Genomic DNA, 227,597 nt, shown 5'->3' on the forward strand with positions numbered 1-227,597 from the left:
TCTCCGTGGTGTCGATTTTCAATGCTTCCGGCGGGCAGGTATTCCATTCTGATCACCGGGACGCCCATCTCCAGCTCTGCGGAGTAGACATCAACAACGTGGTCATGCTTGGCTTGCAGCATACTTCGAGCCTCGGAGAACGGGTCAGTAATGCCGGAAGATCCGGGCCCGTTCAGATACTTTGCCGCACACAAGCGCTGCAGGCCAAGATCCTCCTCTAGCCATACCTCCCCGAAGTACCCTCTTCCAAGAACTCTCAGCTGCCTATACATAAATCCTACTTCTCCAAAATAGCCAATGCCGCCGTTACGGGCTCAAGGTGAGCTTTGATTGTTTCCGCCACCAGGGGAACTTGCAGCAAAGCGTCCTGAAGCTCCGTTGCGTTTTTTGCGGAAAATGCAGCTCTAAGGGATACCGCCAGAATCCTTCGGCACTCAAGTCCGCTCGACGCAATCGCTTCCTGGACAACTCCTTCAACCTCGGCGCGCGGAAGTGAGTTGCCTTGACCACCTGCTTCGGCGGCTCGAATCGCCACCATGCTTAAATCCTGCTTCCCCGTGATCTCGAGAATCTCTTTACGAACCCAGACCAATTCTTCACCGCGGGTACCCGCCGGAGCTTTTGCATAACCCGAGTCGACTTTCGTTGCAGAAGCCCGATCAACCCCCTCCAGAATCACCCAATCGAGGGTGTTCTTGGTGCACTTCACGCCCAAAATGCGCAGCATTGGCAATCTCACTTCACGGTCTAGTGGGCCGGTTGGATCGCGGCAACGGGTGCAGGGTACACGATGATCGGGAGCACCCTCATGTAAAGTCATGGTTTTTCGATCGAATGGAGATTGGTCGCTGACGCCAACTGACACGCCATGATTGATGGTTGAGCTGACGCCACTCGCAAATCGTCAGCTATGGCGAGTGCCAAGTGATGAAACAGGCGTGTCGCGCAGTGCCGACAGCGGGCTTCCTCCGGGTGCCAAAGCCCCAGATCACGAGCTGCTGGCCTTCGATGACGGCGGATGTTGCAGATGCGGCTGGGTGTCGAACGGACCGAGGTCGGGCACCAGCTCGTGAGCTGCTGCGAGATCGCGGATCTTCGCCAGGTAGGACGCCCGCTTCGCAGGCTCTCGATGGCACTGAGGGCCAACACCGGGCTCCACCCCAGTACGAGTAGCTGCTCGGGGTCAGCCTCGGGCTCGGCGGCGAGGCGCAGGGCCGGTGGCTGATCTGCGCCCCGCCAGTCGATGTACTTGGCCAGCGTCGCCAGGCTGACATGAACCGACCCGGTGAGGTGACGGTAAAAGCCGTAGATGCTCTTGGACCCGCCGTCGAAGCGGTCTGCGACCGCTTCGATCTTGAGCTGTGGCTCTCCGACAGGATGGTTGAGATCCGCTTGCAGGCTCTCCGGGATGACGACGCCCCCATCGCGCATGCCTTGGACGACGTTGCGGTGCAGCCGGCTCATGGACCCGATCAGGGCCTCCTCGCCCTCGTGGGTATGGATCACCCACTGGGCGGCGAGGGCGTGCTCGAAGGCCACCCGGATGTTCGCGCGAGCGGCGTAGGCCAAGCCCTGCGCATGCAGACTGAGTGCCGCCACGACCTGCGCCATCGTGTGGGCGACAACCGGGTAGGTGGCATTGAACCTCCTCGTCGACTCCGCGTCGACCACGAACGCGGGCGCTGTTCGCCAGTGTTCCAGGCAGGCGTGGGCTGCCGCCAGATGGAGTGCGCCGAGACGCTCCAGCTCCTGTTCATCGCTCCGAGAGGTCATTCGCCGATGATGCGGGCCAGGCGTTCGGTCAGTCTACGGAGTTAGCACCTCCGACATGGTGACCGGAGGAGCACCGCAGACCAATCATTCATGCCGCTCGGCGACAACGACGCCCTGAAATATGGCTGTCGACCAGGCCCTGCCCCTGGGAGTCGCCGTGTCCATCTGTTGAGTCAGCGCAGCAGCGGGGGCAACATCTGCTGGACGGCGGCGGTCTGCTTCTCCCAAGCCGCGACGAGTTCATGAGGGCATAGTCGTCGTGGTTGCGCCCGATGATCTGCAGGTGATGCGGCAGCTCGGCGGTACTCAACTCAGCGGGGACAGCCAGGGTCGGCGCGTTGATCAGTGTGCCGATGGTGCTGCCCTCCGTCCAGCGGGAGTAGCTGGAAATGGTGGTGTCGCCGATCTTCTCCGGCAAATGCAGGGGGCTGTCGAACGACAAGATCTGGGCTATCGACGATTACTCGGCGTAACTAGACGGAGTTCGACATCCCAGCCGCCGAAGCGCCCGGGGCAGCAAAAGGTCGGCTACGAATTTCCGTCATCACCCCCTGAAGAAATCGAAGGTATCCGAGTCTTCATGAGGCAACTCGACGGCGATCGTTCATTGCCTTAGTCAAATAAATCGATCGGCCGAGCCAGCATCTCGCCATAACACCAACCGAAAGCATCCCTCTTAGACTTCCCTCCGTAACGGAATAAGTACGCAAGGCGGCGGCACGCGCGTCGCAAATCATGGGTCCTGAGCTGGGAAAACGTCTCACACCGCTTGTCGAGACGCCTCACAGCACCCCGCCCATCCATCGATAGATATCCCGCATTCGTGAATCACGGACATCTACGAGTTTCCGGGGCCAAAAACAGGGCCGACTGTCTACAGTCGGCCCTGTCTTAGAACCATTCTGACCTGCGGAAACTTGCCTCTCTCAGCCTTTCAGAAGCTGCCGCGCCATCACGATCCGCTGCACCTGGTTGGTGCCCTCGTAGATCTGGGTGATCTTGGCGTCGCGCATCATGCGCTCGACCGGGTAGTCCCGGGTGTACCCGTACCCGCCCAGGATCTGCACCGCATCCGTGGTGATCTCCATGGCCACGTCCGACGCGAAGCACTTGGCGGCGGCGCCGAAGTAGGTCAGGTCGGCGTCGCCGCGCTCGCTCTTGCCGGCCGCGGTGTAGGTCAGCTGCCGGGCCGCCTCCAGCTTCATGCCCATGTCGGCCAGCATGAACTGCAGGCCCTGGAACTCGGCGATGGACTTGCCGAACTGCTTGCGCTCCTTGGCGTAGCCCAGAGCGAAGTCCAGCGCCCCCTGCGCGATGCCGATGGCCTGCGCCGCGATCGTGACCCGGGTATGGTCCAGGGTCTTCATCGCGGTCGCGAACCCGGTGCCCTCGTCGCCGATCATCCGGTCGGCCGGGATCCGTACGTTGTCGAAGTAGACCTCGCGGGTCGGCGATCCCTTGATGCCGAGCTTCTTCTCCGGCGCGCCGAAGGTGACGCCCGGGTCGGACTTCTCGACGACGAACGCCGAGATGCCGCGCGAGCGCGCGCTCGGGTCGGTGACGGCGAAGACCGTGTAGTACTCCGAGACGCCGGCGTTGGTGATCCAGCGCTTGACGCCGTTGAGCACCCAGGAGTCTCCGTCGCGGACGGCCCGGGTGGTCATCGACGCGGCGTCCGAGCCGGCCTCGGGCTCGGACAAGCAGTAGGAGAACATCCCCTCGCCCGCGGCCACCTTCGACAGGTACTTGCGCTTGAGCTCCTCGGACGCCGACAGGATCAGCGGCAGCGAGCCGAGCTTGTTCACCGCCGGGATCAGCGACGACGCGGCGCAGGCCCGGGCCACTTCCTCGATCACGATCGCGGTGGCGAGCGCGTCGGCGCCGGCGCCGCCGTACTCCACCGGGATGTGCGGGGCGTGGAAGTCGGAGGATCGCAGCGCGTCGTACGACGCCTTCGGGAACTCCCCGGTCTCATCGGCCTCGGCCGCGTTCGGAGCCACCCGGGCGTCACAGACCTCGCGCACGGCGGCGCGGATGGTCTCGTGATCCTCCGGCAGCCGGTAGACGTCGAAATCAGACATGTCCCCTTGCCCTTCCCTCTTCAACGGACCCGCCCGCAATGTTACTGGCGCGTAGCGTACGCCGGGCAATGGAACCTGACTGTGCCGAATATCGCCACCGATGACGAGCAAGCGAGGTCACTGCCGGGTTCGGGGCCGTTTCAACAGATCTCCACCCGGTTGAGGCTGTTCTAATGGTGTGGCGTACCGGCATGCTCTAACTACGGAGCGGCACGCTGGCGAGGAGGACCGGTGGCGAAGGCTGAGGAGCCTGACTACGGCGAGCAGCTGTCTCGGATCGACGCCTCGATTGCGGCGCTCAAACAGCAGGACATGGAGGCCGCCTCCACCCGCACCAAGATCGCCAGCAAGATTCAGGCGGCCCAGTTCCAGAAGGACATCCTGGCCCACGCGCAGAAGCAGAAGGCCGGAAAGTCACGCCGCGTGGCCGCCGGTGCGCGCCGCCCGGCCGAGGAGTTCCCGCCCCCGCCGCCTCCGGGCGCCCGCCCGGACGGGCCGGACGAGGAGCCGCCGCCCCAGCCGCCGCGCAGCGCGCCCCGCCGCCCCACCGACGACGGCCCCGAACCCGGCGCCGGCCGCCGCCCCTCCCGCCGGCCGATGGCCCCGCTGGAGCACGGGCCGGAAGCTTCCACCCAGTCGGTGCAGAACATCCTGCTCGGCCTCGGCGCGCTGCTGATCGGCATCGCGGCCGTGGTCTTCGCCGGGGTGGCCTTCTCCAACCCGGTGGCCCGCGCGGTCATCCTGGCCCTGTTCACCGCGATCGCGCTGAGCGTCGCGCCCGGCGTGGCCCGGCGCACGCTGACCTCGACCGCCGAGACGATCGCAGCGGTCGGCCTGATCCTGCTGCCGATGACGCTGTACACGCTGCACGGCAGCCCGCTGGGCGGCGGCCCGGACGTCGCGACCCCGCTCTACCTGGGCATCACGTTCGGGATCACCGCGGTCGCCAGTTTCGTGTATGCCGGCGCGACCAAGCTGGCCATCCCGCGCTATGCCACGGTGATCGCCACCCAGCCGGTCGCGCCCCTGCTGGCGTACCCCTGGATCCAGAGCCCGGCCGGCTGGGGTCTGGCCCTGACCGCGGTCGCCGTGCTCGACCTGCTGCTGCTCACCCGGGTGATCAAGCGGGGGCGGCTGGTGCCGCGCTGGCCGCTGGGCCGGCCCACCGAGGCCGACCGGGTCAACGAGGCCGAGCGGGAGATGGAGGCCGAGCCCGATCCCCGGCCGGAGTCCCAGCCGGAAGAGCCGGATCTGATCATTCCCGGTCTCCGGCCCAAGCGCCGCCGCTGGATCCCGACCCGGATCTTCCCCGGCCCGCGGCCCGAGGGCGCGCCGCCGGCCGGTTCCGGCCCGCTCGCCGACCCGGCCGAGCCGCAATCGGCCGACTGGTTGCGCGAGCTGACGTTCGCGCTGCTCTGCGTCGCGTGCGCGGGCGCGCTGCTCTACTCCTCGGTCGCGCTGCTGCAGGCCCAGGTCTTCTCGAACGCGTTCCGCTCCGGCCTGATCCTGGTCGCCGCCGCGCTCACCGGGGTCGCCGCGGCCAAGCTGCTGGATCAGCCGCTGGCCCGGCACATCGCCGGTGGCGTGCTCACGCTCGCGGTGATCGGCACCGCCGCCCGGCTGGCCGCCGTGGTCGACCCGCGCTGGACCCTGGTGATCGCCGCCGCCACGGTGGCACTGGCCGGGGCCGTGGTCGGCCTGCTGCCCGCGCCGGTCCGCACCGGCCCGCAGTGGGCGGCGACCGGCGCTCTGGGACTGATCGGCCTGTTCGTGGCCATCGACGCGATCCGCGCCGCGATCGCCCCGGTGGCCGCGGCCCGCCCGATCTGGCACGCCGACACCGCCGACTACGCCCGTACGCTGTCCGACGCGGTCGGCCCGTCGGGCTGGCTGCTCGTCTTCGCCGCGCTGCTGGTGACCATCGCGGCCGCGCTCGCCCTGCCGGCCGAGATCCGGCACGAGGGCGCGGTGATCGGCGTCGCCATGACCGCCCTGGCCGTGCCCGCCTCGCTCGGGCTGAACTGGTCCGAGGCGCCCTGGCCGCTGGTGCTGGCGGCGATCGCGATCGGTGCCGGCGGCCTCTGGTCGTCGACCCGTCGGGTCGCGTTCACGCACGTCGCCGCGGCCGGGCTGGTCGGCCTGTTCGGGGCCGGGGCCGCGCTCTCCGCGACCTGGCTGACCGCCGCGGTGCTGACCGCGCTGGCCGGCGCCGGGGTGATGGTGACGATCGCGGCCCGGCAGATCCCGGTCCGGCTGTTCGCCTGGGTGATCGGCGACTGGGCGTCGGGGGCGGCCGCACTGGCCATCCCGGGGGCCGCGGTGACCGCCGCCCTGGCCATCTCCGACACCGGGCAGGGCCCGCCGCCGACCGCCGCGGCGACCGTCCCGGCGCTCGCCGCCGGTTTCCTCGCGGTGGCCGGCACGCTCAGCTACGCGGCGGTGTTCCAGGTGGCCCGCCGGGAAATCAGCTTCCCGCTGACCGCCGGCACCGGCCTGGGTGCGGTCGCGCTGGCCGCCGCCGCCATCCTCGCGCCCGGCCGGGCGCCGGCCGACGTCGCGGTCGGCGCGCTGCTGCTGGCCGCCGCGCTGCTGCTGTTCTTCGCCAAGTCGATCGACAACCGGGGCCGCACCGACCGGATGATGGACGGGCCGGACTGGGCCGCCGCGGCCGCCACGGTGGCGATCTGCGGGGCACTGGCCCGGGTCGCCGCGCTGGCTTTCCCGACCGCTCCGCTGGCCGTCGCCGGTGTCGTGATCCTGCTTGTCGGCATGGGTGTCACCGTGCTGATGGAGGACTGGAAGCGCGGACCGTCCCGGGGCCTGGGCATCGCCGCGCTGGTGGTCGCCGGGCTGGCCGGCGTCCAGGCGGTCAACGGCAGCCTGCGGATCCTGTCGGCGCCCGGCCCGCTCTGGGCGGCCGACGTCGAGCACTTCACCACCAACCCGCCGGCCGGCGCCTGGCAGGCCCCGTTCGCCCTGGTGCTGGTGGCCATCACGGCCGCCATCGCGCTGCCCAAGCCGTGGTCGCACTACGCCTCCGGGGTGTGTGCGGCGCTGGCCACGATGGGCGCGCCGTGGGCGCTCGGGCTGCCCTGGTGGTCGCCCCTGCTGATCGGGGCCGCCGTCGCCACCGCGTACGCGCTGGGCAGTCTCGCCACGAACGAGCCGCAGGCGGCCCGGGCTCGCGCCGCCGTCGCCGCCCTGGTCCTTCTGCACGCCGCGGTGGTCGGCCTGGCCCAGCCGTGGTCGACCGGCATGGCGCTGCTCGCCGTCGTGCTGCTGGGCACGCTGGTGGCGGTGACCGGCCGTGGCCGGGCGATGGTGCTGCCGTCGCATCGTGCGCAGATCGGCGGCGCCGCGACCGGTGCCGTCCTGCTCGCCCTGCCCGGTGCGTTCGCCTCGTTCGCGGCCGACCAGGGCAACAGTGCCCAGGTCGTGCTGACCGCCGCGCTGGCCGGTTCCAGCCTCGGGCTGGCGCTGCTGGCCCTGCTGGGCCGGCACGTCCCGCAGTACCTGCCGTGGGCGACGATCGGCCTGGTGCTCGGCGCGACCGTGACCGCGCTGGTGTCGGTGCCGACGGACTACCCGACGGCGCTCTACGCCGCGGCCGCCGCCCTGCTCGGGGTGCTCGCCGAGATGCTGCGCGGCGCGGTCCCGGCCCCGCTCGACCCGGATGTGGTCGACGAGTTCCCGGCCGGTGACATCCGCTACCAGCGGTCCCGCCGCCTGCGCCGGGGCAGCCTGTTCCAGCGTTGGCGCAGCGATCCGGCCACCGGCGCCGTGATGCTCGCCCTGCTGCCCACCCTGCTGGCGCTGTTCTCGCTGGCCCCGGCCCTGCGCGCGGCGCTGTTCGACCCGCTCAAGCAGCTCGGCTCGGTCTGGGACGGCCCGGTGCCGGCCCTGCTCACCCCGGACGCCGGGACCGTCGACGCGACCAGTGCGCTGGCCGCGGTCCTGCTCACCGGGGCGGCCGCGCTGGCCGCGCTCGGGTTCGGCGGGCGGGCGGCCGAGACCGTGCCGGTGATCCTGCCCGGGGTGGCCCTCACCCTGCTGATCACCCCGATCGCGCTGCACGCCGGGTTCCCGGCGGCGACCGGGGCGGCGCTGGCCGTGTTCACCATCTCGATGCTGGGGCTGGCGCTCACCCTGCCCCCGGTCACCAGCCGGTCGCCGATGCTGCGCGGCACCCGGACCGTCGTCTTCGTCATCGGTCTGCTGGCCGGTGGCGCCGGCCTGTCCGGCAGCCTGGCCCGCTCCGACCTGACGCTGTTCACGCTGGGCGCCGCGGTCGGCGTCGGCCTGGTCGCCGCGATCGCCGGGCGCTCGTCGACCGCCCGCCTGCTCGGCTGGCTGTTCGCGGCGCTCATGGGCCAGATGTTCGTGCTGGCCGGGGCGATCGCGCTCGGGCTGGACCGGCACTGGGCGGCGTTCGGCGTGCTCGCCGTCGGCGCCGGGCTGCTCGCCCTGGAGTCGCTGCTCCCCCGGCTCGGCCTGGCCCAGTTCCGCGCCGAGGCGGTCACCGTCGAGTGGAGTGGTTACGCGTCGGCCGCGATCGCCGGGGCGCTGGCCTTCGACTCGCCCGCGCACCTGGCCGCGCTGCTCGCCGCCTGGGGTGCCGTGCTCGGCCTGACCGCGTCCCGCCCGGACCGCACGCCCAGCCAGCGGCGCATGCTGTTCTGGCTGGCGGTCGGTTTCGAGATCGTCGGCTGGTGGCTGTTCATCGCACTCGCCGAGGTGGCGCTCCCGGAAGCGTACACGCTGCCGTTCGCCGCCCTGGCGCTCGCCGTCGGCATCGTCGAGGCGCACCACCGCCCCGACCTGAGCAGCTGGGCCGCCTACGGTCCCGCTCTGCTGGCCGCCTTCATCCCGACGATCGCACTGGTCATCGGCGGTGGCAGCCACGAGGACATCCGCGAGGTGCTCCTGCTGCTCGGCGGCGTCACCACGCTGATCATCGGCTCCCGGACCCGCCAGCAGGCGCCCGTGCTGGTCGGCACGGTCGCCACGATCGTCGCGGCGTTGAAGTTCATCTTCAGCCTGGGCGGCCCCTGGCTGATGCTGGTCCCGGTCGGCGTCGTCCTGATCTTCCTGGGCGCCACCAGCGAGAGCCGCCGCCGCACTCAGGACCTGCGCAACCGGGTCTCCCAAATGCGATAGATCAACCCCATTTGCGCGTACGGCCATAACCCCGGTCCCGTGGCGTCCCCCTCGCGAGGCCGCCCCGGCACCGGGCCACCCCGCACCCCGCCCCACCTCGGCTGGCACTCACGGCTGCTCAGACGGCTCAGGACAACCACCAGCACCAGCCGCGAGCCGTCAGCTGGCACTCACGGCTGCTCAGACAGCCCGGGACGACCACCAGCACCAGCCGCGAACCGGCAGCTGGTGCTCACGGCTCCCCAGATAGCCCGGGACGACCACCAGCACCAGCCGCGAGCCGGCAGCTGGTGCTCACGGCTGCTCAGACGGCTCGGGACGACCGTGAGGGCCAGCTGGGCTGGCCGGCGGCGCCGGGGTGAGCTGGGGGTCGCGAGGGCGGGCCAGGGGACCGGGCTCACGACGTACACAATCGGGAATTGACGCCGGAGGGAAGCGGAGCCGGCGGCGAAGGGATCAGCCCAGAAGTTTTTCGCGGAGCGCGGCGTCCTTCTCGGCGACGAGCTTCTCCAGGCCCGCCTGAAAATCCGACATCTTCTGGCGAATCGCCGGGTCGGACGCGCCGAGGATGCGGACCGCGAGCAGGCCCGCGTTGCGCGCGCCGCCGATCGACACGGTGGCGACCGGGACGCCGGCCGGCATCTGCACGATGGAGAGCAGCGAATCCATGCCGTCCAGGTGCTTGAGCGGCACCGGGACGCCGACCACGGGCAGCGGGGTGAGCGCCGCGACCATGCCCGGCAGGTGAGCCGCACCGCCGGCCCCCGCGATGATCACCTTGACGCCGCGGTCGGCCGCGGACTCCGCGTAGTCGACCATCTTGCGAACGGTCCGGTGCGCGGAAACCACGCCGACCTCGAACGGCACCTCGAACTCGGCCAGGGCGACGGCGGCCGCCTCCATGGTCGGCCAGTCCGAATCACTGCCCATGATGATGCCGACGACGGGTGCCATCAGTTGCCTTCCTGAAGCCATTTCGCGGCGCGGGCCGCCCGGGCCCGCACCTCGTCCAACGAGTCGCCCAGCACGGTCACGTGCCCGATCTTGCGGCCGGGCCGGACCTGCTTGCCGTAGAGGTGCACGCGCGCGTCCGGCACCTCGGCGAACAGGTGGTGCAGCCGCTCGTCGATGGAGATCCCGCCCGGCTCGCCACCGAGCACGTTGGCCATCACGACGACCGGCGCGGCCAGCGCGGTGGAACCCATCGGATAGTCCAGAACCGCGCGCAGATGCTGCTCGAACTGCGACGTCCGCGCGCCCTCGATCGTCCAGTGGCCGGAGTTGTGCGGGCGCATGGCCAGCTCGTTCACCACGATGCCGTCGGCGGTCTCGAACAGCTCGACCGCCAGCAGGCCGACCACACCCAGCTCGGTGGCCAGGTCGATGGCGAGCTGCTGCGCGTGCAGCGCGACCTCGTCGGGCAGATCCTGAGCCGGGGCGATCACCTCGACGCAGATGCCGTCCCGCTGCACGGTCTCGACCACCGGGTAGGCCGCGACCTGGCCGAACGGCGACCGCGCGACAAGCGCCGCGAGCTCGCGCCGCAGCGGCACCTTCTCCTCGACGATCAGCGGGATCCCGGTCGAGACCAGATCCTCGGCCGCCTCGCGGGAACCGACCATCCAGACACCGCGGCCGTCATAACCCCCGCGGGTCGCCTTGGCCACCACCGGCCAGGAGCCGCCCGCGAACGCCTCGATCTCGTCGGCCGAACCGACCCGGGCCCACCGCGGCACCGGCGCGCCGAGCTCGGCCAGCCGCTCCCGCATCATGCCCTTGTCCTGCGCGAAGACCAGCGCCTTGGACCCCGGGAAAATCTTCACACCCTCGGCTTCGAGCGCCTCGATGTGCTCGGTCGGCACCTGCTCGTGATCGAAGGTGACGGCGTCGCACCCCTTCGCGAACTCCCGCAACGCGGAAAGATCGGTGTGCGACCCGATCGGCACATCGGCGGCGACCAGCGCCGCGGAGTCGTCAGGCTTCTCACTGAGCACGCGCAGTGACTGGCCGAGGGAGATCGCGGCTTGGTGGGTCATCCGGGCCAGCTGGCCGCCGCCCACCATGCCGACTACGGGCAGACCGGTTCGGGTATCCATCGCCCGCCCAGCCTAGCCACGCCTTTTCCCCTTCCGGAAATCAACCCCACTTCTCCGGTACGGCAATAGGCCGTCACCAATCGCACAAGTTGACCGACCTGGTCCAGCGCGATGGCCACTACCGTGGGCCCATGAGCGCAGAGGCATTCGCCAAGTCCCTGCCACCTGTCGTCACGCTCGATCACATCACCGACATGATCGAAACTGACGGATACGGTCACCGGTTCGAACTGAGCCCCGAGGGAGCAGTCACCATCACGCCGCTGCCTGACACTGAGCACGCCGGCATCGCGAGCGATCTCTTCGCCTGGCTTCTTGCCAGTGGACGGCCGCCCCGGCAGATTTTGCAGGCCGTGGGCATCCGCATTTCGCTGCCGGACGGAGATGGCGGCCGCATTCCCGATCTGACGCTCTGGTCCAAGCGTCCGCAGGGCGTCTGGCCGGCCATCGCCGACCTGCTGCTGGCGGTCGAGATCGTCTCGCCCAGCTCCAGGAGCATGGATCGCGATCTCAAGGTCAAGGAATACGCGCGGGCCGGTATCCCCCGGTACTGGGTGGTGGATCGCGACGCGGCGAACACGGTGACGCTCTACCGCCTCACCGAGACCGACGGCTACGAATCGGTGACCAAGCTGCCTCTCGCCTGGCTGTTGCAGTCCTCGCCCGACGACCACCTGCCGTCGGCGAGCTGATCCCCTCAAGACTGCCGGAGGCGGGCGATCAGGTCCTTCGAGGTGGTGACCGGGCGGTCGCAGACGAAACCGCGGCAGACGTACGCGGTGGGCTGACCGTCGGTCAGCGGACGGCCGGCCAGCAACGGGACACCGGCCAGGTCCGGGGCGCCGGCAACGATCACCGTACCGCCCGGGGCCTCGCGGTAGGCCTCCGTGACCAGCGGATCGTCGAGGTCGTCGGTGGCGATGGCGATCTCGTACGGCCCGGTCAGGACCGCCTCGGCCACCGTCGCCGAGTAACCGGCGAAGCGCGGGTGCCCCTCGATCAGCGGCCCGACCGTGGCCAGGGCCGCGTCGGCCGCCTCGCGGTAGGACGTCCCGCCGGTCAGGGCCGCGTACGACACCAGCGCCGCGCACACCGAGGCCAGGCCGGACGGGGTGGCGTTGTCGGTCGGGTCGGCCGGGCGGGTGAGCAGCTTCTCGGCGTCGTCGGCGGTGTCGTAGAAGCCGCCCGAGCCCGTACCGAAACGGGCCAGAGCGACGTCGAGCAACTCGCCGGCCGACCGCAGCCACCGCGGGTCGGCGGTGATCTGGTGCACGGCCAGGAACGCCTCGGCGACGCAGCCGTAGTCCTCCAGGACGCCGGCCGGCTCACCGACCGTGCCGTCCCGGGAGACCCGGCGCAGCCGGCCGTCCACCAGGTGGCGCTCGGCGAGCACCCCGGCCAGCTCGACCGCGGCCGTACGGGACTGATCGGAACCGGTCAGCACGCCGTGCTCGGCCAGCGCCGTGACGGCCAGGCCGTTCCATGACGCGACCACCTTGTCGTCCCGGGCCGGCTGCGGACGTTCCGCGCGGGCCGCGAGCAGCCGGGCCCGCACGTCCCGCCACCGCTCGACAAGCTCGGGGGCGGCCTCGTCGATGTCACGGCCGAGCACCAGCACGCTCCGGCCGTGCTCGAACGTGCCGTCCGCGGTGACCCGGAACAGGTCGGCCGCCCATTCACCGTCGGTGTCGCCGAGCGTCGCGGCAAGGTCGGCCGGGGTCCACGCGTAGGTCAGGCCCTCCACCCCGTCGGTGTCCGCGTCCAGCGCCGACGCCAGCCCGCCGGCCGGAGTGCCCAGGTCACGCAGCAGGAACGCGGCCGTCTCGTCGGCGATCCGCCGGGCCACCACGTCACCGGTGAGCCGCCACAGCTGCGTGTAGACGCGCAGCAGCAACGCGTTGTCGTAGAGCATCTTCTCGAAGTGCGGCACGGTCCAGGTCGCGTCCACCGCGTAGCGCGCGAAACCGCCGGCCAGCTGGTCGTAGATGCCGCCCCGGGCCATCCGCTCGGCGGTGTGCCGGACCAGCTCCAGGGCCTCGGCAGAACCGGTTCGCTCGTGGTGACGGAGCAGGAACAGCAGATCCATGTGCGGCGGGAACTTGGGGGCGCCGCCGAATCCGCCGTACGTCTCATCGTGCTCTTTGATCAAAGCCTGCGCCGCGGCCGCCAGCATCTCGGCCGACACGGCCGCGGTCGGACCACCCACGAGCTGGGCGCCACCCACGGCCTCGACCACGGCGGCGCCCTGCTTGAGCACGTCGTCGCGCTGATCCCGCCAGGCCGCGGTGACCGAGGTCAGCAGGCGGGTGAACTGCTGCTTCGGGAAGTAGGTCCCGCAGTAGAACGGGTCGCCGCCGGGGGTGGCAAAAACGGTCATCGGCCAGCCGCCCTGGCCGGTCATGGCCTGCGTCGCGGTCATGTAGACGGCGTCGACGTCGGGGCGTTCCTCACGGTCCACCTTGATCGCCACGAAGTCGGCGTTGAGCTGCGCGGCAACCGCCTCGTCCTCGAACGACTCGTGCGCCATCACATGACACCAATGGCAGGCCGCGTAGCCGACCGAGATCAGCACCGGCACATCGCGCCGGCGCGCCTCCGCGAACGCCTCGGCCGACCACTCCCACCAGTCCACCGGATTGTCCCGATGCTGCTGAAGGTAGGGCGACGTCGCGCCGGCGAGGCGATTGGCCATTCCGCCACTCCTGAACTCGGAAATCGGGCGTCACGATGATCCCGTAACACCCGAGTTTGACACACCCGTTCGGCCGATCCCGGATGCGACCAACGGGTCGCTTCGTCGTTTTTCACAAGATAAATGCCCGATTGGGTACGGCGGGTCCGGCGCGATCGTCAGGAAGCGCCGTCGGCGCGCAGTTGGGTGATCGTCGCCGAGGAGGACTGGCGCAGCTGCAGGAGGGCCTGCACGATCTTGTCGGCCGGCATCGGCTTGCAGAAGTGGTAGCCCTGGGCCGACGGGCAGCCGAGCGCGATCAACGCCGCCCGCTGTTCGACGGTCTCGATCCCTTCGGCCACCACCCGCACGCCGAGCCGTGCGCCGAGTTCGACCGCGCCGCGCACGACCGCGCCCGCGGCCGGCTTGTCGATCATCTCGTCGACGAACGAGCGGTCGATCTTGATCTCGTGGACCGGGATCCGGGTGACCGAGGAGAGTGACGAGAAGCCGGTGCCGAAGTCGTCCAGCGACAGCTGCACCCCGGTCGCTTCCAGCCGGGCCAGCACCTCGTCGACGATGTCCCGCTCGCTGACCGCCACCGACTCGGTGATCTCCAGGACCAGGCGGGAGGCCGGGGTGCGGTGCCGCCGCAGCGCCTCGGTGACCTGCGCCGGGAAGGTGGGGTCGGTCAGGCTGCGGGCGGAGACGTTCACCGACACCGGCACGTCGATTCCGGCCGCCGTCCAGTCCGCGGCGGCGGCCAGGGCCAGGTCGAGGACCCGGCGTGTGAACGGGATGAGCAGTTCGCTGCGTTCGACCGCGGGCAGGAACTCGCCCGGCGAGAGTTGCCCGCGCCGCGGGTGCCGCCAGCGGACCAGCGCCTCGCAGCCGGTCGGTTCGGAGGTGATCAGGTCGACGGCCGGCTGCAGGTGCAGCACGATCTGGTCGTCGGCGGCGAACGCGTCCTGCAGTTCGGCCAGCAGCGCGAGCTGGTCGGTGCTGCTGGCGTCCTGGCCGCTGTCGTACGTCCCGACGGTGAGCCCCTGCTCCTTGGCTTTGCCGGCGGCGAGGGAGGCCCGCCGGAGCAGTTCGTTGACCTCGACGTGCCCGGCCGGGGCGACGACCGCGCCGACGGTCACCTCGACGGCCAGCCGCACCCCGGCCACCCGCATCGGGAGACGCAGCTGCTCCACCAGTTCGCGGGCCCGGCGCAGGGCCTGGGACAGGCTGTGCGGGGCGCCGTGGGCCCAGCCGGCCGGGTCGGCGAGCGCGGTCAGGGCGGGCATCAGCAGCGCGAACTCGTCGTCGCCGATCCGCGCGACCAGTTCGCCCGGGCGGGCCTGGCCGGTGAGCCGTTCGGCGATGAGGCGCAGCACGTCGTCGCCACCACCGTGCCCGAGGGTGCTGTTGACGCCCCGGAAGTCGACCACGTCGAGGAGCAGCAGGGCGGCGGGCCGGCCGCGCTCGCCCGAGCGCAGGATGGTGTCCCCGTCGGCGACCAGGGCGGATCGGTTGATCAGCCCGGTCAGCGGGTCGTGCACCCGGTCGTGTGCGACTCGGGCGTCCAGTTCGGCGATCCGCTGGTGGACGGCCGCCTCGTGCAGGGCGCCGGCCAGTGCTTCCCCGTACGCCGTGATGGCCGCCTCGTCGTGCGGCACCGGCAGGGTGGGTTCGCCGAACCAGACGGTGAGTTCGCCGAGCGGTCGCCCGGCCACGGCCATGCTGCGGGTGACCGCCGGGCCGGAGCTCGCGCCGGCCGGGTCCGGTCCGGGGCCTTCCTGGGTGTATCGCCGGCTGCCGTGTTCGGGGCTCAGCTCCAGTTCGGCCCGGCGGGCGCCGAAGACGTCGAGCGCGCCGCGCAGGCCGGCCCGGGCCACGTCGGCCTCGGTGGCGCCGGGGAGCCGTGCGGTGGCGGCCGCGAACGCCTCCCACATGCGGCGCTGCTCGGCCGCGCGCAGGTGGAACCGGTACGTCCGGTGCAGCAGCCACAGCACCGGGCCGAACGCGATGAGCCAGAGCGGCTCCCGGACCAGGGCGAACACCGCGCACAGGCCGACGATCACGTTGCCCGCGGACATCGGCGCCTTGGCGTAGAGGACCTTGGCCGCGACCTGCCCGGGTGGCGCGTCGCGCTGCAGGATCAGGGTGATGACGACCAGGCCGAACGTGACCAGCAGATAGGTCGCCGCGCCGGCCGCCAGGGCCAGCGCCAGCCGCCCGCTGTGCACCCCGGCGTCGCCGGCCAGCAGCGACGTGACCAGGGTGGCCGCGGCGACGCCGAGGGTCATCGAGGCGACCAGGTGGACGACCTCGGCGACGCTGTGCAGCCCGGTCAGCCAGGCCAGCAGCAGCCAGGCCGCGCCGATCCCGGCCAGGGTGGCGGCGGGCAGCCAGCCGGCCGGGCAGATCACCAGGCCGACCACCACGGCCGCTTCGGCCCAGCTCACCGAGACCGCGTCCGGGCCGAGCCGGAAGCGTAGGCCGGCCAGTTGGGCGATGGCGGCGAGCACGGCCGCGACGAGACCGCCGTCGACCGGCGACAGCGGGCTGCCGGGCGGCAGATGTACGGGTTGGAGCGCCCCCAGGAGCACGGCCGCGAGAGCGGCGACGACCACGGCGACGGTGAGGACACGTGTCGGTCGCTGAGCCCAGCCGGGGACGGTCATGGCCGGATCCACTGTCGGGGGACGCTCGGCACGGGACGATGCACGTGCAGATGGGACTGTGAGACTCGGCGCCGGAATGCAGTCATCTCGGCGCCCCCTTCCGCGCAGGGTCCAGGAACCGTGTGGTCCCCGGCGGAAGGCTAAATCAATCCTGATGAACGCAACAGGGCTTGACGCTCGGCGACTGACCACACTCGCCACCCGCCGCGGCCCGGAACCCGGGCGCGGCGAGCGACGGCATGATCACTGTGCGGTTCGGCCGGAGTCCGATGCGGACTCATGTTTCGGCTCCGGCACGGCCGCCACCTCGCCTTCCGTGGCGTCGACGGTCTTGGGCGATCGACCCGCGTCGACACCGTCCGCTACATCGTCGCCGGAACGCTCGAGATCGGCATTGAGCCGCGCGATTTCCGCCACACGTGCGCGCTCGGCCTCGTCATCAAAACTGTCGGGAAGCCGACGAATGCGCTTGTTCATGTTGCGGATCAACACGACGGTCGCAATACACATCAGCACGATCAGGAACAGGCCCATCGGGCCGGCCAGACCGCCGTCCCGGGTGTCCCCGAAGTTGTTGACCGCGATGGTAATGTCCACGCCCCCAGACTACTGCTCAGGCGGCGTCGACCTTCTCCCGGATGCCCGCGAACAGGTCCGACTCCGGGATCGGGCTGTCGACCAGCGAGCGGGCGAGCTCGAAGTCCTCGGTGGGCCACACCTTCTGCTGCATCTCCAGCGGGATGTGGAACCAGAACCCGTCCGGGTCGACCTGGGTGGCGTGGGCGCGCAGCGCGTCGTCACGCACCGAGAAGTACTCCCCGCACTCGACCCGGGTAGTGATCTTGTCACCGCGGTCGTCACGGTCGGCCCACTTCTCCAGCCACTCCGCGTACGGCGACTCGAGGCCCTGCGCCAGCATGCCCTCGTGCAGGGCGAGCATCCGCGCGCGGGTCCAGCCGGAGTTGTAGTAGAGCTTCGACGGCTGCCACGGCTCGCCCAGCTCCGGGTAGAGCTCCGGGTCGCCGGCCTGCTCGAACGCGACCACCGAGACCTTGTGGCACATGATGTGGTCGGGGTGCGGGTAACCACCGTTCTCGTCATAGGTGGTCATGACGTGCGGGCGGAACTCGCGGATCAGCTTGATCAGCGGCTTCGCCGCCTCCTGCGGGTCCTGCAGGCCGAAGCAGCCCTCCGGCAGCGGGGGCAGCGGGTCGCCCTCGGGCAGCCCGGAGTCGACGAAGCCGAGCCAGGCCTGGCCGACCCCGAGGATCTCGCGGGCCCGGTCCATCTCCTTGCGGCGGATCTCGGTGATGTTGGCCAGGACCTCGGGATCGTCCTTCAGTTTGGGGTTGAGCACGCTGCCGCGCTCGCCCCCGGTACACGTCGCGACGAGCACCTGGACGCCCTCGGCGACATATTTCGCCATCGTGGCGGCACCCTTGCTGGACTCGTCGTCCGGGTGCGCGTGCACGGTCATGAGACGCAGTTGCTCTGCCACGTTGATTACCCTCTCGACCAGGCCTGCCGTCGGCGGGCCGGGACCGGCTGCGAAGATGGACTCTGCCATTCTGGCCGATCCCACCGACAACAAACGCACGAGAGGCCCCCAGGTGAGCGAGACGCGCGCCACAACCCCGGTGTTCCCGCCCGGTAGGTACGGCCGCCGCCGCGACGGTCGCCGGCGCAGTCCGCTGCCGATGTATGTCGCCGGTGCCGTCTTCCTGGTCGTTGCGCTCGCGTTGACCTGGGGCTACTACCAGAAGTTCGGGCAGACCGACTACAGCCCGGAGATCGTCGGCTGGAACGAGCCGACCGACGCCCAGATGGTGATCAAGTTCCGGGTCCGGGTGCCGAAGGGCGAGACCGCCTCGTGCGTGCTGCGCGCCCGTGACTACCAGGGCTACGAGGTGGGCACCAGGACCATCGAGGTGCCCGCGAAACCGGGCGGCGGCGAACTCGTTGTGACCGAGTCCGTGCCGACAACCGCGCGGGGTTCGGTGGGCGACGTGATGACCTGCCGGCCGGCCGGCTGAGCGCACTCGGGGGACATCGACCGATCCGGCCGGATGCGTACCGCTGGTAAGGTTAGTGATTCGCTGCGTTCACGACGCACTCATTTCCCGCACCGCCCGTTCAGCTTTCGCGTTCCCGTTCCAGCAAGGAGATCGACCGTGTCCAGTTCCGAGGCGCCGAAGACCTGGCTCTCCCAGGACGCACACGACCGGCTGCAGGCCGAGCTCGACGAGTTGATCGCGGGCCGCCCGGCCATAGCCGCGGAGATCAACGCGCGGCGCGAGGAGGGCGACCTCCGGGAGAACGGTGGCTACCACGCGGCTCGCGAGGAGCAAAGCCGCCAGGAGGGCCGGATCCTGTACTTGAAGGAGTTCCTCCGCAACGCCGAGGTCGGCGAGGTCAAGGCCGCCGACTCGGTGGTGCCCGGCTCGGTCGTGACGATCTACTTCGACGACGACCAGAGCGACACCGAGACGTTCCTGCTCGGCTCGCGGGAGATCTCGTCCACCACCGACCTGACGGTCTACTCGCCCGAGTCCGCGCTCGGCAAGGCCATCCTCGGCTCCCGCCCGGGCCAGACCGTGACCTACACCGCGCCCAGCGGCGCCGACATCAAGGTCACCGTCGTCAAGTTCGGCGCCTTCGAGGGCTGATCCGCGAGGAAAGCCCGCCGCCGGTCGTGCCGAGGCGGGCTTTCGCGCACAGCTTCACCAGGTCGCGGCCGCGAGCTCGCGGCGCACTCGCTCGTAGTGCGCGGCGAGCTCTTCGTCCATCTGGGCCTGTTCCAGGTCGGTGAGGACCACCGCGGCGGGCTGTTCCGGCCGGGCCGCGATCAGGCCGGCCCGCAATCCGGTCGGTGGGTGAGAGGCAAAAAGCGATGCTTCCGTACGGCGGCTGAGCTGCCGAAATGCGGAAACGTCAGGTTCCAGCCGGGCCCGTGACTGCTCGGCCGCCGCCCGCCAGGCCACCGCGCCGTGGCCCGCCCGGGCCTCCCGCCGCACGACCGTGTCGATCGCGTCGTGCAGCAGGAACGCGTCGAACAGCCGGATCGCCGACGAACTGCCGCCCACCTTCGCCGCCAGTTCGTCGGCCAGGTACTCGGCCCGCTGCGAGTCCCGCCGGCTGATCCAGACCAGCAGCAGATGCAGCAGCCCGACCAGTCGCGCGAGAGTCCCGCCGACCAGATCCAGCAGCACCTCCGCGATCATGCCGACCAGGCCGTCGGCCCGGGTACGCCGCCGGTCCGGCCGCAGCAGGTACGCCACCGCTCCCAGGGTGCTCTCGGCGGCCTGGGTGATCAGGCCCCGCCGGACGTCACCGTTCACGAAGTGGCCGAGCTCGTGACCGAGCAGCGCGACCCGTTCCTGCGGGTCCAGCGCGGTCCACAGCGGGGCGCCGAGGGTCAGCACCCGTTGCCGCCGCAGCCCCACCATGCTGGTCGAGGCGTTGAACTCGGCCGAGAGCAGCACCCGATCGGGTACCGGGGTCCCGGCCGCCGCGGCCACCTGGTCGATCAGCGCGAACAGCGTCGGAGCGGTGGTCCGGTCGAGTTCCTCGGCGTCGCGGAGGAACGCCGAGAGCCGGCCCAGCCGGGGCCGCAGCACCACGGCGATCAGGATGAGCAGCGCGCCGATCAGGTTGACCGGCGAGAAGAACTCGTAGGTGAGCAGCCAGACCCCGGCCACCAGGATTGCCGCCACCATCGCCAGCAGCACCACCGAGAGGGCGATGGTGGCGATCCGGGCCGACCTCGCCGCCCGGGCCGGCGACGGCGCGTCGCGCAGCTCGGTGTACTGGCGCTCGGTCAGCCAGTACGCGGTCCGGAACAGCCGCCGGTCCACCCAGCGCCAGCCGAACTCCGGCCGCCGCTCCTTCTCGAAGTGGTCCAGATTCCACTCACAGGCCGGGCACCACGGCTCGGCCGAACGCTTGCTGATCGTCGCCGCCGCACACTTCGGGCAGCTCTCTCCCGTTGACACGAGCGGTGATCATGCCCGAGCGCATCGATCGGCGCCACCCCGTCACGGGGTGGCGTCGGCCAGCAACGAGACCCGATAGCCGGCCTCGCGCAGGGCGCTGATCAGGGCCGCCGAGTGGGCCGGGCCGCGCGTCTCGACCGAGAGCGCCACCTCGGCCTCGCCGAAGCTGAGCCGCGGGCTCTGCCGGGTGTGCTCGACGTCGACCACGTTGGCCCGCTGCTCGGCGATCTGGCTGAGCAGCCGGGCCAACTGGCCGGGCCGGTCCGGGCAGCGCACGGCCAGGCGCAGGAACCGGCCGGCCGAGGCGAGACCGTGTTCGATCACCCGCAGCAGCAGCATCGGGTCGATGTTGCCGCCGGACAGGATCGCCACCACCGGGCCGCCGTCCCGCGGCGGCACGTAGGCGCCGGTGAGCAGGGCGGCCACCCCGGCCGCACCGGCCGGCTCGACCACCATCTTGTGGCGTTCCAGCAGCACCAGCAGGGCCGCCGACAGATCCTCGTCGGTGACCGTGACGACCTCGTCGACCAGCTTCGCGACGTGGGCGAAGGTCAGGTCACCGGGCCGCATCACGGCGATGCCGTCGGCGATCGTGGCGACCGAGTCCAGCTTGCGCGGGGCGCCGGCGGCCAGCGAGGGCGGGAACGCGGCCGCCCCGGCCGCCTGCACGCCGACGATCCGCAGGTCGGGCCGGAGCGCCTTGGCCGCGACGGCCAGACCGGAGATCAGCCCGCCACCGCCGACCGCGGTGACGATCGTGCCCGCCTCCGGGCACTGCTCCAGGATCTCCAGCGCCAGCGTGCCCTGGCCGGCGATCACGTCCGGGTGGTCGAACGGGTGGATCAGCACCGCCCCGGTGCGCCGGGCGAACTCGTTGGCCGCCTCCAGCGCGTCGTCGACGCTCGTCCCCGCGTACTCCACCGCGGCGCCGTACCCCTTGGTCGCGGTGACCTTGGGCAGCGGCGCGCCCTCGGGCATGAAGACGGTGGCCTGGATGCCGAGCAGCCCGGCCGCGAGCGCCACGCCCTGCGCGTGGTTGCCGGCGCTGGCCGCGACCACGCCGCGGGCGCGGTCGGCCTCGGAGAGGCGGGAGATCCGGGTGTAGGCGCCGCGCACCTTGTACGACCCGGCGCGCTGCTGGTTCTCGCACTTGAGCCAGACCGGCACCCCGGTGATCTCGCTGAGCGGCCGGGAGGTGACCAGCGGCGTGGTCTTCACGACCGCACCGAGATTTTCCCGGGCCGCTTCGACGTCGGCCAGGGAGAGCAGGTCCGTCATGGCGCCCATCGTGCCACCCGCCCGGCGGCGGCTTCCCGGCTGGTTCTCCGGGGTGCCTCAGTCCTCCGGAAGGACCCCGGGGAACCAACCCGGAGCGTTACACCAGGGCGTGCCGCTGCCAGGGGTTCTGCAGCTCGAACTGGCCGGCCAGGGAGAGCAGCAGCAGCTCCGAGTCGGGCGGCCCGACCAGCTGCACGGCGAGCGGCAGACCGTCCGGCCGGAAACCGACCGGCACCACGATCGCCGGCAGGCCGGCGAAGTTCCACGGCGCCTGGTACGGCGCGTACCGGGCGTTGGCCTGCATGTTCTGCGCCCACGAGAGCGAGGAGAAGGAGAGCGCCTCGGGCGGCGCGGTGGCCAGCGCCGGGGTCAGCAGCACGTCCACGCCGCGGTCGGCGAAGAACCGGATCGACCGCTCCCGCCAGGCCGCCCGCTGCGACGCCCGCACCAGGCCGGCCCGGGTGACCGCCCGGCCGAGCTGAATGTGCCGCTGGGTGCGCGGCTGCAAAGAGCGAAGATCAAGACCTTCAGAATTCTTGTACGCCCCGGCGAACCACGTCGCGAGCACACCGAGCGCGACTCCGGTCGGGTACTTCGGGTCCGCCCCGACGGTGTCGTGCCCGGCGTCGACCAGCAGTTTGGAGGCCTTGGCGACGGCCGACACGTTCGCCTCGTCGGGCTTGACCCCGGCCACCGGCGAGCGCAACGACACACCGACCCGCAGCTTCGACGGCTCGACCAGCTTCACCGGCGCCTGACCGGCCAGCACGCTGAAGCCGAGCGCGGCGTCGGCCACCGTGGTGGTCAGCACCCCGTTCTCGACCAGGCCGAACCAGTCCTTGTCGCCGAAGTCGACCGGCACCACACCACGGCCCGGCTTGAGCCCGACCAGCCCGCAGCAGGCGGCCGGGATCCGGATCGAGCCCAGCCCGTCGTTGCCCTGCGCGATCGGGACCAGCCCGGCCGCCACCGCGGCGGCCGAACCACCGGAGGAGCCGCCGGGCGTACGGTCCAGATCCCACGGGTTGCGGGCCGGCCCGTCCTCGTCGTCGGTGGTCGCCCAGAGACCCATCTCCGGCATCTTGGTGACGCCGACGACCACCGCGCCCGCCCCGCGCAGCCGGCGGACCACCTCGTGGTCCACCTCGGCCACCTCGTCGGTGCGGGCCGCCGCCGAGCCGTGCCAGGTGGGCAGGCCGGCGACCGCGGTGTTCTCCTTGACCGCCACCGGCACGCCGGCCAGCGGCAGGTTGGCCAGGTCCTCCTGGTCGTCGACCTTTTCCGCCTCGGTGATCGCCTCACCGCCGCGGACCACCCGGAACGCGCCCAGCGCCGGGTCGGAGATGCCGATCTGCTCCAGGTGGTCGGCGACGACCTGGGTGGCGTTCGTATCCCCGCGCCGCACCGCACGGGCGATCTGCTTCGCGGTGGCGCCCACCCAGGTCGTCGGTTCCATCTCGCAAAGTCTCCCGCTTGTGAAATGCCTAGCCCAGCGCCTGCTCGAGGTCAGCGAGCAGATCGTCAACGGTTTCGATGCCGACAGACAGTCGCACGAGATCGGCGGGAACTTCAAGCGCTGAGCCCGCAGCCGACAGATGTGTCATCTGCCCCGGGTGCTCGATCAGCGATTCGACTCCGCCCAGCGACTCGGCCAGCACGAACAGCTTCGCCCGGTTGCAGATCTCGATCGCCTGCTCGGCTCCGCCGGCCGCCCGGAACGACACCATGCCACCGAACCGGCTCATCTGCTTGGCCGCGGTCTCGTGGCCGGGGTGCGTGTCCAGGCCCGGGTAGAGGACGCTCGCGACCTTCTTGTGCTCGCTCAGGTACCCGACGATGCGCTCGGCGTTGTCACAGTGCCGGTCCATCCGTACGCCCAAGGTCTTGATCCCCCGCAGGGTCAGCCACGCGTCGAAGGGGCCGTTGACCGCGCCCATCGCGTTCTGGTGGAACGCGAGCTCGTCCCCCAGGCCGGCGTCGGCCACCACGAGACCGCCACCCACGACGTCGGAGTGCCCGCCCAGGTACTTGGTCGTCGAATGGATCACCACGTCGGCACCGAGAGCCAAAGGCTGCTGAAGGTACGGCGAGGCGAACGTGTTGTCGACCGCGAGCAGCGCGTCGAACTCGTGCGCCAGCCCGGCCAGCGCCGTGATGTCGGCAATGTTGAGCAGCGGGTTCGTCGGCGTCTCGGCCCAGATCAGCCGGGTGTGGCCGGGGCGGAACGCGGCCCGGACGGCGTCCAGGTCGTCCAGCGGGGCCGCGGTCCAGTCCAGGCCCCAGCGCTCGGCGACCTTCGAGAACAGGCGGTACGTGCCGCCGTACGCATCGTTGGGGATGACCACGTGGTCGCCCGGCCGGCAGACCGCACGCAGCAACGTGTCCTCGGCGGCGAGACCACTCGCGAAGGCCAGGCCGCGACGGCCGCCCTCGATCGCCGCGAGGCACTCCTGCAGGGCATCCCGGGTCGGGTTGCCGGATCGGCTGTACTCGTAGCCGAGCCGCGGGGCGCCGACCGCGTCCTGCGCGTACGTACTCGTCTGGTAGATGGGCGGAACCACCGCGCCGGTGCGGGGGTCCGGGTCCTGACCCGCATGGATCGCGAGGGTGTCGAACCCGTAGTCATCGGTCGTCATGTAGCGCAAGGCTAGTCTCACCCTGTGGCCGACTGCGTGTTCTGTGGGATCGTGGCGGGAACCGTCCCGGCGTTCGTCGTCGCCGATTCGCCGGACGGCCTGGCCTTCCTCGACACCCGGCCGGTGTTCAAAGGCCACGTCCTGGTCGTCCCGCGCCCGCACATCGTCCAGCTCACCGAGCTGCCGACCGACCTTCTGCCTGGATATTTCGGACTTGTTCAGCAGGTCGCGGCGGCCGTCCCCGTCGCCTTGAACGCGACCGGCACCTTCGTGGCGATGAACAACCTCGTCTCCCAGTCCGTCCCGCACCTGCACACCCACGTCGTCCCCCGCACCAAGGGCGACGGCCTGCGCGGATTCTTCTGGCCCCGCCGCAAGTACGAGAGCGACGACGAGGCCGCCGAGACCGCCGCTGCCATCGCCGCCGCCCTCGGTAAGGAATAGCTCCCTCCCGGTGTTACAGACACTGGACGAAGGGAGTGACCGTGTTCCTGCGGCACAAGAAGCTTGACCTGCCCACCGCCGACACCGCCCTGCCGGGCCGGCTGATCTCGATGCCCGTCGCCGACCGCCACGAGGTGCTCGGCAACCCGCTGGAGGGTCCGTGGCCGGCCGGGTTCGAGGTCGCCGTCTTCGGGATGGGCTGTTTCTGGGGCGCCGAGCGCATCTTCTGGCGACTGCCGGGCGTCTGGTCCACCTCGGCGGGCTACGCGGGCGGTTTCACCGCCAACCCGACGTACGAGGAGGTGTGTTCCGGCACCACCGGCCACACCGAGGTCGTGCAGGTGGTCTACGACCCCGCCAAGATCAGCTATGAGCAGCTGCTGAAGGCGTTCTGGGAGAACCACAACCCGACCCAGGGCATGCGCCAGGGCAACGACGTCGGCACCCAGTACCGCTCCGCGATCTACACCACCACCGAGGCCCAGGCCTCGATCGCGCAGGCATCCCGGGCCGCCTTCCAGCCGGTGGTCACCAAGGCCCGGCTCGGCGACATCACCACCGAGATCCGGCCCCTCGGCCAGTACTACTTCGCCGAGGACTACCACCAGCAGTACCTGGCCCCCACCAAGAACCCCAACGGCTACTGCAACCACGGCCCCAACGGCCTCACCTGCCCGACCGGCGTCGCCAAGACCACCGACTGATCACTCGGTCAGCTTCGGATGTGATGGACCGGCTGCGACGATCCAGACGATCCGGCGGTCTGCATCTGGGCAGTACCAGATTCGGCCGCCGGCCGTCACCTCGTACTGCCATTGGTCGAGACGTTTGCCGCCGACCTCGCGATGCGCCAAGGGACCGTAGAGGCGATGCTGCCGCGCCGGATTTGTCGGCGCGGTAGGTCGTTCGGTGAGAACGATCCACGCCTCCCAGGTGTTCGACCGGGCCGTCTGACACAGGTGCTCCCAGCCCTTGGCGGCCTCGGACGTGGCGAATCGCGCCTCCCATCCGCCCGGTTTCCCAGGTGGGGCCACCCGATCGCACTGCGAGGCGTTGAGGCAGGTGGAAGCCGTGCCCGAAGGGCGGTGTTTTGCGGTAAACCGCAAGTGCAGATCGCGGCATTCACGCTGACGGGCGTAAAAAATCGACATGTCCCGAAATCCTGCCCACACTCGAAAGTGCGACAAAGCGGGAGGTGGATCATGTCACCGAGTTCTACCAATGAGGCGCGGTATTCCGGTTATCGCGACGGTTCCGAGCGCTTCCGCAACCCCGACGAGTACGAGGCCTGGGCGGCCGCCGAGGCCATGATGGAGCAGGCTCGGGCCATGATGCGGGAGGCCGAGAACGCGCTCGAGCTCTGGAAGACCGGCAAGGAGATGAACCGGTTGCGTTGCGAGCGCCGGGGCATCAGCCAGACCGACGCGGAGATCCGGTGGTCGGCGACGACGACCGCGAAGAACGCGATCACGAACAACAACTTCTACGTCTCGCTGGCGAGCATGTATTACGGCGCGGCAGCGGCGAACTATTCACGGGCGTTGTATTTACGCAGCCGCGCCTGAGCGCCGCAAACGACGTACCGGAAAATAAGCCGGCAAAGCGGAAGTCGCGGCCGGAGCCGGGAGAAACGGATCGGCCTAGCGGTCGGGGTTGGGCACGTCGTGCTCGGCGACCGTCGTGTTGTCCGGCCGCGGCGGCGCTGCCTGCGCGGCACTGCCCGGCGCGACGAGGGCCAGACCGAGGACCGCACCGGCCCCGATCAGCTTCAGCCCGGCGAGGGAGACCTGGCGACGTTCCGACTTCTCCATGAACAGCTCCTAAACCTGCGGCGGATCACCACGATGACAGCGCAACCTGAGGGATCGCTGTGTCAGAGCGCCTCGGACGGGCACCATTGATCGGGTGGAGACCGCGACCGAGACCGAACGCAAGTACGACGTACCCGAGACCTTCGAGCTTCCGGACCTGACCGTTGCCGCGGGCATCGCCCAGGTCGACGGCGCCGAGACCCACGACCTCGACGCCACGTACTTCGACACCGACGACCTGCGGTTGATGAAAAACCGTCGGACACTTCGGCGTCGATCCGGCGGCCACGACGCCGGCTGGCACCTGAAGACCCCGGCCGACGGCGACGGCCGCAAGGAGCACCGGATGCCGGACGCCGGCGACGAGGTGCCCGGCGAGCTGCGCGCCCTGGTCAGGACCATCGTGCGACGACGTCCGCTGGAGCCGGTGGCCCGGTTGCGGACCCACCGGGTGGAGACCCCGCTGCGCGACAAGAAGGGCCGCACGCTCGCACTGATCGCGCAGGACCAGGTCCGCGCCGAGTCCGGTGACGAGCGCAGCGCCTGGCAGGAGATCGAGGTCGAGCTGGTCGACGGCGACGAGAAGGTCCTCGACGCGGTCGAGAAAGTGCTGCTCGAGGCCGGCGCACGACCCGCCGCGGGCCCCTCCAAGGTTGCCCGGGCGCTCGCCGGCCGCCTTCAGGAAAAACCCGGCAAAATCAAGATCAACCCCGTTTCCCGGTACGCCCGTGAGCAGCGCGACGCCATCCTCGAACACGATCCGGCCGCCCGCCGCGGCGAGGAGGAGGCCGTGCACAAGATGCGCGTCGCGACCCGGCGGCTGCGCAGCACCCTGAAGAGCTTCCGCCGCTGGTTCCCGGAAGAGGAGACCGCCCCGCTCGGTGACGAGCTGCGCTGGCTGGCCGCGGTGCTCGGCGGCGTCCGCGACCCGCAGGTGCTGGAGGTGAAGCTGCTGGCCGGCGTCGAGGAGTCCGGCCCCGAGTTCATCCCCACGGCCCAGCGGATCCGGACCGCCCTGGAGCACCGCGTGGCCAAGGGCCGCCAGGAGCTGGAGGCCGCCCTCGCCTCGGACCGCTACCTCGACCTGCTGGACCGGATCGACGCGCTGGTCGACCGGCCGCTCCCGGACGCCGGCGACCCGGCCGAACGCGCCCGCAAGGTGCTCGGCAAGGCCGACGACCGGCTGGACACGGCGCTGGCCGACGGCGTCGACGAGGAGATCCACGACGCCCGCAAGAAGTACAAGCAGGCGCGGTACGCGGTCGAGGTGGTCGCTCCGGAGGCCGGGAAGACCGGCAAGCGACTGGTGAAGGCACTCACCGACCTGCAGGACGGGCTCGGCGCACACCAGGACTCGAGCATCGCCAGGGAAACACTGCGTGAAATCGGGCCGGACAGTTTCCACTTCGGCGTTCTCTACGGTCGACAGGAAGCGGTGGGTAAGGAGACGCTCATCGCTGTCCCCGCGCTGGTGCGGGCGTCGCGGCGCAAGAAGGTCCGTCGTTGGCTGGTGAAGGCGTGAGACATGAGCACTGAGATCGAGCGGTTCGAAGGGTTCGAAGAGGCGGCAACGCACCCCTATGCGGGGCCGATCGCCGAACTGACCGGGTATCGGGTGGTGGATGACGAGGACGACGATCCGCGGCTGCTGAAAGCCGACGGCAGCCCGGTGGACACGTGGCGGGAGGACTATCCGTACGGCGAACGGCTCTCCCGCCAGCAGTACGACCACCACAAACGGCTGCTCCAGATCGAGCTGCTGAAACTGCAGAACTGGTGCAAGGACACCGGCGAACGCCTGGTGATCCTCTTCGAGGGGCGGGACGCGGCCGGCAAGGGCGGCACGATCAAGCGCTTCATGGAGCACCTCAACCCCCGAGGCGCCTCCGTGGTCGCGCTGGAGAAGCCGAACCAGCGGGAGAGCACCCAGTGGTACTACCAGCGCTACATCAAGCACCTGCCGTCGGCCGGTGAGATCGTGCTGTTCGACCGGTCCTGGTACAACCGGGCCGGCGTCGAGCGCGTGATGGGCTTCTGCACCCGCCAGGAGTACCTGGAGTTCCTCCGGCAGACCCCGGAGCTGGAGCGCATGCTCACGCTCTCCGGCATCAACCTGGTCAAGTTCTGGTTCTCGGTCACCCAGCAGGAACAACACACCCGCTTCGCGATCCGCCAGGTCGACCCGGTCCGGCAGTGGAAGCTCTCCCCCATGGACCTCCAGTCCCTGGACAAGTGGGACGACTACACCGAGGCCAAGGAGGCGATGTTCTTCTACACCGACACCGCCGACGCACCCTGGACCGTGGTCAAGAGCAACGACAAGAAACGCGCCCGCCTGGAGGCGATGCGCCACGTCCTCAACCGCTTCGACTACACCGGCAAGGACGAGGAGGTGGTCGGCAGCCCCGATCCACTGATCGTCGGCCCGGCCTCTCTCGTGGTCGAGACCACCGAATCCGGGCCGCACGTATTCCCGCGGCTTTAGTGATTCAAAACCGTTGGCGCGTACGGCGGCGGGTGGTTAACGTGGCCGTACACGTGAAGGGAGGTGGTCCGAAGTTGTATAGCATCGGGACTCGTGAGGTGGCTGTCCGCTAGCCGCTGTCCTTGACAGCTTCGTTTCAGCGTCGAGACCGTGTGGCAGCGGCCGGCGAGTACCAGACAGCCACCCGACCCCCGGGGATCCGGCCTTGTCCGACCGGACCACGATCTTCTCGAAGACCGTGGAAGTCCCCGGGGGTCGCTTCATATGTACGGGGATGTCATGCGTGAGCTCGTCGTGCTGGGCACCGCCAGCCAGGTGCCGACCCGGCACCGCAACCACAACGGCTACCTGCTCCGCTTCGACGACGAGGTGATCCTCTTCGACCCGGGCGAAGGCACCCAGCGCCAACTACTGATGGCCGGCCTCCCGGTCACCCCGATCAAACGGATCTGCATCACGCACTTCCACGGCGACCACAGCCTCGGCCTGCCCGGCATCCTCCAGCGCATCTCCCTCGACCGCGTCCCGCACCCCGTGTCGGTCCACTACCCGGCCGGCGGCCAGGAGTTCTACGATCGGCTGCGGCACGCCACCAGCTACTGGGACAACGCCGACATCGTGCCGTCACCGGTCGGCGCTGGCTTCGCCGCCGAGACCTCGGCCGGGCGCCTCATGGCGCTGCCACTGAGGCATTCCATCGAGACGTACGGGTACCGCCTCACCGAACCCGACACCCGCCGCATGCTGCCCGAACTGCTGACCGCCCACGGCATCAGCGGACCCGCCGTCGGCGAACTACAACGAACCGGCCACCACGGCCCGGTCACCCTGGAACAGGTCAGCGCCGTCCGCCCCGGGCAGAGCATGGCCTTCATCATGGACACCGGCCTGTGCGACAACGTGTACACCCTGGCCCAGGACGTCGACCTGCTGGTGATCGAATCCACGTTCCTGGCCGAGGACGCCGGCATGGCCGCCCAGGTCGGCCACCTCACCGCCGGCCAGGCCGCAACAGTCGCCCGGGAATCACGGGCGCGGCATCTGGTGCTGACCCACTTCTCGCAGCGATACCCGGACGCGTCCCGCTTCCTCGACGAAGCCCGCAAAGAATTCGACGGGCCGATCACGGTGGCCGAAGACCTGCAGCGGGTGCCGTTCCCGGCACGCCGCTGAGCGGTTGAGGGGTCAGGCCCCTTCGTTACACCCCGAGCCGGCCGCGCTCAGGCCCGGGCCGGAGCTGGTTCCGCGCTCGTTCGGGGGACGCCGCTCGCGGTCGCGCTCGTTCGGGGGACGCCGCTCGCGGTCGCACCCGCTTGGGGGCCGCCGCCCGCGGTCGCACCCGCTTGGGGGCCGCCGCCCGCGGTCGCACCCGCTTGGGGGCCGCCGCCCGCGGCCGGAGAGGGCGGCCGTGTCGCCGCGCCGGCGGCAACGCTCTCCCGCGCTGGGAGCGGCCCCTTTCCGCGCCTGAGGGCCGGCCTCTCATCCGCGGTCGGGGCTCGCCGCGTGAGGGCAGACCCCGCCGCTCCCAAGGGGGCTGACCTCCCACGACCATTATCGCGGATTCGGCGCCGGGCTGCGGGGTGCCCTGTGGACAGAGCGCTGGTGTGGATAACTCGTTGGTCCCTCCGGAACGGGGCTAGCCTCGTGCGCATGGCTGTCCTGTTGCGCGCTGCCGCCGAGACCGATCCGATCGCTGTGGGGGCGTTGCACCAGCGGTCCCGCCTCGCGGCGTATTCAGGGTTTCTGCCCGCCGACGTCCTCGCCTCGCGGCCGGCGGAGGCGTTCGGTGAGTGGTGGGCCGAGCGCTGTCGATGGGAGCAGGACACCCACCGCATGACGATCGCTGAGGACGACGGCGAGGTGGTCGGTTTCAGCTACATCGGGCCCAGCGAGACCGAGGGGGCCGCCGAGCTCTACGCCATCCACGTCGAGCCGTCGCGGGTCGGCACCGGTGTCGGCCGCCGGTTGATGGTCCAGGCTCTGGCCGACCTTCCGTCGATCGGGGGCGACCGGGCCGTCCTCTGGGTTCTGCAGGAGAACCACACGGCCCGCACGTTCTATGAGAACGGCGGCTGGAAGCCCGACGGGGAAACCCGCACCGAGCCGATCAACGACATTCCGGTCCCCCAGCTTCGCTACACCCACCCGTTGTAGGCCCGGCTGGCGCTCACGGTCGACTCCGCGCCCCGACAACGACCCTCAACGCCAGCCGGCGTCGAGCGGACCGCGCTGGTGCTGGCGGCGCTGGAGCGGGCTGCGCTGGAGCGAGCGGCGGCGGAGCGAGCGGCGACGGCGGTGTTACTGGCAGCGCTGGAGCGAGCGGCGGCGCGGGAGCGGGCAGCGCTGGAGCGAGCGGCGACGGCGGCGGTGTTACTGGCGGCGCTGGTGCTGGCGGCGCTGGAGCGAGCGGCCGCGCTGGTCTTGGGAGGGCTGGGGCGGCTGAGGGCAACCCTCGACGCCCAGCCGGTGGGGACGACCGGGCTTGGAGCGACTCCCGGCTCGGAACGGCCTTCGGCAACTGGTGGACGGGTTTTGGGGTAAGCGCGACCAACCACGGACATCGCCCCGGAGGGGGTCGCGTTCTGGGCGCGCCAGCGCCCTGCGGCCCCCGGAGGGGTCCCCGCGGGAGCGACGGTCTGTACCCCGGCCAAGATAGGCAATGAAGAATTTGATCTTGATGGTTGGCGAGCGAGCCCGCCGCCAGGGGCGACGGGCTGCTGGTTGGGCGGGAACGCGTGACCGAGTGAATGCGGGGGAACCTGTGGTCACGCGCTCCCGCCAACCGCCCCGCATCAGAACCGGTGCGCCTGGCCGGAGGCGCGGATCAGCGGAGGCGTGCCGATCCGTGGTCCGGTTCAGAAGCGGGCTTGGGCGCGGGAATACCGGAGCGCTGGCGGGGCGCCCCGGCGTCACCGCCGGGAGACGTTCGCCGGGCCGGGAAGCCAAGGCTTGCCGGGGGACGGTCAAGCTCGTCGACGACGTCTGGGTCCGTGGGTCAGTCGGCGTACCTCCGATGATTGTGGTTCCGGCCGCGGTCGGTCATGGCGGCCGGCAGGCTGTTCAGGTCGTGGCGCAAGGTCCAGGCCTCGCGCCAGGGGCGGCGGGAGACCGCGTCGGCGCGTTCCGCGAGGCGGCGGGCCGAGCACGGCCAGTGCCATCCGCACCAGACGCAGTTTCCTCTGCGGTCGGCCGTGTTGTGCCGCCCGAGCATTGTCTGCGCGTCCCGCCACAGCAGGCGGTCCACGATGTCAGCGGGTGCCGCCTCTTCGACGTCGACCATCCCCTACCCCTTCGTCCGGTAGTGGCTCATAGCTCCGTCACGAGACATACAACCGCACCCGCCCACCCCCTGGTCGGACTGAGTGTGCGATTGCGGCGACTATCCGTAACCGCTGATGTCCACTGTGCTCCCGCGGCCGTGTTCGCCGTCGGCGGACGATTCACCGGCATCGACGGCCACCCGCTCGTTGTTGACCTGGTCATGAACACCGGAGAATCCGAGGCTCTCGATGCCTACAGCCGCATCGTCACCGGTGTGGCCAGTCGCCTCCTGCCCTCGGTGGCGGCTCTTTCGATGCGCGGCGGCGCCGGTTCCGCGGTCACTTTCACCGATGACGGTTTCCTGCTGACCAACGCGCACGTGGTGGCCGGCGCCACCACCGGTTCGGCGTCGTTCGCGGACGGCGTCGACACCCCGTTCGACGTGGTCGGCGCGGACGCGCTCTCCGACCTGGCCGTGGTCCGGGTGCATCATCCGGGCGCACCGGCGGCACCGCTGGGCGACGCCGACGAGCTGCGGATCGGCCAGCTGGTGGTGGCCGTCGGGAATCCGATGGGGCTGGCCGGTTCGGTGACCGCCGGCGTGGTGTCCGGGCTGGGCCGTTCGCTGCCGGCCCGGGACGGCCGCCGGGTCCGGATCATCGACAACGTCATCCAGACCGACGCGGCCCTCAATCCCGGCAATTCGGGCGGTGCGCTGGCCGATTCGACCGGTCACGTCGTCGGCATCAACACCGCGGTCGCCGGGTACGGCCTGGGCCTGGCCGTGCCGATCAACGGGACCACCCGGTCGATCGTCGGCGAGCTGGTGGCCACCGGACGGGTCCGGCGCGCGTGGCTCGGTGTGGCCGGGATTCCCGTGCCGCTCCCGCCGCACCTGGCCACCCGCCTCGGCCAGAGGCAGGGCCTGCGGGTCGTCGAGGTGGTGCCCGACAGTCCGGCCGGGCTGGCCGGTGTCTACCTGGGCGACGTGCTGGTGACCGCGGCCGGGCGGCCGGTCAGTTCGGTGCAGGAGTTGCAGCGCCTGATGCTCGGCCCGGCGATCGGCGTCGATCTGCCGATCACCCTGCTGCGGAGGAATGCGCTGGTCGACGTCGTGGCCCTCCCCACCGAGCTGCGGTGAGGAGTACCTTGCCCGGGTGATCTTCAAGCGAAGGCGGAAGACCGATCCGGGTACGGCGATAGAGGCGTTCTGGACGTGGTGGGCCACCGCCCGCCCGCGCGCCGAACGTCTGATCGCCGGCGACTCCGACGACGCGCTGGTGCACGACCTCAGCCAGGCCGTGTCGGCGATCCACCCGGAGCTGCAGTGGGAGTTCACGGCCGGTTCGTCGTCGGAGAACCTGCTGGTGGTCAGCGCGGCCGGCGATCCGGAGCTGCGGGCGCTGGCCGAGCGGTGGCGGCGGGCCGGGCCGGCGCCGGACGGCGTCTTCGGCTACGCGTCGGCCCGTCAGGGCAGCCCGGACGCGCTGGAGGGCCGGCTCTCCATCGCCGGTCACGAGCTCGAACTGGCCGAGCTGCGGTTCACCGCCGAGGAGGACGAGGACCTGGACTGCGTGCACGTGGGTGTCTGGCATCCGGCGTTCCCGTCGATGCCGGACGGCGCCCGGGACCAGGTCGCGTTCCTGTCGCTGGACTGGCTGCTCGGTGAGGACGTCGTCGAGGTGTGGGTGGGGCGGATCCAGGCGCTCCCGGTGGCCGGGGCGCCGCTGACCGGGGCCCGGCTGGCCGCGCTGGTCACCGAACTGATCCCGGACGAGCCGCGCTGGCGGACCATGTCCGGCGAGATCGACGGGAAGCCGGTCATCGCGCTGGCGCAGACGCATCTGTCGCCGGCCCGGTGGCCCGGGTACGACCTGCACATCCGGCTGGACGTGCCGTACCGGGCACGGGACGAGCACGGCTTCCCGGACCAGCCGACGCTCGACGCGCTCTACGCTCTGGAGGATCACGTCAGCGCGCACGCGGACGGGGCGGTCGTGGTCGCGCACGAGACGTCGGACGGGGTGCGCAGCACGCACCTGTACGCCGATCGTCCCGCCGCGACGCACGCCCTGGAGCCGTTGATCGCGGGCTGGCAGGACGGGCGTGTCCGCATGACGGTCACGCCCGACCCACGCTGGGAACAGGTCGCCCACCTGGAGCCCTAGCTCAGGTGGGTGAGCAGGTCCTGCCTGGTCAGGACGCCGGCGGGCTTGCCGTCGACCAGGACCATCGCGGCGTCCGACTTCTCCAGCAGCGCCACCGCCTCGCTCACCGGCTCGCCGCCGCCGATCATCGGCAGGGAGTCGCCCATGTGCCGCTCGATCGTGTCGTGCAGGTGGGCCTGGCCGGTGAAGAGCGCGTCCATCAGCGCCTTCTCCGAGATCGAGCCGGCCACCTCGCCGGTGACGACCGGGGGCTCGGCCTTGAGGACGGGGAGCTGGCTGACCCCGTACTCCCGCATGTAGTCGATCGCGTCGCGGACGGTCTCGGTCGGGTGGACGTGGACCAGCGGCGGGATCTCGGGGCCCTTGGCGGCGAGCGCGTCGGCGACGGTCGGGGCGTCTCCGGGCGTACGCAGGAAGCCGTACCGAGCCATCCACCGGTCGTTGAAGATCTTGGAAAGGTAGCCGCGTCCGCCGTCCGGCAGCAGCACCACGATCACGTCGTCCGGGCCGGCCTTGCGGGCCACCTCCAGCGCCGCCACCACGGCCATCCCGCACGAGCCGCCGACCAGCAGGCCCTCCTCGCGGGCCAGGCGGCGGGTCATCTCGAACGAGTCCGAGTCGCTGACCTCGATGACCTCGTCGGTCACCGAGGTGTCGTAGGCGGTCGGCCAGAAGTCCTCGCCGACACCCTCCACCAGGTACGGCCGCCCGGTGCCCCCGGAGTAGACCGAACCCTCCGGGTCGGCGCCGATGACGCGCACCGAGCCCTGCTCCTTGAGGTAGCGCCCGACGCCGCTGATCGTCCCGCCGGTGCCGACCCCGGCGACGAAATGGGTGATCTTCCCGTCGGTCTGCTCCCAGAGTTCCGGGCCGGTCTGCTCGTAGTGCGACCGCGGGTTCGCCGGGTTGCTGTACTGATCCGGCTTCCACGCGCCCGGGATGTCCCGGGTCAGCTGGTCGGAGACGTTGTAGTAGGAACGCGGGTCCTCCGGCGCGACCGCGGTCGGGCAGACCACGACCTCGGCACCGTAGGCCCGCAGCACGTTCTGCTTGTCCTCGCTGACCTTGTCCGGGCAGACGAAGACACACTTGTAGCCCCGCCGCTGCGCCACCAGGGCCAGACCGACCCCGGTGTTGCCGCTGGTCGGCTCGACGATCGTGCCGCCGGGCTTGAGCAGCCCCGCGGCCTCCGCGTCCTCGACCATCCGCAGGGCGATCCGGTCCTTGACCGAACCTCCGGGATTCATGTATTCGACCTTGGCCAGCACGGTGGCACTGATGCCCTCGGTCACGCTGTTGAGTCGTACCAGCGGGGTGTTGCCGATGATCTCGACCACGTTGTCGTAATAGCGCACGCTTCAGCCTACGACGGCGGGCTTCACCAGCTTCTCCCACTCCAGGAACCGCTCGGTCTCGGCCAGGACCGTCCCGGCCAGCCAGGTCACCGCGACGGCGTCATCGACAAGACCGAAAACCCAGAGAAAGGCTTCCGGTACGGCGTCGATCGGCGAGATGACGTACGCCGCCGCGAACGCCATGAGGGCGACGCGCATACCGCCGTCATACTCCCCCTTGACCGTCGCCTTCAGCATCCGTGGCAGCGCCGCGAGCCGCTTGCTCAGCGAGGGACCGCCCCGGGCGCCGGACATCAGCGCCTTGCCGAGCGCGGTGAACGCCGCCGCGCGTTTCAGAGTTTTGGCCATGTGTGTTCCCCTTTCCGCCACCCAAGCATGACCTGGGTCCGCCATGATTGCCTCCCACAGACCGTCGCGGCGGCGGATTGGCCTCTCGCGGTGGCGCGTTAGCCTCGAATCCCGATATCAGGTGCCGATCTAGGCCGTGCCGGACCGCTCCCCACCACCCCGGGGAAGCGTCAGCCGGGCCGGATGGTTCCCTTCGGAAGACAGCGAGGGAGACTGTGAACAGCACCGTCATCCACTTTCGTGGATTGAGCTCAGAGGATCGGCAACGAATCCGTACGGCCGGCCGCATCGCCGGCTCGGTCACCGGCGCGCTCGCCGGTGTGACCGCCATCTCGGCCGGTCTTCTGCTCCGGCAGGCCGCCGACGCCCGCCGGATCATCCCGATGGCCGAGGCGCCCCCGCCCCGCGGCGACGGCGTCTACGGCGCGAAATTCCACGGCAAGCCGCTCAACCTGGTCATCCTCGGCGACTCGTCGGCGGCCGGCTACGGCGTGCACCGGCCGAGGGAGACGCCCGGCGCGCTCTTCGCCACCGGCATCTCCCGCCGCCTGCACCGGCCGGTCAGCCTCCGCCGGTTCGCCGTCGTCGGCTGCGTCTCGTCCGGCCTGCCCTGGCAGGTCGACGCCGCACTGGAACTGGCACCGGAGCTCGCGATCATCCTGATCGGCGGCAACGACGTCACCCACGTCTCGGCCCGCGCCGAGGCGGTCCGGCACCTCGGCGACGCCGTGCGCCGGCTGCGCGAGGCCGGCTGCAAGGTGGTCGTCGGCACCTGCCCGGACATCGGCGCCATCCAGCCGATCAAGCCGCCGCTGCGCTGGCTGGCCCGGCGCTGGAGCCGTCAGCTGGCCGCCGCGCAGACCGTCGCCGTGGTCGGCGCCGGCGGGCGCACGGTGTCGCTGGGCAACCTGCTCGGGCCGATGTTCGAGGCCGACCCGGCGCGGATGTTCGGCTCCGACCGTTTCCACCCGTCGGCGGAGGGCTACGCGCGGGCGGCGGCCGTGATGATGCCGACCGTGATGGCCGCGCTCGGTGAGGACGATCGCCCGCCCGTGCCGGTCGCCGAGGGGATGCGCAGTCTGCCCGAGGCGGCCGACGAGGCGGTCCGCGCGCCGGGGACCGAGGTCAGCCCGGTCCGGGCCGGTGGGCGGTGGGCCCAGTTGCGGCGGCACCCGTGGTTCGGGGAGTCGCGGCACTGGTTCAGCCACCACGGGCACTCCGAGCATCCGGGCGCCTCGGACACGGTGCCGGTCACCGGGTGAGCTTTTCTCATGCGCGGCCCGGCCCGGGCCGCGCATCGGGGAGCCGGTCGGGTCCGGGCAGCGCGGCGCATGCGGTCCGGGCCGTAGGGTAGAAGACAGAAGGATCATCGGAGTCGGGCGGGACGCAGGGAGGCGAGAGATGGCTGGGCTGCCGGAACGACTGACCAAGGCCGCGGCCACGAGCCTGCTCGCCGGCGCACTGGGCGGTGCCGCCCTGATCGCCGGTGAGGTGCTGGCCGCCAAGGCCCGCCGCTACGCCAAGCCGACCATGGGCCTGGCTTTGCGCACGTCGATGGGCCCACTCAGCGCCCCGCCGCTGCGGCTGGTGCTGCTCGGCGACTCGGCCGCGGTCGGTGTCGGCGTGGAGTGGCTGTCCGACACGGTCGGCGGGCAGCTGGCCCGCCTGGTCGCGGACGGCACCCCGGAGACCGGGCAGCGGCACGTGCTGCTCTCCAGCGTCGGTGTGGCCGGCTCCCGCTCGTCCGACCTGTCCACCCAGGTGGCCCGGGCCCTGCTCGGCACGAAACCGGATGTGGCCGTCGTCCTGATCGGCTCGCAGGACGCGACCTCGGTCCGGGCGCCCGAGGAGGCGGCCGGTCATCTCGGTCAGGCGGTCCGGCGGTTGCGCGCGGCCGGTGTCCAGGTGGTCGTCGGCACCTGCCCCGATCTGGGGGCGATGCGCTCGATGGCCCCGCCGTTGCGGCAGATCGCCGGGCTGGTCGGCCGGCGCATCGGGCGGGCGCAGAACAGGGCGGTGACCGAGGCCGGCGGCGTGGTGGTCGACCTGGCCGCGGAGACCGGCGCGGTGTTCCGGGCCGACGCGGGGACGCTCTGCTACGACGGCTTCCACCCGTCCGCGGACGGGTATCGGGTATGGGCGCATGCGCTTTATCCGGCAGTAGCCAAGGCCGCCATGACCGGAGTATGAAATTCCGATTTAGGGTGGTGGGCGGGGCGGTTGGAGGGGTGTGACGAATCCACACTTCCGACAATGTTACCCGTGGGTAAACTGGCCGTATGCCGGAAGCTGTCATCGTTGCCACTGCCCGCTCCCCGATCGGCCGCGCCCACAAGGGCTCGCTGAAGGAACTGCGCCCCGACGACCTCACCGCCACCATCGTCGACGCCGCGCTGAACAAGGTGCCCGAGCTCGATCGCACCCTCATCGAGGACCTCTACCTCGGTTGTGGCCTGCCCGGCGGTGAGCAGGGCTTCAACATGGCCCGCGTGGTCGCCACCAAGCTCGGCCTGGACGGCCTGCCCGGCGCCACCATCACGCGCTACTGCTCGTCGTCGCTGCAGACCACCCGGATGGCGTTCCACGCGATCAAGGCCGGCGAGGGCGACATCTTCGTCTCGGCCGGTGTGGAGACGGTGTCCCGCTTCGCCCGCGGCAGCTCCGACGGCCTGCCCTCGGCCGCGCAGGCGCTGGTCGGCGGCGGCTGGCAGAACCCGGTCTTCGACGAGGCCCAGGCCCGCACCGTCTCCTCCGCGGCGAACGGTGGCGTCTGGCACGACCCGCGTGAGGACGGCCTGCTCCCCGACATCTACATCGGGATGGGCTACACGGCGGAGAACCTGGCGCAGATCAAGAACGTCACTCGCGAAGAGATGGACGAATTCGGCGTACGGTCGCAGAACCTCGCCGAGAAGGCCATCGCCAACGGGTTCTGGGAGCGGGAGATCACGCCCGTCACCCTGCCCGACGGCACCGTGGTGTCGAAGGACGACGGCCCCCGCCCCGGCGTCAGCCTGGACGCGGTCTCCCAGCTCAAGCCGGTCTTCCGCCCCGACGGCCGGGTCACCGCGGGCAACTGCTGCCCGCTCAACGACGGCGCCGCGGCGGTCGTCATCATGAGCGACACCAAGGCCCGCGAGCTGGGCCTCACCCCGCTCGCGCGGATCGTCTCCACCGGCGTCACCGCCCTCTCCCCGGAGATCATGGGCCTGGGCCCGGTCGAGGCGTCGAAGCAGGCCCTCAAGCGCGCCGGCATGACCATCGACGACGTCGACCTGGTCGAGATCAACGAGGCGTTCGCGGCGCAGGTCATCCCGTCGTACAAGGACCTGGGCATCCCGCTGGACAAGCTGAACGTGAACGGCGGCGCGATCGCCGTCGGCCACCCGTTCGGCATGACCGGCGCCCGCATCACCGGCACCCTGATCAACTCGCTGAACTGGCACGACAAGTCCATCGGCCTCGAGACGATGTGCGTCGGCGGCGGCCAGGGCATGGCCCTGGTCCTCGAACGCCTCAGCTGACCTGATCCTCACGACACGGACGGGCCCGCCCCGTCCGTGTCTTCACATCCGGAGCCCGGCCCCGGCTGCTGATCGACCAGGTCGGACGGCGTCGGGGCGTCGCGGTACGCTCGCCGGATGTCCGACTTCGCGGTGGCGATCGACCGCCTGCTCACTCAGGTCCGGCACTGGGAAGAGACCCGCTGGAAGGCGTCGGCCGGATCACGATCAAAGGCCGATCTCGCGTACGGGCTGGTCCAGCGTCTGGCCGACCTGGGTGCGGAAGCCGAGAACCACCCGCCGCGCGAAGTCCCCCGGGTCCACGACCTGGTCCTGCCCGACCAGTTGCGGGTGGTCGCCGACGACCTGCTGGCCGCCGCCCCGTCCGACGCCGTCCTGACCCGGGCCGCCACCGCCGTCGAAGAGGTCCGCTTCACCATCTGAGCCCCGGACTCGGTCAGCGGCGCTCGCGGCCGGTCACCCGGCCGGCATCTCGACCAGGGGCAGGCTGAGGCTCGTCAGCCCCTCGACGGGTCGGAATCCGGCCGCCTCGTAGAGTCCGAGCGCGGGCCCGTTCCCCGGCTCGGTCTGCAGCGACACCCGCACGGCACCGGCCTCGCGCGCCTCGGTGACGACCTGGTCGAGCAGCGCCCGCCCCACACCGCCGCGGCGCCCTCCGGGCCGGACGAACAGGTCCCGTACGACCCAGAACTCCCCCAGCCGCAGCGAGGCCGGCATCACCGCGCTGGTCAGAAACCCGGCCCCCACGCCGTCGAGCTCCGCCACCGATGCACGAAGCCGCCCGGCCCGCAGCTGACCCGCCAGCCACGCTTCGGTCCGTGCGGGTTCGCTCTCCTCCCCGTAGTGCACCCGGTACTCGTCGAAGAGCCCCACCAACCACCCGAACCCGGCGTCCCCCGCCCGCACCCGCGAAACCCTCAGCCCCACCCGCCCAGCCTCCACTCTCAGTTCCTCCCCACCACAATCCGGCCGCACTCAGGGTTGCGGTCCGGGCTGTCAAAGCCCGCTCAGATCGCTCTTGCCCTGTTCTCAGCTGGTGCTCACGGCTGTTCCCGGGCCGGATGACGACCGTGAGCACCAGCCGGCTTGCGGGAGGCGCGGCTGGGGCTTGAGCGGCGGCGGGGGTCGCGTGGGTCCTTTTGAGCGGGACCACCCGCGGACGTCGCCCTGGAGGGCTTCGCGTTCTGGCCGCGCCAGCGGCCTGCGGAGCCCGGAAGGGTCCCCGCGGGAGCGACGATCTGGACCACAGCGGAGATAGGACATGAAGATCTTGAATTTGATCTTGATTAAGCAGTCCGGAAGAGCTGCTTGATATCTGACAAATAACGTATTTCGCCATTCAATGCCGGGGCTGGCCCGGCCGGAGGAAATGATCATGCGGGCTGGCTGGCGAAGAAAGCACAAAGGCCACCCGACAGGAATGCGAAACCAGCGGGAAAGGCGAGGCCAGAGGGAAAGCGGGCCCGGGATGGGGGAAAGGGCGACGCCCGGACCGCGGGAGCGGGCCGGGCGTCGAGGTGAAGCGGGGGAGCAACGCCCGGTCCGCGGGGAGGCAGGCCGGGCGTTGCGGTGCGAACGCTCTGACGAACCGTCAGTCGTCGCCCTGGAGATAGCTGAGCAGGCGCAGGATCTCGATGTAGAGCCAGACCAGGCCGACCAGGATGCCGAACGCGGCGGTCCACGAATACTTCCGCGGGAGGCCGGCGCGGACGCCCTCCTCGATCTCGTTGAAGTTGAGGATGAAGCTGAGCGAGGCGACGACGATGCAGACCAGGCTGAAGATGTAGCCGAGCGGGCCGTTGTCGCGCAGGCCGGTGTTGACGTCGAAGAGGGCCAGCACGAAGTTGATCAGCATGACCATGAACAGGCCGCTGATGGCGCCGATCATGATGCGGGTGAACTTCGGGGTGGCGCGGATGACGCGGGCCCGGTAGAGCGCGGCCATCAGGAAGAAGACGCCGAAGGTGGCGACGACCGCCTGGAGGACGATGCCCTGATAACCCAGAATGTCCTGGTAGGCCTTGCTGACCATGCCGACGAACACGCCCTCGACCACCGCGTAGGCGATGACGAGCGCCGGGCTGGCGATGCGCATGAACGAGATGACCAGACCGAGCACGAGGCCGACGACCGCGGCGCCGATCCAGGCGCTGAGGGTCAGCTCGAACGGGATCAGGTTCCACGCGGCGATCGCGGAGATGCCGGTGATGCCGAGCAGAGTGACCGTTTTGACGACGACGTCGTCGACGGTCATCGGCTGCACGGCGGGCGGGGCGGCGGGGTAACCCTCAGCGGTCGGGTACGGCTGACCGTAACCCGGCTGACCGTAACCCGCGCCGGCCGGCCCGTATGGCCCGTACCCGGCCGTCCGCTCCCGCTCGGCCGCCTGGCCGAGGCGCGAGAGCACCGGGTTAGAAGTCTTCACTGTGTCCAGCCTCCCTTGGCACGTCAGAATGCCTGTCGCTCCAGAGTAAGCGCTCTTGGCCGGACTTGCCGCTCCCGGAAGCTGTGAGCAGGCTGAAAATGACACCTGTCATGGGTACCGGACCAGGGTCGGTGGTAACCGGTGAGCAACAAACGCCCCAAAAAACGAGCGGCCGCGACGGAGAGTCGCGACCGCTTCGTTATGTGTGCCCGGGGCGGGTCTCGAACCCGCACGCCTGTTAGGGCAGCCGCTTTTAAGGCGGCCGTGTCTGCCATTCCACCACCCGGGCGGGCCTGCGAACACCGTAGCTGGTGCCACCCGGGTGATGGGAACGGCCTGGCCGTCAGCGCGAGGCGGAGACGACCTTCTCCTCAGCCTTGGGCTTCGGCGCGACCGGCGGGGTCACCTCGAGGAACTCCTCGCGCGGGTGGTGCAGCTGGCCGAGGGCGACGGTCTCGCGCTTGAGCACGAAGGCCAGAACCCAGTCGGCCAGCACGCGCACCTTGCGGTTGAACGACGGGATCCGGCTGACGTGGTAGAAGCGGTGCATCAGCCACGCCGGGTAACCCTTGACCTTGATGCCGTAGACGTGCGCGACACCCTTGTTGATACCCAGGCCGGCGACGCCGCCGACGTGCTTGTGCCGGTACTCCTTCGGGGCGCCGCCGAGGACGACCTGCCGGATGTTGTCGGCCAGCACCTTGGCCTGCCGGACCGCGTGCTGGGCGCTCGGCGAGCACCAGCCACCCGGGTTGGTCAGGTCGGGGACCTGCGCGCAGTCACCGGCCGACCAGGCACCCTCGAGCACCTCGCCGTCGAGCGTGGCGACCTGCAGGGTGGGCAGGCAGTTGACGTGCCCGCGCGGGCCGAGCGGCAGGTCGGTCTGCTGCAGCATCGGCGACGGCTTGACGCCGGCCGTCCAGACCAGGGTCTCGGCGCGGAACGAGCCACCGTCGGAGAGCTCGATCTGGCCGTCGACACACGAGTTCAGGAACGTGTCGAGGCGCAGGTCGACGCCGCGGGCGGCGAGCTGGCGAGCGGCGTAGGCGCCCATTTCCGGACCGACCTCGGGGAGGATCCGGTTGGTCGCCTCGACCAGGATGAAGTGGACCTCCTTGGGGTCCAGCTCCGGGTAGTACTTCAACGCGTCGGCGACCACGTCCTGCATCTCGGCGAGCGCCTCGATGCCGGCGAAGCCACCACCGACGAAGACGAAGTTCAGCGAGGCCTTGCGCACCTCCGGGTCCGGCGTCACGGCGGCGACGTCGAGCCGGTCGAGGATGTGGTTGCGCAGGTAGATGGCCTCGCCGATGGTCTTGAGGCCGATACCGATCTCGCTGAGGCCGGGGATCGGAAGAGTCCGCGAGACGGAGCCGGGCGCCACGATGATGTGGTCGTAGGCCATCTCGTAGGAGGGGCCGTCGATCGGCTGGATGGTCACGGTCTTGCTGGCGTGCTCGACCTTGGTGACCTCACCGGAGACGATGCGGCACTTCTTCAACTCACGGCGCAGCGGCACAACGGCGTGGCGCGGCGAGATGCTACCGGCCGCTGCCTCAGGCAGGAACGGCTGATAGGTCATGTGCGGCACGGGGTCGATGACAACGACCTCGGCGTGGTTCCGGTTCAGCTTCTTGGACAGGCGAAGGGCCGTGTAAAGCCCGACGTGGCCTGCTCCTACGACGACTATGCGCGGCGGATTCACGCCCCTATTCTCGCGCGCCGGTGGCAGTTCATGCGTCGTTCTGTGACCATCGCAACCTTGAAAGTCAAGTGTCGAACGACACATAAACTGCCCGAAATTCAGGTTCGCCTGGTAAGGCGGACCAAAAGAACTGTCACACCCGTCGCAGCAACCAATCCCACCAATGTCGCCAATTGGAACGCATCCCCACCAAGATCCGCAGTAAGGCCCAGAGCCAGCACTGTCAACACCGCGGAAATCAGCGCGACCAGAAGAGCCCGGCCCAGCCACAGGCCCGGCACATCGAGGTTCACCACCGCGTCGTACGGCAGCACGGCGGCCAGCGCGGTGAGGGTGTGACCGAGATAGAGCAGCGTGGCCAGGGTGACCACCCGCCACAGCGCGATCCGGGAGTCGTAACCGGCCGTGTCCACGATCCAGCCGCCCACCACGACCAGCGCGGCGAACGTGGCCGCCCCGCCGCGCGGCGCCATCGCCGGCCAGACCGCGATCAGCAGCAGGATCACCAGGAACTGGCTCGCCAGCAGTGCGGTCGGCCAGGCCACGGCCATCGCCAGCACACCGGCCAGGGCGATACCGCAGCGCACCAGCACCGGTACGACGGTGGCCCGGCGGACCACGGTGGGAATCCGGCTCAGTCGCCGGAGCAGTCCGGTCAGCACGTCAGCGCCCCCTCGGCGCGGCGGCCATCCGGGCCACGTCGCGCAGGACCAGGTCGAGACTGCCGGCGCCGGCCCAGGTGACGACCGGCACACCGTGCTCGCGCAGGCGGCCGAGCACGTTCTCCCGCTCGATCCGCCACAGGCGGGTGGCCAGCGGCGTCCACTGGTTGCGGACCGGCGGGGCGGTCTCCTCGGGCAGCGTGTCGACCGCGACGACGAACCGGCCGGCCTGGGTGAGCTGGCCCAGCATGTCGGCGGCGCGTGGGTCGATCAGCGGGGTGAGCACCACGACCAGCGCCGAGGTCGAGATGTGGTGAGCGCCCAGGACCGGCTCGTAGTCCTCCTCGACCGGGTCGGCCCGGACGTCGAGCAGCCACTCCAGGACGGTCAGGTACTGCCGGCGGCCGGAGGCGGCGCGCAGCCGGCGGGCGGTCGCACCGTACTCCAGCAGGGACACCCGGTCGCCGCGGTGCAGATAGTGCTCGGCCACCGCGGCGGCGGCCCGGACCGTGGTGTCCAGCACCGACGCGCTGCCCCGGACACCACCGGACCGGCCCACCTCGCCGAGCAGGTCGAGCAGCAGCAGCACCTCGGCGTCACGGTCGGACAGCGTGGACGCCACGTGCAGGTCGCGGGTGCGCAGCGACACCCGCCAGTCGATGCGGCGCAGCCGGTCGCCCGGGGCGAACTGGCGCACGCCGGCCAGCTCACCGCCCTCGCCCAGACGCCGCGAGCGGTGCGCGCCGACGAGACCGGCCGCGGCCGGCATCGCCTCGGTGGCCTTGAACGGCTCGGTCACCGGGTAGACCCGGACGCCCCGGGCCGGGGTGACGACCGGGCGGCAGGCCAGCAGCCCACCGCAGGCGGCGGCCCGGGCCGCGGCCGGGCCGACGTCCAGCCGGCCCCAGCGCAGCGCCTCGCCGGGCAGGTCGATCGCGGCCCAGCCGTCGGACGGCACGGTGATCGCGAACGGACGGTCGGCGTGCTCCAGGCGCAACCACGGCGAGGTCTTGGTACGGACGACGACCAGGTCGTACCCGAGCGCATCGGCGTTGCTCACGGTCAGCGCGGCCTGCACCGTCCCGCCCTCGACCAGGTGCGTCTCGTCGGCCGTGATGGTCACCTCGGGCACCGACACGGGCCGCCGGCGAAGGTTCAGCGCCGCCCCGATCGCGAACGGGGCGGCCAGCAGCACCAGGTCGACCCGGCCGAGCGCCACCCCGAGGAGCAGCAGCAGGCCGGTGAGCAGCACCGAACGGCCGAGCGCACGGGTCGGCGCCCAGCTCGGAGCGGCCGGTTCAGTCATGCCGCGCGTACGTCGGAAGCGCCCCGCTGGCCGGGGCCGGCACCGCGCTGAGCACCTCCTGCACCACGAACGCGGGGTTCACCTGGCGCAGCCACATCTCCGGGCGCAGCGTGATCCGGTGGGCCAGGGCCGGGACGGCGACGTCCTTGACGTCCTCGGGCACCACGTAGTCCCGCCCGGCCATCGCGGCCCGGGCCCGGGCCAGCAGGAGCAGCGCCAGCGAGCCACGCGGCGACGAGCCGACCAGCACCGCGTTGTGCTCGCGGGTGGCCGCGGCCAGCGACACGATGTAGCGGCCGATCGAGTCCTCGACCGTCACCGACTCCAGCGCGGCCTGCATGACCTGCAGGGTGCGGGCGTCGACGACCGCGGCGAGCTGCGACTCCTCCTGGCGGCGGGACATCCGGCGGCGCATGACCTCCCACTCCTCCTCGGCGGTCGGATAACCGAACGACACGCGGAGCATGAAGCGGTCGAGCTGGGCCTCGGGCAGCGGGTACGTGCCCTCGTACTCGATCGGGTTGGCCGTCGCCAGCACGTGGAACGGCGGATCCAGCCGGTAGGTCACGCCCTCGACCGAGACCTGCTTCTCCTGCATGGCTTCGAGCAGGGCGGACTGGGTCTTCGGCGGGGTCCGGTTGATCTCGTCGGCCAGCAGCATGTTCGTGAAGACCGGGCCGGCCCGGAACGCGAAGTCACCCTTGCGCTGGTCGTAGAGGAACGAGCCGGTCACGTCGGCCGGCAGCAGGTCGGGGGTGAACTGCAGCCGGCGGAAGTCCAGCCCGAGGGCTTGCGCGAAGGAGCGGGCGGTAAGCGTCTTGCCCAGCCCGGGCAGGTCCTCCAGCAGGACGTGCCCGCCGGCCAGGATCCCGGCCAGCACCATCTCCAGGGCCTCCCGCTTGCCGACCACGACGCTGTTCACGGCGTCGAGGACGGCTCCGGCCAGGCGCCCGACCTCGTACGGGGGAAGGGCCTGTACGCCTGTCTGCGTCACCGGCGCACCTTTCTCACAGTCGTTCCATCGCTTGTACGTACGTCTCCAGGTCCCGCGTCTTCAACCCGTGCCGGCCGGGGTTGGACAGTACCGCCCAGGCCTGTTCGCCGAGCAGTTCCCGGGCCCGGGCCGGGTCGCCGGCCCGGGTTATGCCGTGCCGCAACCGCAGGCGCTCGTCGGCGAGTTCCCCGAGCACCGGCAAGACGTTACGCGCATAGGTGTCCGAGTCGGAGTGCGCCTTGTCGAGAGTTCGCTCCCAGCGGCGCACTGTGGCACGCAACGAGTCGACCGCGCGAGCCGACTCGCTGCCGCCCCCGGCCCCGGCGCGGATCGTGCGGGGTGGCCGGACCGCCGCGGCCGCGATCGTGACCAGGCGCAGCCCGGTCAGCAGGGCGATCACCAGCAGCAGCGGGGCGTGGACCGAACCGGCCCGCAGCGCGGCGACGACCACGACGGTGGCGGCGGCGATCAGGATCACGTTGCCGATCACCCGGACCGCGGGCGAGCGGCGTTTGCGCACCCGCGGTGCCGGCTCCGCGGACGGCGCCGCGGTCAGCTCGAAAAGCTCGCCCAGGCCCCCGTAGCTCATGCCGGAACACCCGCCCCGAGGTCGGCGCGCAGGCGTTCCAGAGCGTTCCGGGCCTGCTGGCGCATGCGGTCGTCGACGGCGTGGGTGGCGTACCGGGCCTCCCGGTACACCTCCATCAGCGCGGCCAGCACGGCCGCGTCCACCCGCTGCTCGGCCAGCAGGCGCCCGACCAGGTCGGTCGGGCTGTCGCCGGGCTCGCGCGGGGTGCCGGCCTCGGCGGCCGCCTGCTCCAGGCGCACCCAGCAGGCGATCACCGCGCGGCGCGGGTCCCGGTCGGCGTCGGAGAGCTCCTCCAGACCGGCGTCGAGCGCGGCGACCAGGTCCTCCGCGGTGTTGCCGGCGCGACGCGGGTCACGGCGGCCGGTGCGGCCCCGGCGGCGCTTGCTCACGTCGCGCAGCAGCGCCCACGTGAGGATCGCCACCATCGCGATCACCAGGACGGTGAGGAGCACGACGGTGACCGTGCCGAGCCAGTCGGGCAGGCCCCGGGCGGCCTCGACCGGGGTCTCGGTGGCCGGCGCGGCCGACGGGTCCGGCGTGGGCGGCAGCAGCGGGGCCTGCGTGGTCGGTGTGGTCGACTGCGGGGTGATCCGGTCCAGCTGGGGGGCCGATCGGGTCGCGGCCAGCGAGGTCACGAAGAGCAGCCCGATGACGGCGGCCAGGGGCCACCAGCGGCGCAGTTGTGCTAAGTCCATGCGGCTGCGATCAGATCCGTGACTCGAAACGGGATTCGGACAGGCGCATCATGCCAGGCCCGCCCGAGCCTTGGCACGTGTGAACACCGCGTCGAGCATGTCGGGGGTGAGCCGGCCGGTGAACGTGTTCTGCTGACTGACGTGGAAACACCCCAGAACCGGGGGTACGCCGGGCAGGCTGACCTCGGCGCCGTGCCCGAATTTCGGACGGGGGACGGGCGGGTTCACGCCGTACGCCATCTTCATCGCCGGCCACCAGGCGGCCCAGGCGAAGGCACCCAGGGTGACCACCACCCGGAGGGTGGGTCTGAGCAGTTCCAGCTCGCGGCGGAACCAGGGCGCGCAGGTGTCGCGCTCCTCCGGTGTCGGCTTGTTGTCCGGCGGCGCGCAGCGCACCGCCGCGAAGATCCGGGTGTGTCGCAGCTCCAGGCCGTCGTCGGCCGAGACGCTCGTCGGCTGGTTGGCCAGCCCGGCCCGGTGCAGCGCGGCGAAGAGGACGTCGCCCGAGCGGTCGCCGGTGAAGATCCGGCCGGTGCGGTTGCCGCCGTGCGCGGCCGGGGCCAGGCCCAGGATCGCGATCGGCGCGTCGGCCGGGCCGTAGCCGGGGACCGGCCGGCCCCAGTAGTCCTGGTCCCGGAAGGACGCCCGTTTGACCGCGGCGACCTCGGTGCGCCACTCGACCAGCCGGGGGCACGCGAAGCAGTCCGCGATGCCGGCGTCGAGCACGCTCAGCGAGGCGGCCTCGGCCGCCTGTGCGACAACCCCATCGGGGGTACGCGGTGAGGACTCCGACGGTTGCACCGGAGAAGCACAACATCCGTGCGGCCCGGTGATGCAACCGGGGGCGGTGTTCCAGGCCCGGAACACCGCCCCCGATCAGGTCCCGCCGCCGATCAGGCCTTGGCCTTCACGCAGAGCAGGTACTTGTCGTCCGCGCCGCTCGGGCTGGACAGAATCGCCGGGTCCTTGTCGGCCTCGGTGAAGAAGGTGTCGCAGGCGGTGCTGTTCACGTCGTCGACACCGGCCACCCGGCCGACGACCTGGAACTTCGCCTTCGAGTCGGAGCAGTCGACGACGTCGGCCTCGGTCTCGGTCTCCTTGTCGGAGAGCTTCTCGCTGACCGAGATGCAGTCGCCGACCTTGGCGTCCGCGGTCGGGTCGCTGGAGAGCGCCGAGCGCAGGGCGTACTTGGCCCCGAAGATCACCAGGGCGACCACGATCACGCCGAGGATGCTGAGCGCCTTCTTGCCGGCGCCGCCCTTCTTCGGGACGGTGGGCTCGACCGGGGAGGGCGGCGGGAAACCGGCCGCACCGGGCGGCGGGTACGCGCCGGGGGCGGGCGGCGGGTAGGCACCGGGAGCCGGCGGCGGGTAGGCACCGGGCGCTCCCGGGGTCCCCGCGTTCGGCGGCGGGTAGGCGCCGCCGGCGTTCGGCGGCGGGAAGGCCTGACCGCCGTGATTCGGGTCAACCGGGTTCGACATCGATGCTTCCTTTCGCGGACGACCACCGTCCGGTCGCTTGGCAGGCGAGGATAGCCATCGGCGGGAGCGTCGCGCGACCCCGTTCTAGCTGCGATTATCCAAGAACGCGCAGGGAGCGCTGTGACTTTCCTGGGAAAATCACACGGCGTGCCCCACTCGCGACCCAGGGGCAGCGAAATGTGTCCGAACGGATGGCCGGCGCTGCCCGTTCAGCCGCGGTGCCGTCACCTGGGCAACGCGGCCAGGCCGAACGCGATGCCGTCGAGGATGTCGTGCTCGGAAGCGATCACCGTGTCGTGCCCGGACCGCTCCAGGATGATCCGCATGATCAGGGCGCCGGCGCCGATCACGTCGGCCCGGCCCGGATGCATCACCGGCAGCGCCAGCCGCTGCTCGACGGTCATGGCCAGCAGCTCCTCGGTGACCCGGGTGACCTCGGCGCGACCGATCTCGCTGTGGTGGATGCGGGCCGAGTCGTACTCCGGCAGGTCCTGCGCCAGCGCCGCGACCGTGGTCACCGTGCCGGCCAGCCCGACCAGCGTGCGGGCCGCCCGGCCGTCCACCGCGGCCAGAGCGGTGTCGACCGCCGCGGTCACGTCCTTCTCGGCCGCGGCCAGCTCCTCGGCCGTCGGCGGGTCGCCGTGCAGGTGGCGCTCGGTCATCCGGACGCAGCCGATGTCCACGGAGAGGGCCCGCTCGACCGTGTCGGTGCCGGTGACGAACTCGGTCGAGCCGCCGCCGAGGTCGAACACCAGGAACGGCCCCGGGGCGGACAGGCCCTTCACGGCGCCGAGGAAGGAGAGCGTGGCCTCCTCCTCGCCGGTGATCACCTCCGGGTCGATGCCGAGCACGCCGCGGACCATGTCACGAAAGTCCTGCGCGTTCGAGGCGTCCCGGGAGGCGGAGGTGGCACACATCCGTACGGCGACCGCTTTTGATCTTTCAATTTCGGCGGCGTAGCCGACCAGGGCGAGCCGGGTGCGCTCGATCGCGGCCGGGGCCAGCATCCCGGTCCGGTCGACGCCCTCGCCCAGCCGGACGATCTCCATAGTGCGCACGACGTCGGTCAGCCGGTCGCCGTCGACGTCGGCGATCAGCAGGCGGACCGCGTTGGTCCCGCAGTCGATGGCGGCGACCCTCACAGGTGAAGCAGCATTCTCGTGTTTCCCAACGTGTTCGGCTTGACCCGCTCCAGGTCCAGGAATTCGGCCACACCCTCGTCGTACGACCGCAGCAGCTGCTCGTAGACGGCGTGCGGCACCGGCGCGCCGTCGATCTCGGTGAACCCGAAGGCGCCGAAGAACCGGGTCTCGAAGGTCAGGCAGAACACCCGGCGCACGCCGAGCTCACGGGCCTGATCGAGGAGCGCGGAGACGATCTTGTGACCGATTTTGTGCCCACGGTGGCCCGGATGGACGGCGACCGTCCGGATCTCCGCCAGGTCCTCCCACATCACGTGCAGGGCCCCGCAGCCGACCACCGTGTCGTCGTCGCCGACCGCGACCCAGAACTCCTGGACCGACTCGAACAGGGTGACCGTCGCCTTGCTGAGCAGGCGACGATCCGTCGTGTACGTGTCGACCAGCGCGCGGATCGCCCGCACATCCCCGGTCCGGGCGCGACGGATCAGCATTCGTCTTGCGGGAGCTTGACGCACGGCCCCTCGACCCACCAGGGCTCGACCGCGTCGCGGACCTCGTCGCCGAACGGATTCACCCCACGGCCGGCGGCCAGCGCGTGCCCGAGGTGGACGTGCAGGCACTTCACCCGGTCAGGCATGCCGCCGGCCGACACGTTCCGGATCTCCGGCACGTCGGCGATCGCCTGACGACGGTCCAGATAGTCCTGGTGAGCCTTCGCGTAGTGGGCCGCCAGCTCGGGATCGGTGCTCAACCGGTCCTGCATGTCCCGCATCACGCCGGCCGACTCCAGGCGGCTGCACGCGGCGGTGGCATGTGGACAGGTCAGGTAGTACATCGTCGGGAACGGCGTGCCGTCGTCGAGCCGGGGCGCGGTCTCCACCACGTCCGGATTTCCGCACGGGCAGCGGTGCGCGATCGCCCGGGTGCCACGGGGGCGACGGCCGAGCTGAGCGGCCACGATGTCGAGATCGGCGGGGTCTGGTGCATCCATCAGTTCGAGGGCTCCGCGTCTGCGGCTCGGACGCTGTTCCACAGCGTGTCGTACCAGCGGTCCGGGACGGCCGCCGGGGTCTTCTGCTCGGAGTCGCGGGCCGCGCCGGCCGGGTCCTCATACACCAGCAGGGGGGCCTCGCCGCGACGTACGTAATAGAGGTCCTTGCGGGCCTGGATCCGGATGTACTCCTGGTCCTGCCATTTGGCCAGCTCGCCGGCGGTCGCCTTGATCTTCTCCTGCTGGGCGGCCTGCGAGCGCTGCAGCTGGGCGATCTCGGACTGCTGCTGCAGATAGACCTTGATCGGGTACGTATAAGCCAGCGCCAGCACGACGAAGACGGCCAGCAGGACGGTGGCCCGGCCGGTCAACGCGCGGGGACGAGGAGCATCGGTGCGGCGGGCGGCCGGACCGCCCGACTGCGACGTACGCCGGGAGCCGGTCGGGCGGGCCGTGCGGGAAGTCGGCACCCGGACGGTCGGGCGGGCCTCCACCCGGATCGAACCGGTGGCGCGGGCGCGGGACGACGTGCCGGGGCGACCGGCGGTGCCACCCGAACGACGGGACGGACCCTGACCGCTCGGCATGCGACGCTGTGTCATCTCCACCCCTCCCCCACAACCGTCACGGATTGTGGCACCCGAGTGGGCCCGGGTGCCACTTCCACCATGATGGCCGGTCGGGTGTTACGCGACCCGGTAACGCGGGAACGCGCCCGCACCGGCGTAACGCGCGGCGCTCTCCAGCTGCTCCTCGATGCGCAGCAGCTGGTTGTACTTGGCAACCCGGTCCGAACGGGCCGGGGCGCCGGTCTTGATCTGACCGGAACCGACGGCGACCGCCAGGTCGGCGATCGTGGTGTCCTCGGTCTCACCGGAGCGGTGCGACATCATCGTCTTGAAACCGGCCCGGTGGGCCAGGTCCACGGCGTCCAGCGTCTCGGTCAGCGAACCGATCTGGTTCACCTTGACCAGCACCGCGTTGCCGGCCGCCTCGGCGATGCCGCGGGCGATGCGCTGCGGGTTGGTGACGAACAGGTCGTCGCCGACGATCTGGATCTTGTTGCCCAGCTCCGCGGTCATCGCGCTCCAGCCGGCCCAGTCGTCCTCGGCCAGCGGGTCCTCGATGGAGACGATCGGGTAGTCGGCGGCGAGCTTCGCGTAGTAGGCGATCATCTCGTCGGTCGACTTCGGGGAGCCCTCGAAAACGTACGCCCCGTCCTTGTAGAACTCGGTCGCGGCGACGTCCATGGCCAGCACGATGTCGCTGCCCAGGGAGAAACCGGCGGCCTGGACGGCCTCGGCGATCAGGTCCAGCGCGGCGGCGTTGGCCGGCAGGTTCGGCGCGAAGCCGCCCTCGTCGCCCAGACCGGTGGACAGGCCCTTCTTCTTCAGGACCGACTTCAGCGCGTGGTAGACCTCGGCACCGGTGCGCAGCGCCTCGCGGAAGGTCGGAGCGCCGATCGGGGCGATCATGAACTCCTGCACGTCGACGTTGGAGTCGGCGTGCGCGCCACCGTTCACGATGTTCATCATCGGGACCGGCAGGACGGCGGCGTTCGGGCCACCGACGTAACGGAACAGCGGGAGCTCGGCGGAGAGCGCGGCGGCCTTGGCGACGGCCAGGGAGACGCCCAGGATCGCGTTGGCGCCCAGCTCCGACTTGGTGTCGGTGCCGTCCAGGTCGAGCATCTTCTGGTCGATCAGGCGCTGCTCGCTCGCCTCGTAACCGATCAGCTCGTCGGCGATCTTGTCCTCGATGTTGGCGACGGCCTTCTCGACACCCTTGCCGAGGTAACGGCCCTTGTCGCCGTCACGCAGCTCGTGCGCCTCGAACGCGCCGGTGGACGCCCCGGACGGAACCGCGGCGCGGCCGACCGTGCCGTCGTCCAGGCCGACCTCGACCTCGACGGTCGGGTTGCCACGGGAATCCAGGATCTCGCGGGCGACGATCGCTTCAATGGTGGCCATTTGTGGTGTCGCTCCCTAAGCGTTGTACGAATACCGTTTCGGTCCGCGACCCTGCGGGCCGACCACGCCAGTGAGCGTATCGAGCCGACCGGCCGCGCGTTCGGCCGCCCGCCCAAGTTCACCGCGCGGTATGCCTCAAAACCGGGGCCCGCCTGCCGAAACAGGGGGCACTATGAGCAGCAGCCTGTTTCCCGAGGACGGCTCACGCGTCGAGATGGAAGCCGGGGGCGATATCCGCCCCGGCGTCCGGATCGTGGCCGCCACCGACGCGGCCGTGACCGTCTCGCTCCCCCGCGCCCACCTGCCCCGGCAAGGGTCCACGGTGATCCTGCGCTGGTCGGCCGCGCCCCGCGGCCGGTACGTGGTGTCGGCCACCGTCGCCACCGCCGACGAGAACCGGGCCGAGCTGCGCCTGGCCGGTGAGCCGGAGATCGTCCAGAACCGGCTCTACGTGCGCGGCGGCGGTGGCGAACCGATCGTGATGACCCGATCCGGGCACCCCGACGCCATCGGCTGGATCCACGACATCAGCGAGCGGTCGGTGCGCGCCCACTTCACCGACGTCGAGGTCCGGCCCGGGCACGAGGTGGCCCTGCGGGCGCAACTCGGCGGCGACGTGGTGGAGTTCACGGCCACCGTCACCAAGGCCAGCGCGATGCGCCAGCAGGTACCGGTCCGCGGGCCGCTGTCGGTGGAGATGGTCGCGCTCTACGACCCGCCCGAGTCGGAAGCGAAGATCATTCGCCGATATGTCATGCGCTATCAACTCATGATGCGCACCAAAGCCGCCGAGTCCGCGTGACGAACAATTCCGGTCTCTATTGACCGGCCTATATCGTTTGCGCGCCCCGGACCGGTGGACCAGGGTGGAGAACGTGGCCTGCCGTCGTTTCGTGAATGCTTTCCTGGCCCTCGGCGCGATCCTCGCCACGACCGCGTGCACCGACCTCGACCGGGCCAGCGCGGCCGGGGTCGGTCCGGCCGACGCCGTCCTCGACATCGCCGGCCAGCTCGCCGACTCGGCCGGCCTGACCTACACCGCGACCTACCGCCTGGGCGACGGGGGCACTGCCCACATCATTCAAGCCCCTTCGCGTACGGCCTATCGCTGGCCCGGCGGTCGTCTGATCGTCACCCCGGAGGCCACCATCCGGTGCGCCGCCACCTGCGTGACCGGCGCCCCGGGCCCGGCCGAACCGCTCCCCGCGACCGGGATGATCACGCCGGGCGCGGTCGAGGCGAAACTGCGGGCGGCCGCGGCCGACCCGGCGCTGGCGATCACCGAGCGGGACACCACGATCGCCGGGCGGCACGCCGCCTGCGTGAAGCTGACCGGCGCCTTCGAGGTCTGCGTGACCGGGGACGGGACGATGGCCGCCCTCACCGGCGTGCTCGCCGGCACCACGCTCGACCTCACTCTCACCGACCTCACCCCGACCGCCGACGACGCCGCCTTCAAGCCCTGAACCCCCTGGCCCGAACCGCTCGGACCTCGCCTGTCGCCGGCCGGATCAAACGCCGAGCAGCGCCCGGAGGTGACGCGGCGGCGGGGAGCCGTGGGCCAGCATCGCGTCGTGCCAGGCCTTCGGCGTGGCGCCGAACGGGCGCAGCGCCGCGATCGCCGCCACCTCGGTGTAGCCCACGAAATACGTCGAGAGCTGGGTCGAGGTGAGCAGCGCCCGCCGCCACTTGCCGGCTGCCTCGCCCTCCTCCTGGAAGCCGCGCCCGGTCATCAGCTCCATCGCGTCGGCCTCGGCCAGCCCGTCACAGTGCACGAGCTGGTCGATGATCGCGTTCAGGCTCATCCGCAGCTGCATCTTGAGCTGCTGCAACCGCACGGCCGGGCCGCCGAAGCCGAGACCGGCCATCATCTCCTCGGCGTAGACCGCCCAGCCCTCGACGAACGGCCCGGACCAGCCCAGCGCGCGGACCCGGCTGCTGCCCCGGAACCGGCGGGCGTGGGCCAGCTGCAGGAAGTGACCCGGCATCGCCTCGTGGACGGTGAGGTTCCGGATCATCTCGTTGTTGTACTCCCGGTACAGACTTCGGACCCGCTCGGGCGACCAGTCGGACGGCGCCGGCGCGATGCAGTAGAACGTCGGCACGTCGGCCGTCTCCAGCGGGCCGGGCGGATCGCAGTAGGCCACCGCGACGCCCCGGGCGAACTCCGGCATCTCCTCGATCACACACGGGTCGTCGACCAGCGAGATCACGTCCTGAGCGCGGACGAACTCGGTCGCCTCGTCCATGGTGAGCTTGGCCAGGCCGACGATGGTGGTGTTGTCCGGGTGCTGGTCGGCGATCGTGTCCAGCGCGCGGCGGACCGTCTCGTCGTCGGCCGGACCGCCGACGATCTCGGCGGCCAGCGTGCGCAGCTCGTCGCCGACCCGGTCCAGATTCGCCCGGGCGCGGCTGAGCACCTCGGACGCGGAGAGCTCGGTGTCCAGCGTGTGCCAGAGCCGTGCCTCCCACAGGCGGCGGCCGAGCCGCGGGTCACGGCCGGGCTCGCCGCTCTCCAACCGGCCGCGCAGCCAGCCGTCGAACTCGCCCAGCGCCGCCAGGGCCGCCTGCGCGACCGGCTCGACCGAGTCGCGCAGCCCCGGCTCCTGCGCCAGCAGGACGGGCACCTCGTCGCGGATCAGCCCGGCCGTGCCGGCGAACTGGCCGGCCGCGGTCTCGGCGTGGATGCGGGGCACGTCGGTCAGCACGGACCGGGCCGTGGCCAGCGCGTCCGGCAGCGCGGCAAGCCGGCCTCGCAGGCTCTCCAGCCGCTCGGCGGCCGGGGCGAACGGGCGGGACAGCAGACCGTGCAGCAGCGGACCCGGGTTGTGCTCCAGGGGATTCCACTCGTGCTCGCGCACCTCGGTCAGCTCGAACAACCGCTGCTCGACCTGGGCGGCGAGGATGGCGTGATCGACCTGATCCTCCGCCTCCAGGCCGTCGGCGTCGATGCCGCTGAGGGCATCAGCGGCGTCACGAAGCATGGCCACCCGGCCCTCGACCGCGGTGGCGGAGAGGTCGGGCAGACGGTCGTCGAAGCGATGGTCCCCCGCGTAGAGGGCCGTCACGGGGTCGCTCTCCAGCAGAGCGTCGGCGATGCGCTCGGCGAGCGGTACGAACTCCGGCATGCCGAGAAAACTACTCGGAGGGTCCGACTTTTTCCGCCGCTCGCACCGCTTCGGCGTACGCCAAAGTGGCTTTTCGTAGTTGATCCTCGGGGTCGAGACCGGCCGCGCGAGCGTCCGCGACCAGGCGCAACAGCCCCGAACCGAGGTCGTCCTCAGTGGGGAGGGGCACATCGACACCGCCCCGCGCGGCGCGCTGCAGGATCTTCGCGGCCAGGGCGAGCGCCGGCTGGCTCAGCGCCACGCCGTCCAGAACGGACTCGCGCGACTTCTCCTCGCGCTTGATCCGCTCCCAGTTCGCGGTGATCTCCTCGATGTCCTCGACGCTCTCCCCGGCGAAGACGTGCGGATTGCGGCGGATCATCTTCTCCACCAGGATCCCGGCGACGTCGTCGACGTTCCAGGCCCGGCCGTCCGGCAGCTCCTCGGCCAGGCGGGCGTGCAGCACGATCTGCAGCAGCACGTCGCCCAGCTCCTCGCGCAGCTCGTCGAGGTCGTCGCGCTCGATCGCGTCGTACGCCTCGTAGCTTTCCTCGAGAAGATAAGGCGCGAGGGTACGGTGGCTCTGCGCCCGCTTCCACGGATCCCCGCCCGGCGAGACCAGGCGATCCATGACGGCGACCGCGTCCAGCAGGCGCGCGCCGGGCGGATCCCAGCTGCCGTACATCAGCTCCAGCTCGGCCAGACCGGGCTCGCGGGCCAGACGCAGCCCCAGCTGACGCGCGAACGGCTGATCGCCGTGCGCCCCGGCCAGCCAGACCGCGACCGGCGCGTCCCCGATCGCGTCGAGCAGACCCTGCGCGTCGGTGTCGAGCACGGTCACGTCCACCCCGGCCGCCCGCAACGCCACGGCCTGCTCGGACTCGGCCGACGCGAAGACCGGGCCGGAACGCACGGTGTCCCACGCCTCGGCGGTCAGCAACCCGGCCGGCAGACGCGGCGAGGTGACGAGCAGAACGATCCGGGCGCTCAAGAGACGTCGGTGACCGGCAGCGGCGTCTGGTCGCCGAGGGCGGCGGCGACCAGGTTCAGACTCCCGGTCTGGGAGACCGGGTACGCGTAGGTGACGATCTCCATCGGCTGGTACCGCGGGTTGACCGTGACGTGCAGTTTCTCGGTCACCGCGTCGATCTCGTTGCGGCGGCCGACACCGGACTTCAGGCCGGCGCTCAGCTCCTCGTCCATGCCGCTGCGGAAGGCGTCGAAGGTGGCGCCGGGCCGCAGCGCGTGCAGATCCTCGGCCCGCTTGTAGACGGCCCGCAGGTCGTCCTCGGAGAGCGTCGCCACGGCGGTGACCTTCTGGTTCACCAGGATCTGCAGGGCCACGGTCTTGGTCAGGAGCCGTACGTACTCGATCGTGGCCGGCAGCTTGACGCTCTCCGCGATCTGGTCGTACGGCAGGTCGGCCGGCAAGGCCACCTGATTGTTGGCCGCCACCTGCTCCATCACCGGGAGGGTGACCAGGGCCCGGACGATCTGGGCCCGGCTGACCGGCACGGTGCCGGCGTCACCCACGCTCTGCCGCGCCTCGTCCCAGATCTTCTGCACCTGCTTCTCGGTGATCCGGGTGTCACCGACGTAGGCGGCCGTGGCCGGCTCGGAACGACACGCGGTGAGGCCGGCCACCGCGAGGGACGCGACGACGGCCATGGATGCAAGACGGCGGCTACGCTGCATGGGCATCACCCTCTCACGATCAATGTGATCCGTCACACCCGGGCCGCAACCGGCGCGTCGCCGAGGACGTCCTTGAGGAGTTGGGCGCACCACTGCAGGAGGGCCTGGTCGCGCAGCGGCTCGCCGCCGACCCGGCGGGTGGCCGGGCGGGGGACGCTGACCTGGTCGTTCGCGGGCTTGTAGACCGAGTCCGGGTGGTAGCGCTTGAGCCGCATCTGCTTGGAGTCGAGCAGGTTCAGCGGGGACAGGCGGATGTGTTTGCCCTGCATCGACACGTCGGTCAGGCCGTAGGCGCGGGCCAGCTGGCGGAAGCGGGCGACCGCGATCAGGTTGACCACCGGGGCCGGGGGTTCGCCGTAGCGGTCGGTCATCTCGGCGATGACCTCTTCCAGCCGGGTGTCGTCGCGGGCCTCGGCCAGTTTGCGGTACATCTCCAGGCGCAGGCGTTCGACCGCGATGTACTCGGTCGGCAGGTGCGCGTCGATCGGGAGGTCGATCTTGACCTCGGGTTCTTCCTCGGGCCGCTCGCCCTTGAACGCGCTGACCGCCTCGCCGACCATCCGCACGTACAGGTCGAAGCCGACGCCTTCGATGTGGCCGGACTGTTCGCCGCCGAGCAGGTTGCCGGCGCCGCGGATCTCCAGGTCCTTCATCGCGACGTACATGCCGGCGCCGAGTTCGGTGTGCTGGGCGATGGTGGCCAGCCGCTCGTGGGCGTGTTCGGTGAGCGGCTTCTCGCGGGGGTAGAGGAAGTACGCGTACGCCCGCTCGCGGCCCCGGCCGACGCGGCCGCGGATCTGGTGCAGCTGGGCCAGGCCGAGCAGGTCGGCCCGTTCGACGATGAGGGTGTTGGCGTTCGGGATGTCGATGCCGGACTCGACGATCGTGGTGCAGACCAGGACGTCGAACTCCTTCTCCCAGAAGCCGACCATCACTTTTTCGAGCTGTTCCTCGCTCATCTGGCCGTGGGCCACCGCGACCCGGGCCTCGGGCACCAGTTCGCGCAGTTTGCGGGCTGCCCGGTCGATCGACTCGACCCGGTTGTGCAGGTAGAAGACCTGGCCGTCGCGGAGCAGCTCACGGTGGATGGAGGCGGCGACCTGCTTGTCGTCCTGGGCGCCGACGTAGGTGAGCACCGGGTGGCGTTCCTCGGGCGGGGTGGCGATGGTCGACATCTCGCGGATGCCGGTGATCGCCATCTCCAGGGTCCGCGGGATCGGGGTGGCCGACATGGTCAGCACGTCGACCGAGGCGCGCAGGGCTTTGAGCTGCTCTTTGTGCTCGACGCCGAAGCGCTGCTCCTCGTCGACGATGATCAGGCCGAGGTTCTTGAACCGGGTCGACTTGGCCAGCAGGCGGTGGGTGCCGATGACGATGTCGGCGGTGCCGTCGGCCGCGTTCTCCAGGGTGAGCGTGGCTTCCTTGGGTGTCTGGAACCGGGACAGCTGCTTGATCTGCACCGGGAACTGGCTCATCCGTTCGGTGAACGTGTTGAAGTGCTGCTGGGCCAGCAGGGTGGTCGGCACGAGCACGGCGACCTGTTTGCCGTCCTGCACCGCCTTGAACGCCGCCCGCACCGCGATCTCGGTCTTGCCGTAGCCGACGTCGCCGCAGATCAGCCTGTCCATCGGGGTCTGCAGTTCCATGTCGTGCTTGACCTCGACGATGGCCGCCATCTGGTCCGGCGTCTCGGTGTACGGGAACGCGTCCTCCAGCTCGCGCTGCCACGGCGTGTCCGGCCCGAAGGAGTGCCCCTTGGAGGCCTGGCGGGCCGCGTACAGCTGGATGAGCTGCGCGGCGATCTCCTTGACGGCCTTCTTGGCCCGGGCCTTGCTCTTCTGCCAGTCGGCGCCGCCCATCTTGTGCAGCGTGGGCTGCTCGCCGCCGACGTAGCGGGAGAGCTGGTCGAGCTGGTCGGTGGGCACGTAGAGCCGGTCGCCGGGCTGGCCGCGCTTCGACGCGGCGTATTCGATGACCAGGTATTCCCGGTCGGCGCCGTTGACCGTGCGCTGGACCAGCTCGATGTAGCGGCCGATGCCGTGCTGCTCGTGCACCACGAAGTCGCCCATCTTCAGTTCGAGCGGGTCGATCGTGTTGCGCCGGCGGGCCGGCATCTTGCGCATGTCCTTGGTGGACGCGCCCCGGCCGCCGGAGATGTCGTTGCCGGTGATCACCGCGAGGCGGGACTGCTCGTCGACGAAGCCGTGGTTGAGCCCGCCGCAGGTGACCAGCAGCTGCCCGTCGGCGATCGGGGTGGCGATGGAGTCGACCGGGGTGACGCCCAGGCCGGCGTCGCGCAGCAGCTCGGTGGCGCGCTGGGCGGTGCCCTTGCCCTCGAAGACCAGGGCGATCGCCCAGCCCGCGGCCGACCATTCCGACAGATCGCCGGCCAGTTTCGCGGTGTCACCGTGGTAGAGGGGGACCGGCTGGGCCGCGAGCGCGACGGCGTCGCCGGTATCCGGCGCGACGTCGACCTCGGGCGCGTCCTCCCACGGGAGCGGCTCGCCGGGTTCGGTGACGGCCAGGCCGAAGGGCGAGATCGTCCACCACGGCTGGCTCAGCGTGGCCGCGTGCGCCCGCACGTCGGCCAGGCTGCGGAAGGCGACCGCGCCGACGTCGATCGGCGCCTGCCCGCCCACGGCGGCCGCGGCCCAGGACGCTTCGAGGAATTCATCCGACGTACGGGTGAGGTCGTGCGCCCGGGTCCGGATCCGCTCCGGGTCGCAGAGCAGCACGTGGGTCCCGGCCGGCATGCAGTCGAGCAGCAGCTCCATGTTGTCGGTGCCGTCGAGCAGGGCCGGGGCCAGCGACTCCATGCCCTCGACGGGGATGCCCCCGGCCAGCTTGTCGAGGATCTCGGCCAGCTCGGGGTGCTCGGCGGCGAGCAGGGCCGCCTTCTCCCGGACGGCCGGGGTGAGCAGCAGCTCCCGGCACGGCGGGGCCCACAGCCGCTCGACCTGCTCGATGGTGCGTTGGTCGGCGACCGCGAACGTGCGGATCTCCTCGACCTCGTCGCCCCAGAACTCGACCCGGGACGGGTGCTCGTCGGTGGGCGGGAACACGTCCAGGATGCCGCCGCGGACGGCGAACTCGCCGCGCTTGGTGACCAGGTCGACCCGCGCGTACGCCATGTCGGAGAGCCGCCGGGCGGTCTGCTCCAGCTCGGCCTCGCGCCCGGTGATCAGCTCGACCGGTTCCAGGTCGCCCAGGCCTTTGAGCTGTGGCTGCAGCAGCGATCGGACCGGCGCCACGACGACCTGGAGGGGCTGGTCACCGGGGTGGGCCAGGCGGCGCAGCACGGCCAGGCGCTTGCCGACCGTGTCCGACCGGGGCGACAGCCGCTCGTGCGGCAGCGTCTCCCAGGACGGGTAGACGGCCACCCGCTCGGGGTCGACCAGGCAGCCCAGCGCGTCGGCCAGGTCGTCGGCCTCGCGGGAGGTGGCGGTGACCGCCAGCACCGGGCGCTGGGCGCCGCCGATGTCGGACGGGCCGGCCACGGTGGCGACCACGAACGGGCGCAGCGAGACGGGGGCGGTGAGATCCATCGAGTCCGAGTCGACGAATCCCTTCGCCGCCAGGTCACGGGCCCGGGCGAGGCCACGGTCGCGCAGGGCGGCAGGGATCAAACCGGCGAGTTGCATGGCGAGGGACCCCCATAGGGCACGACGAACGACCCCGGTCGAGAAAGACACGGGGGTACGCGACACAGCTTAGTCCGCCTCTTCGCCACTCCTGGTCCCGTGCGCCTTAACGCACAACATGTCCGGCATGCGGGCGTGGTCCTGTTGAAGAGTCCCCCGGGGACCAAGGGGAGGCACCGTGCGTATCTTGCTGCTCGTCAGCGCTTTCAACGGCTTGAGCCAGCGGGTCTGGTGCGCTCTGCGCGACGCCGGACACGAGGTCGGCGTGCTGCTGGCCGGCAGTGAACGAGAGATCGTGGACGGGGTGCACGCGGCCGCGCCCGAGTTGATCCTGTGCCCGTACCTCAAGGATCGGGTTCCGGCCGAGATCTGGCAGCGTTTCCGTACGGTGATCCTGCACCCGGGCCCGGTCGGCGACCGCGGGCCGTCCTCTCTGGACTGGGCGATCGCCGAGGGCGCGCGCAGCTGGGGCGTCACCGCGCTGCAGGCGGTCGAGGAGCTGGACGCCGGGCCGATCTGGGCCGCGCGCACGTTCCCGCTGCCGGCCGTGCCCCCGCGCAAGTCCGCGCTCTACACCGGGCCGGTCTCGGATGCCGCACTGGAGTGCGCGCTGGAGGTGGTGGCCAAGGCCGGCGACCCGTCCTTCACCCCGGTCCCGGCCGAGGAGACACCGACCCAGATCCCCGGGGCCGGGCCGCGGCCGATGATGCGCCAGGCCGATCGGGCGTTCGACTGGGCCGACCCGACCGAGACGATCATGCGGCGGATCCGGGCCGCCGACGGAACGCCGGGGGTGCTGTCCGAGGTCGGCGGGCTTTCCGCGTACGTCTACGACACGCACCCCGGTCCGGTCCGCAAGGCGCGCCCGGGCACGCTGCTCGGCCGTCGCCAGGGCGCGATCCTGGTCGCCACCGGGGACGGCAGCCTGTGGCTGGGCCATCTGCGCCCGGCCGAGGGCGGCATCAAACTGCCCGCGACCACCGCGCTCGGTGAGCGGCTGCGCGGCGTGGCCGACTCGCCCGTCCAGGCGTACGCCGAGCCGGAGATCCCGAACGCGTACCGCCAGGTCCGTTACCGGCGCACCGGGACGATCGGCTGGCTGCACTTCGACTTCTACAACGGCGCGATGGCCCCCGGGCACTGCCGGCGGCTGCTCACCGCGCTGCGGCACGCGATCGCCCAGGACACCCGGGTGCTCGTGCTGCGCGGCGGGACCGAGGCGTTCAGCAACGGCATCCACCTCAACGTGATCGAGGCCGCGCCCGACCCGGCCGGCGCGGCGTGGGCCAGCATCCGGGCGATCAACGAGGTCTGCCGGGAGATCATCACGTGCACCCGGCAGGTGGTGGTGGCCGCGTACGCGGGCAGTGCCGGGGCCGGTGGGGTGATGCTCGGGCTGGGCGCGGACGTGGTCGCGGCCCGGGACGGGATCGTGCTCAACCCGTACTACGACATGGGTCTGTTCGGTTCCGAGCTGCACACCTACACGCTGCCCCGGCGGGTCGGCACCGACCGGGCGCAGCACCTGATCGACGGGAAGCTGCCGGTCAGCACCGCCCAGGCGGTCCGGATCGGGCTGGTCGACGAGATCGGGCCGCGGCACCCGGAGGCGTACGCCCAGTGGCTGACCCTGCTGGCCGAACGCCACAGCGACGCGCGGGCCGCCCGCAAGCGCCGGGCGGCCAAGGCCCGGCGGCTCGCGGCCGAGCGCATCCCGCTCGACGTCTTCGAGACCCGCGAGCTGGCCGAGATGAGCCGGGACATCTACGCCGACCGGTCCGGTTTCTCGGCTGCCCGGGGCGCGTTCGTCCGCAAGACGCGGCCCGCCGCCACGCCTCGTCAGCTGCTGCTGGCCGGCAACACCGGGCCGGTCCTGGCCGGTCGCCCGCGCCCCGGCAACGCCGGTCCGGCCGACCGGCGGCTGCCGTCGGCGGTCCGGCCGGCCGTGCCGGTGGTCGCCTGACCCGCGCATGGCCAGACATTCCTACACCGGCGGACGGTGGCGCCGGTGGGCGCTGCTCGCCGCCGTGCTGACGGTCGCCTCGGCGGTCCCGCTGCTGCGCGGCCGGGATCCGGCGCCCTCGGTCGTGCGGGTTCCCGAGGCGGCGGCGCCCGAGCGGCCGGTGTTCTACGTCGACCCGGCCGGCGCGGCCGCCGCCGAGGTCCGCAACCTGGAGCGCCAGGGGCGTCAGGACGAGGCCGACGTGGTGCGGCGGATCGCCGGGCAGCCGGTCGCGACCTGGCTGACCGACACCCGGGCGGCGACCCTGGACCGGGCCGAGAAGCTGGTCGCCGACGCGGCCGAGGCCGAACGGGTGCCGCTGCTCGTGCTCTACGCGATCCCGCACCGGGACTGCGCGGGGCACTCGGCGGGCGGCGCGGCGGGCCCCACCACGTACCAAAATTGGATCTTGAAGTTGGCTCTTCTCCTGCGGGGGCATCGCGCGCTGGTGATCCTGGAGCCGGACGCGGTCGCCCAGGCGGTCACCGGCTGCCTCACGGCCCGGCGGACCGCGGAACGTTATCGGCTGCTGGCGAGCGCCGTGAGGACGTTGCGCGCGCTGCCGGGCGTCCGCGTCTACCTCGACGCGGGCAATCCGACCTGGGTTCCGGCGGCCGAGATGGCCCCGGCGCTGCGTCGCGCCGGGGCGTCGAGCGCACACGGTCTCTCGCTCAATGTCGCCAATTTCGAGACCACCAACGACAATGTGACGTACGGAACGGAGCTGTCCCGCCTCCTCGGCGGCGCCCACTTCGTGATCGACACGAGCCGCAACGGCAACGGTCCGGCCCAGCCCGGCGCCGGCGACGAGCACTGGTGCAATCCGCCCGGCCGCCGTCTCGGGGCGGCACCCACACTGCGGACCGCGAGCCCGCTGGCCGACGCGTACCTATGGATCAAGCGACCGGGTGAGTCCGACGGCGCCTGCGGTGGTGACGCCCCACCTGCGGGTCACTGGTATCCGGCGTACGCGCTGGCCTTGGCCGGGTGATGGTTTTCTTCCTGAACGACCGTGAGACTCTTGACTCAATTCACCCCCGCGACGGGGGACGCCGATACGATCGGCGATGTCGGGACAGCGCCGTCCTGGAGCCATCCGAACGAAGGAGCGCCCCGATGACTGAGCTGTCCGCCCACCTCGACGAGCCGGAGGGGCCCGACGCCGCGCTACGTGCCGACATCCGCCGGATCAGCACGTTGCTCGGGCAGACCCTGGCCCGCCAGGAGGGCCGGCCCCTGCTCGACCTGGTCGAGGAGATCCGCGCCCTGGTCCGCCAGGACGTGCCGGCCGCCGCCGACCGGCTCGCCGCCATGGACATCACCACCGGGACCAAGCTGGCCCGGGCCTTCTCCACCTACTTCCACCTGGCCAACATCACCGAGCAGGTGCACCGCGCGCGCGACCTGCGCCGCCGCCGGGCCAAGGACGGTGGCTGGCTCGACCAGGCCGCCAAGCGCATCGCCGAGGCCGGCGTGCCCGCCGACGAGATCGCCTCGGCCGCCCGCCGGCTCGCGGTCCGCCCGGTCTTCACCGCGCACCCGACCGAAGCCTCCCGCCGATCGATCCTGAGCAAGCTGCGCCAGGTCGCCGACTCGCTGGACGCCGAATCGGCCGCCGCCGTGCTCTACGGCGACAACGACACCACGGTCTCCACCAAGCGGTTCGCCGAGCTGATCGACCTGCTCTGGCAGACCGACGAGCTGCGGCTGGACCGGCCCGACCCGCTGGACGAGGCCCGCAACGCGGTCTACTACCTCAAGGACCTGTACGCCGAGGCCGCCCCGCAGGTCCTCGACGACCTCGCCGAGACGCTGCGCCGGCTGGGAGTCGAGACCGCGCCGACGTCCCGGCCGCTCACCTTCGGCACGTGGATCGGCGGCGACCGCGACGGCAACCCGTTCGTCACCCCCGCCGTCACCCGCGACGTGCTGCTCATCCAGCACGAGCACGGCATCCAGGCCACCGAGAAGGTGATGGACAAGCTGATCGAGGAGCTGTCCGTCTCCCGCCGGCTGCGCGGGGTCTCCCTCGACCTGTCGGCCAGCATCGCGCAGGACCTGGACAACCTGCCCGAGGTTCAGGACCGGTTCCGCCGGGTCAACGCCGAGGAGCCGTACCGTCTGAAGGTCCGCGCCATCAAGGCGAAACTGGCCAACACCCGGTCCCGCCTGCAGCACGGCACCCCGCATGTGAGCGGCCGCGACTACCTGGGCAGCGACGAGCTGATCGCCGACCTGGAACTGATGCGCGCGTCCCTGGCCCGCAACTCCGGCCAGCTCTCGGCCATCGGCGTGGTCGCCACCGCCATCCGCCAGGCCTCCGCGTTCGGCCTGCAGCTGGCCACGCTCGACGTGCGCGAGCACGCCGAGAAGCACCACGAGGTCCTGGAGCAGATGTACGCGCAGGTCGGCGAGGTCGACGACTACGCCACCCTGGACCGGGCCGACCGCACCAAGCTGCTCGCCACCGAGCTGACCGGCCGGCGGCCGCTGAGCAGCGCCGACACCCCGCTGACGGACTCCGCGCGCAAGACGTTCGACGTGTTCCACACGATCCGCGACGCGCAGGACAAGTTCGGCATGGATGTCGTCGAGTCGTACATCATCTCGATGACCCTCGGCGTCGACGACGTGCTCGCCGCGGCCGTGCTGGCCCGCGAGGCCGGCCTGGTCGACATCCAGACCGGGCGGGCCCGGGTCGGCATCGTGCCGCTCCTGGAGACCCCGGCCGAGCTGGACGCCGGCGGCGACCTGCTCGACGAGATGCTGTCCCTGCCGGCCTACCGGGCGATCGTGCGCGCCCGCGGCGACCTGCAGGAAGTCATGCTCGGCTACTCGGACTCCAACAAGGAGGCCGGCATCACCACCAGCCAGTGGCGGATCCACAAGGCGCAGCGCTCGCTGCGTGACGTGGCCGCCCGGCACGGCGTACGCCTGCGGCTGTTCCACGGCCGCGGCGGCACCGTCGGCCGCGGTGGCGGCCCCACCCACGAGGCGATCCTGGCCCAGCCGTACGGAACTCTCGACGGCGCGATCAAGGTCACCGAGCAGGGCGAGGTCATCTCCGACAAGTACACGGTGCCGGCCCTGGCCCGGGAGAACCTGGAACTGACCACGGCCGCCGTGCTGCAGGCGACCCTGCTGCACACCACGCTGTCGGTCGACCCGGTCCGGCTCGAAGTGTGGGACGCGACGATGGACACCGCGTCGGACGCGGCGTTCACGACATACCGGAAGCTGGTCGAGAACCCGGACCTGCCCGCCTACTTCTGGGCGGCCACCCCGACCGAACTGCTCGGCGCACTCAACATCGGCTCCCGCCCGGCCAAGCGCCAGAACGCGGACGCCGGCCTGGGCGGCCTGCGGGCCATCCCGTGGGTCTTCGGCTGGACCCAGACCCGGCAGATCGTCCCCGGCTGGTTCGGTGTCGGCTCCGGCCTGGCCGCCGCCCGCGCCGCCGGCCACGGCGACGTGCTCGACGAGATGCACAACGACTGGCAGTTCTTCCGCACGTTCCTGTCGAACGTGGCGATGATGCTGGCCAAGACCGACCTGTCGATCGCCCGGCGCTACGTGGAAACCCTCGTGCCGGCCGAACTGCACCCGATCTTCGCCACCATCGAGGCCGAGTACGAACTGACCGTCCGCGAGGTCCTCGCCATCACCGGCGAGCCGCAGATCCTGGCCGCGCAGCCGGAACTGTCCCGCACGCTCGGGGTCCGCGACACGTACCTGGAGCCGCTGCACCACCTGCAGGTCGCCCTGCTCCGCCAGTACCGCGACCTGGGCGACGCCGGCCGCCAGATGCCGACCGCCCCGGGCGCCCGCCGCGGCCCGTCGGACTCGACGGCGCTGGAGCGGGCCCTGCTGACCACGGTCAACGGCATCGCCGCCGGCATGCGCAACACCGGCTGATCCGTCCCTGTCCCACCGGAACCCCGGGCCGCCGACGCGGCCCGGGTTCTCCCGTTCCGGTGTCAGTTCTCCGGATCTCGCACCAGGTGAAACGCCGATGGGTTGGTCAGATAGTGACGGGTGCCCCGGCGCATCAGGTCGCCTCGGACCGAGACGCCCTCGTCCGCGACCCGTTCCCGCAGCTCCTGCGCCGCCGAGGCGAGCACCGGCAGATGATCCCGGCGGAAGCGGATCGGCGCGAAGCTCCGCGCCCGGAGCGGCCGCGACGGCGCCAGGCGCAACGTGAAGTCGAACGGATGCCCGGCCTCCCCGCCGAGACCGACCAGTGCCTCGCAGAGATTCGCGCTGACGCCGGACGGAACCGCCTCGGTGAACGCGTCCAGACCCTCCGCGGAGACCAACGCGTCATTGGCGGCGGAATAGGCCGCGCGCACCGCGTCGAACAGCTTCAGGGAGACCCGGCGCTCGAACGGCTCGGCCGGCTCCAACGCGTCCGCCACATCCCCGTCGAAGAACGACGCCTGGGGCACGGACAACCGCGGCGGCACCGGGGTATGCACGGAGAGCACGAAGCTGCCCTCGGCCGGGGCACCGATCCGCACCTCGCGGAGGAAGCTGAGCACGTCGGCCGGTTTGCGGGCGGGGTGGACCGCACGTGGCTGGTCGGTGGCGACGGCGCAGGCCGCGGCGAGAACCAGGTTCCGCAGGCTCTCGTAGGCCTGCACGCCGTCGTCGATCCCGATCATTCCCGGACTGTTGTCCGCCGGGAACGCCCGGACCGCGTGCACGTCCATGGAGACGCTGGTGATGTCACTGAGGATCTCGAGCTCCGACCGGTCTTCGACCGCTGCCAACACCGAGAGCAGGTCGCGAACCCCGCAGCGAGTAGTCACGGATCGTGGACTCCTGCGGTTGCAGTGCCTCGAATTCCTCGTCACCGATCGGCTTCACCCACTGCATGCTGCTGCCGGCACGGCCGCGGGTGACCCAGCCGTTGGCGCGGAGATACATCGCTAGCTCGGACGGCGACCGAGCGGCCATGGCGGCCCGGTCCGTGACCTGTGCCCGGATCATCGTGCCGCTCCTTCCAGATCGCCGTCCAGCAGACACCGCATCGCCGCCACGGTGAGCAGGTTCCGCAGCGGTACCCTCACCGTCACGCTGTCCGGATGGGCGGACACCGACTTGACCTGCACCTCGATCTTGGGCGACCGAACCGTTCCCCTCGGGCCGGCACTGGCGATCTGCAGATCGACCCCGTCGATGTCGAGATTCGCCCGAGCGGTGGTGAATCCGCCGGCGCACGCGAGTGCCTGGATGAATCCTTCGCCGTGCAGACCCTGATGAACGTTCTTGTGCACCGCTACCGCCCCGAAATGCCGGCATCTGGAGGAGAGTCGAAGCGTAAGACTAGTTGTCCAATGCCAACCTCGACAATCTGCTTCCACCGACGGTCGATGGCATCGCCGCTGGCATGCGCAACACCGGGGAATCCGGCTGGCTCATGCCGCGCGGGGGTTGTTGCAGCTGTGGGGGTCAGCCAGGTGGTGCGGGATGGGGTGGAGGGTGTCTCGGGGCCGCCGGGGAGGGTGGGGCGCGGCCGGGGCCGGGACCCGGGGTCGGCTGGCGGGCCGGGCACTTTCGCCGTGGTCGCCGGGTGGCCTGGAGTGGGGATCAGGTCGCGGCCGTGGACCAGGGGCTCGTGTTTGCGGTTGAGGGGTGGGCTAGGACGTACAAGAGCAAACGAAGCGGCCCGGACCAGGGGGAACCTGGACCGGGCCGGATCGGCCTGAGTGGTGGTCAGCTGGTTTCGCCGGCGAGGCTGAACGAGCCGAGCCGGTTGATCGCGATGACCGTGCTGACGACCACGAAGATGGCGCTCATCACCACGGCTGTCGTGACGCTCAGCTGGGCGGTGAGGATGGTCGTCGGGTCGAGCTTGTCGGCGATGGTGATCACGTACTGCTCGATGGAGAGGACGCGGGTGCCGCTCACCCAGCGTCCGAGCAGTCCCTCCCAGATCAGGATGTAGACCAGCCCGAGGAGTACGGGACGGCGGGTCAGCAGGCTGAGCAGGACGAACAGGGCGGTGTAGGCGAACGAGCCGACCACCGAGGCGACCGCCAGTGCCGCCGCCAGTTTGGCCGAGCCGGCGAGCAGGCCGACCACGTAGAGCGGGATGGCGGTGGTGACGGCGGTGACGACCGCGGCGACCGCGTACTTGGCCAGGATGATCTCGCGGCGGGGCAGCGGCTTGGTGAGGATGTGGACCAGCGTGCCGTCGTCGATCTCGGAGCCGAGGACACCGGTGCCGACGATCAGGGCGACGACCGGGAGGACCACGGCGAAGCCGAGGGCTTCGATGACCGACTGACCCCAGTCGGTGGGGGCCAGGTCGAAGCCGCGGCAGAGCGCGGCCAGGCCGATGACCAGGATGGGTAGGGGCAGGAGCATGAGCGCCCGGCGCCGGCCGAAGAGGCCGCGCACCGTGATCAGGGCGACGGTCGACATCTCAGGCCTCCAGCAGGTAGGAGAAGACGCTCTCCAGGGATTCGTCCGACGGCACCAACTGGTGCAGGCGGATTCCCTGGTCGAGGGCGATGCGGGGCAGCGCGCGGGTGAAGTCGCCGTAGTCCGACGCCCGTACCGTCATGCCGGTCTTGTCGTCGATCTCGACGCCGCTCACCGATCGCTCACCGATGAGCGCCACCGCGAGCCGGCGGTCGTCGGAGCTGCGGACGGCGAAGACGTGCGGCCGGTTCGTCATCAGCCGGCGGATCTTGCGGTAGTCGCCGGACGCGGCCAGCCGGCCGGCGACGATCACCTGGACCAGCCCGGCGACCTGCTCGACCTCTTCGAGGATGTGCGAGCTGAACAGGATGGTGTGCCCGCTGTCGCCGAGGCGGTGCAACAGCTCCATCATGTGCATGCGCTGCCGCGGGTCCATGCCGTTGAACGGTTCGTCGAGCAGCAGCACCTTGGGCTCGTGGACGAGCGCGGCGGCGACCCGGGTGCGCTGGCGCATGCCCTTGGAGAAGGTGCCGATCCGGCGGTCGGCCGCGTCGGTCATCTCGACCAGTTCCAGGGCTCGGCGGGCGGCCCCGGCCGGGTCTTTCAGCTTCTGCATCTTCGCGCAGGCCAGCACGAACTGTTCGGCGGTGAGGAAGGCGTGCACGGCCTCGCGCTCGGTGACCAGGCCCAGTTCGCGGTAGACGCCCGGGTTGCGCCAGGTCGGCTTGCCGTGGATGGTGACCGTGCCCTTGGACGGGGCCAGGAAGCCGGCCATCATGTGCAGGATCGTGGTCTTACCGGCGCCGTTGGGGCCGAGCAGGCCGGTCACGCCGGCGTCGAGCGACATGGTGATGTCGTTGACCGCGACGACGTTGCCGTACCAGCGGGACACGCCGGCCAGTTCGACGACGCCGGTCGGGTGGCCGGCCGGGGCCACGGTCGTGGTGGATTCGACTGAGGTAGTCACAGCGCGGCCACCTTCCGGTAGCGGGCGAGCAGGAGCAGGAGGCAGACGGCGATCAGGCAGAACGCCTCGATGGCGTAGATCGGGCCGTACCGCCCGACGTCGATGCCGGTCTGGGCGCCGAACACCCAGTTGCCGAAGCCCTGGATCAGGGTGTTCGGGCTGGCCAGACCGGCCATCTTGTTGGCCGCGCTGGACGGCAGCTGGGAGAGGACGGCGACCACCGGGATGGTCATCAGGAAGATCGCCACGATGCCACCGGCGGCGAACGCCTGCTTGCCGGTGAGCGAGCCGATCAGCAGGCCGACGCCGGTGAACAGCAGCGCCCAGATCAGGCTGTAGCCCCAGCCGGGCACCAGCTCCTTGATCTCGTGCCAGACCCCGGTCATGCCCGTCTTGGTGGTGAACGCCGAGCCCAGGAACATGATGAACTGCGGAACGCCGAGCAGCAGCCAGACCGCGGTGACCATGGCCAGGAACTTGGCGATCACGTAGTCGGCGGCGCGCAGCGGCCGGCTGAAGTACAGCGGCAGCGTGTTGGAGCGCAGGTCCCGGGAGACCAGGGTCGGCGCGAGGATCGCCACGAAGAAGACGATCATCCAGCTCAGCTGGTTGTCGATGTCGACGTAGCCGAAGTTGAATTCGGGCACCTGCGACTTGATCGCGGCCACGATGATCGCGACCAGCAGCGCGACGCCGGCGACCAGCCACGGGAAGATCTTGGCCTTGGCCGATCGGCCCAGCCCGAACGCGGCCCGCAGACCGTGCACGTAGAGGGCGTTGATCGCGGCTCCGCGGGTCAGCCGGGGACCGGTGTACCGCTGATAGCCGATGTCATGGATGACGCCTGTCTCAGACATCGGCGGTCTCCTTCGCGGTGAAGAGCTCGGCGACACGGTGCCGGCGCTGGTCCAGACGGTGCAGGTTGAGTTCGAGATCGGTCACCGCGCGCAGGATCCGGTCGTACGCGTCGTCGGACTCCAGCGGCACGAGCAGCAGCCGCCCGTCCCGGGTCACCGGCAGGCCCACCTCGGCCAGCTTGGCCGCGAGCTCGTCGGTGCCGTCGCTGACCTCGACCGCGAGCAGGTCGGAGGCGGCGGTCATGGAGGAGATCCGGTCGGCCCGCAGCAGGCGCCCGCCCTGGATGGCGATGAGCGAGTCGCAGATCCGCTCGACCTCGCCGAGCAGGTGCGAGCAGACCACGACGGAGATGCCGAACTCGGTGCCGATCCGGTGGATCAGGGCGAGCATGGCGTCGCGACCGGCCGGGTCGAGGCCGTTGGTCGGCTCGTCCAGCAGCAGCAGGTCGGGGTCGTGGACCAGGGCCTGGGCCAGCTTGACCCGCTGCTTCATGCCGGTCGAGTAGCCACCGATCTGCCGGTACCGCTCCTCGTAGAGGCCGACGTGCCGGAGCGCCTCGGAGGCGCGTTCGCGGGCCGCGGTGCGCGGCAGGCCGCTGATCCGGGCCATGTGGGTGACGAATTCCGACGCCGACACGTCCGGTGGGAGGCAGTCGTTCTCCGGCATGTAGCCGACCCGGGCCCGGACCTTGTCGGTCTGCGTGACCGGGTCGAGGTCGAAGACCCGGACCGAGCCAGCGCTGGGAGCGATCAGGCCGAGCATGATTTTGATGAACGTGCTCTTGCCGGCGCCGTTCGCGCCGACAAGGCCGATGACGCCGGCTTCGACCTGCACGGTCAGGTCGGCGAGGGCGGTCACCCCGCCCCCGTACGTCTTCGTGAGCGCCTGAGTAGCGATGATGTTCACGGCCTCAGCCTAGGAACCCGTCGCATCTCGCTGAATCCGGAAGGACCCTGAGGGGTTCTCAGGGTCCCTCAGCGTTCTCTCAGGTTTGTGGAGATGCCCAAAAACCAAGAAAAACACGATTTCGGCGTACGGCCATGAGCGCTCAGCCCAGCGAGACCTGGAACACCGGTAGCCGTCCGAGCCGACGGTACTCCCGCAGCGCGGCCGGTGTGCTGTCCACCGACGAGTCCTGGCCCTTCTGGTTGGCCGGGGTCTCGAAGTGCACCATCGCCTTGATCGCCGGGAAGTGCCCGATCTGCTGGCCCACCTCGCGGTAGAAGGCGGCCATGTGCCCGGGGTTGCGCTTGCTGAACCACACTCCCCACTCGGCCACCATCAGCGGTTTGCGCGGGTGGTGCGCCCGTACCCAGTTGTAGAAGCCGGGCCAGCGCGGTTTCATCGCCGACCGGCGGTTGAGCAGTTCGGCGAAGTCGCCGTGGCCGTACCCGGGGTCGCTGTAGGAGTAGGTGTCGAACCCGATCCAGTCGACCACGTCGTCACCCGGGTACATGTCGCTGAACCAGCTCTTGGTGGTGTGCGGGACGTACGCCATGTGCACGAGAACGGTCACCAGGTTGTCCGCGCCGTGCGCCCGCAGCCGGGTCACCACGTGCCGGAACATCGCCGCGTAGTCGCGGGCCGTGTACCCCGACCCGGCCCGCTCGCGCACCTGGTCCTCGGCCTCGTGGTGGATGGCGAAGAAGAACGGCTCCCGGAAGTTACGGTGGATGTGGGCGGCCAGCTGGTCCAGGAACGCGTCGGTGCGCCGGTCGCCGCGGGCGATGGTGGCCCAGGACGCGCTCTCCGGCTTCCAGTTGAGCAGCAGGACCCGCTTCTTGCCGGGCTGCCGGGCGATCGCCATCTCCTGCGGCGTCGGGAACAGTTGCCGGATCCCGTGGTGGTACGCGTGATAGATGGCCTGGTGACGGCCGGTCTTGCGCTCGAAGTCGGCGAGCGCGTCGAAGCCGTGCTCCTCGGTCCGGGCGCCGGGGGCCACGCCCCAGAGGATGCCGCAGGTGGGCACCAGCTTGTACGCGGTGTGGCACGGCCGGGGGGCCGGTGCGACCCGCTCGTCCCCGCTCACCAGCGTGCGCGTCGCGGTGCGGGCCGGCCCGGACGGGGTGATCGCGGAGGCCGTCACGGCCATCGCCAGGACGGCGCCGAGCGCGACAACACGGAAGATCTGTCTCACAATCGTCCGATATTAAGGGATGCTGCGGATTTGTCCAGTTAGAGAATGTTTTAACCGGGTATCAGGCAAACGGTGGAATTTCGGACTGCGGAGGCGGTCCTGTCGCGGGGGTCGCGTGGGAGCGAGGCGAGGTCCAGGTGGTGGCTGACGCCGGCCGGGGAAAGGTCGCATACCGGTGTTGCATGTGGCCTTTCCCCGGACGCCGTCAGGCGCCGCCTGGGCCACGCCGCAGCCCCGCGCGGCACCCGCGACAGGACCGGATCGCGAGCCCGCCTCGACCGGCTGGAAACGGGCTGCGAAACTGTCACCCAAGTCGGCCGCGGCAAGGGGATACAAAGGTGAGTGGCTCGGTTCTGCCGGAAGACGTCCTGCGGGACGCACCCTCGTACGCCCCTCGCCCGTTTGAGCTGGCAGATCTTGAGCTGTTGCTCTCCGGGGCCTACGCGCCGCTGACCGGGTTCCTGGTCCGCGCCGATCTCGCCGCGCTGGCCCGCACCGGCCGGCTGGCCGACGGCACGCCCTGGCCGGTCCCGGTCACCCTGGAGCTCCCCCAGGAGCTGGCCGAGCGGCTGAACCCGGCCGACCCGGCGCGGCGGACGGTGGTCCTCACCGACCTGGAGGGCGCCCCGATAGCGGCGATCGAGGTGCACGACGTCTGGCGGGCCGGGGAGAACCGGTTCGGCGTCGGCGGCCCGGTCCGCAAGATGGGCGACGGCGGGCACGGCCCGTTCCAGCGCCTGCGCCGCACGCCGGAGGAGGTCCGGTCGCTGCTCCCACCGGGCCGGGTGCTCGGCGTGATCGCCGACCGGCCGCTGCACCGGCCGCAGCTGGCGCAGATCGCGCACGCCGCCCGCACGCTGGCCGCGCATCTGCTGATCCTGATCCCGGTCAGCGGCCACGGTCCGGACGGGCTGCCGCCGGAGGCGCTGGTCCGAGCAGTTTTCGCGGCCCGCGACCGGATGCCCCCGGCCACCATCGTCGCGGTGCCGGTGTCCCCGCACGGCGACGAGATGCGCGACGCCCTGCTGCGGTCGCGCGTCGCCGCGTCGTACGGCGTCACCCATGTCCTCTCCACCGGCGACACCCTCTCCGGGGCCGGGCTGCGCGTGCTCGTGCCGCGCGAGCTGGCCTACGACAACCGGGACGGTCAGTGGCGCTGGCGCGACGACATCCCGCCGCGCAACCGCCGCCTGGCGCTGCTCCCGGAGGAGATCGAGGACCTGCTGGACCGGGGTTTCCCGCTGCCCGAGTGGCACACCCCGCCGGCCGTGGCCAAGGAGCTCTCCCGCGTACGGCCCCCGCGCCGGCACCGCGGTCTGGTGGTCTTCTTCACCGGCCTGTCCGGTTCGGGCAAGTCGACGATCGCGCGCAACCTGGCCGACTCGCTGCGGGAGACCGGCGAGCGGACGGTCACGCTGCTCGACGGTGACGTCGTGCGCCGCGAGCTGACCGCCGGGCTGGGCTTCAGCAAGGCCGACCGGGACCGGAACGTGCGCCGGATCGGCTGGGTCGCGGCCGAGGTCGGCCGGCACCGCGGCATGGCGGTGGCCTGCCCGATCGCGCCGTACGAGGCGGCCCGCGCCTCCGTGCGCCGGATGGCCGTCGAGGCGGGTGCCGGGTTCGTGCTGGTGCACGTGGCGACCCCGCTGGAGGTCTGCGAGCGGCGGGACCGCAAGGGCCTCTACGCCCGCGCACGCTCCGGTCAGCTGCGCGGGATGACCGGCATCGACGACCCGTACGAGGAGCCGCTGGACGCCGAGTTGACCATCGACACCACCACGATGTCGGTCTCCGAGGCGGTCGAAACGGTTCTCAGCTACCTCGTGGAAAACGGCTGGGTGGAGCCCAAACTGAGCTGACCCATCACTCGCGGCGGGAGTAGGGCGTTGGACCCCTTGGGGCGAAACGCCCAAAACTCCTCCTCGAAAGGCCGCGAAGACCGATGGAAGCGTCTCGCCCACCGTCCTCCGATGTCGCGCACTACCTGGGCGCGGTTCGCCGGCACTGGTGGATCGCCCTGGCCGCGACGGCCGCGGGTCTGGGCGTGGGCGCCACGGTCACGCACTCGCTGCCGCGGATCTACGAGTCCTCCTCGTCGGTCCTGGTGCAGGCGGTCGACCAGGACACCAACGCGCAGGGCGGCCGGACCAAGGGTTCGGTCAACCTGGACACCGAGGCCCAGCTGGTCGGCTCCGGTGCGGTCGCCGCCAAGGCCGCCGCGCTGCTGCGCACCGACGTCGCCCCGGCCGAACTGGCCCATTCGGTGTCGGTGCAGGTGCCGGCCAACACCACGGTCCTGGTGATCACGTTCCAGGCCGACAGTCCGCTGAAGGCGCAGGCCGGCTCGCACGCGTTCGCCGAGGCCTACCTGCGTAATCGCGAGGAGACCGCCCGCGCGGCGCTGGACAAGCAGATCGCCTCGCTGAACCTGAAGGTGAAGCAGCTCACCACCGCGCTCACCGGGATCAACGCGAAGCTGGCGCAGGCCCGCCGGGGCAGCTCGATCGAGAGCAACCTGTTGAGCCTGCGCAGCAACTCGCAGAACCAGCTGAACAGCCTGACCGGGCGGCTCAACGAGTTCACCACGACCACGGTCGGCGCCGGCGCGATCATCAGCGACGCCCGGCTGCCGGACACCCCGTCCAGCCCGAACACGCTGCTGGACATCGCCACCGGCGGCATGATCGGGCTGCTCATCGGGCTGGCCCTGGCCTACCTGCGGGAGCGGTTCGACCGGCGCCTGGTCACCGCCGTGGACGTCCGCGACCGCGGGCGGGTGCCGGTGCTGGCCACCCTGGACGAGCGGACCACGCCCCACTTCGACGACGTGCTGCAGCCGTACGGACCGGGCGGGCGCGTCTTCAACCGCCTGCGCAACGAGGTCCTGGCCAGCCTCGATCCGGCCGACCGGGTGATCGTGGTGACCGGGACGAGCCGGGGTTCGGCCAGCACGCTGGTCGCGGCGAACCTGGCGGCGGCGCTCGCCCGTACGGGAAGCGATGTGGTCTTGATCGGAGCCCACCTGCCGGACAGTGTGGTGGACGCGGCGCCGCTGGCCCGGATGCTCGGGGTGGCCGCCGTGCCCGGACTCTCCGAGCTGCTGGCCGGCCGGGCCGGACTGAACCGGGTGCTCCAGCGCACCCCGCGCATCCCGTCGCTGCGGGTGATCGCCACCGGTGGCTCGGCCACCGCGGCCGGCCTGATGCAGTCGCAGCGACTGCGGGACACCCTGGACGCGCTGCGGGCGCAGGGCGGCTACGTCGTGATCGAGGCGCCGTCCACGAGCAGCAGCGCCGACGCGCAGAGCCTGGCCAGTTTCGCCGACGCGGCGATCCTCGCGGTCGAGCTGCGCCGCACCGGCCGCCCGGCCCTGGTCGACGCGACCGAGCAGCTGCAGCGGGTGGGTACCCGGCTGCTCGGCGCGGTGGTGCTGCCCCGGCTGGCCGCCCGGCGGGCCCCGGCGCTGCCCGAACCGGCCGTGGCCCTGCCCCCGTCCGGCGTCGAGCCGCTCATCGACGAGGCCACCCAGCAGCTGTCGTCGCTGCCCGAGCGCGGTGAGCCGGTCTCGGCGGCGGTTCGTCAGCGCCCGGCCGAGAACGACTCCTCGGAGACGACCAAGGCGATCGACACGTCCGGACCGATCGTCGTCGACGGCGACGAGAAGTGATCACGGTCGCCCCGGCGGCCCCGCTCGCCGGAGCGGCCGACCGCGACACCAAGGACCTGACGCTGCCGGCCTGGCCGGTCTCCGGGATCCTGCTGCTCTACCCGCTCTGGTGGGCGCTCGGCCTGGGCGTGCTGATCTTCCCGCTGATGGCCGCGCCGATGCTGTTCCTGCTGGTCCGGCGCCGAGCCGCGGGCCGGCCGCTGCGGCTGCCGCCGGGTTTCGGCTGGTGGCTGGTCTTCCTGATCGCGGCCGTGGTGAGCATCGCCGCGCTCGGCGCCGACCCGGCCGGGACGGTGGTCGAGCGGGCCGCCGGGCGCCTGCCCGCGGTCATCTACAAACTTGCGATGTACGTCTCCCTGACCGTGCTCCTGCTCTACGCCGGAAACCTGACCGAGCGTGAGCTGTCCCGCCGCCGCCTGGTGCGGCTGCTGGCCGGCATGTTCGTGCTGACCGTGCTGGGTGGGCTGCTCGGCATGGTGGCCGGGCACTTCGAGTTCACCTCGCCGGTGGAGTGGCTGCTGCCGCACGGGGTCCGGAACAAGGGGTTCGTGCGGTCGCTGGTGCATCCGTACGCCGCGCAGATCATGGACATCGTCGGCGGGGACGCCCCTCGCCCGGCCGCACCCTGGGGTTACACCAACACCTGGGGCAACAACTTCTGTCTACTGGTCGGCTGGCTGCTGGTGGCCGCCGCCGCGAGCACGAGCGGGCGGAAGAAGGCGTTCGCCTGGCTCTGCCTGCTGGTCTCGGTCGCCCCGGCCGTGGTCTCGCTCAACCGGGGGCTGTGGATCGGGCTGGGCGTCGTCCTGACGTACGTCGCGGTCCGGTACGTCCTGGCCGGCAAGCTCTGGGTCCTCGGCGCGCTGGCGCTGACCGCGGGCGCGATCGCGGTGGCGCTGGCCGCCACCCCGCTCGGCTCGACCGTGCAGGCGCGACTGGACAACGGCAAGTCGAACGGGGTCCGCGCGTTCCTGACCGAGCGGGCGCTGGACGGTTTCGCGGACTCGCCGGTGATCGGCTACGGCGGCACCCGGAACACGCTCGGCGGGCGCAACTCGATCACCGTGGGCGAGAGCTCCGAGTGCGAACGCTGCGGAAACTTCACGATCGGCGGGAACGGGCAGCTCTGGCAGTTGCTCTTCTCGCACGGCGCGGTGGGCACCGTGGGATACCTGGGCTTCTTCGCGTACGGCCTGTGGCGCTTCCGCCGCGACCGCAGCGCCATCGGGGTGGCCGGCAGCGCCGCGCTGGTCAGCTCGTTCTCCGCGATGCTCTGGTACAACTCCCTGGTCACCCCTCTGGCCTTCATGGTTCTGGCCTACGCGCTGCTCTGGCGCAACTGGATCGAGGGGAAAAGCAATTGAGTCCGGTAAAGACCGCGCCCGCCGAGCTGACCGCGGGTGACGCCGCACTGCGTACGCAGTATCTGACCGAGGTCCTCGCGCTGCTCTATCCGCCGCCGTGCCGGACCGCCCGCGAGGACGACGGCGAGCGCAACCTGATCGCCGAGTACCTCGTGGTGCCGAACGCGCACCGGCCCCGGCTGCTGGTCCCGAACGCGTCACCGGCGATCGCCGCGTCCGCGGTCCGCCGGTACGCCGAGCCGCAGTCCCGGATGGCCCGGCTCAAGCGCAACGCCGTGGTCGCGGCCGTGCACGCCCGGGCCGACCGGCTGGTGTTCCGCGACCGCATCCGGGTCACCGGCCCGGTCTCGGCCAGCATCGACGGGTACCTCAGCGACGCGCTCCGGCGCGATTTGTCAGTAAGTGTCCATATCGGTCCGGCTCGGGCCAACCGCAAACCGGTGCTGCAGTTGCTCACCCCGGACGGCGAGACGTTCGCGTTCGGCAAGATCGGGACCGGGGCGCTCACCCAGCGCCTGGTCCGGGCCGAGACCGCGGCCCTGAACGCGCTCGGCACGAGCGGGCTGACCAAACTGACCGTGCCCAAGGTCATGCACGCCGGGCAGTGGCGCGGCCTGCAGGTGCTGGTCCAGTCGGCGCTGCCGGTCTGGCTTCCCCGGGCGACGCTGACCCCGCGCCGGCTGACCGCCGCGATGCTCGACATCGCCGGCTGCTGCGGGTACACGACCGGGCCGCTGACGCAGAGCGCGTACTGGCACGAGCTGCGGGCCCGGCTGGCCGCGGTCGGCGAACGGCCCGAGGGCGCCGCGCTCGGCTCGGCCGTGGACCTGCTGGCCGCCCACAGCGGGGAGACCACGCTGCGCTACGGCGCCTGGCACGGCGACTGGGCGCCCTGGAACATGGCCAACCTGGCCGACGCGCTGCTCGTCTGGGACTGGGAGCGATTCGCCACCGGGGTGCCCCTGGGCTTCGACGCCGTGCACCACGAGCTGCAGAAACGTATCCAGACCAGCGGGGACGCGCGAGGCGCGGTGGAAGCCACCGTGCGCCGGGCCGACGAACTGCTGGCCCCGTTCGGGGTCGCGCCGGTGGCCCGCGAGACGACCGCCCTGCTCTACCTGGTCGACCTGGCCGTGCGCTATCTGACCGACCGTCAGGCCGAGGCCGGCGCCCGGCTCGGCGTGCTCGGCACCTGGCTGCTGCCGGTGCTCATCCGGCGTGTTGAGGAGCTTTGATGAACGTCAGCAAACTGCCCGCCCCGATGAAACGGGTGGTGCACCTCGGCTCCCGCTCGTACGGCCGGCTCACCTCGGATCACCGCATGCTGCCGTCGTTCCTGATCTGCGGCGGCCAGCGGTGCGGGACCACGTCGCTCTACCGGGCCCTGGCCGCGCACCCGGTGGTGCTCAAGGCCGTGCTGCACAAAGGCGTGCACTACTTCGACACGTCGTACCACCGCGGGATCGACTGGTACAAGGCGCACTTCCCGGGCCGGCGGGCGGGCGAGAAGGTGGCCGAGAAGTACGGCGTACCGGCCCAGACGTTCGAGTCCAGCCCGTACTACATGTACCACCCGCAGGCGGTCGCGCGGATCGCGCGGGACCTGCCGTACGCGAAAATCGTGGTTCTGGTCCGAGACCCGGTGGAACGCGCCTACTCACAGCACCATCACGAGGTGGCCCGGGGTTTCGAGACCGAGCGTGACTTCGGCTTCGCGCTGGCGCTGGAGCCGCCCCGCCTGCACCGGCAGGAGGAACGGCTGGCCGCCGACCCGGAGTACTACAGCTTCGCCCACCAGCACCACGCCTACCGCGCCCGCGGCGAATACGCCCGCTACCTGAGCGTGATGGCCCAGCACGTCGGCCGCGAACGCATCCACGTGGTCGAGAGCGAACGGTTCTTCAGCGATCCGGAACCGGTCTACGACGAGGTCTGCGAGTTCCTCGGGCTGCCGGCCGACCTCGAACGGCCGGCGTTCGAGCAGCACAACGCCCGCCCCCGGCAGGCCGACATGGACCCGCGGGTGCGGCACGACCTGACCGCCTACTACCAGTCGCACGACGAGGCGCTGGCCGGATGGCTCGGTCACACCCCGATCTGGCGCCGCCGGTGACTCTGCTCGCACCGAGCGCCGCCCGGGGAACACGCGGTGCGGCCCGCGGCGGCCTGGCCAACATGGCCGGGGCCGCGCTCGCGGGCGGCGCCGGCGTGGCGGTGACCTGGATCGTCGCGCGCAGCCTGGGCCAAGCCGAGGCCGGCGCGTTCTTCTCCGCCACGGCCGCGTTCGTGCTGGCCGGCGGCCTGGCCAAACTCGGCACGAACACCGGGCTGGTCTACTGGCCGGCCCGGCTGCGGGCCACCGGCCAGGACCACCTGCTCGGCGCCTGCCTGCGTATCGGACTCGTCCCGGTCGTGGTGTTCTCGCTGCTCCTGGCCGCGGCGGTGTGGATCGCGGCGCCGGAGATCGCCCGCCTCACCGCGCATCAGGCCCCCGGGATCGTCGGCGGGCTGCGCGTACTGGCCGTCTTCATCCCGCTCCAGGCGCTCACCGACGTGCTGCTCACGGTCACCCGCGGATATCGCTCGATGCGCCCGACCGTGCTTCTCGACCGGGTGCTGCGCAGCGGCCTGCAGGTGCTCGCGGTCGGCGCCGCCGGCCTGTTCGCGGCCGCCTCACTGCCGAACTTCGCGCTGGCCTGGGCCATCCCCTACCTTCCGGTCACGATCCTTTCCGCGTACGCGGCCCGGCGCGTCTACCTCGCCGGACGGCCCCCCGGAGCGAGCGCCGAGCGGGCCGAGCGCCGCCGCCTGCGCCGCGACTTCTGGCTGTTCACCGGCCCGCGCGCGCTCGCCGCGGTCGCCCAGCTGGCCCTGCAGCGGGTCGACGTGCTGCTGGTGGCCGCGCTCGGCGGGCTCGGCCCGGCCGCCGTCTACGCGGTCGCCGGCCGGTTCGTGATCCTCATCCAGTTCGCCAACCAGGGCATCTCCCAGTCCGTGCAACCCCGGCTGGCCGAGGCGCTGAGCACCGGCGACCGGGCCACCGCGAACCGGCTCTACCAGGTCGCCACCGGCTGGCTCGTGCTGATCACCTGGCCGATCAACCTGCTGGTGATCCTGTTCGCGCCGTACTACCTGCGGTTCTTCGGCGACGAGTACACCGCCGGCGTGCCCGTGGTCCGCCTGCTGGCCGTGGCCATGCTGGTCGCCACCGGCTGCGGCATGGTCGACATGGTCCTGTCGATGGCCGGGCGCACCTCGCTCAACCTCGGCAACGTGGCCGTCGCCCTGGCCGTCACGATCGGCCTGGATGTGCTGTTGATTCCCCGGCAGGGCGCGATGGGCGCGGCCGTGGGCCTGGCCGGAGCGATGGTCGCCAACAACCTGCTGCCGCTGATCCAGGTGTTCCGCGGCGCCCGGCTGCACCCGTTCGGACCCGGTACCCGGGCCGCCGCACTGCTCTCGATCGGCTGCTTCGGCCTGCTGCCCCGGGCGGTGACCGTCCTCACCGGGGACGGGCCGGTCGGCCTGGCGCTGGCCACCACCGCCGCGGTCGCGGCCTTCGGCGCCGGCGCCTGGCTGCTCCGCGGCCGGCTCGAACTCGGCGCGTTCACCCGACGAAACCCCCAGGAGGCGAGTTGACCAGCGACTACACCGAGGTGTTCCAGGACGCCGAGGCGGTCGAGAAGTACGAGTCGGTGACCTACGCGCCGGACAGCTACGCGTCCCGGATCAACGAACGGCAGCGCGACTACCTGCGCACCCTGGTCCGCCGCGAGTTCGAGGGCCAGCACCCGCCGGTCCAGCACGACTTCGCCTGCGGCACCGGGCGGGCCATCCGGACCCTGCACGGGCTCGTCCGGGAAGCCCACGGCTACGACACGTCGGCCGAGATGATGGCCAAGGCGGCCGAGGTCGGATCCCGCGCCTACTGGCACCAGGTACCGATGGACGGGCCGGTGCCGGCCCCGGTCGCGGCCGGCTTCCCGGCCATCGTGACGATCTTCCGGCTGCTGCTCAACGTGAACGACACCATCCGCGACCGGGCGCTCGCCTTCGCCGCCAAAGCACTGCCGCACCGCGGCTCCGGACTGCTCGTCGTCGAGAACCACGGCAACGCCGGCTCCGTCCGCCACCTGCGGGCCCGGCGGCACCGGGGCGAACGCTGGTTCGCCGAACTGTCCCACGAAGAGGTCGAAGCCCTGCTCGACCGGCACGGCTTCGAAATCGTCGAACGCCGAGGCTTCTCCATGCTCACCCCGTCGATGCACGACAACCGGCTGGCCCGGGTCGCCGACGCCGCCGCACGACGCATCCCCGGCACCGACGGCTACGCGGTGAACGTGCTCTACACGGCTCGGCGCGTCCATGCGTAGGGCCGCCGCGGGGGTCCTGATCGCCGTACTTCTGCTGGTCGCGGCCTGCAGCAGCGACAAGAAGGAGCCGGCCCCGGAGCCCTCACCCGACCTCTCCGGCCGGCCGCCGGCCCTCGCGGTGCAAGGTGGTCCCTTCGCCGCCGGGCCGTTCACGCCTCCGGCGAAGGGGGCGTACGTCGGAGCGTGGATCAAACCCGACGAACTGACGCACGTCGGCCGGCTGGAAGCGGTCGGATCCCTGGAGAGCTCCCTCGGCCGCCGGTTGGACATCCTGAACACGTACCGCCGATTCGACCAGCTCGTCGGGACCGAATCCGATCAGGAGTTCCTGGCCCAGGGCCAGTCCCTGATGGTCAGCTGGGCCACCGGCGACAACCGGTCCATCCTCGACGGCGAACACGACCGCCTGATCCACCAGCAGGCCCGCGCCATCCGGAAGATCAAACAGCCGGTGCTGCTGCGGATGCGCTGGGAGATGGACCGGCCCAACCTGCGAGCCACCATGTGGTCCGGCGCCGACTACATCGCCGCCTGGAAATACGTCCGGGCCATCTTCAAACAGGAACGCGCCGACAACGTGTCCTGGGTGTGGTGCCCCACCGCCGAAGGCTTCCAGCGCGGCGAGGCGGCCGACTTCTACCCCGGCGACGACCAGGTCGACTGGACATGCGTCGACGTCTACGCCGGGGCCAGCTTCCAACCCATCGGCGAACTGATGGGACCGTTCCTCCAGTGGGCCGGCCAACGCCCGAAACCGATCATCATCGGCGAGTTCGGCGTGGCCAAGGCGTGGGGCTCGGCCAACCGGGCCGCCTGGTTGAAGGACGCGGAACGGACGTTCAAGGCGAACAAGCAGATCAAGGCGGTCGCCTACTTCGAGTCCGACCCGGAAGGGAACGGGCCCAACCAGCAGTTCCGGTTGAGCGGGGACAAGCAGGCGTTCGGGGCCTTCCATTCACTGGTCAAGGACCCCTACTTCAACCCGTAGCGGCTCAGTTGGCCGGGGCGCCGGAGGGGCGGTAGACACCACCCTCCGGCCCAGCCACATCGCAGTACTCACTCACCACCGTCTTCTTGTCATCGGTCCCCTCGGGGGCCGGAATGATGTCCGAAATCCGCCCCGCATACCCAGCGGTGCCGCATTGCCCCAGGTCGCCGCGCCCTGCGAACAAGCCGCCGACCACGTGGCCGGACGCGTTGACGAAGACCGCAGCCATGCCCCGAGAAAGCGTCGCGCGGCAGGCCGTCGTGGTAGCTGAGTACCGGACCGTGCTTTCGGACTTGGTTCGTTCCAGGCTCTGGAAAGTCGTGGTGACCGACGGGAACATCGCCGCGTTCTCCGCCGGCAGCCAGGTCGCGGATCCGAGTTCGACGTCGAACGTGGTCACCTTGTCGTACGCGTGAAATTGGTCCAGATCGTCACGCACGCCCGCTCTCGCCGCAACCGCTACCTGCTGGCCCGGGCTGATGACCGGGATCTCCAGAATGAGATCTCGTGCGTTCCACGGGTGAACCGCGTCCCGGCCCTGGGCATCCTTGATACGCAGAGTGACCTGGGTCCGATATGCGATCTGGTCGCTCGTATTGCGGACCAGGGCACCCAGGCTCACCCGCCCTCCGTTCTCCAGACCGGAGAACTGGGTGAAGCCGTGATCCACGATTTCGACACCGCCGCCGCCCGGAGCCCGCTCGGCCGGAGCAAATGCTCCGGACGGAGGAGCCGTGGGAATCGGGCACACCGACGGCCCTGGATCCGGCGAACCCGCAGTGCAGGCGCCCGCCGCCGTCACCAAGATCAGGCCGAGGAGGACGGCCCGCCGAGCCTGCCCGATCATGAGACCTCTTGTCCTAGCCATAGACCTGCTCCTTCAGGGCCCTGATACCTGCGAACTGGTCACGGATCAGTGCCTGCGCCGCTTCTCCGAAAGCCAGAGAGAACTGCCGCTCGTCGAGCGTCCGAAGTGCATCCCGACCGATCCGGACCTGCCACGACTGCATTCCCCGAACGGTGATGGTGATCTGGCCTCGGGCGGACCGGCCCTCCGCCACCAGCGACTGCCGCCGCTCTGTGTACTCCCGATCCTGCCGCCCGATCACGGCCGGCTCCTTCGTGATCGTTCGCTCGTACGCCACGCTGAGCGCCCGGAAGTACTGCCGCACGTACTCGGCGTGCATCTCCCGCGCCAGCGACACCAGATGGCCCTCCAGCACCGAGGCGGCGACCAGCCCATAGAAACCCGGCGCGAAAGACAGATCGACCCGATCGTCGTCGTACAACTCGCCGGTTATCGAGCCGCCGGCGACGGACACCCGCACCCGCATCCGATTCAACGCTTCACTCAGTCTCATCGGGCACGCCCCAGGTACTTGTCGTCGAAAACAGAGCCCGGGCCGGCATCGAGCAGCGTCGGCCGGGGCGCCACGAAAAGCTCCCTTTCCCGAATCATCAAGGCGTGCATGTTCCGGAGGGCCGCAGCGATCGCCTGCTCAGCCAGTTGGATCTCGCTGATGACCTCGTTCACTCCACGGCGCATCTGCTCGACGACGACCTCGGCCGTCTCGCCGTGATACTCGGTCTCCTTGGCCGGCGCGACCTGATGGGCGGCGGCCACCTGCCCGGCGGCGCCGACCGCGGTCACGGTGGTCACCGCAGCCAACGTCGCTCCGGCACCCAGCAACGATGTCCCGGCCGAGATGGGCACCGCCACCACGGCCGCCACCGAGGCCACGATGGTCCAGGTCATGGTCCATTTGTTCTGCCCGCAACGGCCCATGTTGTCGAGCGCGACGAGAGTGTCATGCGCAATTTTGTCGATGTGCTCCCGTGCGCTCACCCACAACGCTCGTTGGGCGTCCAGCGCGGCACGGAGGATCGCACCTCCGATGAACTGATTCACCAGCAGGGCCGGGAAGGTGTTGACGAAATCGGTGCGGAAGACGTCGGCCGCCGCGCCCGTCCACTCCTCCAGGTAACTCTCCGACGCCCCGACCCGAGAAAGAAGGGGGTTGGCGGAATACGGATATCCCGTAATGGGGTCGCCGGCCATGTAACCGGAGGACAGAGGCCCCATCGCCGACCTGAGTTCGTCGAGGAGACCGTCGAAGGATGCCGGGTCGGGCATCAGCATGAACGGCTCGAACAACGCCGGGATGTCGGCGAAGCTGGCGATGACACTCGCCCGGGTCGCCTCCTCACCCGGCTGCGGCGCGAGGGGCGGATCGCCGGGCTTCGGCGCTTCTCGCACGCCGTGCTGGTCCATCGACTTCGCGATCGCGGTGGCCTGGATGTCGTGGGCATGCCGCATCAGCTCGTCGAAGCTCATCGCTGCGCCCAATCCCGCAGCGTCGGCTGAGGCTCCGCACGCCCGCGACGGACCTCCTGAAACGCGGCAGCCGCTTCCTCGTCCGTCTCCTGGTACGTCTTGACCGCCATGGCGAGGACATCCGCGACTCCCAGAAGGTTGGTCCTGGTCTCGCTGAGGGCAGCGGTCAGACTGTCGCGAAGATCGCGCCACGGCTGATAAACCGGGCCATAGGTTCCGCCGCCGAAGACGTCCGGCCGTTGGAAGGCGTAGCTCAGGCCTCGCTCGGTCGCATCGACATGCTGCAGCGCCTGAGCGTACTGATAGGCGACGGTCGGATAGTAGTCCTTGGCCGCCGTCCAGAGCCCGAAAAGGTCGACTCCGAGATTCGGATTGATCGACATTGCCGCTCCCCGCGTGGACGTCGCGCGACACCTCCACCTGGCTCGATGCCGCTGTCAACGTACACGCCACAATCGACGGACGGGTTCAAGCAATGTCGTTGATCAATTAAATGGATATTTGATCTAGGAAATGATCGGCTCCAGGAATTCGAGACGATTGCCGTGGCCGTCGGCGGAGTAGAGGCGGCGGTGGCCCGGGAAGTGGGGGTCCCACTCGACCGGGTGGCCGGCGGCGGTCAGGATCGCGGCCAGTCCGTCGAGGTCGTCGATCAGGACGCCGGGATGGGACTTTGCGGCGGGCCGGAAGTCCGGGACCGGGCTGAGGTGGATCTCCCAGCCGCCGGCGCGGAACCAGCAGCCGCCGCGGGCGGCCAGGGGTGGGGGCTTGACGATCTCGGCCATGCCGAGGACTCCGCTGTAGAACGCTCGGGCCGCGGGTTCGCCGCCGGGCGGGATCAGTAGTTGCACGTGGTGGAGATCGACGATACGCATTCTCGCATCTTAACAGTACGTACGTACGGTTTAGATAGACGGAAAAGTGTCGTACACGTGTTCCATAGTGGGGCTCAGAGCCAACTCCAAGGGGGTCCCATGTCCGACTTCTTCCGCGAGCAGACCGAGATCATCCAGCAGTTCGGCTGGGCGGTGGTGCATGTGCTGCCCTCCGACGAGGATCCGGCCGACGCGGTCCCGTTCGCGTACACGGTCGGGCTGACTGCCGCCGGCCGGCCCGAGCTGATCATCGCGGGACTGCCGCCGGACCTCGCCCATCAACTGCTCAACGAGCTGGCCGGGCGGGTCCACGACGAGGGCGCCCGCTTCCACCACGGCCGCCGGGTCACCGACCTGATCGTCGACCAGGACGTCGTCATCCTCACCGGCACGTCGACCGCCGTCCTGTGGCCCGGGGCCGCGCTGGCGCGGTACGGGCGGGAGAAAGTCCGGCTCCAGCAGCTGGTCTGGCCCGACCCGGAGAACCGTTTTCCCTGGCAGGCCGACTATCCGTCCGAAGAGTTCCACCAGCCGCTGATCGCCGCGCCGTCGGTGGCGCTGGCCCGCTGCCGGGCGCCGCGCAGCCTGGCCGGGCCCCGCATCCGGCGGATGGGCACCCGCCACGGCCGCGAGACTTCCTGACCTCGCCATCCACCCGGGGCGCTTGCCGATCTGCGAGAAGGGAGGAACCGGACAGTGCCCGGCGCCGGCCCGGCGCCCTCGGGACAAGCCATCCGGTGCGCGGCGGGCGTGCTCGGCCGCGAGCCATCCGCCGGGCGCTGCCCGGCATGCCCGGCGGGCGTGAGCTCGGAACACCCGCCGGCCGGGGCGGCAGTACAGGGCGGTTCGGTGGTCGGCGAGACGGCGCGGCGCGGTGCCGGGCAGGGCTGGCCTGGGCTGGCCTGGGCTGGCCTGGGCTGGCCTGGGCAGGGCAGGGCAGGGCAGGGCAGGGCTGGGCAGGGCAGGGCTGGGCAGGGCTGGGCAGGGCAGGGCTGGGCAGGGCAGGGCTGGGCAGGGCTGGCCTGGGCAGGGCTGGCCTGGGCAGGGCTGGCCTGGGCAGGGCTGGCCTGGGCAGGGCTGCGCGGTGCCGGGTGGGTGCGGGCCAAGCCGAGGCCGGGTCAAACGGGCGGGCGGCGGCAGGCGGCGGGCGGCGGGCGGTTTGGAAGGGTCAGGCGGGGCGGGGGCGGCGGCGCGGGGCTCGGGCGAGGAGGCGGAGGGCGTAAGGGGCGTCGTGGCGCAGGTAGCGGCCGGCCAGACGGCGGGGTTCGGTGCTGAGGCGGTGGGCCCATTCCAGGCCGGTGCGCTGCATCCAGCGCGGGGCACGGTGGACGTCGCCGGCGACGAAGTTGACGGCGGCGCCGCAGCCGACGAACCAGGTGGCGGGGAGGTCGCGGCGGAGGCGTTCGATCACTGATTCCTGTTTGGGGAAGCCGAGGCCGACGAAGACCAGGTCGGGTTGGGCGTCGGTGACGCGTGCGCAGACATCGGCGTATGTGATCTCGTTCTCCTCGAAGCCGAAAGGTGGGCTGACCGCGCCCGCGATGCGCAGGCCGGGGCTCGCGGCGGCGAGGCGCACGGCGGCCCGGGCCGCGCCTGACGTGTGGGTATCGCGCACGGTGACCACACCGCCCGCCGCACCCCGCCGCCCGTCGGCAGCCGGCCCCTCGCCGACGCCCGGCCGCCCTTCAGCACCTGACCGCCCTTTGCCGACCGGCAACCGACCGGCAACGCGGCGGCCGACGGCAGTGGCAGCGGTGGCGGAGGCGGCGCCAGTGGTGGCGGCCGTGGCAGTGGCAGTGGTGGTGGAAGCGGCGGTGGCGGTGGCCGCGCCAGTGGTAGCGGCCGTGGCAGTGGTGGCGGCCGTGGCAGTGGTGGTGGCAGTGGTGGTGGCAGTGGTGGTGGCAGTGGTGGTGGTGGAAGCGGCAGTGGTGGTGGAAGCGGCAGCGGCCGGCGAGAGGCCGCCACCACGACCGACGGTGGTGGTCGGCGTCTCAATGTCGGCGCGGCGACCGATGGTGGCGACGGTGCCCGGCGCCCGATCCTTGGTGCGGCGACCGGCGGCGACGGGCTGGCCGCCGGCGCGGCGACCGGCCGGCGCGGGCTGGCCGAGGGGCGCTTCGAGCAGGTCGCGGAGGCCGGGGGCGAGGATGCGGGGGGACGGCGTGCCGCCCACGATGAACACCGAGCGACCGTCCCGGCCAAGGCCTTCGGACAGGGACCAGATCAGGCTGCTCCCGGCCACCCGTTCCGGGAGTGGCGCCCCGCCCAGCCGGCTGGCCCAGATCAGCGGCATGCCGTCGGCCACGATCAGGTCGGCGTTGTCCAGGTGGCGTCGGGCGTCGGGGTCGGTCGAGGCCCGCCGCAGGATGTCGACGTTGGGGGTGATGATGCGGCCGCCGCGGCCTCGGGACAGGGCGTCGCGTACGACGGCGACGACTTCGTCCTCGGTGATCCGGTCGATTCCGGTTCCGTCCAGGTGCACGCGATCGAAAGCCTCGATAACCACCTGACGCCTCCTTTTGCCTGCTTCACTCGTTACCAGAGCGAAACGAGCGAAGGCGGGCCAAAGTGGCAGAAGTGCTATTTCTGGGCGGATTGGGGCGAAGCGGCACCACGCTCGTCGAAAGACTGCTCGGCGAGCTGCCCGGGGTCTGCGCGCTCGGCGAGGTAGTTCACCTGTGGCAACGGGACCTTCGTGACGACGAGCGCTGCGGCTGCGGCGAGCGGTTCTCCACGTGCGAGTTCTGGCTGCGGGTCGGAAAGAGCGCCTTCGACGGCTGGGACAACGTCGACGTCGACCGGGTGCTCGCCCTGCGGGACGCGGTGGAGCGGACCCGCCACATCCCGTGGCTCGCGTCGACGGCCAGGCCCGCTGCCGACGTACGGGAATATGCGTCTTTTTATGCGAAGGTCTATGCCGCCGCCGCCGAGGTCTCCGGCGCGAAGCTGGTCGTCGATTCCTCCAAGCATTCCGCCCTGGCCCACGTGTTGCGCGCGGCCGGCGACATCGACCTGCGGGTGGTGCACGTGGTGCGGGACGCCCGCGGGGTCGCCTACTCGTGGACGAAGCGGGTGGCCCGCCCGGAGACCGACGGCGCCGACGAGATGACCCGCTACTCCCCCGGTCGTTCGGCGCTGCTGTGGAATGCCCACAACGCCGCGTTCGGCCTGCTCGCCCGCCGCGGTGTGCCGGTCCGCCGGATCCGTTACGAGGAGTTCCTGGCCGATCCGCGGGCCGGGCTGATCCGGCTGGCCGACTTCGCCGGCATCACGTTGCAGCCGGCCGATCTGGAGTTCCTGCGGCCCGGCCATGCCGATCTGCGGGTGGGTCACAGCGCGGCCGGCAATCCGATGCGTTTCACCGTGGGCCGCCTGCCGCTGCGTCACGACACGGCTTGGATGCGCGCGTTGCCTCCGGCCCAGCGCCGGCTGGTCGGTGCGGTCTGCGGGCCGATGCTGCGGGCCTACGGCTACCCGATGAACCCTCAGGAGAGCTGATGAACTGGCCGTCGGTCGGGGTCGTGATCCCCACCCGGAACCGCCCGGAGCTGGTCCGTCGTTCGATCGCCGCGGTCCGTGGGCAGAAGTATCCGGGCGAGCTGAAGATCGTCGTGGTCTACGACCAGACCGAGCCGGACTATCTGCTCGCCTGCCCGGACGACGTGCCGGTGCTGGTGTTGACGAACTGGCGGACGGGCGGCCTGGCCGGCGCCCGCAACACCGGCATCCTGGCTCTGGACACCGAGCTGGTGGCGTTCTGCGACGACGACGACCGCTGGCTGCCGGACAAGCTGCGCCGGCAGGTGGCGGCGCTGATGGCCGAGCCGGACGCCGAGTTCGCCACCTGCGCGATCGAGGTGGAGTTCGAGGGGCACACCACGCCGCGGCTGGCCGGGCAGAGCCGGGTGACGGTGGCCGACCTGGCCCGGTCCCGGATGTCCATGCTGCACTCGTCGTCGTTCCTGATCCGCCGGGAGGCGCTGGTCGAGGACGCGATGGGGATGGTCGCCGAGGACGCGCCGGGCAGCCAGAACGAGGATTGGGATCTTCTGCTCAGGGCGGCCCGCCGCGCGCCGATCGTGCATGTGGACGAGCCGCTGGTCCAGGTGCTCTGGGGGCGCAGTTCGCATTACGCCTACGAGTACGCCACCAAGATCTCCTCGTTGCGCTGGATGATGCAGCGTCACCCGGAGATCAGCGGCTGCCGGCCCGGTGCCGCGCGGGTGTACGGGCAGCTCGCCTGCTGGTCGGCCGCGACCGGAAATCGCAGCCAGGCCTGGCAGTTCAGCAAGGAGGCGGTCCGGGCCAACTGGAAGGAACCGCGTACGGCGATCGCGCTGGCCGCGATGACCGGCGCGGTGAAGGTGGAGAATGTGCTTTCAGCGCTGCACAAACGAGGACGTGGTATCTGAAGTCACTCTTTCGCGCACACCTGATCAGCTGTACTGTTCAAGTGTGTTCGAAATAGTGCGGAAAACCTGGCCGAAGTTGGTGGATTGCTGATGCTCGCCCAGCAACGACAGGCCGCGATCCTCGATCGGGTCCGCGCCACCGGAGGCGTCCGGGTCAGTGAGCTGGCCGCGGAGTACAGCGTCTCCGACATGACGATCCGCCGTGACCTCGAGGCGCTGGCCGACCGTGGACTGCTCGCGAAAGTACACGGTGGCGCGACCACGGTCAGCCCCGGATCCGCACACGAGCCCGGTTTCGCCGCCAAGTCGGTGCGCCAGCGCGACGAGAAGACCGCGATCGCGGCCCGCGCGGCCGCCCTGGTCTCGCCCGGCGACGCGATCGCGCTGTCGGCCGGCACCACCACCGCCGAGCTGGCCCAGCGGCTGGTCGACGTCCCGTCGCTGACCGTGGTGACCAACTCGATCCCGGTCGCCGACGTCTTCTACCGCGCCGGCCGGCCCGATCAGACGGTAGTGCTCACCGGCGGCACCCGCACTCCGTCGGACGCCCTGGTCGGCCCGGTGGCCGTGGCCGCGATCGGCACCCTGCACCTGGACATGCTGTTCCTGGGCGTGCACGGGATGAGCGAGCGCGCCGGTTACACCACGCCCAACCTGATGGAGGCCGATGTCAACCGCGCGCTCGTCGAGGCCGCGGAACGCCTGGTCGTGCTCGCCGACAGCACCAAGTGGGGCACCGTCGGCATCTCCTCGATCGTGCCCCTGGAGCGGGCCGACGTGCTGATCACCGACGACGGCCTGGACGCCACCGCGCGTTCTCTTCTCACCGAAACCGTCCCTGAACTCGTGGTGGTGAACCCCCAGTGACACCCATCCGCTCGACCGTCGCGCTTTCCGACGGGCGCGAGCTCATCTACTTCGACGAGTCGCCGGATTCCGGCCGCTCGGCGTTCGCCGACACCCGCGAGCTGCCACCGCCGCCGCCGGCGTCCCAGTTGCGGTACGACCCGCTGGTCGACGAGTGGATCGCGGTCGCCGCGCACCGGCAGACGCGGACGTTCCTGCCGCCGTCGGACGCGTGCCCGCTGTGCCCGACCAACTCGCACTTCGCCAGCGAGATCCCCGCGCCGAGCTACGACGTGGTGGTGTTCGAGAACCAGTTCCCGTCGTTCAGCTACCGCGAGGTGCCGGGCGGCGACATCACCGAGCTGACCGACATGGTGCCGGTCAAGCCGGGACTGGGCCGCTGCGAGGTGGTCTGCTTCACCAGTGACCACAACAGCTCGTTCGGTGCGCTGACGCCGTCGCGGGTGCGCACGGTGGTCGACGCGCTGGCCGACCGGACGGCCGAGATGTCGCAGCTCCCGGGTGTCGCCCAGGTCTTCCCGTTCGAGAACCGGGGCGTCGAGATCGGGGTGACGCTGCACCACCCGCACGGCCAGATCTATGCGTACCCGATGGTGCCGCCGCGCACCGCGGCCATGCTGCGGGCGGCCGAGAAGCACGCCGCCAAGACCGGCGGGCGCAACCTGTACGCGGACGTGCTCGCCGCCGAGCAGGAGGCCAAGGTCCGGATCATCGGCGCCAACGAGCACTGGACGGCGTATGTGCCGGCCGCCGCCCGCTGGCCGTTCGAGGTCCAGATCGCGCCGCACCGCCAGGTCCTCGACCTGCCCGGCCTGACCGACGAGGAGCGGGACGCGTTCGGCCCGCTCTACCTGGACGTGCTGCACCGTTTCGACGGGCTGTTCGGCAAGCCGATGCCGTACATCTCGGCCTGGCACCAGGCGGTCGTCGGCGAGGGCCGTGACCTGGGATATCTGCACCTGCAGGTGTTCAGCATCCGGCGGGCCGCCGACAAGTTGAAGTACCTGGCCGGTTCGGAGTCGGCGATGGGCGCGTTCGTCAGCGACGTCGTCCCGGAGAAGGCGGCTCAGCTGCTGCGCGACGCCATCTGAAATTTTCGCTCGACGGAACGGCCTCGCCCTCACGGCGGGGCCGTTCTGCGTGGGCCCGAGGGAGGGACAGCGGGGGCCCGGGACAAGGCCCCCGCTGAAGGGGACGGCGAGCGGCGAACCCGAGTCCGCCACCGGCACCACTGAGACAAACGAAGTCGGATACCCGCCGGTTACGTCACTAAACATGCGTTTTGTCGGATGTTCGAACATCAAAAACCCCAACCCCCGATTTGGTACGGACAGAGCACCGCTCACGCCGTACCCAATAAGGGGGTTGGGGTTTGTCGGAGAACGATCAGGCGAGCTTGCGCGCCAGGTTCTCGTCGAGCGCGTTCATGAACTCGTCAGTGGTCAGCCACGGAGCGTCCCGGCTGATCAGCAGCGCGAGGTCCTTGGTCATCTGACCGCCCTCGACGGTCTCGATGCAGACCTGCTCCAGCGTCTCGGCGAACTGGGTGACCTCCGGCGTCCCATCCAGCTTGCCGCGGTGCTTGAGCCCGCCCGTCCACGCGAAGATCGACGCGATCGGGTTGGTCGACGTCTTCTCGCCCTTCTGCCACTGCCGGTAGTGCCGGGTGACCGTGCCGTGCGCGGCCTCGGCCTCGACGGTCTGCCCGTCCGGCGTCATCAGCACCGACGTCATCAGGCCGAGCGAGCCGAAGCCCTGCGCGACCGTGTCCGACTGCACGTCACCGTCGTAGTTCTTGCAGGCCCAGACGTAGCCGCCCTCCCACTTCATCGCGGCGGCGACCATGTCGTCGATCAGCCGGTGCTCGTAGGTGATGCCGGCTTCCTTGAACTGGTCGGCGAACTCGGTCTCGAAGATCTCCGCGAACAGGTCCTTGAAACGGCCGTCGTAGGCCTTCAGGATCGTGTTCTTGGTGGAGAGGTAGACCGGGTAGTTGCGGGCCAGGCCGTAACGGAACGAGGCGCGCGCGAAGTCGCGGATCGACTCGTCGTAGTTGTACATCGCCATGCCGACGCCGCCGGCCGGGAACTCCGAGACGAGGAACTCCATCGGCGCCGAGCCGTCGTCCGGGGTGAAGGTGACGGTCATCTTGCCGGCGCTGGGCGCGACGAAGTCGGTCGCCTTGTACTGGTCACCGTGGGCGTGACGACCGATGATGATCGGCTTCGTCCAGCCCGGAACCAGCCTGGGTACGTTGTTCATGATGATCGGCTCGCGGAAGACGACGCCGCCGAGGATGTTGCGGATCGTGCCGTTCGGCGACCGCCACATCTTCTTCAGGCCGAACTCCTGCACCCGCGCCTCGTCCGGCGTGATGGTCGCGCACTTGACGCCCACCCCGTGCCGCTTGATCGCGTTGGCGGAATCGATCGTGACCTGGTCGTCGGTCTCGTCCCGGTACTGGATCGACAGGTCGTAGTACTCGAGGTTGACGTCGAGGTACGGCAGGATCAGCTGCTCACGGATCTGCTTCCAGATGATCCGGGTCATCTCGTCGCCGTCGATCTCCACGACCGGGTTCTTGACCTTGATTTTCGCCATCGGCCGGCGCTCCTCTCCCGAAACACACGCTTAGCAGTACGAGCGTACTGCCCGCCCGCTGAAGATCGCCGGGCGGCCCCGAACTGGTGATCCCCCTCTACCATCCCAGCGTTGACGCCCGAGCGGGCCGATAAGCGGCACGAGCTCCGCCGCCGCGAGCGCATCCAGCACAAACTCCGGGAGCGGGGCCGGGCTCGGCCGACCCTGGCGAGCCGACGCGGTGAGGCACCTCACGGTCAGCCGACAATCGCCCCGTAGGCCCGGGCGAAGTGGGCGGCCTGGGCCAGGTCGATCCTGGCTCCGGTGACGTCGACATCGCGCAACGGCGCTCCGTCCAGATCCGCACCCCGAAGATCAGATCCTTTGAGTACGGCGTCCTTGAGCCGGACATTCGACAGATCCGCGCCGCGCAGGTCGGTCTTCGACAGGTCGGCCCCGGTCAGATCGGCCTCGCGCAGCCGGATCGCGCCGAAGCGGATGCCGGCCAGCTTCTGCCCGCGCAGCGAGACGAACCCCCAGTCGCCGCCGTCGACGGTCAGCGGACGCAGCTCACAGTCCTCGAAACTGGTGCCGGTCAGCTTGCACTCGACGAACCGCGCGTCGAAGAACGAGCAGCGACGCAGCGTGGACTGCAGGATCGCGGTCCGCTCGAACGTGGCCGCGTTGAACTTGACGTTGCCGAACTCGCACCGCTCGAACGTGCACGCCGTGAAGGTCGACTCGCTCCAGTCCACGTCATGGAACACGCAGTCCACGTAGTGAACCCGCTCCTCCTCAGCAAGCGCCCAGTCCTCCCCCGAGAACCGCTCATTCGCCCGGCGGTTCATAGGTTCCTCACGAAACGCCGCCGATGAGGAGGCAGCTGATTTTTCGACGCCCGCGGGGTGTGCGGGTGGCGGAAAATCATCTGACTCCTCATCGGGTACCAGGCGTTTTGTGCGCGGAGCGAAGCGGAGCCAAGCTAGCTCAGTGGTAGAAGTGCCTGGTGCCGGTCAAGTAGACCGTCAGGCCGGCCTTCTCGGCGGCCTCGATCACCAGGTTGTCGCGGATCGAACCACCCGGCTGAACCACGGCCTTGATGCCGGCGGCGATCAGGACTTCGAGACCGTCCGGGAACGGGAAGAAGGCGTCGGACGCGGCGACGCTGCCGGCGGCGCGGGCGGCGCCGGCGCGGTCGACCGCGAGCTTGGCCGAGTCGACCCGGTTGACCTGGCCCATGCCGACGCCGACGGTCGCGCCGTCGTGGGCCAGCAGGATCGCGTTGCTCTTCACGCTGCGGATCGCCCGCCACGCGAAGACCAGGTCGCGCAGGACCTCCGGGGACGCGGCCGCGCCGGTGGCCAGGGTCCAGTTGGCCGGGTCGTCGCCGTCGGCGTCGATCCGGTCGGACATCTGGACGAGCACGCCGCCACCGACCTGCTTGATCTCCGCGGGCGGCGGGTTCCAGACCGGGGCGACCAGGACGCGCAGGTTCTTCTTCTCCCGCAGCACGTCGAGGGCCTCGGGCGCGAAGGACGGCGCCACGATGACCTCGGTGAAGATCTCCGCGACCTGCTTGGCCAGTTCGAGCGTGACCTCCTGGTTGACGGCGATCACGCCGCCGAACGCGGAGACCGGGTCGCACTCGTGGGCCTTGCGGTGGGCCTCGGCCACGTCGGCGCCGATCGCGACACCGCACGGGTTGGCGTGCTTGATGATCGCCACGGCCGGGTCGGTGAAGTCGTTCGCGGTGCGCCAGGCGGCGTCCGCGTCGACATAGTTGTTGTAGGACATCTCCTTGCCGTTGAGCTGCTCGGCCTGGGCGAGCCCGGCCGGGGCGGCCGGGTCCAGGTACAGCGCGGCCTGCTGGTGCGGGTTCTCGCCGTACCGAAGGATGTCCTGTTTTTTCAGTGCGATTCCCGCGAATTCCGGCCATTCCGACGGCGCCAGCACCGTGGCCGTCCAGTTCGCGACCGCGACGTCGTACTCCGCGATGTTGATGAAGGCCCGGGAGGCGAGCGCCTTGCGCTGGTCCAGCGTGAAACCGCCGGCGGCGAGGGCGGCGAGGATCAGCGGGTAACCCTCGGTGGAGACGACGACCGCGACCGAGGCGTGGTTCTTGGCCGCGGCGCGGACCATCGCCGGGCCACCGATGTCGATCTTGGCGATGCACTCCTCCTCGCTCGCCCCCGAGGCGACCGTCTCGGAGAACGGGTAGAGGCTGCTGACCAGCAGGTCGAACGGCTCGATCCCGTGCTCGGCCAGCTCCTCGGCGTGGCTGTCGAGCCGCAGGTCGGCCAGCAGACCGGCGTGCACCTTCGGGTGCAGGGTCTTCACCCGGTCACTGAGGATCTCCGGGAAACCGGTCAGATCCTCGACCCGGGTCACCGGCACACCGGACTTCTCCACGGTGCTGGCGGTGGAACCGGTCGAGACGATCTGGACGCCGGCGGCGTGCAGGGCCTGGGCGAGCTCGACGATGCCCGCCTTGTCCCACACGCTCAGCAGCGCCCGCTTGATCGGACGAAGGCCCTCAGTGCTCACGGGATCCGTACCTTCCTGTCTTTGATGGTCCAGCCGTCGCGGACCAGGCGGCCGACGAACTCGACCAGCTGGGCGCGCTCGGCCACCTTGATCCGCTCGGTGAGCGTCTCCTCCGTGTCGCCGTCGAGCACGGGGACGCTGACCTGGGCGATGATCGGTCCGGTGTCGACGCCGGCGTCGACGAAGAAGAGCGTCGCGCCGGCGAGCTTCACGCCGTAGGCGAGCGCGTCACGCGGCCCGTGAATGCCGGGGAACGACGGCAGCAGCGCGTTGTGCGTGTTGATGTAGCGGTCGCCGAACGCGTCCAGGAACTGCTTGCCGACCAGCTTCAGGAAGCCGGCCGAGATGACGAGGTCGGGGCGGTGCTCGGCGACGTGCGCGGTGAGCGCGGCATCCCAGTCGTCCCGGGTCTCGTAGGCCTTCACCGAGTCCACGAACGTGGGCACCCCGGCCGCGGCGGCGATGTCGAGACCGGCGATGCCGTCCCGGTCCGCGCCGACGGCGACGACCACGGCGCCATACGCCGGATCCGTGGCCGCTTCGAGAAGAGCTTGCAGGTTGCTGCCCGATCCGGAGATCAGGACGACCAGGCGGGCGGGCGCGGGGTCAGTCACCTCAGCACCCTATCCGGGGCGCCCAGGACAACCGAAATCGGGCGGTTATCTGCGGCTCTTGGCCGGCGCCGGGCGGCGCGGGGTGCTGAAGATCCGGGCCGCCGACGCCCCGACGATCACCGAGATGGCGGCAACGATCATGGCGACCAGCCCGACCGGAACGGCTTCCGGGCCGATCTCGGCGAGGCGCCCGCCGCCCACCGGGCCGCCGGAACACCACGCGAGCGCGCCCAGCAGCAGGCCCGCGACCGGACCGGCCAGCACGCCGGCGCCGATCAGCAGCGACCAGGCCGGCTCCGGCGCGTCCGCGGCCGAGCCGCGTCCCGGGCCCCAGGCGTGGGCCCGGCCATACCTCAACCGCTGGGTGAGCCCCCAGCCGGCCACCGCGCCGGCGACCACCGGGAGCGCCAGCAGCAATGTCCCGCCGGAGCCCTGCGGGCCGTTCGGGAGGCCGGCCAGCAGCGGCAACGTGGGCAGATCGCCGACCGCGAACTCGGTCAGCCGGATGCTCGACCCGACCCCCAGCGCGAAACCCGGGCCGAGCAGGTAGGCGGTGGCCCAGATGGCCGCGTTGGCCGCGTAGGCCACGCTGATCAGGGTGATTCCGGCCTGACCGGCCACCCCGGTGTGATAGGCCGCGATGATCTTCGCGGCGTCGCCGCCGCCGAGCGCCACCGACAGGCCGCCGACCGCCGCGCCCGCCCCGACCATCAGGAGCCCGGCGACCAGGCCGGTCCGGACACCGTGCCGCAGCGCCGACGGGACCCGCCGGGCCAGCGTGGTGACGGAGTCACTGCCACGCAGCGAACCGATCAGCGCACCGAGCACGCCGAGCAGCAGAAAATCAGACGCGGCCTTGGCGGTGGAGACCTCGGTGCCGCGACCATCGGTGAAGTGGGCGGTCAAGGCACCGATCCCGGCGTACGTCGCTCCGACGCACAGGGCCACGAGCAGCGCCGACCCGATCGAGCCGGAGCGCCGCGCCCCGATCGCCCGGGTCACGTGCAGCCCGGCCCGGTTGAGACGCCACAGCACGAGCCCGGTCAACAGCATCGGCATGAGGCCGAGCGAGCCGATCGAGGTACCGATCGACACCCCGTGGCCGAGCAGCCACGCGGCCGCACCGGCGTGGGCCGCCCCGGCCAGGCCGCCCTGACCCTCCAGCGTGCGGGCCAGCCCCAGTGCGGCGGCGACCGGAAGATACGTCAGCGCGGCGGCCCAGAGTGTGGCGAAGGCGACGGCCACCGGCAGCGGTGCGCCCCGCGGGCGACGCTCCGACGGCCGGCGCTGGGTCGGCACCCGCACCGTCTCGCGGCGGCCCAGCACGGCGTCGTCGACGATCACGGTGTCCCGGGCCTCGGGCGCCGGCTCCGGCGGCTCGCCGACCGGCACCTCCTCGGTGTCCCGCACCACGGACTGCAGCGCCTCGGCGACCGCGAACGGGTCCTCCGAGCCGCCGGGACGGTCGGTTGTGCTGGGCATCGCGACCTACCTTGTCACGCCGAGGCACTTACGGCGATGCAGATACGACGGCGCGCCGCCGATCGGGTCGTATCGACCCGGCCCGCGGCGCGCCGTTCGTACCAAATAGATGGTCAGCTCATGATCTCGCGCATGAGCCGCGCGGTCTCGCTCGGCGTCTTGCCGACCTTGACCCCGGCCGCCTCCAGCGCCGCCTTCTTCGCGTCGGCGGTGCCGGCCGAGCCGGAGATGATCGCGCCGGCGTGACCCATGGTCTTGCCGGGCGGGGCGGTGAAGCCCGCGATGTAACCGACCACCGGCTTGGTGACGTTGGCCTTGATGAACTCGGCGGCCCGCTCCTCGGCGTCGCCACCGATCTCACCGATCATCACGATCGCGTCGGTGTCCGGGTCCTCCTGGAACGCCTTCAGCGCGTCGATGTGCGTGGTCCCGATGATCGGGTCGCCACCGATGCCGACCGCGGTCGAGAAGCCGAACTCCCGCAGCTCGTACATGAGCTGGTAGGTGAGCGTGCCGCTCTTGCTGACCAGGCCGATCCGGCCCTGCGGGGTGATGTCGGCCGGGATGATGCCGGCGTTCGACGCGCCCGGCGAGGCGATGCCCGGGCAGTTCGGGCCGATGATCCGGGTCTTCTCACCCTTGGCCACGTTGTACGACCAGAAGGACGCCGAGTCCTGCACCGGCACGCCCTCGGTGATCACGATGGCCAGCGGGATCTCGGCGTCGATCGCCTCGACGACCGCGGCCTTGGTGAACGCCGGCGGTACGAAGATGACCGACACGTCGGCGCCGGTCTCCTTGATCGCCTCGGCGACCGTGGCGAACACCGGAAGCTCGGTGCCGTCGAAGTCCACCTTGGTGCCGGCCTTGCGCGGGTTCACGCCGCCGACCACGTTGGTGCCCGCGGCGAGCATCCGCTTGGTGTGCTTGGAGCCCTCACCACCGGTGATGCCCTGGACGATGACCTTGGAGTCCTTGGTGAGCCAGATAGCCATTAGTTCACTTCCCCGCAGCCGCGAGCTCGGCGGCCTTCTCTGCCGCTCCGTCCATCGTGTCGACCCGCGTGACCAGCGGGTTGTTGGCGCCGTCGAGGATGGCGCGGCCGGCCTCGGCGTTGTTGCCGTCGAGACGCACCACGAGCGGCTTGGTCACCGTCTCGCCGCGGTCGGCCAGCAGCTGCAGGGCCTGGATGATGCCGTTGGCCACCGCGTCACAGGCGGTGATGCCGCCGAAGACGTTCACGAAGACCGACTTGACGGCCGGGTCGCCGAGGACGATCTCCAGGCCGTTGGCCATCACCTGGGCGCTCGCGCCGCCACCGATGTCGAGGAAGTTGGCCGGCTTCACGTTGCCGTGCTTCTCACCGGCGTACGCGACCACGTCGAGGGTGGACATGACCAGGCCCGCGCCGTTGCCGATGATGCCGACCTCGCCGTCGAGCTTGACGTAGTTGAGGTTCTTGGCCTTGGCCGCCTGCTCGATCGGGTCGACCGCGGACTTGTCCTCGAGCGCCTCGTGGTCGGGGTGCCGGAAGCCGGCGTTCTCGTCCAGGGTGACCTTGGCGTCCAGCGCCAGCACACGGCCGTCGCCGACCTTGGCCAGCGGGTTGACCTCGACCAGCAGCGCGTCCTCGGCCACGAAGGCCTGCCACAGCTTCACGGCGATGTCGACGACCTGGTCGGCGACGTCGGCCGGGAACTTGGCCAGGGTGACGATCTCCCGCGCCTTGGCCTCGTCCACGCCCTTGCTGGCGTCGATGGCGACCTTGGCGACCCGGTCCGGGTCCTCCTCGGCGACCGTCTCGATCTCCATACCACCGGCGACGCTGGCGATGCAGAGGAACGTGCGGTTGGCCCGGTCCAGCAGGTAGGAGAAGTAGTACTCCTCCTTGATGTCGGCCGTCTCGGCCAGCATCACCTTGTGGACCGTGTGACCCTTGATGTCCATGCCCAGGATGTCGGTCGCGCGGGCCTCGGCCTCGTCGGCCCCGTCGGCCAGCTTGACGCCGCCGGCCTTACCGCGGCCACCGACCTTGACCTGCGCCTTGACGACGACCTTGCCGCCCAGGCGCTCGGCGATCGCCCGGGCCTCCTGCGGGGTCTCGGCGACGCCGCCGCCCAGCACGGGCAGCCCGTGCCGTTCGAACAGGTCGCGCCCCTGATACTCGAACAGGTCCACGTGTCTCCTTTCGCTCGCGACGCCAAGCGCCGGCAAGCCGCACCATTGCGTCCCGACCTGTTGTATGCGCGGCGCGTCGCAGTGGCGCCGCCAGCGTGAGGATCGTCCGGCCATCTGACCGCCCGCCGAAGCGCGGCCCGCCGAATGGCCTTCATCCGCAGAGTAGCGACCGATTCGGGCTTCGTGCCCGCGCGGGTACACGGTGTGCAAGACCACACACCAGAGGTACGAAATCGCAGGTCCGGGACGGTCGGGACAGCTGTGTGCAGAGTGACCGCCGAGGCCCGCGGTACGCCTCCCTTCGATCTCCCCGGGCGCTCCGGCCCAACTGTGCGGAAAAAGTCACGCGAGCGCGCGTAACCCCCGGGAGGAGGGGTCGTTGAGTGTGATGTCGGCGGCCCGTTACCGGGCTCGCGGACGAGAAAGCGGCCGATGCCCTGTCGGTCGAGGGGTGGCGGCGGGGCATCGCGCATAGAGGGGCCGGACGTGTGAGGGGTGCGTCCGGTCCCTCCCTTTATTTATTCCGGCCCGTCGGCCGCCTGTCTCGGTGACTGTCTAAACGGCCTGGCCGCCCCGCATTGGCGCGAACCCATTCGGCGACGGATGCGGTAGTCGCACCGGCCGTGAATGGCTCGGCTACGCCAGGTGATTTCCATTCCGTGATGTCGCCCTCCGGAATGATGACGCCACCGAATGCAACGACCCCTCCCCCCATCGGCACGAGTGTGCCAACCCTGACCCGCACCCGCCCGAGCGAGCGGCGACCGGCCGCGCCGAGCCCTCGGCGGCACCCCGGACCAGGACACGGCTCGGGAATGGTTACGCCGGTCACATCACTTTCCGTTTTATTGCCGATTACGTACCGTCGCTAATTCGGCGCTAAGGAAAGTAAGCCAATTCGGACAATAAGTGATCAATACTGGCATGGAACTGTCACGAAAATGGCGCTGCGACTTGTGACCGGGCAGTCGTTTCGTTACCGTGGCCACGGCTCCCGCACAGGTTCACCCCTAAGCGAGAGCCCGGCCAACACTCGTTAACCGCTTGACGGCGGGATACGAGGGTGCCGCCGCAATGTCGTCGACGGAGGGTTGTTCGTGCGCCAGCGCTTGTCGTCTGAGCCCGATCGCTATCGCGGCCGCCGCCGCGTGCCAACCCCGCCGCGCAGCCGTTACGCCGCGGTCGTCACCTCCGCATTCGTCGGCGCCGGCGTCGTCGCTCTCGGCGCCGCGAACCTCTCGGACGCCAAAGCCGTCAGCCCGGACGTGCTGCAGAGCCTGGACCAGTCACAGCAGTCCCAGGCCGCCACCGACGCGCTGGCCAACCGCTCCGACCCGAGCCGCGCCTCCCGCAGTGAGAACCGGGACGCCACGGCCAAGGCCGGCGCCAAGATCTCCGACGAGGAAGCCGCCGCCGAGGTCTACGTTCTCCCCCTCGACGACTACGAGTTCACCGCACCGTTCGGGGTCCGCTTCGGCAAGCTGCACGCCGGCATCGACCTGGCCGCCCCCGAGGGCACGCCCTACAAGGCGGTCCACGCGGGCACGGTCACCGCGGCCGGCTACAACGGCGGCTACGGATACTCGATCACCGTCCAGCAGAGCGACGGCACCGAGATCATCTACGCGCACTCGCGGCGGCTGCTGGTGAAGAAGGGCGACACCGTCAAGGCCGGTCAGGTCGTCGGCGAGGTCGGCAACACCGGTTACTCGTACGGGACGCACCTGCACCTGGAGATCCACGTCGGCGGCAAGCCCACCGACCCGATCACCTTCCTCAAGGCCCACGGCGTCGACATCCAGCTCCAGATCGAGTCGGTCTACGCGAGCATGGCCGGCGCCGAAGCCGCTTCCTGACCGGTTGCGGATCGGCCGCCTCTGGCCGGCCCCTGGTCGCGGGTCGACCTCCCGTGGACGGCCCCTCGGTTGCAGGTCGGTTGAACCGGCCGCCCACTCCCTCAGCGCTCCCCGGACGGGGCCGACAGAACCGTGACAGCGGAATTCACGGTCGTCGGGAAGAGAGTCTCGCGTGGGGCAGACCTGGGGCACGGGCACCAACGGGCGGCACCGTCAGGAGCGCCTGCACCGTCACCGGGCTCCGGCGTTCCCGGCCCTCTTCGCCAGCCGCGGACGATCCGCGATCTCCCTGACCGCGCTGACCGCCACCCTCGCCACCGGAATCGGAGTGGCCGGCGCCGCCGCCTCCGCCGCGACCCCGGGCGGGCACACCGGCGGCGGGCACACCGCCGCGCACGCGACCGCGGCCCTGCCGATCGTCCCGCCGCTCGGTGACGACGCGCCCGGCAAGGCGTACCCCCGGCTCGGCACCGACGACGGCGGCCTCGGCATCGCCGCCGGCCTCGGCATCTCGCAGGCGGCGCCGGTCAAACGCATGGACCGGCCCGTCCCGGTCGTCGCCCCGCCCGCCGTGCACCCGGCCACGGCCCCGGACGGCGTCGGGGCCGACTGGGTGAACCCGAACCCGGCCGGGCAGGTCACCTCCTGCTTCGGGCCGCGCTGGGGCCGTCTGCACGCCGGTGTGGACATCGCCGCGCCGGACGGCTCACCGATCGTCGCCGCGGGCGCCGGCGTGGTCATCCGGGCCGGACTCGCCGAGGGCTACGGCAACGCCGTACTCATCGACCACGGCAACGGGTGGCTCACCCATTACGGCCACCTGTCCCGGATCGCCGTGACCGTGGGCCAGGTCGTGCAGGCCGGGGAACAGATCGGCGACGAAGGGTCGACCGGGCACTCGACCGGGCCCCACCTGCACTTCGAGGTGCACGAGGGGCACTACAAGAACCCGGTCGAGCCGACCGCGTGGATGCATCAGCGCGGGGTGGACATTCCCGGCTGCGACACGTACTGAAATCGGCCCTGGATCTTGATCTAGATCTTCTCGATCGGGGCGTGCCGCATGATCAACCACATTGTCTGGTCGCCGAAGTCGATCTGGGCGCGGGCGCCCGGGCCCTGCCCCTCGACCGCGACGACCCGGCCCAAACCGTAACGCTGGTGGTTGACCCGGTCGCCGGGCTCCACCTTCGGCGCCTGCTTGAGCTCGCTCGCCGTCGAGAGCCGGCTGGCGTCGATGCCGAGACGCTCGGCGATGCGCTGCGCCTTCGGCGTGCCGCCGGCGAAACCACCACCACGCTGCCGATCGCCGCCGCGACCACCGATCCCGCCGCCCGTGCCGGACCACGACGTGTACGACCCGCCGGTGCGCTCCCAGCGGATCAGCTCCTCCGGCAGCTCGTCGGTGAACCGGGACGGCGGGTTGTACTGCGGCTGGCCCCACTGCGAGCGGGTCACCGCCCGGGACAGGTAGAGGCGCTGGCGGGCGCGGGTGATCCCGACATAGGCCAGCCGGCGCTCCTCCTCCAGCTCGGTGTTGTCGGACATCGCCCGCATGTGCGGGAAGACGCCGTCCTCCAGGCCGGTCAGGAAGACGACCGGGAACTCCAGGCCCTTCGCCGTGTGCAGGGTCATCAGCGTGACCACACCCTGATGATCCGGATCGTCGGAGGGGATCTGGTCGGCGTCGGCCACCAGCGCCACCTGCTCCAGGAAGCCGGCCAGCGTCGCCGTCGGGGCCTCCGGGTTCTCCTCGTCGGCCTGGGACTCCACCCGTTCGGTGTACTCCCGGGCGACGCTGACGAGCTCCTGCAGGTTCTCCACCCGGCCCTGGTCCTGCGGGTCGAGGCTCTCCTCGAGCTCGCTGAGCAGGCCGGAGCGCTGCAGCATGGCCTCCAGCACCTCCTCCGGCGGGGCGGTCGCCGCCAGCTCCCGCAGATCGTCCAGGAGCTGCACGAAGTCGGCGATGCTGTTGGCCGCGCGAGTCGAGATGCCCGGCGCGTTGCGCGCGTGCCGCAGCGACTGGCCGAACGAGATCCGGTCCCGGCCGGACAGCGCCTCGACGCAGGCCTCGGCCCGGTCGCCGATCCCCCGCTTCGGCGTGTTCAGCACCCGGCGGATGCTCACCGTGTCGTCCTCGTTCACGATCGAGCGCAGGTAGGCCAGCGCGTCGCGGACCTCCTTGCGCTCGTAGAAGCGCACCCCGCCGACCACCTTGTAGGGCAGGCCGACCCGGATGAACACCTCCTCGAACACGCGGGACTGATTGTTCGTCCGGTAGAAGACGGCGACGTCGCCCGGGCGCACGTCGTGGTTGTCGGTCAGGCGGTCGATCTCCCGGGCCACCCAGTCGGCCTCGGCGTGCTCGGTGTCGGCGACGTAGCCCACGATCTGCTCGCCGGCGCCCTGATCGCTCCAGAGCCGCTTCGGCTTGCGTGACGTGTTCCGGTCGATCACCGCGTTCGCCGCCGACAGGATCGTCTGGGTGGAGCGATAATTCTGCTCCAGCAGGATCGTGCGGGCCGACGGGTAATCCCGCTCGAACTCCAGGATGTTACGGATCGTGGCGCCGCGGAACGCGTAGATCGACTGGTCGGCGTCACCGACCACACACAGCTCGGACGGGTCGTCGTCGTCCTTGCCGACCAGCTCGCGGATCAACGTGTACTGCGCGTGGTTGGTGTCCTGATACTCGTCGACCAGCACGTGACGGAAACGGCGACGGTAGGCCTCGGCGACCAGCGGATGCGACTGGAACAGGTGCACCGTGGCCATGATGATGTCGTCGAAGTCCAGCGCGTGGGCCTCGCGCAGACGGCGCTGATACAACTCATAGGCCTCGGCGACGGCCCGCTCGTTCGGACCACTCGCGCGGCCCTTGAACTCCTCCGGGTCGACCAGCTCGTTCTTCAGATTCGACACCTGGGCGGCCAGGCCCCGCGCGGTGTAGCGCTTCGGGTCCAGATCCAGCTCGCGGGCGACCATCTGCATCAGCCGGCGCGAATCGTCCGCGTCGTAGATCGAGAACGTGCTCTTCAACCCCGCGTGCTCGTGCTCGGCCCGCAGGATCCGGACACAGGCCGAGTGGAACGTCGACACCCACATCAGCCGGGCGCGCGGGCCGACCAGATGGGCCACCCGCTCCTTCATCTCGCCGGCCGCCTTGTTGGTGAACGTGATCGCGATGATCTCGCCGGGATGCACGCCCCGCGCGGCCAGCAGATAGGCGATCCGGTGCGTGAGCACACGGGTCTTGCCCGAGCCGGCACCGGCCACGATCAGCAGCGGGCCGCCGGCGTGGACCACCGCGTCCCGCTGAGGACCGTTCAGACCCTCCAGCAGCGCGGAAGGGTCGACGGCGGGCCGGGGCGCCCGCGACACCTGCGGCGCCGCCGGCTTCACCGGGGGCGCGACTGTGGGCAGCGCGAACAGGGCGTTGTCGGAAGGTTCAGATGAAGGTCGCATCGCGGGAGCCAGTGTATGCCGACCCCCCGACACGAAATCGCGCCACGGCGACCCACACATCGGTGTCCGGCAATCGACATGTCACCCCGAAGTGGTGGCGCCGGACAGCCCGATCAACGAGTCTGATCGAGATACCTGAACGTCCACTGAAGATTCCGGAGTCTCACGATCATGACTTCTTCCCTTCGGCGGCGCGTCGGAGTGCCGGCCGTCGCGCTGGCCGTCGTCGGTGCGCTCACCACGCTGCCCGCCGCCCAATCGGCGGTCGCCGCGCCACCAGCCGAGTTCACCCCGGTGACCGCGTCCTATGGCGCACCTCACGGATCATCCGTGGTCAAAGGCCAGATCCTCAGCTACAACGACTTCCACGGCGCGATCGACCCGCCCACCGGGAGCGGCGCGGTCGTCAACGCCGGCGGCACCAGCACCCCCGCCGGTGGGGTGGAATACCTGGCGACGTACCTGAAGAAGCTGCGCGCCGAGGCCAAGAAAGAGGGCCGGGAGACGATCACGGCCGGTGCGGGCGACCTCATCGGGGCGTCGCCGCTGGTCAGTGCCGCGTTCCACGACGAGCCGACGATCGAACTGATGAACACGATCGGGCTGCAGGTCAGCTCCGTGGGCAACCACGAGTTCGACGAGGGCGTGGACGAGCTCATCCGGATCCAGCGCGGCGGATGCCACCCGGTCGACGGGTGCCAGGACGGCGACCCGTACCGCGGGGCAAAGTTCAGCTACCTGGCCGCGAACACGATCAACAACAAGACCGGGCTGCCGATCCTGCCGCCGATCGAGATCAAGTACGTCGGTGGCGTGCCGGTCGGGTTCATCGGGCTCACGCTTGAGGGCACGGCCGGGATCGTGAACCCGGCTGGGATCAAGAACGTGCACTTCACCGACGAGATCGTCACCGCCAACAAGTGGAGCAACATCCTCAAGCTGTTCGGCGTCAAGGCGCAGGTGCTGCTGCTGCACGAGGGCGGGGCGCAGGGCTCGGCCACGCCGACGCCGGGTGTCTCGGACTGCGTGAACTTCTCCGGGCCGGTCGTCGACATCGTCAAGGGCCTGAACCCGGAGATCGGGCTCGTGGTGTCCGGGCACACGCACCGCTTCTACAGCTGCAAGCTGCCGGACAAGGCCGGCCGGGACACGGTGGTCACCAGCGCCGGCACCAACGGGCAGCTGGTCACCGACATCGACTACTCGCTGGACAAGCGGACCGGGAAGTTCGCCGAGATCACCGCGAAGAACGTGATCGTGGAGAACGGCGTCTCGGACGGCAACGGCGGCTGGAAGAAGGACGCGGCCGGGGTCTACCTGAAGAACCCGGACACCGTCGACGCCGCGGCCAAGAAGGTGGCCGACAAGTACCGCGTCGCCGTCGCCCCGCTCGCCAACAAGATCATCGGCACCATCTCCGGTGACATCGTGCGCACGAACACCGCGGCCGGCGAGAGCCCGCTCGGCGACGTGATCGCCGACGCCCAGCTGGCCTACACCACGTCGGCCGGCGCCCAGATCGCCCTGATGAACCCGGGTGGCATCCGCGCCGACTTCGACGCCGACCAGTCCTCCGGGGGCGAAGGATACGGCCAGGTCACCTACGGCGAGGCGTTCACCGTTCAGCCGTTCAACAACCTGGTCGCCACCGAGCCGCTCACCGGTGCGCAGCTCAAGGACGTGCTGGAGCAGCAGTTCGCCGGATACGCCGGGCAGACCACCACCAAGATCCTCCAGGTCTCGGCCGGCTTCACCTACACCTGGAGCGCCTCGGCCGCCCTCGGCTCGCGTGTCAGCAACCTCGCCCTGAACGGCACCCCGATCGACCCCGCGGCCACCTACCAGGTCACCATGAACAACTTCCTGGCCGCCGGCGGCGACGGCTTCACCAAGTTCGTCGTCGACCCGGCCAAGGTCGTCACCGCGCCGGGCTTCGACATCGACGCCCTCACCGCCTACCTCGCCACGGGCACCATCTCCCCCGGACCGGCCAACCGCATCTCCACCACCTCCTGACCTCCTCCTGACCTCGTCTCCACCAGCTCGGCCCCCGGCCCACGGCCGGGGGCCGAGCCCATTACTCAGCCCGGCGGTCCGATCGGGGTCCGGGCTGTCGTTCCGGCCGCTGAAACCATGCTCGGGTCTGCCCCAGGGGCCGAGTCAAGGCGGGCGCCGAAGAAATTTCTATACGGCGAGGACCAGGCAAAACCGCTTCCCGTACGGCGTCGGGGACGCCCCGCCGGGACCACCCGTCCGGGGCCGGAGAGGTGCCCGGACGTGCCGGTTCCCAACGTTCGGGCGGTTTTCTTGCGGGGCGGTCCAGGGGCGGGGCATACTCGGCTGCGTGATCCAGCAGGCGCGATTTTTTTACTACGGCACCGGAAGTCCGGCAGCCGTAGGTCGCCCCTGAACGACAGACCTACTTCAAGCCCCGGGCTTCCACAGCCCGGGGCTTGTTGCATCCCGGGCCGGGCTGTCCGGGGCGATGAGCACCCGAGGAGCACAACAATGACCGCCGACGTGATGGACCAGTCCCCCACCGCCGACAAGCCCACCGCGCCTGCCGGGACCACCACGGACAAGCTCGCCGCATCCGCCGGCACGATCGACAAGCTCACCGCACCTGCCGGGTCCACCGCCGACAAGCTCGCCGCATCCGCCGGCACGACCGACAAGCTCGGCGCATCTGCTGGGACCACCGACAAGCTCACGACGACGGCCGGGGACAAGCCGGCGGCCGACAGGCCGACCGCGAGCACCAGCGACGCGGCCGGCAGCGTGGCCGCGCGGCTGACGACCGACAAGGCGACCGCGGCGGCCATCGCGCTGGACGAGTCCACCGGCGCGGGGCGGCCCCTGGCCGCGAGCGAGATCCGCGCCATGCGTGAGCGGATCGACGAGATCGATCAGGCCATCATCGACCTCTGGCAGGAGCGGTCCCGCCTGTCCCAGGAGGTCGGGAAGACCCGGATGGCCTCCGGGGGTACCCGGCTGGTCCTGGCCCGCGAGCGGGAGATCGTCGACCGTTTCCGCGCCGCGTTGGGCCCCGACGGCACGCAGGTCGCGCTGCTTCTGCTCCGCTCCGGCCGCGGCCCGCTGTAGGTCAGCCGTTCGGACGGCGCGAGTCGGGTGGCCGGGGTTTTGGGTTGACCGCGCCCACCCGCGGACGTCGCCCTTTCGGGCTTCGCGTTCTGGCCGCGCCAGCGGCCTGCGAAGGTCGGAAGGGTCCCCGCGGGAGCGACGGTCTGTACCCCGGCGGACATAGGCAAAAAAGAATTTGATCTTGATAGGGCGAAGCCCCGGATGGCGCGGGCTCGGCCGAAGTCAGCCGGAAACAGCAAGGCCGGCGAGTTCCGCCGGGAACAGCGAGGGCCGGCGAAGTCTCTCGGGACCAGCGAGGGCCGGCGAAGTCTCCCGGGAATGGCGAAGGCCGGGCCGGAAGGATCCGGCCCGGCCTGCTGCCCGGGTTCAGCGACCGTGCACGACGTCGCGGATCTCCGCGAAGTGGCACGCGCTGGGGTGCGGGGAACGCTCGCGGATCTGCAGCAGGGGTTCCTGCTGGGCGCAGATCTCGGTGGCCTTCCAGCACCGGGTGCGGAAGCGGCAACCCGAGGGCGGGTTGGCCGGGGACGGGACGTCGCCCTCGAGGACGATCTGGTCGCGGTGGCCGCGCAGGCGCGGGTCCGGGACCGGTACGGCGGAGAGCAGCGCCTGCGTGTACGGGTGCGTCGGCTGCTCGTAGATCGCCTGGTCGTGACCGGTTTCGATGACCTTGCCGAGGTACATCACGGCGACCCGGTCGGAGATGTGGCGAACCACGGACAGGTCGTGCGCGATGAAGATGTACGACAGGCCGAACTCGTCCTGCAGGCGTTCGAGCAGGTTGATCACCTGGGCCTGGATGGACACGTCGAGCGCCGACACCGGCTCGTCGCAGACGATGATCTCGGGCTTGAGCGCGAGCGCGCGGGCGATGCCGATGCGCTGACGCTGGCCGCCGGAGAACTGGTGCGGGTAGCGGTTGATGTGGTCGGGGTTGAGGCCGACCGTGTCGAGCAGGTCCTGCACCGCGCGCTGGCGGCCGCCCTTCGGGACCACGTCGGCGTGGATCTCGAACGGCTCGCCGATGATGTCGCCGACCGTCATGCGCGGGTTGAGCGAGGTGTACGGGTCCTGCAGCACCATCTGGATGTTGCGGCGGGCCCGGCGCAGCTCGGCGCCCTTCATGGTGACCATGTTCTGGCCACGCACGTTGATCGAGCCGGCGGTCGGCTTCTCCAGGCCGACCAGCAGCTTGGCCAGGGTCGACTTGCCGCAGCCGGACTCGCCGACCACGCCGAGGGTCTCGCCGCGGCGCAGGTGCAGGTCGACGCCGTCGACGGCGCGGACCGCTCCGACCTTGCCCTTGAAGACGATGCCCTGGGTGATCGGGAAGTGCTTGACCAGACCCTTGGTTTCGAGGACTACGTCACTCACCGATGACCTCCCGGAAGAAGTGGCAGCGGGCCGTGCGGTGCGGCTGGTGCGAGACCTGGTAGGCCGGCGGCGCCGGGTCCTGACGGCAGGCGTCACGCGCGTACGCGCACCGCGGGTTGAAAGCGCAGCCCTTCGGGACGTCGGTCAGCGCCGGCGGCAGACCGCGGATGACGCTGAGCTGCTGACCCTTCATGTCGAGCCGCGGAATCGACTCGAGAAGAGCCTTCGTGTACGGGTGGGCCGGGCGCGCGTAGATGTCGTAGACCGGCGCCTCCTCGACGACCTTGCCCGCGTACATCACGGAGATCCGGTCGGCCACGTCCGCGACCACGCCCATGTCGTGCGTGATCAGGATGAGGCCCATGTTGCGCTGCCGCTGCAGGTCCGCCAGCAGGCCCATGATCTGCGCCTGGACGGTGACGTCGAGCGCCGTGGTGGGCTCGTCGGCGATCAGCACCTCGGGGTCGAGCGCCAGTGCCATGGCGATCATGACGCGCTGCCGCATACCACCCGAGAACTGGTGCGGGTAGTCGTCGACGCGGGTCTTGGCGCCCGGGATCTTGACCTGTTCGAGCAGGTCGATCGCGCGCTTCTTGGCGTCGCCGCGGGACATTCCGCGGTGTTTGCGGAACAGCTCGCCGAGCTGGAAACCGACCGTGTAGACCGGGTTCAGCGCGGAGAGCGCGTCCTGGAAGATCATCGCGATCCGGTTGGCCCGGACCTTGCGCCGCTGCTCTTCCTTCATCTTGAGCAGGTCGACGCCGCGGTACTTGATCTGGCCCTGCGTGACATAGCCCGGCGGGGTGTCCAGGATGCCCATGATGGCCTGCGCGGTGACCGACTTGCCGCAGCCGGACTCGCCCAGGATCGCCAGCGTCTCGCCCGGGGAGAGCCAGAAGTTGGCGCCGTTGACGGCCTTGGCCACGCCGTAACCGGTGCGGAACTCGACGTGCAGGTCGCTCACTTCGAGCAGGGGTGCGCGAGGATCGATGCCCGGTAGGACATCCATTTGCGCCTTGATATCAGTCACAGGGTCACCGCAACTTCGGGTCGAAGGCGTCGCGGACGGCGTCGCCGAGCATGATGAAGGCGAGCACCGTCACGCCGAGGAAGATCGCCGGCCAGACCAGCGGCCAGGGCTGGGTCCGGGCGAACGCCGTGCCCTCGGAGATCATGATGCCCCAGCTGATGGCACCGTTCTTGAGGCCGACACCGAGGAACGACAGGGTCGCCTCGCTGGCGATGTTGATGCCCAGCAGCAGGGTCAGCAGGACGATGTAGGACGCGATGGAGTTCGGCAGGATGTGCCGGAAGATGAGCCGGGACGGCGAGGAGCCCAGCATGCGGGCCGCCGCGACGTAGTCCTGGTTCTTCGCCGTGATCACCGCGGACCGCATGACGCGGGCCCCGGAGGTCCAGCTCAGCAGGCCGAGCGTCAGGGTGACGGCGAAAATGCCGTTGCTCTTCGGGTCGGACGAGAGCCGGTTCGACAGGACGACACCGGCGAGCAGGAACGGCACGCCGAGCATGATGTCGATGAAGCGGGACAGGATCGCGTCCAGCCAGCCGCCGAAGTAACCGGCGGCCAGGCCGAAGACCAGGCCGATGACACCGGACAGCAGGGTCGACAGCACGCCCACGATGATCGAGTTCCGCGCGCCGTGGACGACCTTGGCGTAGATGTCGCAGCCCTGGTAGTCGTACCCGAAGAGGGCGGCCCCGGTCGAGCCCTTGTACTGGTTGGCCAGGGCGCACGCGCCCGGGTCGGCCGAGGTGAACAGTGTCGGCCACGCGGCCATCACCAGGATGGCCAGGACCAGCACGATCGCGAACCAGAAGATCTTCCGCTTGCGCAGGTCGGCCCAGGCGTCGGCGGCGAGGCTGCGCGGCTTGTCCTTCTTGACCGGGCCACGCGGCACGTTCGGCTGACCACCGGGCGCCTCGGCAGCGGTCACCGTGTTCAAGTCACTCATAGCGGATCCTGGGGTCGAGGGCGGCGTAGAGCAGGTCGACGAGCAGGTTGATGAACAGGAACAGGATCACCAGGATGCTCACGAACCCGACCACGAGCGGACCGTCCTCGGTGCGGATGGCCCTGGCCAGGTTGAAACCGACGCCGGGGATGTTGAAGACGTGCTCGGTGACGATGGCACCGGCCATGAGAGTGCCCAGGTCGACGCCGATCAGCGTGACCACCGGGATCAGCGAGTTGCGGAGCACGTGGACCCAGATGACGCGCATGCGGGTCAGGCCCTTGGCCCGCGCCGTACGAACGTAGTCGGCGCGGAGGTTCTCGACCACCGCGGTTCGGGTCACCCGCATCTCGGGAGCGATGACCACGCAGGCGAGCACGATGGCGGGCAAAAGAAGTTGCCAGAAAGTCGCGTCGCGTGTTGCGGTAGGGGGGAACCAGCCCAGCTGAATGCCGAAGATCAACTGGAACAGGGGTGCGATGACCACGATCGGCATCGCGAGCAGCACCAGGGTGATGATCAGCGACACGTTGTCGAAGACGCCGCCACGCTTGAGCGCGGAGTAGACGCCGATCGTGACGGCGAAGGCGGCGGCGATGACGATCGAGATGATCGCCAGCCGGAGGGTGACCGGCCACGCGTCGGACATCATGTCCCAGTTCTTACGACCGGTGAGCGACGTGCCGAAGTCCCCGGTCAGGATGCCTTTCAGATAGTACCAGTACTGGGTGAAGAAGCCATCATCCAGGTGGTATCTCTCGGTCAGCGCGAGGCGCTGACTCTCAGTGACGGGCCGTTCGCCAACCAGTGCCTGGATCGGGTCTTTCTGGTTGGCAAACACCAGCGCGAACAGCAGGAATGTGGCCCCGAAGAAGGTAAGGACCATCTGCAGTAAGCGCCGCACAATGTAGCGGAACATACGGGTTTAGCCTCTTCCGCGGAAGAGCGCCGGCCTCGTGAGCACGGCGACGATGAGGTTGGGGGTAACGCAGTGGTGGCGCCACGGTTTCACATTCTCCGTGACGCCACCACCGGTCGAGCGGTCAGTCAGATCAGCCGACGACTTCGATCTTGTACAGGTCGACCTTCTGGAACAGGTCGACGTTCACGTTCGAGACCTTGGTCGAGTAGCCGTAGACGTTCTGCTGGGTGTAGATCGGCGCAACCGGCATGTCCTTGACGAGGATGTCCTCGGCGGCCTGCCAGTCCTTGATCGCCTCGTCCGACGTCGCCGCCTTGGAGCCGTCAGCGACCAGCTTGTCGAACGCCGGGCTGCTGTAGCCGTAGTAGTTCGACGAACCGGTGGTGCTGTACAGCGGGCCGAGGTAGTTCTCCATCAGCGGGTAGTCCATGAGCCAGCCGAGGCGGATGAGGCCGATCGGCTCCTTCTTCTCCGCCTTGGTCAGCAGGTCGGAGAACTTCGGCTCACCGTTGCCGACGCAGTTGACGCCCAGGGAGGCCTTGATCTGGTTGCACGTCGCGTCGATCCACGCCTTGTGGTTACCGTCCGCGTTGTACGTGATCTTGATTTCCTTGGGACCGTTGGCCGCGGTGTAGAGCTCCTTGGCCTTGGTCGGGTTGTACGTGCAGTTCTCGCCACAGGTGTCCGGGCGGTAACCGGCAACGACCGGCGACACGAACGAGGTGGCGGGCGAACGCGAGCCCAGGAAGATCTGGTCGGTGATCTCCTGGCGGTTGATCGCCATCGAGATCGCCTGACGGACGCGAACGTCCTTGAACTCCGGCTGGAACGTCGGGAAGCCGATGAAGCCGAAGCCCGAGTTCGGGCTCTTCTTGAACCGGTCACCCAGGTCGGCCGAGGCCTTGGCCAGGCTCTCGATCGGGATGGTGGTCTGCACGTCGACGTTGCCGGACACCAGGTCGGCGTACTCCGCCTGCTGGTCCTGGTAGATCTTCCAGGTGATGCCGTCAACCTTGGGAACGGTGCCCTTGAAGTCGGCCACCTTCTCCACGACGATCTGGGAGTCGTGCTCCCACTTGCCCTTCAGCTTGAAGGGGCCGTTACCGATGATCGCGTCCTCGAAGCCGTCGGCGATGACGCCCTCGGACTTGAAGGCGGCCTTCGGCAGCGGGTAGAACGCGCTGTAGCCCATGACGGACTCCCAGCCGGAGAACGGCGCCGAGAGCGTGATCGTGAAGGTGGTGTCGTCGACCTTCTTCAGACCGGTGAGGGTCTTCGCCTTCGGATCGGGAGCCTTCTTGGGGCCGTCGTCGTCCGGGTCCTTCGACTGCAGGTCCTCGTAACCGGCGATCTTGTCGAAGAAGTACGAAGCGCCCTGACCGTTCGGCCCGTACGCGCCGTAGTTCCAGGCGTTGATGTAGTTGTCCGAGGTCACCGCTTCACCATTGCTGAACGTGAAGCCCGGCTTGAGCTTGACGGTCCAGGTGATGTTGTCGGTGGAGGTGATCGACTCGGCGGCGACCGGAACCGGCTTGTTCTGGGCGTCGAAGTCGACGAGCGGGTAGAACAGCGAAGCCAGGACCTCGGAACCGTTCGACTCCGTGGAGTTCGTCGGGATGAGGTGCTGCGGCTCGCCGATACCGATCACGACCGTATTCGAAGTGGAGGACGAGTCGTCGGACCCGCCGCCACCGCAGCCAGCGGCCAACAAGGCGATGGCGGTCGCACCGACCGCCATCTTCCATGGGCTTTTCCCAGGCATGGGAGACACTCCTTCAGGGGCGCTCACGAGGGGTTGTGTGAGTAGCTGCCACTGTGACACAGAGGCACTGAAACCAAAGAGCGCCGTTATCAAGCCGATATTAGCCGTTTACGTCCGTACGCAGGCCCAAAGATCGTTCTTTCGGCTGATTCGACGGGTCTGAGCTGCGAGTACTCCCTGTAGTGGCCGAACGTACACCCGCTGCAGCCGATCATGTGATCTTCGGTGACACTCGGTTGATCTCGCTTCAAACGAGCCGGCGGTCTGCCGCCCATCGTGACAACTCGTAACGGTTACTCATCTGGAGTTTCCGCAGCACATTGGACACGTGCGTTTCGACCGTCTTGATCGAGATGTACAACTCTTTGGCGATTTCCTTATATGCGTAACCCCGCGCGAGGAGCCGCAGCACTTCCCGTTCCCGGTTGGTCAGCTGGTCCAGCTCCGGGTCGGCGACCGGCACATCCGGCCGGGAGGCGAACGCGTCGAGCACGAAACCGGCCAGCCGCGGGCTGAACACCGCGTCACCGTCGGCCACCCGGCGCACCGCGGCGGCCAGCTCGTCCGGCGAGATCGTCTTCGTCACGTAACCCCGCGCGCCGGCCCGGATCAGGCCGATCACGTCCTCGGCGGCGTCCGAGACCGAGAGCGCCAGGAACTTGACCTGCGGATGCGTGCGCCGGATGGCCTCCAGCACGGCGCGGCCACCGCCGTCCGGCATGTGCACGTCGAGCAGCACCACGTCCGGCTGGACGGAGCCGATCCGGCTGATCGCCTCGGCCACCGTGCTCGCCTCGCCGACCACCTCCACATGCCGGCCCAGCTCCGCGCGCACACCGGCGCGGAACATCGCGTGGTCGTCGACCAGGAAGACGGTCAGCCGGCCCTCCGACTGGGTCACGGGCTCGGTCATCGTGCTGACTCCTTACCGGCGGTCACGCTCTCCCGGACGGGAAGGGTGAGGCGAACTTCCGTACCGTTGCCGGGGGCACTGCGGATCTCCGCACGCCCACCGTGGCGCTGCATGCGCCCGATGATGGAACCACGAACCCCGTGCCGTGTCTCGGCCACGCCGCTCAACTCGAAACCGGCACCACGGTCCCGGACGAAGACGCTCAACTCGTCGGCCTCGACCTCGGCGTAGAGCGAGACGGTCTGCACGCCGGCGTGCCGGGCCGCGTTCACCAGCGCCTCGCGGGCGGCGGCGACCAGGGCCGCGACCCGCTCGTCGCACTGGGTGTCGCCGACCACGACGGTCTCGACGCTGATCGCGTACGTGTCCTCGACCTCGGCCGCGGCCTGCTCAAGGGCCGCCGCGAACCGCTCGGTCGGCGAGGCGGTCGGCTTGTAGAGCCAGTTGCGCAGGCTGCGCTCCTGGCCGCGGGCCAGCCGCTGCACCTCCTTGATGTCGGCCGAGTTGCGCTGGATCAGGGCCAGCGTGTGCAGCACCTGGTCGTGGATCATCGCGGCCACCTCGGCCCGCTCCTGCTCCCGGATCCGGCCCTCGCGCTCGGCCCGCAGCTGGCCGAACGTGCGCCAGACCAGCGGGGCCACCACCACGCCGACGCCGAGCAGACCGACGAGCGCAAAGATGAAGCCGTTGAACACCGCCGAGAGCGAGTCGGCGGGCGAGTAGATCGCGACCACGCCGATCACGCCGATCGCGACCAGGATGCCGCCCCCGACGAAGCGGAACATGAACGAGCGCCGGTCGGTCTCGCCGACGATCGCGGCCATCCAGCCGGACGGCGCATTCGCGTCGGCCCACTGCTCGCGGCGGCTCGGGTCGGACTGATGCCAGATCACCCCGGCGCCGACCGCGACCACCGCGATCATCCAGCCCACCGTGGTCGCCACCTGGTCGCCGAAGACCAGCGCCTGCAGCAGCACCACGCCCAGGCCGATCGCGGCGAACGGCACCAGCGCGGCGAAGTCACGGCGGGCCGGCTGCTCGTCGTTGCGCGCCTCCTGCGGCAGGACCGCCCAGTAGGCCGCGTAGAGCAACAGGCCCAGCGCGTTGAAGCCGAGCAGCACGACCAGGCTGATACGCACCGCGAGCACCGGCACACCCAGGTGGCGCGCCAGCCCGGAGGCGACGCCGGCGACGATCCGATGATCGCGCGGGCGGTACAGCCGGCGCGGCTGTACCGCCGAGACGGACGGGGCGGCGGTTGTGGTCACCCTCCGATCGTCACACGTACGGCAAGCCCCGGCCACGGGGATCTCCCGGGGCCGGATCTCAGGGTGGCCTCAGGGTCAGCTCCTGAGGCGGCTCGGGCGTGCCGGGCCGCAGGATCGAAGGCATGAACGACGAAGCTGCCGAACCCCGTACCCACGGTGCCGGTCCAGAGGGCGGGCCGGCACCTTCCGCGAACATTCCGCCCTGGCTCTCGGCGGCGCAGGCCGCCTTCGCCCGTCAGCAGCTGGTCCGTCCGCGGGAGGGCCGGTACATCGCCGGCGTCTGCGGCGCCCTGGCCCGCCGCACCGGCACCGACCCGGTGCTGTGGCGGGTGCTGCTCGCGGTGCTCGGCGTGCTGGGCGGCGCCGGTGTCCTGTTCTACCTGATCGGCTGGCTGGTCATCCCGTCCGAGGGCGACACCGCCTCACCGGTCGAGTCGCTGCTCGGCAAGGGCCAGTCCGGGATGTCGCCGCTCTCGGTGGTCCTGCTCGGCGCGGCCGCACTGCTCACGTTCTCGTTCGTGGTCAGCGACGGCGCCCGGGCCAGCATGCTCGCGGCGGCCGTGCTGGTCGGCGCGTTCCTGCTGATCAAGCGGGGGTCGCCGGCCGGGACGTTTCCGCCGCCACCGCCCGGGCCGGCCCCGGCGGCCGAGGATCCGACGATGGCGTTCGCGCAGCAGCCGGCCACGGCCGCACCGGCCGGGGAACCGGTGACCCCGCCGGCCCCGCCGCCGTACGAGCCGCCCCGCTGGACGCCGCCGGCCGAGTCCGGCTACCGGCCGCCGTTCGCGCCGCACGGCCCGTTCGCCAGCTCCGCCTACCCGCCGCCGGCCCCGGTCCCGCCGCCGATCCCGAAGCCGCCCAAGCCGCCGAAGGAGCGCTCGATCCTCGGCCGGCTGACGTTCTTCGCGGTCATCGTGGTGATGGGCGTGCTGGCCGTGCTCGACATGGCCGGGCTGAACGTCGTCGTCTCGGCGTACTTCGCCGCCGCGCTGGCCACCATCGCGTCCGGCCTCCTGCTCGGCACGTGGTTCGGCCGGGCCCGCGGGCTGATCTTCCTGGCCTTCGTGACCACGATCGGTCTGCTGATCTCCACCGGGACCGAGCAGTGGGGCGGCGAGTTCCGCGACAGCGTGTACCGGCCGGGCAGCCTGGCCGAGGTCGCCGACTCCTACGAGTTCACCCTCGGCAACGTCACCCTGGACCTGCGCGGCGTCGACTTCGCCGGCGCCGACCAGAGCACCACGGTGAACATGCGGGTCGGCCAGCTGCGGGTTCTCCTGCCGGACAACGTCGACACCACCACCCAGGTCCGGGTCGGTGGCCGGGCCGAGGTCTTCGGCCAGGAGTACAGCGGTTCGGCCGCCGAGTCGCAGACGATCACCGACCTCGGCGCGGACGGCACCGGCGGTGGCAAACTCGCGCTCGACCTGCACCTCGACACCGGAAACCTGGAGGTGATCCGATGAAACCGCACCGGATGGACGCCGTCTCGCTGACCTTCGGCCTGCTCTTCCTGCTCATCGCCGCCTGGTGGGCGGTCTCCCAGGTGATCACCCTGCACCTGCCCGCGCTGGGCTGGACGGTCGCCGGCGGCCTGATCCTGTTCGGGGCGGTCGGCCTGCTCGGGGCGATCAGTTCCGGACGCCGCGAGCAGCCCGCCCCGGTCGTCATGGCCGAGACCCGGGTGGAGACCACGCCCGGCGACCTGCCGCCCGAGGTGCACGCCTCGATCGTCCAGGAGCTGCTGGAGGACCCGGCGGCCAAGTTCGAGTCCGAGCACCCCAAGACTGAGCACAAATCGGATAAATAACCCGATGCCCCGCCCACGGGTCAACCCCCGTGGGCGGGGCAATATGCTCGCGGAATGAGCCAGTTCCCCGTCGTGTCCGCCACGCCCGTTCCGGCCGTCGGAGCCCGGGCCGCCCGCGCCCTGACCGCCGAGTTCGCCCGGCAGAACGCGGCCACCACAGCATTGCTGGTCGGGGCCGATCACGCATCGACAGTGGTCGCCGCCGCAGTCGAGGCGCTGCTGCCCGGCGACACCCTGGTCCTGGTCGCCGGCGAGCACAGCAGCGCCGACCTGCTCCGCGGCCACATCACCGGCCTCGGCAGCTGGGTGGCCGACCGGGTGAAGATCGTCGAGTCGCTGGACGAGGCGCAGCCGGCCGACGTGGTCATCGTCGGCGAGCCGCTCACCGGCACCGCCGAGGAAACCCGCGGCCTCATCGACAAGCTCGCGAAACACCTGAACGACGGCGCCGTGCTCAGCGTCGCCACCCCGGCCGGCCCGGGCCGCACCCAGGGCGCCGCGGCCGAGCTGTTCCGGCAGGGCTCGCTCTTCGGCGTCGGCTCCGACCTGATCGTCCGCAACCAGCCGCCGCTGCGGGTGCACAAGCTGCGCTTCACCCCGGCCGAGGTGGCCACCGCGGCGAGCCTGGCCCCGACGTTCCGCACGTCGAGCGTCCCGCTGACCCGCACCATGCACATCGACTCCAACGGCGTCGCCGCCGCCGGCATCGCGCTCGGCCTCGCCGCGCTGGCCCGCCGCGCCCGCCCGAAGTCCAAGCTCTGGCTCATCCCGGCGCTGGCCGCCGCCCCGGTCGCCGCGTTCTTCCGCGACCCCGAGCGCGACGTGCCCACCGACCCGTCGGCCGTCGTCGCCGCCGCCGACGGCAAGGTCCTCTCCGTCGAACGGATGCGCGACGACCGCTTCGGCCCCGGCGAGTTCCTCCGCATCGCCGTCTTCCTGTCCGTTTTTGACGTGCACGTCAACCGGTCGCCGGTCGCCGGTCGCGTCGCCGACTACTTCGTCGAGGAGGGCGGCTACGCCAACGCCGCCACCGCCGCCGCCGAGCACAACGTCGCCGCCTACACGGTCCTCGACACCGAACGCGGCACCGTCGTCGTCGCCCAGCGGACCGGCCTGATCGCCCGTCGCATCGTGCAGCGGGCGCCCGTCGGCACGCTGCTGGCCAAGGGCGAGCGCTACGGGCTGATCCGCTTCGGCTCGCGCACCGACGTGTACCTGCCCGCCGACAAGGCGGAGGCCCTGGTCAGCGTCGACGAGCGGGTGGTCGGCGGGGCTACGGTCATCGCGCGCTGGCTCTGACCGCCATTGATCAGTGCCTGCGGCACCTTCCATAAATTCAGGACCTTCATTGCCTAGGTCCGCCGGGGTCCAGATCGTCGCTCCCGCGGGGACCCTTCCGGGCTGAGCAGGGCGCTGGCGCGCCCAAAACGCTCACCCCTCCAGGGCTACGTGGTCTTTTGGTCGCGCTCAGAGCAACAGACCCACCCAAACCCGCACACCCAGCCCCACCCCCACCCAAAAACCCACCCAAGCGCGAGCCAGCCCTCACGACCAGCCAGCCCGCCAGCCAGGCCCGGCTGGCGCTCACGGCTGCTTCGGCCCACGCGAGGCAACCCTCACGACCAGCCAGCCGGGCTCGGCTGGTGCTCACGGCTGCCTCAGCATGCGCGAGAGAGCCCTCACGACCAGCCGGGCGGGCTCGGCTGGTCGTGAGGGCTGCTTTGCGGGGTTGGGACAGCCCTGAGGACCAGCCGGGGCCGGGGGTCGCGGCAGAGGATCGGGCACAGCTGGGCTCGCGTGAGGTGGCAGCCGGGCGACGCTGGTCGCGGGCGGGGTTGCTGCTTGTCCGGGCGTGAGGCGGGCCGGTTGCGGACGCGGGCAGCGCCGGCTGGGCAGCTGTTGCGGGCGGGGCTGGCTGGGGAACCGCTGCGGGCGGGCCGGTTGAGGAACCGCTGCGAGCAGGCTGGCTGGGGAACTGCTGCGGGCGGGCCAGCCGGGGAACCGCTGCGGGCGCGGGGCCAGCCGGGGAACCGCTGCGGGTGGGGCGGGGTGGGTGGGTTTGTTGCTCTGAGCGTGGCCAGAAGACCACGTCGCCCTGGAGGGGTGAGTGTTTTGGGCGCGCCAGCGCCCTGCTCAGCCCGGAAGGGTCCCCGCGGGAGCGACGATCGGGACCACGGCGGACCGGGGCAATGGAGAATTTGATCTTGGGGGTATGGAAAAAGCCGCCTCCGGGGAGGCGGCTTTCGGGGGGACGTCAGGCGCGCTTGGCGCGGACCCAGAGGATCGGGCCGCTGACCAGGTACGTCGCGACGACCAGGACGAACGTCATGCGCGGCTGCATGAGCGCGCCGACGATCGGGAGCAGCCACAGCCACGGCGGGAGCTTCACGATGCGGGCCAGTTTCGCGTAGGGGAAGCTGGAGACCATCGCGAAGGCCAGGAGGGCGACGCCGGCGAGGACGGCCATGCCGGGCAGCGGGAGGCCGATCAGCACGGCCAGGGCGAGGACCGCGGCGGCCATCGTCGTCGGGACGCCGCAGAAGAAGCGGCCGTCCTTCGGGGAGACGTTGAAGCGGGCCAGGCGGATCGCGGCGCACGCGGCGACCAGGGCGCAGGCCAGCGCGGCGGCCGGCTTCGGCACCGAGTCGACCAGCGAGGCGTAGACGACGACCGGGGCGGCCAGGCCGAACGAGCACATGTCGGCCAGCGAGTCCATCTGGGCGCCGAACGGGCTGGCGACGCCCAGCTTGCGGGCGAGCGCGCCGTCCAGGCCGTCGAAGACGACACAGGCGACCAGGCAGGCGGCGGCGATCTGGGGCTCGTGCTCCATGGCCAGGAAGATCGCCAGCAGGCCGAGGCCGAGGCTGCTCAGGGTGCAGGCGTTGACCAGGGCGAAGCTGGCGCGGCGGGCCATCGTGTGCGCTCCGGGGAGCAGCGGGATGGTCGTCGGCGCCGGTTCTTCGATGAAGGACGTGTTCAGCGGAACTCCGGGGGCGGGGACGATGTGGTTCAGCCCCGGCTCCGAACCGGTGTAGAGCACCTCGGCACGGGTCGCGGTGGCGGCCCGGCTCGTCTCGGAGGTGTTCCGGCGACCCACCCGAACCAGTAAGGCCTGTCGGGCGAGAGTCCCGCCGCGACGCAAGCGACCAGCCCAACGGCGACCGGCGGGACGGGGACTATCCGTCGATCGACGCCGGCGCCAAGGGGTACTCGGCACGTGGTTCCTCCATGGAGTTCGTGGTCACCGGCGTCATCCTTGAAGCCCGGCGAAATTGCGGGTTACACCATCGCACAGCGGAGCGGCCTTGGCGAGAGGCCGTTTGGTTGCGCTGTGCTACGGGCCGCTCTCCGTCTTACTGTGACGATTTTAGCCCGCCTGGGCGAGTGCCTCTTGGGCCAGTTCGGTCAAGGGGAGTTCGCCCACCTCACCGGGGGTGAACCAGGCTGCCCGGTCGGTGGATCCGCCGGCCGCCTCGGACACCGTCGCGGTGACCGGTTCGTCCACTCTTACGCGATATACGACACGGATCACCTGCCAGTCCATCGGCACGCCCTCCGGACCCAGGGCGGTCGGGGTGTACCGATGCCCCACGCTGAGTAACTCCGCAATGCGGCCGCGTTGTGAAGTTTCTTCATATAGTTCGCGCAGGAGACCCTGTTCCGGAGTCTCGCCGAAGTCGGTGCCGCCGCCGGGCAGGTGCCAGAACCCGCCGCCGGGGTAACCCTCGGTGATGCGGGCCAGGAGGATCCGGCCGGCCGGGTCGGTCACCAACCCATACGCCCCGAAGCGCTGGACGCGGTCGCCGCGGCGCACCGGCTCGTCGCTCGGCGGCACCGCGGCCGGGGTGGCGAACTGCACGCCGAGCGCCCGGGCGGTGAAACCCAGCAGCGGCCGGTCGGCCACCTCGGCCGGCGTCATCCACTGGGCCAGATCGGTCGTGCCGTCGGCCTCGGGGCGCAGGTCGCCGCCGGTGACCTCGACGTCGTAGATGATCCGGTCGGTGTGCTCGACGAGCCCCACCAGCGAGGGCTCCGGCCCGTCGGGCAGCGCGATCACGTCGGCGACCACGGCCCGGAGGCCGGTGACGACGACGGCCAGGCCGGTCTCCTCGGCGAACTCCCGGACGACCGCGTCGGCCGGGTGCTCGCCGTGATCCACGCCACCGCCGGGCAGCGACCACACACCGGGGTACGAACCGAGGTCCGACCCGCGGGTGAGCAGGACGCTGCCGTCGGCGGTGCGGGCCACGCCGTACGCCGCCGTTCGTCTGATCTTCACTGTGCCTAGATTAGCTTGGCCGCCCGCAAGGCATCGGCCGTGACTTCGGTCAGCTCGTCGGCGGCCAGGACGGCCACGTCCTTCAGCGGCATCCAGCGTGCCTCGGAGGTCGAGCCCCCGACGTCGTGGATGACCACCTCGGTCGGCTCGTCCACGACGACGCGGTAGAACGCGCGGACGCCGTGCCAGTCGATCGGGTAGCCCTCCGGCCCGAGCGAGGCCGCGTCGCGGTGGCTGGCCACGCCCAGCAGCTCGATCAGCCGGCCCGCCTGGCCGGTCTCCTCGACCAGCTCGCGGATCAGCGCGGTGCCGGGCTGCTCGCCGTAGTCCGTCCCGCCGCCGGGCAGGTGCCAGCAGCCCGCGCCCGGATAGCCGGGGGCGATCCGGGTCAGGAGCAGGTTCTCGTACGGATCGGTGGCGATCGCGTAGGCCGCGAACCGCTGCGCCCGGTGCAGCCCGTCCGGCCCCTCGTACGCGTAGAACGACGGGAACGTCGGCGGCACGTCGGGGCGCAGGTCGGGCGAGCCGGCGCTGAGCCCGAGGGCGGCCGCGGCGAACTGCCGCAGCTTCAGCTCCTCGGCCTCTTCGAGCGTGAACCAGCGGGCCAGGTCGGTGGCGTGCCCGACCCGGTCGATCAGGGTGCCACCGCGCACCGACACGGAGTAGATCAGCCGGTCGGTGTGGATGGTGACGCCTCGGTGCGGCAGCGAGCGCATGTCGGCCAGGACGTCACGCAGCCCGGTCACCGCGACGGAGAGCCCGGTCTCCGCCGCGGTCTCGCGGACGACGGTGTGGTTCGGATCTTCGCCGTGGTCGACGGCGCCGCCGGGCAGCGACCAGATCCCGGGTGTACCGGATTTGGCCGAGGCCCGGACCAGGAGGACGCGGCCTTCGTCGTCGGTCGCGACGGCGTAGGCGGCGATCCTGCGGAGCGGTTCCAGTGCGGGGGTCACGAAGCGGCATTCTGCCCGGATTATGTTAACTATCCAGGGCGTCTGTCGGGTTCCTGACAGTTGAATCGCGCTCCGTAACTGCAGGTCAGAGTGGATTCAACCGCCCTGGGCGATTGATCCACTACTGACCGTCACTCCCATTCGATCGTGCCCGGCGGCTTGCTCGTGACGTCCAGCACGACCCGGTTGATCTCCCGGACCTCGTTGGTGATGCGGTTCGAGATCTTGGCGATCAGGTCATACGGCAGCCGGGACCAGTCGGCGGTCATCGCGTCCTCGGAGGAGACCGGACGCAGCACCACCGGGTGGCCGTAGGTGCGCCCGTCGCCCTGCACGCCGACGCTGCGCACGTCGGCCAGCAGCACCACCGGGAACTGCCAGACGTCGCGGTCGAGCCCGGCCGCGGTCAGCTCCTCGCGGGCGATCAGGTCGGCCTGGCGCAGGATGTCCAGCCGCTCTCGGTCGATCGAGCCGATGATCCGGATGGCCAGACCCGGGCCCGGGAACGGGTGCCGCTGGACCATCGCCTCGGGCAGGCCGAGCTCGGCCCCGAGGGCGCGCACCTCGTCCTTGAACAGCGTGCGCAGCGGCTCGATGAGCGCGAACTGCAGGTCGTCGGGGAGACCGCCGACGTTGTGGTGCGACTTGATGTTCGCCGTGCCGGTGCCGCCGCCGGATTCGACCACGTCCGGGTAGAGCGTGCCCTGGACCAGGAACTCGATGTGCCGCTCGGCGTCCAGCTCGCGGGCCGCGGCCTCGAACGTCCGGATGAACTCGCGGCCGATGATCTTGCGCTTCTGCTCCGGGTCGGTGACGTCCTTCAGGTGGCCGAGGAACTGCTCCTCGGCGTCGACGACGACGAGCCGGATGCCGGTGGCGGCGACGTAATCCTTCTCCACCTGCTCGCGCTCGCCCGCACGCAGCAGGCCGTGGTCGACGAAGACGCAGGTGAGCTGGTCACCGATCGCCTTGTGGACCAGCGCGGCGGCGACCGCCGAGTCGACACCGCCGGAGAGGCCGCAGATGACCTGCTTGTCGCCGACCTTCTGACGGATCAGCTCGACCTGGTCGTCGATGATGTTGCCGGGCGTCCACGTGGGCTCGATGCCGGCGATGTCGTACAGGAAGCGCTTGAGCATTTCCTGCCCCTGCTCGGTGTGCGCCACCTCGGGGTGGAACTGCACGCCGGCGCGCTTGGTGGTGACGTCCTCGAACGCGGCGACCGGGGCACCCGGGGTGGACGCCGTGACCATGAAGCCGGACGGGGCGACCGAGACGCTGTCGCCGTGGCTCATCCAGACCGGCAGGTCGTCCGGCAGGTCGCGGAGCAGCGAGCCGCCCTGGGCGGTCAGGAGAGTCCGCCCGTACTCCCGGGAGCCGGTGTGGGCGACGGTGCCGCCGAGGGCCTGGGCCATCGCCTGGAAGCCGTAGCAGATGCCGAAGACCGGCACATCGCTGTCGAAGAGGCCGGCGTCGAGCACGGGCGCGCCCGGCTCGTAGACGCTGGACGGGCCGCCGGACAGGATGATCGCGGCCGGATTCTTCGCCAGCATCTCGGCCACCGGCATCGAGTGCGGGACGATCTCCGAGTAGACGCGGGCCTCACGGACCCGGCGGGCGATCAACTGGGCGTACTGGGCGCCGAAGTCGACGACGAGGACGGGACGCGGGGTACTCACCCGGCGAGTTTACCGGCGTGTCCGAACCCGGAACGCGACGAGGGGCCGCCCCTTACGGAGCGGCCCCTCGCGGTGATGCGTCAGGAGTGGGTGTACGTCCGCGTCGCCGAGTAGGCCGCGTTACCGGCCTTGTCGAACGCCACGACCTGGAGCTTGAAGCTCTTCGGCTGCTTGGCCGAGTTGACGCCGAGAACGTACCCGGGGGTCGGGTCGGTCGCGACGACCTTGCCGTTCACGTAGACGACGACCTTGGCGATGCCGGTGGTCGCGTCGGTGGCGGTGGCCTTGATCGTGATGGTGCCGGAGACCTTGGCCTTGTTGGCCGGCCAGCTGGTCACCGTGAGCTTCGGCTTGCTGTTGTCAGCGATCAGCTGGCGGTACCCCGAGTAGCCCACGTTGCCGGCCTTGTCGGTCGCCTTCAGCCGGATCGTGATCGGGCCGTTCAGACCCGCCGTGTTCAGCTTCGGAACGAACGACGGCGAGGTGTAGGACCAGCTGTGGAACGCGCCGTTGACCTCGAGCTCGACCAGCCGGATACCGCTGCCGGTGTCCTTCAGGCCGTCCGGGGTGATGTTGACCGTGCCCCGGACCGGCGTGCCCTGACCCGGGAGAGCCCGGGAGATCGTCGGCGCCGTGGTGTCGGTGCCGAAGTTCAGAGCCTTGGCCGCGTCCACGAAACCGAAGGAGTTCCAGTTCCGCGTGCCCTTCTTGCCGGAGCGCACGATCGAGCTCCACAGGCTCCACCCCGAGTAGTTCGGGTGGACCGACTTGACCAGGGCGGCGATACCGGACACGAGCGGCGTGGAGAAGGAGGTGCCCTCCAGGCCGTAGTGGTAGGAGCCGTCCTTGAACATGCCGGTGGTGATGGCCGGGGCGGACACGTCCACCCAGCTGCCGTAGTTGGAGAAGCTGACCTTGTAGTCGCCGACCTTGCTCGTGTCGGTACCACCGACGGCGAGCACGTCCGGCAGGGCCGCCGGGTACGACGGCTGCGACGTGTTGTCGTTACCGGCCGCGGCCACCACCAGGACGCCCTTGGCGTTGGCGTAGGCCACCGCGCCGGCCAGCGTCTTGGAGTAGCCGTAGCCACCCAGCGACAGGTTGATGATCTGCGCGTTGTGCTGAACCGCGTAGATGATGCCCTGGGAGATGTCCGAGTCGTAACCCGAGCCGTCCGAGTCCAGCGCCTTCACCGGCAGGATCTTGCACTGCCAGCAGACGCCGGCCATGCCCTCACCGTTGTCGGTGGTGGCGGCGATGAGCGAGGAGACGACCGTGCCGTGCGGGAACGTGCCGTCGTCGGTCGGGTCGCTGTCGGCGTTGAAGAAGTCGTAACCGGGCAGGACCTTGCCGGCCAGGTCACCGACCGGAGCCACACCGGTGTCCACCACGGCGACCGTGATGTCCGAGCCGGTGGTCGTGGCCCAGGCCGCGGGCACGTTCAGCCGGCCGAGTTCCTGCTGGTAGCCCTGCGTGTAGACCGGGTCGTTGGGAGCCACGACCGAGGTCTTGCGCTTGACGTCCAGCTCCGCGTACGCCACCGAGGGATCGTTGCGCAGCGCGGCGAGGGTGGAGCTGACCCGGCTCTGCGGAACCGAGACGGTCTTGGCGCCGAGCGCGGCCAGCAGTGCGCCGCGCGTCTGGCCGACGGCCTCGGCGCTGCGCAGACCGAGAGCGTCCAGGCTGGACAGCCGGGCCTTGGCGTCGTAACCCGACTTGAGTCCGATCAGAACCCGAACCGGGGTGTCGGCCGCCGACGCGGGAGTGCCGGCGACAGCACCGGCAGCCACGATCAGGGCGGTGGAGATGAGTCCGACGGTCAACCGTCGGGGCGAACGGTTCATGAGTGGATGCCTCCCCGTTGGCGATCGCCGCAGATTGACGAATCGCCCGATGAACATACTGGCGATCTTCCATTTAGTAACCCCCCTTTCAGTCAGCTTCGGACTCGACGTTGAGCCGGTGCCGTCCCGTCCTCTAGGGTTCGGCCTATGCGGAACAGCAAGATCACGTGGGCCGTGGTCGCCGGGCTGGTCGTCGCCGTGCTCGCGGGCATCGGGATAGCGATCGCCGTCAATCGAGGCTCGACCAGCTCGGACGCGTCGCCGTCGGCGCCGGTGACCGAGAACACGCCCGCGCCGTCCGCCTCGGTTCCGGCCTCGCCGGCCCCCTCCCCGGGCGCCGACATCACCGGCCCGCTGGACCTGCTGCTGGCCGGCGTGGACACGCGCAACGGCGTGCCGGACTGGGAGCCGCACTCGGACGCGATCATGCTGCTGCACGTCGAGGCCGGGCTGAAGTCCGCGTACCTGTACTCGCTCCCCCGCGACCTCCGGGTGCAGATCCCGGCGTACAAGAAATCCGGTTTCCCCGGCGGAAAACACAAGATCACCGAGGCCATCGCGTACGGGTCGAGGCAGCCGGGCACGAGCACCAAGAACATCCAGAACGGGTACGAGCTGCTCACCAAGACGATCAGCAACTACACCGGGATCAAGACGATCCAGGCCGGCGCCATCCTCAACTTCGGTGGCCTGGACAACCTCGTCGACGAGCTCGGCGGGATCGACATGACCATCGACCAGAAGGTCAAGTCGCGGCACCGCCAGCCCAACGGCAAACTCCGCAAGCTGTCCGGCCACGACTTCAGCGGCCCGCAGGCCGTCTACCTGCCCGGCAAGCGGCACCTGATCGGGTGGCAGGCGCTCGACTACGCCCGCCAGCGGTACGGCCTGCCCAACGGCGACTACGACCGGCAGCGCCACCAGCGGCAGCTCGTCCAGGCGATCCTGGCCAAGGCGGTCAGCCAGGACCTCAGCGACGCCACCAAGCTGCAGGCGCTCATCACGGCACTGGGCAAGTCACTCGTCACCTTCGGCGGACGGCAGCCGGTCGAGTTCGCGTACGCGCTGCGCGACCTCACCCCGGCCGGCATCACCTCGGTGCAACTGGACGGCAGCGGGGTCGGCAGCGGCAGCGGTTACCTCGGCGAGCAGCTCAACACCGAGGCACGCGGGTTCCTCACCGCGGTCGCCCAGGGAAAGATCCCCGCATATCTGAAGGCACACCCCAAAATGGTCAACAAGGGCTGAACGTAACCTCGGTGGTATGACACGGGGTTACCTGCCAGTCGCCGCCCTGACCGTTCTGCTGCTCACGACCGGATGCTCCCATCCCTCCGGGGCGGACTTCCGGCCCGGCGCCGACGGGATCGGTGACCCGTACTTCCCGAAGTACGGCAACGGCGGGTACGACGTCGCCGGCTACGACCTCGACCTGCGCTACGACCCGTCCACCGGCAGGCTCGGCGGGCGGGCGACGATCACCGCGACGGCGACTCAGAACCTCTCCCGGCTCGACTTCGACCTGGCCCACCTGACCGTTTCCAAGATCACTGTGGACGGTGCGGCGGCGACCAGTCGCGCCAGCGGCAACGAACTGGTCGTCACACCGGCCACCGGAATCCCGGACGGGCGCAAGTTCACCGTCGTGGCCGAGTACAGCGGCACCCCCGACCAGCTGGAGAACAAGTCGCTGGGCAACGGGGGCTGGCTCCGCACCCCGGACGGCGGCATCGCCCTCGGCCAGCCCGAATCGGCCAGCACGTGGTACCCGGTCAACGACCACCCGTCCGACAAGGCCACCTTCACCCTGGCCATGACCGTGCCGGACGGACTGGAAGTGATCAGCAACGGGGTGCCCGGGCCGCGCGCCACCAAGGACGGCTGGACGACCTGGCGCTGGGCCGAGGGCTCACCGATGGCGAGCTACCTCTCGATGGTGGTGATCGGGCAGTACCGGATCACCACGAGCACCCACGACGGCAAGCCGATGATCATCGCGGTGCCCGAGTCACTGCCGGAGAACGGGCCGGCCGCGAAGTCACTGGCCCGCACCGGGGAGATCACCGACTACCTGGCGAGCGTGTTCGGGCCGTACCCGTTCGACGCCAACGGCGGGGTCGTGGTCACCGACAGCCGGATCGGATACGCGCTGGAGACCCAGTCCCGGCCGGTCTACGGCGGCACGTTCTTCCAGGAGGCCAACCCCGGCGTGGTCGCCCACGAGCTGGCCCACCAGTGGTTCGGGGACAGCGTGGCCCTCAACCGGTGGCAGGACATCTGGCTCAACGAGGGCTTCGCGACGTACGCGGAATGGCTCTGGACCGAACACACCGGCGGGGAGAGCGCCCAGCGGCAGTTCGAGCAGTCCTACGCCTCGATCGACTGGAAGCAGCCGGCGGGCGATCCCGGGGCGGAACGCCTCTTCGGCGGGGCCGTCTACGAGCGGGGTGCGCTGGTCGTGCACGCGCTCCGCCGGACGATCGGCGACGACGCGTTCTTCAAGCTGCTCAAAGCCTGGACCACCGAGCACAAGGACGGGAACGGCGACACCGCCCAGTTCATCGCCACCGCGGAGAAGGTGTCCGGAAAGGATCTGGACACCTTCTTCGCGGCCTGGCTGACCGGAACTACCCGGCCGGCCCTTTGACTCAGGCCCTATCCAGGACCAGGGCGACCTTCTGGAACTCCTTGACGTCGCGGTAGCCGCACTTGGCCATCGCCCGCCGCAGCCCGCCGAACAGGTTCAGCTGCCCGTCGGCCCGATCGGCCGGGCCGTACAGAAGCTGGTCCAGCGTCCCGTCCGGCTCGCCCGCGATGCAGAACCCGCCGCGCGGCAGGGCCGGGTGGCTGGCCGCCGAATGCCACCAGGCGCCGCCGGCCGGCGCGCCCTCGGCCAGCGACAGCGGCTCGCCCAGCATGACCGCGTCGGCGCCGCAGCCGATCGCCTTGGCGATGTCGCCCGAGGTGGCGATGCCGCCGTCGGCGATCAGGTGCACGTACCGCCCGCCGGTCTCGTCCAGGTAGTCGCGCCGGGCCGCGGCCGCGTCGGCGATCGCGGTGGCCATCGGCACCCGGATGCCGAGCACGGTGTCGGTGGTCGACCACTCGTCGGCGCCGACGCCGACGATCACACCGGCCGCGCCGGTGCGCATCAGGTGCAGGGCGGTCTTGTAGTCGGTGCAGCCGCCGACGATGACCGGCAGGTCCAGGTCGGCGATGAACTCCTTGAGGTTCAGCGGCTCGTCCGTGGTGGAGACGTGCTCGGCCGAGACCAGGGTGCCCTGGATGACCAGCAGGTCCACGCCGGCGTCGAGGATCACCGGGGCGAGCGCCAGCGTGTGCTGCGGCGAGACCCGGACGGCGACGGTGACGCCGCCCTCGCGGATCTGGCGGACGCGTTCGGCGATCAGCTCGGGCTTGATCGGCTCGGCGTACACCTCCTGCAGCCGCTTGGTGGCGTCGGCCTCCTCGTCCAGCGAGGCCAGCTCTTCGAGGATCTTGGACGGGTCCTCGTAGCGCGTCCACAGGCCCTCGGCGTTGAGCACGCCCAGGCCGCCGAGGCGGCCCAGGGCGATCGCCGAGTCCGGGCTCATGGTGGCGTCGGACGGGTGCGCGACGCAGGGGATCTTGAACGGGTACGCGTCGAGCTTCCATTCGGTCGAGACGTCGTCGACGTCCCGGGTCCGCCGGCTCGGCACGATCGCGATGTCATCCAGGTGGTAACCGCGCTGGGCGGTCTTTCCGAGGCCGATCTCCACTACGTCACGCATGACTTGTCCGGGTTCCTCTTAACGGGAGTGGTAGTTCGGGGCCTCTACCGTCATCTGGATGTCGTGCGGGTGGGACTCCTTGAGCCCGGCCGCCGTGATCCGGATGAGCTGTCCCCGCTCCTGCAGGTCGGGGATGGTTTCCGCACCCACGTAGCCCATGGCCGCGCGCAGCCCGCCGATCAGCTGGTGCGCCACCCTGGACAGAGGACCACGATAGGGCACCTGACCCTCGACGCCCTCGGGCACCAGCTTGTCCTCGTTCACATCCTGCTGGAAATAGCGGTCCTTGGAGTAGGACTTGGCCTGACCGCGCGACTGCATCGCGCCGAGCGAGCCCATCCCCCGGTACGACTTGAACTGCTTGCCGTTCATGAAGATCAGCTCGCCGGGGCTCTCCTCGGAGCCGGCCAGCAGGCTGCCCAACATCACCGTGCTGGCGCCGGCCACGATCGCCTTGGCGATGTCGCCGCTGTACTGAATACCGCCGTCGCCGATCACCGGCACGCCGGCCGGAGCACAGGCCCGGGTCGCCTCCATGATCGCCGTTATCTGCGGCACACCCACGCCCGCGACGATCCGGGTGGTGCAGATCGCGCCGGGGCCGACACCGACCTTGACCGCGTCGGCGCCGGCCTCGACCAGGGCCTTGGCGCCCGCGTAGGTCGCGATGTTGCCGCCGACGATGTCGACCGTCACATCCTTCTTCAGCCGGGCGACCATCTCCAGCACGGCCCGCTGGTGGCCGTGGGCGGTGTCCACGATCACCACGTCGACGCCGGCGTCGACCAGGGCGCGGGCCCGCTTGTAGGAGTCGTCACCGACCCCGACAGCGGCGGCCACGCGCAGGCGGCCCTGCGGGTCCTTGGCCGCGTTGGGGAACTGCTCGGACTTGGTGAAGTCCTTCACGGTGATCAGGCCGCGCAGGTGACCGCCCTCGTCGACCAGCGGCAGCTTCTCCACCTTGTGCTTGGCCAGCAGTTCGAGCGCCTCGTCCTTGCTCACCCCGACCCGGGCGGTGATCAGCGGGGCCTTGGTCATCACGTCGCGGACCTTGGCGTCCAGGTCGCTGACGAAGCGCATGTCCCGGTTGGTGACGATGCCGACCAGCACGCCGTTGCCGTCGACGACCGGGGCGCCGGAGATCCGGTACCGCCCGCACAGGGCGTCGACCTGGCGGAGGGTGTCGTCCGGCCCGCAGGTGATCGGGTTGGTGATCATGCCGGACTCGGAGCGCTTCACCAGGTCGACCTGGGCCGCCTGGTCCTCCACCGAGAGGTTGCGGTGCAGCACGCCGATGCCGCCCTGGCGGGCCATGGCGATCGCCATCCGCGCCTCGGTGACGGTGTCCATGCCGGCCGAGAGCAGCGGAATGGACAGCTCGACGTTGCGCGTCAGACGCGTGACCGTGTTGACCCGGCTCGGAACCACGTCCGACTCGCCGGGCTGCAGCAGCACGTCGTCGAAAGTCAGACCGAGGGGAACAGTGCGAGCGCTGTCAGTTTCCACAGATCATCCCTAGACAAGAGGCGGAGTTCATCATCCTACCCATCCCGGACGGGGCACCCTGGCGGCGGACAGAACGTGCGGGCCAGCACACTCCCCCGGGAGGTGAGTACGGTATGGGGGTGCAAGAAGAGCCGATCGACCCGTTCAACGGCGACCCCGCCGACCCGGCCGCGGAACTCGACGACCTCAACGAGGACGCCGAGAACGAACCGCTGACCGAGGAAGAGCGGCAGGACGTCTTGGAGGATCTCTCCGACCTGGAGATCTACCAGGCCTTACTGAGCCCGACGGGAATCCGCGGGCTGGTCATCGAGTGCGAGGACTGTCACGAGCCGCACTACTTCGACTGGGACCTGCTCCGCGGCAACCTGCGCCACCTGCTGAGCAGCGGCCGCCCGCGCGTGCACGAGCCGGCCTACGACCCCGACCCCGATCACTACGTGACGTGGGAATATGCCCGCGGTTACGCCGATGGCGTACACGACACCCTCACCGAGGGCTCCGACGACGACTGAAGATCAACTTCGAGATCTTCATGTCCCAGGTCCGCCGGGGTACAGACCGCCGCTCCCGCGGGGACCCTTCCGGGCTTCGCAGGGCGCTGGCGCGCCCAGAACGCGAAACCCTCCAGGGCGACGTGGTCGGTTGGTTGCGGTCAGAGCAACAGACCCACCCGACCGCCGGACTCGGCTCCGAGCGTGACCGGTCGACGGGTTTGTTGCCTTGACCGCGACCAACAGCGGACGCCGCCCTTGCGGGCTGAGCGTTCTGGGCGCGCCAGCGCCCTGCTCAGCCCGGAAGGGTCCCCGCGGGAGCGACGGTCTGCACCCCGGCGGACATAGGCAATGAAGAATTTGATCTTGGGTTGAGGCAGCCGGTGAGGGACATCCCCTCACCGGCTGTGTGACTCAGGCGACCAGGCCCGCCCGGAAACCGGCGGCCACCGCGTGAGCGCGGTCGCGCGCGCCGAGCTTGCGGAACAAGCGGCGGGCGTGGGTCTTGACCGTGTCCTCGGAGACGAACAGCTCGCGGCCGATCTCGGCGTTGCTCTTGCCGTCCGCCATCCCCCGCAGGACCTGCAGCTCACGCTCGGTCAGCGTGAGCCGCCGGCCGGCCGGCTGGGCGTCGCCCATCCCGACCTCGTTGCCCGGCCAGGCCACCATCGGCCGGCCGGTGGCCGGGTCGATCGGGGCGTCGCCGCGCTGCGCCGGGACCATCGGCGAGTTGGGCAGCATGGCCGGGACGGCGGCCGCGTTGGGCGCGCCGACCCCCATCCCGTACTGCCCACGGGTTGCGGGTGAGTTGTTGTTGCGCATCCCACCGGCCACGGTGGCCGGCTGCGCGTTGCCGTTGATCGGCATGCCCTGCGGGCGCACCGGCAACAGCAGCAGGAGCAGCGCCTTGGCTACGACGCTGACGAGGTCGTGCTCGACGCCGCGGATGACACCGCGGGCGCCGGCGGCGACGGCCGCCGCCGCCACCCGGGGGTCTTCAGCACCGAAGAGCACCACCTGCGCCTGGGGGGCGCGGGCGAGTACGCGCCGGGTGAAACCGACGCTGTCGGGTCGGGTCACGGCGGTGTCGGCCAGGACCACTTCGGCCGGCCGTTCCGCCAGTCGGATCATGGCCTCGGTCTCGCTGACCGCGGTCCGGACGACGCCGGTCATGCCGAGCCGGGCCGCGGTCGACGCGACGGTTTGGGCCGCCAGCGGGGTTCGGACGCACACGAGGACGGTACGCACAGTGATCCTCCTTCTCTCTCAGAGGAGATCACGCGAGGGCCGCAGCATTACGCGCTTTAGATGGAAAAAACGGGAAAGAAAGGTATGACTTGCCCCTACTTTGCCACTGCGCTCGGAGAGACATCGACATGTTGCGTGTGAGCCGGCTTTCGCCGGGGTACACCCGCGTGAGGCCGGTCTTTGGCCCCCATGTCGACCAATCCGCGGTGCCGCGCGGTGAGGAGGGTGTTGATGTCGAACGTTCGCAGGCTGCCCGGTCCGATCGCCGACCTCTGGGACTGGCAGCGACTGGGACTTTGCCGGGGCCGGGACAGTGCGCAGTTCTTCCACCCCGACGGTGAGCGCGGGTCGTCCCGCAATCGCCGCGAGGCGAAAGCCAAGACGATGTGCGGCGCCTGCCCGGTACGGGCCGAGTGCGCCGCCCACGCCCTCGCGGTGCGCGAGCCGTACGGGGTGTGGGGAGGTTTCAGCGAATCGGAGCGGCTGCGGCTGCTCGCGGTCGGCTGGGAGGATCTGGCCGATCGTCACGGACGAGTCGACCTGGCCCGGCTCGAGGCACGCCTCGGCCGGCCCCACAAATCGGCGGTGCCCGCACAGCGGCAGGCACCGGCGGCCTGAGAACGCCCGGCACGCGGCATCACCACACGACTGGCGACACGGTCCTCCCCGGGGGACCGTGTCGAGTGGTTCAGCGGTTCTTCAACCGCATTGGTGGACATGCAACCCACCGTATGAGCGACTTGCGTTTTCGAGTCGGACCGAAAGTGCGGCTTTCAACTAGCTGACGGAGACCGTCACCTCATGCCATCCGGTCGCCCCGTCGGGGGCCGGATCAGCGAGGTCGGACGTCTGCGTGTAACCGTCCAGATCGGTCGCCCGCACCCTCAGGACGTGCCGCCCGGACGTGGCCGGCCAGGTGTGCGTCCACTGCCGCCAGGTGTCGTCGGAGACCGCCGGGGCCAGCGCCGCCGTCTCCCAGGCACCGTCGTCGACCTGCACCTCGACCTTGGCGATGCCTCGATGCTGAGCCCAGGCCACGCCGGCCACGACGACCGGCCCGGCGTCGCGCTTGGCGCCGTCGCGGGGCGTGTCGATGCGGGACTCGGTCTTGATCGGGCCCTGGGCCGCCCAGCCTCGCGGCACCCAGTAGGCGTCGAAGTCGGCGAATCGGGTGAGCTCGATCTCGGTGATCCACTTGCAGGCCGAGACGTACCCGTAGAGTCCGGGAACGATCATCCGGACCGGGAAGCCGTGCTCGACCGGCAGCGGCTCGCCGTTCATCCCGACCGCCAGCAGCGCGTCCCGCCCGTCCCGCAGCACCGCGGTCGGCGTGCCGCACGTCCAGCCGTCGGTCGACCGCTGCACCACCTGGTCGGCCCCGGGCAGCGGATCCGCCTCGTCGAGCAGGGCCTTGATCGGCGTGCCGAGCCACAGCGCGTTGCCGATCAGGTCGCCGCCGACCTCGTTGGAGACGCAGGCAAGCGTCACATAACGCTCGACCATCGGGCGTTGGAGCAGCTCGGCCCAGGTGATCGTGATCGGGTTGCGAACCATGCCGTGGATCTTGAGGGTCCAGGTGGCCGGGTCGACCTGCGGGGAGATCAGGGCGGTGTCGATGCGGTAGAAGTCGTCGTTCGGCGTCACGTAGGGCACCGCGCCCTGGACCTGGGCACCGGCCGGGACGACCGGGGCCGGCTCACCCGCGGCCGGCAGCGTCAGATCCTTGCGGGCCTCGGTGGCGGCGCCGCGCGAGGTCAGCCAGCGACCGGCCACCCCGCCGGCCACCGCGACCGCGCCGACGATCCCGACCTGTTTGAGGAAGGTGCGCCGGCCCTCGACCAGATCGTCGTCGGGGACCGAGGCGACCCCCAGCAGGTGGCGCAGCACCCACACGGCGGCCGCCGCGCCGACCACCGACGGGATCCCGGACGCGATGCCGGCGCCCGGACGGGTCACCGCGGCGGCGACACCGACCAGGCCGAACAGCACGATCCCGCCGACCGCGAGCGGCCATCGGCGGACGGCCAGCAGGCCCACCCCGAACGCGTAGACGCCCAGCAGGATCGCCGTCCCGGTCAGCAGCGCCGTCTTGTCGTGGGTGCCGAACACCGCGATGGCGAAATCCTTCACCCCGGGCGGCACGTGGTCGACGACGACGCCACCGACCGCCACCAGGGGAGCCGAGCGCGCCCCGGCGAAGACCGCGAGCAGCTCGGCCAGGCCCAGCGCGGCCGCGGCCGCCGCGACCCCGGACAGCCCGGCCCGCAACGTTGTTCTCACCGCGCCATCCTGCCTCGCGAAACTGGGATTCAGCTGCGCCGTAAGCGTTTCGTAAGGCGATACACGCCATACCCGGCCGCGGCGGCGAGACCGAGACTGACCACGGCGATGCCGATCCCGTAACCCCGGTCCTCGGAGTCCACCATCGCGTCCAGGCTCATCAGCAGGCCCAGCCCGCCGCAGAGCAGGATGACCACGGCCAGGCCGATCAGCCCGGCGATCAGCGCGCCCCGGCTCGCCGGAGCGGCCGCCGGCACCGGCATCGCGGGCGGGCGGGGAACCGGGATCCGGGACGGGTCGCGCGGCGGCATGGCGACCCGCAGCTCCGGGCGCACCCGGCTGTCCAGCGCGGCCACGACCGCGTGCCCGTGGCCGATCAGGGTCGGCTCGACGTGCACCTGGATGCCGTCCTCGCCGACGAACCGGCGGGCACCGTCGGGCCAGGTCAGCACGGCGGCGCAGCGGTCGAACCGGACCGTCACCACCGTCTCCGGGTCGACCGCGCTGACCCCGTGCTCGCCGGCGATCAGCCGCCGTTCGGGACGGTCCAGCGAGGCGTACGAGGTCCCCGGAACCGCCTCGGGCGAACTGTCCGGCGCCGCGGCGTAACCGGCCCAGTCGGCCGTCGTCCGTCCCGGCGTCATCAGCAGCCCGTCCTCGACCGCGAGCCGGCCCACCTCGGCCACCTCGGCCGGGGTGACCGCCCGCAGCTCGGCCAGCACCTCGTCGACGCTCTGCGGCGCGCGCCCGGCGAGCAGGCCGAACGCCAGCCCGGGCAGGCGGGCACCGACCTCGTCGGCGCGGGTCAGGTCCTCGCAGCGCTGGTTGACCACGGCGGTCACCTCGGCCGGGTCGATCCGGCCGGCGCGGGCCTCGGCCAGCACGTCGACGAAGCCGCCGAGCACCGCGTCCTGCTTCTCGGGCAGCGCGTCGGCCAGCGCGGTCAGTACGGCGGTGCCGTCGCCGCGCGGGTCGTAGTCGGTCTGCACGGTGTAGGACAGCCCGCTCTCCTGGCGCAGCGAGCGGAACAGCGCACGCTCCAGCACACCGGTGAAGATCGAAGCGGCCGGACGGCGGGGCACCACGGCATTCCAGGCGACCACGTTGGCCGGCCCGTGGAAGAAGGCGGGCCGCACCGGGAGGGCCGACGACGGCCGGGGCGCCGGGCGGCGCGCACCGGACGGCAGCGCCAGCCGCAGCCCGGCCGGGACGTCCGGACCGGCGATCCAGAGCGCCGCGTTCTCCCGGGTGAACCAGTGCGCCACCCAGGCCTGCAGGTCGGCCGGGGTGAGCCCGGTCAGGCCCCACTCGGGGTAGGCCGGCATGCCGTAGTCCCGGGCGCCGTACCGCCACAGCGCGAGACCGTCGGTGGCCGCCTCGCCGCGCCCGTTCTCCTCGGTGCGCAGGATCTCCTTCTCCACCTCCAGGCGCTGCATCGGCAGATCCCGCAGGCCGGCGCAGACCCCGTTGAGGAACTTGACGATGTCGGCCTCGGCGCCGCGCATGTGGAAGTAGGTGTGCTCCACCCCGGTCGCGCCGTTGTAGTGGTAGTCGGCCACCCCGAACGAGTACAGCGCCAGGTGCTCGACCAGGTGCGTGATGCCGCGCCGGGTCAGCGGCTCGTCGGCCAGGCCGACCCGGAACGCCAGGCCGGCGTGCATCGGGCCGGTGGTCGGGGCGAGCAGCGTGGGCACCCCGTCAACCTCGAGTCGCCTGATCATCAGCGGTTCGCCCACCGTTCCCGCAGCTCGCGCACGCCCGACCGGACGAGCCGGATCAACACCCCGACGATCAGAATGCTGCCGCAGACGACCACGAGGTCCTTGCCGGTGCCGTCCCCGGTGAACGGCCGGTCGTTCATCACCTGCCAGAGCCCGTATATCGCCCCGGTGAGCAGGAGAAGACCGAAAGGAATGAAGACCAGAACTATGAAGTACGGCCGGATCCGCTCCCGTAGACCCAGCTCGGGCCGGGGCGGCGGCTGCGGCACCCGCTCCGGATCGCGGGCCGGCATCTCGATCCGCAGCCCGGCCGGCACGCGCGTGTCCACCTCCCGGATCACCGCGGCGGCGTCGCGGAACAGCGACGGCTCGATCCGGGCCACGATGGCGTCCGGCCCGATCAGCTGCCGGGCGCCGTCCGGCCAGGCCAGCACGGTCACGGCCTCCTCGTAGCGGACCGTCGCGGCCTCGCCCCCGATCACGTGGCTCACCCCGTCCGGGCCGCTGACCAGGTGATGCCGCCGGTCGCGGATCGCCCGGTGCACCCGGCCCTCGACGGCCGACTCGGAGTGGGTGGGCGCGGCCGTGTAGCCGGCCCAGTCGCCGGTGGTGCCGGCCGGAGTCATCAGCAGCCCGGCGTCGTACGCGGTCACCGCCACCTCGGCCACGTCGGCGACGGTCACCCCGCGCACCTCGGCGACGGCCTCGTCCAGGTCCTTCAGCTCCCGCCCGGCGAGCAGGTTGAACGCCAGCCCGGGCAGCCGCCCGCCGCGGGTGTCGGCCTCGGCCAGACCCTCCGCGGTAAGCGTGATCACGGTGGACACGTCGTCCGGGTCGATCCGGCCGACGCGCATGGCGGCCAGCAGGTCGACCAGGCCGCCGAGGGCCGCCTCGCGCTTCTCCGGGAGCGCGTCGGCGTAGGCGACGATCCGCGCGGTCCCGCCGGCCCGCGGCTGGTAGTCGGTACGGACCGTGTACGAGATGCCGTCGTGCTGCCGCAGCTCCCGGAACATCTTTCGTTCCAGCACGTTGGCCAGGACCGCGGCCCGCGACTCCCGGGGCACCACCGCGTCCCAGGCCACGTCGCTGTCGGCGCCGGTGAACCAGGCCGGGCTGCTCGGCAGCGCCGAGGAGGGTGTGCGGGCCGGCTGCCGTTCCCCGCCGGGCAGGAGCAGCTTGAGCCCGGCCGGCACCTGGTCGCCGGCCACCCAGAGGGCAGCGTTCTCCCGGGTGAAGTACCGCGCGATCCAGTCCCGCAGCTCGGTCTCGCCGATCCGGTCGAGACCCCACTCGGGGTAACCGGTCAGGCCGAAGTCGCGGGCGCCGTGCCGCCACAGGGCGAGCGGGTCGTTGCCCCGGTCGTCGGCCCGCAGCCGTTCCCGGGCGCGGGCCAGGCGGGCCGGGTCGGGCTCGCGCAGCGCGTCGCAGACCGCACCCAGGAACGCGGTGATCTCGTCGGCCGTGCCCTGCACGTGGAAGAACGTGTGCTCGGCGCCGGTCATGCCGTTGTGCTGCTGGTCGGCGGTACCGAGCCCGTCCAGCGCGAGGTGCTCGACCAGGCGGGTGAGGCCGCGCAGCGGCAGCGTCTCGTCGGCCACCCCGACCCGGAAGACCAGGCCGGCGTGCATCGGGCCGGTGGTCGGGGCCAGCACGGCGGGCACGCCGTCCACCTCGATCTGGGTGATCATGCGGGGCTCCCGGCCGGCAACGCGCGGGCCCGGTACTTGCCGATCACCGTGACCGGGTCACCGATGTACTGCCACGGCCACTCGGTGGCCAGGTCGCCCATGGCGGTGAACAGCGAGCCGACCGCCGGCATGTCCTCCAGCAGGGCGAACACGGCGGCGAAGGTGCTCATCACGGCGACCCAGCCGTGGGTGCGGCGGAACTCGGGGTGCCAGACGGAACGGCGGGCGGCCTCGTACAGCTCGTTGCGCACCGCGTCCGACCGCAGGTAGGCGAGGTCGGCCGGGGCGCTCAGGTCCAGCCAGTGCTCCAGGTGCACCTCGGGAATCAGCACCGCGTTGTGGGCGCCGGGCGGCACGGCGCCGGCCGCCTCCCGGGCGAACGCGTGCACCTTCTCCCACGATCCGCTCCACTTCGGACAGAAATTCTGCAGAAGCTGCCGCTGGGCCGGGAGGTGGTGCGGGGCGACCTCGGCCAGCCGGTCGTAGCGGCGCCGGGACTCGGCCTGGCCCAGCTCCAGCCCGCGGGCACTGGTCACCCGGGCCGTCCAGAGCGCCGGCTCGGCCGGGGTGCGCGCGGCCGCGTCGATCAGCACGATCTCGGCCTTGCGCAGCAACTCGTGGAAACCGGCGAACTGCTGCCGGCTGACGTGCGTCGCCCGGTATCCGGTCCGGATCTTCCAGGCCTCGTCGATCAGGTGCTGGCCGAGCATCGCGCCGGCGGCGCTGTCGTCCGGATCGTCGCGCAGCACGCCGCGCAGGAACTCCTCCCGACCGGCGCCCTCACCACCGGCCCTGATCAGCGAGTCACGCTCGACCGGCTCGGCGGCATCGAGAAGGGTCCGGGCGGCGGCCCAGTCCCGGGCGTCCAGGAAAGAGCGAAGTTCGGCGATCTTCGGGTACGCGGCGGCGGGGTCCAGTACCGGGTGGTGCGGGGGCATGCGCGGCAGCATAGAACTTCCGGAGCGATCCGTGCGTCCCGGGTGATCAGGAGACCAGAGGATCGTCGAGCAGTCGGTCGAACGCCAGCTCGGCCGCCCCGATCAGGGCCGCATCGGCGCCGAGCTCGGGAGTGCGCAGCCGGACGTGCTCGCGGCAGGCCGGCAGCCCGACCGCGTTGAGCCGGCTGCGGATCTGGGCGGCCGCGACCAGGTACACGTCGCGCAGCGTGCCGCCGAAGATCACCACCTCCGGGTTGAAGATGTTGACCAGGTTGCCGACGCCGAAACCGATCCAGTCGCCGACGTGCCGCAGCGCGTGCTGGGCCTGACTGTCCCCGCGGACCGCGGCGTCGACGACCTCGAGCACCACGTCCCGGCCGGTCCGGCCCTCGCGCCCGGACAGGCGCAGCAGCGCGTGCTCGCCGATCTCGGTCTCCCAGCAGCCGCGCGAACCGCAGTCGCACGGCCGTCCGTACGGGTTGACCACCATGTGGCCGACCTCGCCACCGTACCCGCCGTGGCCGGTGACCCGTCGGCCGCCGGCCACGATGCCGGCGCCCACGCCGACGTCGCCGTACAGGTAGATGACGTTGTCGCAGCCCACGGCCGCGCCCCGGGCGTGCTCGGCGAGCGCGCAGACGTCGGCGTGGTTGCCGATGCTCAGCGTGCCGGGCGCGCCCAGTTCGGCCCGCAGGGCGGCCCCGACCGGCTCCTCGACCCAGCCGATGGTCGGGGCGAGCCGGACCATGCCGTCCTCGCGCCGGACCATGCCGGCCACCGCGAGCCCGCTGCCCACGCAGCGGGCGTCGTCGCCGACCTGGTCGTGCATCGCCCGGACGAACCGGGCCAGCGGCTCGACCGCCTCGTCCGCGCTCATCCCGGGCGGCCGGACGGTCTCGTACTGCTCCAGGATCTGCCCGCCCAGCCCGACCCGGGCCGCGCGGAGGCGATCCACCTCGATGCTGAGCGCGTACGCGAAAACCGTCTCCGACTCGGGCCGGACGACCAGTGACGGTCGCCCGGCCCGGCCGGTCTCCTTCGGCACCGCCTCGCTGACCAGACCAGCGCTGATCAGCTCGGCGGTGAGTGCCCCGATGGTGCTGCGGTTGAGGCCGAGCCGGGTGGTGAGCTCCGCCCGGGACGTGGCGCCGTGTACGTGGACGTACCGCAGCAGTGTCCCGAGATTGTGCCGGCGAACCTCTTCCTGGCTGGGGCCTGCGCGCATCGTTACCGGTTGCCCGTGGCGGCGGCCCGGCGCCGGGCCAGCGCGTCGACGCCGGCGGCGATGAGCAGGATGACGCCGGTGAAGATGTAACGGGTACCGGACGAGAAGTCCATCAGGAACATGCCGTTGTCGATGACCGCGATCACCGCGCCACCGATCACGGCGTGGATCACCTTGCCCTTGCCGCCGAAGAGGCTGGTGCCACCGATCACGGCGGCGCCGACGGCGTAGAGCAGGGTGCTGCTGCCACCGGTGTTCGGGTCGACCGAGCCGGCCCGGCTGACCAGCATGATGCCGCCGACCGAGGCCATGAACGAGCCGATCACGAAGACCGAGATGCGGATCCGGTCGACCGGGATACCGGCGCGACGGGCGGCCTCGGCGTTGCCACCGACGGCGTAGACGTGCCGGCCGTACGTGGTGCGGCCCAGGACGAACGTCCAGAGCACCAGGAAGCCACCGATCACCGGCGCCGCGATCGGGACGCCCTTGAGCGTGGCGATCGCCGGGTTGATGGCCCGCTCCTGGGTCAGGATCGCGGTCGAGATCAGCAGCAGCGCGGCGATGCCGCCCACGCGCAGCAGGATGATGCCGATCGGCTCGGTGACCAGGCCACGGGCGGCCCGGCCGCGGTGCCGCAGGAACTGGACCAGCGCGAAGACGACGACCGCGGCGACCGCGAGACCCCAGCTCCACGCGACCGGAAGGCTGTCCTTGTTCAGCGACTTGATGAAGCCGTCCGGGATCGAGATGTTCTTGCCCTCGCCCAGCAGCACCAGCAGGATGCCCTGGAAGGCCAGGAAGGCGGCCAGGGTGACGACGAACGACGGGATGCCGACCTTCGACACCAGGAAGCCCAGCACCAGGCCGATCACGACGCCGGTGAGCAGGGCGGCCGGCAGCGCGACCCAGCCGGACTGACCGTGCTCGGTGAGCAGGACCGCCATCACCGCGCCGCACAGACCGGCGGTGAAACCGGCCGACAGGTCGATCTCGCCCAGCAGCAGGACGAAGATCAGGCCCATCGCGATCATGATGACGCCGGCGGCCTGGTTGAACAGGTTCGCGAAGTTGCCGGCACTGAAGAACGTGTCGCTACGGGCGCTTCCGAAGATCGCCACCAGGATGACCAGGCCCAGGACCGCGGGCAGGGCACCGAGGTCGCCGCCCCGGATCCGGCCGATGTAATCGCGGACGTGGCTGCCGACGGTGGGCTTGACTACCTTGACGCCACCGGCGGTCTCAAGCGTGGGTGTGGTGGTCACTGGTCCGCTCCAGGCGTGATGTCGACGAAGTCGGTGGGCTTCTCCGGCGGGAGGCCCAGGTTGCCGCTGCGCCCGCCGGTGATCAGCTCGACGACCTGCGAGTGCGTGACGTCGCTGGCCTTCACCTGCGCGGCCATCCGGCCCAGGTAGAGCGCGGCGATGTGGTCGGAGACCGCGAAGACGTCGTTCATGTTGTGCGAGATCAGGACCACGCCGAGGCCGTTGTCGGCCAGTCGGCGGACCAGCTCCAGCACCTGGGCCGTCTGGGCGACACCGAGGGCGGCGGTCGGCTCGTCGAGGATGACGACCTTGCTGTTCCACAGAACGGCCTTGGCGATCGCCACGGTCTGGCGCTGACCACCGGAGAGGCTGGCGACCAGCTGGCGCAGCGACTTGACGGTGCGCACCGAGAGGCTGGCCAGGGTCTCACCGGCCATCTGCTCCATGGTCGGCTCGTCCAGGACGATGCCGCGGACCTTCTCCCGGCCGAGGAACATGTTCTGGACGATGTCCAGGTTGTCGCAGAGCGCGAGGTCCTGGTAGACGACCTCGATACCGAGCTCGGCGGCCTCGCGGGGGCTGTGGATCGAGACCTGCTTGCCGTCGAAAGTCACCGTGCCCGAGTCGATCGGGTAGATGCCACTGATGCACTTGACCAGCGTCGACTTGCCGGCGCCGTTGTCGCCGACCAGGGCGGTCACCTCGCCGGGGTAGACGCTCAGTTCGACATCGTGCAGGACCTGTACGGGACCGAAGCTCTTGTCGATCCCGCGCAGCTCCAAAAGGGGTGTCGCGGCCACGGATGTTTCTCCTTCGTTCGGTGACCGGCCGTTCGGGGACCGCCTGAACCGACTCAGGCGCCGCCCACGTCAGTTGCGTGAGCGGCGCCGTCGCCGGTTCAAGCGGTGTTGCTGCTGCTAGATCAGCTGATGCCGGCAGCGGTGCAGGCCGCGGCGAAGGCCGCGGTGCAGAGCTCGGCCTTGGTCACGAAGCCGTCGTCGACGACCGCCTTGACGTTCGCCTTGGTGATCGACTCCGGCTTCAGCAGCACGGACGGGACGCTGGCCTTGGTGGTCGGGTCCTCGGTGGTGCCGGTCGCGGTGGTCGGCGTCTGGCTCTTGGCGAGCGCGACGGCCAGCTCGGCGGCCGCGTCGGCCTCCTTCTTGATCGCCTTGTAGACCGTCATGCACTGGTCACCGGCGAGGATGTTCTGAAGACCCTGCACGGTCGCGTCCTGGCCGGTCACCGGGATCTTGCCGTTCAGCTTGTTCTTCTTCAGCACCTCGATGGCCGCGTTACCGAGGCCGTCGTTGGCGGCGAGCACGCCCGCGATCTTCGGCTGCTTGGTGAGCTGCTGCTCGAAGATGGTGCCGCCCTTGGCGTTGTCCCACTCCGGCACCGAGTCGTCCGGGCCCTTGAGGTAGTCGCCCGAGTCGTACTTCGGCTGCAGGACCGAGTCGTAGCCCTGCTTGAACAGCGTGGCGTTGTTGTCGGTCGGCGAGCCGTTGAGCTCGGCGATGTACGGCTTGGTCACGTTCGCGGCGGTCAGGCAGTCGACCAGGCCCTGACCCTGCAGCTTCCCGACCTCGACGTTGTCGAAGGAGACGTAGTAGTTCGCGCCGCCACCCGGCGTCAGACGGTCGTAATCGATCGTCGCGATGCCGGCCTTCTTGGCGTTGTCCAGCACGTTCTTGCCGGTACCGGCGTCCAGGTTGACGATGATGAGGACCTTGACGCCCTCCTGGATCATCCCGTCGGCGATGGTCTGGAAGGAAGCCTTGTCGCCCTGGGCGTTCTTGATGTCGGCGTCGACGCCGGCGGCCTTGAACGCGTCGGTCAGGTACTTGAGGTCCGCCGTCTCCCAGCGAGCCGAGCTCTTGGTGTCGGGCAGGATCACGCCGACCTTGCCGGTCTTGCTGGAGTTACCGGCGGAACCGGTGTCGCTGCCCTTGTCGTCGCCACAGGCAGCCATGCTTCCGGTGGCCAGGAGGCCGACCGCGGCAAGGGCGAACAGTCCCTTACGCATTCCGTATGTCCTTTCGGGGGGTAAATCCGGGCCTTCGTTCGGATTTGTCAGGGGTGGTGCGTGCCTGGGAGTGTCGCTCCCCTGGGCGCCGATGGATCAGGAACCGGTTTGTTGTGCCCGGCAACGTATTCCGGTGGTGGCCTAGAACACAAGGCACTGCGGAGATCTATCTCGTAACGCTGGATAACAATCCAGCAACACGACTGAACCCGAACACGCATGACCTGCCCCGGAAAGTCGTGAATCCCGGCACGCGGGGTGACTCTGCGTGAGATCACGACGAAACATCGGAGGCTCCCGGCGGACATCACCGGGACGTCATGTCAGCTTCTGATCACCGCAACGGTCGCGCTGGTCAACCGGATCAGGTCAGCCGGCGCCAGGGAGACCTGCAGACCGCGGCGTCCCGCCGAGACATACATCAGGTCAAGTTCCTCGGCCGACTTGTCGATCACTGTGGGCAGTTGCCTGCGCTGACCCAGCGGACTGATGCCGCCGCGCACGTAGCCACTGCTGCGCTCGGCCGCGGCCCGGTCGGCCAGGGCCGCCCGCTTGCCGCCGGCGGCGTGCGCCAGCGCCTTCAGATCGAGATCACCGGTGACCGGGACGACGCCGACCACGAGACGCCCGTCGACCTCGGCGACGAGCGTCTTGAACAGCCGTTCCGGTGCTACCCCGAGGGTCTCCGCGACGACGGCGCCGTAGTTCGGCGCGTCCGGTGACACCTCGTACGGATGCAGGGTGTGTGGCACCTTCTCCGCGATCAGCAGCACAGTGGCCGGGGTGCCGGCCGCCTTCTTCGGCATGCGCCGCACGCTACTCCGGGAGTGATCTCCACCTCACCCCGATTCGGACACGTAGCGACGGATCGGTCACGTTACGGCGTCAGGAGTGGGCCGTGATCAGAACCGTGGGGGCGTTGTCGACCCTGGTCAGGACCAGTCCGGCGGCATGCGGGCCGCTCAGTTTCAGATCCTTGCGCAATTGATCGGGTACGAGCGCAGACCCGCGCTTGCGGATCTCCAGCGTCCCCACGCCCCGTTCCCGGAGCAGCGCCCGCAGCCGCTTCAGCGAGAACGGCAGCACGTCGGTCACCGCCAGCCGCCGGGCGAACGGCGTGTCCACCGGATCGTCGGTGTAGACGTAGGCGATCTCCGGATCGCCCAGCCGCCCGCCGATCGTCGCCGCGAACTCGGCGACCAGGTGCGACCGGACCACGGCCGGATCGGGGTCGTAGAACCAGGCGCCGACCGGCCCGACCGGCGCCCGCTCCAGCCCCGAACCGGTCAGCTCGCCCACCCCGGCCAGGGTCGCCCGCCGGGGTGCCCGGGCCAGCGGACCGCACCAGAACGCGGCCTCGACCAGATCGCCGCCGACACTGACCCACTCGCCCTCGGCACCCGGCGGCAGCAGCCCGTGGTCGATGCCCGGGGCCAGCTTGAGCACGGTCCGCGGCACCCGCTCGGCCAGGCCGGCGACGAAGTCCCAGGGCGGCGAGTACGCCTTCGGGTCGAACACCCGGCCCCGCCCGGCCTGGCGACGCGCCGGGTCGGCGAAGACCGCGTCGAACCCCTCCACCTCGACCGTGGTCGCGTCGGCGCAGACCACGGTGATCCGGTCGTCCAGTCCCGCGGCCCGCACGTTGGCGGCGGCCAGGGCGGCGGTCGCCGGGTCGGCCTCCACCGCGTACACGGAAATTCCTGATCGGGCCGCGGCCAGCGCGTCCGAGCCCAGCCCGCAGCCCAGATCGGCCAGGGTCCGGGCGCCCGAGGCGGCCAGCCGGGCGGCCCGGCGCTCGGCCACCACCGCGCGTGTCGCCTGCTCCAGCCCGTGCCGGGTGAAGAACATTCGGGTGGCGTCCGGGCCGAACTTCACCGCCGCCCGGCGGCGCAAACTAGCCTGGGTGAGTGCGGCGGCGGCCAACTCCGCGCCGAAGCCCCGGGCCCGCAGGGCCGAGGCCGCGGCCAGAGCGTCACCGTCGCCCGCCTCGGCCGCCGCGGCCAGGGCATCCACCCCATCCGGGGTCTGCAGCAGAGCAAGGAGTTCAGGGGTCACACCAGGCATTCTCCCCGGCGTGACAGGTTGGCACTCTGGTTGACGGAGTGCTAGTTCCGGCATAATCTCCGGTTAGCACTCTCATGATGAGGGTGCCAGCTGACAGGGCCCGGCCCTGACAGTTAGGCACCAGGCGGACCGGCACCCGCGACGACGGCCCCGCCCGGTGGCATGAGGCATCTGACCGGCCTGGCTCATGGCCGGCGAAACCTGTACCCAGGAGGGTATGCCCGTGACTACCGCGACCAAGGTTGCGATCAAGCCGCTCGAGGACCGCATCGTGGTCCAGGCGAACGAGGCTGAGACCACCACCGCGTCTGGCATCGTGATCCCCGACACCGCGAAGGAGAAGCCGCAGGAGGGCACCGTCCTCGCTGTCGGCCCCGGCCGGATCGACGACAAGGGCAACCGCGTCCCGCTCGACGTCAAGGTCGGCGACGTGGTCCTCTACTCGAAGTACGGCGGCACCGAGGTCAAGTACGCCGGTGAGGAGTACCTGGTGCTCTCCGCCCGCGACGTCCTCGCGGTCATCGAGAAGTAAGACCTAACCGACTGTGCAGGCGCCCTGTTCCGGGAAATCGGGGCAGGGCGTCGGCGCGTGAAGGGACCAATACATGGCGAAGATTCTCAGCTTCTCTGACGACGCCCGGCACCTGCTGGAGCACGGCGTCAACACGCTCGCCGACACGGTCAAGGTCACTCTCGGCCCGCGCGGCCGCAACGTCGTCCTGGACAAGAAGTTCGGCGCTCCGACGATCACCAACGACGGTGTCACCATCGCCAAGGAGATCGAGCTCAGCGACCCGTACGAGAACTTGGGCGCCCAGCTCGTCAAGGAGGTGGCGACCAAGACCAACGACGTCGCCGGCGACGGGACGACCACGGCGACCGTTCTGGCGCAGGCGCTGGTCCGCGAGGGCCTGCGCAACGTCACCGCGGGGGCGAACCCGATCGGCATCAAGCGGGGCATGGACCAGGCCGCCCAGGCCGTGTCCAAGGCGCTGCTGGCCAAGGCCGTCGAGGTCGACGACCACAAGGCGATCGCCAACGTGGCCACCATCTCGGCGCAGGACGCCACCATCGGCGAGCTGATCGCCGAGGCGATGGACCGGGTCGGCCGCGACGGTGTCATCACCGTCGAGGAGGGCTCGGCGATGCTGACCGAGCTCGAGGTCACCGAGGGTCTGCAGTTCGACAAGGGCTTCATCTCGCCGAACTTCGTGACCGACGCCGAGTCGCAGGAGGCGGTGCTCGAGGACGCTCACATCCTCATCACCACCCAGAAGATCTCCAGCATCGAGGAACTGCTCCCGCTGCTGGAGAAGGTGCTGCAGGGCGGCAAGCCGCTGCTCATCATCGCCGAGGACGTGGAGGGCCAGGCGCTCTCCACCCTGGTCGTCAACTCGCTGCGGAAGACCATCAAGGTCGCCGCCGTGAAGGCGCCCGGCTTCGGTGACCGCCGCAAGGCGATCCTGCAGGACCTGGCGATCGCCACCGGTGGCGAGCTGATCGCCCCGGAGCTCGGTTACAAGCTCGACCAGGTCGGCATCGAGCAGCTGGGCACCGCCCGGCGCATCGTCGTCGACAAGGAGAACACCACCATCGTCGACGGTGGCGGTAACTCCGTCGAGGTCGCCGACCGGGTCTCGCAGATCCGCAAGGAGATCGAGGCGTCGGACTCCGACTGGGACCGTGAGAAGCTTTCGGAGCGGCTGGCCAAGCTCTCCGGCGGCATCGCGGTGATCAAGGTCGGCGCCGCCACCGAGGTCGAGATGAAGGAGCGCAAGCACCGCATCGAGGACGCCATCGCGGCGACCAAGGCTGCGGTCGAGGAGGGCACCGTCCCCGGCGGCGGCGCCGCTCTCGCTCAGGTCGCCAAGGAGCTCGAGGACAACCTGGGCCTGGAGGGCGAAGAGGCGATCGGTGTCACGATCGTCCGCAAGGCCCTGGTCGAGCCGCTGCGGTGGATCGCTCAGAACGCCGGCCACGACGGTTACGTCGTGGTGGGCAAGGTCGGCGAGCTGGGCTGGGGCCACGGCCTCAACGCGGCGACGGACGAGTATGTGGACCTGGCCGCGGCCGGCATCATCGACCCGGTGAAGGTGACCCGAAACGCGGTCTCCAACGCCGTCTCGATCGCCGGTCTGCTGCTGACCACCGAGAGCCTGGTCGTGGACAAGCCGGCCGAGGCGGCCCCGGCCGCCGGTGGCGGGCACGGCCACAGCCACGGTCACGGCCACCAGCACGGTCCGGGTTTCTGACCCGGTTGGTTTTCAGAAGGGCGCGTCCTCTCGGGGGCGCGCCCTCACCATGTCCGGAGGTTTCTCCGGGGCATCGCCCTGCCACGACCGCCACAGCGCGGCGTAGGACCCGTTCGCGGCGACCAGTTCGTCATGTGACCCCAATTCGGTGATCCGGCCGTCCTCGACCACGGCGACCCGGTCGGCGTCGTGCGCGGAGAAGAGCCGGTGCGCGATCGCCACCACGGTCCGCCCGTGCACCACGGCGGCCAGCGAGCGTTCCAGGTCCCGGGCCGCCCGCGGGTCCAGCAGGGCCGTCGCCTCGTCCAGGACGAGGGTGTGCGGGTCGGCCAGGATGAGCCGGGCCAGGGCCACCTGCTGCGCCTGGGCGGCGGTCAGCTGGTGCCCGCCGTCGCCGACCGCGGTGTCCAGCCCGCGGGGCAGCGCGTCGGCCCATTCGAGGGCGTTCACGGCGGCCAGGGCGGTCCGGACGTCCGGCTCGGGGGCGGCCGGGCGGGCCATCGCCACGTTCTCCCGCAGGGTGCCGATGAACACGTGATGCTCCTGACTGACCAGTGCCACCTCGGCGCGCAGCCGGTCCGGGGCGAGCGCGCCGAGCGGCACCCCGCCGACGGTCACGCTGCCCTCGGTGGGCCGGTGGATGCCGGCCAGCAGCCGGCCCAGGGTGGACTTGCCGGCGCCGGACGGGCCGACCACGGCGAGCCGCTCCCCCGACCGCAGGGTCAGGTCGACGCCGTGCAGCACCTCGCGCCCCTCGATGTAGCCGAAGCGGACCCCGCGTACCTCGATCCGGGTGTCGGCCGGAAGCGGCGCCGGTGGCCGGGGCGGTTCGGGCGCGTCGGCCACCCCGAGCAGCCGGGCCAGCGACGCGGCGCCCACCTGCAGCTCGTCCAGCCAGGAGAGCAGCCGGTCGAGCGGGTGGATCAGCTGCTGGACGTAGACGACGGCGGCGGTCAGCTGGCCCAGGGTGACCGCGTGCCGCAGGTAGAGCCAGCCGCCGACGAGCAGGGTGAGCACCATCGGCAGCACGTAGCTGACCTCGATCACCGGCCACCAGACGGTCCGCAGGAACAGCGTGTACCGCTCGGCCCGCCAGGACCGGCCCAGGTCCCGGTCGGTCCGCGCGACCCGCTGGCCCTGCCGGCCGAGCGCCTCGACCGTGCGGGCGCCCTCGACCGTCTCGGCCAGCCCGTCGGTCACCTCCGAGTAGGCCGCGTTCTGCCGCAGATATCCGGAGGGCGCGCGACGGACGTACCACTTGGTCCCGGCCACCGTGATCGGCACGCCGATCAGCAGCGGGGCGGCCAGCACCGGGCTCACGGCGATCAGCGCGACCACCACCAGACCGCCGGTGAGCAGCGCGATGAGGGTTTCCGGCACGGCCAGCCGGACGCATTTGGAGAGCGCGTCGACGTCCCGGGTGGTCCGGGTCAGCAGGTCCCCGGTCCCGGCCGACTCCACCGTTCCGAGCGGCAGCGTCAGCACCCGGGCGATGAACTCCTCGCGCAGTTCGGCCAGGATCTGCTCGCCGAGCCGGGCCGAGGCCAGGTACGCGTACCGGATCAGCACGGCCTGCAGCACCACGAACCCGGCCAGCGCTCCGGCCAGCCGGTTCAGTTCGGCCGTGTGGGCCATCCGCTGGACGGCCTGCACCAGGTCGCCGAGCAGTCGCGGACCGGCCAGCCCGGCCAGCGCGGCCAGCAGGTGCAGGCCGATGGTGGCGCGGAACATGCCGGGGTGGGTACGGAACAACGATCGGGCGTAGCGCCAGGCCTGGGCACGACCGGCGACGGGTAGCGCATGGTTCACGGCTGCTCCTGACGGAGCACGACGCGGGCGTACCGCGGCTCCGAGTCGAGCAGTTCGTGATGGGTCCCGGCCGCCACCACCCGGCCCCGTTCCAGGTAGAGCACCCGGTCGGTGTGGCCGAGCACGAGCGGGCTGGAGGTGCAGACGATCGTGGTGCGCCCGGCCCGTACGGCCCGGAGCCGCTCGGCAATCCGCGCCTCGGTGTGCGCGTCGACCGCGTTCGTCGGCTCGACCAGGATCAGGATCTCCGGGTCGGCGACCAGCGCCCGGACCAGCCGCAGCCGCTGCTGCTGGCCGCCGGAGAAGGACCGGCCGCGCTCGGCGACCACACTGTCCAGCCCGCGCGGCAGACCGTCCACGATGTCCTGGGCGGCGGCGGCCTCCAGGGCCTCGGCCAGCCGCCCGCCGCGTTCCGGGTCGAGGTCGGCCCGCAGGTGCCCGGAGAAGAGCCGGGCGTCGTTCTCGGCCACCAGGATCCGCCGGCGCAGTTCGTCCAGGGGCAGGGCGGCCAGGGGGGTCGTGCCGAGCTCGGCGCCCTCGGTGTAACCGCCGAGCCGGTCGGCGACCCGGGTCGCGTCGGCCGGGTCCTCGGCCACGATCGCGGTGAGCCGGCCGGGGACGGCCCGGACCCCGGACTCCGGGTCGGCCAGCTCCCCGGGTGGTCGCTCCGCTGTGGACGCGAGCGGCCGGTCCCGGGACAGGCTCAGCAGCTTCACCACCCGGCGGGCCGAGACGTGTCCCCGGGTCAGCTTGTCGATCGAGTCGGTGAGCTGGCGCAGTGGCGCGACCAGGAACGCGGCGTAGGCGTAGAACGACACGAGCTGGCCGACGGTGATCTGCCCGGCCGCCGCGAACCGGGCGCCCAGCCACGTCACCAGGACCAGGAACGTTCCCGGGAGCAGAACCTGGGCCGCTTCCAGGAGAGACTCGACGGTGGCGGTCCGTACGCCGGCCGCGCGAAGCGCCTGGGACTGCGCGCGATAGCGCGCCACCATGACCGCCTCCCCGCCCACGCCGCGCAACACCCGCAGCCCGGTGACCAGGTCCGCGGCCTGGCCGGTGAGACGGCCCTGCTGCTCCCGGTACGCCTGCTGACGCCGGTGCAGCGGCCGGATCAGTCCACTCACGACGACCATCAGGGCCGGCACGCCGATCAGCACCACCAGGCCGAGCGGGACCGAGGTGTGCAGCAGGATCAGCGTCACCGTGGTCACCGCGAGGACCGCGCCGGTGCCCTTGGAGGCGACGTCGACCGCGCCGCCGATGTGGGTGATGTCGGCCGTGCCGATCGCCACCACCTCGCCCGCCTCCAGGCGACGCGGCAGCGACGAGCCCAGCCGATTGGCCTGGCGGACCGTCACCTGCACGGTGCGGAACCCGGCACCGAGCCAGTTGTAGACCGAGTACCGGTGCCGGCTGATCCCGGTGAGCGCCTGCACGACGCCGACCACGAGCAGCACCAGACCCCAGCCGAGCAGGGCGCCACCGCGCTCCTCGGCGGCCGCGTCGATGGCCCGCCCGACCATGGCCGGAACCAGCGACTGGCAACCCATCCAGGCGATCGCGAGAACGATCCCCGTGATGATCGTCATACGGGAGCGCCGGACCAGCCAGCTCAGAAAACGGGTGGCGGACCGGGCATCGGGCAGGCCGGGATCGGCCACGGGCAATCTGCGCATCAGGCCCCGACGGTACGGCCGGGAGGCCCGCGGAGCGACCGCTCAGCGATCGACGGGGGTGAAATCCCAGACGTGCGGAGCGCGTGCGACCAGCTTCTCCGGCGGCGTGGGCAGGCTCTCCGGGGTGTTTCGCCATTTGGTGATGACGACGATGCGATGATCCGTGGACGAATAGACGTCACTCGACACATGTTGTGGCAGCACCTCAAGGCCGGGCACCGCCGTGTCGCAGACCCAGCTCAGCAGCTCGTCGAAGCCGCTGCGCGAGGCCCGCACCTCCCACATCCGCGCGATCATGCTCGCTGTCTACCCCCCGAGCACGACCGCGGTCAAACCCGGAAGATCAAAACCGCGTTTCCCGTACGGCGATGAGCCGCCCGCTCGCTGCCGCCTCAGCCCGGCACGCTCACCGTCGTCAGGTTCATCGACGAGTCCGCGGGCAGATCCAGGCGGCTCGGGGCGACACCGGCGGCCACCAGGTGCGAGCCGAGCGCCGCCACCATCGCCCCGTTGTCGGTGCACAGCTGCGGCCGCGGCACCCGCACCGCGATCCCGTGCTTGGCCGCCCGCTCCTCGGCCAGCACCCGCAGTCGCGAGTTGGCCGCCACTCCCCCGCCGATGACCAGCGTCCCGACCCCGTTGCTGAGGCAGGCGTCGATCGCCTTGGCGGTGAGCACGTCGCAGACCGCCTCCTGGAAGCTGGCCGAGACGTCGGCCACCGGCACCGGCTCACCGGCCCGCTCGCGCGCCTCGACCCAGCGGGCCACCGCCGTCTTCAGCCCGGAGAACGAGAAGTCGAACCGGTGCTCGGCCTGATCCTTGGGCGCGGTCAGCCCGCGCGGGAACGCGATCGACCGGGAGTTGCCGTCCCGGGCCGACCGGTCGATGATCGGGCCGCCCGGGAAGCCGAGCCCGAGCAGCCGCGCCACCTTGTCGAACGCTTCACCGGCGGCGTCGTCGATGGTCGCGCCGAGCGGGGTCACGCCCGCGGTCAGGTCGTCGACCAGCAGCAGGGACGAGTGCCCGCCGGAGACCAGCATGGCGATCGCCGGCTCGGGCAGCGGGCCGTGCTCCAGCGTGTCCACCGCCACGTGGGCGGCCAGGTGGTTCACGCCGTAGATGGGCTTCTCGGCGGCCAGCGCGTACCCCTTGGCCGCGGCCACCCCGACCAGCAGCGCCCCGGCCAGGCCGGGTCCGCTGGTCACGGCGATCGCGTCGATGTCGGCCAGCGTGACGCCGGCCTCGTCGAGGGCGCGCTGCATGGTCGGGACCAGCGCTTCCAGGTGCGCGCGGCTGGCCACCTCGGGCACCACCCCGCCGAACCGGGCGTGCTGGTCCACACTGGAGGCCAGCGCGTCGGCGAGCAGGGTGTGCCCGCGGACGATCCCGATCCCGGTCTCGTCGCAGGAGGTCTCGATCCCGAGGACCAGGGGCTCATCACGCATCTCGCACCGTCACCGTCTTGATGCCGAAGTCACGCATCTCGCATCATCACCAGGGCGTCCGTGTTGCTGGGTTGGTAGTAGCCGCGCCGGATCCCGACCGGCTCGAAGTCATAGGTGGCGTACAGCTTCTGCGCCGGATGGTTGTCGACCGCCACCTCGAGCAGGGTCCGCTGCACGTTCTGCCGTTTGACCTCGCCGAGCAGGTCCTCCAGCAGGGCGCGGCCGATGCCGAGCCGCTGGGCGTCCCGCTTGACCGCGATGTTCTGCACCCAGGACTCTTCATGATCCACAATCGACAGCCCGGCATACCCCACCAGGTCGTCGTTCTCCATGGCGACGACGTAGTAGTTGCGCTGGGCCAGCTCGTTCCAGAACATCGCGACCGACCACTTCTCCGGCCCGAACAGATCCTCCTCCAGCGGCAGCACCTCATCGATGTGCCACCAGCGGAAACGCTCGATCCTCACGTCAGCACCGGCTTGCGGCCGGCCGGCTCGACCGCGTCGGGTCGACGCAGGTAGAGCGGGGCGAGGATCTCGCTCGGGGCCTTCGCCCGGATCCGGTCGGCCGCGATCGCGACGAGGGCCGCGCCCGGCGGATAGAGCAGGTGCTCCTCCACCGGCACGCCGAAGTCGTACTTCAACGCCCCTTCGCCCGCTGACTTGTCCACATTTACCGTGACATCTGCGGGCTTCGCGACATCAGGACCATTTTCCCGTACGCCGTCGGCATACGTCGCGTAGTACACCTCGCGCCGCCGCGCGTCCGTCGCGATCAGCACCCGCCCCGGCCCGGCGGCCCGGCCGAGAGCGTCGAGCGAGCACACCCCGTACGTCGGGATGCCCAGCGCCTGACCCATGCTCGCGGCCGTGGCCAGACCGACCCGCAGGCCCGTGTACGGCCCGGGGCCGAGACCGGCCACGATCGCGGTCAGGTCGCGCGGCCGGAACCCGGCCTCGGCGAGCACCGCCGCGATCCCCGGCGCCAGCTTCTCGCCGTGCGCGCGGGGATCGACGGTCCGGTTCTCCGCCACCCCGAACAGACCATCGGCAGTGACCTCGACGAGCGCCGCCGTCGAAGCCGGCGTGGCGGTGTCCAGAGCTAGAACAAGCACCCTGAAACCCTAGACGGTCGGCTTCAGGTCCCAGTTGACGACCGGGCGGCCACCATCCGCGAGAGCCTTGTTGGCCGCGCTGAACGGGCGGCTGCCGAGGAAGCCGGCCGGGTTCATCGGGCTCGGGTGACCGGCCTCGATCACCGCGTGCACCGGGTTCGTGACCAGGACCGCCTTCTTCTTGGCGTAGTTCCCCCAGAGCAGGAAGACGACCCGCTCGTTGCGCTCGTTCAGCGCCCGGATGGTCGCGTCGGTGAACTCCTCCCAGCCCTTGTTGGCGTGCGAGGCGGCCTTGCCGGCCCGGACCGTGAGCACCGCGTTGAGCAGCAGCACGCCCTGCTCGGCCCAGCCGGTCAGGTTCCCGGACTTCGACGGGACCACGTTCAGGTCCTCGGACAGCTCCTTGAAAACATTGCGCAGCGACGGGGGCACCCGGACGCCGTCCCGCACGCTGAAGCTCAGCCCGTGAGCCTGACCCGCGCCGTGGTACGGGTCCTGGCCCAGGATCAGCACCCGGGTCTGCTCCGGCAGACACAGCCGGTACGCCGAGAACAGGTCCTCCGCCGGGGGGTAGACGGTGTGCTCGGCATACTCCGCGGCGACGAACTCGCCCAGCGCGGCCGTCGCCTTCTCGTCCAGGAAGGGGGCCAGCTCGGTGCGCCACTCGCCGGGAAGCAGCTCGGTCAGGTTCACATTCTCTCCAGTCGTCGGGCCCAGTCGCCGCCGTGCGGGACCAGTTCGATCACTCGGGTGTCGTCGTCCAGCCGGTCGAGGGTGACCAGCAGATATTCGTCGTTCAACTGCTCGACCAGGCCGGCGCCCCACTCGACCACGGTGACCGCCTCGTCGCCCGCGGCGTCCAGGTCCAGGTCGTCGATCTCGGCGCGCGGGTCGGGGCGATCGCCCAACCGGTACGCATCCGCGTGCACCATCGGCACCGGGCCGCGATGCACCCGGGCGATCACGAAGGTGGGCGACGTGATCGGCCCGGTCACGCCCAGCCCGGCCCCGATCCCCTGGGCCAGGGCGGTCTTGCCGGCCCCGAGCGGCCCGGTGAGCAGCACCAGGTCACCCGGGCGGAGCACGGCGGCCAGGCGGCGGCCGAACGCCTTGGTCTCCTCGACGGTGATCAGCTTCACGAGATCTTCTCCAGGAATGGGATCAGGGCCGCGTTCACCTCGTCGGACTTCTCCAGCATGACCACGTGCCCGCTGTTCTCGATCTTCAGCAGCTCGGCCTCCGGCAGCTCCTTGATGATCTGCTCGGAGTGGGTCACCGGGGTGAGGTAGTCCCGCGTGCCGACGATCACCAGCACCGGGACGCCGCGCAGGGCGGAGAGGGCCGGCAGGCGACTGTGCCGGTAGAGCGTGTTCAGGTACTTGGTCAGCGTCTCGGCCGAGGTCTTCGAGTTCATGCTCTCGACGAACGTGACCAGGGTCGGGCTGGGCTGGGACTCGCCGAACCCGTAGCGCCGGGTCAGCAGCCAGGCCAGGTCGGAGGAGGCCACCCGGGCGCGGTCGATGGTGCCGCCGCCGAGCTTGGCCGCCTTGTCCCAGAGCGGGAAGAACGGCGCGCTGAACCGGGCCACCACGTTGCTCACGCCGAGGGTGGCCTTGTCGAAGAGGCCGGCCGAGGTGGACATCAGCACGACACCGGTCACCCGGTTGCCGAACCACTCCGGGAACTGCTCGGCGAACGCCATGATCGTCATGCCGCCCATCGAGTGGCCGACGAGGATTATGTGGCCCTCCGGCACGGTCGCGTCCAGGACGGCGGCCAGCGAGCGTCCGAGCGCGGCTATGTCGTACGTCCCGGATTGAAGTTTGGAGGAGCGGCCGTGGCCGGGCTGGTCGTAGAAGACCAGCCGGTGGTCGCCGCGCTCGGCCAGGGCTTTGCGCTGGAAGTAGAAGGTGCCCATGTCCAGGGCGAACCCGTGCACGAAGACGATCGTCGGCTTGGCCTCGACCGCCTCTTCATCGTCCGACCTAGCCGTCTTGGCGGGTTTCTTCAGGCCGAGCCAGCGCCTGATCGACGGCTCCTCCGTCGCGGGCGCACTCTCCACGGCCGTCTCGCGGGCATTCACGATCTCGACGTGCAGATCCGTCCCGTCGGCCGCGGTGACCGTCAACTCCTCGTCGAACGCCTGATCGCCGAACGGCTCGTCCACATAGGGGTCGCCCGGCTTGTTGACCGACCGCCGGACCAGCACCCGCTCCACGGCGAACGCCGTGGCCAGCCCGGCCGCCGCGACACCGACGACCGCCCCGGCTATCCCCGCGTTCCGAGCCGCCCGAGAGGGACTCATGCGACCTCCCCGACATAGACCCGCGGCACCCGGCTGCTGCCGAACCGCGTGACGATCTCGTAGTTGATCGTGCCGGTCGCCGCGGCCCAGTCGTCGGCGCTCGGCCCCTCGGCGCCGAAGAGCGTCGCCACGTCACCGACCTCGACCGGCGCGTCCCCGACGTCGACCACGAACTGGTCCATGCAGACCCGCCCGGCGATCCGCGTGGTCACGTCGCCGATGCGCACCGGGCCGGCGCTGGACGCGTGCCGTGGCACCCCGTCGCCGTAGCCCAGCGGCACCACGGCCAGGGTCGTCTCCCGCTCGGTGTGATAGGTCAGCCCGTAGGACACGCCCTGCCCCTCGGGCACCCGCTTGGTCAGGGTCACCCGGGCCCGGGCGGTCATCGCCGGGCGCAGCCCGTAGGTCTGGCCGGCGATGGGCGACAACCCGTACGCCGCGATGCCGACCCGGACCAGGTCGAAGTGCGCGTCCGGCCGGGTCAGGGTGGCCGCCGAGTTCGCGATGTGCCGGTAGCGCGGGGTCAATCCGTAGCGCTCGGCCAGGGCCAGGCCGGCCGTGAACGAAGCGAGCTGCCGGTCGACCGACTCGTGACCCGGCTCGTCGGCGCAGGCGAAGTGACTCCACACGCCGACGATCTCCACGTCGCCGCCGGCCTGGGCCTTGGCCGCGGCCTCGAACAGGGCCGGCCACTCGGCCGGGACCGCGCCGCCGCGGGCCAGCCCGGTGTCCAGCTTGAGGTGCACCCGGGCCGGCTGCCCGGCCCGCCGCGCGGCCGTGACCAGCTCGTCGATCAGGCCAGGGGTGGCCGCGCTCAGGTCGATGCCGGCCTCGATGCCCTCGTGCAACGGCAGGTCGGGAGCGATCAGCCAGGCCAGCACGCGGGCCTCGATGCCGGCCCGGCGCAGCTCCAGCGCCTCGCCCAGGGTGGCCACGCCGAGCCAGGTCGCGCCGCCGGCCACGGCCGCCCGACCGGCCGGCACCATGCCGTGCCCATAACCGTCGGCTTTCACGGCGACCAGCACCTCGGCGGAGGTGCCGGCGCACAGCATCGCGACGTTGTCCCGGATGGCGTCCAGATCGACGCGGACTTCGGCCTGCCACATGCCGTCCACCCTACTGAGGGGTACGACAGTTTCGGTCGGACCGGGTGTCTACCCCACCAGGCCGGCCACCACCGGGCGCACCGCGGCGGCGATCTCCGGCGCGGTCACCGGCCCGTCCAGAGCCGCGTGCCGACCGGCCAGACCGTGCACGTAGGCCGCCGCCACGGCCGCCCGGACCGGCGGCAACCCGGCCGCCAGCAGGGAGCCGAGCAGCCCGGCGAGCACGTCCCCGCTGCCCGCGGTGGCCAGCGCGGCCGAGCCGGTCGGGTTGGCCCAGATCTCCCCGCCCGGGGTCGCCACGATCGTCCGGTCGCCCTTGAGCAGCACCACCGCGTTGGTCCAGGCGGCCAGCCGGGCCGCCGCGGCCATCCGATCGCCGCCCGGCGCCTCCCCGGCCAGCCGCTTGAACTCGCCGTCGTGCGGGGTCAGCACGAGCGGCGCGTCCCGGCGCAGGTCCTCGGCGTGCTGCCCGCCGACCAGCAGGGTGATCGCGTCCGCGTCGAGCAGCACCGGCAGTGCGGTGGCGAGCACGCTGCGCAGCTCGGTGCGGGCGCTGTCGGTGGTGCCCAGCCCGGAACCGCAGACCCAGGCCTGCACCCGGCCCGCGTCGGCGACCCGGGGCGCGGCCACGACCGACGGATGGGCGCGCACGACCTCCTCGTGGGCGCTGCCCGCGTACCGCACCATCCCGGTCGGGCCGGCCAGCGCGCCGGACGTGGAGAGCAGGGCCGCGCCCGGATAGCCGGCCGAGCCGGTGGCCAGCCCGACCACGCCCCGCGTGTACTTGTCCGAGGTCGCGTCCGCGCGCGGCCACCATCCGGCGATGTCGTCGGCGTCGGCCACCCGCACCGCCGGGTCGGTCACCAGCACCGGGCCCAGCCCGATGTCGACCAGCTCGACCTGGCCGCACCGGATCGCGGCCGGCCCGACCACGTGGGCCGGTTTCAGGCATCCGAAGGTCACGGTGACATCCGCGGTCACGGCGTCGCCGGGCACGTCACCGGTGTCGACCCGCACCCCGCTGGGCACGTCGACGGCGACGATCAAAGGCCTTTCTCCCGTACGTCCCCGCAGGTCACCCAGGCAGTCGACGATCGCCGCGGCCGGGCGTCGCAGGCCGCCGGACGCCCCGATCCCGACGATGCCGTCCAGCACGAGGTCGGCCCGGGTGGGCAGGTCCACGGTGGTGAACCCGCCGGCCCGGCGCAGCGCGGCCAGCCCGGCCAGGTGCACCCGGTCCGGGCTGAGCAGCAGGGCGCGCACCTGGGCGCCCCGGGCGGCCAGCGCGGCCCCGGCGTAGAGCGCGTCGCCGCCGTTGTCACCGCTGCCGACCAGCAGCAGCACCCGGGCGCCGTAGACGCCACCGGTCGGCTCCAGCAGCAGCGCGCACCGACGGGCCAGACCGGCCGACGCGCGCCGCATCAACGTCCCCTCGGGCAGCGTCGCCATCAGCGTCTTCTCGGCCGCGCGCACGTCCGCGACCCGCCATGCCTGCCGCATGATGTCCTCCTAGGCTTCCGCGACGACCATCGCGGACGCGATGCCGCCGTCGTGGGACAGCGACAGGTGCCATCGATTGATGCCGCGCTCGGACGCGGCCGCGGCGACCGTACCGGAAACGGTCAACCAGGGCCGCCCGTCCGGATCAGTGACGATCTCGCAGTCGTGCCAGCGCAGCCCGGCCGGCGCACCGAGGGCCTTGGCCACCGCCTCCTTGGCCGCGAACCGGGCGGCCAGCGACTCGGGCGAGCGCGGGTTGCCCGAGCCGGTCAGCCGTTCCTCCTCGGTGAACAGCCGGTCCGAGAGCAGCGGGGTGCGCTCCAGCGCTTGGGCGAAGCGGTCCACGAGGACGACGTCGATGCCGACAGACACGATCACAACGGACACCCTAACGGCAGGTGACCGGGCTGTGGACGAAGCGTCCGGGCGTTGTCCACAGCCCGTCCCGGCGCCGTCCGGAAGCGCCTAGCCTCGCCGCCATGAATCCCGATCTCGACGTCGACACTCAGCAATTGCGGGACGCGGCCGCCGCGCTCGACCGGACGGCGTCCCGGGTGTGGGACGCGGCCGCCGCGGCCCCTTCGCCCGTGGCCGGTCCGCCGTGGGCGACCACCGGCGCCTCGGCGACCGCGGCCCTCGCGGCCCAGCAGCAACTACGCGGGCTGCACAGCGATCTGTCGGATCTCGCCGCCCAGATCAGAACCACGATCTCGGCGTACGTCGAGACGGATTCGCGCGCCGCGGCCCGGCTCCGGGCGGCGCGATGAGCGTCGTCACCTACAACCGCCTGCGGGTCACCGACCCGGCCCGCTGGTCGGCCGCCGCGCTCTCCTGGCGCCGCTGGGCCGCCCTCGCCGGTGTCCTCACGGCCGAGTTCGGCCCGCTGATCGAGCGCCTGCGCGCGGCCTGGTCCGGCACCGCGGCCGAGGCCGCCGCCACCCGGCTCGACGGTCTCCGCCGCCGCCTGCTCCTGTTCCGGCTGCTCTGCTGGCGGGCCGACCAGATCCTGAGCGAGTTCGCCGCGGCCCTGACCCGGGCTCGCGCGCTGCTCGACCGCGCCCGGGCCCGAGCGCGGGCCGCACGCCTGGTCATCGACGACTCCGGCGTGGTCCGGGCCGGTCCCGGCGCGGACAGCACCGCCCTGAGCCCGACCGCCCTCGATCTGGCCGGCGCTCTCGACATCGCCGCCACCGCGGACGTGAGCGCGGCGGCCCGCCTCGGTGAGTCGGCGGTCGTCCCGTCGGCTCCGGCCGGGACGTCCCGGCCGGACTGCACGGCCTCTCCGGCCCAGGTGCGGTCCTGGTGGGCGGGCCTGTCCCCGGCCGAGCGGATGTGGCTGCTCGGCCGCGAGCCGGCCTCGGTCGCCGCCCTGGACGGGGTGCCGGCCGCCGACCGGGATCTGGCCAACCGGCTGCTGCTGGCCGACCGCCGCGACCACCTGGTGCGCCACGGCGGCGCCCCGGACGGGATCGACCGGCTGGCCGCGCGGCTGGAGGACGACGCCGGCCCCCGGGCGTACCTGTTGGATCTGGACGTCGCCCACGACGGCCGGGCCGTGATCGCTCTCGGCGACCCGGACCGCGCGGCCAACGTGCTCACCCACGTCCCCGGGATGACCGCCGACCTGGCCGGGTTCGACCACGAGCTGATCCGGGCCGGGCGGGTCGCGGACCGGGCCGGCGAGCTGGATCCGGGCCAGGCCACCAGTTCGGTGCTGTGGCTGGACTACGACGCGCCGGACTTCCTGCAGGAGGCCTGGTCGGCCCGGCAGGCCGAGGACGCGGCGCCCGGCCTGCGCCGGTTCCAGCAGGGGTTGCGGGCCACCCACGAGGGCGCGGTGGCCCGGCAGACGGTGCTCGGGCACAGCTACGGGTCACTGGTGGTCGGTAAGGCGGCCACCGGCGGCCTGGACGCGGACCGGGTGGTCTTCGTCGGCTCGCCCGGTGTCGGTGTCGACTCGGTGCAACAGCTGGGCCTGTCGGCCGACCGGGTCTTCGCCTCGACGTCGGTCAGCGACCCGATCCAGTACCTGGCGGTCTCGCCGGTCCTGATGGCACCCGGCCCGACCGAGCGCCTCTGGTTCGGGCACGACCCGAGCGACCCGGAGTTCGGCGCGCGGGTCTTCGGCAGCCAGTGGAACGGCGGCCACCTGGGTTACTGGGAGCCGGGCAGGCCGGCCCTGGACGCCCTGGCCAGGATCACCCTGGGCGGGACACCGTAGGGCCGGCTCCGGCGTCTTACTCGACCGTGACCGACTTGGCCAGGTTGCGCGGCTGGTCCACGTCGTTGCCCCGGGCGGCGGCGATCTCGCAGGCCAGGATCTGCAGCGGCACGGTGGTCATCAGCGGCGCGAGCAGGGTCGGCGTGTGCGGCACCGGGATCAGGTGGTCGGCGAAGGCGGCCACGCTGTCGTCGCCCTCCTCGGCGATCACGATGGTGCGCGCGCCCCGGGCCCGGACCTCCTGGATGTTGGAGACGACCTTGTCCCGCATCACGCCGCGACCGGCCGGCGACGGCACCACGCAGACCACCGCGGTGCCCTGGTCGATCAGCGAGATCGGGCCGTGCTTGAGCTCACCGGCGGCGAAGCCCTCGGCGTGCATGTAGGCGAGCTCCTTGAGCTTGAGCGCGCCCTCCAGAGCCACCGGGAAGCCGACGTGCCGGCCGATGAACAGGACCGTCGACGCGGTCGAGAGGTCGCGGCCCAGGGCGCGGACGTCCTCCATCCGGTCCAGCAGCGAGCGCAGGCTGTCCGGGGTGGCGCGCAGCTTCTCGACCACGGCGGCGACCTCGTCGGCGTACATGACGCCGCGGATCTGGGCCAGGTGCAGGCCGATCAGGTAGCAGGCGACCAGCTGGGTGAGGAACGCCTTGGTCGAGGCGACCGCGATCTCCGGGCCACCGTGGGTGTAGAGGACGGCGTCCGACTCGCGCGGGATGGTCGAGCCGTTGGAGTTGCAGATGGCCAGCACCCGGGCCTTCTGCTCCTTGGCGTGCCGCAGCGCCATCAGGGTGTCCATGGTCTCGCCGGACTGGCTGATCACGATCACCAGGGTGGAGCGGTCCAGGATCGGGTCGCGGTAGCGGAACTCGCTGGCCAGCTCCACCTCGCAGGGAATGCGCACCCAGTGCTCGATGGCGTACTTGGCGACCATGCCGGCGTGGTAGGACGTGCCGCAGGCCACGATGAACACCTTGTCCACGTCCCGCAGGTCCTGGTCGGTGAGCCGGACCTCGTCGAGGATGATCTCGCCGCGGTCGCTCAGCCGGCCCAGCAGGGTGTCGGCGATGGCCTGCGGCTGCTCGGCGATCTCCTTGAGCATGAAGTATTCGTAACCGCCCTTCTCGGCGGCCGACAGGTCCCAGTCGACGTGGAATTCCTTGCCCTCGGCCGGGGCGCCGTCGAAGTCGGTGATCTCGATGCCCGCCGGCGTGATCAGGACGACCTGGTCCTGCCCGAGCTCGACCGCCTCGCGGGTGTGCTCGATGAACGCCGAGACGTCGCTGGCCAGGAAGAACTCCCCCTCGCCGCGCCCGACCACGAGCGGCGAGTTGCGCCGGGCGGCGATCACCGCGTCGGGCACGTCGACGTCGATGGCGAGCAGCGTGAACGCGCCCTCCAGCCGGCGCACGACGCGCCGCATGCCCTCGGCCAGCAGCGCCGGGCTGCTCTCCCCGCCGGCCGCGCGCAGCGCGCGCATCTCGGCCGCGAGCAGGTGGGCCGCGCACTCGGTGTCGGTGTCGCTGCGGAACTCGATGCCGTCGGCCTCGAGCTCGGCGCGCAGCCGGGAGAAGTTCTCGATGATGCCGTTGTGGATGACGGCGACCCGGCCGTCGGCCGACAGGTGCGGGTGGGCGTTGCGGTCGGTCGGCCCGCCGTGGGTGGCCCACCGGGTGTGCCCGATGCCCGTGTGCCCGGCGGCGATGCCGTCCGCGGCCCGCTCGGCGAGCGCCTTCTCCAGGTTGGCCAGCTTGCCGGCCTTCTTCTCGGTGCGCACCTCGCCGCCGTCGATGACGGCGACCCCGGCGGAGTCATATCCGCGGTACTCCAGCCGGCGGAGCCCATCGAGGACGATGCTCAATGCCGGGCGATTGCCTACGTAACCCACGATCCCACACATGCCGGGCAGCGTAGCCGACTTTCGCGCAAACGTCATGCGCAAGAAGCACTCTTACGAGCATGGTACGTGATCGGAAACATAGACCGGATAGTGGGCGCTCGCTCCGGTGGCGTACCGTCGTCAAAGGCCTCACCAGCGGCCCCGCCCGGAGGGATGAGATGAGCGACCAGCGAGACCCGTCGCGGGACTATCCGCCCACCTCAGAGTTTCCGCCGGTCGGCTATGCCCCGCCTGGTTATGGCCCACAAGGTCCCTATGGGCCGCCGCCCCCGCCGGCCCCGCGCCGCAGCAACGTCCCGCTGATCGCCCTGATCCTGGCCGTGTCCCTGCTGCTCTGCGGCGGCGTGGTGACCACCGGCGTCCTGCTGGTCCAGCGCGCCTCGGACAAGGCCGAGAAGGCGGCGCAGAAGATCCCGACCGCCCTGCCGACCAACGTGCCCACGGCCCTGCCGAGCGACCTGCCGAATGTGCCCGGCCTCTCCGACGGCAAGCCGATCACGGTGAATTACGAGGTGACCGGCGACGGCCCGGCCACGATCATCTACACCGAGAAGCTGGGCGGCCTGCCGAAGACCGTGAACGACGCGAAGCTGCCGTGGAAGCTGTCGGTGACCATGGACGGCGTGTCCTTCGTCTCGGTGTCGGCCCTGCGCACCTCACTGGAGGACGGCAGCATCTCCTGCAAGGCCACGATCAACGGCGCGACCGTGTCCCAGCACGACGCGTCCGGGCTTGGCGCCACCGCGACCTGCAACAAGTTCACGTTCAATTAGAGGGAGCACGGTGAGCACGGACCCGCTGGTCGAACGGATGCGCCCGTTCGGGACCACGATCTTCGCCGAGATGTCCGCCCTCGCCGCCCGCACCGGCGCGGTCAACCTGGGCCAGGGCTTCCCGGACACCGACGGCCCACCGGAGATGCTGGCCGCGGCCGCGCGGGCCCTGGCCGACGGCGCGAATCAGTACCCGCCGATGCCCGGCGTCCCGGCCCTGCGGCACGCGATCGCCGACCACGAGCGGCGGTTCTGGGGCCTGACCCGGGACCCGGACACCGAGGTCGTGGTCACGGCCGGCGCCACCGAGGCGATCGCGGCGACCATCCTGGCCCTCTGCGAGCCGGGCGACGAGGTGGTCTGCTTCGAACCGTTCTACGACTCGTACGCGGCCTCGATCACCCTGGCCGGCGCGGTCCGGCGGCCGGTGACCCTGCGCCCGGGGGCGGACGGGCGCTACGAGTTCGACGAGGCACAGCTGCGAGCGGCGTTCGGCCCGCGCACCCGGCTGGTGCTGCTCAACACCCCGCACAACCCGACCGGCAAGGTCTTCACCGCGGACGAGCTGGCGCTGATCGCCGAGCTCTGCCGCGAGCACGACACGTACGCGGTGACCGACGAGGTCTACGAGCACCTGGTCTTCGGCAGCGTCCACACCCCGCTGGCCGGCCTGCCCGGGATGCGGGAGCGCACCCTGCGCATCTCCTCGGCCGGCAAGACGTTCTCGTGCACCGGCTGGAAGGTCGGCTGGGCGACCGGCCCGGCGTCCCTGGTCTCGGCGGTGACCCGGGTCAAGCAATTCCTGACGTTCACCAACGCGGCCCCGCTGCAGCCGGCCGTCGCTGTCGCCCTGTCCTTGCCCGACTCGTACTTCACCGGTTTCACGGCCGGCCTGCGGGCCAACCGGGACCGTCTGGTCGCCGGGCTCACCGAGGCCGGCTTCGGCGTGCTGCCGCCCGAGGGGACCTATTTCGTGACCGCCGACATCCGCCCCCTGGGCGGGACCGACGGCGTCGCGTTCTGCCGCGAGCTCCCCGAGCGTTGCGGGGTGGTGGCGGTGCCGACCCAGGTCTTCTACGACGACCAGGAGGCCGGGCGGCACCTGATCCGTTTCGCGTTCTGCAAGCGCCCCGAGGTGATCGACCAGGCGGCCGACCGCCTCAAGGCGTTGTAGAAACCTCTCAGACGACCGGGCTGGCCGCCCGCACCTCGTCGGCGATCCGCGCGGCCACGGCGCCGGCCTGCTCCTCGGTGGCGGCCTCGACCATCACCCGGACCAGCGGCTCGGTGCCGGAGGGGCGCAGCAGCACCCGCCCGGTCTCGCCGAGCTCGGCCTCGGCCAGCGCCACGGCGGCCTGCACGGTCGGCGCGGCCGCCCCGGCCGCCCGGTCGCCGACCTTCACGTTGATCAGGACCTGCGGCAGCTTGTGCACGACGGCGGCCAGGTCGGCCAGCGACTTGCCGCTCGCCGCGATCTGGGCCATCAGGTGCAGGCCGGTCAGCACGCCGTCGCCGGTGGTGGCGAACGCCGGCATGACGATGTGCCCGCTCTGCTCGCCGCCCAGCGCCAGCCCGTTGCCCTGCAGGTGCTCCAGCACGTACCGGTCGCCGACCTTGGTCTCGATCAGCTTGACCCCGGACTGCTTCATCGCGATCCGCAGGCCCAGGTTGCTCATCACGGTCGCGACCAGGGTGTCCTCGGTCAGCGTGCCGGCGTCGCGCATGGCCAGCGCCAGGATCGCCATGATCTGGTCGCCGTCCACCTCCTCGCCGGAGGCGGTGACGGCCAGGCAGCGGTCGGCGTCGCCGTCGTGGGCCAGGCCCAGGTCGGCGCCGTGCAGCAGAACCGCCTCGCGGACCTTGTCGAGGTGCGTGGAGCCGCACTCCTCGTTGATGTTCAGCCCGTCCGGCTCGGCGTGGATGGCGATGACCTCGGCGCCGGCCTCCCGGTAGGCGACCGGGCCGACCTCGCTGGCCGCGCCGTTCGCGCAGTCCACCACGACCTTGATGCCTTCGAGCCGGTGCGGGAGCGATTCGATCAGGTGCTTGATGTAGTGCTCGGCCCCGTCCAGCAGGTCGTGCACCCGGCCGATGCCGGCGCCGGTGGGCCGCCCGACCAGGCCGTGCCCGTCCGCGACGGCCTTCTCGATGCGCTCCTCCAGCTCGTCCGGCAGCTTCTGGCCGCCGGCGGCGAAGAGCTTGATGCCGTTGTCCGGCATGGGGTTGTGCGACGCCGAGAGCATCACACCCAGATCGGCGCCGGTCTGCCCCACCAGGTACGCGACCGCGGGTGTCGGCAGCACGCCGACCCGGACCACGTTGGCCCCGGCGCTGGTCAGACCGGCCACCACTGCCGCTTCCAGCATCTCGCCGCTGGCCCGCGGGTCTCGGCCCACGATCGCGAGCGGCTGGTGGCTGCTGTCGGTCTCGACCAGAACCCGGGCGGCCGCGACCGCGACCGCGAGGGCCAGTTCCGGGGTGAGCAGTTCGCCGTTCGCGAGGCCGCGAACGCCGTCGGTGCCGAAGAGTCGCCCCATGGCGGCTTCCTTTCGCCGGTGACACGTGCCCTCAAGCGTGCAGCAACAACTGGTCAGGGCAGGAGTACCGGAACGGCTAGTTGGGGGGAGGGGGGTGTCACACCAGGAACAGGCCTGTCACAGCAACCACAGGGGCCGCCACGTCAGGGACAAGCTTTCACAGCTACCGCCGGCGGCGCAAAAACCACGACGGCCGAGCACACTCCCCGAACAATCGGGAAGCACACTCGGCCGTCGAAGGAAAATCAGCGCTTCGAGTACTGCGGGGCCTTGCGGGCCTTCTTGAGACCGTACTTCTTGCTCTCCTTGACCCGGGCGTCACGGGTCAGGAAGCCGGCCTTCTTCAGGGCCGGGCGGTCGTCGGGCTCGTTGGTGATGAGGGCCCGGGAGATCGCGAGGCGCAGCGCACCGGCCTGGCCGGTGATGCCGCCGCCACGCAGGTTCGCGTAGACGTCGAACTGCTCGGCCCGCTCGACGGTGCCCAGCGGCTCACGGATCAGCTGCTGGTGAACCTTGCTCGGGAAGTAGTCCTCGAGCTGACGGCCGTTGCAGGTGATCTTGCCGGTGCCGGGGACGAGACGCACCCGGACGATGGCCTCCTTGCGGCGGCCCACGGTCTGGATCGGGCGGTCACCGGGGCGCGGGGCGCGGACCGGGGCCGACGCGGCCTCGACGACGACAACCGTCTCAGCGGGCTCCTCGACCGCCTCGACGGTCTCGACGACAGCCTCGGGCTCGACGGCCTCGGGCTCGATGGTGTCGGTCATGCTGCTGCCTTCTCCCGCGCTCACTGCGCGATCTGCTTGATTTCGAACGGCTGCGGCTGCTGAGCGGCGTGCGGGTGCTCGGCGCCCGCGTAGACCTTCAGCTTCTTGAGAACCTGGGCAGCCAGCTTGTTGTGCGGGAGCATGCCCTTGACGGCCAGCTCGATCGCCTTCTCGGGGCGGGTGTTCAGCAGGTCTTCGTACCGGACCTGCTTCAGACCGCCCGGGTAGCCGGAGTGCCGGTAGGCAATCTTGGTCTGCCGCTTGTTGCCGGTCAGCGCGACCTTGCCGGCGTTGATGATCACAACGAAGTCGCCGGTGTCGACGTGCGGGGCGAACGTCGGCTTGTGCTTGCCGCGGAGGAGAGTCGCGGTGTGGGTAGCCAGGCGGCCCAGAACGACGTCAGAAGCGTCGATAATGTGCCACTGACGCTCGATCTCACCCGGCTTCGGGCTGTACGTACGCACAGAATTACCTTGTCTCGTCGTCGGTCTGGGGGCGCGCGCTGGTCGCGTCGAACTCGACGTCGACACGACGATCAAGCACACCCCAGGGGGAGCGCTCGCCAGCTATCGCACAACAGCAGGCAACAATACCCGGCCGCGCGGCGCGTGGTCAAAACAGGCTGCCCCTGGGTGAATGGCCCGAGGCGGGACCTCAAACGGTATCCAGCATACTCGGTCTCAGGACTCGCCCGACCGCGGGTTAACCATCAGAACCTCAGCCGCTCTTAGCAGGCTCGAAACAAATGGGACGCTTGGCCGAAATTCCCCACCGGCAGGCTTCCCCGCATGCCCAACGGTGCGGAACTACGGACGACGCGGCCCGGCATTGGCCGAGTCGGCGTGTTCGGGCGCACCATGGAGAGACCACCGTCAGGGTTGAGGACGGACCTGACGGTGTTCGTCACCCCGGTTGCCCGGTGTGACGGAGAGAAGTCGCGGCGTGCCCCGGACGGAGGCATGGCGAGGACCGTAAGCGTGACATGGGAGCGGGTCGACGCTGAGGACGACGGTCTTCGAGCGTGCCCTTCGGTGGACCGCCCGGCCACGCCGCGACTTCTCGACCTCGACGAAAACGGGAACTCCGCCGGATGACGGACCGGAGCTCCTCGGCTCGCCGGCCGGTTCTCACCGCGGCCGCGCTGGCCGAGCCCACCGCAACCCTCACCGGCTACACCATCGGTGTCACCTCCGACCGCCGCCGCGACGAGCTCGCCGGCCTGCTGGAGAGCCGCGGCGCCCGCGTCGTCATCGCCCCCGCGCTGCGGATAGTCCCGATCGCCGACGACGCCGAACTGCGCGCCGCGACCCGCGCCTGCCTGGACAACCCGCCCGACATCGTGCTGGTCAACACCGGCATCGGGATGCGCGGCTGGCTGGAGGCGGCCGAGGGCTGGGGCCTGGCCGAGCCGCTGCACGAGGTGCTCAGCCACGCCTACCTGATCGCCCGCGGCCCGAAGGCGCGCGCCGCGGTCCGCACCGCCGGCCTGCAGGAACAGTGGACCCCGGACGGCGAGAGCTATGAGGAGGTCGTCGAGCACCTGACGACCCGCGGCATCGCCGGCCTCACCGTCGCCATGCAGTTGCACGGCGAGAGCCAGCCGGAGTACACGGAAGCCCTGGAAGCCGCCGGGGCCCGCGTGATCGAGGTCCCGGTCTACCGCTGGGCGCCACCGACCGACCCGGCCCCGCTGCACCGCCTGGTCGACCTGATCGTCGGCAAGCTGGTCGACGCCGTGACGTTCACCTCGGCCGCCGCCGTGCAGGCTCTGCTCCGCGCCGCCGGGCCGGCCACCGACCCGCTGCTCGACGCGCTCCGCCACGACGTACTGGCCGCCGCCGTCGGCCCGGTCACCGCGGCCCCCCTGCGCCGCCTGCACATCCCGGTCTCCACCCCGCACCGGGCCCGCCTCAGCGCCCTGGTCCGCACCCTGGTCGACGAACTCCCCAAACGAGCCGTCTCCTTGCAGGTCAACGGCCACTCACTGACCCTGCGCGGCCACGCCGCGGTCGTCGACGGCGAACTCCGCCCCCTGGCCCCCGGGCCGATGGCCGTCCTCCGAGCCCTGGCCACCCCACCCGGACGCGTCCTCTCCCGGGCCGCCCTCCTGCAGGCCCTCCCCCGCAACGCCGACGAGCACGCGGTCGAGATGGCGGTCGCCCGCCTCCGCGCCGGCCTCGCCATCCCCGGCCTGGTCCAAACCGTCGTCAAACGCGGCTACCGAATCCCCATCCCCTAGGTCTCGGCCGGCCGCGATCCCCCTGAACCCTGAAGATCAACTTCAAATTCTTCATTGCCTCGGTCCGCCGTGGTCCAGACCGTCGCTCCCGCGGGGACCCTTCCGACCCTCGCAGGCCGCTGGCGCGGCCAAAACGCGAGGCCCGCAAGGGCGACGTGGTCGGCTGGTTGCGGTCAAGGCAACAAACCCGCCCACCCCCGAAGCCGCCGGCCCAGTCCCGCCAAACCGCAGAAATCGCCCGAACTCCCTCGGCACACCGCCCGCCCGAGCAGCGACCGCGAGCCACAGCCACCCAGGCGCCAGCCGCGCCCCCAGATCTCGGCTGGCACTCAGGGCTGTTCCAGCCCCCTCCACACAACCCTGAACACCAGCTCAAAGCGGCCGGCTGGCACTCAGGGCTGCTTCAGCCCCCTCGACACAACCCTGAACACCAGCTCAAGGCGGCCGGCTGGCACTCAGGGCTGCCTCCGACGCCCGGAGGCAGCCCTGAGACCAGCTGGGGACACTGCACCGCGTGGCGGGGTGGGACGACGCTGGGCTTGCGCGGTTTGGTGGCTCTTTGGGGGTTTCGCCGCGGCGAAGGGTAAGGCGGGCGGAAGGGGTGTGGACAGCCTGTGGATAACGTGGGGATAGGGGCGTGCACCTGGGGTTTTGGGGTGAGCGTGACCAACAGCGGACGTCGCCCTGGAGGGGTTCGCGTTTTGGGCGCGCCAGCGCCCTGCGAGCCCCGGAAGGGTCCCCGCGGGAGCGACGATCTGGACCACCGCGGAGATAGGCAATAAAGAATTTTGAAGTAAAGAATGACCCGCGCCGACCGGAAGTGATCAGGTTGGCGCGGGCCTGAGACGAGCGTCAGCCGACGACTACGCCCTGCTCGTGCTCGGCGACGAGGGTGGCCATGGCGTGTTCGACGACGCCGATGAGGACGGCCTTGACCGAATCGCGGTGCCGGGCGTCGCACATGACCAGCGGGACGCGGGCCGGGATGGCGAGGGCCTCCCGGACCTCCTCGGCCTCGTAGCGTGGCGCGCCGTCGAAGCAGTTGACCGCGACGAGGTAGGGCAGATGCCGGTTCTCGAAGTAGTCCAGCGGGGCGAAGGCGTCGGTCAGGCGGCGGGTGTCGACCATGACCGCGGCACCGACCGCGCCGCGGATGAGTTCGTCCCACATGAACCAGAAGCGGGTCTGGCCGGGCGTTCCGAACAGGTAGAGGATCAGGTCGTCGGCCATCGTGATGCGGCCGAAGTCCATGGCGACGGTGGTGGTGCCCTTCTCCGGCACCTTCGAAGCGTCGTCGATGCCGGCGCCGGCCGCGGTCATCACGGCCTCCGTGGTCAGCGGCTCGATCTCGGAGACGGCGCCGACCAGCGTCGTCTTACCGACGCCGAAACCACCAGCGATGACGATCTTCGCGGAGGTGATCTCCGAAGGAGGGGCGCCCGCCCGCTCAGAGCTTGCGAAGTCCACTCAAAACCCTTCCCAGCAGATCCATCCGCTCCGTGAAACCCTTGCGGGGAGCGGCACTGTGCAGCGAGAGCAAACCGTCGGCGACCATGTCGGCGACGAGAACCCGGGCCACCCCGAGAGGCAGCCGGGTCAGCGCCGCGAGCTCGGCGAGCGATTGGGCTTTCGGTTCACACAGGACGGCGATGCGGTATTTGTCGTGTCCGGCGAAACGCGCTTCCTGGACGGCCGCCGAACTGGCGACCAGGACCGCTTCGATCGGGATGTCCCGGATCGGCTCGGTCCGGCCGCGGGTCACCGCGTAAGGCCGCACCAGGTTTCCCCGGGGATCATGCGGCTCTGTCATGTCGCGGTCACCTCATCTCCACCGGGGTTCACCCACCCCGGCGCTTAGTGGCTGACAGCCTCTCGGGTCGCCGGCGACAACGCCGCGCCGACGCGCTCCACCAGCAAGGCCATCTCGTAGCCGACCTGGCCGACGTCGCAACTGCGCGCCGCCAGCACGGCCATCGACGAACCGTCGCTGATGGACATGAGGAAAAGATAGCCGCTATCCATTTCGATGATGGTCTGCTGCACCTTTCCGGCAGTGAACATCCGGGACGCGCCGTCGGTCAGACTGACCACGCCGGATGTGATCGCGGCCAGTTGCTCGGCCCGGTCGGTCGGCAGATCCCGCGAGGATGCCAGCAACAAGCCGTCCGCGGAGACCGCCACCACGTGCGCGATCCCGGCGATGCTGTCGGCGAAGTTGTTGAGCAGCCAGCCCATGTCGTGCATGGTGGGAGGCCTGGTCACTGTTCATTCTCCTTAGGAGCCTGTGGTACCACGGCGGCGGATTCGGCGACGCCGTCCGTCCGCCCTCGCTGAACCCCACGGGTGTACGCGGAGAGGAGCCCGCGTACGTCATCGGGGCTGCGACGATTCTGTGCGCGAGGTGTCTCCTGCACCCCACCGGGTACGAGCTGCGCCTGCGGGATCCGCTTGGGCAGGCCGGAGTCGGTGATACCGGCGTCCTTGGGGGCGGCCGCGGCCATCGCGCGGTGCCAGCCCTCGTCGGCCGCGGTGCGCCAGCGGTCCTCGGCGGCCTCGCGGGGCTTCGGGACCGGGCCGGCCTTGGGGGTGGGCTCGGGGACGAGGACGACCGGGGCCGGGGCGTATCCGGCGGTCGGCATGCCTCGCATGTCCGGCGTTCCGGGCGCGGCCGGTGCGTCGGCCTCGAACCAGTTGTGCTGCATCTCGACGTGGATCGAGCCGTTCGGAGCCGATGGGCCGGCCGTGGGCTGCGCGGAAACCGGGCGGTTGCCGTTCGGCTGGGTGGGGATCGGGCGACTGCCGTTCGGCTGCGCGGAAACCGGGCGGGCGGCTGCGGGCTGTGCGGAGACCGGGCGCGCGGCCGGCTGCGCGGAGACCGGGCGCGCGGCCGGCTGTGCGGAAACCGGGTGGGCTGATACCGGCATCGCGGAGATCGGCCGGGCCGAGACGGGCTGGGCCGACACCGGCCGGGTCGAACCCGGCTGCGAAGAGACCGGCCGGGCGATCAGCGGCGAGGAGGCCACCGGCTGCACGGGGTAGGGCTGGGCCGAGACCGGCGCCGAGTGCGCCCCGGAGTGTGCACCGGAAACCGGCTCGAACAGCGGCGCCGACGGCAGTTCGACCGGCGCATCCGGCTTGGGCACCCGGGTCGGCAGCGGAGGCCGATCCGGCGTGGGCCGAAGGTCGAGATCGGTCGGCGGGGCGAGTTCCATGGACGCCCATCGGGGCATCGTCGGTGTCGGCGCGGGCGCGGACCGGATCGGCGGCCGAACCTCGGGCGCCCGTTCGATGCTCCCGGTCTGCTGCGGCGCCGGCCCGGGCCGGGTCCAGCTGGCGGCCCGCCCCGGGGCCACCGAGGATCCGCCGGGCACCACGGTGATCTCGGCCGGCAGGCTGATCTCGGCGATCGTCCCGCCCTCGCGGTGCGGCAGCAGCCGGACCCCGATCCCGTGCCGGGCCGCGAGCCGCGCGATGACCGCGAAGCCCATCAGCCGGAACGCGGCCACGTCGACCTCGGTCGGCTCGGCCAGCCGGCGGTTGATCACTTCGAGCTGTTCCGGCGTGATGCCCAGCCCACGGTCCTCGACCTGGACGATCGCCTGGTCGCCGGCCCGCCGGCCCTGCGCCATCACGACGGTGGTCGGCGGCGAGAACCGGGTGGCGTTGTCGAGCAGTTCGGCGATGAGCCGGACCACGTCGTTGACCGCGGCGGCGGCGACCGAGACGTCGGTGTCGGTCGCGCCGAACTCGACCCGGTGGTAGAGCTCGACCTCGGACTGCGAGGCGCGGAGCACGTCGACCAGCAGCGCGTCCTCGCGGCGCGGCGAGCCCACGTCGGCACCGGCCAGGACCAGCAGGTTCTCGTCGTTGCGGCGCATCCGGGTGGCGAGGTGGTCCAGGTCGAAGAGCCGCGCGAGCCGCTTCGGGTCCTCCTCGGTGCGCTCGATCTGGTCGAGTTCGCCGATCATCCGGTCGACGAGCGCCTGGCTGCGCCGGGCCAGACTGAGGAACATCGCGGAGACGCTGGTGCGCAGTGCGGCCTGTTCGGCGGCGACCCGGATGGCTTCCCGGTGCACCATGTTGAACGCCTCGGCGACCTGCCCGAACTCGTCCCGGTCGGGCAGCCGGATCGGGTCCCGGGTCTGGGCGACGATCCGGTCGACGCCGCCCTCGCCGAGACTGTCGACGTCCTGCAGCCGGCTGACCGCGTCGGGCAGGTCGCGGTGGGCCACGGCGAGCGCGCCCTCGCGCAGCATGCGCAGCGAGAGGTGCAGGTTGCGGCCCAGGTAGACGGCGAGTCCGATGGCCGCCATCAGGATCAGCAGCACCACCACGAATTCGAGGGTCGAGCGCCGGCTGGTGGCGTTGCTGTCGTCCTCGGCGATCTTGACGACCCCGGCTTCCAGACCGGTCTCGGTGTTCCGCAGAAGATCAAGGACTTGCGCGTACGTCTTCGTCAGGTCCTCGGCCGAGACAGCGCCCGGCCCGGTGAGGCGGGTGACCGTCCCGTCCGCCTTGGCCACCGCGGCGTCGGCCAGGGCGGACTCGACCTGGCCGGACTGCTCGGTGGTGGCGATCATCCGGAAGTCGTCGAGCGCTTCCTGCCGGGCCGCCTGCGCGCCGATCAGGTCCTGCTGCCAGACGGCGGTGAGCTGGCCGGTGACCCGGACCACGTACGACGCGGCCTCCTGGTCGGCGGCGGCCTCCTCGATCCGGGTGAACGCGGCGAGCGCGCGCAGCCCGTCGGCGACCGTGCCCGGCTCGGCGATCTGACTGACCGTCTCGTCGTAATCGGACAGTCCATGAAGGACGTCGCTGTATTGCTGGACCGCGGTGGCGAGAGTCACATCCTTGCGGGCGGTGACCGAACCACGGAGGTCGTCGAGCGCGCCGAGCCGGTCCTGGATCAGCTGGAGCCGGTCGCGGACCCGGGCCGGAACCTCCTGCAGGTCGGCCCGGTCGGCCCGGAACTTGCGGGCCTGCGCGTCGGTCGCCGCGACCGCGTCGCGGTAGGTGTCGCGGGGCGCTTCCGACGTGGCCAGGAAGGCGGCCGCGGCCATCCGTTCCTGGTGCAGCAGCCGGCTCAGCCCGGACAGGTCGGTGCCGAGTTTGGTGAGGTCGGCGACCCGGCCCGCGTCGGTGGCCCGTCCGCGCACCTCGATCAGCCGCACCGACGCCAGCACGAGCACCGCGACCAGTGGGATGACCAGGATGCCGGCGACTTTGGCCCGGATCCGGGCATCACGCAGCCAGGGAAAAGGACCGCGTCGTACAGCCAGGCCCGAGGATCCCGTGCTCACGACATCTCCTTCGCGGTCGTCCCGCCTGAATGGCCGCCCCGGCGCGCGATCGTCGCCGCTACGGCGTCGTCCTGGGTCTGCGGTCCGGCCCCGTCCGGCGCGCGCAGCAAGGTCCGTGCCGAAAATGGCACGGCGGCGATTTCATCAGACCCCCGACTGTTTTGGGAAGCCTGGATCCTCCCGGAAACCACCCGGCTGTCCGGGTGGTAACCGCGCGCGACGACGGCCGGTGCCGCGGATTGTGGCGTTGACGTGCGCGAATACCTCATCCGCGACCGTTTCCGCAGTCACGGCAACCGAACACCTTCACGATTCCAACCACTATGTGAGAGTCCTGTCCCGCGCCTGACGAAACCGCGGCTTCTGAGCAGGGGTCTCACGTTCGCAAGGATTGGCACGACGCGACGGACACGTTGTCCGTGGCCGACAGTGTCCACTCTGGAGCGTTGCTACCGCAACCTATCCCGTACGTCGCCCTGAAGTGACCGAAAGTGACGTTACGCCATCGAATCATTTCGATCAATGAAGATCCATACTTTAGGCTGCCTTAAGAAGCCACGCCCCCACTGGCGTGACCGGCGCAGCATTCCGTAACGTGCCCGGCATGGCATTTCGGAGCTGGGTGAAGCTGCTGGCCACCACCGCCACAGCAGCCGCGGTGGTCGGAGCCGGCCAACTCGGCATCGCCTACGGGCTCGGCATCGTCCGGCTGAATCGCGTTCTCGACGTCACTGCGCGTGATCAATGGACGGCACAGCTGGCCTGGGTCGCCTGGATCACCATGACCGCGGCCGCGATCGGCGCGATCGTCGCCACCGGCCTGCTGCCGCGCTGGCGGGACCGCCCGGTCGGCGCCGGCGGCGCCCTCGCCCTCGGCCTGGCCGGTGGGATCGGCTCGCTCGCCGTCCTGCCGCTGACCATGCAGCCGGCCCGGGACGCGCAGGTCGCCGGAGTCCAGCCGGTCCTGGTCATCGGCATCGCGGCCGGGCTCGGCGCCGCGGCCGGCATCTTCGCCGGGTGGGCGTCGGCGGCCAAGCCGGCCGCCCGCTGGAACGTGGCCGCCGTCAGCGTGCTGATGTGGATCGTCGCGCTGATCTCGATCGGCCCGTCGCTGCGCCCCGGCCACGACCGGCCCGAGATCCACCTCGGCGTGCTGAGCGGCAGCCTCATCCCGTCCGCCCTCGCGTCGCACACCACCTTCCTCACCATGCCGACGCTGGCGCTGCTGGCCGGCCTCACGGTCGGCTTCGTGGCCCGCGGCCACCGGGTGTCGGTGCTCGCCGCCGGGCTCGCCGGGCTGGCCGGTCCGGCCCTGCTGACGCTGGCCTACCTGGTCGCCGGCCCGGAGGCAGGCGCCACCGGGTTCCAGACCGACCCGTACTGGTCGGCGATGACCGCGTGCGGCGCCGGCGTGCTCGGCTCGGTGATCGCCGCGATCGTCCGCAGCGCCCCGGCCACTACCCCCGCCACCGCCACTGCTTCCTCCTCACCGGCCGTCGCGCCCGCCGCCCCCGCCGCGGTCGAGCCGCCGGCCGCGCCGCTGCCGAAACGGGACGCGCCCGTGCAGTCGGCCATCGCGCAGGCCGCGGCCGCCGCCGCGCTGCGCCCCGAGGACCAGCTGCGCCCCTCCGACACCGGCGTCATCGGCACGGCCCCCGGCACCCCGAACAACCCGTTCGCCGGCGGCACCGGCAGCCCGTTCCGGGCCGGCGTGCCGTTCCCCCCGCAGCCGGCCCCGACCCAGCCGCCGCCGCACGCCCCGGCCCCGCAGAACCCGCCGCACGCCCCGGCCCCGCAGATCCCGCCGCGCTTCTCCGGCCAGCAGCCCAACCCGTCGGCCGGCTTCCAGGGCCGCCGCCCCACACAGCCACCACCATCCCAGGCCCCGACCGGCGACGGCTTCGACGGCTTCGCGGCCGGCCGCTCGGGTGCGATCACCGCCGAGCACCCGCGGATCCCGGGCACCCGCGGACCGGTCGTCGAACCCACCTCGATCAGCGGGCCATACCCTTCCGGCCCGGCGCGCAAGCCCGGCCAGGAAAATGATTATGTCGATTGGGTAAGCGGCCTCGGCGGCCAGTAAAACATTCGTAAACTCCGATGGAATGATGCATCTGGGAGGTACCGCCAAGCGGCTGGGGCAGACACGATGCTCGATGTCCGGGCCCCATCCCCTCGGCGTATCGGAGTTCAACCGTGACCCGTCTCAAGCCCCGCGCACGCAAGCTCGTACTCAGCCTCGCCCTGATCCTCGGGCTGGCCGGCACCGCGCTCGCCGTCCCGTCGGCCGCGCAGGCCGCCGTCTACTCCACCTGCACGATCAGCCGCTGCTCGGCCGCGCGCACCGCCTTCACCGGCTGGCAGACCCTCGGCTGGCCGCTCAGCTCCGGCTGGTACTCCTGGCCGTACGGCAGCTACAACTACACCGGCGGCACCTTCCAGAACCGTGAGGGCTACCTGCCGTCGGCCACCTACAACGAGTACGACGTCTACTCCCGCGCCAAGGGCGCGTCCCGCGACGCCTACCGCATCGTCGTCAACCGCAGCACCAAGGTCGCCTACTTCACCCCGGATCACTACGTGACCTTCTACAAGCTCTAAAGAATTATTTGGTACGCAGTGAGCCCCCCGCGGCGGCCGTCCCCTCGACGGCCGCCGCGTCGCATTCCTCCCCCTGATCTGCTACCGCCCCGCAACCGTTAGCACCCCGCTCGTGCTCATGCGGCCTTTCCGAATAAGTCAGACCCGCGAAAGTCCCGGCGAAGGCTTAGCTGGCCCCCGCCCCCGGCCGAACAAACTCGTTGCCAGGGGGATAACGAAGTCCGCTCGGCGTGAAGGGCAAACCCGGCGCAAGCCGGGGACGCAAAGCCACAGGACCCACGAGGTCGGCTGGGCTACCACCGAACGAACAGGGGAACCGATATGCGCAACATGCTTCAGATGGTGGGCGGCGTCGCCGCTGCTGGTGTCGTCGCAGCCGGTGCGACCGCATTCACCGCTCCTGGTCTCAAACTGTCGCAGCCGACGCAGGCTGTCTCGCCCGTCGGTACGGTCGTGCAGTCCGTCACCAGCGGTCTTAACATTTCAGGCATTGTCTACACATACGCCGACAACACCAGCACCGGCAGCAGCTTCCACAACCAGATCAAGAAGGCTGTCATCACCTTCGACACAGCCGTCACCAACACCGTGACCGTAGCTGCCACGAGCACCACCGGTGGCGGCTTCGGCATCAGTGGCGCGGACTCCTGGGTATGCACGGCCTCCACCGTGGTTGTGGGTCACACCAACGACACCTGGACATGCCAGACCGAGGACAGCAACGGCACTCCCGGCGCCAACGTCGGCTACTTCGCCGGAGTGGACACCTTCGCCGTTACCGTCGCCTAGTTTCGAGACGTCGATCTGATCCGGCCGTCGCCCTCCGACGGCCTCGGACAGGGGGGCGTCATTCCTCGCACCGCCCGTCGTCTCGCCGTGGCCGCCATCCTCGTGATGGCGGCCATTGGTGCTTGGACGATCGGAACGCATCGGGTTTCGTACGTGATCACCCACGGCGTCAGCATGAATCCGGTGTACTACTCGGGCGATCTAGTTATCGTCGCAAGAGCCGATTCTTACAAAGTTGGTGAGATCGCCGCCTACACCGGGGCGGGCGGCGTCGAGGTCCTTCATCGCATCATCGGCGGCGATGATACGACCGGATTCACCTTCAAAGGAGACAACAACCAGTCCACCGACGTTCCTCACCCCACAGCAGATGAGATCAAGGGGCGAGCCGTCTTCCACGTCTCTGGTGGTGGCACCTGGCTGAGGCCTTTCCTGAGTCCGACCGCCCTCGGAATGCTCGGCTTCCTACTGATCAGCGGCGGTGGGTCGGCCTCAGCCAAAAAACGCAGAGACCTGGCCCGTGGCCGACGCAAGAAGAAGGTGAAAGGCATGGCTGGCCAAGGGGGCTCTTGGGCAGCGGCCACGGTCGCATTCAAAACCGTAAGCCGCCTTCATCCGATCCTTCGTGTCATCGCTGTTCTGACCACGCTCTGCGCCGCCTGTGGACTCGTGCTAGGTGTGCTGGGGTGGATGAAGCCGGCCACCCAGTCGACTGCGAGCAGTTCGGTGGCTGGGGAATCGATAACGTTCTCCTATTCGGCCAAGGTCGAGCCGTCCGCCGCTTACGACGGAACCGTCGCCTACTCACCTGATCCGATTTATCGAAAGCTTGCACACTTCGTCAACCTGCAACTGCAGTACCGGGGCGAGCCTGGCCGTATCAACGTCGACGCCCGGGTGGCGTCTGCGGCCGGATGGCATTCGAAGATGCAACTCTCGCAGGCTCGCCAGTTCACCGCCGACCGCTACACCGGCACAGTTCTGCTCGATCTCGACGGCCTGGACGATCGCGTGCAGGCAGCAGCCACGGCGATCGGTACCGACCTCGGTCAAATCACCATCACCGTGACAGCACACGTGGAGCACCCAGATGGAACCCTCTTCGAGCCGCAACTTCCTCTGATCCTTACCGAGCCCCAACTGGCTTTGGCGAACGGGGCGAACAGCCTGGTCGTCAATCAATCAGGGAAGACGTCTGGTGGTGGGATCTACCCGCGGCAGATCAGTGTGCTGGGGCGCGACCTGGTGACGGCGGGTGAGGCGCGGCGGTATGCGGTGTGGCTGTTGCTGTTCGCTGTGGCTGGGGTGATCGGAATCGGACTGGCGGCGATGCGGCACGTGCCGTTGGGGAATCGGGCGCAGGTTCAGCGGCGGTATGGGCATCTGCTGGTGCCGGTTGAGCCGATGACCAGTAAGCAGGGTGAAGCGGTGGTGACCGTGGCTTCGGTGCCGGCGCTGGTGAAGTTGGCGGAGAAGTACGGGCAGATGATCCTCACCTGGACCCGGCCGGACGGGGCGGATGACTTCGTGGTTCGGGATGACGGGGTGCTGTACCGGTATCGGATTGTTCCGCCTCGGCCTACCGCGGCCAAGCCTCCGCTGTCCGGGGTGCCTCATCCGGCTCGGAAGGCGCAGAAGTCGGCGGCGCTCGGTATTGCTTCGGTGATCGGTTCGCCTGCGCAGAACGCGGCTACGGAAGCGGAGGCTGACCGCAAGCTTGAGCCGGAAAGCACTCCGGTGGCTGGGCATGAGATTCGCGCCGAGCAGCCTTCAGTTACCCCGCGCGAAGAGCCCGCGAGCGAGAAGCCGGTCACCACGCCGGAGGAAGTGTCTGGCGGCTCGCGCGAGGAGGGCAAAGCCGAGCAGCTTGGCGAGCTCAAGGTGGCTACCGAACAGCAGGAAAAACCCGGGCCGGATGACAGCCGCGAGGACGCCGGGGAACCCGAGGCTGCTGACGCGAGCGAAGAGCCGAAGCCCACCGCGGAAGACACCGAGAAGCTACGGACAGACGACTCGCAGCCCGAACCGACCGAGGCCACCGCCGCGGAAACCGAGCAACCGGAGGCGGAGGCCACCGCCGCGGAAATCGAGCAACCGAAGGCAGGGGCAGAGGGCACGCAGCCCGACGAGGCCAAGGCGGACGCCGACGAGATCAAGCAGCCGGAAGAGGCGACGCCGGAAGCTTCCGAGGTAACTGAGGCGGAGAAGCCCTCCGAACCCACAAAGACTGCGGAGACAGAGACCGCGAAGGTCGACGAGGCCGTTGTGGAGACGCCGGTGGCCGAGGTTGAGCCGGCTCCGGTGACCCGCACTCAGCCGGCACGCCGTCCCCGCAAGCGCCGACAGAAGGTCGAGCCTCAGCCCGAGGCCACCGTCGAGGCAGCGCAGGCGACTCCGACGCTCGCCGTGCCGCCGGTTCCGGTCGAGGTGGAACCGCCGACGACGGCCCCTGAGGGGGAGACGGCGGCTACGGACGTACGGGAAAAAGAGCAGGAAGCGGAAAGCGCGCCCGGACCACAGAAACGGCCCGCGCGCCGGGCGCCCCGCGCCCGCAAAGCCGCGCCGCCAACCGAGACCGAGGCAAAAGCCGAGGCCGGGATCGAGGCAAAAGCCGAGCCCGGGACCGAAGCAAAAGCCGAGGCCGCGGCGGAAACCCCGCAGCCCGCCAAACGCCCAGCCACCAGGCGCAAGCCGGCCGCAAAGCGAGCCACCCCGACCGCCCCCAAGCCCGCGGAAGAAACCCCCACACCGGCGGAAGAAGCGCCCAAGACGACCACCGAGCCCGAGGCCACGAAGGAACCCGCCACGCCGGAGGTCGCGAAAGAGCCGGCCGCGCGGGAGAGCGACGCCAAGAGCGACAACGTGCCGGCGGAAGAGACCGCCGCGAGCGCGCTGACCGATGTTCAAGCGAAAACGGCGGAAAATCTCGCCACGGAACGAAAGGCTGCTGAGGAGTTGGCCGAGCGCAACCTAGCCCTGGAGCAAGCCATCACCCGCAAGGCCGAGGAGGATCAGGCCGCCGCCGACCGGGCCCGCGCGGAGCGGCTGGCGAAGCGTACCGCCGAGCGGGACCCGGTCTTCGACTTCCTGCCGCCTAAGAAGGATTGACCGGCAGGTAGACGCGCCCGCCGGCGTCCACGAATTCCGAGGATTTGGCTTTCATGCCGGCCGCGCGCAGTTCGTGGCTGATTTTCATGGAGCAGAATTTGGGCCCGCACATGCTGCAGAAGTGTGCGGTTTTGGCGGGGGCGGCCGGGAGGGTCTCGTCGTGGTAGGCCCGGGCGGTTCCGGGGTCGAGGGCCAGTTCGAACTGGTCTTCCCACCGGAAGTCGAACCGGGCCTGGGACAGCGCGTCGTCCCAGGCTTGCGCGCCGGGGTGGCCTTTGGCCAGGTCGGCCGCGTGGGCCGCGATCTTGTAGGCGATCATCCCGGCTTTGACGTCTTCCTTGTTGGGCAGCCCGAGGTGTTCTTTGGGGGTGACGTAGCAGAGCATGGCGGTGCCGAACATGCCGATCATCGCGGCTCCGATGGCCGAGGTGATGTGGTCGTAGGCGGGTGCGATGTCGGTGGTCAGCGGCCCCAGGGTGTAGAAGGGCGCTCCGTCGCAGAGTTCGACCTGCAGGTCGACGTTCTCCTTGATCTTGTGCATGGGTACGTGGCCGGGGCCTTCGACCATGACCTGGACGTCGTACTCCCAGGCGATGTGGGTGAGTTCGCCCAGTGTGCGCAGTTCGGCGAACTGGGCTTCGTCGTTGGCGTCGGCGATCGATCCGGGGCGTAGTCCGTCGCCGAGCGAGAACGTGATGTCGTATTCGCGGAAGATCTCGCACAGTTCGCGGAAGTGCTCGTAGAGGAAGTTCTGCCGGTGTCCGGCGAGGCACCAGGCCGCCATGATCGACCCGCCGCGGGACACGATGCCGGTGACCCGTTCGGCGGCCAGCGGCACGTATTCCAGGAGCACCCCGGCGTGGACGGTCATGTAGTCGACGCCCTGTTCGGCCTGTTCGATCACGGTTTCCCGGAACAGTTCCCAGGACAGGCGCAGCGGGTCCCCGTTGACCTTTTCGAGGGCCTGGTAGATGGGCACGGTCCCGATCGGCACGGGTGCGTTCCGCATGATCGATTCGCGGGTTTCGTGGATTCGCGGGCCGGTGGACAGGTCCATCACGGTGTCGGCGCCCCACTGGGTGGCCCAGGTGAGTTTTTCGACCTCTTCGGCGACCGAGGAGGTGACGGCCGAGGTGCCGATGTTCGCGTTGACCTTCACCAGGAACTTCGACCCGATGATCATCGGCTCGGACTCCGGGTGGTTGCGGTTGGCCGGCAGCACCGCGCGTCCGGCCGCGATCTCGTCCCGCACGATCTCCGGGTCGACGTTCTCACGGACCGCGACGAATTCCATTTCGGGCGTGATGTCGCCGGCCCGCGCCGCGGCGAGCTGGGTCCGCCCGTCCCACCAGGGCTTCCGCAGCTTCGGCAACCCGACGGTGGGGTCGCTGCCGGGGCCGGACGTGTCGTAGAGCCGCACCGGCGGGTTGTCGCCGGTCAGCACCACCTCGGTGAACGGGACGCGGATCTCCGGACGGGAGCCCTCCACGTAGACCTTGCGCCTCATGATCTTTTCCTCCCAGATAGCCACAAATCCGGCGGCCGATGGCAGTAGGAAGCCGCCGAAGCCTCAAACAAGCGAGCTAGATGAAGAAGTGGTCGAGCGGACCGGGCCCGGCGCCCAGTTCCCACCCGGCGCCGCCGCGCAGCGCCCCGGTCACGTACTCCTTGGCCGTCGCGACCGCGTCCGGCACGGAATCCCCCATGGCCAGCCGCACCGCGATCGCGGAGGAGAACGTGCACCCGGAACCGTGGTTGTTCCGCGTCGGCACGGACTCGCCGTGCAGTTCGGTGATGACGCCGCCGTGCCAGAGCACGTCGACCGCGAGCTCGCTGCCGGTCACGACCACGGCGCGCGGCCCGGTCGCGGCCAATTCGGCCGCTGACGCGGCCATCTCCGAGGTGGTCCCGACAAGACGTCCGGCGAGGGCGCCGGCCTCCTGCCGATTCGGCGTCACAACTTGCGCGTACGGCATCAGCACCGCCACCACCGCAGCCTCACCGAGCCGGCTGCCCGAGGTCGACACCAGCACCGGGTCCACGACCAGGTTGGGCAGGTCGGCGGCCCGATCGGCGATCACCTTGGCCACGGCCGGGTCAGCGATCATCCCGACCTTGACCGCGGCCACCGGCAGATCGCTGAGCACGGCGTCGAGCTGCGCGGCCACGATGTCGGCCGGCACCGGGTGGATCGCGGTCACGCCGAGCGTGTTCTGCGCCGTGATCGCCGTGATCACCGACGCCCCGTAGGCCCCGAGCGCCGCGAACGTCTTGAGGTCGGCCTGGATCCCCGCTCCCCCACCGGAGTCCGATCCGGCGATGGTGAGCACCACCGGCGGCGTCACGCCCGCACCCCCTGAGCGGCGGCGAACGCCCCGGAGAGGACCTGGGCGACCCGTTCCGGGTCGGCCGCCCGCATGATCGCCCCGAGCACCGCGATCCCGGCCGCGCCGGCTTGCGCGCATTCCGCGGCCCGGGTGGCCGAGTCGATGCCGCCGAGCGCCAGCCACGGCACGGTACCGGCGAGTCGAGCCGCCGGCCCGGCCCCGAGCGCCGGACCGTATCCCGGCTTGGTCGAGGTCGGGTAGATCGGCGACAACGTGACGTAATCCACTTCGGACAACGGTTCGGTCCCGTGCCACGACCGGCCGACCAGCGGAATCCCGGCCGGTCGCGGATCGGCCGCGGCCAGGTGCACCGCGTCCCCGCCGAGCGGGTCAGGCCCGGCCACGATCAGCCGACCGGCGGGCACCACCTTCCGGAGTTGTCCGGCCAGGTCGAGCCGCTGGTCGCGGGGCAGGTCGCGGTCGCGGAGCACGATCCAGGCGGCACCACCCCGTACGGCTGCGGCGATGGTCTCCACCAGCGGCCCGGCGGCGGACCGCCGATCGGTGAGTACGACGAGCCCGCCCGGCGTCACCACACCGGGATCCCGTCGTCCGAAGTGGACGCGAGGGCGTGGAAGCGACGCGGGATCCGGCCGGCCCGCCGGGCCAGGCGTCCGGCGGCGACCGCGTGGCGCATCGCCGTGGCCATCACGGCCGGCTCGTCGGCCCGGGTGATCGCGCTGGCCACCAGCACCGCGTCGCAGCCGAGTTCCATGGCCAGCGCGGCGTCCGAGGCGGTGCCGATGCCGGCGTCGAGCACGACCGGTACGTCCACGTTCTGCCGGATCAGCTCGATGTGGTGCGGGTTGGAGATGCCCAGGCCGGAGCCGATGGGCGAGCCGGCCGGCATGACCGCGGCGCAGCCCGCGTCGGCCAGGCGGCGGGCCAGGATCGGGTCGTCGGTCGTGTACGGCAGCACCACGAACCCGTCGGCGACGAGCACTTCGGCCGCCCGGAGCAGCTCGACGCCGTCCGGCAGCAGCGTCCGTTCGTCGCCGATCACCTCCAGTTTGATCAGGTCGGTCTCGAACGCCTCGCGGGCCATCTGGGCCGTCGTGATCGCGTCGGCGGCGGTGAAGCAGCCGGCCGTGTTCGGCAGGATCCGCACCTTGAGCCGGTCCAGCATCGGCAGCAGTCCGGGCCCGGCCGCCTCGACCCGGCGCAGCGCGACGGTGACCATGTCGGTCTCCGACGCGACGATCGCCTCCTCAAGGGCGGCCAGGCTGTTGGCGCCGCCGGTCCCGACGATGAGTCCGTTTTCCGGTAGAAGTCCCACGGTCAGCCGCCCTGGGCGGCGGTGAGCACCTCGACCGCGTCGCCGTCCGCCAGGTCGACCCGGTCCCAGGTGGAACGGGGCACGACCGTGCCGTTCACGGCGACCGCGACACCGCGGTGCGCGTCGGTGATCTCGGCGACCAGGGCGGCCACCGAGCAGGTCTGCGGCCGGGTCTGGTGCCGGCCGTTGACGATCAGGCGCATCCGAACCTCCCGGGGGTGAAGTCGTCGGCGATGGTGTCGGTCGTCCCGGTGAGGACCAGGTCGGCGACGAGTTTCGCGGTGATCGGGGTGAGCAGGACCCCGTTGCGGTGGTGGCCGGCCGCGACGAAGACGCCGTCCCGGAGCCGGCCGATGATCGGCGCGTTGTCCGGCGTTCCCGGGCGGTGGCCGACGGTGATCTCGGTGAGCTCGTGTTCGGCCAGGCCGGGGACCAGGTCGAGGGCGGCGCGCAGCAGGTCGTGGACGCCGCCCGCGGTCGGCCGGTGGTCGGTGCGTTCCTCCTGGGTGGCGCCGACGACGATCTCGCCGTCGGCGCGCGGGACCAGGTAGACGTGGCGTCCGTCGGCGGCGCCGTCGATGACGTGGGTCAGCAGCCCCGGTTCGCCGCGGAGTCGCAGCACCTGACCCTTGATCGGCCGGATCGGCAGGCCGGTGAGCGCCTCGGTGCCGCAGCCGGCCGCGACGACGATCGCGTCCGCGTCTATTTCGGACAGATCCGAGACGTGTCGAGCGACCACGCGCCCGGCCAGCACGGTTCGCAACGCGGAAACCACCCGCCGCGGATCCACCTGCCGCTCGGTCGCCGCGAAAGCGCCGGCCCGGATTCGCGGCGACAGCGCCGGCTCCCGGTCCCGCAGTTGCGACCCGGTCAGCGGCGAGAGCTTCTGGTGCTTCCACTCCCGCGCCATCTCGGTCACGTCGTCCGCGGTCAGCGCGACCCCGAGCGTCCCGGCGTCGTCGTAGCCGACGTCCCCGAGTGATGCCGCGAACTCCGGCCAGAGCGCGTTGGACGCTTCGAGCAGCGGCTCCAGCTGCGGAAACTCGAAGACCGACTCGCCGCCCGGCGCGAGCATCCCGGCCGCCACGTGCCAGGCGCCACCGGCGCCGGCGGGCGCCGGGTCGTAGACCGTGACGTCGGCCCCGCGGTGCCGCAGCTCGGCCCCGACGGCCAGCCCGATGATCCCGCCGCCGACCACGCCGACCCTCACGACAGCACCTTCAGGAACGCGGTGGCCGCGCCGCCCGGGTCGGTCGCGAACGCGCCGATCGCCGCGATCCCGTGCACCCGGCCCGCGAACAGCTCGGCCCGGTCCACCGTGATGCCGCCGATGGCCAGCACCGGTGTCCCCGGGACGGCGGCCGCGACGACGGCGATCCGGTCCGGCCCGAGCGGTGGTGGCAGTCCGTCTTTTGTGGATGTCTCGAAGGCCGGACCGACCCCGAGGTATGTCGCTCCTTGCGCCACGGCTGAACGCGCCGATTCGGGCGTACGGCACGTAGCTCCGACCACCGCACCCGGCCCGAGCACCCGGCGGGCGGCATCCACGGGCAGGTCGTCGGCGCCCACGTGCACGCCGTCCGCCCCGGCCGCCAGCGCGACCCCGATCCGGTCGTTGACCAGGCACATCGCCCCGGCCGCGCGACAGATCCGGACGGCTTCGACGGTCACCGCGTACGCGAAATTGTCGTTGCTCTTGATTCTGATCTGCACGGCCACGCCGGGGCGGGCCACTCCACGGACGACGTCGATGTCGTCGGTGATCACGTGCAGTCGGGGAAAAGATGGTGCGTCCATGACGCGCTCCTCCCTGCGCCGGCATTACCCGGATCAGGTTCGACGGTCGGGGGCCGCATCAGCCCCCCTCTCAGCCCGGTGCCCGGACTCCCGTGGGTTTCTTGTGTTCGACCCTAACCGGAACGTGACGGCAAAAGCCAGCGGCTCTTCGTGATCTACGGGGTAGAGGAATTCGCGTCGACCTACTAAGTTTCGTGAGCCTTCTTCACAGCTCATGTACAGGAGCGTCATGTACGTCGTACTCGCCTGGTTCAGCGACCGCCGCCAACCCGACGGGACGATCCGGGCAGCCCGGGCTCGCTTCGACGCCGCTGTCGCCGAGGTCGTCCCCGAGACGTACGTCCGCCGCGACTTCGGCGGCGAGGACTGGGGCGTCACCTTCCTGCACAGCGCCGACCAGGGCGACTACAAGTGGCCCCTGGCCTCCACCGAGGGTCCGCTGACCGCGCTGTCGCTGGGCCTGCCGGTCGGTGTCGAGACCACCGGCCCGCTCGCGCTGGCCCGGGATCTGCTGGCCGGCGCCGACATCCACCGGGACGTGCTCCCCCCGTTCGGCCTGATCGCGCTCGACGGCGATCAGCGTCTCGCCATCCAGCAGGACTGGATCGGCATGTGCCGCCTGTTCACCGGCACGTCCGACGGCATCACCGCGTTCTGCAGCCGGCCCAGCCTGCTGACCACCTTCCTCTACGGCACCACCGAGCCCGACCTCGACGGCTGGCGCTCGTACGCGGCCAGCGGGTTCTTCGGCGCCGACATGTCGCCGGTGCGCGGCGCCCGGCTGCTGCAGCCGGGTCAGCGGATCACCGGCCGCCGGCGGTCCGAGGGCGGGTGGGAGCTCACCAGCGAGACCCGGTACAACGTGGACGACGTGGTGATGTCCGGTTTCGCCGGGCAGGGCCGGCCGGTCGAGGAGTCCCTGGACCTGGCCGCGGACGCGTTCACCAAGACCGCCACCAGCATCGGCAAGCTGTACGACGGCCCGATCAGTCTCGGCCTGTCCGGCGGTAAGGACTCGCGGCTCATCGCCGCCTCACTGATCGCCACCGGGCACATGCCGAAGTTCCACACCAACGACGACACCGTGGTCGAGGGCGAGACGGCCCTGCGGCTGATGCAGATCCTGCGCGACAAGCGCGGGCTGACCCCGGACCACCGCCTGACCAAGGTCGGCGCTCCGGCCGACGTGCTCGAGGTCGGCCTGTTCGAGCGCACCAAGCGGCTGCAGCAGCGGTACGACTTCCAGTTCCCGTCCAGCTACCAGATCCGGCCGGCCGTGGACCCGCGGCTGCCGGACGCCCTCCCGGCGGCCTCGTTCAGCGGCGTCGGCGGCGAGCTGGCCACCGGGTACTGGTACCCGACGGTCGAGGGCCGCACCCCCGAGCAGGAGGTGGTGGGCCGCCTGACCAACGCGGTGCCCCGCAACGGCCTGGCTCCCGGCGTGATCGACGCCGAGCGGGCCCGGATCACCGGCCTGTTCGACCACGCCCGGGAGATCGGGCTGAGCGACCTGCACCTGGTCGACTACCTCTACCTGACCGAACGGGTCCGCCGGTGGTACTCGTCGGCGTACATCATCGGCAGTGTCACCCCGTACCTGGCGCCGGGCTTCGTCGCCGCCGCGTTCGGCGTCACGGCCCAGCAGAAGCGTGACTTCCTCCTGCACAAGAGCCTGATCGAGCGGCTGATCCCGGAGTGGGGCGACGTCCCGTTCGTCACCGCCTTCCACGGCACGTCGACCGCCACCCGGATCTGGGACGGCGACGGCACCAAGGCGATCGCCGAGCTGCTGGAGACGGCCCAGGGCCCGATCGCGCAGCTGATCAACCGCGACCTGGTCGAGAAGACCCTGACCACGGTCGTGCGGACGGACAGCTCGCCCGAGCACATCCTGCGCCAGTTCAACTACCTGGCGGTGGCCTCCACGGTGCTGGAGCCCGGCACCGTGGCGCCGGCCACGGGGGCGGCCTACGCCCGGATCACCGCGCCGCCGGCCCCGAAGAAGCCGACGGCCCGGCCGATCCCGGTCCCGTCCCGGCTGCGCTGGCTGAAGAAGACCCGGCTCTGGAAGACCGCCCGCCGGATCCTCCGGCCCGCCCGGTAGGGATCAGCGCACGTCCCACACCGGCTCGGGAACCTCGACCACCTCGTTGTCGCTCCGGAACAGGACGAAGCGATCGAAGGACCGGGTGAACCAGCGGTCATGCGTGACCGCGATCACCGTTCCGTCGAACGCCTTCAGTCCCTCCTCCAGGGCTTCCGCCGAGGCCAGGTCGAGGTTGTCGGTCGGCTCGTCGAGCAGCAGCAACGTCGCCCCGGACAACTCCAGCAGCAGGACCAGGAACCGCGCCTGCTGCCCGCCGGAGAGGGTGCCGAACCGCTGATCGCCCTGGGCCGACAATTCGTACCGGCTCAGGTGCTTCATGGAACCGGCCCGGTCCATGCCGGAGCGATGTTCGTCACCCCGCCACAGGATCTCGACGAGCGTCTTCTCGACCAGCTCGGGCCGGTCGTGGGTCTGCGAGAAGTGGCCGGGCCGGACCCGGGCGCCGAGCCGTGCCACCCCGTTGTGCTTCACGTGCGCGAGCGGCGCGCCGTCGACCGGCTGGTGCTCCAGGTCGGGCTCGCTGCCGCCGGCCGCGAGCAGGCGCAGGAAGTGCGACTTGCCGGTGCCGTTGGCGCCCAGGACGGCGACCCGGTCGCCGTACCAGATCTCCAGGTCGAACGGGAACGTCAGGTTCTCCAGCTCCAGCTGCTCGCAGATCACCGAGCGCTTGCCCGTACGGCCGCCGCGCAGGTTCATCTTGACCGCCTGCTCCTTGGGCGGCAGCGGCGGCGGGCCGGCCTCCTCGAACTTGCGCAGCCGGGTCTGGGCGGCCTGGTACCTCGAGGCCAGCCCGTCGTTGTAGGCGGCCTTGTTCTTCAGCGTGAAGACCAGCTCGCGCAGCTTCTCGTGCTCCTCGTCCCAGCGGCGGCGCAGCTCCTCCATGCGCTCGTGCCGGTTCGACCGGGCCTCGTGCCAGGAGGCGAACCCGCCCGGATGCGTCCAGGCGCCGCCGCCCTCGACCGCGACCACCCGATCGGCGGTCTGCGCGAGCAGTTCCCGGTCGTGCGAGATGTAGAGGATCGACTTGTTCGACTCGCGGATCCGTTGCTCCAGCCAGCGCTTGGCCGGCACGTCCAGGAAGTTGTCCGGCTCGTCGAGCAGCAGCACCTCGTCGCTGCCGCGCAGCAGCAGGTCGAGCGCGAAACGCTTCTGCTCGCCGCCGGAGAGCGTGCGCACGATCCGGCTGCGGGCCTCGTCCCACGGTTTGCCGAGGATGGAGACGGCGACCGTGTCGAAGAGCACCTCGGCGTCGTACCCACCGACCTCACCCCAGTGGGCCAGCGCGTTCGCGTACGCGATCTGGGTCTTCTCGGTCTCGTCGAGGGCCGCGGTGGCCTTGGCCAATCGCTCCCCGGCCTCCCGCAGCGGCGGCGTGACCAGTGACAACGCCATGTCCTCAAGCGTCCGGTCGTCGCCGATCATGCCGATGAACTGGCGCATCACGCCCAGCCCGCCGGCCCGCGCGACGCTCCCGCTCTGCGTCGGGATGTCACCGGCCACGGTCCGCAGCAGCGTGGTCTTGCCGGCCCCGTTCGGACCGACGAGCGCGACCTTGGCGCCCTCGCCGACCCGGAACGAGACCTCGGTGAACAGCTCACGGCCATCCGGCAGCACGAAACCGACGCCGGAGACATCCACATAACCCATGCCCGGCATCCTGCCGGGTTTCGGCCTCAGATGGCAGCCGGTTTTACTCACTCAACGCGAGTCACCCGCAGCACTCGAAAACCCTTCTGGCTGGCGATTCGCTCGACCAGCCAGCCCTTGTCGACCAGCCAGGTGTGCAGTGAGTCACCACCCAGGTGCCGGTTGATCACCAGCCAGGCGACGCCGTCCGGGGCGAGCCGCGGCAGCCACCGGTCCATCAGCACGTGCAGCTCGGTCTTGCCGACGTGGGTGGGCGGGTTGCTCCAGATCTGGGCGAAGGTGACGTCAGCCGGCACGTCGTCCGGCGCGGTCACCCGGACCCGCCCGGCCAGCTTCAGCGTCGCGGCGTTCTCATCGGTCAGCTCGCGGGCGCGGGAGTTCACGTCGATCGCGTGCACGGTCGCCAGCGGCGCCTCCGAGGCCAGCACGCAGGCGATCGGACCGTAGCCGCAGCCCAGGTCGAGCAGGTCGCCCTGGACGCTCGCGTCGGGCAGCGCGGCCTTGCGCAGCAGCACCGCCGTCCCCGGGTCCAGCCGCCCGGCCGAGAAGACGCCGGAGGCCACGGCCAGCCGGTAGTCCCGGCCGGCCACGCTGAACTCGATCTCACTGCGGCGCATCGGGGCGTCGGGGTCGGTGCTGAAGTAATGCTCGGCGGTCACCCCGTCAGTTTCTCGCGTCACAACGCGGCGGGAACCACCGGGTGCCGGACAAACTGTGCGTTCATTGACCGATGTGCGCACCTAACTTGTGCCAATGCGCTTCGCCACCCCGACGCGCTCCGCCCATCGTGCCGCTCCGGCGGCCGGCCTCGCGCTGCCGGCCCCGCCGTTCCCCCGATCCTCCGGCCAGCATCGGCAGCAGGTCCGGGCCCGGCCGCAGCGGCACGTGCGGCGTGAGCCGTACCAGACCATGACCCTTCTCACCCGCGGCCTGGCCGCCCTGATCGTGCTCGGTATCTGCCTGGTGTCGGCGTTCCTGATCGTCGGCGACGAGGGCCCGGACACCGGCGCGAGCCGGCGGATCGAGTCCCGCGCGGCCGATCCGCGCCCGCTGACCGTCGACGAGGTCTTCCCGGCCGGCGCCGCCGGCTTCCAGATCAAGACCACGTCGGTCCAGGCCGACTGCACGGTCGCGGTCACCGGTGAGTTGCGGTCGGCGATTTCGGCGTACGGATGTTCCCAGGCGGTCCGCGCGTCCCTGCGCACCCCGGAGAGCGGCTACGAGCTGACCGCCGGCGTCCTCAACCTGGCCGACTCGCAGAGCGCCGCCGCGGTCGGCGAGAAGGTCGGCCGCCTGGTCGAGTCCGACGACGGCGGGTTCACCGGCATGACCGGTGAGCAGTCCCCGCCGGGCACCCCGATCGGCTGGCGCGCACACGGTCACTACCTGCTCTACTGCGTGATCACCGGCCCCGGCGGCGAGCCGGTCCCGGGTGGCGACCCGAGCCTGCCCCGGCTGACCGGCGACCTGCTCGACTCCTACCTCACCGAGCAGGTCATCGATCGCCGGATCTAGGCGCGCAGGCGCCGGGTGGCGTCGGCCCGGGCCGCGTACTCGGCCTCGGCCGGATAGCCCACCGCGACAAGGGTCAGGCCGTGCGCCGGGGCGACGGTCACCTCGCTGGAACGTTCGCGCTGGGTGAGCAGCTTGGCCGGCCACTCCGGCTCGCGACGGCCCTCGCCGACCGCGAGCATCGCGCCGACCAGGCTGCGGACCATCGCCTGGCAGAAGGCGTCGGCCTGCACGGTCGCCACGAGCGTCCGATCGGCCTCGCGGCGCCAGTCCAGCCGGGCGATCGCGCGGATCGTGGTGGCGTGCTCCTTGCGCTTGCAGAACGCGGCGAAATCGTGCTCGCCGAGCAGCCCGGCCGCGGCGGCGTTGAGCCGGTCCAGATCGAGCGGGCGGGACCAGCCGAGCGTGTCGTAGCGCCGCAGCGGCTCCGGACCCCAGCCGTCGTCACAGACCCGGTACTCGTAACGCCGGAACGTCGCCGAGAAGCGGGCGTCGAACGAGTCCGGGACCGGCAGCACGCCCCGCACCCGGGCGTCCGGCGGCATCAGCCCGCTCAGCCGCCGCAGCAGCGAGCCGGCCAACTCCTCGTACTGCTCGGCCGGCAACTCGATGTGACACACCTGGCCGGTCGCGTGCACCCCGGCATCGGTCCGGCCGGCCACGGTCAGCCCGAGCGGCCACTCCGCGCCCGAAGCGCCCAGGATCCTCCGAAGAGCTTCGATCAAAACCCCGGCTACGGTACGGCGACCTGGCTGCACCGCCCAGCCGGAGAAGTCGGCGCCGTCGTAGGAGACGTCGAGTCGTAGCCGGATGGTGTCCGTCATGCGCAGCGCGCTCCTCGGCCTGCACCACGGCCCGGCGCGCATCCCCGCATCCACGGGAACGGTGCTCAGGCCGTACCTAATAATTCTTGGTCTTTGTCTTTGAAACCGAAAGGCCCGGCACCCTGAACGGATGCCGGGCCCCTCGTGACGCGATGTCAGGCCTTGGCGTCGTCGCCCTCGGCCTTGTCGCCGGAAGCGCTGACCGGCGCCTCGGCGTCCTGGTCGTCGGCGACGGCGGCCGGGGCCGACGTCTCCTCGGGGGCCAGAGCCTCGACCTTGTCCTGCTGCGCGGCGGCCCGGCGAGCAGCAGCCTGCGCGGCGGGCGCGGTGGTGGCCGCGACCGGAGCTTCCTCGACCAGCTCGATGATCGCCATCGGAGCGGCGTCGCCCTTGCGGGGACCGGTCTTGGTGATCCGGGTGTAGCCACCGGGACGACCGGTGTACCGCGGAGCGATCTGCTCGAACAGGGCGTACACGACGTCCTTGTCCTTCACGGTGCCCAGCACGCGGCGACGGGCGTGCAGGTCGCCGCGCTTGGCCTTCGTGATGAGCTGCTCAGCCAGCGGGCGCAGCCGCTTGGCCTTCGTCTCGGTGGTCTTGATCTTCCCGTGCCGGAAGAGCTCGGTGGCCAGGTTGGCCAGGATGAGCTTCTCGTGTGCCGGGCTGCCGCCGAGGCGGGCACCCTTGGTGGGCGTGGGCATTTCAGATGCTCCTTGGAATGTGGCGCAACCGAGCTCTTAGAGCTGCTCGGTCTCGCGGTAGTCGTCGGTGTCGTAGTCCACGTCGCCGAACGAGTCGACCACGTGCGCGGGGTCGAAGGACGGCGCGCTGTCCTTCAGGCCCAGGCCCATACCGGCGAGCTTCATCTTGACCTCGTCGATGGACTTCTGGCCGAAGTTCCGGATGTCCAGAAGGTCGGCCTCCGTACGCCCTATCAATTCGCCCACCGAGTTGATGCCCTCACGCTTGAGGCAGTTGTACGACCGGACCGTGAGGTCCAGCTCCTCAATCGGGAGAGCCAGATCGGCGGCGAGCTGAGCGTCCTGCGGCGACGGGCCGATGTCGATACCCTCAGCGGTCTCGTCCAGCTCCCGGCACAGACCGAAGAGCTCGACCAGGGTGGAGCCGGCCGAGGCCAGCGCCGTCCGCGGCGAGATGGACGCCTTCGACTCGACGTCGATGATCAGACGGTCGAAGTCGGTGCGCTGCTCGACACGAGTCGCCTCGACACGGTAGGTGACCTTGAGCACCGGCGAGTAGATCGAGTCGACCGGGATCCGGCCGATCTCCGCGCCCGCACTCTTGTTCTGCGCCGCCGTGACGTAGCCACGACCCCGCTCGACGGTCAGCTCCATGTCGAGCCGGCCCTTGCTGTTCAGCGTGGCCAGCTTCAGGTCCGGGTTGTGCACCGAGACACCGGCCGGCGGCTGGATGTCCCCGGCGGTCACGTCGCCCGGGCCCTGCTTGCGCAGGTACATGCTGACCGGCTCGTCGTGCTCCGAGCTGACGGTCAGTTCCTTGACGTTCATGACCAGCTCGACCACGTCCTCCTTGACACCGGGGATCGTGGTGAACTCGTGCAGCACGCCGTCGACCTTGATGCTGGTGACCGCCGCGCCCGGGATGGACGACAGCAGGGTGCGCCGGAGCGAGTTACCGAGGGTGTAGCCGAAACCCGGCTCCAACGGTTCGATGGTGAACCGGGAACGGGTCTCGCTGATCGACTCCTCCGACAGGGAGGGCCGCTGGCTGATGAGCACGCTGTTCTTCTTTCTGTCAGGCCACCCACTATTTGATGGCCGTCTGTTGCTGTCAAAGGTGCCGGTCGCAGGACCGGCACCTTCAAAGAGCTGCTACTTGGAGTAGAGCTCGACGATCAGCTGCTCCTGGACCTGCGTGTCGATGACAGCGCGGGCCGGGAGCGTGTGCACGAGGATCTTCATCTCGCTCGGGATCGGCTCCAGCCAGGCCGGCACCGGCCGGGATCCGGCCTGGGCCTGCGCGACGACGAAGGGGGTCATCTCCTTCGACTTCTCGCGGAGCGTGACGATGTCGTGCTCCTTCACCCGGTACGACGGGATGTCGACCTTGACGCCGTTCACCAGGAAGTGGCCGTGCTTGACCACCTGGCGGGCGGCGTCACGGGACGCGGCGTAGCCGGCCCGGTAGACGACGTTGTCCAGACGCGACTCGAGGATCTGCAGCAGCACCTCACCGGTCTTGCCGGGCTTGGTGACGGCCTCCTCGTAGTACCCGCGGAACTGCTTCTCCAGCACGCCGTACACGCGGCGGGCCTTCTGCTTCTCGCGGTGCTGGAGCAGGTACTCGGTCTCCTTGGTCCGGCCACGGCCGTGCTGGCCGGGCGGGAAGGGACGCGACTCGAACGGGCACTTCGGCCCGTCACACTTGCTGCCCTTGAGGAACAGCTTCATCTTCTCGCGGCGGCAGCGCTTGCAGTCCGCACCTACGTAACGAGCCATGCTTCTAGATCTCCCTTAGACCCGACGACGCTTCGGCGGACGGCATCCGTTGTGCGGCTGCGGGGTCACGTCGGAGATCTGACCGACCTCGAGACCAGCGGCCTGCAGCGAACGGATGGCGGTCTCCCGGCCGGAACCGGGGCCCTTGACGAAAACGTCGACCTTGCGCATGCCGTGCTCCATGGCCCGGCGAGCGGCGGCCTCGGCGGCCAGCTGCGCGGCGAACGGAGTCGACTTGCGGGAGCCCTTGAAGCCAACCTGGCCGGAAGAGGCCCAGGAGATGACCGCACCGGTCGGGTCGGTGATCGACACGATGGTGTTGTTGAAGGTGCTCTTGATGTGCGCCTGCCCGTGGGCGACGTTCTTGCGTTCCTTGCGCCGGACCTTCTTGACTGCGGCCCCTGCGCGTGCCTTCGGTGGCATAAGTCAGTGCGCTCCTATTACTTCCGACCGGGCTTCTTCTTACCGGCAACCGTGCGCTTCGGGCCCTTACGGGTACGAGCGTTGGTCCGGGTCCGCTGTCCACGCACGGGCAGGCCCTTGCGGTGGCGGATGCCGGCGTAGCAGCCGATCTCAACCTTGCGGCGGATGTCCGCGGCGACCTCGCGGCGCAGGTCGCCCTCAACCTTGAAGTTGGCCTCAATGTATTCGCGGAGCTTGAGCAGCTCCTCTTCCGTGAGGTCCTTGGCGCGCTTGTTCAGGTCGATCGCCGTAGCGGTCAATGCTTCGACGGACCGGGTACGCCCGATCCCGAAGATGTAGGTGAGCGCGATCTCCATCCGCTTTTCGCGGGGGAGATCGACGCCGACGAGACGTGCCATTTCTGGGCGTACTCCTCGTTGTGATCTCGGAGGTCTGTGCCCATCCCCTCCCACCTGCCCTGGCGGGCCCCGGCCTCCGACCGGGGGTGTGGCCACTCGCTAGGAGCGGCCGGGACGAGCTTGTTCAGTGGTGCGGATCCTGCGCGGGTCTACTCAGCCCTGGCGCTGCTTGTGACGCGGGTCGGTGGAGCAGATGACCATGACCCGGCCGTGCCGCCGGATGATCCGGCAGTTGTTGCAGATCCGCTTGACGCTCGGCTTGACCTTCACGGTTTGCCTTAACTCTCAGTCAGACGGGATGTGGAAAACCCCGTGACCCGAATGAATCATCTCCGGCGTGGCTGCGAACCACGCCGGAAAAGTTCACTTGTAGCGGTAGACGATGCGCCCACGGGTCAGGTCGTACGGCGAGAGCTCGACGACGACCCTGTCCTCGGGAAGGATGCGGATGTAGTGCTGGCGCATCTTCCCGGAGATGTGTGCCAGGACCTTGTGACCATTGGCGAGCTCCACGCGGAACATTGCGTTCGGCAGGGGCTCGATCACTCGGCCTTCGATCTCGATGGCTCCGTCTTTCTTTGGCATGTCCTCCGCTACCTGACATCGGGTTCTGGGGCAGGCTGTGCAACGTCGTACCCAAGCCTCTTGGGGGGCTCGGACCAGCCGCGGCTCCCTCGTTCCTCGAAGCGCTGAGGACATGAAAGAGTGGACGCTGCGCGCCAGCAAGCCAGTCTACGCGCACGTTTCGGGGACGCCAAACCGAGGTCACCGTTACCCGGGGTCGGGCGTGTCACGCGGGTCTCGGAGCGGTCCTGAACGGGGCCTCACATCGGCCCGGGCGGCGCCCTAACGCTGGCGGCGATTCCGGTCGGTGAGCGCGCCGACGGCGGTGATGACAACCGGGATGAGCACCCAGGCGGGCCAGAAATAATACGCCTGACCGGAGCTCAGCGACGAGATCGCCCAGATGACCGTGCAGATCAGGAACGCCGTCAGCGCCGAACCGAAGGTGTGCCGGCCGCCGTGGCCGTCCTTCCTCACCGCGGCCGGGTGCGGCACCGGCGGCGGGGACTGCGGCTGGATCTGAGCATGCTGAACCGGGACCGTGCCGGGCAGATCATCGAGAAGGCCGTCAAGATCGCCATACGTCCGGGCCGAATATGCCCGCTGGACCCGCTCGTCGTACTCGTTCAGATCAAGCCGGCCCTCGTCGAGCGCGGACTTCAACTGATCCGCGACGCGCTGACGATCATTGTCGCCGGCCCGCATCCCCTCGCGTCCCATGGGTCACAGCATGCCAGGCGAACGCGAGCGGGGTAAGACCGGTCCGCTCAGGCCGACGTGGTGGCCTGTTTAGCCGTCACCAGATCACCCAGGCGGGCCTTTCCACCGTCCAGGGCGGTGGTGACCCACACCCCGTCCTCCAGCAGCGCCATGGTGTGCTCGACGTGAGCCGCGCGGGAACCGTCCCGGGTCACCACGGTCCAGCCGTCGGAGAGCTCCAGCGTCCGCGGCGAACCCATCGTGATCATCGGCTCGATGGCCAGCGCCACACCCGGGATCAGCCGCGGGCCGCGGCCCGGCTTGCCGTGGTTGAGCACGTGCGGCTCCTGGTGCATCTCGGTGCCGATGCCGTGCCCGCCGTAGCCGTCGACGATGCCGTACCGCCCGGCCTTGCGGATCACCTTCTCGATGTTGAACGAGATGTCGGTGAGCCGGCCCCGGCCGTTGGCCACCCCGCGGGCGGCCGCGGCGATGCCGGCCCACATCGCGTCCTCGGCGACCTCGGCCATCCGCAGCAGGGCCGGATCGGTCTCGCCGACGCCGACCGTGATCGCCGAGTCGCCGTGCCACCCGTCCAGGATCGCGCCGCAGTCCAGCGAGATCAGATCGCCCTCCACGAGGATCTGCTCGGTGCTGGGGATGCCGTGCACGACCTGCTCGTTGTTCGACGCGCAGATCGACGCCGGGAAGCCGTGATAGCCCTTGAACGACGGGATCGCCCCGTGGTCCCGGATCACCTTCTCGGCGATGGCGTCGAGATCGGCGGTCGAGACGCCGGGAGAGACCGCTTCGCGCATGGCTTCCAGCGCGGCGTGGACGACCAGGCCGGCCGCACGCATCTTCTCGATCTGCTCCGGCGTCTTCAGCTGGATGTCCAGCTCCTGACGACGCATTTCAGCCCCCGTACGACCGCAGGGCGTCGATGGCGCGCACCGTGACGTCCTCGACCGGGCCGGTCGCGTCGATGCCCACGAGCTTGCCCTGGGCACCGTAGTAGTCGACCAGTGGCGCGGTCTTGTCCGCGTACTCCACCAGGCGGTTGGCGATGGTCTCGGCCTTGTCGTCGTCCCGCTGGAACAGCTCCGACCCGCATCGGTCGCAGATGTCCGGCTTGCTGGTCGGGTCGAACTCGACGTGCCAGATCTTGCCGCAGCCCCGGCAGGTCCGGCGGCCCGAGAGCCGCCGGATCACCTCGTCGTCGTCGACCACGAGCTCCATCACCAGGTCCAGGGCCGTGCCCAGGTCGGCCAGGAGCTTGTCCAGGGCGTTGGCCTGCGGCACCGTGCGCGGGAACCCGTCCAGCAGGAACCCGTCGCCGGCGTCCGGCTCGGCCAGCCGGTCCCGGACCATGTTGATGGTCACCTCGTCGGGCACCAGCTGCCCGGCGTCCATGAAGCGCTTGGCCTCGACGCCGAGCGGGGTGCCCTGCGAGACGTTCGCCCGGAAGATGTCCCCGGTCGAGATCTTCGGTACGGCTAGATGGGCGGCGATGAACTCAGCCTGGGTCCCCTTGCCGGCCCCGGGAGGGCCCACCAGTACCAGCCGCACCTACATCGCCTCGCTTCGGTCGCAAGAAGCCACGCCAACCGCCGACGCCAGAGCCCCCCGGCTCCGCGTGCCCACTACCGCAGGAACCCTTCGTAGTTCCGCTGCATGAGCTGGCTCTCGATCTGCTTCACCGTCTCCAGACCCACACCGACCATGATCAGAACAGCGGTGCCACCGAACGGGAAGTTCTGGTACTGCTGCTGGTCCAGCCAGATGAAGAAGAAGTTCGGCAGAACCGAGATCAGACCCAGGTAGAGCGCGCCCGGGAGCGTGATCCGGCTGAGGATGAAGTCCAGGTAGTCGGCGGTCGGCTTGCCCGGGCGGATACCCGGCACGAAACCACCGTACTTCTTCATGTTCTCCGCGACCTCAGTCGGGTTGAACGTGATCGACACGTAGAAGTACGTGAAGAAGATGATCAGCAGGAAGTAGACGCTGATGTAGACCCAGCTCGTCGGCGCCGCCAGCCAGTTCTGGATCCAGATCTGGTAGCCCTTGAGGTTGTTCTTGTCGAAGAACTGCAAGTACAGCTGCGGCAGGTAGAGCAGCGACGACGCGAAGATGACCGGGACGACACCCGCCTGGTTCACCTTCAGCGGGATGTAGGTCGAGGTTCCGCCGTACATCCGCCGGCCGATCATGCGCTTCGCGTACTGCACCGGGATGCGGCGCTGCGCCTGCTCGATGAAGACCACCAGGCCGATGATCACCAGGACCAGCGCGATCACCAGGAGGAACTTCGCGGTGCCGGCCGACTGCTTGATCGTCCAGCCCTCGCCGGGGAGGCGGGCGGCGATCGAGGTGAAGATCAGGACGGACATGCCGTTGCCGACGCCGCGGTCGGTGACCAGCTCGCCGAGCCACATGACCACACCGGTACCGGCGGTCATCGTCATCACCAGCACGGTGAGCGTCAGCCACATCGGGATGCCGGTGTTCTCGGGGATGATCTGGTACGACGGGTTGTCCTGGTCACACAGGCCGCCGAACAGCTGGCCGGTGCGAGCGAGGGCCACGAACGCCGAGGACTGCAGGATCGCCAGGCCCAGCGTGAGGTACCGGGTGTACTGAGTGATCTTCGCCTGGCCGGACTGACCCTCCTTGCGGAGCTGCTCCAGCCGCGGGATGACCACGGTGAGCAGCTGCAGGATGATCGAGGCCGTGATGTACGGCATGATGCCGAGCGCGAAAACCGAGAGCTGGAGCAGCGCGCCGCCGGAGAACAGGTTCAACAGGTTCAGAACCTGGTTGCCCGACTGCTCGGTCAGCTTGAGACAAGCCTGCACATTGGTGTACGACACGCCTGGGCTGGGCAAGGTAGCGCCGAGCCGGTAGAGCGCAATGATCGCCACCGTGAACAACAACTTCTTGCGCAGGTCAGGCGTCCGCAACGCACTCGAAAAGGCGGAGAGCAACTTCTTCCTCCTGCGCGAGGTGACCGCCTCTATCGGCGGTACGGGGGGAAGGCATCGGCCCGGATGACCGATATCCCTAGCTGGGAACGGACTCTAACAGTCTTGGACCGTCGTGGTCAGCCACGGTAGCCGTCCACGAGGCAATGCGTTACTACCGATCACAAAAGTGCAGGTCAAACGCCACAAGGGGATGCTCGCCGAACACGCGTCCGGACGAGCATCCCCGCAAGCCTCACAGCTCGGTGGTGGATCCACCAGCGGCTGCGATCTTTTCCTTCGCGGACTCGCTGAACGCGTGCGCCGAGATGGTCAGCGTCACACCGCCCAGCTCGCCCGAGCCCAGCACCTTGACGGGCTGGTTCTTGCGAACCGCACCGGCGTCGACGAGCTCGGACGGGCCGACCTCGCCGCCGTTCGGGAACAGCTCGGCGAGCCGGTCCAGGTTCACGACCTGGAACACGACCTTGTTACGCGGACGGTTCCGGAGGCCCTTGATCTTCGGCAGCCGCATGTGGATAGGCATCTGCCCACCCTCGAACGACGCCGGAGTGTTCTTCCGGGCACCGGTGCCCTTGGTACCGCGACCGGCCGTCTTGCCCTTGGAGCCCTCACCACGACCCACGCGGGTCTTCTTGGTCTTGGCACCGGGAGCCGGCTTCAGGTCATGAATCTTGATCGCCATTACTCGACCTCCTCGACAGTGACGAGGTGGTTCACGGCGAAGATCATGCCCCGGATCTCGGGACGGTCCTCTTTGACCACCACATCGTTGATCCGCTTCAGGCCGAGCGACCGCAGGGAGTCCCGCTGGTTCTGCTTACGGCCGATCTCGGACCGGATCTGGGTGACCTTCAAGCGAGCCATCAGTGCACCGCCGCTTCCGCGCGCGCCGCCAGCATCGCCGCGGGGGCCACGTCCTCCACCGGCAGGCTGCGGCGAGCCGCGACCTTCTCCGGGGACTCCAGGCCCTTCAGAGCGGCCACCGTGGCGTGCACGATGTTGATCGGGTTCGAGGAGCCGAGGCTCTTCGACAGGATGTCGTGGATGCCCGCGCACTCCAGCACGGCGCGCACCGGGCCACCGGCGATAACACCGGTACCAGCGGACGCCGGCTTGAGCAGGACGACACCCGCGGCAGCCTCACCCGTGATCGGGTGCGGAATCGTCGCACCGATCCGCGGAACCTTGAAGAAGTGCTTCTTGGCCTCCTCGACGCCCTTGGCGATCGCCGCGGGCACCTCCTTGGCCTTTCCGTAGCCGACACCCACGGTGCCGTCACCGTCGCCGACGATCACCAAGGCGGTGAAGCTGAAGCGACGACCACCCTTGACGACCTTGGCGACACGGTTGATCGCGACGACCCGCTCGAGGTGAGGGGTCTTCTCGACGGGCGCGTTGCCGCGGCCGCCCTCACGACGGTTGTCCCGGCGGCCGCCACCTTCGCTGTTGCCGCCGGACCCGCCGCCACGGCGCTGCTGACCAGGCATTGGTCAAATCCTCCTAGAACTCGAGTCCGGCTTCGCGAGCGGCATCGGCAAGCGCGGCGATACGCCCCGCGTACTTGTTGCCACCGCGGTCGAAGACCACCTTGGAAATACCCGCGGCCTTCGCCCGCTCGGCGAGGAGCGAACCGACCTTGCCGGCCTGGGCGCTCTTGTCGCCCTCGGTGCCACGGATCGTGGTGTCGAGGGTCGAGGCCGAAGCCAGCGTGTGGCCCTTGAGGTCGTCGATGATCTGCGCGGTGATGTGCCGCGTGGACCGGGAGACGACCAGGCGGGGACGCTCGGCCGTGCCCTGCACGTTCTTGCGGACCCGGAAGTGCCGACGCGCCTTGCCAACGGCCCGCCGAGAGGCGGCACCGCCGCCATTGCGGCGCTTGAGCAGCGTGGCGGTCACTTCTTACCTGCCTTTCCAGCCTTGCGGCGGATGACCTCGCCCTGGTACTTGACGCCCTTGCCCTTGTAGGGCTCCGGCGGGCGGATCTTCCGGATGTTGGCGGCAACCTCGCCGACCAGCTGCTTGTCGATGCCGGCCACAGTGAACTGCGTCGGCTTCTCCACCGAGAAGGTGATGCCGGCCGGAGGCACGATGTTCACCGGGTGCGAGAAGCCCAGAGCGAACTCCAGGTCCTTGCCCTTCGCGGTGACACGGTAGCCGGTGCCGTTGATCTCGAGGGTCTTCTTGTAGCCCTCGGTCACTCCGACGATCATGTTGGCGACCAGGGTGCGCGAGAGACCGTGCAGCTCCTTGGCCTTGCGCTCGTCATTGGGGCGGTTGACGACCAGCTCGGCGCCCTCCCGGGCGACGGTGATCGGCTCGGCCACGATGTGGGAGAGCTCGCCCTTGGGGCCCTTGACCTTGACGGTCTGGCCCGTGATGGTGACGTCGACGCCGGCCGGGACCGGGATCGACTTACGTCCGATTCGCGACATGTCTAAGTCTCCAGTTACCAGACGAAGGCGAGGACTTCCCCGCCAACGCTCCGCTTGCGGGCCTGCTTGTCGGTCAGCAGTCCCTGGGACGTCGAAATGATCGCGACACCGAGACCACCGAGCACGCGGGGCAGCTCGTCGGACTTGGCGTAAACCCGCAGGCCCGGCTTCGAGACGCGCTTGATGCCGGCGAGGCTGCGCTCGCGGTTCTGGCCGTACTTGAGCTCAACGACCAGACGCTTGCCGACCGCGCCCTCCTCGGGCTCCTCAGACGTCCACGACGCGATGTAGCCCTCGGCCTTGAGGACCTCGGCGATGTTCGCCTTGATCTTCGAGTAGGGCATCGTCACCTTGTCGTGGTACGCCTGGTTGGCGTTACGCAGACGCGTCAGCATGTCTGCGATCGGGTCCGTCATCGTCATGGGTATTCGTCAACCTTTCTCGCCGGGGTTCCCACGTCGGACGCGGGCCTACGGCGAAGCGGTATTACTAAGTCGGTTACCAGGAGGCCTTGGACACGCCGGGCAGCTCACCACGGTGAGCCATGTCCCGCACGCAAACGCGGCAGAGGCCGAACTTGCGGTAGACCGAGTGCGGGCGACCGCACTTCTGGCAGCGGGTGTAGGCACGCACGGCGAACTTGGGCTTCGCGGCAGCCTTGATGATCAGGGCCTTCTTCGCCATGCTCAGTTCTCCTTGAACGGGAAGCCCAGGAGCTTCAGCAGCGCCCGGCCCTCGTCGTCAGTCGTGGCAGTAGTGACCACCGTGATGTCCATGCCCCGCGTGCGATCGATCCTGTCCTGATCGATCTCGTGGAACACCGACTGCTCGGTCAGGCCGAACGTGTAGTTGCCGTGCCCGTCCAGCTTGCGGCCGTCGAGGCCCCGGAAGTCACGGATACGCGGCAGCGAGATGGACAGCAGCCGGTCCAGGAACTCCCACATCCGGTCGCCCCGGAGGGTGACCTTCGCGCCGATCGGCATGCCCTCACGGAGCTTGAACTGTGCGATCGACTTGGTCGCCCGGCGCACCAGCGGCTTCTGACCGGTGATCGTGGTCAGGTCGCGGACCGCGCCGTCGATCAGCTTGGCGTCCCGGGCAGCCTCGCCGACACCCATGTTCACGACGACCTTGACCAGGCCGGGGATCTGCATGGGGTTGGCGTACTTGTGCTGCTCCTGGAGCGCCGGGATGATCTCGGCCCGGTACTTGCTCTTCAGGCGCGGCAGCGCCTTCGTCTCAGTGGCGGCAGTCATCACAGTTCCTTACCGGTCGTACGCGCGATACGGACCTTGGCGCCGTTCTCGTCGATCCGGTAGCCGATCCGGGTCGGCTTCCCCTGGTCGTCCAGGATCTGCACGTTGGAGATGTGGATCGCGGCTTCCTGGGTGACGATGCCACCGGTCTTCGAACCACGCTGGGTGGTACGGATGCGTTCGTGCTTCTTGACTCGGTTGACGCCCTCGACCAGGACCTTGTCCTGCCGCGGGAAGGCCGCGATGACCTTACCCTTGGCACCCTTGTCCTTGCCGGCGATGACGACGACCGTGTCGCCCTTCTTGATCTTCACGGTCAGAGCACCTCCGGCGCCAGGCTGATGATCTTCATGAACCGCTTGTCGCGCAGCTCGCGCCCGACCGGGCCGAAGATGCGGGTACCGCGGGGGTCCCCGCCGTCCTTGATGATGACGGCGGCGTTCTCGTCGAAGCGGATGTACGAGCCGTCCGGACGACGCCGCTCCTTGCTGGTGCGGACGATGACCGCCTTGACGACGTCACCCTTCTTCACACCGGCGCCGGGGATAGCGTCCTTGACCGTGGCCACGATGACGTCGCCGATGCTCGCGTAACGGCGACCGGAGCCACCGAGCACGCGGATGCACAGAATCTCCCGGGCACCCGTGTTGTCGGCGACGCGCAGTCGCGACTCCTGCTGGATCACGTCTGTCTCCTATGTCTGCCAGTTCTCCGGTGACCCACCGAAGCTTGGCGGAACGATGGTCCGCTGGGCCGGCCGTAGCCGGCCCAGCGTACTCACTTGGCCTTTTCGAGGATCTCCACGATCCGCCACCGCTTGGTGGCGGAGAGCGGGCGGGTCTCCATGATCGAAACCCGGTCGCCGGTGCCGGCAGCGTTCTGCTCGTCGTGCACCTTCAGCTTGCGCGTACGACGGATGACCTTGCCGTACAGCGCGTGCTTGACGCGGTCCTCGACCTCGACGACGACGGTCTTGTCCATCTTGTCGCTGACCACGAGGCCCTCACGCGTCTTGCGCTGGGCGCGCGGCGCAACAGTGTTCTCACTCATGCGCTCACCTCATCCGGCGCAACCGAGAGCCCCAGCTCGCGCTCACGCATGATCGTGTAGATCTTCGCGATGTCCTTGCGGACGACCTGCAGTCGACGGTGATTGTCGAGCTGCCCGGTCGCGCGCTGCACGCGAAGATTGAACAGCTCCGCCTTGGCCTCCCGCAGCTTCGCGACCAGCTCCTCGTCGGAGCTCTCGCGCAGCTCGGCTGCCTTAACGCCCGCTGCCATCAGCTTTCACCCACTTCGCGCGTCACGATGCGGCACTTCATCGGGAGCTTGTGGATCGCGCGGCGCATCGCCTCACGCGCGACCGTCTCGTTCGGGAAGGACATCTCGAAGAGAATCCGTCCCGGCTTGACGTTCGCCACCCACCACTCGGGAGAACCCTTACCGGAACCCATGCGGGTTTCGGCCGGCTTCTTGGTCAGGGCCTGGTCCGGGAAGATCGAGATCCAGACCTTGCCGCCACGCTTGATGTGACGGGTCATCGCGATACGCGCCGACTCGATCTGCCGGTTCGTCACGTACGCAGGCTCGAGAGCCTGGATACCGAACTCACCGAAGACGACCCGGTTGCCGCCCTTGGACGCGCCGTGGCGGTCCGGGTGGTGCGGCTTACGGAAGCCCTTCGGGGGCTTACGGGGCATCAGCACAGGTCAGCCCTCCTGCTGCGTTTCGGCCGCAGCCGGAGCAGCGGCGGTGTCGTCGGCGTTCGCCGCGGCCTGGGCAGCGCGCCCGGCCTCGGTGCCGCCCGCGGTCGTGCCGGACGAGCCGGAACGGCCACGACGCGGACGCTCGGGACGGTCAGCCCGGTCCCGGCGCGGACGCGCGGGAGCCTCGGTGACGACCTCGCGACCCGGAACGGCGTCGCCCTTGTAGATCCAGACCTTCACGCCGATCCGGCCGAACGTGGTACGGGCCTCGAAGAAGCCGTACTCGATGTTCGCCCGAAGCGTGTGCAGCGGAACGCGACCCTCACGGTAGAACTCCGTGCGGCTCATCTCCGCGCCGCCGAGGCGGCCGGAGACCTGCACCCGGATGCCCTTGCAGATCGGGTTCTTCATGGCCGACTGCATGGCCTTGCGCATCGCCCGGCGGAAGCTGACCCGGGAGGACAGCTGCTCGGCGACGCCCTGGGCCACGAGCTGAGCGTCCGACTCGGGGCTCTTCACCTCGAGGATGTTCAGCTGGACCTGCTTGCCGGTGAGCTTCTCGAGCTCGCCACGGATCCGGTCGGCCTCCGCGCCCTTACGGCCGATGACGATGCCCGGCCGGGCGGTGTGGATGTCGACACGAACCCGGTCGCGGGTCCGCTCGATGTCCACCTTGGAGATGCCGGCGCGCTCGAGGCCCTTGGACATCATGCGGCGGATCTTGACGTCCTCGCCGATGTAGTCCTTGTAGAGCTTGTCGGCGAACCAGCGGCTCTTCCAGTCGGTGGAGATGCCGAGGCGGAACCCGGTGGGGTGAACCTTCTGACCCATTACTCGGCACCCTCCGTGCTCTGGGACTCGGCGGCAGCGGGCTCAGCGGCCGTGGTGGCCTTCTTCGCCGCGGCCTTCTTCGCCGGGCGGGCCACCTGGACCGCCTCGACCGCAATAGTGATGTGGCTGGTGCGCTTGCGGATCCGGTACGCCCGGCCCTGCGCCCGCGGACGGAACCGCTTCAGCGTGGGACCCTCGTCGACGAACGCCTCGCTCACGAGGAGTGCGTCGGGGTCGAGCCGCTCGTTGTTCTCCGCGTTCGCAATCGCACTCGCGAGCACCTTGTAGACCTGCTCGCTCGCCGCCTGCGGCGCGAACTGCAGGACCGTCAGAGCCTCCTTCGCGGGCAGACCGCGGACGAGGTTGACCACGCGGCGCGCCTTGCTCGGCGAAATACGCACGTGCTTCGCAACTGCGCGAGAGCCCGGAAGCGCCGGAGCGTCGTTCTTTACTGACATCGCTGTAACCCCTTTCTTATCCGTGGCTGACTAGCGACGACGGCTCTTGCGGTCGTCCTTCTCGTGACCCTTGAACGTCCGGGTCAGAGCGAACTCGCCGAGCTTGTGACCGACCATGGCCTCGGTGACGAACACCGGGACGTGCTTGCGCCCGTCGTGCACGGCGATCGTGTGCCCGAGCATGTCCGGGATGATGGTCGAACGCCGCGACCAGGTCTTGATGACGTTCTTGGAATTCTTCTCGTTCTGGACTTCCACCTTCTTGAGCAGGTGGTCGTCGACGAACGGGCCCTTCTTCAGGCTGCGAGGCATCTTTTAACTCCCGTTACCCGCGCTTGCGGGTGGCGTAGCGGCGGCGAACGATCAGCTTGTCGCTCTCCTGGCCCTTGCGGCGGGTACGGCCCTCCGGCTTACCAGCCGGGTTGACCGGGTGACGACCACCGGAGGTCTTACCCTCACCACCACCGTGCGGGTGGTCGACGGGGTTCATGGCGACACCACGGACGGTCGGGCGCTTGCCCTTCCAGCGCATGCGGCCGGCCTTACCCCAGTTGATGTTCGACTGCTCGGCGTTGCCGATCTCGCCGACCGTCGCCCGGCAACGGACGTCGACACGACGGATCTCACCGGAGGGCATACGCAGCGTGGCGTACACACCCTCACGGCCGAGCAGCTGGATGCCCACACCGGCCGAACGGGCCAGCTTGGCTCCACCGCCGGGACGAAGCTCCACACCGTGGATCGTCGTACCGACCGGGATGTTGCGCAGGGGCAGGTTGTTCCCCGGCTTGATGTCCGCGCCCACGCCGGACTCGACGCGGTCGCCCTGCTTCAGGTCCTTCGGCGCCAGGATGTAGCGCTTCTCACCGTCGGCGTAGTGCAGCAGCGCGATGCGCGAGGTGCGGTTCGGGTCGTACTCGATGTGAGCGACCTTGGCCGGCACGCCGTCCTTGTCGTTCCGCTTGAAGTCGATCAGCCGGTACTGCCGCTTGTGGCCGCCGCCCTGGTGCCGCGTGGTGATGCGGCCGTGGACGTTGCGACCACCCTTCTTGGGCAGCGGGACCAGCAGAGACTTCTCCGGGGTGGACCGGGTGATCTCGGCGAAGTCGGCGACGCTCGAGCCGCGACGGCCCGGCGTGGTCGGCTTGTACTTACGGATAGCCATGATTCACAAACCCCTTAGCTGACCGGGCCGCCGAAGGCCTCGATGCGGTCACCGTCAGCCAGCTTGACCATCGCGCGCTTCGTCGCCTTGCGCTGACCGAAACCGGTCTTGGTGCGCTTGCGCTTGCCCTCGCGGTTGGCGGTGTTCACCGTCAGCACGCGGACGTTGAAGATCTGCTGGATCGCGATCTTGATCTGGGTCTTGTTCGCGTCCGGGTGGACCGTGAACGTGTACCAGTTCTGGTCGAGAACGCTGTAGCTCTTCTCGGAGACCACCGGGGCGACGATGATGTCGCGCGGGTCGGCGATCGTGCTCACTTGTCGCCCTCCTCGGACTTCTCGGAAGCGCCCAGGAACTCGTCGAGCGCGACCTTGGTGAAGACGACCTCGTCGGCGACCAGCACGTCGTACGTGTTCAGCTGGCCGGCCTCGATGAGGTGCACGGTCGGCTCGTTGCGCAGCGAGATCCAGTTCAGCTCGTCCTGGCTGTCCAGAACGACGAGAACCTTGTTGGTCTGCGCGACCTTCCGCAGCGCGGCGACGGCGGCCTTGGTCGACGGCGTCTCGCCGGTGACGAAGGACTCGACGACGAACACGCGGCCGTCACGGGCCCGGTCGGAGAGGGCGCCACGCAGGGCGGCGGCCTTCATCTTCTTGGGGGTCCGCTGGCTGTAGTCACGCGGCACGGGACCGTGCACGACGCCACCACCGGTGAACTGAGGCGCGCGGATCGAGCCCTGACGGGCGCGGCCGGTGCCCTTCTGCTTGTACGGCTTCTTGCCGCCGCCGGCGACCTCGCCGCGGGTCTTCGCCTTGGCGGTACCCTGCCGGGCCGCGGCCAGCTGCGCCACGACGACCTGGTGCATCAGCGGGATGTTGGCCTGAGCGTCGAAGATGCTGCCGGGCAGATCGACCGTGCCGGTCTTCGTGCCCTCGGCGTTGATGATGTCGACCGAGCTCACTTGGCACCGCCCTTCTTGGCCGCGGTACGGACCAGGATCAGCGCGCCCTTCGGACCGGGCACAGCGCCGCGGACCAGGATCAGGTTGCGCTCGGTGTCCACCGCCTGAACGACCAGGTTCTGCACGGTGTAGCGCTTGCCGCCCATGCGGCCGGCCATCTTGACGCCCTTGAAGACGCGACCGGGGGTCGCGCAGGCGCCGATCGAACCGGGCGAGCGGTGCTTGCGCTCGACACCGTGGCTGGCGCGAAGACCGTGGAAGCCGTGCCGCTTCATGACACCGGCGTAGCCCTTGCCCTTGGTCTTACCGGTGACGTCGATCGCGGTGCCGGCCGAGAACTCCTCGAGGGAGATCTCCTGGCCGAGCTCGTACGCGTCGGCGTCGCTGGTCCGGAGCTCCACCAGGTGGCGCCGCGGGGACACCCCCGCCTTGGCGTAGTGGCCGCTCTCGGGCTTGTTGACCTTGCGCGGGTCGACCGCGCCGTAGGCCAGCTGGACAGCGGAGTAGCCGTCCTTCTCATTCGTGCGGACCTGAGTCACGACGCAAGGGCCGGCCTGCACCACGGTTACCGGGACGACCTTGTTGTTGTCCCAGACCTGGGTCATGCCGAGCTTGGCGCCCAGGATCCCCTTTACTTGCCTGTCCATTGTCCGGTCCCTACAGCTTGATCTCGATGTCGACGCCAGCCGGCAGGTCGAGGCGCATGAGCGAGTCGACCGTCTTCGGAGTCGGGTCGATGATGTCGATCAGCCGCTTGTGCGTGCGCATCTCGAAGTGCTCGCGCGAGTCCTTGTACTTGTGCGGCGAACGGATCACGCAGAAACGGTTGATCTCCGTGGGCAGCGGCACCGGGCCAGCGACCTGCGCCCCGGTACGCGTCACCGTCTCGACGATCTTCCGCGCCGAGGAGTCGACGACCTCGTGGTCATAGGCCTTGAGCCGGATGCGGATCTTCTGTCCCGCCATGGTGGCTTCTGTTTCCTTCTCTCGATGCCGCTACGTGCGGAAGCGGTGGCCTCCACATGCCCGCAGGACCGTTGATCCTGCGTTGTCCGACCCCCGCGGTCGGGCGTGTCGCGCCTCGTCGCAGAATGCTGAGCATTCAGCTTCCAGCCCCCGCTCCCGATCTTGCTGGAAGCAGGCGCGATCACGGGGATCTAGGGCGCCGGGCGGCGAACAAAACACACCCGGACACCCGGCGAGGGTGGGCCCTGAGCACGTCAGGAACCCACCCCGCGCGGACGCAACCTGACTAGTATGCCGGATTGAACGCGGCATTGCTAATCGGGGTCACCGTTGGGGGTTGTTCACGGCTCTCACCGGGAACAACCCTCAATCACTTGGTGATCTTCGTGACCGTTCCGGCACCGACGGTGCGGCCACCCTCACGGATCGCGAACTTCAGGCCCTGCTCCATGGCGATCGGCTGGATCAGCTTGACCTCCATCGAGGTGGAGTCGCCGGGCATGACCATCTCGGTGCCCTCGGGCAGCGTGACGACGCCGGTGACGTCCGTGGTGCGGAAGTAGAACTGCGGCCGGTAGTTCTGGAAGAACGGGGTGTGCCGGCCACCCTCCTCCTTCGAGAGGATGTAGACCTGGCCCTCGAACTCCGTGTGAGGAGTAGAGGTACCCGGCTTCACGACGACCATGCCGCGCTCGACGTCCTCGCGCTTGATGCCGCGGAGCAGCAGACCGACGTTCTCACCCGCGCGGGCCTCGTCGAGCAGCTTGCGGAACATCTCGATGCCGGTGCAAACGGTCTTGGTCGACTTCTCGCGGATACCGACGATCTCGACCTCCTCGTTCGGCTTGAGGATGCCGCGCTCGGCGCGACCGGTCACCACGGTGCCACGACCGGTGATCGTGAAGACGTCCTCGATCGGCATGAGGAACGGCTTCTCGGTCTCACGCTCGGGCTGCGGGATCGCGGTGTCGACCGCGTTCATCAGCTCGAGGAGCTTGCCGGTCCACTCCGGGTCGCCCTCCAGCGCCTTGAGCGCCGACACGCGAACGACCGGCAGGTCGTCGCCCGGGAACTCGTAGGTGCTGAGCAGCTCGCGGACCTCGAGCTCGACGAGCTCCAGGAGCTCCTCGTCCTCGACCATGTCGCTCTTGTTCAGGGCGACGACGATGTACGGAACGCCGACCTGGCGGGCCAGGAGGACGTGCTCCTTGGTCTGCGGCATCGGGCCGTCGGTGGCGGCCACGACCAGGATCGCACCGTCCATCTGGGCGGCACCGGTGATCATGTTCTTGATGTAGTCGGCGTGGCCGGGGCAGTCCACGTGCGCGTAGTGACGCGCCGCGGTCTGGTACTCGACGTGCGCGATCGAGATCGTGATGCCGCGGGCCTTCTCCTCCGGCGCCTTGTCGATCTCGTCGAACGGGGTGTACGGGTTCAGGTCCGGGAACTCGTCGTGCAGGACCTTCGTGATGGCCGCAGTCAGCGTCGTCTTACCGTGGTCGATGTGACCAATGGTGCCGATGTTGACGTGCGGCTTAGTCCGCTCGAACTTCGCCTTCGCCACTGGTGTCCTCCTGTGGACTGATCATTTCTTTTCGCCCGGCACGCCGATAAGGCGCTCAGGACTCTGTCGACTGCTCGTGCACGTGCGGCCCTCGACGGGCCGCACGTGCCTCAACGCGTCAGGCGCCGGTGGCCTTAGCGATGATCTCCTTCGCCACGTTCGCGGGAACCTCGGCGTAGGAGTCGAACTGCATGCTGTAGCTGGCCCGGCCCGCAGTCTTCGACCGCAGGTCGCCGACGTAGCCGAACATCTCCGACAGCGGCACAAGAGCCTTGACGACGCGGGCGCCGTGGCGCTCCTCCATCGACTGGATCAGGCCGCGGCGGGAGTTGAGGTCGCCGATCACGTCACCCATGTTGTCCTCGGGCGTGGTGACCTCGACGGACATCATCGGCTCGAGCAGCGCGGGGTCGGCCTTGCGGGCCGCCTCCTTCATTGCCATGGAGCCGGCGATCTTGAACGCCATCTCGGACGAGTCGACCTCGTGGTACTGACCGTCGATCAGCGTGAACTTCACGCCGACCAGCGGGTAGCCGGCGAGGACGCCGTACTGGAGGGAGTCCTGCGCGCCCGCGTCCACCGAGGGGATGAACTCCTTGGGGATGCGACCACCGGTCACCGCGTTGACGAACTCGTACGTGGGGCCGTCCGCGTCGAGCGGCAGCGGCTCGACGGTGACGACGACCTTCGCGTACTGGCCCGAACCACCGGTCTGCTTCTTGTGCACGTACGAGAGCTTCTCCACGGTGCCGCGGAGGGTCTCGCGGTACGCCACCTGCGGCTTACCGATGTTGGCCTCGACGTTGAACTCGCGGCGCATGCGGTCCACCAGGATGTCCAGGTGGAGCTCGCCCATGCCGGCGATGATCGTCTGGCCGGTCTCCTCGTCGTTGAAGACGCGGAAGGTCGGGTCCTCTTCGGCCAGGCGCTGGATCGCGGTGCCCAGCTTCTCCTGGTCCGACTTGGTCTTCGGCTCGATGGCGACCTGGATGACCGGCTCCGGGAAGGTCATCGACTCCAGGATGACCGGGTTCGCCGGGTCGCTGAGCGTGTCACCGGTGGTGGTCTGCTTGAGACCCTGGACGGCGATGATGTCGCCGGCCTGCGCGGTGGCGCGCTCCTCACGCTTGTTCGCGTGCATCTGGTAGATCTTGCCGATGCGCTCCTTCCGGTCCTTGGTGGAGTTGACCACCTGGGCGCCGGAGTCGAGCGTGCCGGAGTAGACCCGCACGTAGGTGAGCTTGCCGAGGTGCTTGTCCGTCTGGATCTTGAAGGCCAGACCGGAGAAGGGCTCGTCGTTCGACGGCTTCCGCAGCAGCGGCGTCTCGCCGTCGGTCGCGGTGCCCTCGATCGCCGGGATGTCCAGCGGCGACGGGAGGTAGTCGACGACGGCGTCGAGCATGGGCTGAACGCCCTTGTTCTTGAACGCCGAGCCACACAGGACCGGGTTGGCCTTGCTGGCGATCGTGGCCCGCCGGATGGCGGCCTTGATCTCGTCGATCGAGACCTCTTCGCCCTCGAGGTACTTCTCCATGACCGCGTCGTCGACGTCGGCCAGGGTCTCGATCAGCTTCTCGCGCCACTCGTTCGCGGAGTCGACCAGGTCGGCCGGGATCTCCTCGATCGCGTAGTCCTCACCCTTCTGGGTCTCCCCGCGCCAGGTGAGCGCCTTCATGTTGATCAGGTCGACGACGCCGATGTGGTCGCCCTCGAGCCCGATCGGGATCTGCAGGACGAGCGGCGTGGCGTGCAGCCGGTCGATCATCATCTGGACACAGCGGAAGAAGTCCGCGCCGGTCCGGTCGAGCTTGTTGACGAAGCACATGCGCGGGACGTTGTACTTGTCGGCCTGGCGCCAGACGTTCTCCGTCTGCGGCTCCACGCCGGCCACACCGTCGTACACCGCGACCGCACCGTCGAGCACACGCAGCGACCGCTCGACCTCGACCGTGAAGTCGACGTGGCCGGGCGTGTCGATGATCTGGATCGTGTAGCCCTTCCACTCGCACTTCGTGGCGGCGGAGGTGATGGTGATACCGCGTTCCTGCTCCTGCTCCATCCAGTCCATGACGGCAGCGCCCTCGTGGACCTCACCGATCTTGTACGTGATGCCGGTGTAGAACAGGATGCGCTCAGTCGTCGTGGTCTTACCAGCGTCGATGTGCGCCATGATGCCGATGTTGCGAACCTTGGCGAGCGCGTCTGCGGCGGCCACTTCCATCCCTACTTTTCTTCGTCGTCGTCTCGTGGACCGGTACGACTGCCGTGGCCCGGCGGATTTACCGGGCCGTCAGCAGGGTCTTACCAGCGGTAGTGCGCGAAGGCCTTGTTGGACTCCGCCATCTTGTGAGTGTCCTCGCGACGCTTCACCGCGGCGCCGAGGCCGTTGCTGGCGTCGAGCAGCTCGTTCTGCAGCCGCTCGATCATGGTCTTCTCGCGGCGGACCTTGGAGTACTGGACGAGCCAGCGCAGACCCAGGGTCGTCTGGCGCGGCGTACGCACCTCGATCGGGACCTGGTAGGTCGCGCCACCGACGCGGCGGCTGCGGACCTCGAGGGTCGGCTTCACGTTGTCCATCGCACGCTTGAGGATGACCACCGGGTCGGTGCCGCTCTTCTCGCGCGCACCCTCAAGGGCGCCGTACACGATGCGCTCGGCCAGCGAACGCTTGCCGCCGATCAGGATCTTGTTCACCAGCTGGGTCACCAGCGGCGAGTTGTACACCGGGTCAGCGACCACCGGGTGACGCGGAGCGGGGCCCTTACGCGGCATGTCAGCTCTTCTCCTTCTTCGCGCCGTAACGGCTGCGGGCCTGCTTGCGGTTGCGGACACCCTGGGTGTCCAGCGAACCGCGGACGATCTTGTAGCGAACGCCGGGGAGGTCCTTCACACGGCCGCCACGCACGAGCACGATCGAGTGCTCCTGCAGGTTGTGACCGACACCCGGGATGTACGCCGTGACCTCGATCTGGCTGCTCAGCTTCACGCGAGCGACCTTGCGCAGCGCAGAGTTCGGCTTCTTGGGGGTGGTGGTGTACACGCGGGTACACACGCCGCGCCGCTGAGGGCTTCCCTTCAGTGCCGGCGTCTTCGTCTTGGTCGTCTTCGCCTGGCGGCCCTTGCGGACCAGCTGCTGGATCGTGGGCACCGGGTTTCTCCGCTCCCTTCGGCCGTTTCCTGTAATACGGCCGCACCGAGTGTTCTGCCTGTGTGCGAGGCGCTCCCAGGAGGGAGTGTCCCGCACCCGCGGTCGGGCGTGTCGTCCGGCTCACGGTCCCGCCACGCGCGATGAGGTCACGCGTACCGGATCTTGTCTTTGTCAGGACATGGGTTCTCGCCGAACCCTGCCCGTCGTGCGGCAATACCCGTCGTACGTTCCGATTCGGGTGCACGCACGAGTTGCCCGGGCGAGCCCGGGCACGAGGGGAAAGAGTACCCACCCTAAGCACCCAGGTCAAAATGAACTCAGGTACCCACGATGGACATCTCCGTATACCAGTGTACCGGGTGCCCCGGCGCGGCAATGCCGCGGTGCCGGATCCACGCATCGGGCCCCGTCACGAAGTCTGTAACACCAATCCCAGCAACAACGCCAGCAAGGATATTCCCGCCCCGGATCCGCCGCACGCGATGCCGGAGATCGCCAGTCCTCGGCCGGTGAACCGGACCCGGCCCGGCTCCCCCGAGCGCCGGATCTGGCGCATCGCGAGCACCGCGGCTGCGACCGCGCCGGCCGCGGCCAAGACGCTGAGCAGCGTGAATGCGCCGGCCACCCAGGGGCCACCGCTCGTCACGGCGAAGCAGACGACCAACACCGACACCAGGATCGAGCCGATCCCGGCGATCAACGATCCGATCGCCAGACCCGAGGTGATCGGCACGACGCGAAGCTGCACCAGCCCGAACGGGGTCCCGCTGACCACGTCGACCCGCTCGGTCTCCCAGCCGCTGGCCGACTGCGGAGGCACGCCATAGGGCGGCGGACCGTACGGCATAGGCGGTGGGGGTTGCATCATGTTCAGAAGCATGTCACCCGGACGCGCCGTCGCGCAGCCCGGCCGGTCCCGCCCCGGAACGGCGCCGGATCAGTCGGTGCCGGGCGCGAAGTCCTGCCCGACGGGCGAGGCGGCCAGGTGCAGCAGACCCGCGATCACGGCCACCACCAGCGCTGTCAGAGCCAGCACGAGGCCCGTCCAGGCCAATTTGCGGCCACGGCGGATCCACGCGCCCCCGGTGAGGTAGCCACCGGCCGCGAACGCCTCTCGGGACGTCTGACGGGCCAGAAGCAACGCGATCGTGGCGGGAATCACCCCACCGATCAGGGGGCCGGTCAGCAGGCCGACCAGACCCAGCGTGAAAACCGCCCGCGCCTTCGTCGAAGGCGCCGGCTCCGGATCCAGGGGATGACGTGAGGGCGCGAGCTGAACGGTCACCCGTACATCCTAATTGGGATTTTGATCCTCGCCCGTGGGCGGGAACGCCGCTGGGGCGGCCGCGCCTATGCGCGACCGCCCCAGCGAACTGAGATTCCTTAGCGGTACGACCCGAAGTCGAAGTCGTCCAGCGGAACCGCCTGGCCACTGGCCGGGCCGAAGCCGTAGTCGGTCTCCGGGTACCCGGTCATCGAGTACACCTTGGCCTTGGCCTCCTCGGTCGGCTCGACCCGGATGTTGCGGTACTTGGAGATACCGGTACCGGCCGGGATGAGCTTACCGATGATGACGTTCTCCTTGAGGCCCACCAGCGAGTCGCTGCGCGAGTTGATCGCAGCGTCGGTGAGCACCCGGGTGGTCTCCTGGAAGGAGGCCGCCGAGAGCCAGGAGTCGGTCGCCAGCGAGGCCTTGGTGATACCCATCAGCACCGGACGACCGGCGGCGGGCTCGCCACCCTCGCCCACGAGCCGGCGGTTCTCCGACTCGAAGAGCGCGCGGTCGACCAGCAGGCCCGGAAGGAACTCCGTGGCCCCGGAGTCGATGACCGTCACCCGCTTGAGCATCTGGCGGATGATGATCTCGATGTGCTTGTCGTGGATGAGCACACCCTGCGAGCGGTAGACCTCCTGGACCTCACTGGTCAGGTGGACCTGGACCGCGCGCGGGCCCATGATGCGCAGCAGCTCGTGCGGGTCGATGGTGCCCTCGGTGAGCTTCTCGCCGACCTGCACGTGGTCGCCGTCGTGCGCCCGCAGCTTGACGCGCTTGGAGATCTTGTCGTACACGATCTCCTCGCTGCCGTCGTCCGGGATCACGATGATCTTCCGCGACCGCTCGCCGTCCTCGATGCGGATGCGACCGGGGGTGTCGGCGATGGGCGCCTTACCCTTCGGCACGCGGGCCTCGAAGATTTCCTGAACACGCGGCAGACCCTGGGTGATGTCCTCACCCGCGACACCACCGGTGTGGAAGGTACGCATCGTCAGCTGGGTGCCGGGCTCACCGATCGACTGGGCCGCGATGATGCCGACCGCCTCGCCGATGTCGACCGACTTGCCGGTCGGCAGCGAACGGCCGTAGCAGGCCGCGCAGACGCCCAGCTTCGACTCACAGGTCAGCACGCTGCGAACCCGGACGTTCTCGACACCGGCGGCGACCAGCTGGTCGACGATGATCGAGTTGAGGTCCGTGCCCCGCGCGACCACCAGGTTGCCGTTCTGGTCGGAGACGTCGTCGGCGATGGTGCGAGCGTGCGCACCGGTCTCCGAGTGGACGTGCACGACCAGCGTGCCGTCGGCCTCACGGTCGCCGACCGCCATCGGGATGGCGCGCTCGGTGCCGCAGTCCTCCTCGCGGATGATCACGTCCTGCGAGACGTCGACCAGACGACGGGTCAGGTAACCCGAGTCGGCGGTACGCAGCGCGGTGTCGGCCAGACCCTTACGGGCACCGTGGGTGGAGATGAAGTACTCCAGCACGGTCAGACCCTCGCGGTACGACGAGGTGATCGGCCGCGGGATGATCTCACCCTTGGGGTTGGCCACCAGACCACGGATCGCAGCGATCTGCCGGAGCTGGAGGAGGTTACCGCGAGCGCCGGAGTTGATCATGACCCAGAGCGGGTTCTCCTGCGGCAGCGCGGTCTCCATCTCCTTGGAGATCTCGTTGGTCGCCTTGGTCCAGATCTCGATGAGCTCGCCGCGACGTTCCTCGGCGGTCATCAGACCACGCTGGTACTGCTTGTCGATCCGGTCGGCCTCGACCTGGTAGCGAGCCAGGATCTCCGGCTTGCGCGGAGGGCCGATGACGTCGCCCATACCGATCGTCACACCGGACCAGGTGGCCCAGTGGAAGCCGGCCTCCTTGAGCGCGTCCAGGGTCGCGGCCAGGGCGACCTTGGGGAAGCGCTCGGCGAGGTCGTTGACGATCGCCGACAGCTGACCCTTGCGGATCTCGTAGTTCACGAAGCGGTAGCCCGGGGGCAGCGTCTCGTTGAAGATGACCCGGCCGAGCGTGGTCTCGACGAGCAGCGGGTCACCCTCGACCCACTCCTCCGGAGCGACCCAGGCGTCGTGCTTCGGGCCGTTGTCCACGCCGATGACCTCACGCAGGCGGACCTTGATGTTCGCCTGGAGGTGCAGCTCGCCGTTGTCGAACGCCATCCGAGCCTCGGCGTCCGAGCTGAACACCCGGCCCTCGCCCTTGGCCCCGGCCGTCTGGTGCGTCAGGAAGTACAGACCGATGATCATGTCCTGGGTGGGCATGGTCACCGGCTTGCCGTCGGCCGGCTTGAGGATGTTGTTCGACGACAGCATCAGGATCCGGGCCTCGGCCTGCGCCTCGGCCGACAGCGGCACGTGGACCGCCATCTGGTCACCGTCGAAGTCCGCGTTGAACGCGGTGCAGACGAGCGGGTGGATCTGGATCGCCTTGCCCTCGACCAGCTGCGGCTCGAAGGCCTGGATGCCCAGACGGTGCAGGGTCGGAGCACGGTTCAGCAGCACCGGGTGCTCGCTGATGACCTCCTCCAGCACGTCCCACACGACCGGGCGCTGACGCTCGACCATCCGCTTGGCCGACTTGATGTTCTGCGCGTGGTTCAGGTCGACCAGGCGCTTCATCACGAACGGCTTGAACAGCTCCAGCGCCATCTGCTTGGGCAGACCACACTGGTGCAGCTTCAGCCGCGGGCCGACGACGATGACCGAACGGCCGGAGTAGTCGACGCGCTTGCCGAGCAGGTTCTGACGGAAACGACCCTGCTTGCCCTTGAGCATGTCGGAGAGCGACTTCAGCGGGCGGTTACCCGGACCGGTGACCGGCCGGCCGCGGCGGCCGTTGTCGAACAGTGCGTCGACGGCCTCCTGCAGCATCCGCTTCTCGTTGTTGACGATGATCTCGGGCGCGCCCAGGTCGATCAGGCGCTTGAGCCGGTTGTTCCGGTTGATGACCCGGCGGTACAGGTCGTTCAGGTCGGAGGTCGCGAAGCGGCCACCGTCGAGCTGCACCATCGGGCGCAGGTCCGGCGGGATGACCGGGACGCAGTCCAGCACCATGCCGAGCGGCGAGTTGCGGGTGTTCAGGAACGCCGCGACAACCTTCAGCCGCTTGAGCGCCCGGATCTTCCGCTGCCCCTTACCGGTACGGATGATCTCCCGGAGGTTCTCCGCCTCGGCGTCCAGGTCCATGTTCTGGAGCAGGGCCTTGATCGCCTCGGCGCCCATGCCACCGGTGAAGTACTCACCGAAGCGGTCGCGCAGCTCGCGGTAGAGCAGCTCGTCCGTGACCAGCTGCTTCGAGTCGAGCTTCCGGAAGGTGTCGAGCACCTCGTCCAGACGGTCGATCTCGCGCTGAGCCTTGTCCCGGATCTGGCGCATCTCGCGCTCGCCGGCTTCCTTGACCTTGCGGCGCACGTCCGCCTTCGCACCCTCGGCCTCGAGCTCGGCCAGGTCCTGCTCCAGCTTGGCGGCACGCTTCTCGATCTCCGAGTCGCGCCCGTTCTCCGACTGCCGCTTCTCGGCGAAGATCTCGTTCTCGATCGTGGACATGTCACGGTGACGCGACTCGGCGTCAACGCTCGTGACCACGTACGAGGCGAAGTAGATGATCTTCTCGAGGTCCTTGGGCGCCAGGTCGAGCAAGTAGCCCAGCCGGCTCGGCACACCCTTGAAGTACCAGATGTGCGTGACCGAGGCGGCCAGCTCGATGTGGCCCATACGCTCACGCCGGACCTTGGAGCGGGTCACCTCGACGCCACAGCGCTCACAGATGATGCCCTTGAACCGGACGCGCTTGTACTTACCGCAGTAGCACTCCCAGTCCCGCTGCGGACCGAAGATCTTCTCGCAGAAGAGTCCGTCCTTCTCGGGCTTGAGGGTGCGGTAGTTGATCGTCTCGGGCTTCTTGACCTCGCCGTGCGACCACTGCCGGATGTCGTCAGCGGTAGCCAGGCCGATGCGCAACTCGTCGAAGAAGTTGACGTCGAGCACTTGGACTATCCCTCGTGTTTCGTTGCTCGGGTGAATTCAAGGCCGGCGGGGGCGGCCCCGGCCTGGTTCTGAGCTTCCAGAACCGGACGGGGCCGCTCTCCGTCAGATCTCTTCGACGCTGCTGACGCCCTCGTTCGGGCGCCGGGACAGGTCGATGCCGAGTTCCTCCGCGGCCCGGAAGACCTCGTCGTCGGTCTCGCGCATTTCCAGGGCAACACCGTCGCTGGAGAGCACCTCAACGTTCAGGCACAGCGACTGGAGCTCCTTGAGAAGCACCTTGAACGACTCCGGGATGCCCGGTTCCGGGATGTTCTCGCCCTTGACGATGGCCTCGTACACCTTCACGCGGCCGAGAACGTCGTCGGACTTGATGGTCAGCAGTTCCTGCAGCGCGTAAGCGGCGCCGTAGGCCTGCATCGCCCAGCACTCCATCTCGCCGAACCGCTGGCCACCGAACTGGGCCTTACCACCGAGCGGCTGCTGCGTGATCATCGAGTACGGGCCGGTCGACCGCGCGTGGATCTTGTCGTCGACCAGGTGGTTCAGCTTCAGGATGTAGACGTAGCCGACCGAGATCGGGTCCGGCAGCGGCTCACCGGAGCGGCCGTCGAACAGCTGCGCCTTGCCGTCACCGTTGACCAGCCGCTTGCCGTCCCGGTTGACCAGGGTCGACTCGAGCAGGCCCTTGATCTCCTCTTCCTGAGCACCGTCGAAGACCGGGGTCGCGACGTTGCTGTCGGCGGGAGACTCGTGCGCGTCGATCGAGCGGAGCTGACGCTTCCACTCCTCGTCCTCGCCCTCGATGGACCAGCCGGTCTTGGCGATCCACCCGAGGTGGGTCTCCAGAACCTGGCCGATGTTCATACGCGAGGGCACACCGAGCGGGTTGAGCACGATGTCGACCGGGGTGCCGTCCTCCAGGAACGGCATGTCCTCGACCGGCAGGATCTTGGAGATGACGCCCTTGTTGCCGTGACGACCGGCGAGCTTGTCACCGTCCTGGATCTTGCGCTTCTGGGCGACGTAGACCCGGACCAGCTCGTTCACGCCGGGGGGCAGCTCGTCGCCGTCCTCGCGGGAGAACGTCCGGACACCGATGACGGTGCCGGTCTCGCCGTGCGGAACCTTCAGCGAGGTGTCCCGGACCTCCCGGGCCTTCTCACCGAAGATCGCGCGGAGCAGGCGCTCCTCCGGGGTCAGCTCGGTCTCACCCTTGGGCGTGACCTTGCCGACCAGGATGTCGCCGGGCACGACCTCGGCACCGATCCGGATGATGCCGCGCTCGTCCAGGTCCGCCAGCATTTCCTCGCTGACGTTCGGGATGTCGCGGGTGATCTCTTCCGGGCCGAGCTTGGTGTCGCGGGCGTCGACCTCGTGCTCCTCGATGTGGATCGAGGTGAGGACGTCCTGCTGCACGAGGCGCTGCGACAGGATGATCGCGTCCTCGTAGTTGTGGCCTTCCCAGCACATGAACGCGACCAGGAGGTTGCGGCCCAGGGCCATCTCCCCCTCGTCGGTGCACGGACCGTCGGCGATGACCTGGCCGGCCTCGACCCGGTCACCCTCGAAGACGACCGGCTTCTGGTTGACGCAGGAGCCGGCGTTCGAGCGGCGGAACTTGTGCAGCAGGTAGGTCCGGCGGTGGCCGTCGTCCTGGTGAACCGTCACGTAGTCGGCGCACAGGTCCTCGACCACACCGGCGACCTCGGCGACGACCACGTCACCGGCGTCGACCGCGGCGCGGTACTCCATACCGGTACCGACCAGCGGCGACTCGGCCTTGACCAGCGGCACGGCCTGACGCTGCATGTTCGCGCCCATGAGGGCACGGTTGGCGTCGTCGTGCTCGAGGAACGGGATCATCGCGGTGGCGACCGAGGTCATCTGCCGCGGCGACACGTCCATGTAGTCGACCTCCGTGCCGGGCACGTAGTCGACCTCACCACCCTTACGGCGGACCAGAACGCGGTCCTCGGCGAAGGTGTTGTCGCTGGACAGGACGGCGTTCGCCTGCGCCTTGATGTACCGGTCTTCCTCGTCGGCCGTGAGGTAGTGCACCTCGTCGGTGACGACACCGTTCTCGACCTTGCGGTACGGCGTCTCGATGAAGCCGAACGGGTTGACCCGCGCGAACGTCGAGAGCGCGCCGATCAGACCGATGTTCGGGCCCTCGGGCGTCTCGATCGGGCACATCCGGCCGTAGTGCGACGGGTGCACGTCACGGACCTCGAAGCCGGCCCGCTCACGGGACAGACCACCCGGGCCGAGCGCCGACAGGCGGCGACGGTGGGTCAGACCCGCGAGCGGGTTGGTCTGGTCCATGAACTGCGACAGCTGCGACGTACCGAAGAACTCCTTGATCGCAGCCACCACGGGGCGGATGTTGATCAGGGTCTGCGGCGTGATCGCCTCGACGTCCTGGGTCGTCATCCGCTCACGGACGACGCGCTCCATCCGGGACAGGCCGACGCGGACCTGGTTCTGGATGAGCTCGCCGACGGTGCGGAGACGACGGTTGCCGAAGTGGTCGATGTCGTCGGCCTCGTAGCCTTCCTCACCGGCGTGCAGCCGGCAGAGGTAGTCCACGGTCTTGACGATGTCTTCCTCGGACAACGTGCCCCGGACGATCGGGACGTCGATCTCGAGCTTCTTGTTGAACTTGTACCGGCCGACCTTCGCGACGTCGTACCGCTTCGGGTTGAAGAAGAGGTTGTCGAGAAGGGTCTGCGCGTTCTCCCGGGTCGGGGGCTCGCCAGGGCGCAGCTTCCGGTAGATGTCGAGTAGGGCCTCGTCCTGCCCGGCGATGTGGTCCTTCTCGAGCGTCGTCATGAGCAGCTCGGACCAGCCGAAGCGCTCACGGATCTGGTCGGCGGACCAACCGATCGCCTTGAGGAGGACGGTGACGGCCTGACGGCGCTTGCGATCGATGCGGACACCGACGGTGTCGCGCTTGTCGATGTCGAACTCGAGCCAGGCGCCCCGGCTCGGGATGACCTTGACGCTGGTGAGGTCGCGGTCGGAGGTCTTGTCCGGCTCCTTGGTGAAGTA

Annotated in this window: 214 protein-coding genes, 1 tRNA gene and 2 riboswitches (2 of these 217 only partly in view); of the genes, 59 read left to right on the forward strand and 156 right to left on the reverse strand. The window is 70.1% G+C overall.

The annotated features are described in order from the left end of the window. From ACSHV8_RS37050 to ACSHV8_RS37070, 5 genes are all read right to left on the reverse strand, one after another. Positions 1–272, reverse strand: partial view of a serine/threonine-protein kinase gene (locus ACSHV8_RS37050; RefSeq protein ID WP_436523643.1) — the start only. The gene continues 745 nt to the left of window position 1, outside the view; 272 of the gene's 1,017 nt are visible here — the first part of the coding sequence; its start codon is at positions 270–272; the stop codon falls past the left edge of the window. A gap of 5 nt (positions 273–277) precedes the next feature. Beyond that, entirely contained in the window at positions 278–727 is a 450-nt protein-coding gene (locus ACSHV8_RS37055; protein ID WP_436523645.1) for a hypothetical protein, read from the reverse strand. Between the two features lie 89 nt (positions 728–816). After that, positions 817–1,773 carry a hypothetical protein gene (locus ACSHV8_RS37060; RefSeq protein WP_436523647.1) on the reverse strand — a complete coding sequence of 319 codons (957 nt, stop codon included), beginning with the start codon at positions 1,771–1,773 and terminating at the stop codon, positions 817–819. 88 nt (positions 1,774–1,861) lie between these two features. After that, positions 1,862–2,215: a hypothetical protein gene (locus tag ACSHV8_RS37065; protein ID WP_436523649.1), complete on the reverse strand. Its 354-nt coding sequence runs from the start codon at positions 2,213–2,215 to the stop codon at positions 1,862–1,864. A gap of 484 nt (positions 2,216–2,699) precedes the next feature. Continuing rightward, positions 2,700–3,854: an acyl-CoA dehydrogenase family protein gene (locus ACSHV8_RS37070; protein ID WP_436523651.1), complete on the reverse strand. Its 1,155-nt coding sequence runs from the start codon at positions 3,852–3,854 to the stop codon at positions 2,700–2,702. A gap of 231 nt (positions 3,855–4,085) precedes the next feature. On the opposite strand from ACSHV8_RS37070, the gene ACSHV8_RS37075 reads away from it, so the two are divergent. Beyond that, complete coding sequence (locus ACSHV8_RS37075) at positions 4,086–9,011, forward strand: SCO7613 C-terminal domain-containing membrane protein (protein WP_436523653.1); 4,926 nt, start codon at positions 4,086–4,088, stop codon at positions 9,009–9,011. 456 nt (positions 9,012–9,467) lie between these two features. Here the strand turns inward: ACSHV8_RS37075 and purE are convergent, their stop codons facing one another. Both purE and ACSHV8_RS37085 read right to left on the reverse strand, forming a co-directional pair. Beyond that, a complete protein-coding gene (purE, locus tag ACSHV8_RS37080) occupies positions 9,468–9,965 on the reverse strand; it encodes a 5-(carboxyamino)imidazole ribonucleotide mutase (RefSeq protein ID WP_436523655.1) in 498 nt (165 codons plus the stop codon). After that, entirely contained in the window at positions 9,965–11,107 is a 1,143-nt protein-coding gene (locus tag ACSHV8_RS37085) for a 5-(carboxyamino)imidazole ribonucleotide synthase (protein ID WP_436523657.1), read from the reverse strand. The genes purE and ACSHV8_RS37085 overlap by 1 nt, the downstream gene beginning before the upstream one ends. Positions 11,108–11,238: 131 nt before the next feature. On the opposite strand from ACSHV8_RS37085, the gene ACSHV8_RS37090 reads away from it, so the two are divergent. Next, positions 11,239–11,799: a Uma2 family endonuclease gene (locus ACSHV8_RS37090; RefSeq protein ID WP_436523659.1), complete on the forward strand. Its 561-nt coding sequence runs from the start codon at positions 11,239–11,241 to the stop codon at positions 11,797–11,799. 5 nt (positions 11,800–11,804) lie between these two features. On the opposite strand, the gene ACSHV8_RS37095 is transcribed toward ACSHV8_RS37090, so the two are convergent. From ACSHV8_RS37095 to mca, 4 genes are all read right to left on the reverse strand, one after another. Further along, a complete protein-coding gene (locus ACSHV8_RS37095; protein ID WP_436523661.1) occupies positions 11,805–13,799 on the reverse strand; it encodes a thioredoxin domain-containing protein in 1,995 nt (664 codons plus the stop codon). Between the two features lie 158 nt (positions 13,800–13,957). Next, a complete protein-coding gene (locus tag ACSHV8_RS37100) occupies positions 13,958–16,447 on the reverse strand; it encodes a putative bifunctional diguanylate cyclase/phosphodiesterase (RefSeq protein ID WP_436523663.1) in 2,490 nt (829 codons plus the stop codon). Positions 16,448–16,690: 243 nt separating this feature from the next. After that, entirely contained in the window at positions 16,691–17,044 is a 354-nt protein-coding gene (locus ACSHV8_RS37105) for a hypothetical protein (protein ID WP_436523665.1), read from the reverse strand. Positions 17,045–17,060: 16 nt separating this feature from the next. After that, positions 17,061–17,945: a mycothiol conjugate amidase Mca gene (mca, locus tag ACSHV8_RS37110; protein WP_436523667.1), complete on the reverse strand. Its 885-nt coding sequence runs from the start codon at positions 17,943–17,945 to the stop codon at positions 17,061–17,063. A 112-nt stretch (positions 17,946–18,057) separates the two neighbouring features. Between mca and ACSHV8_RS37115 the strand changes: the two genes are divergently transcribed. Both ACSHV8_RS37115 and greA read left to right on the forward strand, forming a co-directional pair. Beyond that, on the forward strand, positions 18,058–18,480 hold the full coding sequence (locus ACSHV8_RS37115; RefSeq protein ID WP_436523669.1) for a DUF4307 domain-containing protein: 423 nt from the start codon (positions 18,058–18,060) through the stop codon (positions 18,478–18,480). Positions 18,481–18,618: 138 nt separating this feature from the next. Further along, on the forward strand, positions 18,619–19,113 hold the full coding sequence (gene greA / locus ACSHV8_RS37120) for a transcription elongation factor GreA (RefSeq protein WP_436523671.1): 495 nt from the start codon (positions 18,619–18,621) through the stop codon (positions 19,111–19,113). A gap of 54 nt (positions 19,114–19,167) precedes the next feature. Here the strand turns inward: greA and ACSHV8_RS37125 are convergent, their stop codons facing one another. The 4 genes from ACSHV8_RS37125 to ACSHV8_RS37140 form a co-directional block, all read right to left on the reverse strand. Continuing rightward, on the reverse strand, positions 19,168–20,439 hold the full coding sequence (locus ACSHV8_RS37125; protein ID WP_436523673.1) for a M48 family metalloprotease: 1,272 nt from the start codon (positions 20,437–20,439) through the stop codon (positions 19,168–19,170). A gap of 42 nt (positions 20,440–20,481) precedes the next feature. Next, positions 20,482–21,717 carry a threonine ammonia-lyase gene (gene ilvA, locus ACSHV8_RS37130; RefSeq protein WP_436523675.1) on the reverse strand — a complete coding sequence of 412 codons (1,236 nt, stop codon included), beginning with the start codon at positions 21,715–21,717 and terminating at the stop codon, positions 20,482–20,484. A 97-nt stretch (positions 21,718–21,814) separates the two neighbouring features. Continuing rightward, complete coding sequence (locus tag ACSHV8_RS37135) at positions 21,815–23,173, reverse strand: amidase (RefSeq protein ID WP_436523677.1); 1,359 nt, start codon at positions 23,171–23,173, stop codon at positions 21,815–21,817. Between the two features lie 28 nt (positions 23,174–23,201). Next, a complete protein-coding gene (locus ACSHV8_RS37140; RefSeq protein ID WP_436523679.1) occupies positions 23,202–24,353 on the reverse strand; it encodes a cystathionine gamma-synthase in 1,152 nt (383 codons plus the stop codon). A 24-nt stretch (positions 24,354–24,377) separates the two neighbouring features. On the opposite strand from ACSHV8_RS37140, the gene ACSHV8_RS37145 reads away from it, so the two are divergent. Together ACSHV8_RS37145 and msrA are read left to right on the forward strand one after the other, a co-directional pair. After that, on the forward strand, positions 24,378–24,797 hold the full coding sequence (locus ACSHV8_RS37145; protein WP_436523681.1) for an HIT family protein: 420 nt from the start codon (positions 24,378–24,380) through the stop codon (positions 24,795–24,797). A gap of 41 nt (positions 24,798–24,838) precedes the next feature. Next, complete coding sequence (msrA, locus tag ACSHV8_RS37150) at positions 24,839–25,501, forward strand: peptide-methionine (S)-S-oxide reductase MsrA (protein ID WP_436523683.1); 663 nt, start codon at positions 24,839–24,841, stop codon at positions 25,499–25,501. Here msrA and ACSHV8_RS37155 read toward each other — a convergent pair whose 3' ends face one another. After that, entirely contained in the window at positions 25,502–25,948 is a 447-nt protein-coding gene (locus ACSHV8_RS37155; RefSeq protein WP_436523685.1) for a hypothetical protein, read from the reverse strand. 51 nt (positions 25,949–25,999) lie between these two features. Between ACSHV8_RS37155 and ACSHV8_RS37160 the strand changes: the two genes are divergently transcribed. After that, on the forward strand, positions 26,000–26,362 hold the full coding sequence (locus tag ACSHV8_RS37160; RefSeq protein ID WP_436523687.1) for a hypothetical protein: 363 nt from the start codon (positions 26,000–26,002) through the stop codon (positions 26,360–26,362). A gap of 75 nt (positions 26,363–26,437) precedes the next feature. On the opposite strand, the gene ACSHV8_RS37165 is transcribed toward ACSHV8_RS37160, so the two are convergent. After that, the gene (locus ACSHV8_RS37165; RefSeq protein WP_436523689.1) at positions 26,438–26,608 is read right to left on the reverse strand and encodes a hypothetical protein; all 171 of its coding nucleotides are present in this window, start codon (positions 26,606–26,608) and stop codon (positions 26,438–26,440) included. Between the two features lie 94 nt (positions 26,609–26,702). On the opposite strand from ACSHV8_RS37165, the gene ACSHV8_RS37170 reads away from it, so the two are divergent. The 4 genes from ACSHV8_RS37170 to ACSHV8_RS37185 all read left to right on the forward strand — a co-directional run bounded on the left by ACSHV8_RS37170 (position 26,703) and on the right by ACSHV8_RS37185 (position 31,247). After that, entirely contained in the window at positions 26,703–28,130 is a 1,428-nt protein-coding gene (locus ACSHV8_RS37170; RefSeq protein ID WP_436523691.1) for a CHAD domain-containing protein, read from the forward strand. Between the two features lie 3 nt (positions 28,131–28,133). Continuing rightward, positions 28,134–29,093 carry a polyphosphate kinase 2 gene (gene ppk2, locus ACSHV8_RS37175; protein WP_436523693.1) on the forward strand — a complete coding sequence of 320 codons (960 nt, stop codon included), beginning with the start codon at positions 28,134–28,136 and terminating at the stop codon, positions 29,091–29,093. 279 nt (positions 29,094–29,372) lie between these two features. Beyond that, positions 29,373–30,266 (forward strand): ribonuclease Z, encoded by an 894-nt coding sequence (locus ACSHV8_RS37180; RefSeq protein WP_436523695.1) that lies wholly within the window; start codon positions 29,373–29,375, stop codon positions 30,264–30,266. Positions 30,267–30,743: 477 nt separating this feature from the next. Next, positions 30,744–31,247: an N-acetyltransferase family protein gene (locus ACSHV8_RS37185; RefSeq protein WP_436523697.1), complete on the forward strand. Its 504-nt coding sequence runs from the start codon at positions 30,744–30,746 to the stop codon at positions 31,245–31,247. An 841-nt stretch (positions 31,248–32,088) separates the two neighbouring features. Here the strand turns inward: ACSHV8_RS37185 and ACSHV8_RS37190 are convergent. Then, the gene (locus ACSHV8_RS37190; protein WP_436523699.1) at positions 32,089–32,373 is read right to left on the reverse strand and encodes a hypothetical protein; all 285 of its coding nucleotides are present in this window, start codon (positions 32,371–32,373) and stop codon (positions 32,089–32,091) included. Positions 32,374–32,511: 138 nt separating this feature from the next. Here ACSHV8_RS37190 and ACSHV8_RS37195 point away from each other — a divergent pair, with 138 nt between their 5' ends. Next, the gene (locus ACSHV8_RS37195; RefSeq protein ID WP_436523701.1) at positions 32,512–33,495 is read left to right on the forward strand and encodes a S1C family serine protease; all 984 of its coding nucleotides are present in this window, start codon (positions 32,512–32,514) and stop codon (positions 33,493–33,495) included. Positions 33,496–33,511: 16 nt separating this feature from the next. Next, positions 33,512–34,522, forward strand: coding sequence for a DUF695 domain-containing protein (locus ACSHV8_RS37200; RefSeq protein WP_436523703.1), 1,011 nt, complete (start codon positions 33,512–33,514; stop codon positions 34,520–34,522). Here ACSHV8_RS37200 and ACSHV8_RS37205 read toward each other — a convergent pair. Then, positions 34,519–35,877 (reverse strand): cystathionine beta-synthase, encoded by a 1,359-nt coding sequence (locus ACSHV8_RS37205; RefSeq protein ID WP_436523705.1) that lies wholly within the window; start codon positions 35,875–35,877, stop codon positions 34,519–34,521. The two genes, ACSHV8_RS37200 and ACSHV8_RS37205, sit on opposite strands and share 4 nt — an antisense overlap. A 3-nt stretch (positions 35,878–35,880) precedes the next feature. Continuing rightward, entirely contained in the window at positions 35,881–36,225 is a 345-nt protein-coding gene (locus ACSHV8_RS37210) for a YkvA family protein (RefSeq protein ID WP_436523708.1), read from the reverse strand. Between the two features lie 245 nt (positions 36,226–36,470). Between ACSHV8_RS37210 and ACSHV8_RS37215 the strand changes: the two genes are divergently transcribed. The 4 genes from ACSHV8_RS37215 to ACSHV8_RS37230 all read left to right on the forward strand — a co-directional run bounded on the left by ACSHV8_RS37215 (position 36,471) and on the right by ACSHV8_RS37230 (position 40,172). Then, entirely contained in the window at positions 36,471–37,487 is a 1,017-nt protein-coding gene (locus tag ACSHV8_RS37215; RefSeq protein ID WP_436523710.1) for an SGNH/GDSL hydrolase family protein, read from the forward strand. Positions 37,488–37,626: 139 nt separating this feature from the next. Then, positions 37,627–38,415, forward strand: a complete 789-nt coding sequence (locus tag ACSHV8_RS37220; RefSeq protein ID WP_436523712.1) for an SGNH/GDSL hydrolase family protein — start codon at positions 37,627–37,629, stop codon at positions 38,413–38,415. A gap of 89 nt (positions 38,416–38,504) precedes the next feature. Continuing rightward, complete coding sequence (locus tag ACSHV8_RS37225) at positions 38,505–39,749, forward strand: acetyl-CoA C-acetyltransferase (RefSeq protein WP_436523714.1); 1,245 nt, start codon at positions 38,505–38,507, stop codon at positions 39,747–39,749. A gap of 117 nt (positions 39,750–39,866) precedes the next feature. Next, the gene (locus ACSHV8_RS37230; protein ID WP_436523716.1) at positions 39,867–40,172 is read left to right on the forward strand and encodes a hypothetical protein; all 306 of its coding nucleotides are present in this window, start codon (positions 39,867–39,869) and stop codon (positions 40,170–40,172) included. A 33-nt stretch (positions 40,173–40,205) separates the two neighbouring features. On the opposite strand, the gene ACSHV8_RS37235 is transcribed toward ACSHV8_RS37230, so the two are convergent. From ACSHV8_RS37235 to eno, 16 genes are all read right to left on the reverse strand, one after another. Continuing rightward, entirely contained in the window at positions 40,206–40,655 is a 450-nt protein-coding gene (locus ACSHV8_RS37235) for a GNAT family N-acetyltransferase (RefSeq protein WP_436523718.1), read from the reverse strand. Positions 40,656–41,340: 685 nt separating this feature from the next. Further along, on the reverse strand, positions 41,341–42,174 hold the full coding sequence (locus ACSHV8_RS37240; RefSeq protein ID WP_436523720.1) for a Bax inhibitor-1/YccA family protein: 834 nt from the start codon (positions 42,172–42,174) through the stop codon (positions 41,341–41,343). A 206-nt stretch (positions 42,175–42,380) separates the two neighbouring features. After that, positions 42,381–42,463: transfer RNA gene (locus ACSHV8_RS37245), tRNA-Leu, on the reverse strand. 54 nt (positions 42,464–42,517) lie between these two features. Next, positions 42,518–43,879: an NAD(P)/FAD-dependent oxidoreductase gene (locus ACSHV8_RS37250; protein ID WP_436523722.1), complete on the reverse strand. Its 1,362-nt coding sequence runs from the start codon at positions 43,877–43,879 to the stop codon at positions 42,518–42,520. A gap of 98 nt (positions 43,880–43,977) precedes the next feature. Then, positions 43,978–44,541, reverse strand: coding sequence for a hypothetical protein (locus ACSHV8_RS37255; protein ID WP_436523724.1), 564 nt, complete (start codon positions 44,539–44,541; stop codon positions 43,978–43,980). 1 nt (position 44,542) lies between these two features. After that, on the reverse strand, positions 44,543–45,847 hold the full coding sequence (locus ACSHV8_RS37260; protein ID WP_436523726.1) for a DUF58 domain-containing protein: 1,305 nt from the start codon (positions 45,845–45,847) through the stop codon (positions 44,543–44,545). After that, positions 45,840–46,841, reverse strand: a complete 1,002-nt coding sequence (locus tag ACSHV8_RS37265) for an AAA family ATPase (RefSeq protein ID WP_436523728.1) — start codon at positions 46,839–46,841, stop codon at positions 45,840–45,842. The genes ACSHV8_RS37260 and ACSHV8_RS37265 overlap by 8 nt, the downstream gene beginning before the upstream one ends. 13 nt (positions 46,842–46,854) lie before the next feature. Continuing rightward, positions 46,855–47,430: a hypothetical protein gene (locus tag ACSHV8_RS37270; RefSeq protein ID WP_436523730.1), complete on the reverse strand. Its 576-nt coding sequence runs from the start codon at positions 47,428–47,430 to the stop codon at positions 46,855–46,857. Next, complete coding sequence (locus ACSHV8_RS37275; RefSeq protein WP_436523732.1) at positions 47,427–48,125, reverse strand: DUF4129 domain-containing protein; 699 nt, start codon at positions 48,123–48,125, stop codon at positions 47,427–47,429. The genes ACSHV8_RS37270 and ACSHV8_RS37275 overlap by 4 nt, the downstream gene beginning before the upstream one ends. Before the next feature lie 48 nt (positions 48,126–48,173). Continuing rightward, positions 48,174–48,926 carry a uracil-DNA glycosylase gene (locus tag ACSHV8_RS37280; RefSeq protein ID WP_436523734.1) on the reverse strand — a complete coding sequence of 251 codons (753 nt, stop codon included), beginning with the start codon at positions 48,924–48,926 and terminating at the stop codon, positions 48,174–48,176. A gap of 92 nt (positions 48,927–49,018) precedes the next feature. Next, entirely contained in the window at positions 49,019–49,606 is a 588-nt protein-coding gene (locus tag ACSHV8_RS37285; protein WP_436523736.1) for an LppU/SCO3897 family protein, read from the reverse strand. A 224-nt stretch (positions 49,607–49,830) separates the two neighbouring features. Next, complete coding sequence (locus tag ACSHV8_RS37290; protein WP_436523738.1) at positions 49,831–50,748, reverse strand: Ppx/GppA phosphatase family protein; 918 nt, start codon at positions 50,746–50,748, stop codon at positions 49,831–49,833. Next, the gene (locus tag ACSHV8_RS37295) at positions 50,745–51,239 is read right to left on the reverse strand and encodes an amino-acid N-acetyltransferase (RefSeq protein WP_436523740.1); all 495 of its coding nucleotides are present in this window, start codon (positions 51,237–51,239) and stop codon (positions 50,745–50,747) included. Before ACSHV8_RS37295 ends, ACSHV8_RS37290 begins: the two co-directional genes overlap by 4 nt. Next, on the reverse strand, positions 51,233–51,739 hold the full coding sequence (locus ACSHV8_RS37300; protein ID WP_436523742.1) for a DUF501 domain-containing protein: 507 nt from the start codon (positions 51,737–51,739) through the stop codon (positions 51,233–51,235). The genes ACSHV8_RS37295 and ACSHV8_RS37300 overlap by 7 nt, the downstream gene beginning before the upstream one ends. Next, the gene (locus ACSHV8_RS37305) at positions 51,739–52,341 is read right to left on the reverse strand and encodes an FtsB family cell division protein (protein ID WP_436523744.1); all 603 of its coding nucleotides are present in this window, start codon (positions 52,339–52,341) and stop codon (positions 51,739–51,741) included. Before ACSHV8_RS37305 ends, ACSHV8_RS37300 begins: the two co-directional genes overlap by 1 nt. Positions 52,342–52,425: 84 nt before the next feature. Continuing rightward, positions 52,426–53,709, reverse strand: a complete 1,284-nt coding sequence (gene eno, locus ACSHV8_RS37310) for a phosphopyruvate hydratase (protein ID WP_436523746.1) — start codon at positions 53,707–53,709, stop codon at positions 52,426–52,428. 172 nt (positions 53,710–53,881) lie between these two features. Between eno and ACSHV8_RS37315 the strand changes: the two genes are divergently transcribed. After that, positions 53,882–54,511 carry a hypothetical protein gene (locus ACSHV8_RS37315; protein WP_436523748.1) on the forward strand — a complete coding sequence of 210 codons (630 nt, stop codon included), beginning with the start codon at positions 53,882–53,884 and terminating at the stop codon, positions 54,509–54,511. Between the two features lie 91 nt (positions 54,512–54,602). Continuing rightward, complete coding sequence (locus tag ACSHV8_RS37320; protein WP_436523750.1) at positions 54,603–55,175, forward strand: hypothetical protein; 573 nt, start codon at positions 54,603–54,605, stop codon at positions 55,173–55,175. Positions 55,176–55,220: 45 nt separating this feature from the next. Here ACSHV8_RS37320 and ACSHV8_RS37325 read toward each other — a convergent pair whose 3' ends face one another. From ACSHV8_RS37325 to mfd, 4 genes are read right to left on the reverse strand one after another with little or no spacing between them, the layout of a single operon-like run. After that, positions 55,221–56,837, reverse strand: coding sequence for a DUF885 domain-containing protein (locus ACSHV8_RS37325; protein WP_436523752.1), 1,617 nt, complete (start codon positions 56,835–56,837; stop codon positions 55,221–55,223). A gap of 10 nt (positions 56,838–56,847) precedes the next feature. Beyond that, positions 56,848–57,807 (reverse strand): nucleoside triphosphate pyrophosphohydrolase, encoded by a 960-nt coding sequence (locus ACSHV8_RS37330; RefSeq protein WP_436523754.1) that lies wholly within the window; start codon positions 57,805–57,807, stop codon positions 56,848–56,850. Then, complete coding sequence (locus ACSHV8_RS37335; protein WP_436523756.1) at positions 57,804–58,511, reverse strand: hypothetical protein; 708 nt, start codon at positions 58,509–58,511, stop codon at positions 57,804–57,806. The genes ACSHV8_RS37330 and ACSHV8_RS37335 overlap by 4 nt, the downstream gene beginning before the upstream one ends. Positions 58,512–58,543: 32 nt before the next feature. Then, a complete protein-coding gene (gene mfd / locus ACSHV8_RS37340) occupies positions 58,544–62,152 on the reverse strand; it encodes a transcription-repair coupling factor (protein WP_436523758.1) in 3,609 nt (1,202 codons plus the stop codon). Positions 62,153–62,330: 178 nt separating this feature from the next. Between mfd and ACSHV8_RS37345 the strand changes: the two genes are divergently transcribed. The 3 genes from ACSHV8_RS37345 to ppc all read left to right on the forward strand — a co-directional run bounded on the left by ACSHV8_RS37345 (position 62,331) and on the right by ppc (position 68,069). Next, on the forward strand, positions 62,331–64,115 hold the full coding sequence (locus ACSHV8_RS37345) for a hydrogenase maturation protein (protein ID WP_436523760.1): 1,785 nt from the start codon (positions 62,331–62,333) through the stop codon (positions 64,113–64,115). 7 nt (positions 64,116–64,122) lie between these two features. Next, entirely contained in the window at positions 64,123–65,145 is a 1,023-nt protein-coding gene (locus ACSHV8_RS37350) for a glycoside hydrolase family 6 protein (protein WP_436523762.1), read from the forward strand. Between the two features lie 125 nt (positions 65,146–65,270). After that, positions 65,271–68,069, forward strand: a complete 2,799-nt coding sequence (ppc, locus tag ACSHV8_RS37355) for a phosphoenolpyruvate carboxylase (RefSeq protein ID WP_436523764.1) — start codon at positions 65,271–65,273, stop codon at positions 68,067–68,069. A gap of 62 nt (positions 68,070–68,131) precedes the next feature. Here the strand turns inward: ppc and ACSHV8_RS37360 are convergent, their stop codons facing one another. From ACSHV8_RS37360 to ACSHV8_RS37390, 7 genes are all read right to left on the reverse strand, one after another. Continuing rightward, positions 68,132–68,962: a hypothetical protein gene (locus ACSHV8_RS37360; protein WP_436523766.1), complete on the reverse strand. Its 831-nt coding sequence runs from the start codon at positions 68,960–68,962 to the stop codon at positions 68,132–68,134. Positions 68,963–69,139: 177 nt separating this feature from the next. Then, positions 69,140–69,430, reverse strand: coding sequence for a hypothetical protein (locus tag ACSHV8_RS37365; protein ID WP_436523768.1), 291 nt, complete (start codon positions 69,428–69,430; stop codon positions 69,140–69,142). A 439-nt stretch (positions 69,431–69,869) separates the two neighbouring features. Continuing rightward, a complete protein-coding gene (locus ACSHV8_RS37370; RefSeq protein ID WP_436523770.1) occupies positions 69,870–70,580 on the reverse strand; it encodes an ABC transporter permease subunit in 711 nt (236 codons plus the stop codon). Between the two features lies 1 nt (position 70,581). Continuing rightward, positions 70,582–71,547, reverse strand: a complete 966-nt coding sequence (locus ACSHV8_RS37375) for an ABC transporter ATP-binding protein (protein WP_436523772.1) — start codon at positions 71,545–71,547, stop codon at positions 70,582–70,584. Continuing rightward, on the reverse strand, positions 71,544–72,404 hold the full coding sequence (locus ACSHV8_RS37380; protein WP_436523774.1) for an ABC transporter permease: 861 nt from the start codon (positions 72,402–72,404) through the stop codon (positions 71,544–71,546). Before ACSHV8_RS37380 ends, ACSHV8_RS37375 begins: the two co-directional genes overlap by 4 nt. Then, a complete protein-coding gene (locus tag ACSHV8_RS37385; RefSeq protein WP_436523776.1) occupies positions 72,397–73,311 on the reverse strand; it encodes an ABC transporter ATP-binding protein in 915 nt (304 codons plus the stop codon). Before ACSHV8_RS37385 ends, ACSHV8_RS37380 begins: the two co-directional genes overlap by 8 nt. Before the next feature lie 142 nt (positions 73,312–73,453). Then, complete coding sequence (locus tag ACSHV8_RS37390; protein WP_436523778.1) at positions 73,454–74,542, reverse strand: glycosyl hydrolase; 1,089 nt, start codon at positions 74,540–74,542, stop codon at positions 73,454–73,456. A gap of 338 nt (positions 74,543–74,880) precedes the next feature. Here ACSHV8_RS37390 and cysC point away from each other — a divergent pair, with 338 nt between their 5' ends. The 8 genes from cysC to ACSHV8_RS37430 all read left to right on the forward strand — a co-directional run bounded on the left by cysC (position 74,881) and on the right by ACSHV8_RS37430 (position 84,934). Then, positions 74,881–76,401, forward strand: a complete 1,521-nt coding sequence (cysC, locus tag ACSHV8_RS37395; RefSeq protein ID WP_436523780.1) for an adenylyl-sulfate kinase — start codon at positions 74,881–74,883, stop codon at positions 76,399–76,401. Positions 76,402–76,484: 83 nt separating this feature from the next. Further along, on the forward strand, positions 76,485–78,209 hold the full coding sequence (locus ACSHV8_RS37400) for a Wzz/FepE/Etk N-terminal domain-containing protein (protein WP_436523782.1): 1,725 nt from the start codon (positions 76,485–76,487) through the stop codon (positions 78,207–78,209). Continuing rightward, positions 78,206–79,573, forward strand: a complete 1,368-nt coding sequence (locus ACSHV8_RS37405; protein ID WP_436523784.1) for an O-antigen ligase family protein — start codon at positions 78,206–78,208, stop codon at positions 79,571–79,573. Before ACSHV8_RS37400 ends, ACSHV8_RS37405 begins: the two co-directional genes overlap by 4 nt. Further along, positions 79,570–80,808: a hypothetical protein gene (locus ACSHV8_RS37410; RefSeq protein WP_436523786.1), complete on the forward strand. Its 1,239-nt coding sequence runs from the start codon at positions 79,570–79,572 to the stop codon at positions 80,806–80,808. The genes ACSHV8_RS37405 and ACSHV8_RS37410 overlap by 4 nt, the downstream gene beginning before the upstream one ends. Beyond that, complete coding sequence (locus ACSHV8_RS37415) at positions 80,808–81,686, forward strand: sulfotransferase domain-containing protein (protein WP_436523788.1); 879 nt, start codon at positions 80,808–80,810, stop codon at positions 81,684–81,686. The genes ACSHV8_RS37410 and ACSHV8_RS37415 overlap by 1 nt, the downstream gene beginning before the upstream one ends. Next, on the forward strand, positions 81,650–83,212 hold the full coding sequence (locus ACSHV8_RS37420) for a lipopolysaccharide biosynthesis protein (RefSeq protein ID WP_436523790.1): 1,563 nt from the start codon (positions 81,650–81,652) through the stop codon (positions 83,210–83,212). Before ACSHV8_RS37415 ends, ACSHV8_RS37420 begins: the two co-directional genes overlap by 37 nt. After that, positions 83,209–83,946, forward strand: coding sequence for a methyltransferase domain-containing protein (locus ACSHV8_RS37425; protein WP_436523792.1), 738 nt, complete (start codon positions 83,209–83,211; stop codon positions 83,944–83,946). The genes ACSHV8_RS37420 and ACSHV8_RS37425 overlap by 4 nt, the downstream gene beginning before the upstream one ends. Further along, positions 83,939–84,934 carry a glycosyl hydrolase gene (locus ACSHV8_RS37430; protein WP_436523794.1) on the forward strand — a complete coding sequence of 332 codons (996 nt, stop codon included), beginning with the start codon at positions 83,939–83,941 and terminating at the stop codon, positions 84,932–84,934. The genes ACSHV8_RS37425 and ACSHV8_RS37430 overlap by 8 nt, the downstream gene beginning before the upstream one ends. Before the next feature lie 4 nt (positions 84,935–84,938). Here ACSHV8_RS37430 and ACSHV8_RS37435 read toward each other — a convergent pair whose 3' ends face one another. From ACSHV8_RS37435 to ACSHV8_RS37455, 5 genes are all read right to left on the reverse strand, one after another. Further along, complete coding sequence (locus ACSHV8_RS37435; RefSeq protein ID WP_436523796.1) at positions 84,939–85,781, reverse strand: hypothetical protein; 843 nt, start codon at positions 85,779–85,781, stop codon at positions 84,939–84,941. A gap of 13 nt (positions 85,782–85,794) precedes the next feature. Further along, a complete protein-coding gene (locus tag ACSHV8_RS37440; RefSeq protein ID WP_436523797.1) occupies positions 85,795–86,295 on the reverse strand; it encodes a hypothetical protein in 501 nt (166 codons plus the stop codon). After that, on the reverse strand, positions 86,292–87,269 hold the full coding sequence (locus ACSHV8_RS37445) for a hypothetical protein (protein WP_436523799.1): 978 nt from the start codon (positions 87,267–87,269) through the stop codon (positions 86,292–86,294). The genes ACSHV8_RS37440 and ACSHV8_RS37445 overlap by 4 nt, the downstream gene beginning before the upstream one ends. Then, on the reverse strand, positions 87,266–87,652 hold the full coding sequence (locus ACSHV8_RS37450; protein ID WP_436523801.1) for a hypothetical protein: 387 nt from the start codon (positions 87,650–87,652) through the stop codon (positions 87,266–87,268). Before ACSHV8_RS37450 ends, ACSHV8_RS37445 begins: the two co-directional genes overlap by 4 nt. 123 nt (positions 87,653–87,775) lie before the next feature. After that, on the reverse strand, positions 87,776–88,144 hold the full coding sequence (locus ACSHV8_RS37455) for a VOC family protein (RefSeq protein ID WP_436523803.1): 369 nt from the start codon (positions 88,142–88,144) through the stop codon (positions 87,776–87,778). A gap of 99 nt (positions 88,145–88,243) precedes the next feature. Here ACSHV8_RS37455 and ACSHV8_RS37460 point away from each other — a divergent pair, with 99 nt between their 5' ends. Beyond that, positions 88,244–88,786 carry a DUF4262 domain-containing protein gene (locus ACSHV8_RS37460; RefSeq protein WP_436523805.1) on the forward strand — a complete coding sequence of 181 codons (543 nt, stop codon included), beginning with the start codon at positions 88,244–88,246 and terminating at the stop codon, positions 88,784–88,786. Between the two features lie 526 nt (positions 88,787–89,312). Here the strand turns inward: ACSHV8_RS37460 and ACSHV8_RS37465 are convergent. After that, positions 89,313–90,650, reverse strand: a complete 1,338-nt coding sequence (locus ACSHV8_RS37465) for a WecB/TagA/CpsF family glycosyltransferase (protein WP_436523807.1) — start codon at positions 90,648–90,650, stop codon at positions 89,313–89,315. 62 nt (positions 90,651–90,712) lie between these two features. Between ACSHV8_RS37465 and ACSHV8_RS37470 the strand changes: the two genes are divergently transcribed. The 4 genes from ACSHV8_RS37470 to galT all read left to right on the forward strand — a co-directional run bounded on the left by ACSHV8_RS37470 (position 90,713) and on the right by galT (position 94,514). Continuing rightward, a complete protein-coding gene (locus tag ACSHV8_RS37470) occupies positions 90,713–91,642 on the forward strand; it encodes a sulfotransferase family protein (RefSeq protein WP_436523809.1) in 930 nt (309 codons plus the stop codon). Beyond that, positions 91,642–92,556 carry a glycosyltransferase family 2 protein gene (locus ACSHV8_RS37475; protein WP_436523811.1) on the forward strand — a complete coding sequence of 305 codons (915 nt, stop codon included), beginning with the start codon at positions 91,642–91,644 and terminating at the stop codon, positions 92,554–92,556. Before ACSHV8_RS37470 ends, ACSHV8_RS37475 begins: the two co-directional genes overlap by 1 nt. Before the next feature lie 90 nt (positions 92,557–92,646). Further along, a complete protein-coding gene (locus ACSHV8_RS37480) occupies positions 92,647–93,423 on the forward strand; it encodes a DeoR/GlpR family DNA-binding transcription regulator (protein WP_436523813.1) in 777 nt (258 codons plus the stop codon). Next, the gene (galT, locus tag ACSHV8_RS37485) at positions 93,420–94,514 is read left to right on the forward strand and encodes a galactose-1-phosphate uridylyltransferase (RefSeq protein ID WP_436523815.1); all 1,095 of its coding nucleotides are present in this window, start codon (positions 93,420–93,422) and stop codon (positions 94,512–94,514) included. Before ACSHV8_RS37480 ends, galT begins: the two co-directional genes overlap by 4 nt. A 295-nt stretch (positions 94,515–94,809) precedes the next feature. Here the strand turns inward: galT and ACSHV8_RS37490 are convergent, their stop codons facing one another. The 7 genes from ACSHV8_RS37490 to sucC form a co-directional block, all read right to left on the reverse strand. Then, entirely contained in the window at positions 94,810–96,024 is a 1,215-nt protein-coding gene (locus tag ACSHV8_RS37490) for an NADP-dependent isocitrate dehydrogenase (protein ID WP_436523817.1), read from the reverse strand. A 236-nt stretch (positions 96,025–96,260) separates the two neighbouring features. Continuing rightward, positions 96,261–96,851, reverse strand: a complete 591-nt coding sequence (locus ACSHV8_RS37495; protein WP_436523819.1) for a pentapeptide repeat-containing protein — start codon at positions 96,849–96,851, stop codon at positions 96,261–96,263. A gap of 139 nt (positions 96,852–96,990) precedes the next feature. Next, positions 96,991–98,547: a bifunctional phosphoribosylaminoimidazolecarboxamide formyltransferase/IMP cyclohydrolase gene (gene purH, locus ACSHV8_RS37500; RefSeq protein WP_436523821.1), complete on the reverse strand. Its 1,557-nt coding sequence runs from the start codon at positions 98,545–98,547 to the stop codon at positions 96,991–96,993. Further along, complete coding sequence (purN, locus tag ACSHV8_RS37505) at positions 98,544–99,161, reverse strand: phosphoribosylglycinamide formyltransferase (RefSeq protein ID WP_436523823.1); 618 nt, start codon at positions 99,159–99,161, stop codon at positions 98,544–98,546. Before purN ends, purH begins: the two co-directional genes overlap by 4 nt. Positions 99,162–99,206: 45 nt before the next feature. After that, a complete protein-coding gene (locus tag ACSHV8_RS37510) occupies positions 99,207–100,643 on the reverse strand; it encodes a cell division protein PerM (RefSeq protein ID WP_436523825.1) in 1,437 nt (478 codons plus the stop codon). Positions 100,644–100,756: 113 nt separating this feature from the next. After that, positions 100,757–101,638 (reverse strand): succinate--CoA ligase subunit alpha, encoded by an 882-nt coding sequence (gene sucD, locus ACSHV8_RS37515; protein WP_436523827.1) that lies wholly within the window; start codon positions 101,636–101,638, stop codon positions 100,757–100,759. A gap of 4 nt (positions 101,639–101,642) precedes the next feature. Further along, positions 101,643–102,821, reverse strand: a complete 1,179-nt coding sequence (gene sucC, locus ACSHV8_RS37520) for an ADP-forming succinate--CoA ligase subunit beta (RefSeq protein ID WP_436523829.1) — start codon at positions 102,819–102,821, stop codon at positions 101,643–101,645. 1,097 nt (positions 102,822–103,918) lie between these two features. On the opposite strand from sucC, the gene ACSHV8_RS37525 reads away from it, so the two are divergent. Together ACSHV8_RS37525 and ACSHV8_RS37530 are read left to right on the forward strand one after the other, a co-directional pair. Beyond that, on the forward strand, positions 103,919–104,677 hold the full coding sequence (locus ACSHV8_RS37525; protein WP_436523831.1) for a M23 family metallopeptidase: 759 nt from the start codon (positions 103,919–103,921) through the stop codon (positions 104,675–104,677). A gap of 172 nt (positions 104,678–104,849) precedes the next feature. Continuing rightward, positions 104,850–105,692, forward strand: coding sequence for a M23 family metallopeptidase (locus tag ACSHV8_RS37530; RefSeq protein WP_436523833.1), 843 nt, complete (start codon positions 104,850–104,852; stop codon positions 105,690–105,692). 20 nt (positions 105,693–105,712) lie between these two features. On the opposite strand, the gene pcrA is transcribed toward ACSHV8_RS37530, so the two are convergent. Further along, complete coding sequence (gene pcrA, locus ACSHV8_RS37535) at positions 105,713–108,142, reverse strand: DNA helicase PcrA (protein WP_436523835.1); 2,430 nt, start codon at positions 108,140–108,142, stop codon at positions 105,713–105,715. A gap of 171 nt (positions 108,143–108,313) precedes the next feature. Here pcrA and ACSHV8_RS37540 point away from each other — a divergent pair, with 171 nt between their 5' ends. Further along, a complete protein-coding gene (locus ACSHV8_RS37540; protein WP_436523837.1) occupies positions 108,314–110,158 on the forward strand; it encodes a bifunctional metallophosphatase/5'-nucleotidase in 1,845 nt (614 codons plus the stop codon). A gap of 774 nt (positions 110,159–110,932) precedes the next feature. Further along, a complete protein-coding gene (locus tag ACSHV8_RS37545; RefSeq protein ID WP_436537083.1) occupies positions 110,933–111,244 on the forward strand; it encodes a chorismate mutase in 312 nt (103 codons plus the stop codon). A gap of 366 nt (positions 111,245–111,610) precedes the next feature. On the opposite strand, the gene ACSHV8_RS37550 is transcribed toward ACSHV8_RS37545, so the two are convergent. The 7 genes from ACSHV8_RS37550 to ACSHV8_RS37580 all read right to left on the reverse strand — a co-directional run bounded on the left by ACSHV8_RS37550 (position 111,611) and on the right by ACSHV8_RS37580 (position 119,456). Continuing rightward, positions 111,611–112,618, reverse strand: a complete 1,008-nt coding sequence (locus ACSHV8_RS37550) for an ABC transporter ATP-binding protein (RefSeq protein ID WP_436523839.1) — start codon at positions 112,616–112,618, stop codon at positions 111,611–111,613. Further along, a complete protein-coding gene (locus tag ACSHV8_RS37555; RefSeq protein ID WP_436523841.1) occupies positions 112,611–113,627 on the reverse strand; it encodes an ABC transporter ATP-binding protein in 1,017 nt (338 codons plus the stop codon). The genes ACSHV8_RS37550 and ACSHV8_RS37555 overlap by 8 nt, the downstream gene beginning before the upstream one ends. A 25-nt stretch (positions 113,628–113,652) precedes the next feature. Beyond that, positions 113,653–114,591 carry an ABC transporter permease gene (locus ACSHV8_RS37560; RefSeq protein WP_436523843.1) on the reverse strand — a complete coding sequence of 313 codons (939 nt, stop codon included), beginning with the start codon at positions 114,589–114,591 and terminating at the stop codon, positions 113,653–113,655. Beyond that, on the reverse strand, positions 114,584–115,510 hold the full coding sequence (locus ACSHV8_RS37565; RefSeq protein WP_436523845.1) for an ABC transporter permease: 927 nt from the start codon (positions 115,508–115,510) through the stop codon (positions 114,584–114,586). Before ACSHV8_RS37565 ends, ACSHV8_RS37560 begins: the two co-directional genes overlap by 8 nt. Positions 115,511–115,643: 133 nt before the next feature. Beyond that, the gene (locus ACSHV8_RS37570; protein WP_436523847.1) at positions 115,644–117,275 is read right to left on the reverse strand and encodes a peptide ABC transporter substrate-binding protein; all 1,632 of its coding nucleotides are present in this window, start codon (positions 117,273–117,275) and stop codon (positions 115,644–115,646) included. Between the two features lie 247 nt (positions 117,276–117,522). Beyond that, positions 117,523–118,188 carry a response regulator gene (locus tag ACSHV8_RS37575; RefSeq protein ID WP_436523849.1) on the reverse strand — a complete coding sequence of 222 codons (666 nt, stop codon included), beginning with the start codon at positions 118,186–118,188 and terminating at the stop codon, positions 117,523–117,525. Next, a complete protein-coding gene (locus tag ACSHV8_RS37580; RefSeq protein WP_436523851.1) occupies positions 118,185–119,456 on the reverse strand; it encodes a PspC domain-containing protein in 1,272 nt (423 codons plus the stop codon). The genes ACSHV8_RS37575 and ACSHV8_RS37580 overlap by 4 nt, the downstream gene beginning before the upstream one ends. 122 nt (positions 119,457–119,578) lie before the next feature. Here ACSHV8_RS37580 and ACSHV8_RS37585 point away from each other — a divergent pair, with 122 nt between their 5' ends. The 3 genes from ACSHV8_RS37585 to ACSHV8_RS37595 are packed head-to-tail and all read left to right on the forward strand — an operon-like array spanning position 119,579 to position 122,565. Further along, positions 119,579–120,922 (forward strand): PspC domain-containing protein, encoded by a 1,344-nt coding sequence (locus ACSHV8_RS37585; RefSeq protein ID WP_436523853.1) that lies wholly within the window; start codon positions 119,579–119,581, stop codon positions 120,920–120,922. Next, entirely contained in the window at positions 120,919–121,266 is a 348-nt protein-coding gene (locus tag ACSHV8_RS37590; protein WP_436523855.1) for a phage holin family protein, read from the forward strand. The genes ACSHV8_RS37585 and ACSHV8_RS37590 overlap by 4 nt, the downstream gene beginning before the upstream one ends. 54 nt (positions 121,267–121,320) lie before the next feature. Beyond that, positions 121,321–122,565 carry a phosphatidylserine decarboxylase gene (locus ACSHV8_RS37595; RefSeq protein ID WP_436523857.1) on the forward strand — a complete coding sequence of 415 codons (1,245 nt, stop codon included), beginning with the start codon at positions 121,321–121,323 and terminating at the stop codon, positions 122,563–122,565. A 955-nt stretch (positions 122,566–123,520) separates the two neighbouring features. Here ACSHV8_RS37595 and ACSHV8_RS37600 read toward each other — a convergent pair. The 5 genes from ACSHV8_RS37600 to ACSHV8_RS37620 all read right to left on the reverse strand — a co-directional run bounded on the left by ACSHV8_RS37600 (position 123,521) and on the right by ACSHV8_RS37620 (position 130,021). Continuing rightward, positions 123,521–124,483 (reverse strand): CDP-alcohol phosphatidyltransferase family protein, encoded by a 963-nt coding sequence (locus ACSHV8_RS37600; protein WP_436523859.1) that lies wholly within the window; start codon positions 124,481–124,483, stop codon positions 123,521–123,523. Positions 124,484–124,633: 150 nt separating this feature from the next. Then, positions 124,634–125,545 carry an NUDIX domain-containing protein gene (locus ACSHV8_RS37605; RefSeq protein ID WP_436523861.1) on the reverse strand — a complete coding sequence of 304 codons (912 nt, stop codon included), beginning with the start codon at positions 125,543–125,545 and terminating at the stop codon, positions 124,634–124,636. Positions 125,546–125,550: 5 nt separating this feature from the next. Next, positions 125,551–126,498: an NUDIX hydrolase gene (locus tag ACSHV8_RS37610; protein ID WP_436523863.1), complete on the reverse strand. Its 948-nt coding sequence runs from the start codon at positions 126,496–126,498 to the stop codon at positions 125,551–125,553. A 131-nt stretch (positions 126,499–126,629) separates the two neighbouring features. Next, positions 126,630–128,177 carry a glutamine-hydrolyzing GMP synthase gene (gene guaA / locus ACSHV8_RS37615; RefSeq protein ID WP_436523865.1) on the reverse strand — a complete coding sequence of 516 codons (1,548 nt, stop codon included), beginning with the start codon at positions 128,175–128,177 and terminating at the stop codon, positions 126,630–126,632. An 80-nt stretch (positions 128,178–128,257) separates the two neighbouring features. Then, complete coding sequence (locus tag ACSHV8_RS37620; protein ID WP_436523866.1) at positions 128,258–130,021, reverse strand: S8 family serine peptidase; 1,764 nt, start codon at positions 130,019–130,021, stop codon at positions 128,258–128,260. Positions 130,022–130,168: 147 nt separating this feature from the next. Between ACSHV8_RS37620 and ACSHV8_RS37625 the strand changes: the two genes are divergently transcribed. Next, positions 130,169–131,269 carry an LCP family glycopolymer transferase gene (locus ACSHV8_RS37625; RefSeq protein ID WP_436523868.1) on the forward strand — a complete coding sequence of 367 codons (1,101 nt, stop codon included), beginning with the start codon at positions 130,169–130,171 and terminating at the stop codon, positions 131,267–131,269. Positions 131,270–131,285: 16 nt separating this feature from the next. After that, a complete protein-coding gene (locus tag ACSHV8_RS37630) occupies positions 131,286–132,668 on the forward strand; it encodes a M1 family metallopeptidase (protein ID WP_436523870.1) in 1,383 nt (460 codons plus the stop codon). Position 132,669: 1 nt separating this feature from the next. Here ACSHV8_RS37630 and ACSHV8_RS37635 read toward each other — a convergent pair whose 3' ends face one another. Further along, complete coding sequence (locus tag ACSHV8_RS37635; RefSeq protein ID WP_436523872.1) at positions 132,670–133,791, reverse strand: GuaB3 family IMP dehydrogenase-related protein; 1,122 nt, start codon at positions 133,789–133,791, stop codon at positions 132,670–132,672. 18 nt (positions 133,792–133,809) lie between these two features. Further along, positions 133,810–135,297, reverse strand: a complete 1,488-nt coding sequence (gene guaB, locus ACSHV8_RS37640; protein ID WP_436523874.1) for an IMP dehydrogenase — start codon at positions 135,295–135,297, stop codon at positions 133,810–133,812. Positions 135,298–135,416: 119 nt separating this feature from the next. On the opposite strand from guaB, the gene ACSHV8_RS37645 reads away from it, so the two are divergent. Continuing rightward, positions 135,417–135,812 carry a DUF5319 domain-containing protein gene (locus tag ACSHV8_RS37645; RefSeq protein WP_436537085.1) on the forward strand — a complete coding sequence of 132 codons (396 nt, stop codon included), beginning with the start codon at positions 135,417–135,419 and terminating at the stop codon, positions 135,810–135,812. Positions 135,813–136,205: 393 nt separating this feature from the next. On the opposite strand, the gene ACSHV8_RS37650 is transcribed toward ACSHV8_RS37645, so the two are convergent. Beyond that, positions 136,206–137,039, reverse strand: coding sequence for a response regulator transcription factor (locus ACSHV8_RS37650; RefSeq protein ID WP_436523876.1), 834 nt, complete (start codon positions 137,037–137,039; stop codon positions 136,206–136,208). Between the two features lie 231 nt (positions 137,040–137,270). Between ACSHV8_RS37650 and ACSHV8_RS37655 the strand changes: the two genes are divergently transcribed. Then, the gene (locus ACSHV8_RS37655; RefSeq protein ID WP_014687836.1) at positions 137,271–137,657 is read left to right on the forward strand and encodes a WhiB family transcriptional regulator; all 387 of its coding nucleotides are present in this window, start codon (positions 137,271–137,273) and stop codon (positions 137,655–137,657) included. Positions 137,658–137,816: 159 nt separating this feature from the next. Here the strand turns inward: ACSHV8_RS37655 and ACSHV8_RS37660 are convergent, their stop codons facing one another. From ACSHV8_RS37660 to ACSHV8_RS37705, 10 genes are all read right to left on the reverse strand, one after another. Further along, positions 137,817–139,259, reverse strand: a complete 1,443-nt coding sequence (locus tag ACSHV8_RS37660; protein WP_436537087.1) for a molybdopterin-dependent oxidoreductase — start codon at positions 139,257–139,259, stop codon at positions 137,817–137,819. 89 nt (positions 139,260–139,348) lie between these two features. Then, a complete protein-coding gene (locus ACSHV8_RS37665; RefSeq protein WP_436523878.1) occupies positions 139,349–141,040 on the reverse strand; it encodes a M16 family metallopeptidase in 1,692 nt (563 codons plus the stop codon). Continuing rightward, on the reverse strand, positions 141,040–142,728 hold the full coding sequence (locus ACSHV8_RS37670) for a M16 family metallopeptidase (protein ID WP_436523880.1): 1,689 nt from the start codon (positions 142,726–142,728) through the stop codon (positions 141,040–141,042). Before ACSHV8_RS37670 ends, ACSHV8_RS37665 begins: the two co-directional genes overlap by 1 nt. Continuing rightward, positions 142,725–143,666, reverse strand: a complete 942-nt coding sequence (locus ACSHV8_RS37675) for a hypothetical protein (RefSeq protein ID WP_436523882.1) — start codon at positions 143,664–143,666, stop codon at positions 142,725–142,727. Before ACSHV8_RS37675 ends, ACSHV8_RS37670 begins: the two co-directional genes overlap by 4 nt. A 46-nt stretch (positions 143,667–143,712) precedes the next feature. After that, on the reverse strand, positions 143,713–144,891 hold the full coding sequence (locus ACSHV8_RS37680) for an ROK family transcriptional regulator (protein WP_436523884.1): 1,179 nt from the start codon (positions 144,889–144,891) through the stop codon (positions 143,713–143,715). A gap of 2 nt (positions 144,892–144,893) precedes the next feature. After that, the gene (locus ACSHV8_RS37685) at positions 144,894–146,156 is read right to left on the reverse strand and encodes a sugar ABC transporter permease (protein WP_436523886.1); all 1,263 of its coding nucleotides are present in this window, start codon (positions 146,154–146,156) and stop codon (positions 144,894–144,896) included. Then, positions 146,153–146,956 (reverse strand): ATP-binding cassette domain-containing protein, encoded by an 804-nt coding sequence (locus ACSHV8_RS37690; RefSeq protein WP_436523888.1) that lies wholly within the window; start codon positions 146,954–146,956, stop codon positions 146,153–146,155. The genes ACSHV8_RS37685 and ACSHV8_RS37690 overlap by 4 nt, the downstream gene beginning before the upstream one ends. A gap of 122 nt (positions 146,957–147,078) precedes the next feature. Then, positions 147,079–148,182, reverse strand: coding sequence for a sugar ABC transporter substrate-binding protein (locus ACSHV8_RS37695; RefSeq protein ID WP_436523890.1), 1,104 nt, complete (start codon positions 148,180–148,182; stop codon positions 147,079–147,081). 323 nt (positions 148,183–148,505) lie between these two features. Further along, on the reverse strand, positions 148,506–148,988 hold the full coding sequence (gene ybaK, locus ACSHV8_RS37700) for a Cys-tRNA(Pro) deacylase (protein WP_436523892.1): 483 nt from the start codon (positions 148,986–148,988) through the stop codon (positions 148,506–148,508). Between the two features lie 79 nt (positions 148,989–149,067). Then, positions 149,068–150,246 carry a class I SAM-dependent methyltransferase gene (locus tag ACSHV8_RS37705; protein ID WP_436523894.1) on the reverse strand — a complete coding sequence of 393 codons (1,179 nt, stop codon included), beginning with the start codon at positions 150,244–150,246 and terminating at the stop codon, positions 149,068–149,070. 217 nt (positions 150,247–150,463) lie between these two features. Here ACSHV8_RS37705 and groES point away from each other — a divergent pair, with 217 nt between their 5' ends. Continuing rightward, entirely contained in the window at positions 150,464–150,778 is a 315-nt protein-coding gene (gene groES, locus ACSHV8_RS37710) for a co-chaperone GroES (RefSeq protein WP_014440794.1), read from the forward strand. A gap of 73 nt (positions 150,779–150,851) precedes the next feature. Then, positions 150,852–152,498, forward strand: a complete 1,647-nt coding sequence (gene groL / locus ACSHV8_RS37715) for a chaperonin GroEL (protein WP_436523897.1) — start codon at positions 150,852–150,854, stop codon at positions 152,496–152,498. Between the two features lie 12 nt (positions 152,499–152,510). Here groL and ACSHV8_RS37720 read toward each other — a convergent pair whose 3' ends face one another. From ACSHV8_RS37720 to ACSHV8_RS37775, 12 genes are all read right to left on the reverse strand, one after another. Further along, positions 152,511–154,307: an ABC transporter ATP-binding protein gene (locus tag ACSHV8_RS37720; protein WP_436523899.1), complete on the reverse strand. Its 1,797-nt coding sequence runs from the start codon at positions 154,305–154,307 to the stop codon at positions 152,511–152,513. Next, positions 154,304–155,986: an ABC transporter transmembrane domain-containing protein gene (locus tag ACSHV8_RS37725; RefSeq protein ID WP_436523901.1), complete on the reverse strand. Its 1,683-nt coding sequence runs from the start codon at positions 155,984–155,986 to the stop codon at positions 154,304–154,306. Before ACSHV8_RS37725 ends, ACSHV8_RS37720 begins: the two co-directional genes overlap by 4 nt. A gap of 42 nt (positions 155,987–156,028) precedes the next feature. Beyond that, entirely contained in the window at positions 156,029–156,283 is a 255-nt protein-coding gene (locus ACSHV8_RS37730) for a hypothetical protein (protein WP_285553211.1), read from the reverse strand. A 95-nt stretch (positions 156,284–156,378) separates the two neighbouring features. Further along, positions 156,379–157,431, reverse strand: a complete 1,053-nt coding sequence (tsaD, locus tag ACSHV8_RS37735) for a tRNA (adenosine(37)-N6)-threonylcarbamoyltransferase complex transferase subunit TsaD (RefSeq protein ID WP_436523903.1) — start codon at positions 157,429–157,431, stop codon at positions 156,379–156,381. A 29-nt stretch (positions 157,432–157,460) separates the two neighbouring features. Then, a complete protein-coding gene (rimI, locus tag ACSHV8_RS37740) occupies positions 157,461–157,898 on the reverse strand; it encodes a ribosomal protein S18-alanine N-acetyltransferase (RefSeq protein ID WP_436523905.1) in 438 nt (145 codons plus the stop codon). Further along, the gene (tsaB, locus tag ACSHV8_RS37745) at positions 157,895–158,545 is read right to left on the reverse strand and encodes a tRNA (adenosine(37)-N6)-threonylcarbamoyltransferase complex dimerization subunit type 1 TsaB (RefSeq protein WP_436523907.1); all 651 of its coding nucleotides are present in this window, start codon (positions 158,543–158,545) and stop codon (positions 157,895–157,897) included. Before tsaB ends, rimI begins: the two co-directional genes overlap by 4 nt. Positions 158,546–158,554: 9 nt before the next feature. Continuing rightward, on the reverse strand, positions 158,555–159,238 hold the full coding sequence (locus ACSHV8_RS37750) for a uracil-DNA glycosylase (RefSeq protein WP_436523909.1): 684 nt from the start codon (positions 159,236–159,238) through the stop codon (positions 158,555–158,557). Continuing rightward, positions 159,235–159,684 (reverse strand): tRNA (adenosine(37)-N6)-threonylcarbamoyltransferase complex ATPase subunit type 1 TsaE, encoded by a 450-nt coding sequence (gene tsaE, locus ACSHV8_RS37755; RefSeq protein ID WP_436523911.1) that lies wholly within the window; start codon positions 159,682–159,684, stop codon positions 159,235–159,237. The genes ACSHV8_RS37750 and tsaE overlap by 4 nt, the downstream gene beginning before the upstream one ends. Beyond that, entirely contained in the window at positions 159,681–160,850 is a 1,170-nt protein-coding gene (locus tag ACSHV8_RS37760; RefSeq protein ID WP_436523913.1) for an alpha/beta fold hydrolase, read from the reverse strand. Before ACSHV8_RS37760 ends, tsaE begins: the two co-directional genes overlap by 4 nt. After that, positions 160,847–161,956 (reverse strand): alanine racemase, encoded by a 1,110-nt coding sequence (alr, locus tag ACSHV8_RS37765; protein WP_436523915.1) that lies wholly within the window; start codon positions 161,954–161,956, stop codon positions 160,847–160,849. Before alr ends, ACSHV8_RS37760 begins: the two co-directional genes overlap by 4 nt. 48 nt (positions 161,957–162,004) lie before the next feature. Next, on the reverse strand, positions 162,005–163,456 hold the full coding sequence (locus tag ACSHV8_RS37770; RefSeq protein WP_436523917.1) for an NAD(P)H-hydrate dehydratase: 1,452 nt from the start codon (positions 163,454–163,456) through the stop codon (positions 162,005–162,007). A 9-nt stretch (positions 163,457–163,465) separates the two neighbouring features. Further along, positions 163,466–163,834 carry a holo-ACP synthase gene (locus tag ACSHV8_RS37775; RefSeq protein WP_436523919.1) on the reverse strand — a complete coding sequence of 123 codons (369 nt, stop codon included), beginning with the start codon at positions 163,832–163,834 and terminating at the stop codon, positions 163,466–163,468. Between the two features lie 101 nt (positions 163,835–163,935). Between ACSHV8_RS37775 and ACSHV8_RS37780 the strand changes: the two genes are divergently transcribed. Both ACSHV8_RS37780 and ACSHV8_RS37785 read left to right on the forward strand, forming a co-directional pair. Further along, on the forward strand, positions 163,936–164,223 hold the full coding sequence (locus ACSHV8_RS37780; protein ID WP_436523921.1) for a type VII secretion target: 288 nt from the start codon (positions 163,936–163,938) through the stop codon (positions 164,221–164,223). Then, positions 164,220–165,677, forward strand: a complete 1,458-nt coding sequence (locus tag ACSHV8_RS37785; protein WP_436523923.1) for an alpha/beta hydrolase — start codon at positions 164,220–164,222, stop codon at positions 165,675–165,677. Before ACSHV8_RS37780 ends, ACSHV8_RS37785 begins: the two co-directional genes overlap by 4 nt. Positions 165,678–165,693: 16 nt before the next feature. On the opposite strand, the gene glmS is transcribed toward ACSHV8_RS37785, so the two are convergent. After that, on the reverse strand, positions 165,694–167,577 hold the full coding sequence (gene glmS, locus ACSHV8_RS37790; RefSeq protein ID WP_436523925.1) for a glutamine--fructose-6-phosphate transaminase (isomerizing): 1,884 nt from the start codon (positions 167,575–167,577) through the stop codon (positions 165,694–165,696). Positions 167,578–167,735: 158 nt separating this feature from the next. Between glmS and ACSHV8_RS37795 the strand changes: the two genes are divergently transcribed. Both ACSHV8_RS37795 and ACSHV8_RS37800 read left to right on the forward strand, forming a co-directional pair. Further along, positions 167,736–168,350 (forward strand): MmpS family transport accessory protein, encoded by a 615-nt coding sequence (locus tag ACSHV8_RS37795; protein WP_436523927.1) that lies wholly within the window; start codon positions 167,736–167,738, stop codon positions 168,348–168,350. 10 nt (positions 168,351–168,360) lie between these two features. Next, positions 168,361–169,524, forward strand: a complete 1,164-nt coding sequence (locus tag ACSHV8_RS37800) for a pyridoxal phosphate-dependent aminotransferase (protein ID WP_436523929.1) — start codon at positions 168,361–168,363, stop codon at positions 169,522–169,524. A gap of 7 nt (positions 169,525–169,531) precedes the next feature. Here the strand turns inward: ACSHV8_RS37800 and glmM are convergent, their stop codons facing one another. From glmM to rplM, 3 genes are all read right to left on the reverse strand, one after another. After that, positions 169,532–170,887: a phosphoglucosamine mutase gene (glmM, locus tag ACSHV8_RS37805; protein ID WP_436523931.1), complete on the reverse strand. Its 1,356-nt coding sequence runs from the start codon at positions 170,885–170,887 to the stop codon at positions 169,532–169,534. A 245-nt stretch (positions 170,888–171,132) separates the two neighbouring features. Next, positions 171,133–171,654: a 30S ribosomal protein S9 gene (gene rpsI, locus ACSHV8_RS37810; RefSeq protein ID WP_436523933.1), complete on the reverse strand. Its 522-nt coding sequence runs from the start codon at positions 171,652–171,654 to the stop codon at positions 171,133–171,135. 20 nt (positions 171,655–171,674) lie between these two features. Beyond that, positions 171,675–172,118: a 50S ribosomal protein L13 gene (rplM, locus tag ACSHV8_RS37815; protein ID WP_436523934.1), complete on the reverse strand. Its 444-nt coding sequence runs from the start codon at positions 172,116–172,118 to the stop codon at positions 171,675–171,677. A 626-nt stretch (positions 172,119–172,744) separates the two neighbouring features. On the opposite strand from rplM, the gene ACSHV8_RS37820 reads away from it, so the two are divergent. After that, positions 172,745–173,893: a uroporphyrinogen-III synthase gene (locus tag ACSHV8_RS37820; protein ID WP_436523936.1), complete on the forward strand. Its 1,149-nt coding sequence runs from the start codon at positions 172,745–172,747 to the stop codon at positions 173,891–173,893. An 852-nt stretch (positions 173,894–174,745) separates the two neighbouring features. Here the strand turns inward: ACSHV8_RS37820 and ACSHV8_RS37825 are convergent. The 4 genes from ACSHV8_RS37825 to ACSHV8_RS37840 are packed head-to-tail and all read right to left on the reverse strand — an operon-like array spanning position 174,746 to position 179,193. Then, positions 174,746–175,360, reverse strand: coding sequence for a GTP-binding protein (locus tag ACSHV8_RS37825; protein ID WP_436523938.1), 615 nt, complete (start codon positions 175,358–175,360; stop codon positions 174,746–174,748). Continuing rightward, a complete protein-coding gene (locus ACSHV8_RS37830) occupies positions 175,341–175,703 on the reverse strand; it encodes a DUF742 domain-containing protein (RefSeq protein ID WP_436523940.1) in 363 nt (120 codons plus the stop codon). The genes ACSHV8_RS37825 and ACSHV8_RS37830 overlap by 20 nt, the downstream gene beginning before the upstream one ends. Before the next feature lie 44 nt (positions 175,704–175,747). Further along, positions 175,748–176,155 carry a roadblock/LC7 domain-containing protein gene (locus ACSHV8_RS37835; RefSeq protein ID WP_436523942.1) on the reverse strand — a complete coding sequence of 136 codons (408 nt, stop codon included), beginning with the start codon at positions 176,153–176,155 and terminating at the stop codon, positions 175,748–175,750. Continuing rightward, on the reverse strand, positions 176,152–179,193 hold the full coding sequence (locus ACSHV8_RS37840) for a nitrate- and nitrite sensing domain-containing protein (RefSeq protein ID WP_436523944.1): 3,042 nt from the start codon (positions 179,191–179,193) through the stop codon (positions 176,152–176,154). The genes ACSHV8_RS37835 and ACSHV8_RS37840 overlap by 4 nt, the downstream gene beginning before the upstream one ends. 604 nt (positions 179,194–179,797) lie before the next feature. Here ACSHV8_RS37840 and ACSHV8_RS37845 point away from each other — a divergent pair. From ACSHV8_RS37845 to ACSHV8_RS37860, 4 genes are all read left to right on the forward strand, one after another. Next, complete coding sequence (locus ACSHV8_RS37845) at positions 179,798–181,276, forward strand: hypothetical protein (protein WP_436523946.1); 1,479 nt, start codon at positions 179,798–179,800, stop codon at positions 181,274–181,276. Positions 181,277–181,389: 113 nt separating this feature from the next. Further along, positions 181,390–181,794, forward strand: coding sequence for a ribonuclease domain-containing protein (locus ACSHV8_RS37850; protein ID WP_436523948.1), 405 nt, complete (start codon positions 181,390–181,392; stop codon positions 181,792–181,794). Between the two features lie 226 nt (positions 181,795–182,020). Then, a riboswitch (cyclic di-GMP riboswitch) is annotated at positions 182,021–182,095 on the forward strand. A 20-nt stretch (positions 182,096–182,115) separates the two neighbouring features. Further along, positions 182,116–182,583: a hypothetical protein gene (locus ACSHV8_RS37855; protein WP_436523950.1), complete on the forward strand. Its 468-nt coding sequence runs from the start codon at positions 182,116–182,118 to the stop codon at positions 182,581–182,583. Positions 182,584–182,670: 87 nt separating this feature from the next. After that, positions 182,671–185,691: a hypothetical protein gene (locus ACSHV8_RS37860; RefSeq protein WP_436523952.1), complete on the forward strand. Its 3,021-nt coding sequence runs from the start codon at positions 182,671–182,673 to the stop codon at positions 185,689–185,691. On the opposite strand, the gene thiC is transcribed toward ACSHV8_RS37860, so the two are convergent. The 7 genes from thiC to ACSHV8_RS37895 all read right to left on the reverse strand — a co-directional run bounded on the left by thiC (position 185,678) and on the right by ACSHV8_RS37895 (position 191,151). Then, complete coding sequence (thiC, locus tag ACSHV8_RS37865; protein WP_436523954.1) at positions 185,678–187,198, reverse strand: phosphomethylpyrimidine synthase ThiC; 1,521 nt, start codon at positions 187,196–187,198, stop codon at positions 185,678–185,680. The two genes, ACSHV8_RS37860 and thiC, sit on opposite strands and share 14 nt — an antisense overlap. 76 nt (positions 187,199–187,274) lie before the next feature. Continuing rightward, positions 187,275–188,036: a bifunctional hydroxymethylpyrimidine kinase/phosphomethylpyrimidine kinase gene (thiD, locus tag ACSHV8_RS37870; RefSeq protein WP_436523956.1), complete on the reverse strand. Its 762-nt coding sequence runs from the start codon at positions 188,034–188,036 to the stop codon at positions 187,275–187,277. After that, complete coding sequence (locus tag ACSHV8_RS37875) at positions 188,033–188,614, reverse strand: thiamine phosphate synthase (RefSeq protein WP_436523958.1); 582 nt, start codon at positions 188,612–188,614, stop codon at positions 188,033–188,035. The genes thiD and ACSHV8_RS37875 overlap by 4 nt, the downstream gene beginning before the upstream one ends. Beyond that, positions 188,608–189,354 (reverse strand): thiazole synthase, encoded by a 747-nt coding sequence (locus ACSHV8_RS37880; protein ID WP_436523960.1) that lies wholly within the window; start codon positions 189,352–189,354, stop codon positions 188,608–188,610. Before ACSHV8_RS37880 ends, ACSHV8_RS37875 begins: the two co-directional genes overlap by 7 nt. A 2-nt stretch (positions 189,355–189,356) precedes the next feature. Next, the gene (gene thiS / locus ACSHV8_RS37885; RefSeq protein ID WP_436523962.1) at positions 189,357–189,557 is read right to left on the reverse strand and encodes a sulfur carrier protein ThiS; all 201 of its coding nucleotides are present in this window, start codon (positions 189,555–189,557) and stop codon (positions 189,357–189,359) included. Beyond that, positions 189,548–190,564: a glycine oxidase ThiO gene (gene thiO / locus ACSHV8_RS37890; RefSeq protein ID WP_436523964.1), complete on the reverse strand. Its 1,017-nt coding sequence runs from the start codon at positions 190,562–190,564 to the stop codon at positions 189,548–189,550. The genes thiS and thiO overlap by 10 nt, the downstream gene beginning before the upstream one ends. Continuing rightward, entirely contained in the window at positions 190,561–191,151 is a 591-nt protein-coding gene (locus tag ACSHV8_RS37895; protein ID WP_436523966.1) for a thiamine phosphate synthase, read from the reverse strand. The genes thiO and ACSHV8_RS37895 overlap by 4 nt, the downstream gene beginning before the upstream one ends. Next, a riboswitch (TPP riboswitch) is annotated at positions 191,145–191,255 on the reverse strand. (Overlaps the previous gene by 7 nt.) Before the next feature lie 125 nt (positions 191,256–191,380). Between ACSHV8_RS37895 and ACSHV8_RS37900 the strand changes: the two genes are divergently transcribed. Continuing rightward, complete coding sequence (locus ACSHV8_RS37900) at positions 191,381–193,255, forward strand: hypothetical protein (RefSeq protein WP_436523968.1); 1,875 nt, start codon at positions 191,381–191,383, stop codon at positions 193,253–193,255. Between the two features lie 3 nt (positions 193,256–193,258). Here the strand turns inward: ACSHV8_RS37900 and ACSHV8_RS37905 are convergent, their stop codons facing one another. Together ACSHV8_RS37905 and ACSHV8_RS37910 are read right to left on the reverse strand one after the other, a co-directional pair. Continuing rightward, entirely contained in the window at positions 193,259–194,905 is a 1,647-nt protein-coding gene (locus ACSHV8_RS37905; RefSeq protein WP_436523970.1) for an ABC-F family ATP-binding cassette domain-containing protein, read from the reverse strand. Positions 194,906–194,952: 47 nt separating this feature from the next. Further along, entirely contained in the window at positions 194,953–195,564 is a 612-nt protein-coding gene (locus ACSHV8_RS37910; RefSeq protein WP_436523972.1) for a class I SAM-dependent methyltransferase, read from the reverse strand. A 94-nt stretch (positions 195,565–195,658) separates the two neighbouring features. Between ACSHV8_RS37910 and ACSHV8_RS37915 the strand changes: the two genes are divergently transcribed. After that, positions 195,659–196,420, forward strand: a complete 762-nt coding sequence (locus ACSHV8_RS37915; RefSeq protein WP_436523974.1) for a hypothetical protein — start codon at positions 195,659–195,661, stop codon at positions 196,418–196,420. On the opposite strand, the gene truA is transcribed toward ACSHV8_RS37915, so the two are convergent. The 41 genes from truA to rpoB form a co-directional block, all read right to left on the reverse strand. Continuing rightward, positions 196,417–197,241: a tRNA pseudouridine(38-40) synthase TruA gene (gene truA / locus ACSHV8_RS37920; RefSeq protein ID WP_436523976.1), complete on the reverse strand. Its 825-nt coding sequence runs from the start codon at positions 197,239–197,241 to the stop codon at positions 196,417–196,419. The genes ACSHV8_RS37915 and truA overlap by 4 nt on opposite strands. A gap of 155 nt (positions 197,242–197,396) precedes the next feature. Next, positions 197,397–197,942 (reverse strand): 50S ribosomal protein L17, encoded by a 546-nt coding sequence (rplQ, locus tag ACSHV8_RS37925; protein WP_436523978.1) that lies wholly within the window; start codon positions 197,940–197,942, stop codon positions 197,397–197,399. Between the two features lie 36 nt (positions 197,943–197,978). Next, positions 197,979–199,001, reverse strand: coding sequence for a DNA-directed RNA polymerase subunit alpha (locus ACSHV8_RS37930; protein ID WP_203739500.1), 1,023 nt, complete (start codon positions 198,999–199,001; stop codon positions 197,979–197,981). A 93-nt stretch (positions 199,002–199,094) separates the two neighbouring features. Beyond that, the gene (gene rpsD / locus ACSHV8_RS37935; RefSeq protein ID WP_436523980.1) at positions 199,095–199,721 is read right to left on the reverse strand and encodes a 30S ribosomal protein S4; all 627 of its coding nucleotides are present in this window, start codon (positions 199,719–199,721) and stop codon (positions 199,095–199,097) included. A 15-nt stretch (positions 199,722–199,736) separates the two neighbouring features. Next, positions 199,737–200,144, reverse strand: a complete 408-nt coding sequence (gene rpsK, locus ACSHV8_RS37940; protein WP_014440747.1) for a 30S ribosomal protein S11 — start codon at positions 200,142–200,144, stop codon at positions 199,737–199,739. 17 nt (positions 200,145–200,161) lie between these two features. Further along, positions 200,162–200,542: a 30S ribosomal protein S13 gene (rpsM, locus tag ACSHV8_RS37945; protein ID WP_014687779.1), complete on the reverse strand. Its 381-nt coding sequence runs from the start codon at positions 200,540–200,542 to the stop codon at positions 200,162–200,164. A 153-nt stretch (positions 200,543–200,695) separates the two neighbouring features. Then, on the reverse strand, positions 200,696–200,812 hold the full coding sequence (gene rpmJ, locus ACSHV8_RS37950) for a 50S ribosomal protein L36 (RefSeq protein ID WP_014687778.1): 117 nt from the start codon (positions 200,810–200,812) through the stop codon (positions 200,696–200,698). 93 nt (positions 200,813–200,905) lie between these two features. Then, entirely contained in the window at positions 200,906–201,127 is a 222-nt protein-coding gene (infA, locus tag ACSHV8_RS37955; protein WP_007073013.1) for a translation initiation factor IF-1, read from the reverse strand. 261 nt (positions 201,128–201,388) lie between these two features. Continuing rightward, positions 201,389–201,826, reverse strand: coding sequence for a DUF1707 SHOCT-like domain-containing protein (locus ACSHV8_RS37960; protein ID WP_436523986.1), 438 nt, complete (start codon positions 201,824–201,826; stop codon positions 201,389–201,391). 47 nt (positions 201,827–201,873) lie between these two features. After that, positions 201,874–202,719 (reverse strand): type I methionyl aminopeptidase, encoded by an 846-nt coding sequence (map, locus tag ACSHV8_RS37965; RefSeq protein WP_436523988.1) that lies wholly within the window; start codon positions 202,717–202,719, stop codon positions 201,874–201,876. A 1-nt stretch (position 202,720) separates the two neighbouring features. Continuing rightward, complete coding sequence (locus ACSHV8_RS37970; RefSeq protein WP_436523990.1) at positions 202,721–203,374, reverse strand: adenylate kinase; 654 nt, start codon at positions 203,372–203,374, stop codon at positions 202,721–202,723. Positions 203,375–203,448: 74 nt separating this feature from the next. Then, positions 203,449–204,789: a preprotein translocase subunit SecY gene (gene secY / locus ACSHV8_RS37975; RefSeq protein WP_436523992.1), complete on the reverse strand. Its 1,341-nt coding sequence runs from the start codon at positions 204,787–204,789 to the stop codon at positions 203,449–203,451. 232 nt (positions 204,790–205,021) lie between these two features. Further along, complete coding sequence (gene rplO, locus ACSHV8_RS37980; protein WP_436523994.1) at positions 205,022–205,471, reverse strand: 50S ribosomal protein L15; 450 nt, start codon at positions 205,469–205,471, stop codon at positions 205,022–205,024. Beyond that, the gene (gene rpmD / locus ACSHV8_RS37985; RefSeq protein ID WP_014687772.1) at positions 205,471–205,653 is read right to left on the reverse strand and encodes a 50S ribosomal protein L30; all 183 of its coding nucleotides are present in this window, start codon (positions 205,651–205,653) and stop codon (positions 205,471–205,473) included. The genes rplO and rpmD overlap by 1 nt, the downstream gene beginning before the upstream one ends. After that, on the reverse strand, positions 205,653–206,276 hold the full coding sequence (gene rpsE / locus ACSHV8_RS37990) for a 30S ribosomal protein S5 (RefSeq protein ID WP_436523996.1): 624 nt from the start codon (positions 206,274–206,276) through the stop codon (positions 205,653–205,655). The genes rpmD and rpsE overlap by 1 nt, the downstream gene beginning before the upstream one ends. A 13-nt stretch (positions 206,277–206,289) precedes the next feature. After that, a complete protein-coding gene (rplR, locus tag ACSHV8_RS37995) occupies positions 206,290–206,685 on the reverse strand; it encodes a 50S ribosomal protein L18 (protein WP_436523998.1) in 396 nt (131 codons plus the stop codon). Next, positions 206,682–207,221 (reverse strand): 50S ribosomal protein L6, encoded by a 540-nt coding sequence (gene rplF, locus ACSHV8_RS38000; RefSeq protein ID WP_436524000.1) that lies wholly within the window; start codon positions 207,219–207,221, stop codon positions 206,682–206,684. The genes rplR and rplF overlap by 4 nt, the downstream gene beginning before the upstream one ends. 14 nt (positions 207,222–207,235) lie before the next feature. Then, positions 207,236–207,643: a 30S ribosomal protein S8 gene (gene rpsH, locus ACSHV8_RS38005; protein WP_014440735.1), complete on the reverse strand. Its 408-nt coding sequence runs from the start codon at positions 207,641–207,643 to the stop codon at positions 207,236–207,238. A 76-nt stretch (positions 207,644–207,719) separates the two neighbouring features. Beyond that, complete coding sequence (locus tag ACSHV8_RS38010) at positions 207,720–207,905, reverse strand: type Z 30S ribosomal protein S14 (RefSeq protein WP_014440734.1); 186 nt, start codon at positions 207,903–207,905, stop codon at positions 207,720–207,722. 2 nt (positions 207,906–207,907) lie between these two features. Continuing rightward, positions 207,908–208,477, reverse strand: coding sequence for a 50S ribosomal protein L5 (gene rplE, locus ACSHV8_RS38015; protein WP_436524003.1), 570 nt, complete (start codon positions 208,475–208,477; stop codon positions 207,908–207,910). After that, positions 208,477–208,797, reverse strand: a complete 321-nt coding sequence (gene rplX / locus ACSHV8_RS38020; protein ID WP_189329745.1) for a 50S ribosomal protein L24 — start codon at positions 208,795–208,797, stop codon at positions 208,477–208,479. The genes rplE and rplX overlap by 1 nt, the downstream gene beginning before the upstream one ends. Continuing rightward, on the reverse strand, positions 208,794–209,162 hold the full coding sequence (gene rplN, locus ACSHV8_RS38025) for a 50S ribosomal protein L14 (protein WP_014687766.1): 369 nt from the start codon (positions 209,160–209,162) through the stop codon (positions 208,794–208,796). The genes rplX and rplN overlap by 4 nt, the downstream gene beginning before the upstream one ends. A gap of 92 nt (positions 209,163–209,254) precedes the next feature. Continuing rightward, the gene (gene rpsQ, locus ACSHV8_RS38030) at positions 209,255–209,527 is read right to left on the reverse strand and encodes a 30S ribosomal protein S17 (RefSeq protein ID WP_203739476.1); all 273 of its coding nucleotides are present in this window, start codon (positions 209,525–209,527) and stop codon (positions 209,255–209,257) included. Continuing rightward, entirely contained in the window at positions 209,524–209,757 is a 234-nt protein-coding gene (gene rpmC / locus ACSHV8_RS38035) for a 50S ribosomal protein L29 (protein ID WP_203739467.1), read from the reverse strand. The genes rpsQ and rpmC overlap by 4 nt, the downstream gene beginning before the upstream one ends. Next, positions 209,757–210,182 carry a 50S ribosomal protein L16 gene (rplP, locus tag ACSHV8_RS38040; protein ID WP_014687763.1) on the reverse strand — a complete coding sequence of 142 codons (426 nt, stop codon included), beginning with the start codon at positions 210,180–210,182 and terminating at the stop codon, positions 209,757–209,759. The genes rpmC and rplP overlap by 1 nt, the downstream gene beginning before the upstream one ends. 3 nt (positions 210,183–210,185) lie before the next feature. After that, a complete protein-coding gene (gene rpsC, locus ACSHV8_RS38045) occupies positions 210,186–211,013 on the reverse strand; it encodes a 30S ribosomal protein S3 (RefSeq protein WP_436524006.1) in 828 nt (275 codons plus the stop codon). Continuing rightward, positions 211,013–211,471: a 50S ribosomal protein L22 gene (rplV, locus tag ACSHV8_RS38050; protein ID WP_436524008.1), complete on the reverse strand. Its 459-nt coding sequence runs from the start codon at positions 211,469–211,471 to the stop codon at positions 211,013–211,015. Before rplV ends, rpsC begins: the two co-directional genes overlap by 1 nt. A gap of 30 nt (positions 211,472–211,501) precedes the next feature. Beyond that, complete coding sequence (rpsS, locus tag ACSHV8_RS38055; protein ID WP_014687760.1) at positions 211,502–211,783, reverse strand: 30S ribosomal protein S19; 282 nt, start codon at positions 211,781–211,783, stop codon at positions 211,502–211,504. A gap of 13 nt (positions 211,784–211,796) precedes the next feature. Further along, positions 211,797–212,636: a 50S ribosomal protein L2 gene (rplB, locus tag ACSHV8_RS38060; RefSeq protein ID WP_436524011.1), complete on the reverse strand. Its 840-nt coding sequence runs from the start codon at positions 212,634–212,636 to the stop codon at positions 211,797–211,799. A gap of 14 nt (positions 212,637–212,650) precedes the next feature. Beyond that, positions 212,651–212,953: a 50S ribosomal protein L23 gene (gene rplW / locus ACSHV8_RS38065; protein ID WP_203739455.1), complete on the reverse strand. Its 303-nt coding sequence runs from the start codon at positions 212,951–212,953 to the stop codon at positions 212,651–212,653. Continuing rightward, positions 212,950–213,597 carry a 50S ribosomal protein L4 gene (gene rplD, locus ACSHV8_RS38070; protein ID WP_436524013.1) on the reverse strand — a complete coding sequence of 216 codons (648 nt, stop codon included), beginning with the start codon at positions 213,595–213,597 and terminating at the stop codon, positions 212,950–212,952. The genes rplW and rplD overlap by 4 nt, the downstream gene beginning before the upstream one ends. Then, on the reverse strand, positions 213,594–214,244 hold the full coding sequence (gene rplC, locus ACSHV8_RS38075; RefSeq protein WP_436524015.1) for a 50S ribosomal protein L3: 651 nt from the start codon (positions 214,242–214,244) through the stop codon (positions 213,594–213,596). The genes rplD and rplC overlap by 4 nt, the downstream gene beginning before the upstream one ends. A gap of 10 nt (positions 214,245–214,254) precedes the next feature. After that, positions 214,255–214,563 carry a 30S ribosomal protein S10 gene (rpsJ, locus tag ACSHV8_RS38080; protein ID WP_007073037.1) on the reverse strand — a complete coding sequence of 103 codons (309 nt, stop codon included), beginning with the start codon at positions 214,561–214,563 and terminating at the stop codon, positions 214,255–214,257. Positions 214,564–214,933: 370 nt separating this feature from the next. Beyond that, on the reverse strand, positions 214,934–216,127 hold the full coding sequence (tuf, locus tag ACSHV8_RS38085) for an elongation factor Tu (protein WP_436524018.1): 1,194 nt from the start codon (positions 216,125–216,127) through the stop codon (positions 214,934–214,936). 118 nt (positions 216,128–216,245) lie between these two features. Continuing rightward, complete coding sequence (fusA, locus tag ACSHV8_RS38090; RefSeq protein ID WP_436524020.1) at positions 216,246–218,342, reverse strand: elongation factor G; 2,097 nt, start codon at positions 218,340–218,342, stop codon at positions 216,246–216,248. Positions 218,343–218,428: 86 nt separating this feature from the next. Continuing rightward, positions 218,429–218,899: a 30S ribosomal protein S7 gene (gene rpsG, locus ACSHV8_RS38095; protein ID WP_221325510.1), complete on the reverse strand. Its 471-nt coding sequence runs from the start codon at positions 218,897–218,899 to the stop codon at positions 218,429–218,431. Between the two features lies 1 nt (position 218,900). Next, entirely contained in the window at positions 218,901–219,275 is a 375-nt protein-coding gene (rpsL, locus tag ACSHV8_RS38100; RefSeq protein WP_007465318.1) for a 30S ribosomal protein S12, read from the reverse strand. A 409-nt stretch (positions 219,276–219,684) separates the two neighbouring features. Next, positions 219,685–220,008, reverse strand: a complete 324-nt coding sequence (locus ACSHV8_RS38105; RefSeq protein ID WP_436524023.1) for a hypothetical protein — start codon at positions 220,006–220,008, stop codon at positions 219,685–219,687. Positions 220,009–220,212: 204 nt separating this feature from the next. Then, the gene (locus ACSHV8_RS38110; protein ID WP_436524025.1) at positions 220,213–220,560 is read right to left on the reverse strand and encodes a hypothetical protein; all 348 of its coding nucleotides are present in this window, start codon (positions 220,558–220,560) and stop codon (positions 220,213–220,215) included. Positions 220,561–220,658: 98 nt separating this feature from the next. After that, entirely contained in the window at positions 220,659–224,549 is a 3,891-nt protein-coding gene (locus ACSHV8_RS38115) for a DNA-directed RNA polymerase subunit beta' (RefSeq protein ID WP_436524027.1), read from the reverse strand. Positions 224,550–224,651: 102 nt separating this feature from the next. Further along, a protein-coding gene (gene rpoB, locus ACSHV8_RS38120) for a DNA-directed RNA polymerase subunit beta (protein ID WP_436524029.1) crosses the window boundary here: on the reverse strand, positions 224,652–227,597 show its 3' portion. The gene runs 495 nt beyond the window's last position; the window shows 2,946 of its 3,441 coding nt (coding positions 496–3,441); its start codon lies off the right edge, out of view — the gene reads right to left on this strand; the stop codon is at positions 224,652–224,654.

The organism is Actinoplanes sp. HUAS TT8, assembly GCF_051380535.1.
In the GTDB taxonomy this organism is placed as follows: domain Bacteria; phylum Actinomycetota; class Actinomycetes; order Mycobacteriales; family Micromonosporaceae; genus Actinoplanes.

Bases quoted from the DNA above. Each gene is read 5' to 3' on its own strand.
- ACSHV8_RS37055 (WP_436523645.1), bottom strand. From the start codon at position 727: ATGCTGCGCATTTTGGGCGTGAAGTGCACCAAGAACACCCTCGATTGG.
- ACSHV8_RS37060 (WP_436523647.1), bottom strand. From the start codon at position 1,773: ATGACCTCTCGGAGCGATGAACAGGAGCTGGAGCGTCTCGGCGCACTC.
- ACSHV8_RS37070 (WP_436523651.1), bottom strand. From the start codon at position 3,854: ATGTCTGATTTCGACGTCTACCGGCTGCCGGAGGATCACGAGACCATC.
- purE (WP_436523655.1), bottom strand. From the start codon at position 9,965: ATGGCACCCGTCGTCGGCATCATCATGGGCAGTGATTCGGACTGGCCG.
- ACSHV8_RS37085 (WP_436523657.1), bottom strand. From the start codon at position 11,107: ATGGATACCCGAACCGGTCTGCCCGTAGTCGGCATGGTGGGCGGCGGC.
- ACSHV8_RS37090 (WP_436523659.1), top strand. From the start codon at position 11,239: ATGAGCGCAGAGGCATTCGCCAAGTCCCTGCCACCTGTCGTCACGCTC.
- ACSHV8_RS37095 (WP_436523661.1), bottom strand. From the start codon at position 13,799: ATGGCCAATCGCCTCGCCGGCGCGACGTCGCCCTACCTTCAGCAGCAT.
- ACSHV8_RS37100 (WP_436523663.1), bottom strand. From the start codon at position 16,447: ATGACCGTCCCCGGCTGGGCTCAGCGACCGACACGTGTCCTCACCGTC.
- ilvA (WP_436523675.1), bottom strand. From the start codon at position 21,717: ATGACGGACCTGCTCTCCCTGGCCGACGTCGAAGCGGCCCGGGAAAAT.
- ACSHV8_RS37135 (WP_436523677.1), bottom strand. From the start codon at position 23,173: ATGGAACCGACGACCTGGGTGGGCGCCACCGCGAAGCAGATCGCCCGT.
- ACSHV8_RS37140 (WP_436523679.1), bottom strand. From the start codon at position 24,353: ATGACGACCGATGACTACGGGTTCGACACCCTCGCGATCCATGCGGGT.
- ACSHV8_RS37155 (WP_436523685.1), bottom strand. From the start codon at position 25,948: ATGTCGATTTTTTACGCCCGTCAGCGTGAATGCCGCGATCTGCACTTG.
- ACSHV8_RS37160 (WP_436523687.1), top strand. From the start codon at position 26,000: ATGTCACCGAGTTCTACCAATGAGGCGCGGTATTCCGGTTATCGCGAC.
- ACSHV8_RS37165 (WP_436523689.1), bottom strand. From the start codon at position 26,608: ATGGAGAAGTCGGAACGTCGCCAGGTCTCCCTCGCCGGGCTGAAGCTG.
- ppk2 (WP_436523693.1), top strand. From the start codon at position 28,134: ATGAGCACTGAGATCGAGCGGTTCGAAGGGTTCGAAGAGGCGGCAACG.
- ACSHV8_RS37180 (WP_436523695.1), top strand. From the start codon at position 29,373: ATGCGTGAGCTCGTCGTGCTGGGCACCGCCAGCCAGGTGCCGACCCGG.
- ACSHV8_RS37185 (WP_436523697.1), top strand. From the start codon at position 30,744: ATGGCTGTCCTGTTGCGCGCTGCCGCCGAGACCGATCCGATCGCTGTG.
- ACSHV8_RS37190 (WP_436523699.1), bottom strand. From the start codon at position 32,373: ATGGTCGACGTCGAAGAGGCGGCACCCGCTGACATCGTGGACCGCCTG.
- ACSHV8_RS37210 (WP_436523708.1), bottom strand. From the start codon at position 36,225: ATGGCCAAAACTCTGAAACGCGCGGCGGCGTTCACCGCGCTCGGCAAG.
- ACSHV8_RS37220 (WP_436523712.1), top strand. From the start codon at position 37,627: ATGGCTGGGCTGCCGGAACGACTGACCAAGGCCGCGGCCACGAGCCTG.
- ACSHV8_RS37225 (WP_436523714.1), top strand. From the start codon at position 38,505: ATGCCGGAAGCTGTCATCGTTGCCACTGCCCGCTCCCCGATCGGCCGC.
- ACSHV8_RS37230 (WP_436523716.1), top strand. From the start codon at position 39,867: ATGTCCGACTTCGCGGTGGCGATCGACCGCCTGCTCACTCAGGTCCGG.
- ACSHV8_RS37260 (WP_436523726.1), bottom strand. From the start codon at position 45,847: ATGACTGAACCGGCCGCTCCGAGCTGGGCGCCGACCCGTGCGCTCGGC.
- ACSHV8_RS37270 (WP_436523730.1), bottom strand. From the start codon at position 47,430: ATGAGCTACGGGGGCCTGGGCGAGCTTTTCGAGCTGACCGCGGCGCCG.
- ACSHV8_RS37275 (WP_436523732.1), bottom strand. From the start codon at position 48,125: ATGGACTTAGCACAACTGCGCCGCTGGTGGCCCCTGGCCGCCGTCATC.
- ACSHV8_RS37285 (WP_436523736.1), bottom strand. From the start codon at position 49,606: ATGTCGAACCCGGTTGACCCGAATCACGGCGGTCAGGCCTTCCCGCCG.
- ACSHV8_RS37295 (WP_436523740.1), bottom strand. From the start codon at position 51,239: ATGCTGATCCGTCGCGCCCGGACCGGGGATGTGCGGGCGATCCGCGCG.
- ACSHV8_RS37300 (WP_436523742.1), bottom strand. From the start codon at position 51,739: ATGGATGCACCAGACCCCGCCGATCTCGACATCGTGGCCGCTCAGCTC.
- ACSHV8_RS37305 (WP_436523744.1), bottom strand. From the start codon at position 52,341: ATGACACAGCGTCGCATGCCGAGCGGTCAGGGTCCGTCCCGTCGTTCG.
- eno (WP_436523746.1), bottom strand. From the start codon at position 53,709: ATGGCCACCATTGAAGCGATCGTCGCCCGCGAGATCCTGGATTCCCGT.
- ACSHV8_RS37315 (WP_436523748.1), top strand. From the start codon at position 53,882: ATGAGCAGCAGCCTGTTTCCCGAGGACGGCTCACGCGTCGAGATGGAA.
- ACSHV8_RS37325 (WP_436523752.1), bottom strand. From the start codon at position 56,837: ATGCCGGAGTTCGTACCGCTCGCCGAGCGCATCGCCGACGCTCTGCTG.
- ACSHV8_RS37335 (WP_436523756.1), bottom strand. From the start codon at position 58,511: ATGCAGCGTAGCCGCCGTCTTGCATCCATGGCCGTCGTCGCGTCCCTC.
- mfd (WP_436523758.1), bottom strand. From the start codon at position 62,152: ATGCAACTCGCCGGTTTGATCCCTGCCGCCCTGCGCGACCGTGGCCTC.
- ACSHV8_RS37350 (WP_436523762.1), top strand. From the start codon at position 64,123: ATGGCCAGACATTCCTACACCGGCGGACGGTGGCGCCGGTGGGCGCTG.
- ppc (WP_436523764.1), top strand. From the start codon at position 65,271: ATGACTGAGCTGTCCGCCCACCTCGACGAGCCGGAGGGGCCCGACGCC.
- ACSHV8_RS37370 (WP_436523770.1), bottom strand. From the start codon at position 70,580: ATGTCGACCGTCGCCCTGATCACGGTGCGCGGCCTCTTCGGCCGGCGC.
- ACSHV8_RS37380 (WP_436523774.1), bottom strand. From the start codon at position 72,404: ATGTCTGAGACAGGCGTCATCCATGACATCGGCTATCAGCGGTACACC.
- ACSHV8_RS37400 (WP_436523782.1), top strand. From the start codon at position 76,485: ATGGAAGCGTCTCGCCCACCGTCCTCCGATGTCGCGCACTACCTGGGC.
- ACSHV8_RS37415 (WP_436523788.1), top strand. From the start codon at position 80,808: ATGAACGTCAGCAAACTGCCCGCCCCGATGAAACGGGTGGTGCACCTC.
- ACSHV8_RS37420 (WP_436523790.1), top strand. From the start codon at position 81,650: ATGGCTCGGTCACACCCCGATCTGGCGCCGCCGGTGACTCTGCTCGCA.
- ACSHV8_RS37430 (WP_436523794.1), top strand. From the start codon at position 83,939: ATGCGTAGGGCCGCCGCGGGGGTCCTGATCGCCGTACTTCTGCTGGTC.
- ACSHV8_RS37435 (WP_436523796.1), bottom strand. From the start codon at position 85,781: ATGATCGGGCAGGCTCGGCGGGCCGTCCTCCTCGGCCTGATCTTGGTG.
- ACSHV8_RS37440 (WP_436523797.1), bottom strand. From the start codon at position 86,295: ATGAGACTGAGTGAAGCGTTGAATCGGATGCGGGTGCGGGTGTCCGTC.
- ACSHV8_RS37445 (WP_436523799.1), bottom strand. From the start codon at position 87,269: ATGAGCTTCGACGAGCTGATGCGGCATGCCCACGACATCCAGGCCACC.
- ACSHV8_RS37450 (WP_436523801.1), bottom strand. From the start codon at position 87,652: ATGTCGATCAATCCGAATCTCGGAGTCGACCTTTTCGGGCTCTGGACG.
- ACSHV8_RS37455 (WP_436523803.1), bottom strand. From the start codon at position 88,144: ATGCGTATCGTCGATCTCCACCACGTGCAACTACTGATCCCGCCCGGC.
- ACSHV8_RS37460 (WP_436523805.1), top strand. From the start codon at position 88,244: ATGTCCGACTTCTTCCGCGAGCAGACCGAGATCATCCAGCAGTTCGGC.
- ACSHV8_RS37475 (WP_436523811.1), top strand. From the start codon at position 91,642: ATGAACTGGCCGTCGGTCGGGGTCGTGATCCCCACCCGGAACCGCCCG.
- ACSHV8_RS37480 (WP_436523813.1), top strand. From the start codon at position 92,647: ATGCTCGCCCAGCAACGACAGGCCGCGATCCTCGATCGGGTCCGCGCC.
- ACSHV8_RS37490 (WP_436523817.1), bottom strand. From the start codon at position 96,024: ATGGCGAAAATCAAGGTCAAGAACCCGGTCGTGGAGATCGACGGCGAC.
- ACSHV8_RS37495 (WP_436523819.1), bottom strand. From the start codon at position 96,851: ATGAACCGCCGGGCGAATGAGCGGTTCTCGGGGGAGGACTGGGCGCTT.
- ACSHV8_RS37510 (WP_436523825.1), bottom strand. From the start codon at position 100,643: ATGCCCAGCACAACCGACCGTCCCGGCGGCTCGGAGGACCCGTTCGCG.
- sucD (WP_436523827.1), bottom strand. From the start codon at position 101,638: ATGGCTATCTGGCTCACCAAGGACTCCAAGGTCATCGTCCAGGGCATC.
- pcrA (WP_436523835.1), bottom strand. From the start codon at position 108,142: ATGCGACCTTCATCTGAACCTTCCGACAACGCCCTGTTCGCGCTGCCC.
- ACSHV8_RS37540 (WP_436523837.1), top strand. From the start codon at position 108,314: ATGACTTCTTCCCTTCGGCGGCGCGTCGGAGTGCCGGCCGTCGCGCTG.
- ACSHV8_RS37555 (WP_436523841.1), bottom strand. From the start codon at position 113,627: ATGGATGTCCTACCGGGCATCGATCCTCGCGCACCCCTGCTCGAAGTG.
- ACSHV8_RS37560 (WP_436523843.1), bottom strand. From the start codon at position 114,591: ATGAGTGACTTGAACACGGTGACCGCTGCCGAGGCGCCCGGTGGTCAG.
- ACSHV8_RS37565 (WP_436523845.1), bottom strand. From the start codon at position 115,510: ATGTTCCGCTACATTGTGCGGCGCTTACTGCAGATGGTCCTTACCTTC.
- ACSHV8_RS37570 (WP_436523847.1), bottom strand. From the start codon at position 117,275: ATGCCTGGGAAAAGCCCATGGAAGATGGCGGTCGGTGCGACCGCCATC.
- ACSHV8_RS37575 (WP_436523849.1), bottom strand. From the start codon at position 118,188: ATGACCGAGCCCGTGACCCAGTCGGAGGGCCGGCTGACCGTCTTCCTG.
- ACSHV8_RS37585 (WP_436523853.1), top strand. From the start codon at position 119,579: ATGAACGACGAAGCTGCCGAACCCCGTACCCACGGTGCCGGTCCAGAG.
- ACSHV8_RS37590 (WP_436523855.1), top strand. From the start codon at position 120,919: ATGAAACCGCACCGGATGGACGCCGTCTCGCTGACCTTCGGCCTGCTC.
- ACSHV8_RS37595 (WP_436523857.1), top strand. From the start codon at position 121,321: ATGAGCCAGTTCCCCGTCGTGTCCGCCACGCCCGTTCCGGCCGTCGGA.
- ACSHV8_RS37620 (WP_436523866.1), bottom strand. From the start codon at position 130,021: ATGAACCGTTCGCCCCGACGGTTGACCGTCGGACTCATCTCCACCGCC.
- ACSHV8_RS37625 (WP_436523868.1), top strand. From the start codon at position 130,169: ATGCGGAACAGCAAGATCACGTGGGCCGTGGTCGCCGGGCTGGTCGTC.
- ACSHV8_RS37630 (WP_436523870.1), top strand. From the start codon at position 131,286: ATGACACGGGGTTACCTGCCAGTCGCCGCCCTGACCGTTCTGCTGCTC.
- ACSHV8_RS37635 (WP_436523872.1), bottom strand. From the start codon at position 133,791: ATGCGTGACGTAGTGGAGATCGGCCTCGGAAAGACCGCCCAGCGCGGT.
- ACSHV8_RS37655 (WP_014687836.1), top strand. From the start codon at position 137,271: ATGTCGAACGTTCGCAGGCTGCCCGGTCCGATCGCCGACCTCTGGGAC.
- ACSHV8_RS37665 (WP_436523878.1), bottom strand. From the start codon at position 141,040: ATGATCAGGCGACTCGAGGTTGACGGGGTGCCCACGCTGCTCGCCCCG.
- ACSHV8_RS37670 (WP_436523880.1), bottom strand. From the start codon at position 142,728: ATGATCACCCAGATCGAGGTGGACGGCGTGCCCGCCGTGCTGGCCCCG.
- ACSHV8_RS37675 (WP_436523882.1), bottom strand. From the start codon at position 143,666: ATGCCCCCGCACCACCCGGTACTGGACCCCGCCGCCGCGTACCCGAAG.
- ACSHV8_RS37680 (WP_436523884.1), bottom strand. From the start codon at position 144,891: ATGCGCGCAGGCCCCAGCCAGGAAGAGGTTCGCCGGCACAATCTCGGG.
- ACSHV8_RS37695 (WP_436523890.1), bottom strand. From the start codon at position 148,182: ATGCGTAAGGGACTGTTCGCCCTTGCCGCGGTCGGCCTCCTGGCCACC.
- ybaK (WP_436523892.1), bottom strand. From the start codon at position 148,988: ATGCCGAAGAAGGCGGCCGGCACCCCGGCCACTGTGCTGCTGATCGCG.
- ACSHV8_RS37705 (WP_436523894.1), bottom strand. From the start codon at position 150,246: ATGCCTGGTGTGACCCCTGAACTCCTTGCTCTGCTGCAGACCCCGGAT.
- groES (WP_014440794.1), top strand. From the start codon at position 150,464: ATGCCCGTGACTACCGCGACCAAGGTTGCGATCAAGCCGCTCGAGGAC.
- groL (WP_436523897.1), top strand. From the start codon at position 150,852: ATGGCGAAGATTCTCAGCTTCTCTGACGACGCCCGGCACCTGCTGGAG.
- ACSHV8_RS37725 (WP_436523901.1), bottom strand. From the start codon at position 155,986: ATGCGCAGATTGCCCGTGGCCGATCCCGGCCTGCCCGATGCCCGGTCC.
- ACSHV8_RS37730 (WP_285553211.1), bottom strand. From the start codon at position 156,283: ATGATCGCGCGGATGTGGGAGGTGCGGGCCTCGCGCAGCGGCTTCGAC.
- tsaD (WP_436523903.1), bottom strand. From the start codon at position 157,431: ATGCGTGATGAGCCCCTGGTCCTCGGGATCGAGACCTCCTGCGACGAG.
- ACSHV8_RS37760 (WP_436523913.1), bottom strand. From the start codon at position 160,850: ATGAGTCCCTCTCGGGCGGCTCGGAACGCGGGGATAGCCGGGGCGGTC.
- alr (WP_436523915.1), bottom strand. From the start codon at position 161,956: ATGTGGCAGGCCGAAGTCCGCGTCGATCTGGACGCCATCCGGGACAAC.
- ACSHV8_RS37770 (WP_436523917.1), bottom strand. From the start codon at position 163,456: ATGCGGCAGGCATGGCGGGTCGCGGACGTGCGCGCGGCCGAGAAGACG.
- ACSHV8_RS37780 (WP_436523921.1), top strand. From the start codon at position 163,936: ATGAATCCCGATCTCGACGTCGACACTCAGCAATTGCGGGACGCGGCC.
- ACSHV8_RS37785 (WP_436523923.1), top strand. From the start codon at position 164,220: ATGAGCGTCGTCACCTACAACCGCCTGCGGGTCACCGACCCGGCCCGC.
- glmS (WP_436523925.1), bottom strand. From the start codon at position 167,577: ATGTGTGGGATCGTGGGTTACGTAGGCAATCGCCCGGCATTGAGCATC.
- ACSHV8_RS37795 (WP_436523927.1), top strand. From the start codon at position 167,736: ATGAGCGACCAGCGAGACCCGTCGCGGGACTATCCGCCCACCTCAGAG.
- glmM (WP_436523931.1), bottom strand. From the start codon at position 170,887: ATGGGGCGACTCTTCGGCACCGACGGCGTTCGCGGCCTCGCGAACGGC.
- rpsI (WP_436523933.1), bottom strand. From the start codon at position 171,654: ATGACCGACACCATCGAGCCCGAGGCCGTCGAGCCCGAGGCTGTCGTC.
- ACSHV8_RS37820 (WP_436523936.1), top strand. From the start codon at position 172,745: ATGACGGACCGGAGCTCCTCGGCTCGCCGGCCGGTTCTCACCGCGGCC.
- ACSHV8_RS37830 (WP_436523940.1), bottom strand. From the start codon at position 175,703: ATGACAGAGCCGCATGATCCCCGGGGAAACCTGGTGCGGCCTTACGCG.
- ACSHV8_RS37845 (WP_436523946.1), top strand. From the start codon at position 179,798: ATGGCATTTCGGAGCTGGGTGAAGCTGCTGGCCACCACCGCCACAGCA.
- ACSHV8_RS37855 (WP_436523950.1), top strand. From the start codon at position 182,116: ATGCGCAACATGCTTCAGATGGTGGGCGGCGTCGCCGCTGCTGGTGTC.
- thiC (WP_436523954.1), bottom strand. From the start codon at position 187,198: ATGAGGCGCAAGGTCTACGTGGAGGGCTCCCGTCCGGAGATCCGCGTC.
- thiS (WP_436523962.1), bottom strand. From the start codon at position 189,557: ATGCGCCTGATCGTCAACGGCCGGCACCAGACCCGGCCGCAGACCTGC.
- ACSHV8_RS37895 (WP_436523966.1), bottom strand. From the start codon at position 191,151: ATGGACGCACCATCTTTTCCCCGACTGCACGTGATCACCGACGACATC.
- ACSHV8_RS37900 (WP_436523968.1), top strand. From the start codon at position 191,381: ATGTACGTCGTACTCGCCTGGTTCAGCGACCGCCGCCAACCCGACGGG.
- ACSHV8_RS37905 (WP_436523970.1), bottom strand. From the start codon at position 194,905: ATGGGTTATGTGGATGTCTCCGGCGTCGGTTTCGTGCTGCCGGATGGC.
- ACSHV8_RS37915 (WP_436523974.1), top strand. From the start codon at position 195,659: ATGCGCTTCGCCACCCCGACGCGCTCCGCCCATCGTGCCGCTCCGGCG.
- truA (WP_436523976.1), bottom strand. From the start codon at position 197,241: ATGACGGACACCATCCGGCTACGACTCGACGTCTCCTACGACGGCGCC.
- rplQ (WP_436523978.1), bottom strand. From the start codon at position 197,942: ATGCCCACGCCCACCAAGGGTGCCCGCCTCGGCGGCAGCCCGGCACAC.
- rpsD (WP_436523980.1), bottom strand. From the start codon at position 199,721: ATGGCTCGTTACGTAGGTGCGGACTGCAAGCGCTGCCGCCGCGAGAAG.
- rpsK (WP_014440747.1), bottom strand. From the start codon at position 200,144: ATGCCACCGAAGGCACGCGCAGGGGCCGCAGTCAAGAAGGTCCGGCGC.
- rpsM (WP_014687779.1), bottom strand. From the start codon at position 200,542: ATGGCACGTCTCGTCGGCGTCGATCTCCCCCGCGAAAAGCGGATGGAG.
- infA (WP_007073013.1), bottom strand. From the start codon at position 201,127: ATGCCAAAGAAAGACGGAGCCATCGAGATCGAAGGCCGAGTGATCGAG.
- ACSHV8_RS37960 (WP_436523986.1), bottom strand. From the start codon at position 201,826: ATGGGACGCGAGGGGATGCGGGCCGGCGACAATGATCGTCAGCGCGTC.
- map (WP_436523988.1), bottom strand. From the start codon at position 202,719: ATGCGTCGTCAGGAGCTGGACATCCAGCTGAAGACGCCGGAGCAGATC.
- rplO (WP_436523994.1), bottom strand. From the start codon at position 205,471: ATGGCGATCAAGATTCATGACCTGAAGCCGGCTCCCGGTGCCAAGACC.
- rpmD (WP_014687772.1), bottom strand. From the start codon at position 205,653: ATGGCTCGCTTGAAGGTCACCCAGATCCGGTCCGAGATCGGCCGTAAG.
- rpsE (WP_436523996.1), bottom strand. From the start codon at position 206,276: ATGCCTGGTCAGCAGCGCCGTGGCGGCGGGTCCGGCGGCAACAGCGAA.
- rplF (WP_436524000.1), bottom strand. From the start codon at position 207,221: ATGTCGCGAATCGGACGTAAGTCGATCCCGGTCCCGGCCGGCGTCGAC.
- rpsH (WP_014440735.1), bottom strand. From the start codon at position 207,643: ATGACGATGACGGACCCGATCGCAGACATGCTGACGCGTCTGCGTAAC.
- ACSHV8_RS38010 (WP_014440734.1), bottom strand. From the start codon at position 207,905: ATGGCGAAGAAGGCCCTGATCATCAAGGCTGCCGCGAAGCCCAAGTTC.
- rplE (WP_436524003.1), bottom strand. From the start codon at position 208,477: ATGACTGCCGCCACTGAGACGAAGGCGCTGCCGCGCCTGAAGAGCAAG.
- rpsQ (WP_203739476.1), bottom strand. From the start codon at position 209,527: ATGAGTGAGAACACTGTTGCGCCGCGCGCCCAGCGCAAGACGCGTGAG.
- rpmC (WP_203739467.1), bottom strand. From the start codon at position 209,757: ATGGCAGCGGGCGTTAAGGCAGCCGAGCTGCGCGAGAGCTCCGACGAG.
- rpsC (WP_436524006.1), bottom strand. From the start codon at position 211,013: ATGGGTCAGAAGGTTCACCCCACCGGGTTCCGCCTCGGCATCTCCACC.
- rplV (WP_436524008.1), bottom strand. From the start codon at position 211,471: ATGTCAGTAAAGAACGACGCTCCGGCGCTTCCGGGCTCTCGCGCAGTT.
- rpsS (WP_014687760.1), bottom strand. From the start codon at position 211,783: ATGCCTCGCAGCCTGAAGAAGGGCCCGTTCGTCGACGACCACCTGCTC.
- rplB (WP_436524011.1), bottom strand. From the start codon at position 212,636: ATGGCTATCCGTAAGTACAAGCCGACCACGCCGGGCCGTCGCGGCTCG.
- rplC (WP_436524015.1), bottom strand. From the start codon at position 214,244: ATGGACAGGCAAGTAAAGGGGATCCTGGGCGCCAAGCTCGGCATGACC.
- rpsJ (WP_007073037.1), bottom strand. From the start codon at position 214,563: ATGGCGGGACAGAAGATCCGCATCCGGCTCAAGGCCTATGACCACGAG.
- rpsG (WP_221325510.1), bottom strand. From the start codon at position 218,899: ATGCCGCGTAAGGGCCCCGCTCCGCGTCACCCGGTGGTCGCTGACCCG.